The 225,672-nt window shown below is 64.7% G+C and carries 202 protein-coding genes, 8 tRNA genes, 5 pseudogenes and 1 riboswitch (1 of these 216 only partly in view); of the genes and pseudogenes, 122 read left to right on the forward strand and 93 right to left on the reverse strand.

Annotation, left to right across the window (positions count from 1 at the left end):
- Positions 1-238: 238 nt before the first annotated feature.
- The 10 genes from gcvT to arcD (KVG96_RS03695) form a co-directional block, all read right to left on the reverse strand.
- Positions 239-1,363: a glycine cleavage system aminomethyltransferase GcvT gene (gene gcvT, locus KVG96_RS03650; protein ID WP_217890850.1), complete on the reverse strand. Its 1,125-nt coding sequence runs from the start codon at positions 1,361-1,363 to the stop codon at positions 239-241.
- Between the two features lie 42 nt (positions 1,364-1,405).
- Positions 1,406-2,782 (reverse strand): L-serine ammonia-lyase, encoded by a 1,377-nt coding sequence (locus tag KVG96_RS03655; protein WP_217890851.1) that lies wholly within the window; start codon positions 2,780-2,782, stop codon positions 1,406-1,408.
- 169 nt (positions 2,783-2,951) lie between these two features.
- Positions 2,952-5,804, reverse strand: coding sequence for an aminomethyl-transferring glycine dehydrogenase (gene gcvP / locus KVG96_RS03660; RefSeq protein ID WP_217890852.1), 2,853 nt, complete (start codon positions 5,802-5,804; stop codon positions 2,952-2,954).
- A gap of 11 nt (positions 5,805-5,815) precedes the next feature.
- Entirely contained in the window at positions 5,816-6,199 is a 384-nt protein-coding gene (gene gcvH, locus KVG96_RS03665; RefSeq protein WP_217890853.1) for a glycine cleavage system protein GcvH, read from the reverse strand.
- Between the two features lie 421 nt (positions 6,200-6,620).
- On the reverse strand, positions 6,621-8,129 hold the full coding sequence (gene gcsR, locus KVG96_RS03670) for a transcriptional regulator GcsR (protein WP_217890854.1): 1,509 nt from the start codon (positions 8,127-8,129) through the stop codon (positions 6,621-6,623).
- A 144-nt stretch (positions 8,130-8,273) separates the two neighbouring features.
- Positions 8,274-8,636 (reverse strand): DUF5064 family protein, encoded by a 363-nt coding sequence (locus KVG96_RS03675; protein WP_217890855.1) that lies wholly within the window; start codon positions 8,634-8,636, stop codon positions 8,274-8,276.
- A 61-nt stretch (positions 8,637-8,697) separates the two neighbouring features.
- Positions 8,698-9,627 (reverse strand): carbamate kinase, encoded by a 930-nt coding sequence (gene arcC / locus KVG96_RS03680; RefSeq protein ID WP_217890856.1) that lies wholly within the window; start codon positions 9,625-9,627, stop codon positions 8,698-8,700.
- Between the two features lie 153 nt (positions 9,628-9,780).
- Entirely contained in the window at positions 9,781-10,791 is a 1,011-nt protein-coding gene (locus KVG96_RS03685; protein ID WP_217890857.1) for an ornithine carbamoyltransferase, read from the reverse strand.
- A gap of 68 nt (positions 10,792-10,859) precedes the next feature.
- Complete coding sequence (gene arcA, locus KVG96_RS03690; protein ID WP_217890858.1) at positions 10,860-12,116, reverse strand: arginine deiminase; 1,257 nt, start codon at positions 12,114-12,116, stop codon at positions 10,860-10,862.
- A 33-nt stretch (positions 12,117-12,149) separates the two neighbouring features.
- Positions 12,150-13,577, reverse strand: coding sequence for an arginine-ornithine antiporter (arcD, locus tag KVG96_RS03695; protein ID WP_217890859.1), 1,428 nt, complete (start codon positions 13,575-13,577; stop codon positions 12,150-12,152).
- A 451-nt stretch (positions 13,578-14,028) separates the two neighbouring features.
- On the opposite strand from arcD (KVG96_RS03695), the gene arcD (KVG96_RS03700) reads away from it, so the two are divergent.
- Together arcD (KVG96_RS03700) and KVG96_RS03705 are read left to right on the forward strand one after the other, a co-directional pair.
- Positions 14,029-15,456, forward strand: a complete 1,428-nt coding sequence (gene arcD / locus KVG96_RS03700; RefSeq protein ID WP_217890860.1) for an arginine-ornithine antiporter — start codon at positions 14,029-14,031, stop codon at positions 15,454-15,456.
- On the forward strand, positions 15,453-16,304 hold the full coding sequence (locus tag KVG96_RS03705; RefSeq protein ID WP_217890861.1) for a DNA-3-methyladenine glycosylase family protein: 852 nt from the start codon (positions 15,453-15,455) through the stop codon (positions 16,302-16,304). Before arcD (KVG96_RS03700) ends, KVG96_RS03705 begins: the two co-directional genes overlap by 4 nt.
- 27 nt (positions 16,305-16,331) lie before the next feature.
- On the opposite strand, the gene KVG96_RS03710 is transcribed toward KVG96_RS03705, so the two are convergent.
- The 9 genes and pseudogenes from KVG96_RS03710 to gap form a co-directional block, all read right to left on the reverse strand.
- Positions 16,332-17,681, reverse strand: coding sequence for a CoA transferase (locus KVG96_RS03710; protein ID WP_217890862.1), 1,350 nt, complete (start codon positions 17,679-17,681; stop codon positions 16,332-16,334).
- A gap of 112 nt (positions 17,682-17,793) precedes the next feature.
- On the reverse strand, positions 17,794-18,549 hold the full coding sequence (locus tag KVG96_RS27755; RefSeq protein WP_371856096.1) for a methyl-accepting chemotaxis protein: 756 nt from the start codon (positions 18,547-18,549) through the stop codon (positions 17,794-17,796).
- A gap of 102 nt (positions 18,550-18,651) precedes the next feature.
- A pseudogene (locus KVG96_RS27760) lies at positions 18,652-19,998 on the reverse strand (methyl-accepting chemotaxis protein); the annotation flags it as partial.
- A gap of 112 nt (positions 19,999-20,110) precedes the next feature.
- Complete coding sequence (locus tag KVG96_RS03720) at positions 20,111-20,506, reverse strand: YbaN family protein (RefSeq protein WP_217890864.1); 396 nt, start codon at positions 20,504-20,506, stop codon at positions 20,111-20,113.
- A gap of 224 nt (positions 20,507-20,730) precedes the next feature.
- Positions 20,731-21,327 (reverse strand): biliverdin-producing heme oxygenase, encoded by a 597-nt coding sequence (locus KVG96_RS03725; protein WP_217890865.1) that lies wholly within the window; start codon positions 21,325-21,327, stop codon positions 20,731-20,733.
- 111 nt (positions 21,328-21,438) lie between these two features.
- Entirely contained in the window at positions 21,439-24,024 is a 2,586-nt protein-coding gene (locus KVG96_RS03730; RefSeq protein WP_217890866.1) for a TonB-dependent receptor, read from the reverse strand.
- 122 nt (positions 24,025-24,146) lie between these two features.
- The gene (locus tag KVG96_RS03735) at positions 24,147-25,112 is read right to left on the reverse strand and encodes a FecR family protein (RefSeq protein WP_217890867.1); all 966 of its coding nucleotides are present in this window, start codon (positions 25,110-25,112) and stop codon (positions 24,147-24,149) included.
- A gap of 101 nt (positions 25,113-25,213) precedes the next feature.
- Entirely contained in the window at positions 25,214-25,741 is a 528-nt protein-coding gene (locus KVG96_RS03740) for an RNA polymerase sigma factor (protein WP_217890868.1), read from the reverse strand.
- Between the two features lie 177 nt (positions 25,742-25,918).
- The gene (gene gap, locus KVG96_RS03745) at positions 25,919-26,920 is read right to left on the reverse strand and encodes a type I glyceraldehyde-3-phosphate dehydrogenase (protein WP_217890869.1); all 1,002 of its coding nucleotides are present in this window, start codon (positions 26,918-26,920) and stop codon (positions 25,919-25,921) included.
- 220 nt (positions 26,921-27,140) lie between these two features.
- On the opposite strand from gap, the gene edd reads away from it, so the two are divergent.
- From edd to KVG96_RS03800, 11 genes are all read left to right on the forward strand, one after another.
- The gene (edd, locus tag KVG96_RS03750) at positions 27,141-28,967 is read left to right on the forward strand and encodes a phosphogluconate dehydratase (RefSeq protein ID WP_085629553.1); all 1,827 of its coding nucleotides are present in this window, start codon (positions 27,141-27,143) and stop codon (positions 28,965-28,967) included.
- Positions 28,964-29,914 (forward strand): glucokinase, encoded by a 951-nt coding sequence (locus tag KVG96_RS03755; RefSeq protein ID WP_217890870.1) that lies wholly within the window; start codon positions 28,964-28,966, stop codon positions 29,912-29,914. The genes edd and KVG96_RS03755 overlap by 4 nt, the downstream gene beginning before the upstream one ends.
- A gap of 166 nt (positions 29,915-30,080) precedes the next feature.
- On the forward strand, positions 30,081-30,812 hold the full coding sequence (locus KVG96_RS03760) for a response regulator (protein ID WP_217890871.1): 732 nt from the start codon (positions 30,081-30,083) through the stop codon (positions 30,810-30,812).
- Positions 30,802-32,271, forward strand: a complete 1,470-nt coding sequence (locus KVG96_RS03765) for an ATP-binding protein (protein ID WP_302471293.1) — start codon at positions 30,802-30,804, stop codon at positions 32,269-32,271. Before KVG96_RS03760 ends, KVG96_RS03765 begins: the two co-directional genes overlap by 11 nt.
- 220 nt (positions 32,272-32,491) lie before the next feature.
- Positions 32,492-33,751 (forward strand): D-mannose isomerase, encoded by a 1,260-nt coding sequence (locus KVG96_RS03770; RefSeq protein WP_217890872.1) that lies wholly within the window; start codon positions 32,492-32,494, stop codon positions 33,749-33,751.
- Between the two features lie 118 nt (positions 33,752-33,869).
- Complete coding sequence (locus KVG96_RS03775; RefSeq protein WP_085580540.1) at positions 33,870-35,171, forward strand: ABC transporter substrate-binding protein; 1,302 nt, start codon at positions 33,870-33,872, stop codon at positions 35,169-35,171.
- 109 nt (positions 35,172-35,280) lie between these two features.
- The gene (locus KVG96_RS03780) at positions 35,281-36,189 is read left to right on the forward strand and encodes a carbohydrate ABC transporter permease (protein WP_085580542.1); all 909 of its coding nucleotides are present in this window, start codon (positions 35,281-35,283) and stop codon (positions 36,187-36,189) included.
- Positions 36,182-37,027, forward strand: a complete 846-nt coding sequence (locus KVG96_RS03785) for a carbohydrate ABC transporter permease (protein ID WP_085580544.1) — start codon at positions 36,182-36,184, stop codon at positions 37,025-37,027. The genes KVG96_RS03780 and KVG96_RS03785 overlap by 8 nt, the downstream gene beginning before the upstream one ends.
- 2 nt (positions 37,028-37,029) lie before the next feature.
- Positions 37,030-38,190, forward strand: coding sequence for an ABC transporter ATP-binding protein (locus KVG96_RS03790; protein ID WP_217890873.1), 1,161 nt, complete (start codon positions 37,030-37,032; stop codon positions 38,188-38,190).
- A gap of 94 nt (positions 38,191-38,284) precedes the next feature.
- Positions 38,285-39,634 carry a carbohydrate porin gene (locus KVG96_RS03795; RefSeq protein ID WP_217890874.1) on the forward strand — a complete coding sequence of 450 codons (1,350 nt, stop codon included), beginning with the start codon at positions 38,285-38,287 and terminating at the stop codon, positions 39,632-39,634.
- A 114-nt stretch (positions 39,635-39,748) separates the two neighbouring features.
- The gene (locus tag KVG96_RS03800; RefSeq protein WP_217890875.1) at positions 39,749-40,603 is read left to right on the forward strand and encodes a D-hexose-6-phosphate mutarotase; all 855 of its coding nucleotides are present in this window, start codon (positions 39,749-39,751) and stop codon (positions 40,601-40,603) included.
- 207 nt (positions 40,604-40,810) lie between these two features.
- Here the strand turns inward: KVG96_RS03800 and KVG96_RS03805 are convergent, their stop codons facing one another.
- A complete protein-coding gene (locus KVG96_RS03805; protein WP_170929938.1) occupies positions 40,811-41,671 on the reverse strand; it encodes a MurR/RpiR family transcriptional regulator in 861 nt (286 codons plus the stop codon).
- 226 nt (positions 41,672-41,897) lie between these two features.
- On the opposite strand from KVG96_RS03805, the gene zwf reads away from it, so the two are divergent.
- The 4 genes from zwf (at position 41,898) to KVG96_RS03825 (ending at position 45,706) form a co-directional block, all read left to right on the forward strand.
- A complete protein-coding gene (zwf, locus tag KVG96_RS03810) occupies positions 41,898-43,364 on the forward strand; it encodes a glucose-6-phosphate dehydrogenase (protein WP_085629565.1) in 1,467 nt (488 codons plus the stop codon).
- Entirely contained in the window at positions 43,351-44,064 is a 714-nt protein-coding gene (gene pgl / locus KVG96_RS03815; RefSeq protein ID WP_217890876.1) for a 6-phosphogluconolactonase, read from the forward strand. The genes zwf and pgl overlap by 14 nt, the downstream gene beginning before the upstream one ends.
- Positions 44,065-44,081: 17 nt before the next feature.
- Positions 44,082-44,747, forward strand: a complete 666-nt coding sequence (locus KVG96_RS03820) for a bifunctional 4-hydroxy-2-oxoglutarate aldolase/2-dehydro-3-deoxy-phosphogluconate aldolase (protein ID WP_085580559.1) — start codon at positions 44,082-44,084, stop codon at positions 44,745-44,747.
- 215 nt (positions 44,748-44,962) lie between these two features.
- Positions 44,963-45,706, forward strand: a complete 744-nt coding sequence (locus tag KVG96_RS03825) for an intradiol ring-cleavage dioxygenase (protein WP_217890877.1) — start codon at positions 44,963-44,965, stop codon at positions 45,704-45,706.
- On the opposite strand, the gene KVG96_RS03830 is transcribed toward KVG96_RS03825, so the two are convergent.
- Complete coding sequence (locus KVG96_RS03830; RefSeq protein ID WP_217890878.1) at positions 45,690-46,871, reverse strand: aminotransferase class V-fold PLP-dependent enzyme; 1,182 nt, start codon at positions 46,869-46,871, stop codon at positions 45,690-45,692. The genes KVG96_RS03825 and KVG96_RS03830 overlap by 17 nt on opposite strands.
- Before the next feature lie 26 nt (positions 46,872-46,897).
- A complete protein-coding gene (locus KVG96_RS03835; protein ID WP_085580565.1) occupies positions 46,898-47,134 on the reverse strand; it encodes a DUF3820 family protein in 237 nt (78 codons plus the stop codon).
- Between the two features lie 205 nt (positions 47,135-47,339).
- Here KVG96_RS03835 and KVG96_RS03840 point away from each other — a divergent pair, with 205 nt between their 5' ends.
- Positions 47,340-47,807, forward strand: a complete 468-nt coding sequence (locus tag KVG96_RS03840) for a ferritin-like domain-containing protein (protein ID WP_217890879.1) — start codon at positions 47,340-47,342, stop codon at positions 47,805-47,807.
- 133 nt (positions 47,808-47,940) lie between these two features.
- On the opposite strand, the gene KVG96_RS03845 is transcribed toward KVG96_RS03840, so the two are convergent.
- Both KVG96_RS03845 and KVG96_RS03850 read right to left on the reverse strand, forming a co-directional pair.
- Positions 47,941-48,411 (reverse strand): MaoC family dehydratase, encoded by a 471-nt coding sequence (locus KVG96_RS03845; protein WP_003227420.1) that lies wholly within the window; start codon positions 48,409-48,411, stop codon positions 47,941-47,943.
- 41 nt (positions 48,412-48,452) lie between these two features.
- Positions 48,453-49,397 carry an alpha/beta hydrolase gene (locus KVG96_RS03850; protein ID WP_217890880.1) on the reverse strand — a complete coding sequence of 315 codons (945 nt, stop codon included), beginning with the start codon at positions 49,395-49,397 and terminating at the stop codon, positions 48,453-48,455.
- Positions 49,398-49,623: 226 nt separating this feature from the next.
- Between KVG96_RS03850 and fadD2 the strand changes: the two genes are divergently transcribed.
- Together fadD2 and fadD1 are read left to right on the forward strand one after the other, a co-directional pair.
- Positions 49,624-51,312: a long-chain-fatty-acid--CoA ligase FadD2 gene (gene fadD2 / locus KVG96_RS03855; protein ID WP_217890881.1), complete on the forward strand. Its 1,689-nt coding sequence runs from the start codon at positions 49,624-49,626 to the stop codon at positions 51,310-51,312.
- Positions 51,313-51,659: 347 nt separating this feature from the next.
- Positions 51,660-53,363: a long-chain-fatty-acid--CoA ligase FadD1 gene (gene fadD1, locus KVG96_RS03860; protein WP_217890882.1), complete on the forward strand. Its 1,704-nt coding sequence runs from the start codon at positions 51,660-51,662 to the stop codon at positions 53,361-53,363.
- A 67-nt stretch (positions 53,364-53,430) separates the two neighbouring features.
- Here the strand turns inward: fadD1 and KVG96_RS03865 are convergent, their stop codons facing one another.
- Entirely contained in the window at positions 53,431-53,808 is a 378-nt protein-coding gene (locus tag KVG96_RS03865) for a hypothetical protein (protein WP_217890883.1), read from the reverse strand.
- A 196-nt stretch (positions 53,809-54,004) separates the two neighbouring features.
- Here KVG96_RS03865 and KVG96_RS03870 point away from each other — a divergent pair, with 196 nt between their 5' ends.
- From KVG96_RS03870 to def, 3 genes are all read left to right on the forward strand, one after another.
- Positions 54,005-54,196 carry a CsbD family protein gene (locus tag KVG96_RS03870; RefSeq protein ID WP_217890884.1) on the forward strand — a complete coding sequence of 64 codons (192 nt, stop codon included), beginning with the start codon at positions 54,005-54,007 and terminating at the stop codon, positions 54,194-54,196.
- A 174-nt stretch (positions 54,197-54,370) separates the two neighbouring features.
- Entirely contained in the window at positions 54,371-55,321 is a 951-nt protein-coding gene (locus KVG96_RS03875) for a YihY/virulence factor BrkB family protein (RefSeq protein ID WP_217890885.1), read from the forward strand.
- A gap of 2 nt (positions 55,322-55,323) precedes the next feature.
- Positions 55,324-55,863 (forward strand): peptide deformylase, encoded by a 540-nt coding sequence (gene def, locus KVG96_RS03880; RefSeq protein ID WP_217890886.1) that lies wholly within the window; start codon positions 55,324-55,326, stop codon positions 55,861-55,863.
- 53 nt (positions 55,864-55,916) lie between these two features.
- On the opposite strand, the gene KVG96_RS03885 is transcribed toward def, so the two are convergent.
- Positions 55,917-56,336, reverse strand: coding sequence for a GNAT family N-acetyltransferase (locus KVG96_RS03885; RefSeq protein ID WP_217890887.1), 420 nt, complete (start codon positions 56,334-56,336; stop codon positions 55,917-55,919).
- A gap of 120 nt (positions 56,337-56,456) precedes the next feature.
- Here KVG96_RS03885 and KVG96_RS03890 point away from each other — a divergent pair, with 120 nt between their 5' ends.
- The 6 genes and pseudogenes from KVG96_RS03890 to KVG96_RS27770 all read left to right on the forward strand — a co-directional run.
- The gene (locus KVG96_RS03890) at positions 56,457-57,398 is read left to right on the forward strand and encodes a fatty acid desaturase (RefSeq protein WP_217890888.1); all 942 of its coding nucleotides are present in this window, start codon (positions 56,457-56,459) and stop codon (positions 57,396-57,398) included.
- 193 nt (positions 57,399-57,591) lie between these two features.
- Positions 57,592-58,383: a phosphate/phosphite/phosphonate ABC transporter substrate-binding protein gene (locus KVG96_RS03895; protein ID WP_217890889.1), complete on the forward strand. Its 792-nt coding sequence runs from the start codon at positions 57,592-57,594 to the stop codon at positions 58,381-58,383.
- A 126-nt stretch (positions 58,384-58,509) separates the two neighbouring features.
- Entirely contained in the window at positions 58,510-59,058 is a 549-nt protein-coding gene (locus tag KVG96_RS03900) for a sigma-70 family RNA polymerase sigma factor (protein WP_217890890.1), read from the forward strand.
- Positions 59,055-60,068, forward strand: coding sequence for an ABC transporter substrate-binding protein (locus tag KVG96_RS03905; RefSeq protein WP_217890891.1), 1,014 nt, complete (start codon positions 59,055-59,057; stop codon positions 60,066-60,068). Before KVG96_RS03900 ends, KVG96_RS03905 begins: the two co-directional genes overlap by 4 nt.
- Before the next feature lie 649 nt (positions 60,069-60,717).
- A pseudogene (locus KVG96_RS27765) lies at positions 60,718-61,383 on the forward strand (PAS domain-containing protein); the annotation flags it as partial.
- Between the two features lie 117 nt (positions 61,384-61,500).
- A pseudogene (locus KVG96_RS27770) lies at positions 61,501-61,932 on the forward strand (methyl-accepting chemotaxis protein); the annotation flags it as partial.
- Between the two features lie 115 nt (positions 61,933-62,047).
- Here KVG96_RS27770 and KVG96_RS03915 read toward each other — a convergent pair.
- Positions 62,048-62,605, reverse strand: a complete 558-nt coding sequence (locus tag KVG96_RS03915; RefSeq protein WP_217890893.1) for a hypothetical protein — start codon at positions 62,603-62,605, stop codon at positions 62,048-62,050.
- Between the two features lie 147 nt (positions 62,606-62,752).
- Positions 62,753-63,184, reverse strand: a complete 432-nt coding sequence (locus KVG96_RS03920) for a PACE efflux transporter (protein ID WP_217890894.1) — start codon at positions 63,182-63,184, stop codon at positions 62,753-62,755.
- Positions 63,185-63,304: 120 nt separating this feature from the next.
- Between KVG96_RS03920 and KVG96_RS03925 the strand changes: the two genes are divergently transcribed.
- Positions 63,305-64,177 (forward strand): LysR family transcriptional regulator, encoded by an 873-nt coding sequence (locus KVG96_RS03925; RefSeq protein WP_217890895.1) that lies wholly within the window; start codon positions 63,305-63,307, stop codon positions 64,175-64,177.
- Between the two features lie 57 nt (positions 64,178-64,234).
- On the opposite strand, the gene gntR is transcribed toward KVG96_RS03925, so the two are convergent.
- Positions 64,235-65,266 (reverse strand): HTH-type transcriptional regulator GntR, encoded by a 1,032-nt coding sequence (gntR, locus tag KVG96_RS03930; protein WP_217890896.1) that lies wholly within the window; start codon positions 65,264-65,266, stop codon positions 64,235-64,237.
- A 215-nt stretch (positions 65,267-65,481) separates the two neighbouring features.
- Here gntR and KVG96_RS03935 point away from each other — a divergent pair, with 215 nt between their 5' ends.
- Positions 65,482-66,015 carry a gluconokinase gene (locus tag KVG96_RS03935; protein ID WP_217890897.1) on the forward strand — a complete coding sequence of 178 codons (534 nt, stop codon included), beginning with the start codon at positions 65,482-65,484 and terminating at the stop codon, positions 66,013-66,015.
- Between the two features lie 82 nt (positions 66,016-66,097).
- Positions 66,098-67,450, forward strand: a complete 1,353-nt coding sequence (locus KVG96_RS03940) for a GntP family permease (protein ID WP_217890898.1) — start codon at positions 66,098-66,100, stop codon at positions 67,448-67,450.
- 55 nt (positions 67,451-67,505) lie between these two features.
- Here KVG96_RS03940 and alaC read toward each other — a convergent pair whose 3' ends face one another.
- Positions 67,506-68,723, reverse strand: coding sequence for an alanine transaminase (gene alaC, locus KVG96_RS03945; protein WP_217890899.1), 1,218 nt, complete (start codon positions 68,721-68,723; stop codon positions 67,506-67,508).
- A gap of 139 nt (positions 68,724-68,862) precedes the next feature.
- Between alaC and KVG96_RS03950 the strand changes: the two genes are divergently transcribed.
- From KVG96_RS03950 to KVG96_RS03960, 3 genes are all read left to right on the forward strand, one after another.
- Positions 68,863-69,525: a LysE family translocator gene (locus tag KVG96_RS03950; protein ID WP_217890900.1), complete on the forward strand. Its 663-nt coding sequence runs from the start codon at positions 68,863-68,865 to the stop codon at positions 69,523-69,525.
- 68 nt (positions 69,526-69,593) lie between these two features.
- Complete coding sequence (locus KVG96_RS03955) at positions 69,594-70,088, forward strand: GyrI-like domain-containing protein (protein ID WP_217890901.1); 495 nt, start codon at positions 69,594-69,596, stop codon at positions 70,086-70,088.
- A 317-nt stretch (positions 70,089-70,405) separates the two neighbouring features.
- The gene (locus KVG96_RS03960; protein ID WP_217890902.1) at positions 70,406-70,894 is read left to right on the forward strand and encodes a GNAT family N-acetyltransferase; all 489 of its coding nucleotides are present in this window, start codon (positions 70,406-70,408) and stop codon (positions 70,892-70,894) included.
- A 205-nt stretch (positions 70,895-71,099) separates the two neighbouring features.
- Here the strand turns inward: KVG96_RS03960 and KVG96_RS03965 are convergent, their stop codons facing one another.
- Together KVG96_RS03965 and KVG96_RS03970 are read right to left on the reverse strand one after the other, a co-directional pair.
- The gene (locus KVG96_RS03965; RefSeq protein WP_217890903.1) at positions 71,100-71,705 is read right to left on the reverse strand and encodes a pyridoxamine 5'-phosphate oxidase family protein; all 606 of its coding nucleotides are present in this window, start codon (positions 71,703-71,705) and stop codon (positions 71,100-71,102) included.
- An 18-nt stretch (positions 71,706-71,723) separates the two neighbouring features.
- A complete protein-coding gene (locus KVG96_RS03970; protein WP_217890904.1) occupies positions 71,724-72,203 on the reverse strand; it encodes a GNAT family N-acetyltransferase in 480 nt (159 codons plus the stop codon).
- 144 nt (positions 72,204-72,347) lie between these two features.
- Between KVG96_RS03970 and KVG96_RS03975 the strand changes: the two genes are divergently transcribed.
- The 3 genes from KVG96_RS03975 (at position 72,348) to KVG96_RS03985 (ending at position 74,424) form a co-directional block, all read left to right on the forward strand.
- Positions 72,348-72,773, forward strand: a complete 426-nt coding sequence (locus KVG96_RS03975) for a YybH family protein (protein ID WP_217890905.1) — start codon at positions 72,348-72,350, stop codon at positions 72,771-72,773.
- A 67-nt stretch (positions 72,774-72,840) separates the two neighbouring features.
- The gene (locus tag KVG96_RS03980) at positions 72,841-73,185 is read left to right on the forward strand and encodes a YciI family protein (RefSeq protein ID WP_085580618.1); all 345 of its coding nucleotides are present in this window, start codon (positions 72,841-72,843) and stop codon (positions 73,183-73,185) included.
- 3 nt (positions 73,186-73,188) lie between these two features.
- A complete protein-coding gene (locus KVG96_RS03985) occupies positions 73,189-74,424 on the forward strand; it encodes an RNA polymerase sigma factor (RefSeq protein WP_217890906.1) in 1,236 nt (411 codons plus the stop codon).
- 59 nt (positions 74,425-74,483) lie between these two features.
- Here KVG96_RS03985 and KVG96_RS03990 read toward each other — a convergent pair whose 3' ends face one another.
- Complete coding sequence (locus KVG96_RS03990) at positions 74,484-75,209, reverse strand: SDR family oxidoreductase (RefSeq protein ID WP_217890907.1); 726 nt, start codon at positions 75,207-75,209, stop codon at positions 74,484-74,486.
- A gap of 110 nt (positions 75,210-75,319) precedes the next feature.
- Between KVG96_RS03990 and KVG96_RS03995 the strand changes: the two genes are divergently transcribed.
- A complete protein-coding gene (locus KVG96_RS03995) occupies positions 75,320-76,156 on the forward strand; it encodes a LysR family transcriptional regulator (protein ID WP_217890908.1) in 837 nt (278 codons plus the stop codon).
- Positions 76,157-76,252: 96 nt separating this feature from the next.
- On the opposite strand, the gene KVG96_RS04000 is transcribed toward KVG96_RS03995, so the two are convergent.
- A complete protein-coding gene (locus KVG96_RS04000; RefSeq protein ID WP_217890909.1) occupies positions 76,253-77,107 on the reverse strand; it encodes a LysR family transcriptional regulator in 855 nt (284 codons plus the stop codon).
- Between the two features lie 89 nt (positions 77,108-77,196).
- Between KVG96_RS04000 and KVG96_RS04005 the strand changes: the two genes are divergently transcribed.
- Entirely contained in the window at positions 77,197-77,634 is a 438-nt protein-coding gene (locus KVG96_RS04005) for a multidrug/biocide efflux PACE transporter (RefSeq protein ID WP_217890910.1), read from the forward strand.
- A 163-nt stretch (positions 77,635-77,797) separates the two neighbouring features.
- On the opposite strand, the gene KVG96_RS04010 is transcribed toward KVG96_RS04005, so the two are convergent.
- The 4 genes from KVG96_RS04010 to KVG96_RS04025 form a co-directional block, all read right to left on the reverse strand.
- Positions 77,798-78,520 carry a TylF/MycF/NovP-related O-methyltransferase gene (locus tag KVG96_RS04010; RefSeq protein ID WP_065259304.1) on the reverse strand — a complete coding sequence of 241 codons (723 nt, stop codon included), beginning with the start codon at positions 78,518-78,520 and terminating at the stop codon, positions 77,798-77,800.
- Complete coding sequence (locus KVG96_RS04015) at positions 78,517-79,383, reverse strand: 2OG-Fe(II) oxygenase family protein (protein WP_217890911.1); 867 nt, start codon at positions 79,381-79,383, stop codon at positions 78,517-78,519. Before KVG96_RS04015 ends, KVG96_RS04010 begins: the two co-directional genes overlap by 4 nt.
- 172 nt (positions 79,384-79,555) lie before the next feature.
- The gene (locus tag KVG96_RS04020) at positions 79,556-81,169 is read right to left on the reverse strand and encodes an inorganic phosphate transporter (RefSeq protein WP_217890912.1); all 1,614 of its coding nucleotides are present in this window, start codon (positions 81,167-81,169) and stop codon (positions 79,556-79,558) included.
- Between the two features lie 159 nt (positions 81,170-81,328).
- On the reverse strand, positions 81,329-82,351 hold the full coding sequence (locus KVG96_RS04025) for a transporter (protein ID WP_085629593.1): 1,023 nt from the start codon (positions 82,349-82,351) through the stop codon (positions 81,329-81,331).
- Between the two features lie 273 nt (positions 82,352-82,624).
- Here KVG96_RS04025 and KVG96_RS04030 point away from each other — a divergent pair, with 273 nt between their 5' ends.
- Positions 82,625-84,247, forward strand: a complete 1,623-nt coding sequence (locus tag KVG96_RS04030) for a methyl-accepting chemotaxis protein (protein ID WP_217890913.1) — start codon at positions 82,625-82,627, stop codon at positions 84,245-84,247.
- Between the two features lie 731 nt (positions 84,248-84,978).
- Here KVG96_RS04030 and KVG96_RS04035 read toward each other — a convergent pair.
- Positions 84,979-85,284 carry a PepSY domain-containing protein gene (locus KVG96_RS04035; protein WP_217890914.1) on the reverse strand — a complete coding sequence of 102 codons (306 nt, stop codon included), beginning with the start codon at positions 85,282-85,284 and terminating at the stop codon, positions 84,979-84,981.
- Positions 85,285-85,437: 153 nt separating this feature from the next.
- Here KVG96_RS04035 and KVG96_RS04040 point away from each other — a divergent pair, with 153 nt between their 5' ends.
- A complete protein-coding gene (locus tag KVG96_RS04040) occupies positions 85,438-86,316 on the forward strand; it encodes a sterol desaturase family protein (protein WP_217890915.1) in 879 nt (292 codons plus the stop codon).
- Position 86,317: 1 nt separating this feature from the next.
- On the opposite strand, the gene KVG96_RS04045 is transcribed toward KVG96_RS04040, so the two are convergent.
- A complete protein-coding gene (locus tag KVG96_RS04045; RefSeq protein ID WP_217892433.1) occupies positions 86,318-86,935 on the reverse strand; it encodes a helix-turn-helix transcriptional regulator in 618 nt (205 codons plus the stop codon).
- Positions 86,936-87,001: 66 nt separating this feature from the next.
- Complete coding sequence (locus KVG96_RS04050; RefSeq protein WP_217890916.1) at positions 87,002-88,126, reverse strand: glycerophosphodiester phosphodiesterase; 1,125 nt, start codon at positions 88,124-88,126, stop codon at positions 87,002-87,004.
- A gap of 215 nt (positions 88,127-88,341) precedes the next feature.
- On the opposite strand from KVG96_RS04050, the gene KVG96_RS04055 reads away from it, so the two are divergent.
- Entirely contained in the window at positions 88,342-88,668 is a 327-nt protein-coding gene (locus tag KVG96_RS04055; protein ID WP_217890917.1) for a DUF2025 family protein, read from the forward strand.
- Between the two features lie 109 nt (positions 88,669-88,777).
- Here KVG96_RS04055 and KVG96_RS04060 read toward each other — a convergent pair whose 3' ends face one another.
- On the reverse strand, positions 88,778-89,098 hold the full coding sequence (locus KVG96_RS04060) for an antibiotic biosynthesis monooxygenase family protein (RefSeq protein ID WP_217890918.1): 321 nt from the start codon (positions 89,096-89,098) through the stop codon (positions 88,778-88,780).
- The gene (locus KVG96_RS04065; protein WP_217890919.1) at positions 89,095-89,802 is read right to left on the reverse strand and encodes a CTP synthase C-terminal region-related (seleno)protein; all 708 of its coding nucleotides are present in this window, start codon (positions 89,800-89,802) and stop codon (positions 89,095-89,097) included. Before KVG96_RS04065 ends, KVG96_RS04060 begins: the two co-directional genes overlap by 4 nt.
- 78 nt (positions 89,803-89,880) lie before the next feature.
- On the opposite strand from KVG96_RS04065, the gene KVG96_RS04070 reads away from it, so the two are divergent.
- Positions 89,881-90,759 (forward strand): LysR family transcriptional regulator, encoded by an 879-nt coding sequence (locus KVG96_RS04070; protein ID WP_367617474.1) that lies wholly within the window; start codon positions 89,881-89,883, stop codon positions 90,757-90,759.
- Between the two features lie 6 nt (positions 90,760-90,765).
- Here the strand turns inward: KVG96_RS04070 and KVG96_RS04075 are convergent, their stop codons facing one another.
- From KVG96_RS04075 to KVG96_RS04085, 3 genes are all read right to left on the reverse strand, one after another.
- Positions 90,766-91,290: a DUF1003 domain-containing protein gene (locus KVG96_RS04075; protein ID WP_217890921.1), complete on the reverse strand. Its 525-nt coding sequence runs from the start codon at positions 91,288-91,290 to the stop codon at positions 90,766-90,768.
- A gap of 127 nt (positions 91,291-91,417) precedes the next feature.
- Positions 91,418-92,491, reverse strand: a complete 1,074-nt coding sequence (locus KVG96_RS04080) for a diguanylate cyclase (RefSeq protein WP_225927208.1) — start codon at positions 92,489-92,491, stop codon at positions 91,418-91,420.
- A gap of 136 nt (positions 92,492-92,627) precedes the next feature.
- Positions 92,628-93,236 carry a TetR/AcrR family transcriptional regulator gene (locus KVG96_RS04085; RefSeq protein WP_217890922.1) on the reverse strand — a complete coding sequence of 203 codons (609 nt, stop codon included), beginning with the start codon at positions 93,234-93,236 and terminating at the stop codon, positions 92,628-92,630.
- A 214-nt stretch (positions 93,237-93,450) separates the two neighbouring features.
- Here KVG96_RS04085 and KVG96_RS04090 point away from each other — a divergent pair, with 214 nt between their 5' ends.
- Positions 93,451-94,512: an MBL fold metallo-hydrolase gene (locus KVG96_RS04090; protein ID WP_217890923.1), complete on the forward strand. Its 1,062-nt coding sequence runs from the start codon at positions 93,451-93,453 to the stop codon at positions 94,510-94,512.
- A 39-nt stretch (positions 94,513-94,551) separates the two neighbouring features.
- Here KVG96_RS04090 and KVG96_RS04095 read toward each other — a convergent pair whose 3' ends face one another.
- Positions 94,552-94,869, reverse strand: a complete 318-nt coding sequence (locus tag KVG96_RS04095; RefSeq protein ID WP_217890924.1) for a helix-turn-helix domain-containing protein — start codon at positions 94,867-94,869, stop codon at positions 94,552-94,554.
- Between the two features lie 245 nt (positions 94,870-95,114).
- On the opposite strand from KVG96_RS04095, the pseudogene KVG96_RS04100 reads away from it, so the two are divergent.
- Positions 95,115-96,251, forward strand: a pseudogene (locus tag KVG96_RS04100) (hypothetical protein).
- A 3-nt stretch (positions 96,252-96,254) separates the two neighbouring features.
- Here KVG96_RS04100 and KVG96_RS04105 read toward each other — a convergent pair.
- The 5 genes from KVG96_RS04105 to KVG96_RS04125 form a co-directional block, all read right to left on the reverse strand.
- Positions 96,255-97,232: a hypothetical protein gene (locus KVG96_RS04105; protein WP_217890925.1), complete on the reverse strand. Its 978-nt coding sequence runs from the start codon at positions 97,230-97,232 to the stop codon at positions 96,255-96,257.
- Between the two features lie 17 nt (positions 97,233-97,249).
- Entirely contained in the window at positions 97,250-97,666 is a 417-nt protein-coding gene (locus KVG96_RS04110; RefSeq protein WP_217890926.1) for a very short patch repair endonuclease, read from the reverse strand.
- Between the two features lie 178 nt (positions 97,667-97,844).
- Positions 97,845-98,558, reverse strand: coding sequence for an HNH endonuclease (locus KVG96_RS04115; RefSeq protein WP_217890927.1), 714 nt, complete (start codon positions 98,556-98,558; stop codon positions 97,845-97,847).
- A gap of 251 nt (positions 98,559-98,809) precedes the next feature.
- Complete coding sequence (locus KVG96_RS04120) at positions 98,810-100,057, reverse strand: ribonucleotide-diphosphate reductase subunit beta (protein ID WP_085578244.1); 1,248 nt, start codon at positions 100,055-100,057, stop codon at positions 98,810-98,812.
- Between the two features lie 546 nt (positions 100,058-100,603).
- On the reverse strand, positions 100,604-100,867 hold the full coding sequence (locus KVG96_RS04125) for a DUF2790 domain-containing protein (protein WP_085578243.1): 264 nt from the start codon (positions 100,865-100,867) through the stop codon (positions 100,604-100,606).
- A gap of 474 nt (positions 100,868-101,341) precedes the next feature.
- On the opposite strand from KVG96_RS04125, the gene acs reads away from it, so the two are divergent.
- The 7 genes from acs (at position 101,342) to argR (ending at position 109,327) form a co-directional block, all read left to right on the forward strand.
- Positions 101,342-103,297 (forward strand): acetate--CoA ligase, encoded by a 1,956-nt coding sequence (gene acs, locus KVG96_RS04130; RefSeq protein WP_217890928.1) that lies wholly within the window; start codon positions 101,342-101,344, stop codon positions 103,295-103,297.
- Between the two features lie 723 nt (positions 103,298-104,020).
- Positions 104,021-104,794 (forward strand): ABC transporter substrate-binding protein, encoded by a 774-nt coding sequence (locus KVG96_RS04135; protein ID WP_085578241.1) that lies wholly within the window; start codon positions 104,021-104,023, stop codon positions 104,792-104,794.
- 91 nt (positions 104,795-104,885) lie between these two features.
- The gene (locus KVG96_RS04140; protein ID WP_085636661.1) at positions 104,886-105,575 is read left to right on the forward strand and encodes an ABC transporter permease; all 690 of its coding nucleotides are present in this window, start codon (positions 104,886-104,888) and stop codon (positions 105,573-105,575) included.
- Positions 105,572-106,270, forward strand: coding sequence for an ABC transporter permease (locus KVG96_RS04145; protein ID WP_217890929.1), 699 nt, complete (start codon positions 105,572-105,574; stop codon positions 106,268-106,270). The genes KVG96_RS04140 and KVG96_RS04145 overlap by 4 nt, the downstream gene beginning before the upstream one ends.
- A gap of 1 nt (position 106,271) precedes the next feature.
- Positions 106,272-107,384 carry a M14 family metallopeptidase gene (locus KVG96_RS04150; RefSeq protein ID WP_217890930.1) on the forward strand — a complete coding sequence of 371 codons (1,113 nt, stop codon included), beginning with the start codon at positions 106,272-106,274 and terminating at the stop codon, positions 107,382-107,384.
- Positions 107,385-107,411: 27 nt separating this feature from the next.
- Entirely contained in the window at positions 107,412-108,176 is a 765-nt protein-coding gene (locus KVG96_RS04155) for an ABC transporter ATP-binding protein (protein ID WP_085578237.1), read from the forward strand.
- Between the two features lie 170 nt (positions 108,177-108,346).
- Entirely contained in the window at positions 108,347-109,327 is a 981-nt protein-coding gene (argR, locus tag KVG96_RS04160) for a transcriptional regulator ArgR (protein ID WP_217890931.1), read from the forward strand.
- Between the two features lie 17 nt (positions 109,328-109,344).
- On the opposite strand, the gene KVG96_RS04165 is transcribed toward argR, so the two are convergent.
- Positions 109,345-114,237, reverse strand: coding sequence for a dermonecrotic toxin domain-containing protein (locus tag KVG96_RS04165; protein WP_225927209.1), 4,893 nt, complete (start codon positions 114,235-114,237; stop codon positions 109,345-109,347).
- Positions 114,238-114,476: 239 nt separating this feature from the next.
- On the opposite strand from KVG96_RS04165, the gene KVG96_RS04170 reads away from it, so the two are divergent.
- The 7 genes from KVG96_RS04170 to astE all read left to right on the forward strand — a co-directional run bounded on the left by KVG96_RS04170 (position 114,477) and on the right by astE (position 122,365).
- A complete protein-coding gene (locus KVG96_RS04170) occupies positions 114,477-115,697 on the forward strand; it encodes an aspartate aminotransferase family protein (RefSeq protein WP_217890932.1) in 1,221 nt (406 codons plus the stop codon).
- Positions 115,698-115,925: 228 nt separating this feature from the next.
- The gene (aruF, locus tag KVG96_RS04175; protein ID WP_217890933.1) at positions 115,926-116,945 is read left to right on the forward strand and encodes an arginine/ornithine succinyltransferase subunit alpha; all 1,020 of its coding nucleotides are present in this window, start codon (positions 115,926-115,928) and stop codon (positions 116,943-116,945) included.
- A gap of 51 nt (positions 116,946-116,996) precedes the next feature.
- On the forward strand, positions 116,997-118,025 hold the full coding sequence (gene astA / locus KVG96_RS04180; protein WP_085578233.1) for an arginine N-succinyltransferase: 1,029 nt from the start codon (positions 116,997-116,999) through the stop codon (positions 118,023-118,025).
- On the forward strand, positions 118,022-119,488 hold the full coding sequence (gene astD / locus KVG96_RS04185) for a succinylglutamate-semialdehyde dehydrogenase (protein ID WP_217890934.1): 1,467 nt from the start codon (positions 118,022-118,024) through the stop codon (positions 119,486-119,488). The genes astA and astD overlap by 4 nt, the downstream gene beginning before the upstream one ends.
- 162 nt (positions 119,489-119,650) lie before the next feature.
- On the forward strand, positions 119,651-120,997 hold the full coding sequence (gene astB / locus KVG96_RS04190) for an N-succinylarginine dihydrolase (protein WP_217890935.1): 1,347 nt from the start codon (positions 119,651-119,653) through the stop codon (positions 120,995-120,997).
- A 57-nt stretch (positions 120,998-121,054) separates the two neighbouring features.
- Positions 121,055-121,342 carry a topoisomerase II gene (locus KVG96_RS04195; RefSeq protein WP_085578230.1) on the forward strand — a complete coding sequence of 96 codons (288 nt, stop codon included), beginning with the start codon at positions 121,055-121,057 and terminating at the stop codon, positions 121,340-121,342.
- A gap of 12 nt (positions 121,343-121,354) precedes the next feature.
- Entirely contained in the window at positions 121,355-122,365 is a 1,011-nt protein-coding gene (gene astE / locus KVG96_RS04200; protein ID WP_217890936.1) for a succinylglutamate desuccinylase, read from the forward strand.
- A 158-nt stretch (positions 122,366-122,523) separates the two neighbouring features.
- Here the strand turns inward: astE and KVG96_RS04205 are convergent, their stop codons facing one another.
- On the reverse strand, positions 122,524-123,033 hold the full coding sequence (locus KVG96_RS04205) for a 6,7-dimethyl-8-ribityllumazine synthase (RefSeq protein WP_217890937.1): 510 nt from the start codon (positions 123,031-123,033) through the stop codon (positions 122,524-122,526).
- A 96-nt stretch (positions 123,034-123,129) separates the two neighbouring features.
- A riboswitch (FMN riboswitch) is annotated at positions 123,130-123,301 on the reverse strand.
- A gap of 196 nt (positions 123,302-123,497) precedes the next feature.
- Here KVG96_RS04205 and ltaE point away from each other — a divergent pair.
- The 7 genes from ltaE to KVG96_RS04240 all read left to right on the forward strand — a co-directional run bounded on the left by ltaE (position 123,498) and on the right by KVG96_RS04240 (position 129,466).
- On the forward strand, positions 123,498-124,502 hold the full coding sequence (ltaE, locus tag KVG96_RS04210) for a low-specificity L-threonine aldolase (RefSeq protein ID WP_217890938.1): 1,005 nt from the start codon (positions 123,498-123,500) through the stop codon (positions 124,500-124,502).
- Positions 124,503-124,648: 146 nt separating this feature from the next.
- The gene (gene alaS / locus KVG96_RS04215; RefSeq protein WP_217890939.1) at positions 124,649-127,273 is read left to right on the forward strand and encodes an alanine--tRNA ligase; all 2,625 of its coding nucleotides are present in this window, start codon (positions 124,649-124,651) and stop codon (positions 127,271-127,273) included.
- Between the two features lie 90 nt (positions 127,274-127,363).
- Entirely contained in the window at positions 127,364-128,605 is a 1,242-nt protein-coding gene (locus KVG96_RS04220; protein WP_085578225.1) for an aspartate kinase, read from the forward strand.
- A 186-nt stretch (positions 128,606-128,791) separates the two neighbouring features.
- Positions 128,792-128,980 carry a carbon storage regulator CsrA gene (gene csrA / locus KVG96_RS04225; protein WP_010226667.1) on the forward strand — a complete coding sequence of 63 codons (189 nt, stop codon included), beginning with the start codon at positions 128,792-128,794 and terminating at the stop codon, positions 128,978-128,980.
- Between the two features lie 62 nt (positions 128,981-129,042).
- Positions 129,043-129,133, forward strand: a tRNA-Ser gene (locus tag KVG96_RS04230).
- Positions 129,134-129,240: 107 nt separating this feature from the next.
- Positions 129,241-129,317, forward strand: a tRNA-Arg gene (locus KVG96_RS04235).
- A gap of 72 nt (positions 129,318-129,389) precedes the next feature.
- Positions 129,390-129,466 (forward strand) — tRNA-Arg (locus tag KVG96_RS04240).
- Positions 129,467-129,485: 19 nt separating this feature from the next.
- Here the strand turns inward: KVG96_RS04240 and KVG96_RS04245 are convergent.
- The gene (locus KVG96_RS04245; protein ID WP_217890940.1) at positions 129,486-130,004 is read right to left on the reverse strand and encodes a DUF4124 domain-containing protein; all 519 of its coding nucleotides are present in this window, start codon (positions 130,002-130,004) and stop codon (positions 129,486-129,488) included.
- 322 nt (positions 130,005-130,326) lie between these two features.
- Between KVG96_RS04245 and mgtE the strand changes: the two genes are divergently transcribed.
- Positions 130,327-131,769, forward strand: a complete 1,443-nt coding sequence (mgtE, locus tag KVG96_RS04250; RefSeq protein WP_085578223.1) for a magnesium transporter — start codon at positions 130,327-130,329, stop codon at positions 131,767-131,769.
- A 117-nt stretch (positions 131,770-131,886) separates the two neighbouring features.
- Here mgtE and KVG96_RS04255 read toward each other — a convergent pair whose 3' ends face one another.
- Positions 131,887-132,213, reverse strand: coding sequence for an Arc family DNA-binding protein (locus KVG96_RS04255; protein WP_003178899.1), 327 nt, complete (start codon positions 132,211-132,213; stop codon positions 131,887-131,889).
- A 388-nt stretch (positions 132,214-132,601) separates the two neighbouring features.
- Between KVG96_RS04255 and phnN the strand changes: the two genes are divergently transcribed.
- Complete coding sequence (phnN, locus tag KVG96_RS04260) at positions 132,602-133,174, forward strand: phosphonate metabolism protein/1,5-bisphosphokinase (PRPP-forming) PhnN (RefSeq protein WP_217890941.1); 573 nt, start codon at positions 132,602-132,604, stop codon at positions 133,172-133,174.
- Here phnN and KVG96_RS04265 read toward each other — a convergent pair.
- Together KVG96_RS04265 and KVG96_RS04270 are read right to left on the reverse strand one after the other, a co-directional pair.
- Positions 133,149-133,328 carry a PA3371 family protein gene (locus KVG96_RS04265; RefSeq protein WP_217890942.1) on the reverse strand — a complete coding sequence of 60 codons (180 nt, stop codon included), beginning with the start codon at positions 133,326-133,328 and terminating at the stop codon, positions 133,149-133,151. The two genes, phnN and KVG96_RS04265, sit on opposite strands and share 26 nt — an antisense overlap.
- Before the next feature lie 19 nt (positions 133,329-133,347).
- Positions 133,348-133,578, reverse strand: coding sequence for a hypothetical protein (locus tag KVG96_RS04270; protein WP_217890943.1), 231 nt, complete (start codon positions 133,576-133,578; stop codon positions 133,348-133,350).
- A 280-nt stretch (positions 133,579-133,858) separates the two neighbouring features.
- On the opposite strand from KVG96_RS04270, the gene KVG96_RS04275 reads away from it, so the two are divergent.
- Positions 133,859-133,935 (forward strand) — tRNA-Arg (locus KVG96_RS04275).
- A 62-nt stretch (positions 133,936-133,997) separates the two neighbouring features.
- On the opposite strand, the gene KVG96_RS04280 is transcribed toward KVG96_RS04275, so the two are convergent.
- Positions 133,998-135,386 carry a lysozyme inhibitor LprI family protein gene (locus tag KVG96_RS04280; RefSeq protein WP_217890944.1) on the reverse strand — a complete coding sequence of 463 codons (1,389 nt, stop codon included), beginning with the start codon at positions 135,384-135,386 and terminating at the stop codon, positions 133,998-134,000.
- 221 nt (positions 135,387-135,607) lie between these two features.
- On the opposite strand from KVG96_RS04280, the gene KVG96_RS04285 reads away from it, so the two are divergent.
- From KVG96_RS04285 to KVG96_RS04300, 4 genes are all read left to right on the forward strand, one after another.
- Positions 135,608-137,212: a tetratricopeptide repeat-containing response regulator gene (locus tag KVG96_RS04285; RefSeq protein WP_217890945.1), complete on the forward strand. Its 1,605-nt coding sequence runs from the start codon at positions 135,608-135,610 to the stop codon at positions 137,210-137,212.
- Positions 137,209-137,901 (forward strand): sensor histidine kinase, encoded by a 693-nt coding sequence (locus KVG96_RS04290; protein ID WP_217890946.1) that lies wholly within the window; start codon positions 137,209-137,211, stop codon positions 137,899-137,901. Before KVG96_RS04285 ends, KVG96_RS04290 begins: the two co-directional genes overlap by 4 nt.
- A 231-nt stretch (positions 137,902-138,132) precedes the next feature.
- Positions 138,133-139,374 carry a glutamine synthetase family protein gene (locus KVG96_RS04295; protein WP_170930267.1) on the forward strand — a complete coding sequence of 414 codons (1,242 nt, stop codon included), beginning with the start codon at positions 138,133-138,135 and terminating at the stop codon, positions 139,372-139,374.
- A gap of 69 nt (positions 139,375-139,443) precedes the next feature.
- On the forward strand, positions 139,444-140,793 hold the full coding sequence (locus KVG96_RS04300) for an MFS transporter (RefSeq protein ID WP_217890947.1): 1,350 nt from the start codon (positions 139,444-139,446) through the stop codon (positions 140,791-140,793).
- 81 nt (positions 140,794-140,874) lie between these two features.
- On the opposite strand, the gene KVG96_RS04305 is transcribed toward KVG96_RS04300, so the two are convergent.
- The 4 genes from KVG96_RS04305 to flgA all read right to left on the reverse strand — a co-directional run bounded on the left by KVG96_RS04305 (position 140,875) and on the right by flgA (position 143,466).
- Positions 140,875-141,621 carry a flagellar brake protein gene (locus KVG96_RS04305; protein WP_217890948.1) on the reverse strand — a complete coding sequence of 249 codons (747 nt, stop codon included), beginning with the start codon at positions 141,619-141,621 and terminating at the stop codon, positions 140,875-140,877.
- 92 nt (positions 141,622-141,713) lie between these two features.
- The gene (locus KVG96_RS04310; protein WP_085578213.1) at positions 141,714-142,181 is read right to left on the reverse strand and encodes a flagella synthesis protein FlgN; all 468 of its coding nucleotides are present in this window, start codon (positions 142,179-142,181) and stop codon (positions 141,714-141,716) included.
- 48 nt (positions 142,182-142,229) lie between these two features.
- Entirely contained in the window at positions 142,230-142,556 is a 327-nt protein-coding gene (gene flgM, locus KVG96_RS04315) for a flagellar biosynthesis anti-sigma factor FlgM (RefSeq protein WP_085578212.1), read from the reverse strand.
- Between the two features lie 148 nt (positions 142,557-142,704).
- Positions 142,705-143,466 carry a flagellar basal body P-ring formation chaperone FlgA gene (flgA, locus tag KVG96_RS04320; RefSeq protein ID WP_085578211.1) on the reverse strand — a complete coding sequence of 254 codons (762 nt, stop codon included), beginning with the start codon at positions 143,464-143,466 and terminating at the stop codon, positions 142,705-142,707.
- Positions 143,467-143,548: 82 nt separating this feature from the next.
- On the opposite strand from flgA, the gene KVG96_RS04325 reads away from it, so the two are divergent.
- The 7 genes from KVG96_RS04325 to KVG96_RS04365 all read left to right on the forward strand — a co-directional run bounded on the left by KVG96_RS04325 (position 143,549) and on the right by KVG96_RS04365 (position 153,310).
- Positions 143,549-144,481: a chemotaxis protein CheV gene (locus KVG96_RS04325; protein ID WP_085578210.1), complete on the forward strand. Its 933-nt coding sequence runs from the start codon at positions 143,549-143,551 to the stop codon at positions 144,479-144,481.
- 47 nt (positions 144,482-144,528) lie between these two features.
- A complete protein-coding gene (gene cheR, locus KVG96_RS04330) occupies positions 144,529-145,356 on the forward strand; it encodes a protein-glutamate O-methyltransferase CheR (protein ID WP_217890949.1) in 828 nt (275 codons plus the stop codon).
- 223 nt (positions 145,357-145,579) lie between these two features.
- A complete protein-coding gene (flgB, locus tag KVG96_RS04335; protein WP_217890950.1) occupies positions 145,580-145,987 on the forward strand; it encodes a flagellar basal body rod protein FlgB in 408 nt (135 codons plus the stop codon).
- A gap of 3 nt (positions 145,988-145,990) precedes the next feature.
- Positions 145,991-146,434 (forward strand): flagellar basal body rod protein FlgC, encoded by a 444-nt coding sequence (flgC, locus tag KVG96_RS04340; protein WP_217890951.1) that lies wholly within the window; start codon positions 145,991-145,993, stop codon positions 146,432-146,434.
- Positions 146,435-146,449: 15 nt separating this feature from the next.
- Complete coding sequence (flgD, locus tag KVG96_RS04345) at positions 146,450-147,175, forward strand: flagellar hook assembly protein FlgD (protein WP_217890952.1); 726 nt, start codon at positions 146,450-146,452, stop codon at positions 147,173-147,175.
- Between the two features lie 30 nt (positions 147,176-147,205).
- Entirely contained in the window at positions 147,206-148,534 is a 1,329-nt protein-coding gene (flgE, locus tag KVG96_RS04350) for a flagellar hook protein FlgE (protein WP_217890953.1), read from the forward strand.
- Positions 148,535-148,792: 258 nt separating this feature from the next.
- The gene (locus KVG96_RS04365) at positions 148,793-153,310 is read left to right on the forward strand and encodes a beta strand repeat-containing protein (RefSeq protein ID WP_225927210.1); all 4,518 of its coding nucleotides are present in this window, start codon (positions 148,793-148,795) and stop codon (positions 153,308-153,310) included.
- Positions 153,311-153,465: 155 nt separating this feature from the next.
- Here the strand turns inward: KVG96_RS04365 and KVG96_RS04370 are convergent, their stop codons facing one another.
- Positions 153,466-156,369, reverse strand: a complete 2,904-nt coding sequence (locus KVG96_RS04370; RefSeq protein WP_217890954.1) for a ribonucleoside-diphosphate reductase subunit alpha — start codon at positions 156,367-156,369, stop codon at positions 153,466-153,468.
- A gap of 763 nt (positions 156,370-157,132) precedes the next feature.
- Here KVG96_RS04370 and KVG96_RS04375 point away from each other — a divergent pair.
- Positions 157,133-157,855 carry a response regulator gene (locus tag KVG96_RS04375; RefSeq protein ID WP_217890955.1) on the forward strand — a complete coding sequence of 241 codons (723 nt, stop codon included), beginning with the start codon at positions 157,133-157,135 and terminating at the stop codon, positions 157,853-157,855.
- Positions 157,852-159,462 (forward strand): ATP-binding protein, encoded by a 1,611-nt coding sequence (locus KVG96_RS04380; protein WP_217890956.1) that lies wholly within the window; start codon positions 157,852-157,854, stop codon positions 159,460-159,462. The genes KVG96_RS04375 and KVG96_RS04380 overlap by 4 nt, the downstream gene beginning before the upstream one ends.
- 114 nt (positions 159,463-159,576) lie before the next feature.
- Here KVG96_RS04380 and KVG96_RS04385 read toward each other — a convergent pair whose 3' ends face one another.
- Both KVG96_RS04385 and KVG96_RS04390 read right to left on the reverse strand, forming a co-directional pair.
- Positions 159,577-160,302 carry a 4'-phosphopantetheinyl transferase family protein gene (locus KVG96_RS04385; protein ID WP_217890957.1) on the reverse strand — a complete coding sequence of 242 codons (726 nt, stop codon included), beginning with the start codon at positions 160,300-160,302 and terminating at the stop codon, positions 159,577-159,579.
- 156 nt (positions 160,303-160,458) lie between these two features.
- Positions 160,459-161,250, reverse strand: coding sequence for a dienelactone hydrolase family protein (locus tag KVG96_RS04390; protein WP_217890958.1), 792 nt, complete (start codon positions 161,248-161,250; stop codon positions 160,459-160,461).
- Positions 161,251-161,391: 141 nt separating this feature from the next.
- Between KVG96_RS04390 and KVG96_RS04395 the strand changes: the two genes are divergently transcribed.
- The 3 genes from KVG96_RS04395 to KVG96_RS04405 all read left to right on the forward strand — a co-directional run bounded on the left by KVG96_RS04395 (position 161,392) and on the right by KVG96_RS04405 (position 164,175).
- Positions 161,392-161,997: a hypothetical protein gene (locus KVG96_RS04395; RefSeq protein ID WP_085578199.1), complete on the forward strand. Its 606-nt coding sequence runs from the start codon at positions 161,392-161,394 to the stop codon at positions 161,995-161,997.
- Positions 161,998-162,154: 157 nt separating this feature from the next.
- Positions 162,155-162,832, forward strand: a complete 678-nt coding sequence (locus tag KVG96_RS04400; protein WP_085578198.1) for a response regulator transcription factor — start codon at positions 162,155-162,157, stop codon at positions 162,830-162,832.
- On the forward strand, positions 162,829-164,175 hold the full coding sequence (locus KVG96_RS04405; RefSeq protein ID WP_217890959.1) for an ATP-binding protein: 1,347 nt from the start codon (positions 162,829-162,831) through the stop codon (positions 164,173-164,175). The genes KVG96_RS04400 and KVG96_RS04405 overlap by 4 nt, the downstream gene beginning before the upstream one ends.
- A 144-nt stretch (positions 164,176-164,319) precedes the next feature.
- On the opposite strand, the gene KVG96_RS04410 is transcribed toward KVG96_RS04405, so the two are convergent.
- Positions 164,320-165,318 (reverse strand): AraC family transcriptional regulator, encoded by a 999-nt coding sequence (locus KVG96_RS04410; RefSeq protein WP_217890960.1) that lies wholly within the window; start codon positions 165,316-165,318, stop codon positions 164,320-164,322.
- A gap of 351 nt (positions 165,319-165,669) precedes the next feature.
- Here KVG96_RS04410 and KVG96_RS04415 point away from each other — a divergent pair, with 351 nt between their 5' ends.
- Together KVG96_RS04415 and KVG96_RS04420 are read left to right on the forward strand one after the other, a co-directional pair.
- The gene (locus tag KVG96_RS04415; protein ID WP_217890961.1) at positions 165,670-167,004 is read left to right on the forward strand and encodes a dicarboxylate/amino acid:cation symporter; all 1,335 of its coding nucleotides are present in this window, start codon (positions 165,670-165,672) and stop codon (positions 167,002-167,004) included.
- Positions 167,005-167,148: 144 nt separating this feature from the next.
- Entirely contained in the window at positions 167,149-168,330 is a 1,182-nt protein-coding gene (locus KVG96_RS04420; protein ID WP_217890962.1) for a CaiB/BaiF CoA transferase family protein, read from the forward strand.
- Between the two features lie 6 nt (positions 168,331-168,336).
- Here KVG96_RS04420 and KVG96_RS04425 read toward each other — a convergent pair whose 3' ends face one another.
- Together KVG96_RS04425 and KVG96_RS04430 are read right to left on the reverse strand one after the other, a co-directional pair.
- Positions 168,337-168,831, reverse strand: a complete 495-nt coding sequence (locus tag KVG96_RS04425) for a SprT family zinc-dependent metalloprotease (protein ID WP_217890963.1) — start codon at positions 168,829-168,831, stop codon at positions 168,337-168,339.
- Between the two features lie 150 nt (positions 168,832-168,981).
- Positions 168,982-169,584 carry a Yip1 family protein gene (locus KVG96_RS04430; protein WP_085578192.1) on the reverse strand — a complete coding sequence of 201 codons (603 nt, stop codon included), beginning with the start codon at positions 169,582-169,584 and terminating at the stop codon, positions 168,982-168,984.
- A gap of 288 nt (positions 169,585-169,872) precedes the next feature.
- Here KVG96_RS04430 and ttcA point away from each other — a divergent pair, with 288 nt between their 5' ends.
- Positions 169,873-170,697 carry a tRNA 2-thiocytidine(32) synthetase TtcA gene (gene ttcA, locus KVG96_RS04435; RefSeq protein WP_217890964.1) on the forward strand — a complete coding sequence of 275 codons (825 nt, stop codon included), beginning with the start codon at positions 169,873-169,875 and terminating at the stop codon, positions 170,695-170,697.
- A gap of 133 nt (positions 170,698-170,830) precedes the next feature.
- A complete protein-coding gene (locus KVG96_RS04440; RefSeq protein WP_217890965.1) occupies positions 170,831-171,505 on the forward strand; it encodes a DNA-3-methyladenine glycosylase I in 675 nt (224 codons plus the stop codon).
- A gap of 55 nt (positions 171,506-171,560) precedes the next feature.
- Here KVG96_RS04440 and KVG96_RS04445 read toward each other — a convergent pair whose 3' ends face one another.
- The 3 genes from KVG96_RS04445 to arsC are packed head-to-tail and all read right to left on the reverse strand — an operon-like array spanning position 171,561 to position 172,935.
- Positions 171,561-171,986, reverse strand: coding sequence for a DUF2069 domain-containing protein (locus KVG96_RS04445; RefSeq protein ID WP_217890966.1), 426 nt, complete (start codon positions 171,984-171,986; stop codon positions 171,561-171,563).
- A 2-nt stretch (positions 171,987-171,988) separates the two neighbouring features.
- On the reverse strand, positions 171,989-172,585 hold the full coding sequence (wrbA, locus tag KVG96_RS04450) for an NAD(P)H:quinone oxidoreductase (RefSeq protein ID WP_217890967.1): 597 nt from the start codon (positions 172,583-172,585) through the stop codon (positions 171,989-171,991).
- Positions 172,582-172,935, reverse strand: coding sequence for an arsenate reductase (glutaredoxin) (gene arsC / locus KVG96_RS04455; RefSeq protein WP_217890968.1), 354 nt, complete (start codon positions 172,933-172,935; stop codon positions 172,582-172,584). The genes wrbA and arsC overlap by 4 nt, the downstream gene beginning before the upstream one ends.
- Before the next feature lie 113 nt (positions 172,936-173,048).
- Between arsC and KVG96_RS04460 the strand changes: the two genes are divergently transcribed.
- Positions 173,049-173,516, forward strand: a complete 468-nt coding sequence (locus tag KVG96_RS04460) for a TlpA disulfide reductase family protein (RefSeq protein ID WP_217890969.1) — start codon at positions 173,049-173,051, stop codon at positions 173,514-173,516.
- A gap of 85 nt (positions 173,517-173,601) precedes the next feature.
- Here the strand turns inward: KVG96_RS04460 and KVG96_RS04465 are convergent, their stop codons facing one another.
- Positions 173,602-174,006, reverse strand: coding sequence for an META domain-containing protein (locus KVG96_RS04465; RefSeq protein WP_217890970.1), 405 nt, complete (start codon positions 174,004-174,006; stop codon positions 173,602-173,604).
- Positions 174,006-174,440, reverse strand: a complete 435-nt coding sequence (locus tag KVG96_RS04470) for a hypothetical protein (protein ID WP_217890971.1) — start codon at positions 174,438-174,440, stop codon at positions 174,006-174,008. Before KVG96_RS04470 ends, KVG96_RS04465 begins: the two co-directional genes overlap by 1 nt.
- 134 nt (positions 174,441-174,574) lie before the next feature.
- On the opposite strand from KVG96_RS04470, the gene KVG96_RS04475 reads away from it, so the two are divergent.
- Positions 174,575-175,012 carry a hypothetical protein gene (locus KVG96_RS04475; RefSeq protein WP_217890973.1) on the forward strand — a complete coding sequence of 146 codons (438 nt, stop codon included), beginning with the start codon at positions 174,575-174,577 and terminating at the stop codon, positions 175,010-175,012.
- Positions 175,013-175,018: 6 nt separating this feature from the next.
- On the opposite strand, the gene KVG96_RS04480 is transcribed toward KVG96_RS04475, so the two are convergent.
- Positions 175,019-176,008 carry a 2-hydroxyacid dehydrogenase gene (locus tag KVG96_RS04480; protein ID WP_217890974.1) on the reverse strand — a complete coding sequence of 330 codons (990 nt, stop codon included), beginning with the start codon at positions 176,006-176,008 and terminating at the stop codon, positions 175,019-175,021.
- An 83-nt stretch (positions 176,009-176,091) separates the two neighbouring features.
- Positions 176,092-178,845: a response regulator gene (locus KVG96_RS04485; RefSeq protein WP_217890975.1), complete on the reverse strand. Its 2,754-nt coding sequence runs from the start codon at positions 178,843-178,845 to the stop codon at positions 176,092-176,094.
- A gap of 217 nt (positions 178,846-179,062) precedes the next feature.
- Here KVG96_RS04485 and KVG96_RS04490 point away from each other — a divergent pair, with 217 nt between their 5' ends.
- The 7 genes from KVG96_RS04490 (at position 179,063) to KVG96_RS04520 (ending at position 187,396) form a co-directional block, all read left to right on the forward strand.
- Positions 179,063-179,785: a response regulator transcription factor gene (locus tag KVG96_RS04490; protein ID WP_217890976.1), complete on the forward strand. Its 723-nt coding sequence runs from the start codon at positions 179,063-179,065 to the stop codon at positions 179,783-179,785.
- A complete protein-coding gene (locus KVG96_RS04495) occupies positions 179,772-181,190 on the forward strand; it encodes a sensor histidine kinase (protein WP_217890977.1) in 1,419 nt (472 codons plus the stop codon). Before KVG96_RS04490 ends, KVG96_RS04495 begins: the two co-directional genes overlap by 14 nt.
- A 120-nt stretch (positions 181,191-181,310) precedes the next feature.
- The gene (gene cysM, locus KVG96_RS04500) at positions 181,311-182,213 is read left to right on the forward strand and encodes a cysteine synthase CysM (RefSeq protein ID WP_217890978.1); all 903 of its coding nucleotides are present in this window, start codon (positions 181,311-181,313) and stop codon (positions 182,211-182,213) included.
- On the forward strand, positions 182,213-183,565 hold the full coding sequence (rlmD, locus tag KVG96_RS04505) for a 23S rRNA (uracil(1939)-C(5))-methyltransferase RlmD (RefSeq protein ID WP_217890979.1): 1,353 nt from the start codon (positions 182,213-182,215) through the stop codon (positions 183,563-183,565). Before cysM ends, rlmD begins: the two co-directional genes overlap by 1 nt.
- 124 nt (positions 183,566-183,689) lie before the next feature.
- Positions 183,690-185,933 carry a GTP diphosphokinase gene (relA, locus tag KVG96_RS04510; RefSeq protein ID WP_085578177.1) on the forward strand — a complete coding sequence of 748 codons (2,244 nt, stop codon included), beginning with the start codon at positions 183,690-183,692 and terminating at the stop codon, positions 185,931-185,933.
- A 57-nt stretch (positions 185,934-185,990) separates the two neighbouring features.
- Positions 185,991-186,827, forward strand: a complete 837-nt coding sequence (gene mazG, locus KVG96_RS04515; protein ID WP_217890980.1) for a nucleoside triphosphate pyrophosphohydrolase — start codon at positions 185,991-185,993, stop codon at positions 186,825-186,827.
- A 26-nt stretch (positions 186,828-186,853) separates the two neighbouring features.
- Positions 186,854-187,396: a DUF2058 domain-containing protein gene (locus KVG96_RS04520; RefSeq protein ID WP_085578175.1), complete on the forward strand. Its 543-nt coding sequence runs from the start codon at positions 186,854-186,856 to the stop codon at positions 187,394-187,396.
- Between the two features lie 73 nt (positions 187,397-187,469).
- On the opposite strand, the gene KVG96_RS04525 is transcribed toward KVG96_RS04520, so the two are convergent.
- The 6 genes from KVG96_RS04525 to KVG96_RS04550 form a co-directional block, all read right to left on the reverse strand.
- Complete coding sequence (locus tag KVG96_RS04525; RefSeq protein WP_217890981.1) at positions 187,470-187,652, reverse strand: hypothetical protein; 183 nt, start codon at positions 187,650-187,652, stop codon at positions 187,470-187,472.
- A 322-nt stretch (positions 187,653-187,974) separates the two neighbouring features.
- A complete protein-coding gene (fabB, locus tag KVG96_RS04530; protein WP_085578173.1) occupies positions 187,975-189,195 on the reverse strand; it encodes a beta-ketoacyl-ACP synthase I in 1,221 nt (406 codons plus the stop codon).
- A gap of 11 nt (positions 189,196-189,206) precedes the next feature.
- Positions 189,207-189,722, reverse strand: coding sequence for a 3-hydroxyacyl-[acyl-carrier-protein] dehydratase FabA (gene fabA, locus KVG96_RS04535; protein ID WP_085578172.1), 516 nt, complete (start codon positions 189,720-189,722; stop codon positions 189,207-189,209).
- 247 nt (positions 189,723-189,969) lie between these two features.
- On the reverse strand, positions 189,970-191,874 hold the full coding sequence (locus tag KVG96_RS04540; protein ID WP_217890982.1) for an ATP-binding protein: 1,905 nt from the start codon (positions 191,872-191,874) through the stop codon (positions 189,970-189,972).
- Entirely contained in the window at positions 191,871-192,806 is a 936-nt protein-coding gene (locus tag KVG96_RS04545) for an ABC transporter substrate-binding protein (protein WP_217890983.1), read from the reverse strand. Before KVG96_RS04545 ends, KVG96_RS04540 begins: the two co-directional genes overlap by 4 nt.
- A gap of 1 nt (position 192,807) precedes the next feature.
- Positions 192,808-194,931: a TonB-dependent receptor plug domain-containing protein gene (locus tag KVG96_RS04550; protein WP_217890984.1), complete on the reverse strand. Its 2,124-nt coding sequence runs from the start codon at positions 194,929-194,931 to the stop codon at positions 192,808-192,810.
- Positions 194,932-195,127: 196 nt separating this feature from the next.
- Between KVG96_RS04550 and KVG96_RS04555 the strand changes: the two genes are divergently transcribed.
- The 9 genes from KVG96_RS04555 to KVG96_RS04595 all read left to right on the forward strand — a co-directional run bounded on the left by KVG96_RS04555 (position 195,128) and on the right by KVG96_RS04595 (position 203,137).
- On the forward strand, positions 195,128-196,153 hold the full coding sequence (locus KVG96_RS04555; RefSeq protein WP_217890985.1) for an NAD(P)H-dependent glycerol-3-phosphate dehydrogenase: 1,026 nt from the start codon (positions 195,128-195,130) through the stop codon (positions 196,151-196,153).
- 18 nt (positions 196,154-196,171) lie between these two features.
- Positions 196,172-196,519 (forward strand): DUF4389 domain-containing protein, encoded by a 348-nt coding sequence (locus KVG96_RS04560; RefSeq protein WP_217890986.1) that lies wholly within the window; start codon positions 196,172-196,174, stop codon positions 196,517-196,519.
- Complete coding sequence (sixA, locus tag KVG96_RS04565; protein WP_217890987.1) at positions 196,516-196,968, forward strand: phosphohistidine phosphatase SixA; 453 nt, start codon at positions 196,516-196,518, stop codon at positions 196,966-196,968. Before KVG96_RS04560 ends, sixA begins: the two co-directional genes overlap by 4 nt.
- A 208-nt stretch (positions 196,969-197,176) precedes the next feature.
- A complete protein-coding gene (locus KVG96_RS04570) occupies positions 197,177-198,832 on the forward strand; it encodes an AMP-binding protein (RefSeq protein ID WP_217890988.1) in 1,656 nt (551 codons plus the stop codon).
- Positions 198,833-198,864: 32 nt separating this feature from the next.
- Positions 198,865-199,308, forward strand: coding sequence for a hotdog fold thioesterase (locus KVG96_RS04575; RefSeq protein ID WP_085629657.1), 444 nt, complete (start codon positions 198,865-198,867; stop codon positions 199,306-199,308).
- Positions 199,309-199,427: 119 nt separating this feature from the next.
- Positions 199,428-200,234, forward strand: coding sequence for an alpha/beta fold hydrolase (locus tag KVG96_RS04580; protein WP_217890989.1), 807 nt, complete (start codon positions 199,428-199,430; stop codon positions 200,232-200,234).
- A complete protein-coding gene (locus KVG96_RS04585) occupies positions 200,231-201,085 on the forward strand; it encodes an alpha/beta hydrolase (protein WP_217890991.1) in 855 nt (284 codons plus the stop codon). Before KVG96_RS04580 ends, KVG96_RS04585 begins: the two co-directional genes overlap by 4 nt.
- A gap of 124 nt (positions 201,086-201,209) precedes the next feature.
- Entirely contained in the window at positions 201,210-202,016 is an 807-nt protein-coding gene (locus tag KVG96_RS04590; protein ID WP_217892437.1) for a DUF4892 domain-containing protein, read from the forward strand.
- A gap of 68 nt (positions 202,017-202,084) precedes the next feature.
- The gene (locus KVG96_RS04595) at positions 202,085-203,137 is read left to right on the forward strand and encodes an AI-2E family transporter (protein ID WP_217890992.1); all 1,053 of its coding nucleotides are present in this window, start codon (positions 202,085-202,087) and stop codon (positions 203,135-203,137) included.
- A gap of 161 nt (positions 203,138-203,298) precedes the next feature.
- On the opposite strand, the gene xopAW is transcribed toward KVG96_RS04595, so the two are convergent.
- From xopAW to KVG96_RS04610, 3 genes are all read right to left on the reverse strand, one after another.
- Complete coding sequence (gene xopAW, locus KVG96_RS04600; RefSeq protein ID WP_217890993.1) at positions 203,299-204,156, reverse strand: XopAW family type III secretion system calcium-binding effector; 858 nt, start codon at positions 204,154-204,156, stop codon at positions 203,299-203,301.
- A 137-nt stretch (positions 204,157-204,293) separates the two neighbouring features.
- Positions 204,294-205,343, reverse strand: a complete 1,050-nt coding sequence (locus KVG96_RS04605; RefSeq protein ID WP_217890994.1) for a sensor histidine kinase — start codon at positions 205,341-205,343, stop codon at positions 204,294-204,296.
- Positions 205,343-206,092, reverse strand: a complete 750-nt coding sequence (locus KVG96_RS04610; RefSeq protein WP_085578158.1) for a response regulator — start codon at positions 206,090-206,092, stop codon at positions 205,343-205,345. The genes KVG96_RS04605 and KVG96_RS04610 overlap by 1 nt, the downstream gene beginning before the upstream one ends.
- Positions 206,093-206,387: 295 nt before the next feature.
- On the opposite strand from KVG96_RS04610, the gene pyrF reads away from it, so the two are divergent.
- The gene (pyrF, locus tag KVG96_RS04615; protein ID WP_170929932.1) at positions 206,388-207,086 is read left to right on the forward strand and encodes an orotidine-5'-phosphate decarboxylase; all 699 of its coding nucleotides are present in this window, start codon (positions 206,388-206,390) and stop codon (positions 207,084-207,086) included.
- A gap of 75 nt (positions 207,087-207,161) precedes the next feature.
- Here the strand turns inward: pyrF and KVG96_RS04620 are convergent, their stop codons facing one another.
- Positions 207,162-208,166, reverse strand: a complete 1,005-nt coding sequence (locus KVG96_RS04620) for an NADP-dependent oxidoreductase (RefSeq protein ID WP_217890995.1) — start codon at positions 208,164-208,166, stop codon at positions 207,162-207,164.
- 238 nt (positions 208,167-208,404) lie between these two features.
- Between KVG96_RS04620 and KVG96_RS04625 the strand changes: the two genes are divergently transcribed.
- From KVG96_RS04625 to KVG96_RS27780, 4 genes and pseudogenes are all read left to right on the forward strand, one after another.
- Positions 208,405-209,166, forward strand: a complete 762-nt coding sequence (locus KVG96_RS04625; RefSeq protein ID WP_217890996.1) for an SDR family oxidoreductase — start codon at positions 208,405-208,407, stop codon at positions 209,164-209,166.
- 191 nt (positions 209,167-209,357) lie between these two features.
- On the forward strand, positions 209,358-210,731 hold the full coding sequence (locus KVG96_RS04630; protein ID WP_217890997.1) for an aminotransferase-like domain-containing protein: 1,374 nt from the start codon (positions 209,358-209,360) through the stop codon (positions 210,729-210,731).
- Between the two features lie 990 nt (positions 210,732-211,721).
- Positions 211,722-211,901 (forward strand): annotated as a pseudogene (locus tag KVG96_RS27775) (HAMP domain-containing protein); the annotation flags it as partial.
- Between the two features lie 201 nt (positions 211,902-212,102).
- On the forward strand, positions 212,103-212,807 hold the full coding sequence (locus KVG96_RS27780) for a methyl-accepting chemotaxis protein (RefSeq protein WP_437180498.1): 705 nt from the start codon (positions 212,103-212,105) through the stop codon (positions 212,805-212,807).
- A 93-nt stretch (positions 212,808-212,900) separates the two neighbouring features.
- Here KVG96_RS27780 and KVG96_RS04640 read toward each other — a convergent pair whose 3' ends face one another.
- A complete protein-coding gene (locus tag KVG96_RS04640) occupies positions 212,901-213,659 on the reverse strand; it encodes a hypothetical protein (RefSeq protein ID WP_225927212.1) in 759 nt (252 codons plus the stop codon).
- Positions 213,660-214,046: 387 nt separating this feature from the next.
- Here KVG96_RS04640 and KVG96_RS04645 point away from each other — a divergent pair.
- The 4 genes from KVG96_RS04645 to KVG96_RS04660 all read left to right on the forward strand — a co-directional run bounded on the left by KVG96_RS04645 (position 214,047) and on the right by KVG96_RS04660 (position 214,459).
- Positions 214,047-214,122 (forward strand) — tRNA-Glu (locus KVG96_RS04645).
- Positions 214,123-214,124: 2 nt separating this feature from the next.
- A tRNA-Gly gene (locus KVG96_RS04650) sits at positions 214,125-214,200 on the forward strand.
- A 104-nt stretch (positions 214,201-214,304) separates the two neighbouring features.
- Positions 214,305-214,380: transfer RNA gene (locus KVG96_RS04655), tRNA-Glu, on the forward strand.
- Between the two features lie 3 nt (positions 214,381-214,383).
- Positions 214,384-214,459: transfer RNA gene (locus KVG96_RS04660), tRNA-Gly, on the forward strand.
- Positions 214,460-214,612: 153 nt separating this feature from the next.
- On the opposite strand, the gene KVG96_RS04665 is transcribed toward KVG96_RS04660, so the two are convergent.
- The 4 genes from KVG96_RS04665 to KVG96_RS04680 all read right to left on the reverse strand — a co-directional run bounded on the left by KVG96_RS04665 (position 214,613) and on the right by KVG96_RS04680 (position 218,678).
- Positions 214,613-216,352, reverse strand: a complete 1,740-nt coding sequence (locus tag KVG96_RS04665) for a dipeptidase (RefSeq protein ID WP_217891000.1) — start codon at positions 216,350-216,352, stop codon at positions 214,613-214,615.
- A 199-nt stretch (positions 216,353-216,551) separates the two neighbouring features.
- Positions 216,552-217,190 carry a LysE family translocator gene (locus KVG96_RS04670; protein ID WP_217891001.1) on the reverse strand — a complete coding sequence of 213 codons (639 nt, stop codon included), beginning with the start codon at positions 217,188-217,190 and terminating at the stop codon, positions 216,552-216,554.
- 1 nt (position 217,191) lies between these two features.
- Positions 217,192-217,962 carry a 2OG-Fe(II) oxygenase gene (locus KVG96_RS04675; RefSeq protein WP_217891002.1) on the reverse strand — a complete coding sequence of 257 codons (771 nt, stop codon included), beginning with the start codon at positions 217,960-217,962 and terminating at the stop codon, positions 217,192-217,194.
- A gap of 89 nt (positions 217,963-218,051) precedes the next feature.
- The gene (locus KVG96_RS04680; RefSeq protein WP_217891003.1) at positions 218,052-218,678 is read right to left on the reverse strand and encodes an alanyl-tRNA editing protein; all 627 of its coding nucleotides are present in this window, start codon (positions 218,676-218,678) and stop codon (positions 218,052-218,054) included.
- Positions 218,679-218,768: 90 nt separating this feature from the next.
- Here KVG96_RS04680 and KVG96_RS04685 point away from each other — a divergent pair, with 90 nt between their 5' ends.
- Positions 218,769-219,767, forward strand: a complete 999-nt coding sequence (locus KVG96_RS04685; RefSeq protein WP_217891004.1) for a LysR family transcriptional regulator — start codon at positions 218,769-218,771, stop codon at positions 219,765-219,767.
- A 63-nt stretch (positions 219,768-219,830) separates the two neighbouring features.
- Here KVG96_RS04685 and KVG96_RS04690 read toward each other — a convergent pair whose 3' ends face one another.
- On the reverse strand, positions 219,831-220,238 hold the full coding sequence (locus KVG96_RS04690) for a PA2817 family protein (protein WP_085578146.1): 408 nt from the start codon (positions 220,236-220,238) through the stop codon (positions 219,831-219,833).
- 88 nt (positions 220,239-220,326) lie between these two features.
- On the reverse strand, positions 220,327-222,774 hold the full coding sequence (locus KVG96_RS04695) for an acyl-CoA dehydrogenase (RefSeq protein ID WP_217891005.1): 2,448 nt from the start codon (positions 222,772-222,774) through the stop codon (positions 220,327-220,329).
- A 248-nt stretch (positions 222,775-223,022) separates the two neighbouring features.
- On the opposite strand from KVG96_RS04695, the gene KVG96_RS04700 reads away from it, so the two are divergent.
- The 4 genes from KVG96_RS04700 to KVG96_RS04715 all read left to right on the forward strand — a co-directional run.
- A complete protein-coding gene (locus KVG96_RS04700) occupies positions 223,023-223,694 on the forward strand; it encodes a transglutaminase-like domain-containing protein (protein ID WP_217891006.1) in 672 nt (223 codons plus the stop codon).
- 43 nt (positions 223,695-223,737) lie between these two features.
- Entirely contained in the window at positions 223,738-224,361 is a 624-nt protein-coding gene (locus KVG96_RS04705; protein WP_217891007.1) for a glutathione S-transferase family protein, read from the forward strand.
- Positions 224,362-224,493: 132 nt separating this feature from the next.
- Entirely contained in the window at positions 224,494-225,426 is a 933-nt protein-coding gene (locus KVG96_RS04710) for an ABC transporter ATP-binding protein (RefSeq protein ID WP_217891008.1), read from the forward strand.
- On the forward strand, positions 225,423-225,672 hold the 5' portion of the coding sequence (locus KVG96_RS04715) for an ABC transporter permease (RefSeq protein WP_217891009.1). The gene runs 530 nt beyond the window's last position; 250 of the gene's 780 nt are visible here — the first part of the coding sequence; its start codon is at positions 225,423-225,425; the stop codon falls past the right edge of the window. The genes KVG96_RS04710 and KVG96_RS04715 overlap by 4 nt, the downstream gene beginning before the upstream one ends.

Genomic DNA, 225,672 nt, shown 5'->3' on the forward strand with positions numbered 1-225,672 from the left:
TCTACGCCAACTACGGGAGGAAAAACAAGCCCTGTGAAGCCCCCGGTTTTCCTGAGCTTGCCGCCACTTACCGGTTCGCGGGCGCAGGCTTAGACGATTGCGTTGTTCAATTGTTTTCGATCGTTATAAGCCAAGTTCATATTCGAATCGAACGTTAAAACAATGCACTGTTTTATGGCGATTGCGTTACACATTAGTGCACGCATAACGCAATCGCGTTACTTATAGAAACAGTCAATCAGCCGCGATAGTAGCGTTGTGGAACAAATGGCATTTTGCTTACAAGCATTGGCACCTTTTTCCCACGCACGATGGCCCAGACCGGCGTGTCGAGGGTGACATAGGCGCTGTCGAGGTAACCCATCGCCACCGGCCCGCCCAAGGTCGGGCCGAAGCCGCCGCTGCACACGCTGCCGATGATCTCGCCGGCTTCATTGACGATTTCCGCGCCTTCGCGCACCGGCGTGCGCTCCTGGGGCAGCAGGCCGACGCGTTTGCGCGCCACGCCGCTCTGCTGCTGGGCGAACACGTTGTCCGCGCCGGGGAAGCCGCCGGCCCTTGCGCCGTCGGCGCGGCGGGGCTTGGAGATGGCCCACAGCAGGCTCGCTTCGATCGGGGTGGTGTCGGTGTTCATGTCGTGGCCGTACAGGCACAGGCCGGCTTCCAGGCGCAGCGAGTCGCGGGCGCCGAGGCCGATGGCCTGGACTTCCGGTTCGGCCAGCAGGGCGCGGGCGAGCTTTTCCGCGTCGGCGGCCGGCACCGAGATTTCGTAGCCGTCCTCACCGGTGTAGCCCGAACGGCTGACGAAGCAGTCCACGCCCAGCAGCTTCACACGGGTGAACTGCATGAAGGTCATTTTCGCCACCTCCGGCGCCAGGCGCGCCAGCACGGTCACCGCCGCCGGGCCTTGCAGGGCGAGGAGCGCACGCTCTTCGAACAGCGCCTCAATGGTGCACTGGCCGCCGATGTGCTTTTGCAGGTGGGCCAGGTCCTGATCCTTGCAGGCGGCGTTGACCACCAGGAACAGTTCGTCGTTGCCCAGGTTGGCCACCATCAGGTCGTCCAGGATGCCGCCGGTTTCGTTGGTGAACATCGCGTAGCGCTGCATGCCCACCGGCAGGTCGATGATGTCCACCGGCACCAGGCTCTCCAGGGCCTTGGCGGCGCCGGCGCCGGTCAGGCGGATCTGGCCCATGTGCGAGACATCGAACAGACCGGCCTGCTCACGGGTGTGCTGGTGCTCCTTCATCACGCCCAGCGGGTACTGCACCGGCATGTCGTAGCCGGCGAACGGCACCATGCGGGCGCCGAGTTCAATGTGCAGGGCGTGGAGCGGGGTTTTCGACAGTGGTTCGGTGGACATCTTCAACTCCTTGGAAGGTGGGCTGCTGCCGATGCGCAGGCATCAGCATTCGATAATGTTGACTGCCAGACCGCCGCGGGCGGTCTCTTTGTATTTGCTTTTCATGTCGGCGCCGGTCTGGCGCATGGTGCGGATGACTTTGTCGAGGGAGACGAAGTGCTGCCCGTCGCCGCGCATGGCCATCCGCACGGCGTTGATCGCTTTCACCGAACCCATGGCGTTGCGTTCGATGCAGGGCACCTGCACCAGTCCGCCGATGGGGTCGCAGGTCAGGCCGAGGTTGTGCTCCATGCCGATCTCCGCGGCGTTCTCCACTTGCTGCACGCTGCCGCCGAGGACTTCGCACAGGGCGCCGGCGGCCATCGAGCAGGCCACGCCGACTTCGCCCTGGCAGCCGACTTCGGCGCCGGAGATCGAGGCGTTCTCCTTGTACAGGATGCCGATGGCCGCCGCCGTCAGGAGGAAACGCACGACGCCGTCGTCATTGGCGCCGGGGATGAAGCGCATGTAGTAATGCAGCACCGCCGGGATGATCCCGGCTGCGCCGTTGGTCGGTGCGGTGACGACCCGCCCGCCGTAGGCGTTTTCCTCGTTGACGGCCAGGGCGTAGAGGTTGACCCAGTCCAGCACCGACAGCGGATCGCGCAGGGACGATTCCGGGTTCTTGCACAGTTGCCGGTGCAGCGCCGCCGCCCGGCGCTTGACCTTCAGGCCGCCCGGCAGGATGCCTTCGTTGCGGCAGCCGGCGGCCACGCAGTCCTGCATCACCTGCCAGATCTTCAGCAGGCCGGCGCGGGTTTCCGCTTCCGGGCGCCAGGCGCTTTCGTTGGTCAGCATCACCTGGCTGATCGACAGGCCGTAGGTGGCGCAGTGGCCGAGCAGTTCCTTGGCGGTCTTGAACGGGAAGGTCAGCGCGGTGGCGTCTTCGACGATGCGGTCGGCCCCGGCGGCGTCCTCGTCGACCACGAAACCGCCGCCCACCGAGTAGTACTCGCGGCTGCGGATCTGCAGGCCGGCGGCGTCGAACGCGCGAAAGATCATGCCGTTGGGGTGGTAGGGCAGAGGCTTGCGGATCATCGCAAGGTGTTCTTTCTCGTTGAACGCGATGTCGTGTTCGCCGAGCAGGTTGAGGCGGCCGCTGGCGCGGATGCCGGCCAGGCGGGCGGTGACGGTGTCGGTGTCGACGGTATCCGGGTGCTCGCCCTCAAGGCCCAGCAGCACGGCCTTGTCGCTGCCGTGCCCCTTGCCGGTGGCGCCGAGGGATCCGTACAGCTCGACCTTCACGCAGACGGTGGCGGCCAGCAGGTTTTCCCGGCGCAGGCCCTCGACGAAGCGCGCGGCGGCGCGCATCGGGCCGACGGTGTGGGAGCTGGAGGGGCCGATGCCGATCTTGAACAGGTCGAACACGCTTAACGACATGGTTGTTCTCCGGTTTCTTGTTATGGGCAGAGCGGGAAAGTTTTGGCTGCAAGCTGCAAGCTGCAAGCTGCAAGCCGCAAGCCGCAAGTTGCAGCCTCTAGCTGCAAGCTGCAAGAAAGAGCCGGTCGGCCTTTGACTTGTAGCTTGCAGCCAGAGGCTTGCGGCTGCTTTAAGCGTAGCTTTCGATCGACGGGCAGGCGCAGACCAGATTGCGGTCGCCGAACACGTTGTCGACGCGGCCGACCGGCGGCCAGTACTTGGCCTCGACCAACGACGCCACCGGGTACACCGCCTGCTCGCGGCTGTAGGGGTGAGTCCACTCGCCGACCAGCTCCGCTGCGGTGTGCGGGGCGTTCTTGAGCGGGTTGTCGTCCTTGTCCAGGGTGCCGTTCTCCACCGCGCGGATCTCTTCGCGGATGCGGATCATGGCGTCGCAGAAGCGGTCCAGCTCTTCCTTGGATTCGCTTTCGGTCGGCTCGATCATCAGCGTGCCGGCCACCGGGAACGACATGGTCGGGGCGTGGAAGCCGAAGTCGATCAGGCGCTTGGCGACGTCATCGACGCTGATGCCGCTGCTGTCCTTGAGCGGACGCAGGTCCAGGATGCATTCGTGGGCCACCAGGCCGTTGCTGCCGGTGTAGAGCACCGGGTAGTGCTCTTCGAGGCGGCGCGAGATGTAGTTGGCGTTGAGGATCGCCAACTGCGAGGCGCGCTTGAGGCCGGCGCCGCCCATCATGCGGATGTACATCCAGGTGATCGGCAGGATGCTCGCGCTGCCGAACGGCGCCGCGCAGACCGCGCCTTCCTTGCGCGCCATCTCGGCGTGGCCCGGCAGGAACGGGGCCAGGTGCGACTTGACGCCGATCGGGCCGACGCCCGGGCCGCCGCCGCCGTGGGGGATGCAGAAGGTCTTGTGCAGGTTCAGGTGCGACACGTCGCCGCCGAACTTGCCCGGGGCGCAGAGGCCGACCATCGCGTTCATGTTGGCGCCGTCGATGTACACCTGGCCGCCGTTGTCGTGAATGATCGCGCAGATTTCGCGGATGCCTTCCTCGAACACGCCGTGGGTCGACGGGTAGGTGATCATCAGCGCGGCGAGGTGCTCGCGGTGCTCGATGGCCTTGGCGCGCAGGTCTTCGATATCGACGTTGCCACGGGCATCGCACGCGGTCACCACCACGCGCATGCCGGCCATGTGGGCGGTGGCCGGGTTGGTGCCGTGGGCGGATGACGGGATCAGGCAGATGTCACGGCGGTCGTCGCCGCGGCTCTGGTGGTAGGCGCGGATCGCCAGCAGGCCGGCGTACTCGCCCTGGGAGCCGGCGTTGGGCTGCAGCGACACCGCGTCGTAGCCGGTGGCGGCGCAGAGCATCGCTTCCAGCTCAGAGGTCAGCTGCTGGTAGCCGGCGCTCTGCTCGGCCGGGGCGAACGGGTGCAGGGCGCCGAATTCGGCCCAGGTCACCGGGATCATTTCGCTGGCGGCGTTGAGCTTCATGGTGCACGAGCCCAGCGGGATCATGGTGCGGTCGAGCGCCAGGTCCTTGTCCGCCAGCTTGCGCAGGTAGCGCATCAGCTCGGTTTCGGAGTGGTAGCGGTTGAACACCGGGTGGCTGAGGATCGGCGACTGGCGCACCAGCGCCGCCGGCAGGGTGTCTTGCGCCGAGGCGGCGAGGGCGGCGAAGTCCGGCAGGGCCTTGCCGTCGGCGAACAGCGCCCACAGGGTCTCGATGTCGGCCCGGGTGGTGGTTTCGTCCACCGACAGGCCCAGGCGCCGGGCATCGACCACGCGCAGGTTGATCCGCTGGGCACGGGCCTTGTCGTGCAATGCGGCGGTCTGCGCGCCGGTGGCCAGGGTCAGGGTGTCGAAGAAGTGCGTCTGCTCGACGTTCAGGCCCAGGGCGCTCAAGCCTTGGGCGAGGATCGCGGTCAGGCGGTGCACGCGGTTGGCGATCTGGGTCAGGCCTTTGGGGCCGTGGTACACGGCGTACATGCTGGCGATGTTGGCCAGCAGCACTTGGGCGGTGCAGATGTTTGAGGTGGCCTTCTCGCGGCGGATGTGCTGCTCGCGGGTCTGCATGGCCAGGCGCAGGGCCGGCTTGCCGAAACGGTCGACCGACACGCCGACCAGGCGGCCCGGCATGTCGCGCTTGAACGCGTCTTTGGTGGAGAAGTACGCCGCATGCGGGCCGCCGAAGCCCAGCGGCACGCCGAAGCGCTGGGCGCTGCCGATGGCCACGTCGGCGCCGAACTCGCCCGGCGGGGTCAGCAGGGTCAGGGCCAGCAGGTCGGCGGCCACGGCCACCAGAGCGTTGGCGGCATGGAAGCGTTCGGTCAGCTCACGGTAGTCGAACACGTCGCCGTTGCTCGCCGGGTATTGCAGCAGGGCGCCGAAGAACGGGGTCACGTCGGTCAGTTCGCGCTCGTCGCCCACGACCACGTCGATGCCCAGCGGCTCGGCACGGGTGCGCAGCACGTCGAGGGTCTGCGGATGGCTGTGGATCGAGGCGAAGAACTGGTGGCTGCCCTTGTTCTTGCTCAGGCGCTTGCAGAAGGTCATGGCTTCGGCGGCGGCGGTGGCTTCGTCGAGCAGGGAGGCGTTGGCGATCGGCAGGCCGGTGAGGTCGCTGATCAGGGTCTGGAAGTTCAGCAGCGCTTCGAGGCGGCCCTGGGAGATCTCAGGCTGGTAGGGGGTGTAGGCGGTATACCAGGCCGGGTTCTCCAGCAGGTTGCGCAGGATCGGCGACGGCGTGTGGCAGTTGTAGTAGCCCTGGCCGATGTAGGTCTTGAACAGTTGGTTCTGGCCGGCGATGGCCTTGATCGCGGCCAGGGCCTGGGCTTCGCTCAGGCCGTCGTCCAGGCCCAGCACGCTGGTGCCCTTGATGCTTTCCGGGATGACGCTGGCGCTCAGGGCCTCGAGGGAGTCGAAGCCGAGGCTGTTGAGCATGGCCTGCTCGTCGCCGGCGCGGGGGCCGATGTGACGGGCGATGAATTCGTTGGCGGTGCCGAGGTTTACTTGGGTCATGTCGCTACTCCTCAGGCTTCGGCTTGGGCTTTGATCAGACGGTCGTAGGCGTCCTGGTCCAGCAGTTTGCCGACGGCGCTGGCGTCGCTCGGCTTGAAGCGGAAGAACCAGCCGTCGCCCAGCGGGTCTTCGTTGACCAGTTCCGGGCTGTCTTCCAGCGCCGGGTTGGTTTCCAGCACTTCGCCGTCGAGGGGCATGTACACGCCGCTGGCGGCTTTGACCGACTCTACGGTGGCGGCTTCGGCGCCTTTGTCGTAGGCCTGCAATTCAGGCAGTTGCACGAACACCACGTCGCCCAGGGCGTTCTGCGCGAAAGCGGTGATGCCGACCGTGACGCTGCCGTCGGCTTCGGCGCGCAGCCATTCGTGATCTTCAGTGAAACGCAACTCGCTCATGGAAACTCCTAGGGGCCGGACTCGTCCGGTGGACGCGGTGGAAGGCTGGGGCGGTAAAGCCCTTGTTTATGGATGGGTACTTAGCAAGAACGCGGCCAATGTTGATTTGTCGTTGTAAATCAATGACTTAGTTAGACTTTGGAGAGCCTGGAACCGACTGTCTGTAGCGAAATCGCTACAGCTGGGGGCGGGGAGAAAAGCTGAACCGGATCAAAGCCTTGCGCGGCGGTGGTCGCAGGCGACTGTATCGATATCGTTCCGCTGTAGCGCTTTCAGTACAGTTGGAGGTCGCATTTGGGCGGATTGCGAATTTCCTGTAGGCGTGAGCCTGCTCGCGACAGCGGTGTGCCAGTCAACGTTATTGTCGGCTGACCCGACGCCATCGCGAGCAGGCTCGCTCCCACAGGGAGCTTGCGGTGTATCAGGGCTTGTTGGGAATGCCGTACTTGCGCAGGCGGTGGGCGATGGCCGTGTGGGAGGTCTGCAGGCGGCTGGCCAGTTGGCGGGTCGAGGGGTAGCTGACGTAGAGGGTCTCGAGCAGGGATTTCTCGAAGGCTTCGACGGCTTGTTCGAGGCTGTCGACGTCGGTGTCGGCCTGGCGCGCCACCGAGGTGCCGGCGATGTCGAGGTCGCCGATGTCCACCAGGCTGCTTTCGCAGATCGCGGCGGCGCGGAAGATCACGTTCTGCAGCTGCCGCACGTTGCCCGGCCAGCGGTTGCCGAGCAGCGCCGGGTAGGTGCCGGGCGCCAGGCGGCAGACCGGGCGCTGGATCTGCGCGCAGGCCTGCTGCATGAAGTGGCGGGCCAGCAGCAGGATGTCCTGGCCGCGTTCGCGCAGCGGCGGCACTTCGACGTTGAGCACGTTGAGGCGGTAGAACAGGTCTTCGCGGAACAGGCCTTCGCTGACCATTTTCTCCAGGTCGCGGTGGGTGGCGCTGAGGATCCGCACATCGACCTTCACCTCGCGGTCGCCGCCGACCCGGCGGAAGCTGCCGTCATTGAGGAAGCGCAGCAGCTTGGCTTGCAGGTACGGCGACATCTCGCCGATCTCGTCGAGGAACACCGTGCCCTGGTTGGCCAGTTCCATCAGCCCCGGCTTGCCGCCGCGCTGGGCACCGGTGAAGGCGCCGGGGGCGTAGCCGAACAGTTCGCTCTCGGCGAGGTTCTCCGGCAGCGCCGCGCAGTTGAGCGCCAGGAACGGCGCGCTGTGCCGTGCGCTGATGGCGTGGCAGGCCCGGGCCACCAGTTCCTTGCCGGTGCCGGTCTCGCCCTGGATCAGCAGCGGCGCATCGAGTGCCGCCACCCGCTGCGCCCGGGTCTTGAGGGTGCGGATGGCCGGGGAGTCGCCCAGCAGCGCATCGAAGCCTTCGGCGTGGTCGTGGTGCAGCGCCGAGAGCTGTTCGCCGATGCGGTTGGGTTGGTACAGGGTCAGCAGGGCGCCGGCGTCGGTGATCGGCGTGGCGTCCAGCAGCAGGGTCTGGCCATTGACGGTGATTTCCCGCAGCGGCAGGCGGAAACCCTGTTCGAGCAAGGTTTCGAGCAGGCCCGGATCGTTGAACAGCTCCGAGACGCTTTCGCCTGCCGGCTCGCGACCGTACAAAGCGATCAGCGCCGGGTTGGCCAGCAGCACCTTGCCGGCGCTGTCCAGCGCCAGCACCGGGTCGGTCATCGCCGCGAGCAACGCATCGAGCTGCAAATGCCGACGCTGGCCGGGGAGGATGTCGACGACGACCACGGCTTCCACGCCGCGCACCCGGAACAGCGCGTCTTTCAACTCTTCGAGCACTTGCGGGCTGAGGGTCGGGGCGTCGATGTAGACGTTGGGCGGCACCATCTCCACCGCATCCAGGTTGAGATTGCGCCCGCCGAGCAGGGCCAGGACTTCCTGGGTGATGCCGACGCGGTCGATGAAGCTGACGTGGATACGCATGGGGCGGTTCAGTGTTCTGCGGTGCGGAGGGTGGCAAGTATGCCTTGGGGCGGGGGGATGGTGAAACCTGTCGCAGCGGTCGGGACGACGCCGGTCCCTGTAGGAGCGAGCAGGCTCGCTCCTACAGGGATTGGGGGATCGGGGTTATTCGAAATGCTCGGGGTTCACCGCGTCGCCGGACTTCATGTTCAGTTGCTGGCGCACGTCCTCGAACATCAGGTCGTAGTGCTTGTGGATCGAGCCGATGCTGCTGAGCGCCTTGGGGATGCCGTACTTCTCGGCGATCTGCGTCACGTTGCGGGCGAAGTTGTAGGCTTCTTCCTTGGGCAGGAAGAATGGCTCGTCCACTGTCTTGCCCTGGATCGTCCCGTGCATCCTGAACTGCATTCCCTTGCCTTTGTGCGGATCCTGGAAGACCTCGTAGGTCAGGCTGATGTCGTAGCTGACGTCGTTCTTGTCCAGCGCATGGCGCTCGATGTGCAGACGGCCGGGTTCGAATTGGGCCATGGTTCTCTCCTTTCAAGGCATGGGAGAAGGGCAGACCCTCGATCTGCCCCGCCGTTTTTTCTTATCGGTAGGTGATGCCGGGTTTCGCGGTGCTGACCCGCGTGCCGGCGGTGCCCTGGACGATGGCTTCGATGTCCGAGAGCGAACCGATCACCGCGACCTTGCCAGTATGGCGTGCGAATTCGCAGGCTGCCTGCACCTTCGGCCCCATGGAGCCGGCGGCGAAGCCCAGGCGCTCCAGTTCGTCCGGGTGGGCCTGGGCGATGGCCTTCTGGGTCGGCTTGTTGAAGTCGATGTAGGCGGCGTTGACGTCGGTGGCGATCACCAGCAGGTCGGCGTCCAGCTGTTCGGCCAGCAGCGACGAGCACAGGTCCTTGTCGATCACCGCTTCGATGCCCTTGAGGTTGCGGTTTTCGTCGTACAGGGTCGGGATGCCGCCGCCGCCGGCGCAGATCACGATGCTGCCCTTGTCCAGCAGCCACTTGATCGGGCGGATCTCGAAGATGCGCTTGGGCCGCGGGCTGGCCACCACGCGGCGGAACTTGTCGCCGTCCGGGGCGATCGCCCAGCCTTTTTCGGCGGCGAGCTTCTCGGCCTCCGCCTTGCCGTAGACCGGGCCGATGGGTTTGGTGGGGTTCTGGAAGGCCGGATCCTTGGCGTCCACCTCGACCTGGGTGAGCAGGGTGGCGAACGGCACTTCGAAGTCCAGCAGGTTGCCCAGTTCCTGTTCGATGATGTAGCCGATCATGCCTTCGGTCTCGGCGCCGAGCACGTCCAGCGGGTAAGGGGTGACCGAGGTGTAGGCCGCCGCCTGCAGCGACAGCAGGCCCACTTGCGGGCCATTGCCGTGGGCGATGACCAGTTGGTTGCCGGGATGGATCTTGGCGATCTGCTCGGTGGCGATCCGGATGTTGGCGCGCTGGTTGTCCGCAGTCATGGGTTCACCCCGGCGGAGCAGGGCGTTACCGCCCAGAGCAACGACGATACGCATGGTGTTGGTCCTTCTGAAAAAGGAAAGTGCAGACGACCCGGTCAACGGTGGGAGCCAGCCTGCTGGCGATGAGGCCCGGTCAGTCGACATCCTTGTCGTCTGACCCGCCGCCATCGCGAGCAGGCTCGCTCCTACAGTGACCGGTGCCGGGCTTTAGAGGTCGGCCAGGGTCGAGACCAGGATCGCCTTGATGGTGTGCATGCGGTTTTCCGCTTGCTCGAAGGCGATGCAGGCCGGCGATTCGAACACGTCGTCGGTCACCTCGATGCCGTTGGCCAGGTGCGGGTATTGCTCGGCGATCTGCTTGCCGACCTTGGTGTCGCTGTTGTGGAACGCCGGCAGGCAGTGCATGAACTTGGTGCGCGGGTTGCCGGAGGCCTTCATCAGTTCGGCGTTGACCTGGTACGGCAGCAGTTGCTGGATGCGTTCGCCCCAGGCTTCCACCGGCTCGCCCATCGACACCCAGACGTCGGTGTGGATGAAGTCCACGCCCTTGACCGCCGCTTTCGGGTCTTCGGTCAGGGTGATGCGCGCACCGCTCTCTTCAGCGTATTTCTTGCAGCGGGCCACGAGGTCGTCATGGGGCCACAGGGCTTTCGGCGCGCTGATGCGCACGTCCATGCCCAGCTTGGCGCCGATCAGCAGCAGCGAGTTGCCCATGTTGTTGCGGGCGTCGCCCAGGTAGGCGTAGCTGATTTCGTGGATCGGCTTGTCGGCGTGCTCACGCATGGTCAGCACGTCGGCGATCATCTGGGTCGGGTGGTATTCGTCGGTCAGGCCGTTGAACACCGGCACTCCGGCGAACTTGGCCAGTTCTTCGACGATCTCCTGCTTGAAGCCGCGGTACTCGATGGCGTCGTACATGCGGCCCAGCACGCGGGCCGTGTCCTTCATGCTTTCCTTGTGGCCGATCTGCGAGGAGTTGGGGTCGATGTAGGTGACGTTGGCGCCCTGGTCGTAGGCGGCGACTTCGAAGGCGCAGCGGGTGCGGGTCGAGGTCTTTTCGAAGATCAGGGCGATGTTGTTGCCCTTGAGGTGCTGCTGTTCGGTGCCGGTGTACTTGGCGCGCTTGAGGTCGCGGGACAGGTCGAGCAGGTAGCGCAGCTCGCGGGACGTGTGGTGTTCCAGGCTGAGCAGGTTACGGTTGTGGATGTTGAACGCCATGATGATTCTCCTTGGATTCGGTGATCGGCCCGGCCGCGCCGGGTGGGGGCGGCCGGGAAAATGGTCGTTTAGTAGTCGATGGGGTCGCGCACGATCGGGCAGGTCATGCAGTGGCCGCCGCCGCGTCCGCGGCCCAGTTCGCCGGCGCTGATGGTGATGACCTCGATGCCGGCCTTGCGCAGCAGGGTGTTGGTGTAGGTGTTGCGGTCGTAGCCGATGACCACGCCCGGTTCAACCGCCACCACGTTGTTGCCGTCGTCCCACTGCTCGCGCTCGGCGGCGAAGCTGTTGCCGCCGGTCTCGACCACGCGCAGCTGCTTGAGGTTGAGGGCGTCGGCCACCACTTCGATGAACGATTTGTTCTCGCGGCGCACGTCCATGCCGTAAGGCTTGCTGCTGTCGGGGCGGATGACGAACGGCACGATTTCCTTGACCACTTCCGGGAAGACCGTCACCAGGTCGCGGTCGCAGAAGCTGAACACGGTGTCCAGGTGCATCGCCGCGCGGGATTTCGGCAGGCCGGCCACCACGACCTTCTCCACCGCGCCCTTGGCGAACAGCGACTGCGCCAGTTGGCCGATGGCCTGGCGCGAGGTGCGCTCGCCCATGCCGATCAGCACCACGCCGTTGCCGATCGGCATGACGTCGCCGCCCTCCAGGGTGGCCTGGCCGTGGTCCTTGTCCGGGTCGCCGTACCAGACCTCGAAGTCGGCGTTGGCGAACTCGGGGTGGAACTTGTAGATGGCGGTGGCCAGCAGGGTTTCCTGGCGGCGGGCCGGCCAGTACATCGGGTTGAGGGTCACGCCGCCGTAGATCCAGCAGGTGGTGTCGCGGGTGAACTGGGTGTTGGGCAGCGGCGGCAGCAGGAAGCTGGAGTGGCCCAGGTAGTCGCGGTACATCTTGATCACGCTGGCGCCTTCGCTGTCCGGCAGGTCCTCGCCGGCCACGCCGCCGATCAGGAACTCGGCGAGCTTGCGCGGCTCCAGGCCTTCGAGCCAGCTGCGCACTTCGTTGGTCAGGCCGACGCCGACGGTGTCGGGGGTGATCTTGCGATCCAGGATCCATTTCAGCGCTTCGGGGTTCTGGATGGTCTCGGTCAGCAGGTTGTGCATTTCCAGGACTTCGATGCCGCGCTCGCGCATCTTGGTGACGAAGTCGAAGTGGTCGCGCTTGGCCTGGTTGACCCAGATCACATCGTCGAACAGCAATTCGTCGCAGTTGTTCGGGGTCAGCCGCTGGTGGGCCAGGCCGGGGGAGCAAACCATGACTTTGCGCAGTTTGCCGGCTTCGGAATGGACGCCGTACTTAACTTTTTCCGTGGTCATTACAGTGATCCTCCAGAGATGGTTATCTCGCGGTTACAGAGTCAGGAAGCCGTCGTAGAGACCGTAGGCAGCCACCAGGGCGCCCGCGACCACTGCGGCGAAAATCAGCTTCTCGACGGGGGTGAAAACCGGTTTCTTGACTTCAAGCTTGGCCTTGGCGAACAGGATCGCGCCGGGGGCGTAGAGCAGGGCCGACAGCAGCAGGTACTTCACGCCGCCGGCGTAGAGCAGCCACACCGCGTAGAGCAGGGCGACGGCGCCGATGATCAGGTCCTTCTGCCGCTCGCCCGCCGCGCCTTCGTAGCTTTCGCCGCGCACCGCCAGCAGCAGGGCGTAGGCCGCCGACCACAGGTACGGCACCAGGATCATCGAGGTGGCGAGGTAGATCAGCGACAGGTAGGTGCTGGCCGAGAACAGGGTGATGACCAGGAACACCTGCACCATGGCGTTGGTCAGCCACAGGGCGTTGACCGGCACGTGGTTGGCGTTCTCGCGGCGCAGGAACTCCGGCATGGTGTGGTCCTTGGCGGCGGCGAACATGATCTCCGCGCACAGCAGCACCCACGACAGCAGCGCCCCCAGCAGCGAGATGATCAGGCCGACGCTGATCAGCACCGCGCCCCAGTGGCCGACCACGTGCTCGAGCACGGCGGCCATCGACGGGTTCTGCAGCTTGGCCAGTTCCGGCTGGGTCATGATCCCCAGCGACAGCACGTTCACCAGCACCAGGAACAGCAGCACGGTGATGAAGCCGATCACGGTGGCCTTGCCGACGTCCGAGCGCTTTTCCGCCCGGGCCGAGAAGATGCTCGCGCCCTCGATGCCGATGAACACCCACACGGTGACCAGCATCATGTTGCGCACCTGGTTCATCACGCTGCCCAGGTCCGGGTTCTTCGCGCCCCAGATGTCGGCGGTGAAGATGTCCAGCTTGAAGGCGAACACCGCGATCAGCACGAACAGCAGCAGCGGCACCACCTTGGCGACGGTGGTCACCAGGTTGATGAACGCCGCTTCCTTGATGCCGCGCAGCACCAGGAAGTGCACCGCCCACAGCAGCACGGAGGCGCCGATGATCGCGGCGGCCGTGTTGCCTTCGCCGAAGATCGGGAAGAAGTAGCCCAAGGTGCTGAACAGCAGGACGAAGTAGCCGACGTTGCCCAGCCATGCGCTGATCCAGTAGCCCCAGGCCGAGGAGAAGCCCATGTAGTCGCCGAAGCCGGCCTTGGCGTAGGCGTACACGCCGCCGTCCAGGTCGGGTTTGCGGTTGGCCAGGGTCTGGAACACGAACGCGAGGGTCAGCATGCCGACGGCGGTGATGGCCCAGCCGATCAGCACGGCGCCGGCATCGGCGCTGGCGGCCATGTTCTGCGGTAATGAAAAGATCCCGCCACCGATCATGGAGCCGACGACCAGCGCAACCAGTGCACCTAGTTTCAGTTTTCCGGGGGACTCAGACATTGCATGACTCCATTGCAGGAGAAGAGAGACAACAGGTTAAGTCTGTTGGTCGATCGATCAGCTGACTTAGATCAGTTCATGGGCACATTCCATTGTTAAATGAATGACTTATGGATTCGTCTCGGGCATAACGTCGCCTGCCTGAAAGGCCCGTTGCAGAAGGCTCGCGAGAGAAAACGGGAATAACTCGTATTCCCTTGGGATGTTGAAGCTAGTTGGTTTTTTCGGTTTCGCAAATTTTCCGCATCTGTTTGCAGTACAGAAATGATTTATTACGAATGGCGCACAAAATTGATTTTCGGCACTCGCCGTTAGAGTGAACGGCTATATATAAGAGGGGTTTATTGGCGATATCCAATAAACGTTATTACGCTTGAATCCGTTTAGTTAACGACGGTTACATGACGCTGTTTACGGCCTTCGCCACCCACGGGAACCTGGAGACGCTGGAATGTCGCAACCGACGCAAAAACTGCACCTTGGCGCATTGATCGCCCTGGTGGTGGGATCGATGATCGGCGGGGGCATCTTCTCCCTGCCGCAGAACATGGCGGCCCGGGCCGACGCCGGGGCCATCCTGATCGGCTGGGCGATCACGGCGGTCGGCATGCTGACCCTGGCGTTCGTGTTCCAGACCCTGGCCAACCGTAAGCCGGAGCTCGATTCCGGGGTGTACGCCTATGCCAAGGCCGGGTTCGGCGACTACATGGGGTTCTCGTCGGCCTGGGGCTACTGGATCAGCGCGTGGCTGGGCAACGTCGGCTACTTCGTGCTGCTGTTCAGCACCCTGGGCTACTTCTTCCCGGTGTTCGGCCAGGGCAACACGCCGGTGGCCATCGGCTGCGCGTCGCTGCTGCTGTGGGCGGTGCACTTTCTGGTGATGCGCGGGATCAAGGAAGCGGCGTTCATCAATCAGCTGACCACCGTGGCCAAGATCGTGCCGCTGGTGATGTTCATCGTCATCGCGGCGGTGGCGTTCAAGGCCGACGTCTTCACCCGCGACATCTGGGGCCGCAGCAATCCGAGCTTCGGCGGGGTAATGGATCAGGTGCGCAACATGATGCTGGTGACGGTGTTTGTGTTCATCGGCATCGAAGGGGCCAGTGTGTACTCGGCGCGGGCGCAGAAGCGCAGCGACGTCGGTCGGGCCACGGTGATCGGCTTCATCGGCGTGCTGGCGCTGCTGGTGCTGGTGAACGTGCTGTCGCTGGGGATCATGAGCCAGCCGGAACTGGCGACCCTGCAGAACCCGTCGCTGGCGGCGGTGCTGGAGCACATCGTCGGGCCGTGGGGCGCGCTGCTGATCAGCATCGGCCTGGCGGTGTCGCTGATCGGCGCCTTGCTCTCGTGGGCGCTGCTGTGCGCCGAAATCCTCTTCGCCACGGCCCGGGACAAAACCATGCCGGCGTTCCTCAAGAAGGAAAACGCCAACCACGTGCCGGTCAACGCGCTGTGGCTGACCAACGTGATGATCCAGATCTTCCTGCTGATCACCCTGTTCTCCGCCGGCACCTACACCAGCCTGATCTACCTCGCCTCGTCGATGATCCTGGTGCCGTACCTGTGGTCGGCGGCCTATGCGGTGCTGCTCAGCGGCCGGGGCGAAACCTACGAGCACGCCTCGGCCGAGCGCACCAAGGATCTGCTCATCGGCGGCATTGCCCTGTGTTACGCGGTGTGGCTGCTGTATGCCGGCGGGGTGAAGTACCTGCTGCTGTCGGCGCTGCTGTATGCGCCGGGCGTCATCCTGTTCGCCAAGGCCAAGCGTGAGCAGGGCGAACCGCTGTTCACCACGCTGGAGAAGGGCATCTTCACCTGTGTGATCGGCGGGGCCGGGCTGGCGGCGTACGGGTTGTACAGCGGCCTGCTGTCGCTTTGAGACTGCGGCTGGATTGCCCGGCGCCCTACGACTGGCCGGCGATGCTCGGGTTCCTTTCGGCACGGGCGGTGGCCGGGATGGAGACGGCCGACGCCGGCGCGTATTCGCGGATCATCGGTTTGAACGGGGTCAGCGGAACCGTGTCGGTGCGGCCCGGTGACGGGGCAGGCCTGGAGGTGGAGCTCGACTTTCCCGAACCGGCGGCGCTGCCCGAGATCGTCGCGCGCTTGCGCCGGCTGTTCGGCCTGGACGCGGGGGGCGCGCCGATGCAGCGGCACCTGGCGGCGGATCCGCTGTTGGCGCGGTTGATCGCCGAGCGGCCGGGGCTGCGGGTGCCGGGGGCGTGGGACGGGCTGGAGCTGGCGTTCCGTGCGGTGCTGGGGCAACAGATCACGGTGACGGCGGCGATCCGGCTGGCGGGGAAACTGGTGGCGCGTTACGGCGAGCCAGTCAGCTCTCCGGTGCCGGGGCTGACCCATGCGTTTCCGCAGGCCGGCGTGTTGGCTGTCGCCGACCTGGCGGCGCTGGGCATGCCCAAGAGCCGGGGGCGGACGCTGTCCGGCGTGGCGCAGGCGCTGCTGGACGATCCGTCGCTGTTCGAGTCCGGGGTGACACGGCTGCTGGCCCTGCACGGCATCGGCGACTGGACGGCGCAGTACATCGCTTTGCGTCAGTTGCGGGACATGGACGGGTTTCCGACCGGGGACGTCGGGTTGCTGCGGGCGCTGGAGGTGCTGGAGGGCCGGCGGCCGACGGCGCGGGAGCTGACCGCCCGGGCCGAGGCCTGGCGGCCGTACCGGGGGTATGCGGCGCAGGTGCTGTGGACGTCGTTGGGGCGGGGGGACTGATCCCGGGTTTTGTGTCGGCTGTAGCGGTCACAGCCAATGCGGGGAATGCGAACCCAATTCGGTGGCCGGCAACGCCCAGCGCAACGGCGTCCCGCTGATGTTCAGCGGCGCCTTCAACCGATGGGCCGGGCCCCATGGCGTCTGCTCCACCGGCAAAGCCTGATCCTGGCCGTCCTCGGCCCGCAGCGGTTCTTCCGTGCCCGGCCCCTGTTCGACCAACAGCTTCGCCGTGCGCGCCAAAGACAACCGCGCCGAACCGGCCTTGCCGCTGTGCAGGCGCTCGCTCAGCAGGCGGATCACGCTGGCCGCCATCAGATACCCGGTGGCGTGATCCAGCGCCTGCACCGGCAGCGGCGTCGGCGTGTCGCTGCGCCGCCAGCGCTGTCCGGCCTCGGCGATGCCGCTGCTCATCTGCACCAGGCTGTCGAAGCCCCGGCGGTTGCGCCACGGGCCGCTCCAGCCGTAGGCGTTGAGGCCGACGTCGATCAGCCCCGGCGACCATTCGCGGCGGCGTTCGGCGCCGAAGCCGAGGTTTTCCAGGGCGTCGGCCCGGTAGCCGTGCACCAGGATGTCGGTGTCCTTGAGCAGCGCCTCAAACACCGCGCGGTCCGCCGCAACATGAAGATCCAGCCGCGCACAGCGTTTGCCGAGGGTGAGATCAGGCACCACGCCGGGCTCGTTCCAGGTCGGCGGATCGATGCGCAGCACCTCGGCGCCCAGGCCGGCGAGAAACCGGGTGGCGGTCGGCCCCGCCAGCACCCGGGTCAGATCCAGCACCTTGAGCCCGGCCAGCGGTTGCGCCGCCGAACCTGTCCAGGCACGGGGGCTTTGCGCCTGGCCGTCAGAAAAATGCACCAGCGGCTCGGTATTCAGCGCCAGGCCCTGCGGGTGCTGTTGCCACTGGGCCCAACTGCGCATCTGCGCCGCGCAGCCGTTGGCCGCGACCACCGCGTGCTCCAGCTGCGCACCGGTCCATTGCGCCACCTTCGCGGCCATGGCGGCGCGGTCGGCGCAGGCTCCGAGCACCCGTTCGGCGGCGGCGCGGTGGTGCGGGGCGTTGGTGTGCAGGCGGATCCAGCCGTCCTGCGTCGCGTAGTCGCCGGCCACCGGATCCCACAACGGCGGCACGCTCCAGCCGACCGGACGCAGGGAGGCGGCGAACCAGAACGAGGCGAGACGCCGGTCGACTTCGACGGCGGGCCGGTGGCCGGTCTGCCGGAGCAACAGTTCGCTGACCGCTTGGCCGGCTGCGGCGATGCTGGCGCAGGCCAGGTCGGTGACAGCGAAGGCCGAGGGCAGGGCGCCGGCGGCGGTGAAGGGGATCGGCGTGCGGGGCAGGCCGAGCGCGGCTTGGATGGATGCGAGCAGATCGGTCATCGAAGGCCCTCCGTGGGAGAGCGCAGCATAGTGCAAAAGGTCGGCAGGCCGGATGAAAACCCGGAGCCGGCCTGCTGGCGATGACGCCAGCAGGGGCACCGCATGGCAGGGGTCAGACGCGGAACTGATCCATCAGCTTCATCTGCTGGCTGGCCAGGGCGTTGAGCTGGCTGCTGATGGCCGCCGATTCGCTGGCCTGTTCGGTCAGGGTTTCGGTGACGGTGCGGATCGCCGAGACGTTGCGGTTGACCTCTTCGGCCACGGCGCTCTGCTGTTCGGCGGCGCTGGCGATCTGCAGGTTCATGTCGCTGATCACGGTGACCGCTTCGCTGATCTTGCCCAGCGCGTCCACGGCCTGACGGATCTGCCCGGCGTTGCTCTGGGCCTGGCTCTGGCTCGAGTGCATGGTCGCGACCACGCCGCGGGTGCCGGACTGGATGCGTTCGATGACCACGCGGATCTCCTCCACCGAGTCCTGGGTGCGCTTGGCCAGGTTGCGCACTTCGTCGGCCACCACCGCGAAGCCGCGGCCGCTCTCGCCGGCGCGGGCGGCTTCGATGGCGGCGTTGAGCGCCAGCAGGTTAGTTTGCTCGGCGATGCTGCGGATCACTTCCAGCACCGAGCCGATCTGTTCGCTGTTGAGCGCCAGTTCCTCGACTTCGGCCACCGCTTTGCTGACTTCATCGGCCAGTTGGCTGATGTCGCGGGTGCTGCGTTCGATGATCGACATGCCGTCCCGGGCCGATTGGTCCGCACCCTTGGCGGCGTTGGCCGCGTTGGAGGCGCTGTTGGCGACGTCGTGGGCGGTGGCGCTCATTTCGTTGGAGGCGGTCGCCACCTGGTCGATCTCGCGGAACTGCACCTGCATGCCTTCGCTGGTCTGGCGGGCGATGGCCGACGACTGGTCGGCGGTGCCGCGGGCATCGGTGATGCTTTGCTTGATCTGGGCGATGGTCGGCTGCAGCTTGTCGAGGAAGCGGTTGAACCAGTTCACCAGTTCGCCCAGCTCGTCCTGCTTCCCGTAGTTCAGGCGCTGGGTCAGGTCGCCTTCGCCGCTGGCGATGTTCTTGAGCATGTCGGCGACGCTGTTGATCGGCCGGGTCACGCCCGAGGCGGTGAGCCAGATCAGCAGCAGCCCGACCAGGCCGGCCGCCACGGCGACCGACAGGGCGGTGATCGTGCCGGCCTCCTGGGCGTCGTCGAGCACCGCCTGCAATTTGACCGAGTCGGCCAGCAGCACTTGCTTGGGCAGGTCGATGACCACGCCCCAGGCGCGGGCGTCGCCGATCGGGTTGACCGGGTACACGGCGCGGATCAGGTCGCCCTGTTCGAGGATCTTCGGGCTGCCGCCGCCGAGCAGTTGCAGGATGTCCTTGCCCTCGGCGCCCAGGGTGTCGCCGATGCCTTTGCCGACTTTGCTGGCGTCGGCGCTGTAGGCGGCCAGCACGCCGCTGCCGGAGACGATCAGCATGTGCCCGGCGCTGTTGAACAGTTCGCGCTGGGAATCCGCCGCCGCCGCTTGCAGGGCGTCCAGGGCGATGTCGACGCCGACCACGCCGATGGCCTTGCCGTCCACCAGCAGCGGCACCGAGATGGTGGTCATGAGCATTTCCTTGCCGCCCACGGTGTCGGCGTACGGGTCGAGCAGGCAGGTGCGCTTGTTGTCGCGGGGGCAGGTGTACCAGCTGTTGTACGGCGTGCCGCTGAGGCTGAGGGTGGTCTTGGTCATGTCCTCCTCGACCATGATCGTGTTCAGCGCGGTGCCGCCGGCGCGGCTCCAGTAGCTGGCGAAGCGACCGGCCTCGTTGGACTGGCGGGCGGCGTCGTTCTTGAACTCGCTGTCCTTGCCGTCCAGGCCGTCGGGCTCGAACGCCAGCCAGATGCCGAGCACCTTGGCGTTGCGCTCGAAGGCGGTCTTCAGGCTCTGGTTCAACTCTTCGCGCAGGGCGCCGGCGTCCATCGAGCGCTTGGCGGCCATCACCCGCATGTCCTTGATCTGGTCGGCCAGGGCGGTGACCGCCAGCAGGCTTTCGCCGAAGGTCTTCTGTACCCGCACCGCCTGTTCGGCGGCCTTGGCCTGCAGCAGGTTCTGCACGCTGGCGATGAGCATCTTGCTGCTGGAGTCGCTGACCAGTTCGTCGTTGCTGTTGGTCTGGCGGATGTTGATCCCGACGATCAGCGCCACCACGCCGAGCAGGCACAGGCCGGACAGCAGGACGATTTTCAGGCGAATGGAAAGAGAGTCGAACATGGGGCGATCTCGCGAATGAATGAAATGTTGGCCACGGGGCGGACTCACCCGTTTCGCCAAATCCATTCAGCGCCATGCCTTGCTCATCGGCTTGGGGCACAGCCGCATGAGGCACCGACCGACGAACGGTCATGGCTAAACGTTTGCGCAGGAAAATGCCCTGAAAAGGGCAGAAAATTCAGGAGATCTTCGGCAACGGTTCCGGCCTCGACCAGATCCACAGGTTGCCCAGGGCCATGCCCGCGATCGCGAGGTAGACCGGCCAGCCGTGATCGAGCATCACCAGCATCAGCGTGGCGCACAGCAGCATGCTGGCCGTGGCGCTGAGCTTGGCCCGGCGGGCGATGAGCTTGCCGTTGCGCCAGTTGTGCAGGATCGGCCCGAACAGCCGGTGGTTCTCCAGCCAGGCGCTCAGGCGCGGGGAGCTGCGGGTGGCGGCCCAGGCCGCGAGCAGGATGAACTCGGTGGTCGGCAGGCCAGGCACCACGATGGCGATGAGGCCGATGCCCAGGCTGACGTAGGCCAGCAGGCCGAACAGCAGGCGGGCGAGTTTCGAGGAGGCGGGTCGGGGCATGGGATCGGATCGGTGGGGCGTGTGAGGCGGAAGGGAATCTTACAGGCTTGTGCTGTCTCGGGGTGGGTGCGACGGACTTGCGGCGCCCTCACAGACGCCATCGCCAGCAAGCTGGCTCCTACAGATGATGTGCAGCACACAAACCTGTGGAAGCCAGCCTGCCGGCGATGGCGCCCTTAAAGGCAGATCAAGACAGTTGCCGTTCACAGGGAGACGGCGGCAGGTCAGGCCGGTTCGGCTTCGGTCGAGTAGGCCTGTTCCAGCAGCACGGTGAAGCGGTTGAAGGCGTCGAGGGCGCCTTGTTCGGCCTCGGCTTCTTCTTCGGCAGTGAACTGCAGCGAGTCGAGGGTTTTGACGAAGCGTTTCCAGCCTTCGGCGCGGCCGCCTTCCGGTTCGCCCAAGTGGCGGGCGCCGAAGGTTTCGCTCAGGTCCAGCGCGACGGCGCGCTTGATCAGGAAAGCCGCGCCGAGCTTCGAACCTTCGGAGACGAAGATCCAGCCCAGGGCACGGGCCTTGCTCGGGTTGCTCACCGCACCGGCCACCGGGGCCGGGACGTCGGTGCCGAGGTCGGCCAGGTCGGCCTTGGCCGCTTCGGCGCGGCAACGGGCCGGCAGGTCAGGGACGATGGCGGTCAGTTCGGCATCGTTGTACAGCGCCACCAGTTCCGACTGGAACAGGTATTGCGCGACCACGAAGCGGGCGAAGCTTTCGCGGGTCTCGAAGGGGGCGTGAGCCTTGACCAGCGCATCGAGCTTGCTGTGCGGCTCGTGGGTGATCTGGTTCAGGCGTTGCGAACGCAGGGATTTTTCCGGGGCGGTCATGGGATGTCCTTGAAAAGCAGTGGCACTTGATAACGAGACGTACAAGAAGACGCATGAGCGTAAAAAAACCTCACTGCGCGGCGATGCTCGCGCGCAGTGAGGCGGACCGGGTCAGATGTCCCAGACCAGGTTGACCGCGAAGTTGCGGCCCGGCTGGGTCAGGCGGTCGAGGTTGGCCGGGCTCAGCACGGCGGCTTCGCCGACGCTGTCGTAGCCGCGCACGTCATCCCACAGCCAGTATTTCTTGTCGGTCAGGTTGTAGATGCCGCCGCTGACGGTGACGTCGTCGGTGACCTTGTAGAACCCGGTCAGGTCGAGGATGCCGAAGCCCGGTGACTTGAACTGGCTGCTCACGCCGTCCGGCGACTTGAACTGGCTGTCGTCGACGCGGTCCTTTTTCTTCACCACGGTCCAGCTCAGCAGGCCGCCGTAGTTGTCCTGGTCGTAGCCCAGGCCGAACACGCCGGTCAGCGGGTTGACGCTGTTGAGCGGCTCGCCGGTGTCGTTGTTGCGACCGTAGGCGTAGGCGACCGAACCTTGTGTGTACAGGCCCTGCGGCGCACCGAAGGCGTCCAGGTTCAGGCGGCCCTTGACCTCGGCGCCCTTGATGGTGGCGTGCTTGATGTTGTTGGTCTGGAAGGTCAGCTCGCTGTAGCCGGGCGTGACCGCGTCTTCGTTGATGAAGTCGCGGTATTTGTTGTAGAACACCGCCACATCGAACGAACCGGACTCGAAATTGCCGCGCAGGCCGGTCTCGTAGCTTTTGCTCTTCTCCGGTTCCAGGTCTGGGTTCGGCGCCACGTTGTAGCCGGTGGTGCTGTTCTCGAAGCGGCCGTACAGTGCCTTGGCGGTCGGGGTGCGGAAGCCTTCGGCGTACTGGCCGTACCAGGTGTAGTTTTCGCTCAGGGCGTAGGTCAGGCCGAACTTGGGCGAGACTTTGTGCCAGGTCTTGTTCGAATCGCTGACCGTGCCTTTGCCGTCGGCGGCCACGGTGTTGAGGAATTCCTGGGTGATGTGCGGCTTGAGCCGGGTGTAGTCGTAGCGCAGGCCCGGCAGGAAGGTCCAGTCGTTCCAGCTGATCTGGTCCTGGGCGAACAGGCTGTAGGTGTTGATGGTCGGGTCGGGGAAGTCGCTGGACTTCTTCAGCACGTCGGCCGCGCTGGTGGCGCCGATGGCGGTGCAGCCGCGGCCGATCGCCAGGCACTTGCCGTCGCCGCTGCGCGAGCCGGTGACTTCCTGCTGCTTGATCGTGGTGCCGTAGGTCAGGACGTGGTCGGTGGCGCCGAGGCTGAAAGCCTTGTCCAGCTGCGCGTCGAACACCCACTGCTTTTCTTCGTAGACCGTGTCGCGGGTGCGCAGCACCTTGCGGCTGATCGGGTAATAGAACTCCTCGGTGCTCTGGTCGGTCTTGGCGGTCTGGTGGTTGAGGCTCCACTTCACGTTGTCCGCCAGCAGGCTGTCGAGCCCGAAGCTGTGCTCCAGGCCGAAGCGCTCGCGGGTGATGGTGTCGTTGCCGGTGCGCCACTGGTACATGCCGCCGGGCAGCACGCTGTTGGGGACGGTCGGCGCGCCGTTGAAGTAGGGGCCGCCGTAGGCGCTTTTCTGGTCGGTGTCGCGGTCGTCCTTGTACTTCTCGTAGGTCAGGCCCAGGCGCGAGCCTTCGGCGTAGTTCCAGCCGAGCTTGGCCAGCACGTTGCTCGCCTTGACGTCTTCCGGGTTGGCGGCGGTGCGGTCGAGGCCGGTGCCGTTGTTGCTGCCGTAGGAGTCGGTTTCGTGGCCGTCGCGCTGGCTGTAGTGCAGCAGGCCGTCGAACCGGTCGGCGCGGCCGGCGACGGTGGCGGACTTCAGCCAGCTTTCGTCGGCGGAGCTGTAGCCGGTCTTGAGGCGGGCGCCGACGTCTTTGCCGGGCTTGATGATGTCGTCCGCGTCGAGGGTGTAGTAGCTCACGGCGCCGCCGATGGCGTTGCTGCCGTACAGCACCGAGGCCGGGCCGCGGAGGATCTCCACGCGCTTGATGATTTCCGGGTCGACGTAGTTGCGCTGGGTCTTGGCGTACGGGCCGTTGAAGAAGCCGTCCGGCACTTCGACGCCGTCGACCTGGGTCAGGATGCGGTCACCGTCGATGCCGCGGATGTTGTAGCCGCTGATCCCGCCGCGCTGGCCGGCGCCGCCCACCGAGACGCCGGGCTCGTAACGCACCAGGTCCTTGATGGTGTTGACGTTGCTGCGGTCGAGTTCTTCACGGGTATGCACGGTGACGGTGGCGGGCACGCTGTTCACCGACTGTTCCTGGCGGGTGGCGCTGATGGTCACCTGGTCCAGGTTGAGCGCGCCGGCGGTGCTGCGCTTCTCCAGCACGACGTTGTTGTTGCCGATCTTGCGAAAGCTCAGGTTGGTCCCCGCCAACAGGCGCTCCAGGGCCTTTTCCGGCGGCAGCGAGCCGCGCACGCCCGGCGACGACACGCCTTCCCCCAGTTGCGCCGGCAGACCCACCTGCCAACCGGTGACGGCGGTGAACGCGTTGAGCGCCGACACCAGCGGCTGCTGGGCGATGGCGAACGAGTAGTCGCCCATGCTGCGCGCAGGCTGTTCGGTGGCCGCCATCAGCGGTGCGGTGCCGGCCATCAGAATGGCGGCCGTCAGCAGCGACAGTACGCGGGAAGGGGAAGCGGTCTGGCGGGTAAGGCGTGATGACATCGATAGCGCTCCGTGTCGCACGAATCTTTATAGGTGCTGATCCGCGTCCGGAGGTGCGAATCAATTGCATTGGCTATAACGAGACGAACGAGCTTCGGCTATCGAGTAAAAATAATTCTCATTTAGTTCAGGATCACCAGCGCCGGAAATTCCTGCAGGCGCGCTGAGGTGATATGGGCCAGGGAGCGCACCACGTCCAGCGGCTGGTCGAGGCGGTAGTTGCCGGTGACGGCGACGTCGGCCAACTGCTCGTTGGTGTTGATGATCCAGCCCGGATAGTAGCGGCGCAGCTCCGCCAGGACCTGGCTGAGCGGGCAGTTCTCGAAGATCAGCCGGCCCTGCACCCAGGCCAGGTCGGTGGCGGCGTCCTGCCTGGCCGGGCGGTCGAAGCCGTTGGGGCCGATGCGGATGCTTTCCCCGGCGGACAGGCGCACCCGGGCGTCGTCGCCGGTGGCGCGCAGATCGACGTCGCCGCGCTGCACGCGCACCTGGGCCACGCCGTCCAGGTAGCGTACGGCGAACGCGGTGTCGTGCACGCTGGCCTTCACGGGGCCGGCGTCGATCTCCAGCGGCTGGCTGCGGTTGGCGGCGATCTCGAAGAACGCTTCGCCCTGGTACAGCCGCGCCACCCGCTGGCGGTCGTTGATGGTGCTGGAGAATGCCGAGTTGGTGTTGAGCAGGACTTTGGAGCCGTCCTCCAGTTGCAGGCGCTGGCGCTCGCCGACCACGGTCAGGTGATCGGCCTGCAGGCGCATCGGCAGGTTGCTGAAGCTGAACAGGCCGAGCACCAGCACGGCGGCGGTGGCCAGCGGTTTCCAGTGCGGGCGCAGGCGCGTGAGGAGGGTGACTTTCTGCGGCTTGGCGGCCAGGCGCTGGGCGCACTGCGCCACTTGCGGGCCGTCCCAGATCGCCTGGGCCTTGGCGAAGGCTTCGGCGTTGCGCGGATCGGCCGCCAGCCAGGCGTGGAACTGCCGGGTCTGCTCTTCGTCCGGACTGCCGAGCGCGATGAGCCAGTCCAGGGCCTGGTCCATTGCGTTGGCGGCGTCCTGCGCCGTATCGGGCGAAGGCGGGCGGTGGGTGTCCGTCACGGTGTTTCCTCGGGCTTCTGGCGAAGCAGTTTCAAGCTTAAGGCCGCAAGCTTCAAGCTAAAACTAAGTCTTCAGGGGGCGCTTTGCTGACAGCTTGCCGCTTACGGCTTGAGGCTGCCGTCATGCTTTTCGGCGACGCCGATGCAGATCGTCATGATCAGCTTGAGTTCTTTCTGCACGGTGCTGAGGGACACGTCCAGCTCGTCGGCGATCTGCTGGTAGCTGTGGCCGTGCAGGCGGCTGAGGATGAAAATCTGCTGCTGGCGGGGGCTGAGTTCACTGAGGCTCACGTTCAGGCGCTCCAGCAGTTGTTCGGCATGGGCGGCGTCTTCGGCGCTGCTGGCGGGGGCGGCGACGCTGTGCACCACTTCCTGCGGGACGTCGTCGACCATGGTGCGCGCGTGGATCTTGCGGGCGCGCAGATGATCCAGCGCCAGGTTGCGGGCGGTCTGGAAGACGAAGGGTTCGAGGTGATCGATGGCCCGCTCGCCCAGCGCCCGGGTCACGCGCAGGTAGGTCTCCTGCAGCAGGTCTTCGGCGGTGCTGGGGTTGTTGACCATCCGTTGCAGCGTGCGCAGCAGCGAACTGCGCTGGGCAAGGAAGACGTGGTTGAACTGTGCCTGACTCACGGGAGAACCTGATCCGTTTCGATCAAATAATAATGATTATCATCCAGTCGAATGGTCAAGCCCTGATTTCAAATTGAAATCAGGCACTTCATGCGGGAGCGGTGTCGTGCCCCTGTCCCTGCGGCAACCAGCGTGCCGGCGATGGCGGTTCCCGCAGGGACAAGGAGCGATCCGGGGTCACTCGGCGTTGCATAGCGCCAGGCAGTTGTCCAGCATGCGGTTGGAGAAGCCCCATTCGTTGTCGTACCAGGCCAGCACCTTGAGCAGCTTGCCGCTGACCTTGGTGTGGTTGGCGTCGAAGACCGACGACAGCGGGTTGTGGTTGAAGTCGCTGGAGACCAGCGGCAGGGCGTTGTAGCCGAGGATCTTCGAATGCTGGCTGGCGGCCTTGAGCAGGGCGTTGACTTCGTCGGCGGACGCTTCGCGCTTGAGCTGCACCGTCAGGTCCACCAGCGACACGTTGATCACCGGCACGCGCACGGCCATGCCGGTCAGCTTGCCGGCCAGTTCCGGCAGCACCAGGCCTACCGCTTCGGCGGCGCCGGTCTTGCTCGGGATCATGTTCTGGGTGGCCGAACGGGCGCGGTACGGGTCGCTGTGATAGACGTCGGTCAGGTTCTGGTCGTTGGTGTAGGCGTGGATGGTGGTCATCAGGCCGCTTTCGATCCCCAGTTCGCGGTGCAGCACCTGGGCCACCGGGGCCAGGCAGTTGGTGGTGCACGAGGCGTTGGAGATGATCTGGTGCGAGGCGCGCAGGATGTCGTGGTTCACGCCGTAGACGACAGTGGCGTCGGCGCCTTTGGCCGGCGCCGAGATGATCACCTTGCGGGCGCCGGCGCTGATGTGCGCGGCGGCCTTGGCGCGGTCGGTGAACAGGCCGGTGCATTCGAACACCACGTCGATCTTTTCCGCGGCCCAGGGCAGGTCGGCCGGATTGCGGATGGCGCTGACGGAAATGCGGTCGCCGTTGACGGTCAGGCTCTCGTTGTCATGGGCGACTTCGGCATCGAACGTGCCGTGAACGGTGTCGTATTTGAGCAGATGGGCGTTGATCGCGCTGTCGCCCAGATCATTGATGGCGACGATCTGCAAATCCTGCCGATAGCCTTGGGTATACAGTGCGCGCAGGACGTTACGGCCGATGCGGCCAAAACCATTGATTGCGATTCGAAGAGTCATTGAACAGCGCCGCCGTCGTTTTGTTGTTGGAATTACAAGATTATTCGCAAAAAAATAGAAAACAAGCCTTTTTGGTGGCAGTATTTTGTTTTATCTACAACGAGTGACCTGAATCAACTGGTCCGAATGATCAAGAAAACCGTCCGTCATCCCGAGCGCGCGGGCCTTTGATCAGCATAGACAATCAGGTCGCCACATCCGTTAGCCTGGAGTTCTACACATGCATCCCCGCGTTCTTGAGGTCACCGAACGGCTTATCGCCCGCAGCCGCGCCACGCGCCAGGCTTACCTTGCATTGATTCGCGGCGCAGCCTCCGACGGGCCGATGCGCGGCAAGCTGCAGTGCGCCAACTTCGCCCACGGCGTGGCCGGCTGCGGCAGCCAGGACAAGCACAGCCTGCGGATGATGAACTCGGCGAACATCGCCATCGTCTCCTCGTACAACGACATGCTCTCGGCGCACCAGCCGTATGAGGTCTACCCGGAACTGATCAAGAACGCCCTGCGCGAGATCGGCTCGGTGGGTCAGTTCGCCGGCGGCACTCCGGCCATGTGCGACGGCGTCACCCAGGGCGAACCGGGCATGGAGCTGAGCCTGCCCAGCCGCGAGGTGATCGCGATGTCCACGGCGGTGGCGCTGTCGCACAACATGTTCGACGGCGCGCTGATGCTCGGCATCTGCGACAAGATCGTGCCGGGCCTGATGATGGGCTCCCTGCGCTTCGGCCACCTGCCGACGATCTTCGTGCCGGGCGGGCCGATGGTCTCGGGCATCTCCAACAAGGAAAAGGCCGACGTGCGGCAGAAGTACGCCGAAGGCAAGGCCACCCGCGAAGAGTTGCTGGAATCGGAGATGAAGTCGTACCACAGCCCCGGCACCTGCACCTTCTACGGCACCGCCAACACCAACCAGTTGCTGATGGAAGTCATGGGCCTGCACCTGCCGGGCGCGTCGTTCGTCAACCCGAACACGCCGCTGCGCGATGCGCTGACCCGCGAGGCCGCGCACCAGGTCACCCGCCTCACCAAGCAGAACGGCCACTTCCTGCCGATCGGCGAGATCGTCGACGAGAAGGCGCTGGTCAACTCCATCGTCGCGCTGCACGCCACAGGCGGCTCCACCAACCACACCCTGCACATGCCGGCCATCGCCATGGCGGCGGGCATCCAGCTGACCTGGCAGGACATGGCCGACCTCTCCGAAGTCGTGCCGACCCTGAGCCACGTCTATCCGAACGGCAAGGCCGACATCAACCACTTCCAGGCCGCCGGCGGCATGGCGTTCCTGATCCGCGAACTGCTCGACGCCGGCCTGCTGCACGAGGACGTCAACACCGTGCTCGGCCACGGCCTGCGCCGCTACACCCAGGAGCCGTTCCTCGACAACGGCGAGCTGGTGTGGCGCGACGGTCCGACCGAGAGCCTCGACGAAAACATCCTGCGCCCGGTGGCCCGTGCGTTCTCGCCGGAGGGCGGCCTGCGGGTGATGGAAGGCAACCTCGGCCGCGGCGTGATGAAGGTCTCCGCCGTGGCGCTGGAGAATCAGATCGTCGAAGCGCCCGCCATGGTGTTCCAGGACCAGCAGGACCTGGCCGACGCGTTCAAGGCCGGTTTGCTGGAGAAGGATTTCGTCGCGGTGATGCGCTTCCAGGGCCCGCGCTCCAACGGCATGCCGGAGCTGCACAAGATGACGCCGTTCCTCGGCGTGCTGCAGGACCGCGGCTTCAAGGTGGCGCTGGTGACCGACGGGCGCATGTCCGGCGCCTCGGGGAAAATCCCGGCGGCGATCCACGTCAGCCCCGAAGCTTATGTGGGCGGCGCTTTGGCGCGGGTGCAAGAGGGCGATATCATCCGTGTCGACGGCGTCAAAGGCACCCTGGAACTCAAGGTGGACGCCGCCGAATTCGCAGCGCGCGAACCCGCCAAAGGCCTGTTGGGCAACAACATCGGCAGCGGCCGCGAGCTGTTCGGCTTCATGCGCATGGCCTTCAGCTCGGCGGAGCAGGGCGCCAGCGCCTTCACTTCTGCCCTGGAGACGCTTAATTGAAACTGGCTTTGGTCGGTGACATCGGAGGCACCAACGCACGGTTCGCGTTGTGGAAAGATCAGCAGCTCGAATCGGTGCAGGTGCTGGCCACGGCCGACCACGCCAGCCCGGAGGAGGCCATCGGCCTCTACCTGAGCCGGCTGGGCCTGGCGCCGGGCGCCATCGGATCGGTGTGCCTGTCGGTGGCCGGTCCCGTCAGCGGCGACGAATTCAAGTTCACCAACAATCACTGGCGACTGAGCCGCAAAGCGTTTTGCGAGAGCCTGCAGGTCGAGCGGCTGTTGCTGGTCAACGACTTCTCGGCCATGGCCCTGGGCATGACCCGCCTGCAGCCCGGCGAATTCCGCGTGGTCTGCGAAGGCACGCCGGAGCCGCTGCGCCCGGCGGTGGTGATCGGCCCGGGCACGGGGCTCGGCGTCGGCACATTGCTGGACCTGGGCGAGGGCCGGTTCGCCGCGTTGCCGGGGGAGGGCGGCCACGTCGACCTGCCGCTGAGCAGCCCGCGCGAGACCCAGCTGTGGCAGCACATTTACAGCGAGATCGGCCATGTCAGCGCCGAGACCGCCCTGAGCGGCGGCGGCCTGCCACGGGTCTACCGGGCGATCTGCGCGGTGGACGGGCATGCGCCCACGCTCGACACGCCGGAGGCGATCACCGCCGCCGGCCTGGCGGGAGATCCGGTGGCGCTGGAAGTGCTGGAGCAGTTCTGCCGCTGGCTCGGCCGCGTGGCCGGCAACAACGTGCTCACCACCGGTGCCCGTGGCGGGGTCTTCATCGTCGGCGGCGTGGTGCCGCGCTTCGCCGATTTCTTCCTGGCCAGCGGTTTCGCCAAGAGCTTCGCCGACAAGGGCTGCATGAGCGATTACTTCAAGGGCATCCCGGTGTGGCTGGTGACGGCGCCGTATTCGGGCCTGACCGGCGCCGGTGTGGCGCTCGAACAGGCGTGAGACCGAGTTGACCTCATCGCCGGCAAGCCAGCTCCCACAGGTTTTGTGATCGACTCAGACCCTTGTGGGAGCTGGCTTGTCAGCGATGGGGTCAGAGCAGGTGACAAATTTTCAAGGTTCATCAGGCATAATCCGCCCCAATTCCAATAATCAGGATGCCTTCGAAGTGAGCTCAGTCAACAAGTCGATTTTGTTGGTCGATGACGACCAGGAGATACGCGAGTTGCTGCAGACCTACCTGACCCGCGCAGGGTTTCAGGTACGGGCCACGGCTGACGGCGCCGGTTTCCGCCAGGCGCTCAACGAGGCGCCGAGCGATCTGGTGATCCTGGATGTGATGCTGCCCGACGAGGACGGCTTCAGCCTGTGCCGCTGGGTGCGCCAGCATCCGCGTCAGGCCCAGGTGCCGATCATCATGCTCACCGCCAGTTCCGACGAGGCCGACCGGGTGATCGGCCTGGAGCTGGGCGCCGACGACTACCTGGGCAAACCGTTCAGCCCCCGTGAACTGCAGGCGCGGATCAAGGCGTTGCTGCGCCGGGCGCAGTTCGCCCAGGAGCGCAGCGGCAGCGAGGTGCTGAGCTTCGACGAGTGGCGGCTGGACATGGTCAGCCACCGGCTGTTCCACACCGACGGCGAAGAAGTGATCCTGTCCGGCGCCGACTTCGCGCTGCTCAAGCTGTTCCTCGACCACCCCCAGGAAATCCTCGACCGCGACACCATCGGCAACGCCACCCGCGGCCGCGAGCTGATGCCCCTCGACCGCATCGTCGACATGGCCGTCAGCCGACTGCGCCAGCGCCTGCGCGACACGGAAAAGCCGCCGAGGCTGATCCGCACCGTGCGCGGCAGCGGTTATCAACTGGCGGCCAATGTGGTTGCCGGCAATGGCCACTGAGCTTTTGCGCAACCTGGCCGGCAAGGTGCCGATGCCGCGCTCGCTGCTCGGGCGGATGCTGCTGCTGACCCTGCTGGCGGTGCTGTTCGCCCAGACCCTGTCCAGCGTGATCTGGGTCTCGCAGTTGCGCGCGACCCAGCTCGAAGGCCTGGTCACCAGCGCCCGCAGCCTCGCCCATTCGATGACCGCCAGCGTCAGTTACTTCCGCTCGTTGCCGGTGGCGTACCGGCCGCTGGTGCTCGACCAGTTGCGCAGCATGGGCGGCACCCGCTTCGTGGTGACGCTCAACGACAAGCCGCTGGACATGGACGTGCTGCCGGTCACGCCGCGCAAGGCCGCCGTGATCACCGCGGTGGATGAAGTGCTGCACCAGTCGCTGGGGCACGACACCGACATCCTGGTGACCTTCGTCAGCCCCGAAGACCTGCGGATCTTCAACGCCGGGCTCAAGCTCGACGAGCTGCCGCGGTCCTGGGCCCACTACGCGCTGACCCTGGAACCGGTGAACCCGCCGGTGCTGGTCACTCAGATCCAATTGGCGCCGGGCGAATGGCTGTACATCGCCTCGCTGTTGCCCGAGCCGTACACCAGCCTCGAAGAGCAGGGCCTGCCGACGCAGCAGGTGTGGTTCATCGTCTTCACCAGCGGCTTCCTGCTGCTGTTCATCGGCCTGCTGGTGCATTGGCAGAGCCGGCCGCTCAAGCGCCTGGCGCGGGCGGCGCGGGAATTGTCGCTGGGGGCCGACGTGGAACCGGTGGCCGAGGGCGGCGGCAGCGAAGTGGTGGAGGTGGGCCGTGCGTTCAACACCATGCGCGAGCGTATCAGCCGTTACCTGACCGAGCGCAGCCAGTTGTTCAGCGCGATTTCCCACGACTTGAGAACACCGATCACCCGCCTGCGCCTGCGGGTCGAACTGCTGGAGGACGAAGCGCTGCAGGCCAAGTTCGGCCGCGACCTGGATGAGCTGGAGATGCTGGTCAAGGGCGCGCTGCAATGCGTGAAGGACACCGACATCCACGAAAACATCGAGCCGGTGGACCTCAACCATGTGCTGGAATGCCTGGTGGAGCCGTACCTGGCGCCCAACGGCAACGGCCGCGTGACCCAGCACGGGCGGGCGCTGGCGACCTACCCGGGCAAGCCGCTGGCGCTCAAGCGCTGCATCGGCAACCTGATCGACAACGCCCTCAAGTACGGGCAGAACGCGCACCTGCACATCGACGACGATGAAAGCGCCTTCGTGCTGCACGTCGACGACGAAGGGCCGGGGGTGCCGCAGCAGCGGCTGGAGCAGGTGTTCGAGCCGCATTTCCGCCTGGCCGGGCAGCAGCAGGGTTATGGGCTCGGGCTGGGCATCGCGCGCAACATCGCCCACAGTCACGGCGGCGAGGTCACGCTGCAGAACCTGCGCGAAGGTGGGTTGCGGGTGACGTTGCAGCTGCCGCGCAGCGCCGACTGACACTGCCCTGTGGTGAGGGCGCTTGCTCCCGCTGGACTGCGCAGCAGGCCCGTCTTTTCAGTGCCGCTTCGCACCACGGCGCAAGCGAGCTCTCTCGCCGCAGGGCATCAATTTGCTGTGAATGTCACCGGTCGGTGACAATCCCTGTCCCCTTCGTTACAAGCCCGCCCCGGCCCGTTGTTTAGACTCCCCGCAGTCATAACAACAAAAAAGGCCACCCATGGATCACTTCAATCCAGGCTTCAGCAGTTGGCTGAACGCCCCTGCCCACCAGCGCTGGCTCGCCGACGAAGGCCTGCGCCTGCTGGACTTCGCCAAGGCCTCGTGGCTGCCGGAAGGCTTCGGCAACCTCGACGGGCGCGGTCGCCTGCCGACCGGCGCGCAAGCCGAAACCATGAACACCGCCCGCATGACCCACAGCTTCGCCATGGCTCACATCCAGGGGCTGCCGGGCTTCGCCGAGCTCGTGGATCACGGTGTCCGCTCGTTGCGCGGCCCGCTGCGCGACGCCGTGCACGGCGGCTGGTTCGCCACCGCCGAGCACCGCGACGGCAACACCGGCAAGAACGCCTACCTGCACGCGTTCGTCGCCCTGGCCGCCAGTTCGGCGGTGGTCGCCCGGCGCCCCGGTGCCGAAGCGTTGCTCGACGACGCCATCGACATCATCGACACCTGCTTCTGGAGCGACGAAGAGGGCGCGATGCGCGAATCCTTCAGCCGCGACTGGCGCGAAGAGGAAGCCTACCGCGGCGCCAACAGCAACATGCACGCCACCGAGGCCTTCCTCGCCCTGGCCGACGTCACCGAAGACCCGCGCTGGCTGGTGCGCGCCCAGCGCATCGTCGAACGGGTGATCCACGGCCACGCCGCCGCCAACGGCTACCTGGTGATCGAGCACTTCGACCGCGACTGGCAGCCGCTGCGCGACTACAACCGCGACAATCCCGCCGACGGCTTCCGCCCCTACGGCACCACGCCGGGGCACGGTTTTGAATGGGCGCGGCTGATGCTGCACCTCGAGGCGGCGCGGGTGCGGGCCGGCATGCTCACCCCCGGCTGGCTGGCCACCGACGCGCAGAAACTGTTCGAGGAAAACTGCCGCCACGGTTGGGAGGCGGACGGCGCGCCGGGCATCGTCTACACCCTCGATTGGGCCAACAAGGCCGTCGTGCGCCATCGCCTGCACTGGACGCACGCCGAGGCCAGCGCCGCCGCCAGCGCCCTGCTCAAGCGCACCGGTGAAGAGCGCTACGAAGCCTGGTACCGGCTGTTCTGGGAATTCTGCGCAGTGAACTTCATCGACCGCTGCGACGGCAGCTGGCACCACGAACTCGATCCGCTGAACCGCCCCAGCGCCGATATCTGGCCGGGCAAGCCGGACCTCTACCACGCCTGGCAGGCCGTGCTGATTCCCCGCCTGCCCTTGGCGCCGAGCATGGCCACGGCCCTGGCGCAGTGGTCCCAGAGCGTTCCTGTGTAACCATGTCGTGACATTCGCACGTCCCTTCGTTACCTGCGCAGGGATGCGCGCTGTTTAAACTCGTGTGCAGCGCAAGCTCCAGACTTGCATGCATAACAACAAGAAAGGTACCTCTCAGATGAATGCGATTTCTCGCCTCGCCACTGTCATTTCTGTTGCCTCCCTGTTCCCGCTCGCTGCGCTCCCTCTGAGTGTTTCCGCCGCCGAATCCAAAGGTTCGGTGGAAGTCGTGCATTGGTGGACGTCCGGCGGCGAGAAGGCAGCGGTCGATGTGCTCAAGGCCCAGGTCGAAAAAGACGGCTTTACCTGGAAGGACGGCGCCGTGGCCGGCGGTGGCGGCGCGACCGCCATGACCGTCCTGAAAAGCCGCGCAGTGGCCGGCAACCCGCCGGGCGTGGCCCAGATCAAAGGCCCGGACATCCAGGACTGGGCCTCCACCGGCCTGCTCGACACCGACGTGCTCAAGGACGTCGCCAAGGCCGAGAAGTGGGACAGCCTGCTCGACAAGAAAGTCTCCGACACCGTGAAGTTCGAAGGCGACTACGTGGCCGTGCCGGTGAACATCCACCGCGTCAACTGGCTGTGGATCAACCCGGAAGTCTTCAAGAAAGCGGGTATCGAAAAGGCCCCGACCACCCTCGAAGAGTTCTACGCCGCCGGCGACAAGCTCAAGGCCGCCGGCTTCATTCCGCTGGCCCACGGCGGTCAGCCATGGCAGGACAGCACCGTGTTCGAAGCGGTGGTGCTCTCGGTCATGGGCGTGGACGGCTACAAGAAGGCCCTGGTGGACCTCGACGACGCGGCCCTGACCGGCCCGCAGATGGTCAAGGCCCTGACCGAGCTGAAGAAGGTCGCGACCTACATGGACGCCGACGGCAAAGGCCAGGACTGGAACCTGGAAGCCGCCAAGGTCATCAACGGCAAGGCCGGCATGCAGATCATGGGTGACTGGGCCAAGTCCGAATGGACCGCGGCCAAGAAAGTCGCCGGCAAGGACTACGAGTGCGTGGCCTTCCCGGGCACCGACAAGGCCTTCACCTACAACATCGACTCCCTGGCCGTGTTCAAGCAGAAGGACGCGGGCACCGCGGCCGGCCAGCAGGACATCGCCAAGGTGGTGCTGGGCGAGAACTTCCAGAAGGTCTTCAGCATCAACAAGGGTTCGATCCCGGTGCGCAACGACATGCTGGCCGACATGGGCAAGTTCGGTTTCGACTCCTGCGCCCAGACCGCCGCCAAGGACTTCCTGGCGGACGCCAAGACCGGCGGCCTGCAGCCGAGCATGGCGCACAACATGGCGACCACGCTGGCGGTGCAGGGCGCGTTCTTCGATGTGGTGACCAACTACATCAACGACCCGAAAGCCGACCCGGCCGACGCGGCCAAGAAGCTGGGCACCGCCGTCAAGTCGGCCAAGTAGGTCGTAGCTGCAAGCTGCAAGCTGCAAGCCTCAAGCTTCAAGCCTTGTGCCACTTGCCGCTTGTAGCTTGCAGCTTGCAGCTGTCCTCCTCCCCTAACTGGATCTTCCCATGAGTTCTGTTGCTGTGTTCAGCAAGGCCTCGCCGTTCGATGCGTTGCAGCGCTGGCTCCCCAAGCTGGTGCTGGCGCCGAGCATGTTCATCGTGCTGGTGGGCTTCTACGGTTACATCCTGTGGACGTTCGTCCTGTCGTTCACCACCTCGACGTTCCTGCCGACCTACAAATGGGCGGGGCTGGCGCAGTACGCGCGCCTGTTCGACAACGACCGCTGGTGGGTGGCGAGCAAGAACCTTGCGGTGTTCGGCGGCCTGTTCATCGGCATCACACTGGTGATCGGCGTGCTGCTGGCGGTGTTCCTGGATCAGCGCATCCGCCGCGAAGGGTTCATCCGCACCATTTACCTGTACCCGATGGCGCTCTCGATGATCGTCACCGGCACGGCGTGGAAATGGCTGCTCAACCCCGGCATGGGCCTGGACAAGCTGCTGCGCGACTGGGGCTGGGAAGGCTTTCGCCTGGACTGGCTGATCGACCCTGACCGCGTGGTGTATTGCCTGGTGATCGCGGCGGTGTGGCAAGCCTCGGGCTTCATCATGGCGATGTTCCTGGCGGGCCTGCGCGGCGTCGACCAGTCGATCATCCGCGCCGCCCAGATCGACGGCGCGAGCATGCCGACCATCTATTGGAAAGTCGTGCTGCCGAGCCTGCGTCCGGTGTTCTTCAGCGCCGTGATGATCCTGGCCCACATCGCGATCAAGAGCTTCGACCTGGTGGCGGCGATGACCGCCGGCGGCCCGGGCTACTCCTCGGACCTTCCGGCGATGTTCATGTACTCGTTCACCTTCAGCCGCGGCCAGATGGGCATGGGCTCGGCCAGCGCCATCCTGATGCTCGGCGCGATCCTCGCGATCATCGTGCCGTACCTGTATTCCGAGCTGAGGACCAAGCGCCATGACTAACCTCGCCGACAAACCTTCCGTCAGCCTGAGCCGCATCGCCATCCACGCGGTGCTTCTGCTGGCCGTGGTGCTGTACCTGGTGCCGCTGGTGGTCATGCTGCTGACCAGCTTCAAGACGCCGGAAGACATCAGCACCGGCAACCTCCTGAGCTGGCCGGCCGTGGTCAGCGGCATCGGCTGGGTGAAGGCCTGGGGCACGGTGGACGGCTATTTCTGGAACTCGATCAAGATCACCGTTCCGGCGGTGCTGATCTCCACCGCCATCGGCGCGCTCAACGGCTATGTGCTGTCGATGTGGCGCTTTCGCGGCTCGCAACTGTTCTTCGGCCTGCTGCTGTTCGGCTGCTTCCTGCCGTTCCAGACCGTCCTGCTGCCGGCCTCGTTCACCCTCGGCAAGATGGGCCTGGCCAGCACCACCACGGGCCTGGTGTTCATCCATGTGGTCTACGGCCTGGCGTTCACTACGCTGTTCTTCCGCAACTACTACGTGACCATCCCCGATGCGCTGGTGAAGGCGGCGCGGCTGGACGGCGCCGGGTTCTTCACGATCTTCCGGCGGATCATCCTGCCGATGTCCACCCCGATCATCATGGTCTGCCTGATCTGGCAGTTCACCCAGATCTGGAACGACTTCCTGTTCGGCGTGGTGTTCTCCAGCGGCGATTCGCAGCCCATCACGGTGGCGCTGAACAACCTGGTCAACACCAGCACCGGGGTCAAGGAATACAACGTTGACATGGCAGCGGCGATGATCGCCGGGCTGCCGACCCTGCTGGTCTATGTGGTCGCAGGCAAGTATTTCGTGCGCGGGCTGACGGCCGGCGCGGTCAAGGGGTAATCATGGCTACGCTCGAACTTCGCAATGTAAACAAGACCTATGGCGCCGGCCTGCCGGACACCCTGAAGAACATCGAACTGTCGATCAAGGACGGTGAGTTCCTGATCCTCGTCGGGCCTTCGGGCTGCGGCAAGTCGACGTTGATGAACTGCATCGCCGGCCTTGAGACCATCACCGGCGGCGCGATCATGATCGGCGACCAGGACGTCAGCGGCATGAGCCCCAAGGACCGCGACATCGCCATGGTGTTCCAGTCCTACGCGCTGTACCCGACCATGAACGTGCGCGAGAACATCGAGTTCGGCCTGAAGATCCGCAAGATGAGCCAGCCGGCCATCGACGAGGAAGTGGCCCGGGTCGCCAAGCTGCTGCAGATCGAGCACCTGCTCAACCGCAAGCCGGGCCAGCTCTCCGGCGGCCAGCAGCAGCGCGTGGCGATGGGCCGGGCGCTGGCGCGGCGGCCGAAGATCTACCTGTTCGACGAGCCGCTGTCCAACCTCGACGCCAAGCTGCGGGTCGAGATGCGCACCGAAATGAAACTGATGCACCAGCGCCTCAAGACCACCACGGTCTACGTGACCCACGACCAGATCGAGGCCATGACCCTGGGCGACAAGGTGGCGGTGATGAAGGACGGGATCATCCAGCAGTTCGGCACGCCGAAGGAGATCTACAACGACCCGGCCAACCAGTTCGTGGCCAGCTTCATCGGTTCGCCGCCGATGAACTTCATCCCGCTGCGCCTGCAACGCAAGGACGGCCGGCTGGTGGCGCTGCTCGACAGCGGCCAGGCCCGCTGCGAACTGCCGCTGGGCGTGCAGGACGCCGGGCTTGAGGACCGCGAAGTGATCCTCGGCCTGCGTCCGGAGCAGATCGCCCTGGCCAACGGCGACGCCAGCGGCGCGCCGAGCATCCGGGCGCAAGTGCAGGTCACCGAGCCCACCGGTCCGGACACCCTGGTGTTCGTCAACCTCAACGACACCAAGGTCTGCTGCCGCCTGGCGCCGGACGTGGCGCCGCAGGTGGGCGAGACCCTGACCCTGCAGTTCGATCCGGCCAAGGTACTGCTGTTCGATGCCCGGACCGGGGAGCGCCTGGGGTCGGCGGGCGTTGCGAAGGCCGAAGCGCATTCGGCGAACGTCGCCCGGTTCAAGGGGCGCTGAAGAACAAATGCGGGCGCGGGCAAGCCCGTTCCCGCAGGGGTGTAAACCGCGTTGGAAAAAAACAGTTAATAACAATAAAGACGAGGATGTAGGGATGAAAATGAAACACGTCAATGCCCGTTTGATCTGCCGGATGTCGGCCGCCGCCGCACTGGTGCTGGCCGGCAACGCGATGGCCGCCGATGCGTTCAGCTCCGATTCCAAGTGGATGACCGGCGACTGGGGCGGCGAGCGCACCAAGCTGATCGAGCAAGGCATCGACATCAAGATGGACTACGTCGGTGAAATGGGCGCCAACCTGCACGGCGGCTACAACGACGACAAGACCGGCCGCTACAGCGACCAGTTCGGTCTGGGCGTGGCCCTGGACCTGCAGAAGCTGTGGGGCTGGGACAACACCCAGGCCAAGATCCAGCTGACCAACCGCAACGGCGAAAACATCTCCAACGACCGCATCGGCGACCCGCGCGCCGGCACCCTGAGCTCCTCGCAGGAAGTCTACGGCCGCGGCCACATGGTGCGTCTGACCCAGCTGTGGATCCAGCACCAGTTCTTCGACAACAAGCTCGACATCAAGGCCGGTTACTTCGGCGAAGGCGAAGACTTCAACACCTTCCCGTGCGAATTCCAGAACCTGGCGTTCTGCGGCTCTCAGGTGGGCAACTGGGCGACCAACATCTGGTACAACTGGCCGGTCAGCCAGGCGGCGATCCGCGTGAAGTACAACATCAACGACGAGCTGTATGCGCAGATCGGCGCCTACAACCAGAACCCGTCGCAGCTGGAGCACGGCAACGGCTTCAAGCTCAGCGGCAGCGGCACCGCCGGCACCGTGCTGCCGGTCGAGCTGGTCTGGTCGCCGAAGGTCAACGGCCTGCCGGGCGAATACCGCGTGGGTTACTACAAGTCCACCGCCGACGCCAACGACGTGCGTGAGGACGACAACGGCCTGGACGCCGCGACCACCGGCGACGCCTACCGCGTGCACAGCAGCAAGCACGGCTACTGGTTCGTGGCCCAGCAGCAGCTCACCAGCCACAACGGCGACGCGTCCCGTGGCCTGAACATCGCGGCCAACGCCACCTTCCACGACAAGGACACCAACTTCATCGACAACTACCAGTCGCTGATGTTTGTCTACAAGGGGCCGTTCGACGCGCGTCCCAAGGATGACGTGGGCATCGGCTTCGCGCGCATCCACGTCAACGACGACGTGAAGAAGAACGCCGAGCTGCTCAACGTCGCCAACGGCGTCTCGGACTACGACAACCCGGTGTTCTCGCCGCTGCGCGAAACCGAATACAACTACGAGATCAACTACGGCTTCCACGTCACCAACTGGCTGACCGTGCGTCCCAACCTGCAGTACATCACCCATCCGGGCGGTGTGGATGAAGTCGACAACGCTTTGGTCGCCGGCCTGAAAATTCAGTCGGTGTTCTGACGCGTCTGCGATAAGCTCCTCTCCATGTGCGCATATTTGCGGACGGCCCAGGCTGTCCGCTTTTTTTTGGGGCCGGCGCCGCCCTGTGAGACGTGATTTTCAGGACCGTGGCCCATGCATGAGCATCCGCTGCAACGCTTCTTCAGATCCCTGCGCGAACGGCCGGTGTTCGCCTGGGAGCGCTATCAGATGCGCGACGTGCTGGTGATCGACCATCCGCTGTGCCAGGCGGTGTTCAGTCGTCAGGGCGCGCAGCTGCTGCACTTTCAGCCGCGCGGACAGAAACCGTGGCTGTGGTGCGCGGCGAAGTGGCCGCACGTCGGTGCGATCCGCGGCGGGGTGCCGGTGTGCTGGCCGTGGTACGGCCGTCATCCGAGCGAGAACGCCTGGCCGTCCCATGGCTGGGCGCGGTTGCTGGACTGGAAGCTGCTCGACAGCGCCAGCGCCGAAGACGGCGTGCGCCTGCACTGGCGACTGCAGTTGTGCGACTGGCAGGTGGACCTGCATGCGCACCTGGGCGAGCGCATGGACTTGCGCCTGAGCACCGAGCACCAGGACGACATGCCGTGCCAGTTGAGCCAGGCGTTGCACGCTTACTGGCGCATTGGCGACGTGAGTGAGATAGCGCTGTCTGGGTTGGAGGGGGCGCAGGGCTACGACCAGCTGAGCCGCGAGGCTTGCCAGCAGGAAGGCGAACTGCGGGTCGATGGCGGCTGCCAGCGGGTGTTCCAGCACGACGGCGAACTGCAGCTCAAGGATCACGCCTGGCAGCGCGAGCTGCGCATCGACACCGGCGAGAGCGCCGACACCGTGGTGTGGCATCCGGGCTCGCGGCCGCTCTTGGGGGTGAGCTGGGATGAGGTGGCGGAGTTCGTCTGCGTGGAAGCGGCGGCGGGAGGCACCGACAGCCTGCATCTGGCGCCGGGGGAGAAGGCGCACTTGAGTCTGCAGGCCTGGGCGGCGGCCTAGTTCGGGTTTGCGGCGCTGTCTCTGGCCTCATCGCGGGCAAGCCCGCTCCCACAGGGAATGTATTCCAAATGTGGGAGCAACTGACCTGCGGTGCCGTCGCTGACGCCATCGCGAGAAAGCTGTGTCCCACCGTTTGCTTGGCGCCACTGCTCCCCGTGGGAGCGGGCTTGCCCGCGATGGGGGCGGGACAGCCACTGAAGATCCGGATCAGTCGAACTCGTCGCCCACCGGATAGCGGCTCGCGTTCAGGCTTTCCTTGATCTTGCGCAGGTGCGGCTGGAAATCCACCCCGCGGCGCAGCGTCATGCCGGTCGCCAGCACGTCCAGCACGGTCAGCTGAATGATCCGCGAGGTCATCGGCATGTAGATGTCGGTGTCTTCCGGCAGCGGAATGTTCAGGCTCAGGGTGCTGGCCTTGGCCAGCGGCGAGTTCTCGGCGGTCAGGCCGAGCACCGAGGCGCCGTTCTCCCGGGCGATGCGCGCCACTTCCACCAGTTCGCGGGTGCGTCCGGTGTAGGAAATGATCACGAACAGCTCGCCGGTGTGCGCCACCGACGCGATCATGCGCTGCATCAGCACGTCGGCGTGGGCGGAGACCGCCAGGTTGAAGCGGAAGAACTTGTGCTGCGCATCCAGCGCCACGGGGGCCGAGGCGCCGAGGCCGAAGAAGTGGATCTGCCGGGCCTGGATCAGCATGTCGACGGCGCGGCTGATGAGGTTCGGGTCCAGGGCCTGGCAGGCGCTGTCCAGCGAGGCGATGGCGCTGCCGAAGATCTTTTGCGTGTAGGCCTCGGGGTTGTCGTCGGCCTCCACGGCACGGCTGACGTAAGCGGCGCCGCTGGCCAGGCTCTGGGCCAGTTGCAGCTTGAGTTCGGGGTAGCCGCTGACGCCGAACGAGCGGCAGAAGCGGTTGACGGTCGGTTCACTGACCGAGGCCGCCTGGGCGAGGGCGGCGATGCTGAAGCGGGTAGCCTGCTGTGGGTTGAGCAGGATCACTTCGGCGACTTTGCGTTCGGCCTTGTTCAGCTCTTCAAGGCGACTCTGGATCTGTTCCAGTAAATTTCGCACGCGGTCCATATGGGGTTCCTAATTCACCGGCACCGGTAGGCGCGCGGCTATGCAAATTGGGCCTTTGATGCGGCCCGTGACGGTGGCCTATCCTACTGTCGGCTCCGATCGACCACCACTCGGAATCTGCATTTTGCGAAAATGTTGTGGTTATTACTACATTTTCCCTTGAGTGATGCCTTGAAAAAAGGTATTTGTAGCTTAACTTGATAAAAGAACAAACATCATGCCTTCGATTACGGTAGAACCGTGCACCTTTGCCTTGTTCGGCGCCCTCGGCGACCTGGCCCTGCGCAAGCTGTTTCCTGCCCTTTACCACCTGGACGGCGCCGGCCTGCTGCACGAGGACACGCGCATCATTGCGCTGGCCCGTGAAGCCGGCACCGTGGAGCAGCACCTGGCGTTCATCGCCGCCGAGCTGCGCCGCTACGTGGGCAAGGAGCTGGACGAGGCGGTGGCCGAGCGCTTCCTGGCGCGCCTGAGCTACCTGCACGTCGACTTCCTCAAGGCCGAAGACTACGAGGCGCTGGCCGAGGCGGCCGGCACCGCGCAACGCATGATCGCCTACTTCGCCACCCCGGCGGCGGTGTACGGCGCGATCTGCGAGAACCTGGCCAAGGTCGGCCTGGCCCAGAACACCCGCGTGGTGCTGGAGAAGCCGATCGGCTCGGACCTTGAGTCCTCGCGCAAGGTCAACGACGCCGTGGCCCAGTTCTTCCCGGAGAACCGCACCTACCGAATCGACCACTACCTGGGCAAAGAGACCGTCCAGAACCTGATCGCCCTGCGTTTCGCCAACAGCCTGTTCGAGACCCAGTGGAACCAGAACTACATCTCCCACGTGGAAATCACCGTGGCCGAGAAGGTCGGCATCGAGGGCCGCTGGGGCTACTTCGACAAGGCCGGCCAGCTGCGGGACATGATCCAGAACCACCTGCTGCAATTGCTCTGCCTGATCGCCATGGACCCGCCGGCCGACCTGTCCGCCGACAGCATCCGCGACGAGAAGGTCAAGGTGCTCAAGGCCCTGGCGCCGATCAGCCCGGAAGGCCTGACCACCCAGGTGGTGCGCGGCCAGTACATCGCCGGCCACAGCGAAGGCAAGTCCGTGCCGGGCTACCTCGAAGAACCCAATTCCAACACCCAGAGCGACACCGAGACCTTCGTCGCCCTGCGTGCCGACATCCGCAACTGGCGCTGGGCCGGCGTGCCGTTCTACCTGCGCACCGGCAAGCGCATGCCGCAGAAGCTGTCGCAGATCGTCATCCACTTCAAGGAACCGTCGCACTACATCTTCGCGCCGGAGCAGCGCCTGCAGATCAGCAACAAACTGATCATCCGCCTGCAGCCGGACGAAGGCATTTCCCTGCGTGTGATGACCAAGGACCAAGGCCTGGACAAGGGCATGCAACTGCGCAGCGGGCCGCTGCAGCTGAATTTCTCCGACACCTGGCGCAGCGCGCGGATCCCCGACGCCTACGAGCGGTTGTTGCTGGAAGTGATGAACGGCAACCAAAACCTGTTTGTCCGTAAAGATGAAATCGAAGCCGCGTGGAAGTGGTGCGACCAGCTGATCGCCGGGTGGAAGAAGTCCGGCGATGCGCCCAAGCCGTATGCGGCCGGGTCGTGGGGGCCGATGAGCTCCATCGCACTGATCACGCGGGACGGGAGGTCGTGGTATGGCGATATCTGATGTGAAACTGCCGGCGGGCGTCAGCGCCCATGCCTTCAAGAGCCCGGTGCTGCTGGCCGAAGGCCTGGCGCTGAGCGTGGCCAGGCAACTGAGCGATGCCGTCGCCGCCCGTGGCCACGCGGTGCTGGTGGTGTCCGGCGGGCGCAGCCCGGTGGCGTTCTTCCAGCACCTGGCCAAGCAGGAACTGGACTGGGCGAACGTGACCGTGACCCTGGCCGACGAGCGCTGGGTGCCGGTGGAACACGCCGACAGCAACGCCGGCCTGCTCAAGCAGTACCTGCTCAAGGGGCCGGCGGCCAAGGCGCAGTTCCTGAGCCTCTACAGCGCTGCCGCCAGCGTCGAGCAGGCGGCCGAACAGGCCGACCGCCTGCTCGGCGAGCTGCCGGCCATCGATGTGCTGGTGCTGGGCATGGGCGACGACGGGCACACCGCCTCGCTGTTCCCCGACAGCCCGAACCTTGCCCAAGCCTTGCAGGCCGACGGCACCCGCCGTTGCTGGCCGATGCTGGCGCCGAGCGTGCCGCGTCAGCGCCTGACCATGAGCCGTGCGCTGCTGGCTTCGGCCAGGCACAAGATTCTGTCGATTTCCGGCCAGTCGAAACTGGCCACCCTGAACGCCGCAGTGGCCGGCGACGATGTCGCCGCCATGCCGGTCCGCGCGTTTCTGCAACCCACGTTAGAGATCTACTGGTGCCCATGAGCCAAGGAACAGCCGCTATGACAAACCCATCCCCGACCGTTTCCATGGCGGACAAAGTTGCCCTGATCGACAGCCTCTGCGCCAAGGCGCGGATCCTGCCGGTGATCACCATCGCCCGCGAACAGGACGTGCTGCCGCTGGCCGACGCCCTGGCCGCCGGCGGCCTGACGGCGCTGGAAGTGACCCTGCGTTCGCAGTTCGGCCTCAAGGCGATCCAGATCCTGCGCGAACAGCGCCCTGAGCTGGTGACCGGTGCCGGCACCGTGCTCGACCGGCACATGCTGGCCGCCGCCGAAGCCGCCGGTTCGCAGTTCATCGTCACGCCGGGCATCACCCGCGACCTGCTCGAAGCCAGCGTCGCCAGCCCGGTGCCGCTGCTGCCGGGCATCAGCAACGCCTCCGGCATCATGGAAGGCTATGGCCTGGGCTACCGCCGCTTCAAGCTGTTCCCGGCCGAAGTCAGCGGTGGCGTGGCGGCGATCAAGGCCCTTGGCGGCCCGTTCGGCGAAGTGAAATTCTGCCCGACCGGCGGCGTGGGGCCGGCCAACATCAAGAGCTACATGGCGCTGAAGAACGTCATGTGCGTGGGCGGCAGCTGGATGCTTGATCCGGAGTGGGTCAAGAACGGCGACTGGGCCCGCATTCAGGAATGCACCGCCGAGGCCCTGGCGCTGCTGGACTGATTTCGCTTCACCCGACACTTCGTTGTGTGTTCTACGGCTTTACGGTGCACTTGGTCGGTGCACCGTTTTTTTTTGCCCGGCGAAAAGCGGCGGGGCACATCCCGCGAACACATGCCGCGATACATGCCGCGATACATGCCGCGATACATAGTTACCGCACGACCGATCACCAGCGGCGCTAACCTGCGTGCTTCTTACGCAAAGGAGAACGCGTCATGGATGATCAGTCTTCAGCGCCGTCGTCTTGCACGGTCTACCAGTTGGCCCCCGAGCAAGTCGCCGGGCCGTACCTCCGCAATCCGAAGCTGTTGCGGCGCAACATCAGCGAAGGCGCCGAAGGCCTGCCGTTGCTGCTGCGCCTGACCATCGTCGACGCCATGACCGGCGAGCCGGTCAACGGTGCGCTGGTGGACATCTGGCACTGCAACGCCCGGGGCGCCTATTCCGGCTGGAGCCGGGTCGGCCCGGACGTGGAGGTCGATGCGCAGGCCGTCGGTTCGGTCCCGCGCACCGACGACACCTACCTGCGCGGCAGCCAGTTCAGCGACCCCAGGGGGCAGGTGCGCTTCACCACCCTCTACCCCGACCTCTACGCCGGGCGCACGTTGCACATTCATGTGGCGGTGCGCATCGTCAGCGGCCACGCGTATTTGGACGAACGCCACGTCGCCTGGGTCGGCCAACTGTGCTTTCCCGAGGTCGTTTCCCGGGCGGTGCTCAACGCCAAGGCCTGTCGCGGGCGTGCCTCGTCGCCCCTGGGCAACGACCAGGATGCCTGCTACAGCGGCAGGGGCGACGAGGCCTCGACGCTGACCGTCTGGCCGGTGGGGCGCGACGGTCACGAAGACGGGTTCTTCGGCCATTTGACGATCGGCATCGACACCTTTGCGGCGTCGACGCAGATCAAGCCCGAAGACTTCGACAAGTACACCGTGCAGGAGGTCAGCGCAGCTCGTTGAGGGCGACGATCAAGCGCTGCATGTCGGCTGCGGTGGTGGTCAGCCCCGGCGTGATGCGGATGCACGGGCCGCACGCCGAGCCGTTGCGCGCCACGGTGAACAGGTTGAACTCGTTGAGCAGGCGCTCCACCAGCACCTGCTGGTCGGGGTGACGGGTGAAGCGCATCGAGGTGATGCCGCAGTACAGGCGCGGATCGTCCGGGGTCATCACTTCGATGCCCGGCAGGTTGCGCACGGCCTTGACCCACAGGTCGCGCAGGTGGTTGAGCCGTGCGCCCTTGGCGGGCGCGCCGCCCAGTGCCCGGTGTTCCTCGAACACCAGGGGCAGGGTCATCAGCGCCGGGAAGTTCGGGGTGCTGTAGGGGGTGCGCGAGCGGATGTCGGTGACCGGGAAGTGCGCTTCAGCCATGTCCGGGTCGATGTCGGCCAGGCGTTGCGGGGCGACGTAGAGGAAACCGAGGGTCAGCGGCGAGCCGATCCACTTGTGCAGGTTGTAGCCGGCAAAGGCGATGCCCAGCGCCTCGAGGTCGAAATCGATCTGGCCGAGGGCATGGGCGCCGTCGAGGATGATGTCCACCCCATGCTCCTTCGCCAGCGCGGCGATGGCCTGTACCGGCATCACCAGGCCGGTGCGGTGGGTGACGTGGGTCAGCGCCATCAGCTTGAGGTTAGGGTGGCGGATGAACGCTTCGCGGTACGTCGCCAGCAGTCCGTCGAAGCTGGCCGGGTGCGCATGCCCGATCTCGACCACCTCGACCCCGCGGCTGCCGGCGAGCCAGCGCATGGCGCTCTTGACCGTGTCGTACTCCAGGTCGCTGATCAGCACCTGATCGCCCGGCCGCAACAGGTTGTAGTTGCGGATCAGCGACTGCAGGGCGGCGGTGGCGTTGCAGGTGAAGGCGACGCTCTGTGCCCGCACGCCGATCAGCTCGGCCAGTTGCGCGCGGATCTCGAGGCTGTCGTGCTGCTCGAATCGCTGGCGCACGTAGACCGAGTTGCTGTTGTTGATCAGCTCGATGTTGCGCTGGTATTCCTCGACCACGGTGCGCGACATGCGTCCGAAGTAGCCGTTCTCCAGGTTGATGGGGCCGGGCTGGACGTCGTAGCGGTCGGCGAAGGTTTGCCAGAAGGCTTCGTCTCGGGCGCGGCGGGTGTTATCGGGCATGGTCGGCTCGCATCAGGGAGGGCGCCTCAATGGCGCGGGGCGGGTTTGCCGTGTTTGGCGCGCAGCGGTTCAAGCAGGTCCGACAGTCCGTTGTGATCGATTTCGTGCATCAACGCCAGCAGGCCGCCGAGCTCGCCGTTCGGGAAGCCCTCGCGGGCGAACCAGTTCAGGTACGGGCCGGGCAGGTCGGCGATGATGCGTCCCTTGTACTTGCCGAAAGGCATTTCGCGGGTGATCAGCAGTTCGAGTTTCTCAGGGTTCATCGGGGGTAGATCCGGATTCGGTTCGGTTTGGAAAATACAGGCATTCTGCATGCAGGCCAAATGACAGATCATGCAAATAAAGGGGATACAGATTTGGCCGCTATTCGTAACTAGTTGATTTTAACTAGGTTAGTTCGGGGTTTGGCGCTGGCACGGCCGCTGCAACACCTCCTTGCATCTTCCATCGAACGCGAGGAACTGAAAAATGACCGACATGAACAAAGAGGCCATCTCCGTACTCAACGATCTGATCGAAACCAGCAAGGACGGTCAGGAAGGATTCAAGACCTGTGCCGAAGACATCAAGCATCCTGAACTCAAGGCGCTGTTCGTCAAACGCTCCGGCGACTGCGCCACGGCCGCCGCCGAACTGCAGGCGACCGTGCGTTCGATGGGCGGCGACCCGGAAACCTCCACCAGCGTCAGCGGCGATCTGCACCGCCGCTGGGTAGACGTCAAGGCGATGTTCACCGGCAAGGATGAAGAGGCGGTGCTCAATGAAGCCGAACGCGGCGAGGATCACGCCCTGAAGGCGTACCGGGACGCCATCGACAAGATCAACAAGCACAATCTGGTGGGCATCCGCGACCTGGTCGAACGCCAGTACCATGGCGTGCAGCGCAATCACGATCAGGTGAAGGCCCTGCGCAACCAGGCCCGTGCGCGCTCTTGAGCCTGCGCGGCTGAAGCCAAAACAGTGGGAGCGAGCCTGCTCGCGATGGCGTCGGAACAGTCAGCATCGATATCGACTGTCAGACCTCATTCGCGAGCAGGCTCGCTCCCGCATTGTTTTGGGTCGTGCCGTTTCAGCCGATGCTGATCGCCGGCAAGGTCGGCAGCGTCACGGTCTGCTGCTTGCGCGGCGCCAGGATCTCGGCTTCGCCGTCCACCACCAGTTCGTCGCGCTGGTTGAAGACGCGGGTGGCGATGCGCACGCGGAATTTCGGCAGCTTCTCGAGGATCTCCAGGCGCACGGTCAGGGTGTCGCCGATCTTCACCGGCTTCTGGAAGCTCATCTGCTGGCCGATGTAGATGGTGCCGGGCCCAGGCAGTTCGCAGGCGACGGCGGCGCTGATCAGCGCGCCGCTGAACATGCCGTGGGCGATGCGCTCCTTGAACATGCTGGCGGCGGCGAACTCGGCGTCCAGGTGCACCGGGTTGTGGTCGCCGGACATCGCGGCGAACAGCTGGATGTCGCGCTCTTCGACGGTCTTGCTGTAGCTGGCGGTCTGGCCGACTTCAAGGGCTTCGTAAGGGATGTTGGTAACCTGGGTCATCGGTTTCGGTTCCTGTGACGGATGGGGTGAATCCAGAAAGATTACTCGGACCGGTGCGGCCGGCGATGGCTCAGGGCCTGGTCGATCCAGGCCAGCACATCGGCGGTCACTTCGTCGCGGTTGGTCTCGTTGAACAATTCGTGCCGCGCCTGCGGATAGATCTTCAGTTGCAGGTTCTGGCTGCCGGCCGCGCGCAAGGCGTCGGCCAGATCAGTCAGACGCTTGCCTTCGCTCACCGGATCACATTCGCCGCCGATCACCAGCAGCGGCAGGCCCGGATCGATCTGGGCGAGATTGGACGCTTTGCTGATCTGCTGCAACCCGCCGAGCAGGTCGATCCACAGCTGGTTGGTGCAGCGGAACCCGCACAGCGGATCGGCGGCATATTTGTCGACTTCGGCCGGATCGCGGCTCAACCAGTCGAAGGCGGTGCGCGCGGGCTTGAAGCGCTTGTTGAACGAGCCGAACGACAGCCATTCGATCAGCGCGCTGCGGCCCTTGGCGCCCTGGCGCAGCTTCTCCAGGCGAGCGATCTGCCGCGCCGCGCGGTACAGCGCCACGGGCTGGAAATTCGAGCCGCTGAGGATCGCCCCGTGCAGGCTGGCGCTGTGGTGCAGCAGGTAGGCCTGGGCCAGGTAGCTGCCCATGCTGTGGCCGAGCAGCACGATCGGCACGTCGGGGTGGGCCTGGCCGATGTGCTGGTTGAGGCTGGCCAGGTCGCCGACCACCTTGCACCAGCCGTCGTCGTCGGCGAAATGCCCGAGGGTGCCGGAATCGGCGGTTTTGCCATGTCCGCGCAGGTCCGGCGCGTACACGCCGTAGCCTTCGGCGCACAACCGATCCGCCAGCCGGGCGTAGCGGGCGCTGTGTTCGGCCATGCCGTGGGCCAGCAGGATCACCGCCTTCAGCGGCGCGGCGGGCAGCCAATGGTTGACGAAGAGGCGGGTGCGGTCATTCGCGTCCAGCCAGAAGGTGTCGTGGATCATGGCGATTCCTTTGCAGAGCTGCCCGGTTCGAGGTCGTTGCATTGTATAGCGCGTCCGATCCGCCCGCGCCACGGCCGCAAGATTCACGGGATCAATGAGGACGCTGCCCGTATTTGCCTGATTGACCATAGCTGCTAGTGTCCGGGGAGCCCCGCTTTTCGCGCTGCGCATTCAAAAGTGACAGAGAGGCGGCCCCGGAACGGCTCAGGTAAAGAGGACAAGAACAATGCAACCTGATTTCTGGAATGACAAACGCCCGGCGGGCGTGCCCCTGGACATCGACGCGGGTGAGTTCAAGTCGGTGATCGAGGTGTTCGAGCGTTCCTGCAAGAAATTCGCGGACCGCCCGGCGTTCAGCAACATGGGCGTGACCCTGACCTACGCCGAGCTCGAACGTCACAGCGCGGCGTTCGCCGGCTACCTGCAGGCGCACACCGATCTGGTGCCGGGGGACCGCATCGCGGTGCAGATGCCCAACGTCCTGCATTATCCGATCGCCGTGTTCGGCGCCTTGCGGGCGGGGCTGATCGTGGTCAACACCAACCCGCTGTACACCGCTCGGGAGATGCGTCACCAGTTTAAGGACTCCGGCGCCCGGGCGCTGGTGTACCTGAACATGTTCGGCCAGAAGGTGCAGGAAGTGCTGGCGGACACCGACATCCAGTACCTGATCGAAGCGAAGATGGGCGACCTGATGCCCACCGCCAAGGGCTGGCTGGTCAATACAGTGGTCAGCAAGGTGAAGAAGATGGTGCCGGCCTATTCGCTGCCCCAGGCGCTGTCGTTCAAGAGCGCGCTGCGCCTGGGCCGGGGCCTGGGCATCAAGCCGCTGAAGGTCGGCCTGGACGACATCGCCGTGCTGCAGTACACCGGCGGCACCACCGGTTTGGCCAAGGGCGCGATGCTTACCCACGGCAACCTGGTGGCCAACATGCAGCAGGTGCGTGCGTGCCTGGCCCAGCTCGGCGGCGACGGCCAGCCGCTGCTGCGCGAAGGCCAGGAAGTGATGATCGCGCCGCTGCCGCTGTACCACATCTATGCCTTCACGGCGAACTGCATGTGCATGATGGTCTCCGGCAACCACAACGTGCTGATCACCAATCCGCGGGACATCGGCGGCTTCATCAAGGAACTGAAGAACTGGCGCTTCTCGGCGCTGCTGGGGCTCAACACCCTGTTCGTCGCGCTGATGGACCATTCGGACTTCAAGACCCTGGATTTCTCCAGCCTCAAGCTCACCAACTCCGGCGGCACCGCGCTGGTCAAGGCCACCGCCGAGCGCTGGGAACAGCTCACCGGTTGCCGCATCACCGAGGGCTACGGCCTGACCGAAACCTCGCCGGTGGCCTGCACCAACCCTTATGGTGACCAGTCGCGGCTGGGCACGGTGGGGCTGCCGGTGCCGGGCACCACCTTGAAGGTCATCGACGACGCAGGCGTCGAGCAGGCGACAGGGGAGCGCGGCGAGCTGTGCATCAAGGGGCCGCAGATCATGAAAGGCTACTGGCGCAAGCCCGAGGCCACCGCCGAGGTGCTGGACGCCGACGGCTGGTTCAAGTCCGGCGACATCGCGGTGATCGATCCCGACGGCTTCGTGCGCATCGTCGACCGCAAGAAGGACATGATCATCGTCTCGGGCTTCAACGTGTACCCCAACGAAATCGAAGACGTGGTGATGGCGCACCCGAAGGTGGCCAACTGCGCGGTGATCGGCGTGCCGGACGAGCGTTCCGGCGAGGCGGTGAAGCTGTTTGTGGTGGCTCGGGAAACCGGCGTGAGCCTGGAGGAGCTCAAGGCGTACTGCAAAGAGAATTTCACCGCCTACAAGGTGCCCAAGCACATCGTGCTGCGCGAGTCGCTGCCGATGACCCCGGTCGGCAAGATCCTGCGGCGGGAACTGCGGGACATCGCCTGACGGGCTGCGTCTGGCGCCATCGCGAGCAGGCTCGCTCCTACAGAGGCATGGACGCTTCTGCAGGAGCGATCCTGCTCGCGGTTTTTCAAGAGATGTCCCCGAAAACCGGGGCTTTCAAGGGTGTATAGGTTTTTTGCTCTAAAATGACTTTTAGCAGGTCTTGAGTCATTTAAATGACTGTGGCGACCACTTTTGGCTCTAGTCGCCCCTTGGCAAAGCTGCTACTCTCGGCGCGCTTTGTGACTTCTCGGCCTTGAAGAAAAGCCAGACTCACCACAATAAACACACACCAATAACAATCGCATCGAATGCGGTGTTGAATTCGCGTTGCTGAGGAGTGGGCTTCCATGATCGAAGACTTTTGGAAGGATAAGTACCCCGCTGGAATTGCTGCCGACATCAATCCAGACGAGTACCCGAATATTCAGGCAGTGCTGAAGCAGTCCTGCCAGCGCTTCGCCGACAAACCGGCTTTCAGCAACCTGGGCAAGACGATCACCTACGGTGAACTGTACGAATTGTCCGGTGCCTTTGCCGCGTACCTGCAACAGCATACCGATTTGCAGCCCGGTGATCGAATCGCCGTGCAGTTGCCCAACGTCCTGCAGTACCCGGTGGCCGTCTTCGGTGCCATCCGCGCCGGGCTGATCGTGGTCAACACCAACCCGCTGTACACCGCGCGGGAGATGGAACACCAGTTCAACGACTCCGGCGCCAAGGCCCTGGTGTGCCTGGCGAACATGGCCCACCTGGCCGAGGCCGTGGTGCCCAAGACCGGCGTCAAGCACGTCATCGTCACCGAGGTCGCCGACCTGCTGTCGCCGTTCAAGCGCCTGCTGATCAACAGCGTCATCAAGTACGTGAAGAAGATGGTGCCGGCCTATCACCTGCCCAAGGCCGTCAAGTTCAACGACGTGCTGAGCAAGGGCCTGGGCCAGCCGGTGGCCGAAGCCAGCCCGGCCAGCGGCGACGTGGCCGTGCTGCAGTACACCGGCGGCACCACCGGCGTAGCCAAGGGCGCAATGCTGACCCACCGCAACCTGGTGGCGAACATGCTGCAGTGCAAGGCGCTGATGGGCTCCAACCTCAACGAGGGCTGCGAGATCCTGATCACGCCACTGCCGCTGTACCACATCTACGCGTTCACCTTCCATTGCATGGCGATGATGCTGATCGGCAACCACAACATCCTGATCAGCAACCCGCGCGACCTGCCGGCGATGGTCAAGGAACTGTCGAAGTGGAAGTTCAGCGGTTTCGTCGGCCTCAACACCCTGTTCGTGGCGCTGTGCAACAACGAAGGCTTCCGCAAGCTGGACTTCTCGGCGCTGAAGGTCACCCTGTCCGGCGGCATGGCCCTGCAGCTGGCGGCGGCCGAGCGCTGGAAAGCGGTCACCGGCTGTCCGATCTGCGAAGGCTACGGCATGACCGAAACCAGCCCGGTGGCCACGGTCAACCCGATCCAGAACATCCAGATCGGCACCATCGGCATTCCGGTGCCGTCGACCCTGTGCAAGGTCGTCGACGATGCTGGCGTCGAGCAGCCGATGGGCGAGATCGGCGAGCTGTGCGTCAAGGGCCCGCAAGTGATGAAGGGCTACTGGCAGCGCCAGGAGGCCACCGACGAGATCCTCGACAGCGAAGGCTGGCTCAAGACCGGCGACATCGCGCTGATCCAGCCGGACGGCTACATGCGCATCGTCGACCGCAAGAAGGACATGATCCTGGTCTCGGGCTTCAACGTGTACCCGAACGAGCTGGAAGACGTGCTGGCGACCCTGCCGGGCGTGCTGCAGTGCGCGGCCATCGGCATCCCTGACGAGAAGTCGGGCGAGGCGATCAAGATTTTCATCGTCGCGCGTCCGGGCGTCACCCTGACCAAGGAACAGGTGATGGAGCACATGCGCGCCAACGTCACCGGCTACAAGGTGCCGCGTTCGGTGGAGTTTCGCGATTCGCTGCCGACCACCAACGTCGGCAAGATCCTGCGCCGCGAACTGCGCGACGAAGAGCTCAAGAAGATCAAGGCCAAGAACGCCAGCGCCGCGTAAACAAGAAGCCCCGCAGATGCGGGGCTTTTTTTCGCCGGTCGCCGGCTGCTGCGGCGAGGGAGCTGCCTTACTGACGGAACCTGGCGAAGTTCACGTTCGTGCCCGCCGGGCGCATGTCCTGCAGGAACGAATCCTTGTCGGCGCTCAGTTCCAGGCTCAGGGCGGCCTTGCGCTTGCCCTGGTTGCGCACCACCAGGCCGTCGAGCTGTTCGCGCAGGAACGCGGTCGGCACCTTCACGTGCAGCAGTTCGTCGGTGGCCGGGTTGTGCATCAGCAGATGGATCCACGGGTATTGGCCGATCGCCAGGCGCGACATCGGGATGTCGAACCACCAGATGTTGCGGTTGCGGTTCAGTTCGGTGAAGTGGCAGTTGTTGACGCCGAGCACGGCACCGCCCAGTTGCTGGTTGATTCGGGCGATGGCCTGCGGTTTGTCGAGTTTCATGGGAATCCTGCGGGTCGGTCTTGGGCGCGTGGCGCCCGTCAGGTGGGCATTCTCGGGGCAAACCCGGCAAACATAAAGCCCGGCATGCCCGGCGCGACGAATGAATGCCGCCGAAAATAAATGAAACCTTGGGCGAACCCGGTCAGTCCACCATTGCGTAATGACTTTCCCCGTCAATGTTCCAAGGAGAATCACCATGGGCAGCACGAGCGATAAAGTGAAAGGCATGGCCAACGAAGCGGTCGGCAACGTCAAGCAAGGCGTCGGCAAGGCCACCGACAACCAGCGTCTGCAGGCCGAAGGCAAGCTTCAGGAAAAGAAAGGCGAAGCCCAGCAAGCGATAGGCAAGGCCAAGGACGCGATCAAGAAAGGTGTCGACAAGGCGTGACCCGGCCTTGAACGATTCACCCCGGCGGCCATCCAAGGATGGCCGTTTTTTGTGCCGTTCACATGCGGTCACGGAACACGGTGTTTCAACGGCGCCAAGTAAGCTACCTTGATGAAAGAGCACGGCCCCTGAGTCGCCACGACTTGAACCTGTTTGCGGCGAAAGGAGACGCGAATGATTTTTCCGGACATGAAAGGTCTGCCCCTGCACCGGGTGATGGTGCGCACGGTCACTGAATTCATCGCCGACGAGATGTCGACCTATGCCTCGGCGCTGGCCTACCAGATGCTGTTCTCGCTGTTCCCGTTCATCCTGTTCCTGATCGCCCTGATCGGTTTCCTGCACCTGCCGGACTTCTTTTCCTGGCTGCGCCTGCAATCGGAACTGGTGCTGCCGCCCCAGGCGCTGGAGCAGGTCAATCCGGTGATCGACCAACTGCAGCAGTCCAAGGGCGGCTTGCTCTCGGTGGGTATCGTGATCGCCCTGTACACCGCGTCCGCCGGTGTGCGGCTGATGATGAGCGCGATGAACGCCGCCTACGACGTCGTCGAGGGCCGGCCGATCTGGAAGCGCTTTCCGCTCTCGGTCATCTACACCGTCGGCATCGCCGGGATGCTGCTGGTGGCCGCCGCGCTGATGGTGCTCGGGCCCCAGGTGATGGGCTGGATCGCGTCGCAGGTGGGGCTGGAGGAAGAGGTCGTCACGGTGTGGACGATCGCCCGCTGGCCGGTGATCGTGATCCTGATGATGGTCGCCGTGGCGGTCATCTACTACGTGATGCCCGACGTCAAGCAGGAGTTCCGCTTCATCACCCCAGGCTCGGTGCTGGCGGTGGTGGTCTGGATCGTCGCCTCCCTGGGCTTCGCGTTCTACGTCAAGACGTTCGCCAACTACAACGCGATGTATGGCAGCATCGGTGCGATCATCGTGCTGTTGCTGTACTTCTACATTTCCTCGGCGGTGCTGCTGCTCGGCGCGGAGATGAACGCGGTGATCGAACACATGTCCAGCGAGGGCAAGGATCCGGGCGAGCGAGTCCCCGGCGAACTCGCCGAACATCCCAAACAACACGTTTCCGGCCTGGGGCGCGACCATTCGCTCAAGCCGAACGCAGACGAAGCCTGACCATGATCCGTGAAATCCTGAAGATGGGCGACGAGCGCCTGCTGCGCATCGCGCCGCCGGTGCCGGCCGAGATGTTCGACACCCCTGAACTGTGGCAATTGATCGACGACATGTTCCAGACCATGGAAAGCGTCGGCGGCGTCGGGCTGGCGGCGCCGCAGATCGGCGTCGACCTGCAGCTGGTGATCTTCGGCTTCGAGCGCAGCGAGCGTTACCCGGACGCCGAAGCGGTGCCGCAGACGATCCTGATCAACCCGCTGATCACGCCGTTGAGTCCGCTGACGGAAGAGGGCTTCGAGGGCTGCCTGTCGGTGCCCGGCCTGCGTGGCGCGGTGGACCGCTATCAGCGGATCCGCTATGAAGGCGTCGACCCCAAGGGCCAGCCGATCGTGCGCACGGCGTCGGGTTTCCATGCGCGGGTGGTGCAGCATGAGTGCGACCACCTGATCGGCCGGCTGTACCCGTCGCGCATCACCGATTTCAGCAAGTTCGGTTTCACCGAGGTGATGTTCCCGGACCTCGATCCCAGCGCCGACGACTGATTCCGGATCTGCAGGAGCCAGCAGGCTGGCGCCTGCATGAGAATCCCGACCGGTCAGCTTCGGCGCGGCTCAAGCCCCATCGCAATCATCGGCTTGCTGCGCGCATAGCGGCTCAGGCGTTCGGCCAGGGCGTAGGGCAGGGCGGTGTCGACGCTGAACCCCTGCCGCTCGTAGAAACCCCGCAAATCCGGATGGCAGAACAGCCACACCGGTTCATCCAGACCGTTCACCGCCTCGCCCGTCAGCCTGGCCGCGAGGCCCTGTGCGCGGCAGTCGGGCGCAACGAACAAGCCGGTCAGCCAGTGCCCGCCGGCCACCGGCCGCAGGCACAGCGCAGCGACGATCTCTTCACGCCGGGCCACCCACAGCTGCGCTTCGCGCACCGCTTTCATCGACGAGCCGTGGGCGCGGTAGAACTTGTTCATCAGCGGCCAGGACAGGGCGTCGAGCCGGGCGTACAGGGTGTCGGGCATGGTGGGGCACCGGGCTGGCGAAAGGGGCGGATTATACGGCGCGCATCCTCGGAAAAATAATCTGCAAGATTGGCGGGGCCCGTTGCACAGAAGAAGGTGAATCCTGTGCCGAGCCCTGCCATGCCCCACTATTTCGACGATGACCATCGCCAGCAGATCGAAGCCCTGCGCCGACGCTTCACCGCCCGCACCGAATGGCCGACCTGGCTGTTGCTGATCGGCGTTTACGGTGCCTGGTTCGCCGTGATGCTGGGCAGCGGCTGGCTCGGCCTCGGCTGGAGCACCGCGCTGCTGATCCCGTTGCTGGTGCTGTGGCTGTCGGTGCAGCACGAACTGCTCCACGGCCACCCGACCCGCTCGGTGGCGCTGAACAAGCTGCTGGGCTATGCGCCGTTCGCGGTCTGGTATCCGTACACCCTCTACCGCGACAGCCACCTGCTGCACCATCGCGACGAAGACCTGACCGTGCCCGGCATCGATCCCGAAAGCCGCTACCTGAGTGCCGAACGCTGGCGCGGCAGTTCGCTGCTCGGGCGCAGCCTGCACTGGCTGAACAAGACCGTGCTCGGCCGCTTCATCCTCGGCGCGCCGCTGGCGTTGCTGGCGCTGGCCGGCGAAGAGCTGGACCGCCTCAGGCGCGGCGATCTCCAGGCCTGGCGCATGTGGCTGACCCATGGCGCCCTGACCGTGCTGATGCTGGTGTTCATCGCCCGTTGCAGCGTGTTGCCGGTGTGGCATTACCTGTTGCTGATCAGCGTGCCGGCGCTGTCGGTGGCCATGATCCGCTCCTACTACGAACACCGCCCGCACGAGCGTCCGGAGCAGCGCACGGTGCTCAACGAAGCGGGATGGCCATGGCGCTGGCTGTTCCTGAACCTCAACTTTCACCTGGTGCACCATGACCTGCCGAAGCTGGCGTGGTACGACCTGCCCGAGGCCTACCGGATGCGCCGGGCGCAGTGGGTGGCGCGCAGCGGCGGGTTCGTGGTGCAAGGGTACGGGCAGTTGTGGCGCAGGCATGGGCTCAAGCCGATCGACAGCCCTGAGCATCCCTTTCACTGAACTGACTTGCGGCGGCCATGCTGACGCCTTCGCGGGCAAGCCCGCTCCCACATTGACCGCGTCGCGCACAAGACCTGCGGGAGCGGGCTTGCCCGCGAAGGCGATGTCAACGCCAGGCAAATGTTCGATGATCCACCGCCATCGCGAGCCGGCTCGCGCCTACACTGGAAATTCGCTGAATGGATGACCGTTCATGACCCGACGCCACGCCGAACTCTTGATGTACACGGCCCCGGAACCGATCCGCGCCGCCAACGAACGCTGGCTGGCGCACATCCTCGAGCACCTGGGGCACAGCCGCCTGAGCGCCGAAGGCCTGTCGCTGCCGGAACTCTGGCTGTCCCCGGACCTGCTGCTGACCCAGACCTGCGGCTATCCGCTGATGACGGCGTTGAGCGGCCGGGTGCGCCTCGTCGGACGGCCCCGCTACGAGCTGCCCGACAGCAGCGCCGGCCTCCATTGCAGTCTGATCCTCGCCCGGGCCGCCGATCCGCGCAGCACCCTGGCGGACTTTCGCGGCAGTCGCGGGGTGATCAACAGCGACGATTCCAACAGCGGCATGAACCTGCTGCGCCAGCGCCTGGCGCCGCTGCAGCGTGAGGGGAGGTTCTTCGGATCGGTCGGGCACAGCGGCGGCCACCGCGAGAGCCTGCGTTGGCTGCGGGAGGACCGTGCGGATCTGGCGGCCATCGACAGCGTGACCTACGCCTGCCTGGCGCGATATGCCGCCGACGAGGTCGAGGGGCTGCGGGTGGTGGAGCGCAGCGCAGCGAGCCCGACCTTGCCCTTCATCACCCGGCTCGGCACCACGGACGAGCAGGCCGAAAGCCTGCGCCAGGCGATGAACCGGGCGCTGAGAGAACTGCCGGACGTGGCGCAGACCCTCGGTCTGCCGGAGGTGCTGCAGGCCAGCGAAAGCGATTACCGGATCCTGCTCGGCTATCGGGACGAGGCTCAGGCGTTGGGTTATGGCCGTGTGCAGTAGCGGCTTCATCAATTCAAATTTGGAATATAAAAATTCTTTTTAAGTATTTTTAACGCATAAGGCGCCTTGCTAGGATCGCGCCACCGGACAACCGGACATACCGCGACCCTAACCCAAGGAGCCCACATGTCCGGCGCCGTCCTGTCCCGTCGTCACCCCGTCGAAGGCCTGTTCCGGGCCCATTACCGCTGGCTGTGCGCACGCCTGCGGCAGCACCTGAACGATGCCGCCGGCGTCGAGGACATCGCCGCCGAAACCTTTGCCCAATTGCTCGAGTCCTCCGGCCCCGACGCGATCCGCGAACCCCGCGCCTTGCTCATCACCATCGCCCGGCGCCTGTTGTACCGGCGCTGGCGGCGGGCCGACCTTGAGCGGCGTCACCTCGATGCCCTGCATCCGTGCGAGCCGCAGGCCAGCGCGTCTCCCGAAGAGCTGGCGCAGCTGTCGCAGACCCTCGGCCGCCTGGACCGCAGCCTCAAACGCCTGCCGGGCAAGGTGCGCTCGGCCTTCCTGCTGGCCCGGGTCGATGGCCTCACCTATCCGCAGATCGCCGCTGAACTGGGCATTTCCCAGCGCTCGGTGAGCGACTACATGACCCGTTCCCAGGCCCTGTGCGACCGCCACAGCGCCAACCAACCCCTGATCCGCCCCCTACAGAACAAGAGGTCCGCATGAGATCGATCAAAACACTGCTCGGTGGTTCGCTGCTCGCCCTGAGCCTGACCGCCGGCCACGCCGTGGCCACCGAGAAAAACGCGCCGATCCATTTCGGCGACATCACCTGGGAGAGCGGCAGCTTCATCACCGAAGTGCTGCGCCTGATCGTCGAGAAGGGTTACGGCTACCCCACCGACACGTTGCCGGGCAGCACCGTCAGCCTGGAAGCGGCGCTGGCGAAGAACGATATCCAGGTGATCGGCGAAGAGTGGGCCGGGCGCAGTCCGGCGTGGGTGAAGGCGGCCGCCGAGGGCAAGGTGTTCGGCCTGGGCGACACGGTCAAGGGCGCCACCGAAGGCTGGTGGGTGCCGGAATACGTGATCAAGGGCGACCCGGAGCGCGGCATCAAGCCGTTGGCGCCGGAGCTGAAGTCGGTGGAGGACCTGCCGCGCTACAAGGATGTGTTCCGCGATCCGGAAGACCCGAGCCGCGGGCGATTCCTCAACAGCCCGACCGGCTGGACGTCGGAGATCGTCAACAGCCAGAAGCTCAAGGCATACGCGCTGACCGACAGTTTCGTCAACTTCCGCACCGGTTCCGGCGCGGCGCTGGATGCCGAAGTGGCATCGTCGATCAAGCGCGGCAAACCGGTGCTGTTCTACTACTGGTCGCCGACGCCTTTGCTGGGCCGCTACAAACTGGTCAAGCTCGACGAGCCGCCGTTCGACGCCGAAGCCTGGAAGACCCTGGCCGACGCCAGCAACCCGAACCCCAAGGGCACCCGTTCGATGCCGGCCAGCCTGGCCATCGGCGTGTCGGCGCCGTTCAAGGCGCAGTACCCGGACCTGGTGGCGTTTTTCGAGAAGGTCGATTTTCCGATCGACCAGCTGAACCGCACCCTGGCGGGCATGAGCGAGAAACGCCAGCCGCCGCGCCAGGTCGCCGAAGCGTTCCTGCGCGATCAGCCGCAGGTGTGGACGCCATGGGTGCCGGCGCAGGTGGCCAGCAACGTGACGGCGGGCCTCTGAAGTTCACTGACGGCAAATAGGGCAGGCGCGCGGCCCAATGATCGGGGCACTTCCCATCCACCGATGCGTCCTGCGCGGACGTATCGGCCACCTTCTTCCTGACAACATTCCGCTGAACCGTTTCTTGTTCATTTAGCCCTCGGTACTGGCCGACTAATGGCCTTGCGTCGGGTATTGCCCTGTCTATGCTCACGTGTAACTAACTATGTCGATCGCAATTAAATGCGATTCGACCGCAAACAGTTAGTGGCTGAACAATAGCTGCCAGAGTGCGCAATTAAAGGCACCGACACTGAACCGACAAGGAGCATCTGTTAAATGGAAGTTCTCGTGCATGTTAGGGTTGGCCCGCGTGCGGGCTATCAAGAGAAGGATGTCTTGATAAGAACGTCGCCACATGGACGCTCGGATTAAACATCATTTATCACCTGACAACTTCCTCCTGTGGAGGAAGGCGTGTGCCTGTTCTGTGGAACGTAGTGGTGGATCTTGAAAGACCTGAACTTTCATCAAATCAAAAGACCGCGCGGAAGGTGACAGAAACATGTTCAACCTACATCACAAGGCTGACCTGCAGGAAATCGAACGTTTCAGTTGTGCCCTGACCGAAGCCAACGCCAAGTTGGCGGCCATCAGCGGGTCGATGGCCATGATCGAATTCACCCCCGAGGGCATCGTGCTGGATGCCAACGAAAACTTCTGCCGGACCATGGGCTACGGCGCCGACGAGGTGCGCGGCAAGCATCACCGGATTTTTTGCGAGGAAGCGTTCTACCGCAGCGAAGAGTACGCGAAGCTGTGGCGCGACCTGGCCCGTGGGGAGCCGATCAGCGGCACGTTCCTGCGCTTGCACAAGAGCGGCCGGGAAATCTGGCTGGAAGCCAGTTACATGCCCGTGTTCGGCCCGGACAAACAAGTGCGCAGCGTGATCAAAGTGGCGTCGGACATCACCGACCGCGTCAACAAGGAGCACGAAGAGGAAAACATGCTCGCGGCGATCAGCCGTTCCATGGCGGTGATCGAGTTCACGCCCGAAGGCAATGTCATCACCGCCAACGAAAACTTCCTCAAGACCATGCAGTATTCGCTCAATGAGATCATCGGCCACCACCACAGCCTGTTCTGTCACCGGGCCGAGGCCGAGTCGGCGCAGTACAAGGCGTTCTGGGCGTCGCTCAACCGCGGCGAATACCACTCGCACCGCTTCGAGCGCAAGAACAAGTCCGGGCAGACGGTGTACCTCGAAGCTTCCTACAACCCGCTGTTCGACGCCAAGGGGCGCTTGTACAAAGTGGTGAAGTTCGCCAGCGACATCACCCACCAGATGAACACGTTGCAGACCGCTGCGGAGTCGGCCCACAGCACTTCGGTGCAAAACGACGCCTGCGCGCAAAAGGGCTCGCAGGTCGTGCAGCAGACCGTGCAGATCATCCAGGACATCTCCCGCGACCTCAACGAAGCGGCGCTGAGCATCGATGCGGTGAGCAAGCAGTCGGACATCATCGGCACCATCGTCCAGACCATTCGTGGCATCGCCGACCAGACCAACCTGTTGGCGCTCAACGCGGCCATCGAGGCGGCGCGGGCGGGGGAGCACGGGCGCGGGTTCGCGGTGGTGGCGGACGAGGTGCGCAGCCTGGCGGCGCGGACCAGTCAGGCGACCCTGGAAATCGTCGAAGTGGTGCGCAAGAACCACGACCTGTCGTTGAGCGCGGTGTCGAGCATGCAGTCGAGCCTGAGCCGCACGGGGCTCGGGGTGGAATTGGCGAACGAGGCGGGGGATGCGATCCGCGAGATCCAGCAGGGGTCACGGCATGTGGTGGATGCGATCAGTCAGTTCAACGAGACGTTGCAGTTGAACTGACGACTCGACTTGCCAGCGATGGCGTGGTGTCAGTTGACCTGATTGCCGAATGACACACCGCCATCGCCAGCAGGCTGGCTCCTACAGTTTTACCTTTGCGACTGATTCAAGGTGCTCAGAGCGAGGCGAGGAACTTGTCCGCCATCTTGTCGCTGTCCTTGATGTCGTTGACGTTCTCTTTGTCCGATTGCGCCAGTTTCATCTTGTCCTGCAGGCGCTGGGCGATTTCCTTGCCGATGGCCAGTTGCTTCTCCGGCGGCATGGCTTTGATGTCGTCCTCGGTCAGGCCCATTTCCTTCAGGATGCTGTCGCGCAGGCGCTGCTCCGGCGACTTGCTCATGTAGTCCTTGAACTCTTCGGTGGCGCTCTTGGCGGTGGTCTTGGCGCCGGACGCGTCGCTGGTCTGCAGGCCGACGCGGGTCTTGGCGAAGGCTTCGTCGACGTTGTCGCTGATGCGGTTGGCTTCGCTGACCTGCTGGGTGGCGACCTGGGTGGCCGAAGCCTGCACCTTGCTGGCGGTTTCGGTGGACTGCACCGGGGCCTGATTCTGCAGGGTCTGCAGCATGGCGCCGTGAAGGCCGCTCTGCAGGCCGGCGGCTGCGGTGGCCGTGGCGTCCTCGGAAAGGCGCTTGGGCAGGTGGATGATTGCCTGTTGTTTAGCACTGACCAACATGATGGATGGGCCTGTAGGTAATGACTGACCCGGGTGAAGCAGCAATTACCATGCCCATCTGCAAATACTAATAAAATCAAAGGCTTGAGTGTTTTAACTGTCGGGTTAACGGTCAGCCCTTGCCGCTGGCGGCAGGGGTCTTCCGCCTCAGGCCGGATCCGGCAGCGCCGAGGCCGGCAGGCCGAATACCCGGTCGAACAGCCAGTTGAAGGCAAACGTGTAGCAGGGGATGAACACGATCAGCGCCAGGTCCAGCAGGAAGGCCTGCACCAGGCTGATGTCCATCCACCAGGCGATCAGCGGAATCAGGAACACGATCAGCGTCAGTTGGAAACCCACGGCATGGGCGATGCGCCGTTTGACCGTGCGCGTGCGGGACTTCTGCAGGCTTTCCCAACGCTCGAACAGCGAGGTGTAGATGAAGTTCCAGGTCACGGCGATGGTGGTGATGATCACCGCCAGGGGGCCGGTGCTGCCGGGGGAGGTGCCGGACAGCAGCGCCAGGCCGAGGGCGGAGAAGGTCATGCCGATCACTTCGTAGAGCGACACGTAGACCAGTTTGCGTTTGACGCCTTGCATGGGGATTGCCTCTTTCTTGCGACTGACGGCCAGCGGGGCTGGCCAAGTCGGCGAAAGATAGCTTCAATGTTCGTGACAGAAAAAGTCAGAAGCTTTCAGGTTTATTGATAGGTGACAAGTTTGAATTTCAGCAGCGACAGCATCGAACTGTTCCTGGCGGTGATCGAGCGCGGCTCGTTTTCCGCCGCCGCCCGGGCCTTGGGCAAGGTGCCGTCGGCGGTGAGCATGGGCATCGGCAACCTGGAGGCCGAGCTTGGGTATCCGTTGTTCGACCGCCGTCACCGTGAGCCGCAGCCCACGGCGATGGCCCTGTCGCTGGTGCCTCACGCGCGGCTGATCGCCGAGCAGCTCAAGCAGTTGCAGGTGCACGCGGTGCAGTTGTCGCTGGGGCTGGAGAGCAGGCTGTCGATCGGCGTGGCGGCGGACATCGACCGGCGCCGGCTGATGGCGGCGATCAAGGTGCTCGCCGGGCGTCATCCGCTGCTGGACGTCGAAGTGCTGACCGCCCCGCAGGATGACGTGCTGGCGATGCTGCACAGTGGGCGGGTCAGCGTGTGCCTGGCGTTCGCCGGGCTGAGCATGAACGTGCTGGAGCGGTTTCAGTTCGTCGGCAGCGAACGAATGATCGCCACTTTGGCGGCGGACAGTCCGCTGTGGCAGGGGCAGGATCTGTTTCTGGAGGATCTGGTGCACGTGCGGCAGATCGTCGTCGCCAGCCGCGACCTGCCGGTCAGCGACACGCGCCCGCGGGTGGCCGAGTCCCATTGGCGCACCGACAGCCTGGCTACGGCCCTGGAGATGGTCGAGGCGGGATTGGGCTGGGGCAACTTTCCCTTGTCGGTGATGCAGCCGTGGCTCGATGCGGGGCGGCTCAAGCGGCTGAATTTCCGCAATATCGAAAACGGCCTGGTGCTGCCGGTGCATGCGGTGTGGCTGCGGCGTCAGCCGTTGCAGAAGGGGGCGTTGGCGCTGGTCGAGTTGCTCGGCCAGTGAGAATCCTGTGGCGAGGGAACTTGCTCCCTCGCCACGGGTAATCTTTCAGCCTTGGGGTCAGGTGCTTTCGCGGATTTTCAGCTCAAAGCCCATGTCTTCCACCGGCCGCAGCACGTTGTTGCCGGCCATCAGGGTCAGCATCTGTTCCGCCGCGCGACGGCCAATGGCTTCGCGCGGGGTGCTGATGCTGCTCAGGCGCGGCACCATGTGTTCCGAGGCGGGCAGGTCGTTGAAACCGAGGATCGCCACCTGCTCGGGGACCTTGATCCCGTGGCGCAGGGCTTCGAGCAACGCGCCCTGGGCCAGGTCGTCGTTGCCGAAGAAGATCGCGTCGACGTCCGGATGCGCCGCCAAGAGTTGCAGGAACAGCTCGCCCCCCAGGCCCACGGACGAGGCGCGCGGGGTCAGCACTTCCAGGTCCGGGTCGTACAGACCGGCCTTCTGCACGGCGCGGCGGAAACCTTCGCCGCGCAGCAGGGTGCGCTGGTCGAGCTGCGCGCCGATGTAGGCCAGGCGCTTGCGCCCGCGGGACAACAGGTGTCCGGCGGCGGTCTCGCCGGCGCTGAGCTGGGAGAAACCGACGCAGTTCACCCCGGCGGCGCTGTCCAGTTCCATCATGTAGACGCAGGGGATGTTGCTGGCCTCGATCATCCGCCGCGAGCTTTCGGTGCGGTCGAAGCCGGTCAGCAGCAGACCGCGCGGCTGGTACGCCATGTAGTTGCGCAGCAGTTTCTCTTCTTCGTCGCGGGAGTAGTGGAAGTTGCCGATCAGCACTTCGAAGCCCTTGGGCGTCAGCACCCGATGAATGGCTTCCAGGGTGTCGATGAACAGCAGGTTGGACAACGAGGGCACCAGGACCACCACCGAATGGCTCTGGGCCGAGGCCAGGGCGCGGGCGGCGGGGTTGACCACGTAGTTGAGGTCGAGGGCGGCTTTCTGCACCTTTTCCACCAGTTCCGTGGCGACGGTGCTGACCCCGCGCAGCGCGCGCGACGCGGTGATCGGGCTGACCCCGGCCAGGCGGGCGACTTCATTGAGGGTGGGACGGCCGGTGGTGCGGGTGTTTTTATCGTTCTTGGGGGTGGTCATCGGGCGGCTTGCCAAACAAAAATCAAGGCACTAAGGTAGCGCTGTCCTTTTGCAGCTGCAAATGCGTGAGCGAGGCTTGCCTGATCCTCGCTCTTTGGCGTGGGGCATCAACCTGCTGCAACCCAAAAAAACGACAAGAAGGCGTCGGCAATGTCTGCCTGTGCACTAGAGTCATAGCTAGCAAAGGTAGCGCTGTCTGCGCGCTGAGGTGTTACATGAATCATCCCATCACCGCCCTGGTCATCATGGGCGTTGCCGGTTGCGGCAAGACGTGCGTCAGCCAGGCCCTGTGCCAGTTGAGCGGCGCCACTGCCATTGAAGGCGATACTTTCCATCCGGCCGCGAACATCGACAAGATGAGCGCGGGGATCCCCCTGAACGATGAAGACCGCGCCGGCTGGCTCGACAGCCTGTGCGATGAGCTGCGCCGCGTCGACGCATTGGGCGAGCGCCCGGTGCTGACCTGCTCGGCGCTCAAGCACGCCTACCGCGAACGCCTGCGCAGCGCCTTGCCGGGCCTGGGCTTCGTGTTCCTCGAACTGACCCCCGAAGTGGCCGCCGACCGCGTGTCCCACCGGCCGGGCCACTTCATGCCGGCCACGCTGATCGAAAGCCAGTTCGCCACGCTCGAATCGCCCAAGGGCGAACCGCTGACCCTGGCGCTTGACGCCTCGGTGCACAGCGTCGACGAGCTGGCCGCCCAGGCCCATCAATGGTGGCTGGTCAACGGTCTGAAACAGGCGGTATGACTGTGTTCGAAGAGATAGCGCTGTCCTCCCGACTTCTGATCAACCCGCTTTAATAACAACAACAAACCAGGAGACACCCCCTATGTTTGGCATGTCCCACGACGCCTACCTGCTGCTCGATGCAGTGGTCACGGTGATCGGGCTTATCGTCCTGATCACCAAGTTCAAGATCCACCCCTTCATCGCCCTGACCATCGCCGCCGCGTTCCTCGGCCTGACCTCCGGCATGCCCATCGGCACCATCATCAAGGCGTTCCAGGACGGCTTCGGCGGCGTGCTCGGTTTCGTCGGCATCATCCTGGCGCTGGGCACCATGCTCGGCAAGATGATGGCCGAGTCCGGCGGCGCGGACCAGATCGCCCAGACCCTGATCCGCGCCTTCGGCAAGGACAAGGTGCAGTGGGCGATGATGTTCGCCGCGTTCCTGGTGGGCATTCCGCTGTTCTTCGAGATCGGCTTCGTGCTGCTGATCCCGCTGGTGTTCATCGTCGCCCGGCGCACCGGCGTGTCGATCATCAAGATCGGCATCCCGCTGCTGGCCGGCCTGTCCGCCGTGCACGGCCTGGTGCCGCCGCACCCGGGCCCGCTGCTGGCCATCGGCGTGTTCGGCGCCGACATCGGCAAGACCATCCTGTACGGCCTGATCGTCGCGCTGCCGACCGCCATCATCGCCGGGCCGATCTTCGGTACGTTCATCGCCAAGCACATTCCGGGTCACCCGAACCAGGAACTGGTGGACCAACTGGCCCGCGAGACCGACTCGACCGACCTGCCGAGCTTCGGCATCACCTTGCTCACCGTGCTGCTGCCGGTGTTCCTGATGCTGCTCAAGACCTTCGCCGACGTGGCGCTGCCGGACGGCCATTTCTTCCGCACCTGGATGGACATGATCGGCCACCCGATCTCGGCGCTGCTGCTGGCGTTGCTGCTGTCGCTGTACACCTTCGGCTACAAGCAGGGCATCGGCTCGAACCAGATGCTCAAGTGGCTCGACGCGAGCCTGGCGCCGACCGCCGCGATCATCCTGATCATCGGCGCCGGCGGCGGCTTCAAGCAGATGCTGGTGACCAGCGGCGTGGGTGATGTGATCGGCCACATGGCGGTCAGCGCGCAGATCTCGCCGATCCTGCTGGCCTGGCTTGTGGCGGCGGTGATCCGCATCGCCACCGGTTCGGCCACCGTGGCGACCATCACCGGCGCCGGCATCGTGGTGCCGGTGGTGGGGATGATCCCGGGCGTCAACCGTGAGCTGCTGGTGCTGGCCACCGGCGCCGGTTCCCTGATCCTGTCCCATGTCAACGACGCCGGCTTCTGGCTGGTCAAGCAGTACTTCAACATGACCGTGGCGGAAACCTTCAAGACCTGGACGGCGATGGAAACCATCCTGTCGGTGGTCGGCCTGGGCTTCATCCTGCTGCTGTCGCTGTTCGTTTAAGCGATCCGGCAGGCACAAAAAAACCGCAGCGATGCGGTTTTTTTGTGGGGGGCGTTCAGCCAGCGGTCTTCGGGGCCAACCCGTCCGCCCGGAACATCCCGCGGATCCCGCGCACGGCCTGGCGGATCCGGTCCTGGTTCTCGATCAGCGCGAAGCGCACGTGATCGTCGCCGTACTCACCGAAGCCGACGCCTGGCGACACGCAGACCTTGGCCTCGGCCAGCAGCTTCTTGGCGAACTCCAGCGAGCCCAGGTGCGCGTAGGCCTCGGGGATCTTCGCCCAGACGTACATCGAAGCCTTCGGGTTCTCGACCATCCAGCCCAGTTCGTGCAGGCCCTTGACCAGCACGTTGCGCCGCTGGCGGTACTGCTCGGCGATGTCGCGCACGCATTGCCGGTCGCCTTCCAGCGCCGCGATGGCCGCCACCTGCAGCGGGGTGAAGGTGCCGTAGTCGTGGTAGCTCTTGATCCGCGCCAGGGCGCTGACCAGTTCCGGGTTGCCGACCATGAAGCCGATGCGCCAGCCGGCCATGTTGTAGCTCTTGGACAGGGTGAAGAACTCCACCGCGATGTCCTTGGCGCCGGGCACCTGCATGATCGACGGGGCCTTCCAGCCGTCGTAGACGATGTCGGCGTAGGCCAGGTCGTGCACCACCAGTACGTCGTACTGCTTGGCGAGGGCGATCACCCGTTCGAAGAAGTCCAGCTCCACGCACTGGGCGGTGGGGTTGGACGGAAAGCCGAGGATCATCATCTTCGGTTTCGGGATCGAGCCGCGGATGGCCCGCTCAAGCTCGGCGAAGAAGTCCACGCCGGGCACCAGCGGCACCGAACGCACCTGGGCGCCGGCGATCACGGCGCCGTAGATGTGGATCGGGTAGCTCGGGTTGGGCACCAGCACCGTGTCGCCCTGGTCCAGGGTCGCCAGCATCAGGTGCGCCAGGCCTTCCTTGGAGCCGATGGTGACGATGGCTTCGCTTTCCGGGTCGATCTCGACCTCGTAGCGTTCCTTGTACCAGTTGGAGATCGCCCGGCGCAGGCGCGGAATGCCCTTGGACGTGGAATAGCCGTGGGTGTCTTCGCGCTGGGCGACGGTGACGAGTTTCTCGACGATGTGCGGCGGCGTGGCGCCGTCGGGGTTGCCCATGCTCAGGTCGATGATGTCTTCGCCACGGCGGCGGGCGGCCATCTTCAGCTCGGCGGTGATGTTGAAGACGTAAGGGGGGAGTCGATCGATGCGCGCAAAGCGGCGCGGCGAACCTTGTTCAGCCATTGTTGCCTCGGATAACGTAAGCGCCCGGAACCGTCCGAGCGACGCTGGTCACTGCGGTGACCTGTGGCGGAAGATAAGTGCAGTGATGGCAGGCTGTCCAGCGTGCACGACAACAATTTTTTCCCAAGGAAAACGGTCAATGGAATTCACCAGCGGCTTCTTGCTGAGCCTTTCGCTGTGCCTGGATATCGGCGTGGCCAACATCGCGATGATCACCCTGGCGATGCAGCGCGGCTATTTTCAAGGCTTCGCGCTGGGCCTCGGCACCTGCGTCGGCGACCTGGTCTACGCGGTGCTGGCGCTGGCCGGAATGACGGTCCTGCTGCAGTACGAAACCGTGCGCTGGACGCTGTGGATCGGCGGCTCCGCGCTGTTGGTCTACTTCGCGGCGAAGATGATCTATTCGGCGATTCACCACGAAGCGCTGCTGGCTGAGACGGCTGAGGTGAGCCAGAACTCCCACCGCAAGGAATTCTTGCGCGGGATCTTTCTCGCCATGTCGTCGCCCAGCGCCATCCTCTGGTTCGCGGCGGTGGGTGGCACGCTGATCGCCCGCTCCGGTGGCGGCGGTCCTTTGAGCTCGGCGCTGTTCCTCGGCGGCTTCCTCTGCGCCGGGCTGCTGTGGTCGGCGGGGCTGTGCTTCGCCGCGAGCCATGGCGGCAAGCTGCTGGGTGACAAGCTGTTGCGCTATTCCTACCTGGCATCTGCAGCGATCTTCTGCTATTTCGCGGTCTACGTGATCGTATCCGGTTATAACGAATTCGTCGGTTCCGGCGCCGCCGAGGCCCTGCATTCGCTGTGAATGTGCGAATCGGGTTTGGCTTCTATACTCCCAGCCGAACCCACTTTTTTCGTTCAAGGAGTCGAGTCATGGATGAGCAGAAACGCGTCGAAGTGGCTGAACCTCGCTTCGAACATGGACACTTCCTGCTGATTGCAGGCTTTCGCGATCGCTTCACCAAAGAGACTGTTCAAGACATCCCCGCGCTATGGGAAAAACTGATCCCGCACATCGGAAACATTCCGGGGCAGAAGGGCGAAGTGACCTACGGCGTTTGCAGCAATTTCGACGGCAACGGCGGTTTCGATTACATGGCCGGGGTCGAAATCCGCAAGCTGGACGACTTCCCACAGGAAAAGTATCCGTGGATCGAAATCCTCCCGCGCCAGTACGCGGTGTTCGAACACAAGGGTTCGCTGGATCTGTTGCCGCAGACCATAGACTACATCTACAACACCTGGCTGCCGGCGTCCGGGTACAAAGGGCTCAACGCCCCGGAGCTGGAACGCTACAGCGCCGATTTCAATCCGAAGCTCAAGACCGGCAAGCTGGAAATCTGCGTCCCGGTCGAAAAGAAAACCTGATCGGCAACCGGCAGCGCGAATCCGTTTCGCGCTGCCGGTCGAGCCTTACTTGCCCTTGATCCGTCGCGCCCGCCACAGGTCGATGCCCAGGGTGACGAAGCCGAAGAAGCTGATGCCCAACACCATCAACAAACCGATTTCCACGCTGCTCATAAACGGTTCCCCCCTCGGGTGATCAGAGTCAGGCGTCAGAAATAGACCGTCCCGAATCCGAAGAAAAGCGCTTATACGCAGGCTTTACGCCGCCCTTGCGGATCGATATGAACACCTTATTCCTTTATCCTTGGCGGCCCTGTCTTCACTGATTCCGAGCCGCCATGAACCCCGTCATCCGCCACGTCACCGCCGCCGACCTGGATCGCTGCTACGCCATCGAAACCCTCGCCTACGAAGGCGACGAGGCCGCCACCCGCGAGAAGATCGCCACCCGCATCGCCACCTGGCCGGACGGTTTCATCGTCGCCGAGGTGGACGGTGCCGTGGCCGGGTTCGTCAACTCCGGTGCGGCGTTCGAGGTGCAGATGTCGGACGAGGCCTTCAAGGAATTGATCGGCCACGACCCGGCCGGCCCCAACGTGGTGATCATGTCGGTGGTGGTGCACCCGGACTATCAGGGGCAAGGCCTGGCCAAGCGGCTGATGACCGCGTTCATCGAACGCATGCGCGGTTTGGGCAAGGTGACGATCCATCTGATGTGCAAGGAACGGCACATTCCGCTGTACGCCGGATTCGGTTTTGCCTACATCAAACCGTCCGAGTCCGACCATGGCGGGATGGCGTGGCACGAGATGATCCTGACGCTCTGAGAGCGCTGTCGGCTGACGGACCGCTATCGCGGGCAGGCCCGCTCCCGCAGGGTTCCTTTGTGGGAGTGACTGTGCGTTGATGCCATCGCCAGCGGAAAGGCTCCCACATTGGATCGGGGCGGTCGCAGACTCTGCATCCAACCGAGCCCCCTGTGGGAGCGGGCTTGCCCGCGATGGCGTCAGCGAGGACGCTGCATAACCTGGCTCAGTACAGCGAGCTCTGCACCCGCGCCGGCGCTTCGCGGTCATAGGCTTCGGCGTCGAACTGGCCATCGTTGAGCCGCTTGTGGAAAGCCCCCGCGCTGGGCAGCGCCGAGCGCGGCAGGTGGGTGTCGGGGTTCCACGCATCCGAGCGCACGAACGCTTTGGCGCAATGGAAAAACGCCGCCTCCACCGTCACCAGCAGCACCGTGCGCGCCGGCTTGCCGTTGACGGCGAAGCTGGCCAGCAGCTCGGGCTCGGCGCTGATGGCGGCCGTGCCGTTGACCCGCAAGGTCTCGCCGATGCCGGGAATGATGAACAGCAGCGACACCCGCGGATCGTGCAACACGTTGCGCAGCGTATCGATGCGGTTGTTGCCCGGCCGGTCCGGCAGGGCCAGGGTGCGCTCGTCGAGGATCCGCACGAAGCCTGCCGTATCGCCGCGCGGTGAGCTGTCGAGGCCGTCGGCGCCCGCGGAGCTGACGATCACCAGCGGCGAGAGCCGCACCATCGCCTGGTAGTCCTCGTTGAGAAAGCCGATCTGCTTGCGCACCGCACGCTCGTGGGGCAGGCCGTAGAGGGCTTCCAGGGCTTCAATCGAATCGATCATCGTGCGTTCCTCCAGGGTTCAGAACACCAGGCCCATGCGCCGTTCGTAGCCGACCCGGCCCAGGACCGCCTGGCCGCTGTCGACGAAACCGTGCCGGGCATACAGCGCGATGGCCGCGTCGTTGTCGGCGTCCACCGCCAGTTGCAGGCCCTTGATCTGCGGCCAGGCCTGGCGCGCGGCCTCGGGCAGCGCTTGCAGGCAGGCCTTGCCGTAACCCCGGCCCTGGGCGCGGCGGTCGACTTGAAGCGCATGCAAGGTGGCGCTGTGTTCGTCGGCCCAGTCCGGCAGCGCCGGCGGACGTTTGAGCAGCAGGAAGGCGACGGGCACGTCTTCGTCCAGCAGGGCAAAGCCCTTCACGCCTGCATGGGTGTGCAGGGTCTGCAGGGCGGTGTGGATGTCGCCGGAATACTTGATCTGCCCGGGATGGATTTCGATCGTCTCGAGCTGCTGGCGCTGGGCGGCATTCAGGCTGTCGTACGGCACGAGTCTGGCTGACACGGGAATTTCCTTTTTCCTACGAAGTTGAGCAACGGATTCTACCGAGCAGAGTGAGGGCGAAACATTTAATTTTCGAGTCCTGTCGATCCGGCGGATCACCGAACGACTAAGGGTGTCTTCCAACAACAATCACGGAGAACACCCATGAACGCACAAGCGCAGATCCAGACCCTGATCGACACCTACCGCCAGGCCGTCATGTCCAAGGACGTGGACAAGGTCATGGCCCTCTACGCCGACGACATCGTCTCCTTCGACGCGATCAAGGCCCTGCAATTCAAGGGCAAGGCCGCCTACCGCGCCCATTGGGTCGCCTGCATGGAAATGTGCCCCGGCCCGCACATCTTCGAGTTCCACGAAGTCGCCATCGAGACCTCGGACAGCATCGCTTTCGCCCATTGGGTGGCCAACTGCGGCGGCACCAACGACAAGGGCGAAACCCAGAGCTGCTGGATGCGGGTCACCGCGTGCTACCGGCTGGCGGGCGGCGCATGGCGGATCGTCCACGAGCACTGGTCGGCCCCGTTCGACCCGATGAGCGGCGCGACCCTGTTCGACGTGCAGCCGTAAGCGGCGCGCGGTTCGCCAAAGCGCCGATCTGCGGCCATAGTTGATCCGTCCGGTTCAGGAGTGAGCGATGAAATACCTATGCCTGGTGTACAGCGACGAGCGCCTGCTGCACTCGTCGCCCGACAGCCCCGAAGACGCCGAATGCTGGGCGTATGCCGAGTCGATCCAGGGCAGCGGCCGGATGGTCGCCGCCGAGGCGCTGGAGTCGGTGCAGACCGCCACCACGGTGCGCATGCGCAACGGCAAGGTGTCGGTCACCGACGGCCCGTTCGCCGAAACCAAGGAGCAGTTGGCCGGCTTCTACCTGATCGACGCCCGGGATCTCAACGAAGCCATTCAGGTCGCCGGGCACATTCCGGCGGCCCGGGTCGGTTGCGTCGAGGTGCGCCCCGTCCGTCAGCTGAACGTCTGACCCATGGCGGACGCAGCGGTCCGGGCGCGGGTCGAGCAGGTCTACCGCGAAGATTCGCGGCGGATCCTGGCGACGCTGATCCGCCTGCTGGGGGATTTTGACCTCGCCGAAGAGGCCTTGCACGAGGCGTTCTTCGTCGCGGTCGAGCGCTGGCAGCGCGACGGCGTGCCCGACAATCCGCGCACCTGGCTGGTGTCCACCGGGCGCTTCAAGGCCATCGACGTGCTGCGCCGCCGCGCGCGGTTCAGGGCGTCGCGGCCCTTGCTGCTGGCCCAGGTGGAAGAACTGGAGCAGGCCCAGTGGAGCGACGAAGACGTGGAAGACGACCGCCTGCGGCTGATGTTCACCTGTTGCCACCCGGCCCTGGCGGCGGATGCGCAGGTGCCGCTGACCCTGCGGGAAGTCTGTGACCTCACCACCGAGGAAATCGCCCGGGCGTTCCTGTCGGCGCCGGCGACGATCGCCCAGCGCATCGTGCGGGCCAAGGCCAAGATCCGTGACGCGAAGATCCCCTATCAGGTGCCGAGCCTGAGTGAACTGCCTGAGCGGCTGGACAGCGTGCTGCGGGTGATCTACCTGGTGTTCAACGAAGGCTATTCGGCTTCCGACGGCGCGCAGGTCGTGCGCGAAGACCTGACGCGCGAAGCGATCCGCCTCGGCCGGTTGCTGATGGAGCTGTTGCCGGAGCCGGAGGTCATGGGCCTGTTGGCGCTGATGCTGCTGCATGAGTCGCGGCGGGCGGCGCGGACGTCGCCCGAGGGCGAGCTGATTCTGCTGGAGAACCAGGACCGCGCGCGCTGGGATGCGCAATTGATCGCCGAGGGCGGCGCGCTGGTCGAGCGGGCGTTGACCACCCGGCGGTTCGGGCCGTACTGCCTGCAAGCGGCGATAGCGGCGGTGCATGCCGAGGCGCCGACGGCGGCCGAGACCGACTGGGCGCAGATCGTCGGCCTGTACGACGTGCTGCTGCGGGCGACGCCGTCGCCGGTGATCGAGCTGAACCGGGCGGTGGCGGTGGCCAAGCGCGACGGGGCGCTGGCCGGGCTGACGCTGATCGAAGGGATCCTGGAGCGCGGCGAATTGCAGGATTACCACCTGGCGCATTCGGCGCGGGCGGAGTTCTGCCGGCAACTGGGGCGAACCGACGAGGCGCGGACGGCGTATGCGCGGGCACTGGAACTGACCCGGCAGGCACCGGAGCGGCGGTTCATCGAGGGGCGCTTGCGCGAGTTGGGCTGAGCCTTGAGGACCATCGCCAGGCCGCTGACGATGGGGTCCTCAAGAGCGGCAGCGATGCATCAGGCCTGCTGCCGGGTCGCCGCCATGACGATTTCGCGGATGCACACGCCTTGCGGCTGCTCATACGCATAGGCAATCGCGGTGGCCACGTCCTCGGCGCTGAGCACGGTGCCGCCCATGTCCTGTTTCCAGGCCTGGTAGCCGGTCTTGATCGCTTCGTCCGTGGTGTGGCTCAGCAGTTCGGTCTCCACCGCCCCCGGCGCAATGGTGGTGACGCGCACGTTGTGCGGCGCCAGTTCCTCGCGCAGGTTCTCCGACAGCCCGTGCACGGCGAACTTGGTGCCGACGTACGCCACGTGGTTGGGGAACGTCTTGCGCCCGGCCACGGAACTGACGTTGATGATCGTGCCGCGCTTGCGTTCGATCATGCCGGCCACCACGGCGTGGATGCCGTTGAGCAGGCCCTTCACGTTCACATCGAGCATGCGCTCCCACTGGGCCGGATCCTGCTGGCTGATCTCACCCAGCAGCATCACCCCGGCGTTGTTGATCAGCGCATCGGCCGGGCCGAACTGCGCCTGGGCTTCGGCGACGGCGGCCAGCACCGCGGTGCGGTCGGTGATGTCGACGCGGCGGCTGAGGGTGTTCGGCAGCGCCAGGGCCTCCAGGCGTTCGATGCGCCGGGCCAGCAGCAGCAGCGGGTGGCCGGCGGCGCTCAGGCGGCGGGCGGCGGCTTCGCCGATGCCGGAACTGGCTCCGGTGACGATGATCAACGGTTTGCTCATGACTGCACTCCTGAAGCAAAAAAACGAATGGCTGGATGTGCGGCGAAGTATATTTAGCCCGTTTCAGGCTGAAAAATGCCTTATTTCTCTGTCTGGTATCGGAACGGTCTATGGATATCCGCCATCTCAAAGCCTTCCTCGCCGTGTTCGAGGAACGCAACATCACCGCAGCGGCGCAGCGCCTGTTCATCAGCCAGCCGACGCTGTCGGTGACGGTCAAACAGCTTGAGGAGGAGCTCGGCGCCACTTTGTTCGTGCGCCAGCCGCGCGGGGTGGAGGTCAGCGACGAGGCGCGCCTTTTGTACCCGCAGGCCCGGCGCATGGTGGCCGAGGCCCAGGCCCTGAGCCGGATGTTCCGCAGCGGCGAACACCGCGTGCCGCTGACCCTGGGCATCGAAGGCGACATCGCCGCCAGCCATATCGAAGCCTTCGTGCGCATGGCCCGCCAGGCCTTGCCTCATCTGCTGCTGACGCTGGAGGAGGGCTGCCTGGGCGACGGTCGGCTGGCGGTCGAAGAGATGTGCTGCGAGGACGAACTGTTCCTGCCGTTGTGGGAGGAGCCCTACGTGCTGGCGCTGCCGGCCGATCACCCGATGGCCGCTGCCGAGGCGGCGTGGGCCCCCATCGAAGACTGGATCACCTGCCCGCAGCATCCGTCCCATCAGCGCCTGATGGCGCTGTACGGCCGTTCGCCTCAGGCCGTGGCCGGGCATGCCGGATCGTTGCGCCAGGCGCTGCACATGGTGGTGGCGGGCATTGGCGCAGCGATGCTGCCGCGCTCGTTGGCGGCCGGGCACGGGCGGGTGGCGGTGCGGGCGCTGCACCTGCCGGCGCCGACCCGGCGGGTGGGCCTGTGCTATGCGGCGCAGGCACTGGAGCTGCCGGCGATGCGCGGGTTGCATGAGTTCTTTCAGGTGAACCGGCCTGCGGTGATCGACGCGGCTTGAGCGGTTGTGTGCGGGGACGCCATCGCGAGCAGGCTTGCTCCCACAAGGGAACGCATTCTTCTGTAGGAGCGAGCCCGCTCGCGATCGGCCGCGCCGCTATTCCAGCATCTGGCTGAGCATCCAGCTTCCCGCCGGCCCCGGCGGAAACTGCCGCGACCACAGCGCATCGACGAACACCGGTTTTGGCCAGCCGCGCACGTTCAGCTCCGTCAACGTACCGTTGCCGAAGCGCCCCACCAGCCAGCGCGGCAGCGGCGCCCAGCCGAACCCGCGCTGGGCCATTTCCAACAGCATCAGGTAGCTGGGCGCCGACCAGACGCGGCCCTTGGCCCGGGAGCCGTAGGGATTGACGATGGTCGCCAGGCGCAGTTCGCGGTGCTGCTCCAGCACCTGCGGATCGATGGACTCCAGCGCCGCCAGCGGGTGTCCGCGTCCGACGAATAGCGCGATCTCAGTGCGCTCGTCCACCGTGGCGGTCTCCAGGTCCGGCGGGTAATGGTCGCGCATCTCGACGAACGCCAGATGGGCCCGGCCCCGTTGCACCAGGGCGATCAGGTCGTCGCATTCGGCGATCAGGCATTCGAGCTCCAGGTCCGGGTAACGCTGTTCGAAGGCGCTGAGCGTCGCTTCGAAGCGGTCGGACTGATAGGTGTCGGAAATCGCCACCGTCAGCTTCGGCTCGACCCCTTGTGCCAGTTGCCGCGCGGTCATTTCCAGGCGGCTGCCGGCCGCCAGGATCGCCTCGGCCCGTTGCAGCATCACATGGCCCGCCGGGGTCAGGGTCGGCTTGCGGCTGCTGCGGTCGAACAGGACCAGGTCCAGGTCGATCTCAAGGCTCGCCACCGCTGCGCTGATGGTCGACTGACTGCGCCCCAGCTTGCGCGCCGCCGCCGAAAACGAGCCCTGGGTCGCGGCCTGGACAAACGCCTGCAGCACTTCTTGAGAGGCCATGAACTATCGCCTTGATCGATGGTTATTGATTAGGAAGTATCGGTGCGGGGTTGGATGATGGCAACCATCATCACTCAAGGAGTCAGGTCATGACGGCCCCTAAATCCATCACTGAACGCATTTGCCAGGCCATCGGTTTCGAGGTGTTGGCGATTCTTGTCTGCACGCCGCTGCTGGCCTGGATCATGGGCAAGCCGCTGCTGGACATGGGCGTGGTCACCGTGCTCGTCGCCGTGTTGGCGCTGTTGTGGAACGTGGTGTTCAACGGCGCGTTCGACCGCGTGCTCAAGCGTTTGCGCATTCGCCACAACGCCTGGGTGCGGGTGGTGCATGCGCTGCTGTTCGAGGGGGGACTGGTGGTGATGGGCGTGCCGCTGATCGCCTGGTGGCTGTCGGTGAGCCTGTGGCAGGCGTTCCTGCTCGACATCGGCGTGCTGCTGTTCTTCCTGCCCTACACCTATGTGTACCACTGGGCGTATGACGTGGTGCGCGAGCGGCTGGTGCTGCGCACTGCCTGCGAGGGCTGAAGGGAACGGCGCCGGCCGGGCCGGCGCCATCGCCAGCAGGCTGGCTCCCACAAGGTTCTGCGGTGAGCACAAAGGTTGCGTTCACCCGGATCCCCTGTGGGAGCCAGCCTGCTGGCGATGACGTCAGTGGGGGCAGGGCAAGGCAACTGCCCCCACTGCGCGATCAAACGTGGAAGTAACCCACGCACGAATCGAACGGCAGGCGCTTGAGCTCGATCTTGTTCAGGTCCAGCACTTCGCGCAGGGCCTTGGTTTCGCCCGGGAAGTTGCGGTAGGCCACTTCGTCCAGCACCACGATGGCGCCTTTTGGCATGTACGGCAGGAAAGTCTCCAGCGCGACCTTGGTCGACTCGTACAGGTCGGTGTCCAGGATCAGCATGGCCACGACCAGGTCAGGACGGGTCTTGACCCACTCCGGCACGGTCTTGACGATGTCGCCCTTGACCAGTTCGCAGCGCGGAATGCGGTTGACCGGACGCAGCAAGTCGTTGGCGTCGATCATGTCCTGGATCAGCGACTGGTCGGTGTCGGAGAACATGGTTTCGTTGACGTCGGCCGGATCGTCGGTCTTGCTGATGCTCTGGAAGCCTTCGAAGGTGTCGAAACCGACGATGGAGCGGTTGATCGCGTACGGCTCCAGGATCATCGACAGGTGCATGTAGAGCATCAGCGAGTTGCCCTTGTACACGCCGCACTCGATGATCGCGCCCGGGATCTCGGCGACTTTCTTGAACAGTTCCATGCGCGACAGCGCGGCGGTGACGCCGATGCGGTTGGCGAACACGAACGGGGCATCGGCCACGTATTCGGCGTCCACGCGCTTGAGGACGCCGGCGCGGGTTTCGTTGTATTGGGCTTCGGCAGGCGTGATGCGACGCTTGGTCATTGCTGGATTCCTTGGAAATTCGAGAAGTCGTGGGCGTGGAAGTAGTCTTTGAAGCCGGCGCCGACGTCCGGGCACGCGCTGTCGACGTTGATCGCGCCGCGGTTGTGCTTGAGGTCATCGAGGTGCATCAGGCGGAAGTCGACGCTGAAACGGGTGTGTTGCGTGTGGTTGGCGACCGTGCCGTGCAGGTGCGAGCCGGAGAATATCAGCATGTCGCCGGTGTTGCCGGCCACGCGCAGTTCGGCCGCGGTGTCGATCTCTTCCAGCGGCACCGGGTGCACGCGGACTTCTTCCTTGAGGTTGTCCTTGGCCTTGTGGCGCTGGTTGTTGATCCAGTCGTTGAGGCTCCACTGGGCGGACGAGTTCTTCACCGGCACATCGAAGTAGCTGGTGTTGATCATCATGGTCTGGTCCGGGGAAATGGTGTGCACCGGCATCCAGGTGTTGATCTGGCAATCGACGCTGCCGTACCAGGTGTCGCGGTGCGGCTTGTAGGCGTAGCTGACGCCGGCGTGCAGGTAGTCGTAGTTCGGCACCACGCGGATGCGCGGCACGTCGAAGATGTATTCGCGCGGGTCGACGCCGATCTCGTCGATGAAGCTCAGGATCAGTTCCTTGGCGCGCAGGCTGTTGGTGAACTGGCCCTTGAGGCGGGTCACCAGCACCACGAACTCTTCCACCGGCATCAGCGTGTGCAGCGCCTGGTGGCGGGTTTCGCCGTCGAACGCGGCGGTGATGCTTTCCTGGGCGAATTCGCACAGTTGGCGGGCGGCGCGCAATTGGGTGTTCAGGAAGATGTCGCCGGCGTAGATGGCTTCTTTGAAGTCAGCCTTTTGCTGCAGCTGATTGATATACAGGTTCACGGTTCTTTTCCCTGAATGCATCGAGTGACTTAAGAGTCGGCATCATGCCGGCAAACTGAAGTGCAATCTGAACGGCCGGTGCCCGATGGCGTGGTTATCGGACGGCCGGCGGGCATGCACGAAAAAATCCCGGCCCTGAAACGGGCCGGGATTTTTTCGTGCGGCGGGCGGTTCAGAAAATCAGGGTGAACAGCCAGTACAGGCTCCCCGACAGCACGATCGCCGCCGGCAGCGTCAGCACCCAGGCCATCAGCAGGTTGCGGATGGTCTTCATCTGCAGGCCGCCGCCGTTGGCGACCATGGTGCCGGCCACGCCGGAGGACAGCACGTGGGTGGTCGACACCGGCAGACCGAACATGTCGGCGGCGCCGATGGTCAGCATCGCCACGGATTCGGCCGACGCGCCCTGGGCGTAGGTCAGGTGGGTCTTGCCGATCTTCTCGCCGACCGTCACCACGATGCGCTTCCAGCCCACCATGGTGCCCAGGCCCAGGGCGATGGCCACGGCGATCTTCACCCACAACGGAATGAAGCGGGTGGCGTTGTCGATCTGCTGCTTGAACAGTTGCAGCTTGCCGGTGGCGTCGGCGTCGAAGCCGCCGACCTTGTTCTTGTCCATCAGGCGGATGGTTTCGCTGGCCAGGTACATGTCGTTGCGCACGTTGCCCATGGCCTCGGCGGGCACCCTGGACAGCGAGCCATAGCCTTTCACTTCCTCACCGATGTGCCCGGTCAGTGCGGCGAGGGCGGGGATCAGTTGCGGCGTCGCCTCTTTGCTGCGCACGTAGTCCGACAGCACCGGGCGCGGGTCGGCCGGGGCCGGCAGCGGCGCGTGCTTGACCAAAGCCTGTTGGGTGACCTCGGCCACCGCCGCGAACTGCAGGGTCTGGTCGGCGGGCATGGTGCGGTTCAGCGCGTAGGCCATCGGCAGGGTGCCGACCAGGATCAGCATGATCAGGCCCATGCCTTTCTGGCCGTCGTTGGAGCCGTGGGCGAACGACACGCCGGTGCAGGTCAGGATCAGCAGGCCGCGGATCCACCACGGCGGCGGGGTGTCGCCCTCGGGGGCCTTGTACAGCGAACGGTTCTTGACGAACGCGCGCAAGGCCAGCAGCAACAGCGCCGCGCAACCGAAGCCCACCAGCGGCGACAGCAGCAGGGCGTAGCCGACCTTGGTCGCCTGGGCCCAATCCACGCCGCTGGTGCCGTCGCGCCCGTGCATCAGGGCGTTGGCCACGCCGACGCCGATGATCGAACCGATCAGGGTGTGCGACGACGAGGCCGGCAGCCCCAGCCACCAAGTGCCGAGGTTCCACAGGATCGCGGCGATCAGCAGGGCGAAGATCATCGCGAAGCCGGCGGACGAGCCGACCTGCAGGATCAGTTCCACCGGCAGCAGGGCGATGATGCCGAACGCCACCGCGCCGCTGGACAGCAGCACCCCGAGGAAGTTGAAGAAGCCGGACCACACCACCGCGAAATGCGGCGGCAGCGAATGGGTGTAGATCACCGTGGCCACGGCGTTGGCGGTGTCGTGGAAGCCGTTGACGAACTCGAAGCCCAGCGCGATCAGCAGCGCCACGCCCAGCAGCAGGAACGGTGTCCAGGTGGTGACCACGGTGCCCAGCTCGTGCATGTCGTGCATCAGGCTGTAGGCGGTGAACAGCAGACCCAGGGCCAGCACCGCGAAAAACACCACATAGGTGAAGGGACCGGTTTTCTTGTCGAGGGCTGGCCTGCCGCTGGAAGCGGACGGTTGGCCGGCGGTCAGGGAGGGCGTCGCCATGGGAGGACATTCCTGAGCGGGGGAAGGAGTGTCGCCCATGATCGTTGCTGAATATTACAGAGAGACTGCGGCAGATCAGTGTTTGGTGGATTGACTGCGCCGTCGGTCCGGATCCGGACGGGCCGGCGCCACCGCAAGCAGGCTTGCGATGGCGGCAACTCAGTAATCGCGCCGTTTGCGAAACGCCCAGCGTCCGGCGATCAGGGTGAACGTCGCCACCAGCGCCACCAGGATCCAGAACCCCTCAGGATCCTGCGCCAGCGGCACGCCGCCGACGTTCATGCCGAAGAAACCGGCGATGATGTTGATCGGCAGCGCCAGCACCGTGACCACGGTCAGGGTGAACAGCGTGCGGTTGCTCTGTTCGTTGACGTTGGCGGCGATCTCTTCCTGCAGCAGTTTGATCCGCTCGCCCAGGGCCGTGAGGTCGTTGATGATCAAGGCGAACTCTTCGGTGGACTTGCGCAGTTCCTTGACGTCTTCCTTCTGCAGCCACGCCGGCGGGCGGTTGAGCAGGCGCAGCAGCGAGCCCGGCTCCAGCGCCAGCAGCCGTTGCAGGCGCACCAGCACCCGGCGGTTGGCGCCCAGCTCGGCGCGGTTGGTCGACAGCCGCGAGGACAGCAGTTCGTCCTCGACCTGATCGACGCTCAGGCTGGTCTTGCGCACGATCTGGGTCAGCACTTCGCCCTGGTCGCGCAGCAGGTGCACCAGCAGCTCCAGCGGCGAGCGGAAGCATTCGCCGGCCTTCACCGAGGAACGCAGCTTGTCCACCGAGTGCAGCGGTTGCAGGCGTGCGCTGACGATCAGCTTGCCGCGCACGCAGACCCACAGGGTCGAGACGTCCGAGGACACCATGCTGCTGAGGTTGAACACCACGTCGTTGACCACCGCCAGCAGGGCCGAGTCGACGTGCTCGATGCGGGTCGAGCGCGAGCCTTCGTGCAGCGCCTCGAAGAACTCCTCGGGCAATTGCAGGTGGCTCTTCATCCAGCGTTCGCACGCGGCATGGGCCAGGTTCAGGTGCAGCCAGAGGAACTCGTCGCCTTCGCCGTCGTTCTGCAGGCAGCGCAGGGCCGTGGCCGAATCGACTTCGCGGCCGCGTTCGCCGGGGCGGAAGCGAAAACCGTAGAGCAAACCGAACAGGTCGGGATCGCGATGACCGAGGTCGAGGCTGTGGTTCATGGAGACTCGCAGGGGAGGGCGTCTGTCGCGGGAGAGACAGGCTCACGTGTGCCCCATCATGGCGACGCTTTGTGACGGTTGCGTGACGGCAAAGTGACTGCCGTTCAAGGGTTTACCGGCGGTCGGATTTTTCTCAAGAAGCGCGCTGGTGCGCCGATCACGCATAGGTTAGGTTGCGCGCCTTCGGCCAAGAGCCAAGGCCCGCCGACACGGATGTCCGGCACCATTCACGTCTTACCGGGCGTGCCTCATCCCTGTCATGAGTACCTTGCGATGCTGCAAAAATCCCTGAGAGCGCAAATTCTCGCCCTGCTGAGCGGCAGCCTGCTGGCGATGCTGTTGATCGCGCTGTCCTGCTTCCATTTCCTGTCCAACGGCGTGCAGAGCTACAGCCAGCTGATCGCCGGCCCGCTGCACACCTCGCAACTGATCGACGAAGCCAACCTGCAGTTCAAGGTGCAGGTGCAGGAGTGGAAGAACGTCTTGCTGCGCGGCAAGCAGCCGGCGGACCTGGCCAAGTACTGGGGCCAGTTCGAGGAGCGTCAGCGTGACGTCCAGACCATACTGGGCGAGCTGGCGGGCCAGCCCGGCATCGAGCCTTCGCTCAAGAGCCGCATCGAGCGCCTGCGCGAAGAGCACCGTCTGCTGGGCGCCGCCTACCAGAAGGGCCGCGACGCCTACGTGGCCGCCGGGGCCGATCCGGCGGCCGGCGATGCCGCCGTCAAGGGCGTGGATCGCGCCGCCAGCGACCAGATGAGCGAACTGGTGGCCGAACTGCGCAAGCAAGGCACCGAGCAATCGGCGCTGATCAGCGCCAGCGCCGACCGTACCGTGTGGCTGGGCCTGTTGGTGATGCTCGCCTCCGGTCTGCTGATCGGCCTGCTGAGCCTGTGGCTGGTCAACCGCAACCTGGTCGAGCCGATCCGCAAACTGATCGGTTACGTCAGCCTGTTGAGCCAGGGCAAGTTTGCCGAGCGCGTGGCCAGCAACCGTCAGGACGAGCTGGGCAACCTGGCCGCAGCGGCCAACACCCTGCGCGATTTCCTCGCCGAGACCTTCAGCCACCTGCAACGCAGCGCCAAGGACCTGGACAGCGCCAGCGGCGAGCTGAACGCCATCGCCACCCTGATGGCCGGCGGCACCAACGAGCAGTTCAGCCGCACCGATCAGGTGGCCACGGCGATGAACGAAATGTCTGCCACCGCCCAGGAAGTCGCTCGTCACGCGGCGGACGCGGCGCGGGCCGCCGACGATGCCGACCAGTCCGCCCAGCAGGGCGAGAAGGTCATGCAGAACACCATTCACGCCATCACCCAGATGCGCGGCGAGATCGCCAACACCGCCACGGTGATCCGTCGCCTGGAGGCCGACAGCGGCCGCATCGGCAAGGTGCTGGAAGTGATCCGCGGCATCGCCGAGCAGACCAACCTGCTGGCGCTCAACGCCGCCATCGAAGCGGCCCGTGCCGGCGAGGCCGGACGCGGTTTCGCGGTGGTGGCCGACGAGGTGCGCAACCTGGCGCAGCGCACGGCGGAGTCGATCATCGAGATCAACCAGATCATCCACAGCGTGCAGACGGGCGCAGTGGACGCCGCCCACGCCATCGACAGCGGCCAGACCCGCAGCGACGAAAGCGTCGAGCAGGTGACTCAGGCCGGCGCCATGCTCGAGCGCATCACCCACGCGGTGGAAGCGATCCGCGACATGAACCGCCAGATCGCCACGGCGGCCGAAGAACAGACCTCGGTGGCCGAGGACATCTCGCGCAACCTGACCGAAATCACCTCGATCGCCAGCACCAACCTCGACAACGTCCAGCGCACCGAAAGCGCCAGCCAGAACCTGCACGGGCTGTCGGGGCAACTGAACGAAGTCACCGCCCGCCTGAGCGCCTGACGCCTGCGAACCTGTGGGGGCCAGACTGTTGGCGGTGGGGCCGGCACTGGAGATGCCAACAGTGCCGGCCCTATCGCTGGCAAGCCAGCTCCCACAGGTTCCGGGTCGTTCACAGATACAGGGCTGAACCCAGACACTGTGGGAGCCGGTTTGCCAGCGATGGCGGTGGGTCAGGCAACAGGGATGTCGGCAGTGCCGGCCTCATCGCTTGCAGGCAAGCTCCTACAGGTTCCGGGTCGTTCACAGATACAGGGCTGAACCCAGACACTGTGGGAGCTGGCTTGCCAGCGATGGCGGTGGGTCAGGCAACAGGGATGTCGGCAGTGCCGGCCTCATCGCTTGCAGGCAAGCTCCTACAGGTTCCGAGTCGTTCTCAGATGCAGGGTTGAACCCAGACACTGTGGGAGCTGGCTTGCCAGCGATGGCGGTGGGTCAGGCGGTAGAGATGTCGGCTGAGCCGGCCTCATCGCTTGCAGGCAAGCTCCTACAGGTTCCGAGTCGTTCTCAGATGCAGGGTTGAACCCAGACACTGTGGGAGCCGGCTTGCCAGCGATGGCGGTGGGGCAGGCAACAGGGATGTCGGCAGTGCCGGCCTCATCGCTTGCAGGCAAGCTCCCGCAGGGGGTGCGGTGTGCAGGGATCCATTGCGGGAGCCCGCCTGGGCGATGGCGTCCGTTCAGCCAGCGCCGGCCAGGATCAAGTCAATTGCCCTGCAAAGGGGCATCTGCCGTTCAGGTGTCCTGCTTGTTGCTCAGCACCTTACCGGTGGTGGCGTCGAAGTCCACGTCGAATTCCTTGCCGTCGGCGGTGCGCAGTTCGACTTCGTACTCGTAGCCGTTGAAGTGGTTATCCAGGTCGGTGTCGGTGATGGTGGCGCCCGGATGCAGTTTCAGCGCGGCCTGGTTCATTTCTTCCAGCGGCTTGATCTTGCCGTCCTTGACCAGTTGCGGGATCTGGTCGACGCGCACGTCGGCCTGGGCCAGGCCAGCGGTGAGGGTCAGGGCGGCGGCGGTGAACAGGGCAGTCAAAGTCTTCATGGTCTATTCCTTTGGGTGATTCATTCAAGTGGCTTCAGGTTAGCCGCCGCAACTTAACTCACCCTTAAAAAGCGCCGCGGCGGTTTGCGTCGTTTGTTCAATTGCCTGGCGCCCATCCCTTTCATGCTCGGCCTTCATTCAATGGAGGTGGACATGAGACTCATCCTTGCGTGGTGTTACGCGCCGCTGTTCTTCGCAGGATTCATCGGCGCCGCCGTGTGGCTGGCGGCCGCATCGGCCTGGTGGCTGCTGCTGTTGTTTTTGCTGGCGCTGGCGGTGTCGTTCGCGGCGGAGCGGGCCTTGCCCTACGAACCCGACTGGAACCGGCCCGCCGGCGACCGCCGCCGGGATCTGCTGCACGCGTCGGTCAACGAGGCGTTGAACGCCCTCGGCCTGCTGGCGCTGCCGGGGCTGGCGGCGCTGCTGTCGGTCGACGGGCTGTGGCCGCGGACGTGGCCGTTGTGGCAGCAGCTGGGCCTGGCGGTGCTGGTGGCCGACGCCGGCATGAGCCTGATGCATTACGCCAGCCACCGGGTGCGCTGGCTGTGGCGGCTGCACGCGGTGCACCACAGCGTCGAGCGCCTGTATGGCTTCAACGGCTTGATGAAGCATCCGCTGCACCAGGCGCTGGAGGCCACGGCGGGCCTGTTGCCGCTGCTGGTGCTGGGGATTCCCGCCGAGGTCGCGGTGCTGCTGGCGTTCGCCATCGCGATCCAGCTGTTGCTGCAGCATTCCAACGTCGACATGCGCCTGGGGCCGTTGCGTCATGTCTTTGCCTGGGCGCCGCTGCACCGCTTCCACCACATGAAGTACGGGCGGGCGGGGGACGTCAATTTCGGGTTGTTCTTCACCGTGTGGGACTGGCTGCTGGGCACCGCTTTCCACACGCAGGATTACCGGATCGGTGCGGGCGATCTGGGCATCGGCAGCCGGCCGGATTTCCCCCGGGACTACGTGGCGCAGTTGCTTGACCCGTTTGCGAACGCGCACCTGGCCAAGGAGCCGGCGGTGCCCGAAGCGCTGCGCCGCTGAGTCAATCCAGCAGCCGCAGTTCCATGTGCTGCAAGGCCTGGCGGGCGGTAACGCCGAAGAGCTTTTTCAGGCTGCGGGAAAAGTGCGCCGAATCGGCGAACCCGGCGGCATGGGCGGCCTCCGTCACCGGGCGCCCGGCCAGCACCTGCGCCATCGCCAGCCGCAGGCGCCGCCACAGCACCAGGCGCCGTACCGGCAAGCCGACCTGGCTGACGAACAGCCGCTGCAACTGGCTCAGGGACACATGGGCACTGTCGGCCACGGTGCGGGCGGCGATCTTGTCCGTCAGCGAGGCGTCGATGGCCACGAGTGCGCGTTCGATCCGGGGATCGGCGAGCCGCCGGCGGGGGCATTCGCGCAGGGCCCGGCCGAGCGCCGGCAGCGAAAGGGCCGCATCGGACAGCGCATCGCGCAGCACTTGCGCCTCCAGCATCAAGGGCTCGGCGTACACCGTGAACAGCGGATCCGGCGCCTCGACGATGGCGTGGCGAACCTGTGAAGGGATCAGCAGGCGAGAGGCAGTGACGGGGGCATCATCCAGCAGCACCGTCACCGGGCGGCCGGGGGCCAGAATCAGTTGATGGGCGTAGTGGGAGTGGGGCGCGGTGCGCCCCGACATCCCGTGGATCAGGCCATGGTCGCGCCCGAGCCACAGGCGGCCTGTCCACGGGGTGTCCGGCTTCACTCAGAAACCGTTGTTCTTGAGCACCTGATCCACACTGGCGGCGGCCGGGCGCTTGTAGAACTTGAGCAGTTCGCTGGCGCGGTTGGTGAAGATGCCGTCCACGCCGGCGGCCATGACCTTCTCGAAGTCCACCGGCTCGTCGACGGTGTAGACGTGCACCAGCAGGCCCTGGTCGTGGGTGTACTGGTTCATCCACGGCTGCACCAGGTCCGAGTAGCTCTGGTCGCCGCCGTGGGTCAGCTTCGCCGACGGACCGGTGCCGATGGCGCCCTGGGCCTTGGCGTAGTCGATCCACTGCTTGAACTCGGCCTCGGATTTCGGCTCCTGCTTGCCGTAGTAGGTGTTCTTGTCCTTCTCGCCGGAATCGGCGAAGGCCACCTTGGATTTCGGCTCGATGCTGCCTTCACCGACCCACAGCAGCAGGATCTTCGGCACCTGCGGCATTTCCTTCTCCAGCAGCTCCAGGCTGTTCTTCTCGAAGGTCTGCAGGATCACCTTGCCTTTGCCCTGGCCGACGCCCAGTTCGCTCTTGGCCGGTTTCGAACCGGCCGGGCTGAGCCAGCCGCGGTCCTGCAGCTTTTCCTTCAGGTCATGTTCGATGCCGGGGAACAGCTGCGGCTCCTTGGTTTCGATGTACAGGCCCGGCTTGTGCTTGGGGTTGGCCTGGGCGATGTCGATGATTTCGTCGAGGGTCAGGATCTTCAGGCTCGCATAGGAGGCGCGCGCGCGGTCCGGGTAGGCCTTGTTGTACCAGCTGCCGGCGTCCAGGGTTTTCAGCTCGGCCATGGTGAAGGCGTTGGCCGGGCTGTCCTTGCGCTCCGGGAACTTGGCGGCGACGTCGGTGGTGCGCTGCAGGTTGTTGTCGTGCAGGGCGAACAGCACGCCGTCCTTGCTGCGCTGAAGGTCCATCTCCAGGTAATCGGCGCCCAGGTCGCGGGCCAGTTTGTAGGACGCGGCGGTGGATTCCGGCGCGTCGAAGGAAGCGCCGCGGTGGGCGATCACCGCCGGGCGCGGAATCCCCAGGGAGGCGGCCAGTTCGGCAGGGGCCGGCTGGGCGGCTTGGGCCTGGCCGAGACCGAGCATCAGGCTCAGCATCAGGGCGCTTTTGGTGAAAGTGGCGGGCATGTCGAGGTCCTTTCGCAGGTATTTTCGAAGATGTCCCTTTTAGCAACTCAAACGAAAACGTGCTATCGCAAGACCGACATAAACGTACTGAAAGCGAAAATTTCCGCACTTTTGTGCGTTTGTTTGCAGTACGCTTGGCCACGGCAACCGCCCCGGCAGAGGGTGTGCCTCAATGCCCTGCGTGTAAACCTTCGATCACTCTTGTGAGGTTTACCATGCGCATCACATCCCAACTCATCTGCCAGGCCGCCGACCAGCTCAAAGGCTTCGTCGGCCTCAACCGCAAGACCGGCCGCTACATCGTGCGCTTCAGCGAAGACTCCTTCGGCATGGACGTGGCCGACGACGGCATCGTGCCGGCCAGCGAATTCGTCTGGGCCCAGGCCCCGGACCAGGCCATGACCCTCAAGCGTGAGCTGATCCAGCTGCTGCTCGACCAACACATCGATGACCGGATCAACATCACCGAACCGCTGCGGGTGTACATGCGCAAGCGGGAGGTACCGGAGATCGTGGCGGTGCGCAGTCTGGTCAAGGGCTGAGTCCGGGATGACCCGTCTGCAGGCCGGCTATCACAGCGGATCGTGTGATCGCCACGGATCCTGTGTGGCTAGCCTGCTGGCGATGGGGCCCTCAATGACACTGCAGCTTTCAGCCGAACCGGTAATCCCGCTCCACCTTGCACACCCGCGTATGAAACGCCGAATACCAGGTCGAACGCCCGCGCTCGCGGATGGCCTGGTGTTCCGGATGGTTCTTCCATGCCAGGATCGCCGCTTCGCTCGTCCAGTACGACACCGTGATCCCCACGCCGTCGTCGCCCCGGACCGACTCGGCCCCCAGGAAACCCGGCTGGCGTTGCGCAAGTTCCACCATGCGGGCGGCCGCCTCGGCATACCCCTGGTCGCCCTCGGTGCGGGACGAGGTGAAAATCACTGCGTAGTAAGGCGCCTGTGGGGTCTGGGCGATCATGGCCGTCCCTGCGCGCAGGCCTGGACAAACGCACGCACCAACGGCGGCAGCCGGCCCTTGAGCGCTGCCCGTTCGGGCTGGAACAGCGTGGCGACGAAAAACGGGTGATCCGTCAGTTCAATGGCCCGCAGATCGCCGGCCGAGTCGTGGCCCACTGCGTGCAGTCGTTGAGTCAACAGTTCCCTTTCGAACTGCGGATTCACACCGTAGCGGCAGCGATAGCCTTCGTTGATCTGCGACGTTTCATACGCCTTGGCGATCAGCGAACCGGCCGCCAGATGAATGCTGTCCACCGTCTCCACCAACGCGCAGGCCAGCGGCGCAAGCACTGCGCGGTTCGAATCCGGGGACGTTTCGCCGTGTTCGGCATCGGTCCAGCCCAGTACATGGCGGGAAAACTCCAGCACCGCATGCTGAAAGCCGCCGCAGGTGCCGAGGAAAGGGCGCTGGTGCTCGCGGGCAAAACGGATCGCCCGCAACGCGCCGTCTTCGCTTCTGTAAGGGCTGGCCGGGACGCACCAGACACCGTCGAAGGCCTCCAGGGGCGTATCGGCGTCGATCCGGTCGGTGGCCAGCCAGTCGAACTGCACAGTCAGGCCGGTGTGTTCGGCAGCCATGCCGAGGGCGACGGGGATCGCCTGGTGGGCGGTGACGTTCGGGTCGCGGTCGCCGATCAGGGCGATGCGCAGGGCTCTGGATTCCATGAGAGTTCACCGTGCTTGTTGTAGGTCCGGGTCCACTATAGATTGGCGTCCACGCACTCAATATTGGCGTTTGCCCAAGTGATCAATGCAGCCGCGCACTATCGTCTCGACTACCCGGATCTGTCGCTGATCCTCGCCTTGGTGCGTGGCGGCTCCCTGGCCCGGGCTTCGCAGTTGCTGAAAGTGGACGTGTCGACCGTGTTCCGTGCGGTGCGTCGCCTTGAATCCGCGCTCGGCCAGCAATTGTTCGAAAAGAGCCGCGCCGGTTACTTGCCCACCACACTGGCGCGGACGCTGGCTGAACAGGCCGAGCGCGCCGAACAGGCGCTGGAGGCGGCGCGAATCGGCGTGGAGCAGGGCGGGGACGTGGTCAGCGGCACCGTGCGCCTGACCTGCACCGACTCGGTCTTGCAGGGCCTGTTGCTGCCGGCGCTGGTGCAGTTCATGCCGAATTACCCGGCGCTGACCCTGGAGCTTTGCACCTCCAACGATTTCGCCAACCTCAGCCGCCGCGACGCCGACATCGCCCTGCGCCTGACCCGCACGCCGCCGGAGCATCTGGTCGGACGGCAACTGGCGAAGATTTCCTACCGGGTGTGCGCCAGCGAGCGCTACTTGCGCAACGTCGACGCCACGGACCTTGGCGCATTGGCCTGGATCGCACCGGACGATTTCCTGCCCGATCACCCGACGGTCGTCTGGCGCCGTCAGCACTGGCCCGGCGTGACGCCTGCCTATCGGTGCAACAGCATGCTGTCCGTGACTGAACTGGTGCGGGGCGGATTGGGGGTGGCGGCGTTGCCGGACTTCCTCATCGGCGACGGCCTGCAAGCCTTGAGCGAACCGCTGCACGGTCACGACACGGCCCTGTGGCTGCTGACCCGGCCGGACTGCCGGGCGCTGCGTGCGGTGGTCACGCTGTTCGACGAGCTGGGGCGGGCGTTGCGTTTGCCTTGACGCGGCTCAGCGCTGCGGATTGTCGCGCATGTGCTGGTGCAGCTCGCTGGTCAGGCTTTCGATGCGCTCGGTCAGGTTCTTGGTCATTTCCGTGAGCCGGGTGTTCTGCTCCAGCAGTTCGAGCAACTGTGCGGTGTTCTTCGCGGCCTGGGCCTGGCGTTCGCTGTTGGCCACGGCCAGCGCTTCGCGGTGCTGCGCATCGGCCTCCGACTGGGCCTTGTCCCGTGCGGCCTGGCGGGTCTGGGCCAGCAGGATCAGCGGCGCGGCGTAAGCCGATTGCAGGCTGAACGCGAGGTTGAGGAGGATGAAAGGGTACACGTCGAAATGGGTGACGCCGGACATGTTGAGCACGACCCACAGCACCACGACCAGCGTCTGCGCCCCCAGGAACATGGGCGTGCCGAAGAACCGCGCAAAGGCCTCGGCGCGCAGGGCGAAGGCGTCGGTGCCGAAGGTGGGGGCGAGGTGGGCGTGGGGGCGATGGAAGCGCAGGTGGTCGACTGGGGATGAATCGGGTTTGGACGGGGTCATGGTCGGCTCGGTGGGGCTTTGGGGATTGGGGTCACTATAGCGTTGCGCGGGGGCGGGTGGCCGGGTTGACGGCCACTGCAGAACATTGTGGGCGCCAGCCAAGGCGCTGCAGGACGCGGGGGCGTCCTCAGACGCTGGATCGGCTCAAGGCCACGCAGACGGTGTTCCGTCCGGTGTGCTTGGCGGTGTAGAGCGCCTTGTCGGCGTCATCCAGCCAGTCCAGCGCATCGGGGTAAAGACCTTGATAACGGGCCAGGCCGATGCTCAGGCTGACCCGCAAGGCGGGCACGTCAGGGTGGCGGTAGCGATCCAGGGCCTGGCGCAGTTGCTCCATCAAGGCCTCGACCTTGTTCAGCGGCAGGTTGGGCAGGATCGCGCAGAACTCGTCGCCGCCGTAGCGGCCCGCCAGTTCGCTTTCCGGCAGCAGGCGTTTGACTTCATGGCTCAGTTGACGCAGCACGGTATCGCCGACGATGTGGCCGTAACTGTCGTTGATCGCCTTGAAGTGGTCGATGTCGATCAGGGCCAGAATGGCTTGGCTGCCGTGTTCCCGGCATTGGTCGAACTTCAGGTGCAGCAGGTCTTTCCAGGCGCCGTGGTTGAGCAGGCCGGTCAGGCTGTCGGTGCGGCTCAGGGCGCTGAGGGTGCGCTTGTGTTCGGCCAGCTTGATCGCCAACCGGTAGCAGACCATGCCCAACGCCAGCGGATAAAGGGTGAGCATCGGCAGGCAGGCCCAGACCTGGACCGGCGTGGCCGTGAACGTGAACCGCACGCCGAACAGCGCCCAGCCCAGCAGCACGCCGGCCAGCTGGGCGAGGGCGCCGGGCACGAACAGGCGCAGGCCGCCGGCGGCGACGTTGTTCATGGTCATCATCGAGAGGATGGTCACGGTGGTCAGCGGGTTGAACTGGAAGCACGCGGTCCAGAAACCGCCGCACACCGAGTCATACAGCAGGTTGCGGCGTTCGGCGCGGTAGGGGAAGGCCGAGCGGCTTGAGCATTGGTAGGCGAGGTGGGGCCAGATAAAACCGTTGAACACCAGCAAGGCCCAGAGCCAGGCCGGCATCTCCAGCGGATAGAGGGCGGCGCCGACGCTGAAGAAGCCGACACCCAGGCCGATGGTCCGCGGCAGGTAAATGCGTCTGGCGAATGACAAGCCTTTGCCGCGATGGTTTTCCATGATGTTCTGCGCCAGATTCATTCTGAAACACTTTGATGTGTTTTTCTCGGACTTACCGTTCATCGGCAAATTGTCGGACATTGTCATTTATTCCAGCGGGAATAATCAGTGTCCTTCCGAGCCATTTCACCGTGGGCAGAAGCAGGGCAAGCCCGGTCTAGAGCTGATAGCAGGCCAGGAACATGTCCAGGGCGGACTCCACCACGGTGTGTTGCATGTCGGGGTTCAGCGCGGCCCGGCCCATGGACATCTGTGGCCAGAAACCGAACGCCTTGATCAGCCCCTGTATCTGCTGGGACGCGAACTCAGGATCCACCGGCTTCAGCCGGCCGTCGGCCTGGGCGGCCCGTATCCATGAGGTCAGGCCTTCTTCCCGTTCGCCCAGACGTGCCACCATGTTCTGCGCCCGTTCCGGGGAGTGAATGGTGGTGGCGATCACCACCCGCGCCAGGGTCAGGAAATTCTCGTCGGCCATCAGTTGCACTTTGGCCATCACCCGCTCGCGCAACTGTTCGCGCAGGGGCAGGTCGGCGCTGTAGGGCGTGGTCTGCTCGGCGGAAATCCGCGCCCACAGTTGGTTGAGAATTTCGGCGAACAGCTCCTCCTTGCTGGGGAAGTGGTTGTACACCGTGCGCTTCGACACCCCGGCGGTGGCCGCAATCTTGTCCATGCTGGTGACGTCGAAACCGTTGGCGCGGAATTCGGCGATCGCCGCCTGGATGATGGCTTCGCGTTTGCGGTCGGTGAGGCGTTGGGGGGCTGTCATAAGTTCGATTCGGCAGGCAGAGGGTGAAATTACACTCGGCAGTTTACTTGTCGTCCGGTTTGATGCAACCTAGAAAGTACACCGGTCAGTGTAATGTTGCGTTAATCGGTGCACCCTAAAACCAGATGTCCGGCTGATGCGTGCGTGCCTTGGCCATTTACTGTCCTACCCTTGGAAACCGTGCAATTGCACGGTGCTCTGGAGTCATTCCGTCATGGCCGAATCCGTTTCTTCGATGAGCAACGCCACCGCGCCCGAAGCCTCCCGCCAGGCCCAGGGGCTGTTTCGCAACCATGCGCCGGTGCAGCGTGAAGGTGTTGGCAAGATGATGCGCATCATGTGGAACATGATCTTCCACAAGCCGCGCAATACCCGCCCGGCCGCCGCCATCCCGGTGCAGGCCCTGACCCGCGCCGACTTGCTGGCTGCACCGGACCGCAGCGTCTACCGCCTCGGCCATTCGACCCTGTTGCTCAAGTTGCAAGGCAAGTTCTGGATCACCGACCCGGTGTTCGCCGAGCGCGCCTCGCCGGTGCAATGGGCCGGCCCCAAGCGCTTTCACCAGCCGCCGATCAGCATCGACGAACTGCCGCCGATCGAAGCGGTGATCCTGTCCCACAACCACTATGACCACCTCGACCACCAGGCCGTGCTCAGGCTGGCGGACAAGGTCAAGGTGTTCCTGACCCCGCTGGGCGTGGGCGACACCCTGATCAAATGGGGCATCGATGCCGACAAGGTTCGCCAGTTCGATTGGTGGCAAGGCACCGACGTCGCCGGCATCCGCTTCGTCGCCACGCCGTCGCAGCACTTTTCCGGTCGCGGCCTGTTCGACGGCAACAGCACCCTTTGGGCTTCATGGGTGATCATCGACGGCGACACGCGGATTTTCTTCAGCGGCGACAGCGGCTACTTCGACGGCTTCAAGCGCATCGGCGAGCAGTTCGGCCCGTTCGACCTGACCCTGATGGAAACCGGTGCCTACAACGTCGAATGGCCCCACGTGCACATGCAACCGGAAGAAACCCTGCAAGCCCACCTCGACCTCAAGGGCCGCTGGCTGTTCCCGATCCACAACGGCACGTTCGACCTGGCGATGCACGCTTGGCACGAACCCTTCGACCGCATCCTGGCCTTGGCCTGGGAGCGCAGCGTCGCCATCACTACCCCGCAGATGGGTGAGGCCTTCAACCTGACGCAACCGCAGCGCGGGAGCGCTTGGTGGCTGGCGGTGGCAGGAGAAGGCGACACCGAGGTGGCGGTGCAGGGGGCCTGATCCCGTCCCGGCCGGTTCGCCTCCCTGGGGTGAACCGGATCATTCCGCCATCGCGAAGTCGCTGCGACCGCCAAGATCCTGCGTCACACCCTTCACATTCCCGCCCCGCGCCGGCGCGAAGCCGGGAAAAAACACCAATCCCTGCGCCTCGAACCGGTAGGTCAGCGCCAGCCGCGAGGCCTCCGCCACGTCCTGCTGCGCTTCGAAGCGCTGGATGTCATCCGTGGAGACGCCGGCCTCCCGTGCCAGCGCCTCCACGCTCCAGCCCAGCATCGCCCGGGCCTGGGCACAATGGGTCGGGGTGAACTGGAACAGGGCAATGCGTTCGAGAATGAGGTTCATCGCGGAAGTGGCCATGGTGAGCTCCGGGCGCAAGAATGCTGGCTGAAAATATACTGTGTTTTTGTACAGTTGTTTTCGGGCCTGATCAAACGCAATTTCGCGTTTTTGCGGGCCAACGCTGGCTGACCGGACGAACGGTTCAGGCCCCGACCCGCGGCGGTGCCTCGATTCCCGCACGCAACCTCGCCATAATGCGCCCCGCGCTTGACTGCGCCGGTTCCAAACCCGGCGCGACCTCCTACTCATTCAAGGATCGATTCATGTTCAAGGGATTGTTGCGTCCGGCCGTGTCGGCCGCTGCGCTGTTCACACTGATGACGGCCGCTCACGCCGACGATACCCGTCAGGTCTTCACCGGCACGCTGGGCAAGATGCCGATCGTTCTGGAAGTGAACACCGCCGATGCCGAACAAGTGAGCGGTCGCTACTTCTACGAGAAATTCCACCGCGACCTGGAGCTCGGCGGCGCGTTGCAGGACGGTGTGCTTACGCTCAACGAAGGCAACACCCGTTACAGTGGCGACAACCCCCTGGCCACCCTCACGCTGAAACGGATCGGCAGCGGCTGGCAGGGCGAGTGGCAGAGCCCGCAGGGCAAAAAGCTGCCGGTGCAACTCACCAAAGCCGCATTGCCCGTCCCGGCGCCAGGCGCATTGCCCTATGTCGCCGCGCTGCCGGACAGCGACCCCTACGAGTACCTGCGGTTGCGCGGGCTCAAGCTCAAACCGGTGAAAAAAGAGACGTTCATGGGGTACGACCTGCAATGATGGGCAGAGCCTGAGTCGAAGATTTCACTGTTCACCGTCGAGTCCGGCTACACGAAAGAAGAACGGCAACGCATCAATGAACACCTGCTCGGTCGGCTCTGGGGTGAGGTCAGCGACTATCACCGCTGCATGATGGATGGCGGCGAATATGCCGAGTTCGATCAGGGGGCTGCCCCCACGTTCCTGTCGCCGGAGGTGGTCAGCCTGGAGATTTCCACCGGCTACAACTGCGGCGGCGCCCATCCGGACTTCGGCAGTTCGCCGATCAACCTCGATGTGCGCACCGGCGAGCTGTTGAAGCTCAAGGATGTGCTGTGGATCGGCGAGCCCGACAGTCAAGCGACCGAATACGATCAGGGCAAGGTCATGGCGCCATGGCTGGTCAAACAGTTCGCCACGCTTTATCCCGAAGAAATGAAGAAGCCTGCCGAAGACGACGGCGAGTGCGACTACACCGACGAAAGTGTCTGGGGATACTCCGACTGGCACTTCACGGCGAAGGGCATTTATCTGGGCGCTTACTTCGCGCGCATCCAACGCAATTGCGACAACCCCGAGTGGTCGGTGTTGCCGTACTCGGTGGTCAAGCAACACCCCGGCGCCGTCAGACTGCAACTGCCCCAGGGCTGACCGTCACGCCAATCCCGGCGCTTCCCGCACAATGAAGTGATCCAGGTTTTCAATGTTTGCACTGAACACCCCGAACGTCTGTTCGGGGCTCTTTTTGCTCGGCACCTGCTTCAACTCCGGCGTCACGCCATAGAAGAAACAGAACAGTTCCTTGTCGCTGTCGATGGCGTGCTTGATCTCTTCCAGGAACGCCTTGCGCTTGCGGTAGTTGTCGATGAGTTTCTTGCTCAGGTACACGTTCACCGAATACGGCTTCTTCTTGGCCTCGCCTGCTTGCTTGAACCAGACCTTCTGCTCGAAGTCGATGCGCAGACTTTGGGTGTAGTCCTTGATTTCCTTGATCTTGCCCCAGTAAATCAGCCCTTTGTTGTCCAGCAGGTATTCGACTTTCTTGAAAAACGACCCATAGGGCGCGGTGTGCTCGCCGATCTTGAGCGGCATGCGCTTGAGCAGATCCTTGTCGGCGAAGTTCGAGACGAAGCACTCCACCGGGTGGGCGAAGACCGAGGTTTTGTCCGGCGCCGTATTGCGACCTGCGGACGGCTTGGCGCCCGTCGGTTCTGCACGGACCGGATCGTCCCGCCGCACATCCGCCGCCGTCTCCGCCGCCGCCGGCTTGCGCACGTACTCACGCCGGGTCAGCAGCAACTCAGACGGGAAATGCTCTTCCCGTCCGTCGTCTCCGTCCTCCGTCTCGCTTCCGGAAGCCGGCGCCTTCGAACTCGCATACGGACACCCCGTCACATGCCGGGTGGTCGTCAGGTTCTTGAAGTGCGGCGTGCGCACGTAGTTCACGTTCTTGGCATTGAACGTCACCAGGCCGTTCGACACCTCGAACGCCATGCGGCAGGCATCGTTGGGGCACTGGAACTGTTCCTTGGCCGAATCGAAGTCCACCGTCTCATCGAAGTTGAGGTCGCGCACGTCATAGATCGAAAGTTTGTCGTCGAGGCTGACGCAATAGGCGAGGTCGAACTTCATGGCGGGTACAGGTTCCTTCAGTGGAGCGGAGCGGTGAGCGACTGAATGCGTTGCTTGACGCGATCAAGATCCTTGAGTTCGCACTCCCAGATCACATCGACACGCCAGTCCAACAGCTTCAGCTTGTTAATGCAACGCTCGTCCCGACGGCTATTGGCCTCGAACTTCTGCGACCAATACTCCGGGCGCGTTTTGGGAATGGACGCGAACTTGCAGCCATGCCGGTGCCAAAAGCAACCGTGCACGAACAGGCACAGGCGATGTTTGGGAAAGACCAGGTCAGGCGTCCCCGGCAGGTCTCGCCGATGCAAACGAAACCGCAGCCCCATCGCATGGCATAAAGAGCGCACGACCCGTTCAGGCTTGGTGTCCTTGCCCTTTATCTGCGCCATGAGCCTGGAGCGCTGCTCTGCCGTGATCCGGTCTGCGCACATACCGATCCGCCTCTTGGGGCTTGCGTCTGCGGACAAGCATGGGAGCGTTGCGGCGACGAGGTCAAGGCGCTGTGGCGAGGGAGCTTGCTCCGCTGTGGTGCGAAGCAGCCCTCGCCCTCAAGCAAGCGCGACTGCTGCGTAGCCGAGCGGGAGCAAGCGCCCTCGCCACAGAGTACGGTTATTCGGCCACCAGCCGCTTAACCCGCTGGTAGAGCTTCTCAGTGAATGCCTCACGGTCATTGGAGTGATGGCAACGGCGATGACAGTTCGGGCACAACGCCACAGCGTTGGTGATTTGATCGGAGCCCTTATCGGCAAGCGGTTTGACGTGGTGGACTTCCAGAAACGGCAAATCGAATTTGTGGAAGGGGGCGGGTTCTCCGCAGCCTTCGCAATGACCGTTGGCTTCATTGCGAACCCAAGCCCTGACGCCGGGATCGCGAACAAAGACGGTGCGGGAGTTTTCAGCTTTCTTCGGCTTTTTGATGCCCTTCGGCGGTTCCTTGAACTCAAGCTTTTGAAGTGCAGCGGCACGGCGCTCCAGCGTTTCTTCATCCGCCGTCGGAACAGTCGGGTTGCCCGGTTGAACACCCCGATCAGCAAGCGCGTCCCGAATCCAATGCTCAACTTTCGGCCCCACATTCTTGGCTGGCGGGTAGCCCTTGATGGGTTGCCGATCCATTGTCGCGAGAACGCTGGAGATGTTCTGCATTCGGAATTCGACGGAGCTTTTGGTGCGAGTGGGCAAGGCCGAGGCACGCAGAACGCGATTCTCATGGGCCTTGTTGAAGGGGTGGCCGGCCAATTCCAGCTCAAGCATCTTCAGGTAGGTATCAACAGCTGCCTGAATTTCAGACACGCTCCAGTCGCTGTCTTTCTTTTTTTCGCTCATACAATCGCCGAGAGTTGAAATCCCTCGGACGATACTGAGTGGCCATCACGAATGTCTACGAAAATTCCTACAGAAAGTCGCGATAAATCTCACGAACACTCCTACAAAGGCACAACGCTGAAGATGTTCTGAAATGATGGGAAGGAGCAGAACTATTCCTCACCCAACAAAAAGCCCCGATCAGATCGGGGCTTTTGCTTTTCCGGCTTGTCGATTCAGAACGCAACCGTCAAACCGTGGCGAACCTGGAATCAATCCCAGCTCAACGCCCCACCAGTCTGGTACTCGATCACACGAGTCTCGAAGAAGTTCTTCTCCTTCTTCAAGTCCATGATCTCGCTCATCCACGGGAACGGGTTAGTGGTGCCTGGGTATTCTTCCTTCAAGCCGATCTGCGACAGGCGACGGTTGGCGATGAACTTCAGGTAGTCCTCCATCATCGCCGCGTTCATGCCCAGTACGCCGCGAGGCATGGTGTCGCGGGCGTATTCGATTTCCAGCTGGGTGCCTTGCAGGATCATCTGCGAAGCTTCTTCCTTCATTTCGGCGTCCCACAGGTGCGGGTTTTCGATCTTGATCTGGTTGATCACGTCGATGCCGAAGTTCAGGTGCATGGATTCGTCGCGCAGGATGTACTGGAACTGCTCGGCGACGCCGGTCATCTTGTTGCGGCGGCCCATGGAGAGGATCTGGGTGAAGCCGCAGTAGAAGAAGATGCCTTCGAGGACGCAGTAGTAGGCGATCAGGTTGCGCAGCAGTTCCTTGTCGGTTTCGACGGTGCCGGTGTTGAATTCCGGGTCGGAGATGGCGCGGGTGTATTTCAGGCCCCAGGCGGCTTTCTTCGCGACCGACGGGATCTCGTGGTACATGTTGAAGATCTCGCCTTCATCCATGCCCAGGGATTCGATGCAGTACTGGTAGGCGTGGGTGTGGATCGCCTCTTCGAAGGCCTGGCGCAGGATGTACTGGCGGCATTCCGGGTTGGTGATCAGGCGGTATACGGCCAGGGCCAGGTTGTTGGCGACCAGGGAGTCGGCGGTGGAGAAGAAGCCCAGGTTGCGCATGACGATGCGGCGCTCGTCTTCGGTCAGGCCTTCCGGGTTTTTCCAGAGGGCGATGTCGGCGGTCATGTTGACTTCTTGCGGCATCCAGTGGTTCGCGCAGCCGTCCAGGTACTTCTGCCAGGCCCAGTCGTACTTGAACGGTACGAGTTGGTTGAGGTCGGCGCGGCAGTTGATCATGCGCTTTTCGTCGACGGCGACACGGGCGGCGGAGCCTTCGAGTTCGGCGAGGCCTTCGGCGACGTCGAGCGAATCCAGTGCGGCCTTGGCGCGGGCGACGGCGGCCGAGTCGTTGGCGGTCACGGCGCGGGCCTCGAGGGCGGCGGCGCCGCCGGCGCTGTCGAGGCGGTCCAGGGTGGCTTCGGCGTTGTTGCCGGCGGCGGCTGGTTTGGCCGCTGCTTCACTGTCTTCTTTGTCGAAATCGTCCCAGCTCAGCATGACGTGTCGTCTCCTGCGTGAGGGCCGGATGCCCGTGTGAACACCGGTTGTGGGTTGTTCACACGGCCGTACCGGCCGCGTTGGATCTAAAGGAATCGTTTTTTGCAGCAGCTAAGGCAGGCAATAAAACTTGAATTTGTACGGGTGCCGGGAGCCTCTGATGGGCGCAGGCGTCGTCGGACGCTGCTGCGAGGCTCCGGACTGGCTGCGCATCCCTGTAAGGGAATATTGCAGGCCCGTTTAGGGCGGCATTATAGGGAAATTTTTCCCGCCGTGGTGGGGCGAATCCGCGCATGGGGCGGTCAGGAGGGCGGCTTTTTCGGTCGGAGCGAGAGTTTATGGGGCTTTGGCGGCCGAAGATTTTTTTTCGCAAAAATCTCGCGTTTGCGGGTTTGTTCAAAAAACGAACAAAAAAACTGTGATTTCACTACATGTTGTGTTTTGCAAGCGCTTTCGGCATTCGAAAACACAACTGAGCCCGGCCGAAGCCGGGCTGGAATCGACGCTCAGCGCATCGCTGAACGGGCCGGTTCGGTGCGATCCCGGTCAGCCGTTGGAGCAGCCGTTGCCCATGACGCTGTAACGCAGGATATGACGCTGGCCCTTGGAGTCGTCGTATTCCATTTTCATCGGCACCACTTCACACACATTCGGCACTTCGCTCATGGACACCACTTTGGCGATGTCCAGGTGGGTGGAGTAAGTGTATTCCTCGATCACCGGTTGTTGCTGCGCGACATCAGTCGGGACCTCGTCTGCCATGGCGGTTGCGCACAGACTGCTGAGGGCCAGAACCAATAAAGCTTTCATTTCAAAGTCACCTTCTTGAGGTCGAGTGGGGGCACGCAACCTTTTTGGGGTTGCGTGTGGAACTTCATTGCTTGGGTTACTTGAAGCGGAGCGTGATTAACGGCCTTCGTGGGGGCTGTAACGTTGTTAATCGCTTTGCCTTGTCGGCGAGGCAGATTCTAGGGAGGCGGGGTGGGGGTAAACAGAGCGGGTTTTGATAAACACCTTTGGCAGATTTCGTAACAATCGCCCGATATCGTGTAAGCGGTGGCTTACCGCAGAGGCGCTCCGCCTGGAAAACCGAGTCACCGCAATCCCCGGCAGGCCAAGGCCCACAAGGGCTGCGGTTAACCGGACGGGCTCGGCCATGGCGTGCTTCGGGATTGTCTGGATGTTTTGTAGGGGCTTGTTACTACCATCGTCGAATGGTTCTATACGGGCGCCCCGGCTACAACAGGGTCATACAAAAACAACTATTACACCGAGGTAGGAAAGATGAGTGCGGCTTCCCTGTATCCCGTTCGCCCTGAAGTTGCGGCCAATACGCTGACCGACGAGGCGACCTACAAAGCCATGTATCAGCAGTCGGTCGTCAACCCGGACGGCTTCTGGCGCGAACAGGCCAAGCGCCTCGACTGGATCAAGCCTTTCACCGCGGTGAAGCAGACGTCGTTCGACGACCATCACGTCGACATCAAGTGGTTCGCCGATGGCACCCTGAACGTTTCCTACAACTGCCTCGACCGCCATCTTGCCGAGCGCGGCGATCAGATCGCGATCATCTGGGAAGGCGACGACCCTTCCGAGAGCCGCAACATCACCTACCGCGAACTGCACGAACAAGTCTGCAAGTTCGCCAATGCCCTGCGCGGCCAGGATGTGCACCGCGGTGACGTGGTCACCATCTACATGCCGATGATTCCCGAAGCCGTGGTCGCCATGCTGGCCTGCACCCGGATCGGCGCGATCCACTCGGTGGTGTTCGGCGGCTTCTCGCCGGAGGCCCTGGCCGGGCGCATCATCGACTGCCGTTCCAAGGTGGTGATCACCGCCGACGAAGGCATCCGCGCCGGCAAGAAGATCCCGCTCAAGGCCAACGTCGACGACGCGCTGACCAACCCGGAAACCGGCAGCATCCAGAAAGTCATCGTGTGCAAGCGCACCGCCGGCGACATCAAGTGGAACCAGCACCGCGACATCTGGTACGAAGACCTGATGAAAGTGGCCGGCACCGTGTGCGCGCCGAAAGAGATGGGCGCCGAAGAAGCGCTGTTCATCCTTTACACCTCCGGCTCCACCGGCAAGCCGAAGGGCGTGCAGCACACCACCGGCGGCTACCTGCTGTATGCGGCCATGACCCACGAGCGCGTGTTCGACTACCGTCCGGGGGAAATCTACTGGTGCACCGCCGACGTGGGCTGGGTCACCGGGCACTCCTACATCGTCTACGGCCCGCTGGCCAACGGCGCGACCACGCTGCTGTTCGAAGGCGTGCCGAACTATCCGGACATCACCCGGGTGGCCAAGATCGTCGACAAGCACAAGGTCAACATCCTCTACACCGCACCGACCGCGATCCGCGCCATGATGGCGTCCGGCACGGCGGCCGTCGAAGGGGCGGACGGCAGCAGCCTGCGCCTGCTCGGTTCGGTGGGCGAGCCGATCAACCCGGAAGCCTGGGACTGGTACTACAAGAACGTCGGCCAGTCCCGCTGCCCGATCGTCGACACCTGGTGGCAGACCGAGACCGGCGGCAACATGATGAGCCCGCTGCCGGGCGCCCACGGCCTCAAGCCGGGTTCGGCGGCACGTCCTTTCTTCGGTGTGGTGCCGGCGCTGGTGGACAACCTGGGCAACATCATCGAGGGCGAGGCCGAGGGCAACCTGGTGATCCTCGATTCGTGGCCGGGCCAGGCGCGCACCCTGTACGGCGATCACGACCGTTTCGTCGACACCTACTTCAAGACCTTCCGCGGCATGTATTTCACCGGTGACGGCGCCCGTCGCGACGCCGACGGCTACTACTGGATCACCGGCCGGGTGGACGATGTGCTCAACGTGTCCGGCCACCGCATGGGCACCGCCGAGATCGAAAGCGCGATGGTCGCCCACCCGAAAGTCGCCGAAGCGGCGGTGGTCGGCGTGCCGCACGACATCAAGGGGCAGGGCATCTATGTCTACGTCACCCTGAAGAACGGCGAGGAGCCGAGCGAGCAACTGCGCCTGGAACTGAAGAACTGGGTGCGCAAGGAAATCGGCCCGATCGCTTCGCCGGACGTGATCCAGTGGGCGCCGGGGCTGCCGAAGACCCGTTCGGGCAAGATCATGCGCCGGATCCTGCGCAAGATCGCCACCGCGGAGTACGAAGGGCTGGGCGACATCTCGACCTTGGCGGACCCAAGCGTGGTGCAGCACCTGATCGATACCCACAAGACCATGAATGTCGCGTAAGCGGTGGGTCTGACGTGCTGAAAAGCCCCGTCCGGCGCATGCCGGGCGGGGCTTTTTTCTGCCTGCGAATTCTGGGCGGGAGGGCTGGCGTCATCGCCGGCAAGCCAGCTCCCACAAGGTTTTGTGGTGGTTTTGGGATATCGGTTTCAACACAAATCCCTGTGGGAGCTGGCTTGCCAGCGATAGCAATCTGTCAGGCAATGAAGAATCTGCTGATATTCCCCAACCAATAATTATCGGTTTCCCCCGTCAGACGCTTCCCGCTGTTACCGGCCCGACTTCAAGTAACTGAATGTGTAACCGCCGGCTCCGCAACGGGGCGATGGGAAACGTCGTGCCCGGTTTCAGGGCTTCAAAATGCCCTGCGCAAAATAAGACGGAACGCTGCGCTTGCCGGATTAGAAGGGTTTGCGAATAATAGGCCCGCAATTTGCAACATAGATCGGTTCACTGTCTTTTGCTCTTGCATGAAATTGCGGAGCTGTCAATCTGCTCAAGCGGGTTTCTCGGTGCATCTGTAATTAGTTGTCGCATTGAAGAAATATCGGCTTCGGGCCTGTCGCTAGAATGCCGATCACTCGCTCGTCGTGGCTCGTGTTTAAACCCCAGGCGGTTTCGCCGGGAAACGTCCGACCGATGCAGCGCCGCTTTCCGATCCACCCATTCGCATATTGGGCTGTCGCTCACTCTGCCGTTTTTGCCCTTTACCGATGGAGTCCCAAGATGAAGAAACTTGTGCTGCTTGGCGCCCTGGCACTGTCCGTGCTGTCCCTGCCATCGTTCGCTGACGAAAAGCCTCTGAAGATCGGTATCGAAGCGGCTTACCCTCCATTCGCCTCCAAGGCCCCGGACGGCAGCATCGTCGGTTTCGACTACGACATCGGCAACGCCCTGTGCGAAGAGATGAAGGTCAAGTGCCAGTGGGTCGAGCAAGAGTTCGACGGTCTGATCCCGGCCCTGAAGGTGCGCAAGATCGACGCGATCCTGTCGTCCATGTCGATCACCGAAGACCGCAAGAAGTCCGTGGACTTCACCAACAAGTACTACAACACCCCGGCCCGCCTGGTCATGAAGGAAGGCACCGCTGTCAGCGACGGCCTGACCGAGCTCAAGGGCAAGAACATCGGCGTGCAGCGCGGCTCGATCCACGAGCGCTTCGCCCGTGAGGTCCTGGCCCCGCTGGGTGCCGAGATCAAGCCGTACGGCTCGCAGAACGAAATCTACCTCGATGTGGCCGCCGGCCGCCTCGACGGCACCGTGGCGGACGCTACCCTGTTGAATGACGGCTTCCTGAAGACCGACGCCGGCAAGGGCTTCGCGTTCGTCGGTCCGCAGTTCACCGACGAGAAGTACTTCGGCGACGGCGTCGGCATCGCCGTGCGCAAGGGCGATGCACTCAAGGACAAGATCAACACTGCCATCGCGGCCATCCGCGAGAACGGCAAGTACAAGCAGATCCAGGACAAGTACTTCGACTTCGACATTTACGGCAAGTAAGTCCGTCGTCCGACCCGTCCGAAATGGCGCAAGCAACAGAATCTCTGCGGTTTGCGCCATTTTTTCATCCCAACTTTCGAGGACCTGAATCATGTTGAAAGGCTACGGGGCTGTCATCCTCGACGGCGCATGGCTGACGCTTCAGCTCGCCTTGTCGTCCATGGCCCTGGCGATCGTTCTCGGTCTGATCGGTGTCGCGCTGCGGCTGTCGCCGGTGCGCTGGCTGGCGTGGCTGGGCGACCTGTACGCCACGGTGATCCGCGGGGTGCCTGACCTGGTGCTGATCCTGCTGATCTTCTACGGCGGCCAGGACATGCTCAACCGCGTGGCGCCGATGCTCGGCTACGACGAGTACATCGACCTGAACCCGCTGGCCGCCGGTATCGGCACCCTGGGCTTCATCTTCGGTGCGTACCTGTCCGAGACCTTCCGCGGTGCGTTCATGGCTATTCCCAAAGGGCAGGCCGAAGCGGGCATGGCCTACGGCATGAGCGGTGTGCAGGTGTTCTTCCGGGTGATGGTGCCGCAGATGATCCGCCTGGCGATCCCGGGGTTCACCAACAACTGGCTGGTGCTGACCAAGGCCACCGCGCTGATTTCCGTGGTCGGCCTGCAAGACATGATGTTCAAGGCCAAGCAGGCGGCCGACGCCACCCGCGAGCCTTTCACCTTCTTCCTGGCAGTGGCGGCGATGTACCTGGTGATCACCAGCGTCTCGTTGCTGGCGCTGCGTCACCTCGAGAAGCGCTACTCGGTAGGCGTAAGGGCGGCTGAGCTATGATCTTCGACTACAACGTCATCTGGGAGGCGCTGCCGCTGTACCTCGGCGGGCTGGTGACCACCCTCAAACTGCTCGCGCTGTCGCTGCTGTTCGGCCTGCTCGCGGCGCTACCGCTGGGCCTGATGCGCGTCTCGAAGAACCCGGTGGTCAACATGACGGCCTGGCTCTACACCTACGTGATCCGCGGCACGCCGATGCTGGTGCAGCTGTTCCTGATCTACTACGGCCTGGCCCAGTTCGAGACCGTGCGCGAAAGCTTCCTGTGGCCGTGGCTGTCCAGCGCAACGTTCTGCGCCTGCCTGGCCTTCGCGATCAACACCAGCGCCTACACCGCCGAAATCATCGCCGGCAGCCTCAAGGCCACGCCGAACGGCGAGATCGAAGCGGCCAAGGCCGTGGGCATGTCGCGCTTCAAGATGTACAAGCGCATCCTGCTGCCGTCGGCCCTGCGCCGGGCGCTGCCGCAGTACAGCAACGAAGTGATCATGATGCTGCAGACCACCAGCCTTGCGTCCATCGTGACCCTGATCGATATCACCGGCGCGGCCCGCACCGTCAACGCGCAGTTCTACCTGCCGTTCGAGGCGTACATCACCGCCGGCGTGTTCTACCTGTGCCTGACCTTCATCCTGGTGCGCCTGTTCAAGCTGGCCGAGCGCCGCTGGCTGAGCTACCTGGCCCCGCGGAAGCACTGACATGGAACGCATCGACCACGTATTGCCGTGGAGCCACCTGGGCAGCGAACGCCGGATCTCGGTGTTCCGCTTCGGAAGCGGCGAGCGCAAGGCCTACATCCAGGCCAGCCTGCACGCCGACGAGCTGCCGGGCATGCGCACCGCCTGGGAGCTGAAGAAGCGCCTCGGCGAGCTCGAAGCCCAAGGCTTGCTCAACGGCGTCATCGAACTGGTGCCGGTGGCCAACCCGCTGGGTCTTGGCCAGTTGCTGCAAGGCAATCACCAGGGCCGGTTCGAGGCGGGCAGCGGCAAGAACTTCAACCGCGACTTCGTCGAGCTGAGCGCGCCGGTGGCCGCCGGGCTGGAAGGGCGGTTGGGCGATGATCCGCACGCCAACGTCCGGCTGATCCGTCAGGCGATGACCGATCACCTGGCGGCGTTGCCCGAGGCCGGCAGCCAGCTGCAAGGCATGCAGCGCGTGCTGCTGAGCCACGCCTGCACCGCCGACGTGGTGCTGGACCTGCACTGCGACGCCGAAGCCGCGCTGCACCTTTACGCGTTGCCGCAGCACTGGCCGCAGTGGCGTTCGCTGGCGGCGCACCTGAACGTTAAAGTGGGGCTGCTGGCAGAAGACTCCGGCGGCAGTTCCTTCGACGAAGCCTGCTCGCTGCCGTGGCTGCGCCTGTCGCGCCTGTTCCCGGATGCGTCGATTCCCTTGGCGTGCCTGGCGACTACCATCGAGCTGGGCGGCCAGGCCGACACCGGCCGGGCGCAGGCCGAGGACTGGGCCGAAGGCATCCTGGCGTTCCTCGCCGAACAGGGCCTGATCGGCGGCGAGTGGCCGCAGCCGGCGCACGAACCTTGCGAAGGCTTGCCGTTCGAAGGCACCGAGCTGCTGCTGGCGCCGCACCCCGGTGTGGTGAGTTTCCTGCGCAGGCCCGGTGAGTGGGTCGAGGCCGGCGACGAGATTTTTGAAGTGATCGACCCTGTGTCCGATCGGGTCAGCACGGTGTGTGCTGGTACGTCCGGGGTGCTGTTTGCCATTGAACGGCTGCGATATGCCCAACCCGGTTTCTGGCTGGCCAAGGTGGCGGGGCGCGAAGCGCTGCGTCACGGGCGCTTGCTCAACGACTGACTGACTGTTTTTGTGAGAACCGACCGCATGTACAAACTTGAAGTCCAAGACCTGCATAAACGCTACGGCAGTCACGAAGTGCTCAAGGGCGTGTCCCTGAAGGCGGCAGCCGGCGATGTGATCAGCATCATCGGCTCCAGTGGCTCCGGCAAAAGCACTTTCCTGCGTTGCATCAACCTGCTTGAGCAGCCGCACGCGGGCAAGATCCTGCTCAACAACGAAGAACTCAAGCTGGTGGCGAACAAGGACGGCGCGCTGAAGGCGGCCGACCCGAAACAGCTGCAGCGCATGCGCTCGCGCCTGTCGATGGTGTTCCAGCACTTCAATCTGTGGTCGCACATGACCGCGCTGGAAAACATCATGGAAGCGCCGGTCCACGTGCTGGGCGTGTCCAAGGCCGAGGCCCGCGAGAAGGCCGAGCACTACCTGAACAAGGTGGGCGTGGCCCATCGCAAGGACGCCTTCCCGGGGCACATGTCCGGCGGCGAGCAGCAGCGCGTGGCGATCGCCCGTGCGCTGGCGATGGAGCCGGAAGTGATGCTGTTCGACGAACCGACCTCGGCCCTCGACCCGGAACTGGTGGGCGACGTGCTCAAGGTCATGCAGTCCCTGGCCCAGGAAGGCCGCACCATGGTGGTGGTGACCCACGAGATGGGCTTCGCCCGTGAAGTGTCGAACCAGCTGGTGTTCCTGCACAAAGGCCTGGTGGAAGAGAGCGGCAACCCGCGCGAAGTGCTGGTCAACCCGCAGTCGGAACGCTTGCAGCAGTTCCTTTCCGGCAGCCTCAAGTAATCGCTGCCGTTTTGCACCAAATCAGGTCATGCTGCGCAACCTGAAGCCTGACCTCAATCCTGTGGGAGCTGGCAAGCCAGCTCCCACAATGGATCTATGTCGGGTTCAAGATTACGGGCTAGCATTGGCCCATGCCTTCTTCACCGCTCTTCGTTTCGGATTGCCCGCCCATGACTGCCCATCGAATTGGTTTCCTGATTTGGCCCAGCACTAAAGCCTTGACGCTGGCGCTGGCGGAGGAGGCCTTGCGGGTCGCCCAGCGTGTGCATCCGGAAGTGGTCTATGAGCTGTCCTTCCTGCAGGCCGAACCGCCGAGCGAAGGCGATTGGCAACTGCCCGGCGAACCCTGGTCCGGCAAGCTGGAGAACTTCCAGAAACTGTTCCTGCTCGCCGACGAGCCGCCGGCCGCCCTGGCGCCGAACCTCACCAGCGCGCTCAAGCAACTGGTGCGTGCCGGTTGCGTGATCGGCGGGCTGTCCGCCGGCGTGTACCCGTTGGCGCAACTGGGGTTGCTCGACGGCTACCGTGCCGCCGTGCACTGGCGCTGGCAGGACGACTTCGCCGAGCGCTTCCCCAAGGTCATCGCCACCAGCCATCTGTTCGACTGGGACCGCGACCGTCTGACGGCCTGCGGCGGCATGTCGGTGCTCGATCTGTTGCTGGCGGTGCTGGCTCGTGACCACGGCGCTGAACTGGCCGGCGCGGTCTCCGAGGAACTGGTGGTCGAGCGCATCCGCGAGGGCGGCGAGCGCCAGCGCATTCCGCTGCAGAACCGCCTGGGCTCCAGCCATCCGAAGCTCACCCAGGCGGTGCTACTGATGGAGGCCAACATCGAAGAGCCGCTGACCACCGACGAAATCGCCCAGCACGTGTGCGTGTCCCGCCGGCAACTGGAGCGGATCTTCAAGCAGTACCTCAACCGTGTGCCGAGCCAGTACTACCTGGAGCTGCGTTTGAACAAGGCTCGGCAGATGCTGATGCAGACCAGCAAGTCGATCATCCAGATCGGCCTGTCCTGCGGTTTCTCCTCGGGGCCGCATTTCTCCAGCGCCTACCGCAACTTCTTCGGCGCCACGCCGCGCGAAGACCGCAACCAGCGCCGCAGCAGTAGCCCGTTCGAACTGTCTTCGGTGCCGCCGGAGCGCGGTTGATCCCCTGTGGGGGGGCGTCACTCTTCGGTCGCGGAGTCGTCGGAATCCGAAATTTCCATTTCCGCCTGGTCGATGACCGCCTCCACACCGAAATCGATCGATGTCTTTTGGAAGTAGACGGTCAGCAGCCGCAGGGCCCTTTGGGAGAATGGGTTGCCGCGCAAGTCGATGCTTTCGGCGATCTCCGGCGGCAGTTCCAGGAGGTCTTCGGGGAGCTCGGTGATGGCGTTGTCGGTCAGGCCCACGGCTTCAGGATCCTTGAGTTGAAGCAGGCCGGCAGGCAGTTCGGTGAGGCCGCAGTTGTCCAGTTGCACGCTGAGCAGGTGGGGCATCTGGTGGATGTCGGGTGTCAGTGCCAACGGGTTGTCGCTCAGCTCCAGGTGCTGCAGGCGATCCATCTGCGCCAGGGCCAGGGCCGTTTGCGGGCTCAGGGTGATGAGGCAGTCGGGGAGGTTCAGGGAGACAAGCTTGCCCATCCGGAAAACGGGGTCAGGAATGTTCTCCAGGCGAAATCCCCGAACGCTCAGGATGCTCAGGTCAGGAAAGCTTTCCAGAAATCGTGAAATGCCGCCGGCAAGGCCTGTCTGGCTGGTCAGGTGGATCATCGATACATGGCGAAGATCCGTGCGCAGAGCGGGCAATTCACCGGTGATCTGGGTTTCCAGACGCAGGGTGTGACCGGGCTGTTCCGATTCGTCGAAATCGTTCAGTTCCGTTTCCCGGCGCCAGCAACGCAATACGAATTGCTTGAACTCATCCCGCGCCGAGTGCTCGATCAGCAGTTGCCGGGCGCTGAAGGGCTGGTTGGTCAGAGGGTGGAGGGCGGGCACGTCGGCGGTCCACGCGGACAAATCGATCTCGAGCAGGCTCAGTTCGAACTCCAGTTGCCCCAGCCGCACGCGTGCATCGCTCGTCTTGCCCGGCAGCTGGTAGAAAAAGTGACCGGCCTGGTTCCGGTCCATGCCCGGATAAAGGGACTGCACGCGATGGAGGTCGGGCTCCTCAGGCAGGATGCTGAAGTTTTGTCCGGTGCGTTGGATGTAGGGCCTGAGACGTTCTCGGGCAGCGGCTGTGAAGGGGTTGCCGGTCAGGTCGAAGCCGTTCTGGAGCGCGGGCGGCAGGCTGAAGAGGGCGTCGGGCAGCTCCTGGATCCGGTTGTTGTTGAGCAGGGCGGTATGCAGGTGCGGGCGGGTCAGCAGCCCGTTCGGCAATTGGGAGATGCCGGTCCGGGACAGGTCGATGAAGCCCAGGTCGGGCAGGTTGCTCACATCGGGCGTCAGTCCCAGGGGATTCCTGTACAGGTCCAGCGTGGTCAGTCGGTGCATTTCGGACAGCATGGCGTGTGCCCTGGCGTCGAGGCTGATGGCGCAGTCGCTGAGGATCAGTTCAACCAGATCCGGCGATCGCGCGACGACCGCCGGGAGATCGCCCAGGGGAATGTTGCGCACGGTCAGGTGACTCAAGCCGGAAAAGCTGCGCAGAAACTCATGGGCGCCCCGGGTGGTGCCATTGCTGATGAGTGTCAGCGTGCTCACGGCGCTGAATTCGGTGTTGAGCCTTGGCAAATCACCGAAGATCGGCTGAAGAGAACTGAATGCCAGGGTACTGATCCCGGTTTCCGCCAGCGTCCATTGCTGCTGCCAGCAGTCCATCAGGTCTTCGGCGAATCGCTGGCGGACCTGCTGCTGGAAGAGACGTTGGTCGCGGCTGATGCTGATGCGCGTATCCGGGAGGTGGTGCGCAATGGCGTTGATCCAGGTGGACAAGGCTGTGTGCAGCTCTTCCTGTTGAGTGATGAGTCGATGGAGCACCTCCCGCGGGCCGGTCGGGTGCCGCTGCATCCGTTGGACAAAGGCGTTGAGCTCATCGGCTGAGAGATGGGGAAACAAGGCCTGTGCATGCTCTTGCAGGGGCGGGGCTCCGAAAGGCTTGAGGCGATAGCCGTCGCCGCCGCCCAGCAGGCGCATCACGGTCGGATCGTAGGTCGGTTTGAGGATGGGATGGCGTGCCAGGAGCGTGCGCACCGTTTGGCGGTCAGGAGCATGACGGCGCACCCATTGCCTGAGTGTGTCGTTGTGACCGGTGGCGGTGCCCAATGCCTGGCGCTCGTGCTCCGGCAGTTTTTCCAGGGCTTGCCGGATCAGGCGGCCGGTATCGGGGTTGTCTGCGGTGGACGGCAGCTCAAGCCCTTCGTAGGCCCGTGCGATGCGTACCTGCAAGCCTGCCTCCCGGCAGATGTCGGCCAGGCGCGGGGAAATCCTGCCGATGGTCAGTTGCTGCCGTTCGTGTTCGTCCGCCCGGTGTTCGATCACCTGTGCAAGGCCTTTCGGCAAGCCGTGCTCGCTGTCCATCAGCACTTGAACGGGACCGGGCGCGCCGCGCTCCAGCACGTTGTATCGCTGTCCGAACAGGGCCGGGCGGTGGTCGATGGCGAGTTGTCTGAGAGTCTGTCGCAGTTTGCGCGTGCGCGCCTCGAGGGTGGCGGAGGCGCGTTCTTCGTCGAGCAGCACCGTGGCTTCGCTGTCCGGAAGCTTGAGCAGCAAGGTTTTCAGCAGGTCGCCGTCGTGCAGCCTTGCGATGTCGAGCTCTATGGGCGGCATGTCGGTGGCGGGGCTTTGCCACAGGGTTTTGCGCGCGCCGTCGATCAGGCGAACGCGCAGGTTCGCCGACTGAGGGCCGTAATCGTGGAGCAGTTTGAGCTGCATCAGCGGATCGGCGTTCAGATAGTCTTCTGGCCGTTCACTGCCGATGGCGTCAATGAAGGCCTGTATCTCCCGGTCGATCTCGAAGCGTTTGAGGGTGTCGTACAGCAGCGCCGGCATCGCGTCGTTGTTCACATGCAGCTTGCGCAATGCGTTGTCGTTGCCACCGCTGATGCGCAGCATGGTCTCGCGTTCGTCTGCCGTAAAGCGTTGCATGTGTGGCCCGAAGCGTCGCAGGAGGGTATCCCTGTCCCAGCCCAGCGGTTGATCTAGCACCGTTTGCCACGCGCCGGCATGGTTGTGCCGCAGTGCAGGCTTGTAGGCTTGCGGGCGGGACGGATGTTCGATGCGATGCAGACCGGTGACCGGGTCTTTGCTCACCGCGTAACGTTTGTTCTCCAGCGGCAGGATGAGTTTGCCTTGGTGTCGATGCAGGCCGAGGGCGTCTGGCGTCGAATCGCTCGGCAGGCCGGTGGCCTGTTCGTAAGGTTTAAGGTCGGGTTGCCAGTAGCGCATCTGGCCGTTGGGGCGCTTGATCCTGTCGAATCGATCCAGGAACTGAACGGTGTCGCGGGGCAGCAGTGCCGGCCATTCGTAGGCCAACAGTTGGGCGCCGGCCGCGAAGGCGCCGAGCTGGACCGCCGACTCGACGACGCCCATGAAATGCCCGAAGGCTTCCCGCGTTTGCCCTTCGGCCCATTCCACCAGGCTTTCAAAGGTCTGGTCGAGCATCTGGTAGGCCATGTACGCCAGCATGGCCTCGCCCAGCAAGGGCACGAACGGCGCGGCAATGAACGCGGCGACATCCAGCAGCGCCGTGGCGATGCTCGCCAGGGCGTCCCAGAGCGCCCAGCGCTGTTTGCGGTCGGCCTCGGCGGTGGGGACGGCGATTGTCCGGGCGTCGTTGAGGATCTTGTCGAGCTTGCTCTGATAGAGATGTGTCAGCAGCCCGGTTCTGATGGGGTCGGTGGTCAATTGCAGGTTGGGGTGTGCGATGGGGCGTTCCCGCCATGTCGGACGCGGGTCTTGAGGCGGGACGGGTTGCCGGGCGATGGTGGTGAGCCGGTCGTTCAGTGCGGCGAAGAAGCCTCCGCGCGCCGCGTGGTCGATGAAGCGGCTGAAGAACTGCTGGTAGTCGGGCGCCCGCAGGCGTCGGCTCAGTTCCTCGGCAAACGATGCGCTGGACGGGTATTGCTTGATCGGGTGCAGCGGGTCATCGGGAATGTAGGCAACCACACCGAGCGTTTGCCGGCTGCGGTCAAGATCGCGGGAGAACAGGATGACGCCGGTCAGGCGGCAATCCAGCACCGTCAAGGCGTGGCCGCGCCAGGGTTGGTCGCGCGACGGCGGGGCCTGCGGTGTGTCGAGCAGGCCCAGAATCATCTGGTGAGTCTCGCTGTCCAGCAGTGTCTGCATCCGGGCCATGCGCAGCGCGGCGATAAGCGCCGCTTTCTGGTTGTCCTGGACGGCGGACTTCAGGAACGCTCCGACGACCGGGTTGCTGATGCCCAGGTTGTCCTCCAGGTACGCCTTGTAGCGCTTGCCGATGTCCAGTTCCCTGCACGTTCGGGCGAATGCGGCGATGGGCATTTTCTCTAGCGTCTTGGGCATGGTCCGGAAGTGCCCGTCGGCGGAGGGTGGAGTGATGTAGGTCGACTCGGGTTCGAAGGCATCGGTGCGGGTTTCGTCGCTTTCGAAGTTGTGCAGCGCCGCCTCCAGCAACGACACCGTCCAGGTGCGGGCCGCCCCCGTTTTGATCGCCGGCCAGGGAAGGTGTGCGGGCACGTAGAGGCGCAGCCAGGTGTTGCGGACATCCAGATCGAGCCCGAAACGGGTCTTCAGTTCTGCCTTGAGCAAGGGCTCGGCGAAGGCGTCCGGACTTTTCAGGCGGCCCAGCGCGTCATCGACGCGGTTCTGGGTCTCCATGTGTCTGGCCAGCAGCGCGCTCAGTCCGGAGTGCTGGTGCGGCGTAGCCGATGCCAGGTTCGGCGGCATGCCGGGCTTGATGCGGCTCAGCGCTGTGCGCCGGTGGGGTGTTGCCCGTTGCAGCCAGGAAGGGATCGCGTCGATCAGGTGGCGATAGTGGAGGTTCGGGCGCAGCGCTTCGGAAGGGGCGGTGACAACGGGGTGGGTGTTCATCGGAGAGCGAGCCGTGCTGTTTGATGGACGGACAGCAGACTCCATAGGCGTGCGCCGTGTGCGGTACATATGTACCGCACACGGAAAAACGGCATGGGATACAAAGTGACAAGTCTGCCGCAAACCCCGGCCGCCAGTTAAACTGCGCCTTTGCGACCCTATTTGTCGCATTGCCGTAAACCCGGGAAAAACCGGGGTTTGCGCTATAAGAAGTTGTCGCTTGGCGACAAGGCCGGGCTGAAAACTGTCCTTACAATCCCCCCATCTCCCGCCAGTTTCAGGCGGGTGTTCCTCATCAGGAGACTCCGATGTCCGTTGAGCACGCTGCGGTACAACGCGCCGATTTCGACCAGGTAATGGTTCCCAACTACGCGCCTGCCGCGTTCATTCCGGTGCGTGGCGAAGGCTCTCGCGTCTGGGACCAGACCGGCCGCGAGCTGATCGACTTCGCCGGCGGGATTGCCGTCAACGTGCTGGGCCACGCGCATCCGGCGCTGGTCGGCGCCCTGACCGAGCAGGCGAACAAGCTGTGGCACGTGTCCAACGTGTTCACCAACGAGCCGGCCTTGCGCCTGGCCCACAAGCTGATCGACGCCACCTTCGCCGAGCGCGTGTTCTTCTGCAACTCCGGCGCCGAAGCCAACGAGGCCGCGTTCAAGCTGGCCCGTCGCGTGGCGTTCGACCGTTTCGGCAGCGAGAAGTACGAAATCATCGCCGCGCTGAACAGCTTCCACGGTCGTACCCTGTTCACCGTGAACGTCGGTGGCCAGTCGAAGTACTCCGACGGTTTCGGACCGAAGATCACCGGCATCACCCACGTGCCGTACAACGATCTGGCGGCCCTGAAGGCTGCCGTTTCCGACAAGACCTGCGCGGTCGTGCTGGAGCCGATCCAGGGCGAAGGCGGTGTGCTGCCGGCCGAGCTGGCCTACCTCAAAGGCGCCCGCGAACTGTGCGACGCGCACAACGCGCTGCTGGTGTTCGACGAAGTGCAGACCGGCATGGGCCGCACCGGCAAGCTGTTCGCCTACCAGCATTTCGGCGTGACCCCGGACATCCTGACCAGCGCCAAGAGCCTGGGCGGCGGTTTCCCGATCGCGGCGATGCTCACCACCGAAGCGCTGGCCAAGCACCTGGTCGTCGGCACCCACGGCACCACCTACGGCGGCAACCCGCTGGCGTGCTCGGTGGCCGAGGCGGTGGTCGACGTGATCAACACCCCTGAGGTGCTCAACGGCGTCAACGCCAAGCACGACAAGTTCAAGACCCGCCTGGAGCAGATCGGCCAGAAGTACGGCCTGTTCACCCAGGTGCGCGGTCTGGGCCTGCTGATCGGCTGCGTGTTGAGCGATGCCTGGAAAGGCAAGGCCAAGGACGTGTTCAACGCCGCCGAGCGTGAAGGCCTGATGATCCTGCAGGCCGGTCCGGACGTGATCCGTTTCGCGCCGAGCCTGGTGATCGACGATGCCGACATCGACCAGGGCCTGGAGCGCTTCGAGCGCGCCGTGGCCAAGCTGACGCAAGCCTGATTGACCCTCCGGCGCCTGACCGCTCAGGCGCCGGATCCGATTTTCGTTTCGCACCGACACACACTGTGGGAGCCAGCCCGCTGGCGATGAGGGCCTGACAGCCAACATCACTGTTGCCTGAAAGGACGCGATCGCCGGCAGTCTGGCTCCCACAATCGACTCTGGGTCGACCCGGGGACGGTGCGGAATTTTTCACCTGTGATTTTCATGAGAGAAAGGAGTGACACCATGCTGGTGATGCGCCCTGCGCAAATGGCTGACCTGGGCGAGGTACAGCGTCTGGCTGCGGACAGCCCGATCGGTGTCACTTCGTTGCCGGACGACGTGGAGCGCCTGAGCGACAAGATCGCCGCCAGCGAGGCGTCGTTCGCCGCCGAGGTCAGCTTCAACGGCGAGGAAAGCTACTTCTTCGTCCTCGAAGACACCGTCGCCGGCAAACTGGTCGGCTGCTCGGCCATCGTCGCCTCGGCCGGCTACTCCGAACCGTTCTACAGCTTTCGCAACGAGACCTTCGTGCACGCTTCCCGCGAGCTGAAGATCCACAACAAGATCCACGTGCTTTCGCAGTGCCACGACCTGACCGGCAACAGTCTGCTGACCAGTTTCTACGTGCAGCGCGACCTGGTGGGTTCGCCGTGGGCCGAGCTCAATTCCCGTGGCCGCCTGCTGTTCGTCGCCAGTCACCCTGAGCGCTTCGCCGACTCGGTGGTGACCGAGATCGTCGGCTACAGCGACGAGAACGGCGACTCGCCGTTCTGGGACGCCATCGGCCGCAACTTCTTCGACCTCAACTACGCCGAGGCCGAGCGCCTGTGCGGCCTCAAGAGCCGCACGTTCCTGGCCGAGCTGATGCCGCACTACCCGATCTACGTGCCGCTGCTGCCGGACTCCGCCCAGGAGGCGATGGGCCAGGTGCACCCGCGTGCGCAGATCACCTTCGACATCCTGATGCGCGAAGGCTTCGAGACCGACCATTACATCGACATTTTCGACGGCGGCCCGACCCTTCACGCCCGCGTCTCGGGGATCCGTTCGATCGCCCAGAGCCGCGTGGTGCCGGTGAAGATCGGCGAGCCGGTCAAGGGCGCAGGGCGCCAGTACCTGGTGGCCAACGCGCAGTTGCAGGATTACCGCGCTGTCCTGCTGGAGCTGGACTACGCGCCCGGCAAACCGGTGACCCTGGACCTGGAAGCGGCCGAAGCCCTGGGCGTCGGCGAGGGCGCCAGCGTGCGCCTGGTGGCGGTTTAACGCCTTAGCGAGTTTCACGGGTGGCGTTGGCGGCCCGTTTGAGGAGATAGCATGATCGTTCGTCCCGTACGCAGCAGCGATTTACCCGCTCTGATCGACCTGGCCCGCAGCACCGGCACCGGCCTGACCACCTTGCCGGCCAACGAAGAGCGCCTGACCCATCGGGTCGGCTGGGCCGAGAAGACCTTTCGCGGCGAAGCCGGCCGCGGCGATGCGGACTACCTGTTCGTGCTCGAAGACGACAACGGCCGCGTGGTGGGGATCTCCGCCATCGCCGGCGCCGTCGGCCTGCGTGAGCCGTGGTACAACTTCCGGGTCGGCTTGACCGTCAGCGCCTCCCAGGAGCTGAACATCTACCGCGAGATCCCGACCCTGTTCCTGGCCAACGACCTGACCGGCAACTCCGAGCTGTGCTCGCTGTTCCTGCACGCCGACTACCGCACCGGCCTCAACGGCCGCATGCTGTCCAAGGCGCGGATGCTGTTCATCGCCGAGTTCCCGCAGCTGTTCGGCAACAAGATCATCGCCGAGATGCGCGGCGTGTCCGACGAGGCGGGCCGTTCACCGTTCTGGGAAAGCCTGGGCCGGCATTTCTTCAAGATGGAATTCAGCCAGGCCGATTACCTGACCGGCGTCGGCAACAAGGCATTCATCGCCGAACTGATGCCGAAATTCCCGCTGTACACCTGTTTCCTGTCCGAAGACGCCCGCGCCGTGATCGGCCAGGTGCACCCGGACACCGAGCCTGCGCTGGCGATGCTCAAGGGCGAAGGCTTCAGCTATCAGGGCTACGTCGACATCTTCGACGCCGGCCCCGCCATCGAATGCGAAACCGGCAAGATCCGCGCGGTGCGCGACAGCCAGGCGCTGGTGCTGGCGGTGGGCACGCCGGGCGACGACGCCACGCCGTTCATCATCCATAACCGCAAGCGCGAAGACTGCCGGATCACGGCAGCTCCGGCGCGTCTGGCCGCCGGCACCCTGGTGGTCGATCCGCTGACCGCCAAGCGCCTTCAACTCAATGCCGGCGACCAGGTGCGCGCCGTTCCGCTGTCCGCAGCCCGGGAGTCGAAACAATGAATTCGCTATACATCGCAGGTCAGTGGCTGGCCGGTCAGGGGGACGCGTTCGAGTCGCTGAACCCGGTGACCCAGCAAGTGCTGTGGTCGGGCCAGGGCGCGACCGCCGCCCAGGTCGATTCGGCGGTGCAGGCTGCGCGCCAGGCGTTTCCGGCCTGGGCCAAGCGTTCCCTGGAGGAGCGCATCGGCGTGCTCGAAGCGTTCGCCGCCACCCTGAAGAGCCACAGCGACGAACTGGCCCGTGCCATCGGCGAGGAAACCGGCAAGCCATTGTGGGAAGCCGCGACCGAAGTCACCAGCATGGTCAACAAGATCGCGATCTCGGTGCAGAGCTACCGCGAACGCACCGGCGAGAAGAGCGGCCCGCTGGGCGACGCCACCGCCGTGCTGCGCCACAAGCCCCACGGCGTGGTGGCGGTGTTCGGCCCGTACAATTTCCCTGGCCACTTGCCGAACGGGCACATCGTGCCGGCGCTGCTGGCCGGCAACAGCGTGCTGTTCAAGCCGAGCGAGCTGACGCCGAAGGTCGCCGAGCTCACGGTCAAGTGCTGGATCGAAGCCGGTCTGCCGGCCGGTGTCCTGAACCTGCTGCAAGGCGCCCGTGAAACCGGCATCGCCCTGGCGGCCAACCCTGGCATCGACGGCCTGTTCTTCACCGGCTCCAGCCGCACCGGCAATCACCTGCACCAGCAGTTCGCCGGACGCCCGGACAAGATCCTCGCCCTGGAAATGGGCGGCAACAACCCGCTGGTGGTGGATCAGGTCGCCGATCTCGACGCGGCGGTCTACACGATCATTCAGTCGGCGTTCATCTCCGCCGGCCAGCGCTGCACCTGCGCCCGCCGTCTGCTGGTGCCGCAAGGCGCCTGGGGCGACAGCCTGCTGGCGCGCCTGGTGGCGGTGACGTCGACCATCGAGGTCGGCGCGTTCGACCGCCAGCCGGCGCCGTTCATGGGCTCGGTGATTTCCCTGGGCGCGGCCAAGGCCCTGATGGACGCCCAGGCGCATCTGCTGGCCAACGGCGCGGTGCCGCTGTTGGAAATGACCCAGCCGCAGGCGCAGTCGGCCTTGCTGACGCCGGGCATCCTCGACGTGACCGCGGTGGCGGGTCGTCCGGACGAAGAACTGTTCGGCCCGCTGCTGCAGGTGATCCGCTATGCCGATTTCGACGCGGCCATCGCCGAAGCCAACGACACCGCCTACGGTCTGGCCGCCGGCCTGCTGTCGGATTCCGAGGCGCGTTACCAGCAGTTCTGGCTGGAAAGCCGTGCGGGCATCGTCAACTGGAACAAGCAACTGACCGGCGCCGCGAGCAGCGCGCCGTTCGGCGGCGTTGGCGCGTCGGGCAACCACCGCGCCAGCGCCTACTACGCGGCGGACTACTGCGCCTACCCGGTGGCTTCGCTCGAAACACCGGACCTGGCGCTGCCGGCGGCCCTGACGCCAGGCGTGAAGATGGCGTGATGCCCATCGCCAGCAGGCTGGCTCCCGCAGGAGCGATGCAGGGCACATCAGGTGCCGGCACCGATCAACCTGTGGGAGCGGGCTTGCCCGCGAAGGCTGCGCCGCAGTCTCAAAGAACCGTTACGCAAGCCTATAACAACAGATTCTCGTGGAGCCTCGCTGATGAAATCCTGTGAAGTCAATTTTGACGGTCTAGTGGGGCCGACCCACAACTACGGCGGCCTGTCCTACGGCAACGTCGCCTCCCAGAGCAACAGCCAGCAGTCTTCCAACCCCAAGGAAGCCGCGCTGCAAGGCCTGGCGAAAATGAAAGCGCTGATGGACATGGGCTTTGTCCAGGGCGTGCTGGCGCCGCAGGAGCGTCCGGACGTGGCCGCCTTGCGCCGTCTGGGTTTTGGTGGCACCGATGCCCAGGTGATCGAGCGCGCCGCCAAGGAAGCGATGCCGCTGCTGGTCGCCAGTTGCTCGGCGTCGAGCATGTGGGTGGCCAACGCCGCCACGGTCAGCCCGAGCGCCGACACCGCCGACGGCCGCGTGCATTTCACCGCCGCCAACCTCAACTGCAAGTACCACCGCAGCATCGAACACCCGACCACCAGCCGCGTGCTGGGGGCGATGTTCGCCGATCAGCAGCACTTCGCCCATCACGCCGCGTTGCCGGCGGTGGCGCAGTTCGGCGACGAAGGCGCGGCCAACCACACCCGTTTCTGCCGTGAGTACGGCGAGGCCGGCGTCGAGTTCTTCGTGTTCGGCCGCAGCGCGTTCGACACCCGCTATCCGGCGCCGCAGAAGTACCCGGCGCGCCAGACCCTCGAAGCGTCCCAGGCAGTCGCCCGCCTGCACGGCCTGCGCGACGACGGCGTGGTCTACGCCCAGCAGAACCCGGCGGTGATCGATCAGGGCGTGTTCCACAACGACGTGATCGCGGTGGGCAACGGCGAGGTGCTGTTCTATCACGAGGACGCGTTCCTGGAGACCGAGCAGATGCTGGCCGAGCTGCAGGCCAAGCTCGCCAAGGTCGGCGGCAAGTTCCAGTCGATCTGTGTGCCGCGTTCGGCGGTCACCGTGGACGACGCGGTGCGCTCCTACCTGTTCAACAGTCAGTTGCTGTCGCGCCCTGATGGTTCGATGCTGCTGATCGTGCCGGAAGAGTGCCGCGGCAACGAGCGCGTCTGGAACTACCTGCAAAGCCTGACCGGCTCCGGCGGCCCGGTTCGCGAGGTCAAGGTCTTCGATCTGAAGCAAAGCATGCAGAACGGCGGCGGCCCCGCTTGCCTGAGGCTGCGTGTCGCACTCAACGAAACCGAACTGGCGGCGGTCAATCCAGGGGTTATCATGACGGCACCGTTGTACGGTTCGTTGACCGCATGGGTTGAAAAGCACTACCGCGACCGCCTGACCGAAAACGATCTGGCGGATCCGCAATTGCTGCTTGAATGCCGGACGGCACTGGATGAACTGACGCAAATCCTTAAACTGGGCGCGGTTTATCCATTCCAGATCAATTGATGGCCGGTGCGCCGCCTTCGCGCGGCGCACGGCTTCATCTTCCAAGAGAGCGTAAACATGAGTGATTCCCTGCAGCTGATCCTTGAAGACACCGACGGCACGCAACTGCAAACCTCCTGCACCCGCGTCGCGGTCATGTGGCAAGGCAAGGAGCTGTGGATCCAGCAGGACGGCCGCGGCCAGCTGCTGATCGGCGTCGACGTCGAAGAAGACGACGAAGAGTACGCCAACCTGTTGCTGCGCCCGTTGGCGACTAATCTGGTAAGTCTGCAACTGGAAATGGAACCGGCCGACCTCGGTGGCGAGGAACATGTGCACGGCCCGGATTGCAACCACGACCACTAAGGAAACCGCTCTATGCTCGCCCTCGGCAAACTGCTTGAACTGACCCTCGCCGGCCGCGAACCGGCGGAGAAGACTCAACTGACTGTCGAAGGCGTGCGCATGCGCTGGTTGAGCGAGGGCGCGCTGGAAGTGCGGCCGCCCGAAGCGCGCGACAACGGCCTGGATCTGCTGCTGTCGGCAGGGATCCACGGCAACGAGACCGCGCCGATCGAATTGCTCGACCGCCTGTTGCATGACATCGCCCGCGGCGACCTGAAGCCGCGCGCACGCATTCTGTTCCTGTTCGGCAACCCGGAAGCGATCCGCAAGGGCGAGCGCTTCATCGAGCAGGACGTCAACCGGCTGTTCAACGGCCGTCACGAACAAAGCAGCGGCTGCGAAGCCTTGCGCGCCTGTGAGCTGGAGCGCCTGGCGGCGAGTTTCTTCAGCCTGCCGGGCCGTCAGCGCCTGCACTATGACCTGCACACCGCGATCCGCGGCTCGAAGATCGAGCAGTTCGCCCTGTACCCGTGGAAAGAAGGGCGCCAGCACTCCCGGCGCGAACTGGCCCGGCTGCGGGCGGCGGGCATGGAAGCGGTGCTGCTGCAGAACAAGCCGTCGATCGTGTTCAGCTCGTACACCTACGACAAGCTCGGCGCCGAGTCCTTCACCCTTGAGCTGGGCAAGGCCCGGCCGTTCGGGCAGAACGCCGGGGTCAACGTGTCGTTGCTGGAAAACCGCCTGAAGCAGATCATCGAGGGCAACGAGCCCGAACAGGCGCACGAGGGCCTGGACGGCCTGCAACTGTTCAGCGTGGCCCGGGAAATCATCAAGCACAGCGATGCCTTCCGCCTGAACCTGCCGGCGGACATCGAGAACTTTTCGGAACTGGACATGGGTTATGTGCTGGCCGAAGACCTGGCCAATACCCGCTGGATCATCGAAGAGCAGGGCGCCCGGATCATCTTCCCCAACCCCAAGGTCAAGAACGGCCTGCGCGCCGGCATCCTGATCGTGCCGACCACGGACGATCAACTGGCCTGAGCACGCCGCACGAACCCTGCGGGCTTCGTTCACTGAATCCGGGAGCACCGCAGACCCTGTGGGAGCTGGCTTGCCAGCGAATTGGCCAGCCCATCCGACATCGATGGTGACTGACCCGTCGCCCTCGCGAGCAGTCGGGCTCCCACGGGTTTCGGCGCTTAGACCGCTACGGCGCGCGGCTCACTGCGGCGCAGCGCACGGATCTTCAGCAGCGTGTCGGCGCAGGTTCTCGCCGCTTCCTGACCCTTGTGCACGAAATGCTCGAAGAAGAACTTCTGGTGCTCTTCGCCGGCATGGAAGTGGTGCGGGGTCAAGGACACCGAGAACACCGGCACTTCGGTTTCCAGCTGAACCTGCATCAGGCCGCTGACGACCGACTGGGCGACGAATTCGTGACGGTAGATCCCGCCGTCCACCACCAGGGCGGCCGCGACGATGCCGGCATAACGACCGGTCTTGGCCAGCAGCTTGGCGTGCAGAGGCATTTCAAACGCGCCGCCGACCTCGAAGAAATCGATGTCCGCTTCCTGGTAGCCCTGGGCGATCATTTCGGCGACGAAGCCTTTACGGCTCTGGTCGACGATTTCCTTGTGCCAGCAGGCCTGGATGAACGCGACGCGCTCGCCCTGCGTGTGTTTGGTTTTGCTGTCGATAGCGGTGGGTTGCATGTTCTGACTCCTGTTTGTGTGAAAAACAGGGCGATATGAATCGAAAGGGATCAAGGGTACGCGCGCGCAAGCACGCAGACGGCCCTTTGGCGTCAATCCCGTTCTCTCTTCATCCGGACTGTGACCGTCGGCCCCGGAATCACACCGGGTCTGCTGACCTTGCCGTCGGGCACAACCTGAGCCGTGCCTGCCGTCAAGCGCTCGCGGGCTATGCGCGTTGCGCGCAATTACCGCCGGTGGGGAATTGCACCCCGCCCTGAGAACGTTGTGCCGCCCTTCGTCGGGCGGCGCAGCGTTTGTAACACAGTTCCCCTGGCGATGCATTGCGCCTTTGTGATGATTGCCATCGAATTTTTCGCTTCAAGCGGTGACTTTTCCTTGCCCAAGGGTTGATTAATCCGCGCCATGCCCGCAGTAATTCCGATACGAATAGGGATTTCCCCTGCTGACTTGAGGCCAGGTTCATGAGCGTTATCGATCTTCGCAGCGACACCGTCACCCAACCGTCTCCCGCAATGCTTGAAGCGATGGCCCGCGCGGCCACCGGTGACGATGTGTATGGCGAGGATCCGACGGTCAACCGTCTGGAAGCCGAACTGGCAGAACGGCTGGGGTTTGCCGCGGCGCTGTTCGTGCCGACCGGCACCATGAGCAACCTGCTGGGCTTGATGGCCCATTGCGGACGCGGCGACGAATACATCGTCGGCCAGCAGGCGCATACCTACAAATACGAAGGCGGCGGCGCAGCGGTGCTGGGCTCGATCCAGCCGCAGCCGCTGGAGGTGCAGGCCGACGGCTCGCTGGATCTGGAGCAGGTGGCCGCCGCGATCAAGCCCGATGACTTCCACTTCGCCCGCACACGCCTGCTGGCGCTGGAAAACACCATGCAAGGCAAGGTGTTGCCGCTGGAATACCTGGCCCGGGCCCGGCGTTTCACCCAGGAGCACGGCCTGGCCCTGCACCTGGACGGCGCGCGCCTGTACAACGCGGCGGTCAAGCTGGGCGTCGATGCCCGGGAGATCACCCGGCATTTCGATTCGGTCTCGGTGTGCCTGTCCAAGGGCCTCGGCGCCCCGGTGGGCTCGGTGCTGTGCGGCTCGGCCGAGCTGATCGGCAAGGCCCGCCGGTTGCGCAAGATGGTCGGCGGCGGCATGCGCCAGGCCGGTCTGCTGGCGGCGGCGGGGCTGTACGCGCTGGAGCACAACGTCGAGCGCCTGGCGCAGGACCACGCCAACGCCGAGCTGCTGGCCGAAGGGCTGCGCGACGCCGGGTTCTGCGTCGAGCCGGTGCAGACCAACATGGTCTATGTGCAGATGGGCGACCGGGCCCATGCCCTCAAGGCGTTTGCGGCGGAGCGCGGGATCCGGCTGAGCGCCGCCGCCCGTCTGCGGATGGTCACGCACATGGACGTCAATCGCTCGCAAATCGGGCAGGTGGTCGAGGCATTCGTCGCGTTTTCGCGCAAGTGACAGCGTTGGCGGCCCAATTGACTGCTTCTATCGTATAAACACGCTGTACCCCGCGCGCAGGGCCGATATAATGCGGCCCTTTGCCGTTGCTTCGTCTGTCGACGTATTGCACAGGCCTTTGGCCGCAGCCTCCGTGGAAGAACCTAATGAAAAGCGCAGAAATCCGTGAAGCCTTCCTTCGCTTCTTCGAAGAGCAAGGCCACACCCGTGTAGCCTCCAGCTCTTTGATTCCGGGCAATGACCCAACCCTGCTGTTCACCAACGCAGGCATGAACCAGTTCAAGGACTGCTTCCTGGGCCAGGAAAAGCGCGCGTACACCCGCGCCGTCAGCAGCCAGAAATGCGTGCGCGCCGGCGGCAAGCACAACGACCTGGAAAACGTCGGTTACACCGCCCGTCACCACACCTTCTTCGAAATGCTGGGCAACTTCAGCTTCGGCGACTACTTCAAGCGTGACGCCATCACCTTCGCCTGGACGTTCCTGACGTCGGACAAGTGGCTGAACCTGCCGAAGGAAAAGCTGTGGGTGACCGTCTACGCCACCGACGACGAAGCCTACGACATCTGGACCAAGGAAGTCGGTGTGCCGGCCGAGCGCATGGTGCGCATCGGCGACAACAAGGGCGCGCCGTACGCCTCCGACAACTTCTGGACCATGGGCGACACCGGCCCGTGCGGTCCGTGCACCGAGATCTTCTACGACCACGGCGCCGACATCTGGGGCGGCCCGCCGGGCTCGCCGGAAGAGGACGGTGACCGCTACATCGAGATCTGGAACAACGTGTTCATGCAGTTCAACCGCACCGCCGACGGCGTGCTGCATCCGCTGCCGGCACCGTCGGTGGACACCGGCATGGGCCTTGAGCGGATCAGCGCCGTGCTGCAGCACGTGCACTCGAACTACGAGATCGACCTGTTCCAGAGCCTGCTGAGCGCTTCGGCCAAGGCCATCGGCTGCACCAACGACGGCCAGGCTTCGCTGAAAGTGGTGGCCGACCACATCCGTTCCTGCGGCTTCCTGGTCGCCGACGGCGTGCTGCCTTCCAACGAGGGCCGCGGCTACGTGCTGCGCCGGATCATCCGTCGCGCCTGCCGCCACGGCAACAAGCTGGGCGCCAAGGGCAGCTTCTTCTACCAGATCGTCGCCGCGCTGGTGGCCGAGATGGGCGAAGCCTTCCCTGAGCTCAAGGCCCAGCAGGCGCACATCGAGCGCGTGCTCAAGGCCGAGGAAGAGCAGTTCGCCAAGACCCTGGAGCAGGGCCTGAAGATCCTCGAGCAGGATCTCTCCGAGCTCAAGGGCGAAGTCGTGCCGGGCGACGTGGTGTTCAAGCTCTACGACACCTACGGGTTCCCGATGGACCTGACCGCGGACATCGCCCGCGAGCGCAGCCTGACCATCGACGAAGCCGGCTTCGAGCGCGAAATGGAAGCCCAGCGCGAGCGAGCGCGCTCCGCCAGCTCGTTCGGCCTGGACTACAACAGCCTGGTCAAGGTCGACGTCGACACCGAATTCACCGGCTACCACGCCACCAGCGGTTCGGCGAAAGTCGTCGCGCTCTATAAAGACGGCCAGTCCGTGGACGTCTTGAGTGAAGGGCAGGAAGGCGTGATCGTGCTGAACCAGACCCCGTTCTATGCGGAGTCCGGCGGCCAGGTCGGCGACTGCGGCTACATTCAGGCCGGCAACAGCCGCTTCGACGTGCGCGACACCACCAAGACCGGCGGCGCGTTCCTGCACCACGGCGTGCTGGCCTCGGGCAGCCTGATCGTCGGCGCGCCGGTGGAGACCCACGTCGAAGCCGACGTACGTCACGCCACCTCGCTGAACCACTCGGCCACCCACCTGCTGCACGCGGCATTGCGCAAGGTGCTGGGCGACCACGTCCAGCAGAAGGGCTCGCTGGTGGACAGTCAGCGCCTGCGTTTCGACTTCAGCCACTTCGAGGCGATCAAGCCTGAACAGCTGAAGGCACTGGAAGACATCGTCAACGCCGAGATCCGCAAGAATTCGGCGGTGGAGACCGAAGAGACCGACATCGACACCGCCAAGAAGAAAGGCGCAATGGCGCTGTTCGGCGAGAAGTACGGCGACAGCGTGCGCGTGCTGAGCATGGGCGGCGACTTCTCGGTCGAGCTGTGCGGCGGCATCCACGCCAACCGCACCGGCGACATCGGCCTGCTGAAGATCATCAGCGAAGGCGGCGTGGCCTCCGGCGTGCGTCGCATCGAGGCAGTGACCGGCGCAGCGGCGCTGGCTTACCTCAACGCGGCCGAAGAGCAACTCAAGGAAGCGGCCAGCCTGGTCAAGGGCAGCCGCGACAACCTGATCGACAAGCTGTCGGCGGTGCTGGAACGCAACCGCCTGCTGGAAAAGCAGCTCGAGCAGCTGCAGGCCAAGGCCGCCAGCGCCGCCGGCGACGATCTGTCGGCCCAGGCCGCGGACGTCAAGGGCGTGAAGGTGCTGGCCGCCCGTCTGGACGGTCAGGACGGCAAGGCGCTGCTGGCGCTGGTCGATCAGCTGAAGAACAAACTCGGTCGCGCAGTGATCCTGCTCGGCAGTGTCCATGAGGAAAAGGTCGTACTGGTCGCTGGCGTGACCAAGGACCTGACTGGCCAACTCAAAGCCGGTGATTTGATGAAACAGGCTGCTGCGGCAGTGGGCGGGAAGGGCGGCGGTCGCCCGGACATGGCGCAGGGCGGCGGCACAGACGCCGGCGCACTGGACAGCGCACTGGCGCTGACCGTTCCGTTCGTCGAGCAGGGTTTATAAGACGCGCCGCCGGCCCCGCAGTCTAGTGGCGGGCCCGGCGGCCGTTCGAGTGATTATTGGGCGCCCTTCATGGGCAGAGGCGGCTTTGAAATGGCTTTGATCGTACAGAAATTTGGAGGCACCTCGGTCGGCAGCGTCGAGAGAATCGAGCAGGTCGCCGACAAGGTTAAGAAATTCCGCGATGCCGGCGATGACCTGGTGGTTGTGCTGTCTGCAATGAGCGGCGAAACCAACCGTCTGATCGATCTGGCCAAGCAAATCAGTGGCGACGATCAGCCGGTTCCCCGTGAACTGGACGTGATCGTCTCCACCGGTGAGCAGGTCACGATCGCCCTGTTGGCCATGGCGCTGATCAAGCGCGGTGTGCCGGCGGTGTCGTACACCGGCAACCAGGTGCGGATCCTGACGGACAGCGCACACAACAAGGCGCGCATCCTGCAGATCGACGACCAGAAGATCCGCGGCGACCTGAAGGCCGGCCGCGTCGTCGTCGTCGCCGGTTTCCAGGGCGTCGACGAGCACGGCAACATCACCACCCTGGGCCGTGGCGGTTCTGACACCACCGGCGTGGCGCTGGCCGCCGCGCTCAAGGCTGACGAATGCCAGATCTACACCGACGTCGACGGTGTCTACACCACCGACCCGCGTGTGGTGTCCGTGGCTCAGCGCCTGGACAAGATCACCTTCGAGGAGATGCTGGAAATGGCCAGCCTCGGCTCCAAGGTGCTGCAGATCCGTGCGGTGGAGTTCGCCGGCAAGTACAACGTCCCGCTGCGCGTACTGCACAGCTTCAAGGAGGGTCCGGGCACCCTCATTACCATTGATGAAGAGGAAACCATGGAACAGCCGATCATTTCCGGCATCGCCTTCAACCGCGATGAAGCCAAGCTGACCATCCGTGGCGTGCCAGACACCCCGGGCGTGGCGTTCAAGATTCTCGGCCCGATCAGTGCCGCGAACATCGAAGTCGACATGATCGTGCAGAACGTCGCGCACGATAACACCACCGACTTCACCTTCACCGTGCACCGCAACGACTACCAGTCGGCGCAGACGGTGCTGGAAAACACCGCCCGCGAGATCGGTGCCCGTGAGGTCGTCGGCGACACCAAGATCGCCAAGGTCTCGATCGTCGGCGTCGGCATGCGTTCCCACGCCGGCGTGGCCAGCCGCATGTTCGAATCCCTGGCCAAGGAAAGCATCAACATCCAGATGATCTCGACCTCGGAAATCAAGGTGTCCGTGGTGATCGAAGAGAAGTACCTGGAACTGGCCGTGCGCGCCCTGCACACGGCTTTCGAACTGGACGCTCCAGCCCGCCAGGGCGAGTGACGCGTCATCCGAAGGGCGCGGTCTGACCGCGCCCTTTATTTTTTGAATGGCGCAGACGGGAAACTGTTCTTTTGCTTGCGCTGGTCAATACTCAGGCATGTAGGGCTACGATCGCTCCGGTTGTAGGTCGGGTGCCTTTTTTTTGCAGACTGTTGTCCCTGAACTGAAATGCGTGAGGAGAAAGGTATGCTGATTCTGACTCGTCGGTGCGCAGAAAGCCTGATTATCGGTGATGGCGAAATCACCGTGACCGTGCTCGGCGTCAAAGGAAATCAAGTGCGCATCGGCGTCAACGCCCCCAAAGAGGTGGCCGTGCACCGTGAGGAAATTTACCTGCGTATCAAGAAAGAGAAGGACGAAGAACCAACCCATTAATTTTTATCGATTTTTATGTTTGCAAACGGGGAAGAAGGTGGTTAATATACGCCCCGTGTTGCGGAGAGCTGGCCGAGTGGCCGAAGGCGCTCCCCTGCTAAGGGAGTACACCTCACAAGGGTGTCGGGGGTTCGAATCCCCCGTTCTCCGCCATTATTTTCGTAGTTCGTTGTAATCTGGCTTTTTCGGTAAGTTGTTGAAATTACTAGAAAAAGTACTTTACAAAAGGATTCAACGGTCTATAATGCGCGGCAACAAATGCACTCGTAGCTCAGCTGGATAGAGTACCCGGCTACGAACCGGGCGGTCACAGGTTCGAATCCTGTCGAGTGCACCATTTAAGAGTTGTTTATAGCGATATAGATAACTCGGCTTCAACCAGTTGTGGTCTGGTCTAAAAACACAAAATGCACTCGTAGCTCAGCTGGATAGAGTACTCGGCTACGAACCGAGCGGTCACAGGTTCGAATCCTGTCGAGTGCACCATACACCAAAAAGCCCGCGTTTAACGCGGGCTTTTTGCTATCCGGGATTTGGCTTTTCCCGTCACGCATCCTTTCTCGTCGAAATCCACTTGCGCACTGCGGCCCCGTTTGAGGTCGTAGCGATAGGTCGTGGATGAGTTGCGCTGGGTGATTTTGTCCGGTTTGCCCAAGGCGCTTTCGACATCCTGCTGGCTCATGCCGGTGACGACTCGACGATTGATGATCGCTTCACGCCTCTGCCTTGCGTCGATCAGGTTGCCGCATTTGTCTTGTGCGCGGCCGATGATGGCCGGTTCGCGCCTTTTGCCTCGGTTGCCGTCGGTTTCTTCGTGGCGGGCTTCCGGCAGCAGGGGCGCGACCGAACCGGGTGCGTAGGGGCTCAGTTCTTGTCGCGAAAGGCGTTCGCCGTTCGTGCAGCTCAAGGTGGTGAAGGTGATGCGCCCGTCTTCGGCCTCGCAGCGATGGACGGTGGTCGCCCCGGCGGCGGGCGGCAGGCAGAGCAGGGTGGTCAGAACGATCGGGGTGGGTTTCAAGGGCATCGGGGCGTCCTCCGTGACGGGCCATGTCCAAGGGTAGCCGCTGCTTTTTCCGTTGCCGGTGTGTTTTCTTTTCAGGATGAGTCGTCGCAGTTCCATGGATCAGGGCGGCGCTGAGCTTTGTCTCGCAAGCGCTTGTTTCAGCCATGATTTTTTAACGTTTTAAACCGTCAGGCGGTGTATCATTGCGCCCGTCAGCCCCGCCGGGGCTTATGGAAAACCTCCATGGACTTACCCAGTAGTTGTTCAGTAGCCCGTTTCACCAATCAAGAATTGACTGATTGATCCTTCCGGCGTGCCCCGCTGCTGGGAGTGGAGTTCGCCTATGTCTGAAGTTGAAGTAAAGAAAACACAGGAAAGCCTGCAGGATCGCCTGGCTCAGGTCGTTGAGCTGCTGCAGCGCCAGAAGGTCGTCGAAGACCTGACCCACCGCCAGGAAGGCGCTCATCACGACCGGGTCGAGAACCTGGTTCACCGGCAAAACCTGGTCGAGCTGCAGCGCAAGCTCGATGACCTGCACTCCGCCGACGTCGCCTACATCCTTGAAGCCTTGCCGCTGGACGACCGTCTGACGCTCTGGCAACTGGTCAAGGCTGACCGCGACGGCGACATCCTCCTTGAAGTGTCCGATTCGGTCCGTGAGTCGCTGATCGCCGACATGGACGATCACGAGCTCCTGGCCGCCGCCAAGGAGCTGGACGCCGACGAACTCGCTGACCTGGCCTCCGAGCTGCCGCGGGACGTCGTCCACGAGCTGATGGAGTCCCTGGACAACCAGCAGCGCGAGCGTGTGCGTTCGGCCCTGTCCTATGACGAGGAGCAGGTCGGTGCGCTGATGGACTTCGAGATGGTGACCATCCGGGAAGACGTCAGCCTGGAAGTGGTGCTGCGTTACCTGCGCCGCCTCAAGGAGCTGCCGGGCCATACCGACAAGCTGTTCGTGGTCGATTACGACGGCGTGCTCAAGGGCGTGCTGCCGATCAAGCGCCTGCTGGTCAATGATCCGGAGAAGCAGGTGGCCGAAGTCATGGCCAGCGATCCGGTGAGTTTCCACCCGGACGAGGACGCCTACGACGCGGCGCAGGCGTTCGAGCGTTACGACCTGGTCTCCGCCCCGGTGGTGGACAAGAACGACAAGCTGATCGGCCGTCTGACCATCGACGAAATGGTGGACCTGATCCGTGAGGAAAGCGAAAGCGAAGTCCTCAACATGGCGGGTCTGCGCGAAGAGGAAGACATCTTCGCTTCGGTCTGGAAATCCTTGCGCAACCGTTGGGCCTGGCTGGCGATCAATCTGATCACGGCATTCGTCGCCTCCCGGGTGATCGGCCTGTTCGAAGGCTCGATCGAGAAACTGGTGGCGCTCGCGGCGCTGATGCCGATCGTGGCGGGCATCGGCGGCAACTCCGGCAACCAGACCATCACCATGATCGTCCGTGCCATGGCGCTCGATCAGGTCAGCACCGGCAACACCTCGCGCCTGATGCGCAAAGAGCTGGCGGTCGCCCTGATCAACGGTTTGATCTGGGGCGGGGTGATCGGTGTGGTCGCTTATTTGCTGTACCACAGCTGGTCGCTCGGGGTGGTGATGACGGCGGCCATGACCCTGAACCTGCTGCTGGCGGCGTTGATGGGGGTGCTGATCCCGATGACGCTGGCGAAGATGGGGCGCGACCCGGCGATGGGTTCCAGCGTGATGATCACCGCGATGACCGACAGCGGCGGTTTCTTCATCTTCCTGGGGCTGGCGACGATCTTCCTGCTCTGACCTCGCTCGAAACAGCCCGCCCATCGGCGGGCTTTTTGTTGCCTGCAAAAGGCGTTTGGCCAAATGCCGGGCAAAAAAAAGCCAGCATGCAGGCTGGCTTGAGATGTTCTGTGCGGCTCAGGACGCGTCGGCGGCCATTTCGGCGTCGTGGGCGATCAGCGACACCAGGGCGTTCTGCTGGCGGTGGGAGAGTTGACGGAAGCGTTGCAGCAGTTCGCGTTCGTGCAGCGACAGCTCGGGGCTGTCCAGACGCATGCTCAGCTCTTCGCCCAATGCGCCTTCCTGAATGAGGCTCTGCTCAAGACGGGCAATGATCTCTGAGTTCATGCTGCGGTGATGATTGCGAGCCACCTCGGCGATGCGTTCACGCATTCCGTCTGGCAGGCGTACGACGAACTTGTCAGCCGTGCGGCTGGAATAAATTGCCTGTTTCAATGGGCGCATATAGTTAACCGGTTAGTTCAGGGGAGCGGTTCTCGGAATTGGCCGCAGGATGAGTGGTAGGACAAGCACCCTCGCCAAATGGTTCAACCTGAATTGTTAAGAGGCCCGCATCATGCCTCAAAATTGCCAGATCCTTGGCGTCAATTCTGTGACAAATATTGATCTGGGTAAAGGCGTAATGCCAGCACCAATTATCAGAAATGCGGACTGGTTTGAAAAGATTGCCCGGTGCGCATCGCCGACCGCATCCCGATGCACGAGATCGGGTGCCCGACGGCGCCAGAACGTGCATGCTATGTGGCTTCGATCCTTCAGCCCTACCTTTTAAAGGATAGTGGCAAATGGCCGATTTTCTAGTTCGCAACCCTTGCCGGAGGGCACTTTCAGGATGGACGGCAGGCTGATTTACCTGATGGGGCCGTCCGGTTCGGGCAAGGACAGCCTGATTGACGCTGCGCGTGAGCCGCTCAGGGCGCTCGGCTGCGACGTGGTGCGGCGGGTGATCACCCGGTCGGCGGAGTCGGTGGGCGAAGAGGCGGTCGGCGTGACGCCGCAGGAGTTCGAGCAACGCCGCAGTGCCGGCGATTTTGCGCTGTCATGGCAGGCCAACGGCCTCAGCTACGGCATTCCGGTGCAGATCGATCAATGGCTGCAGTCCGGGCGGCATGTGTTGGTCAACGGATCGCGCGGACACCTGGCCGAAGCGTTACAGCGTTATCCGACGCTGTTGCCGGTGCTGTTGACGGTTCGGGATGACGTGCTGCGCGAGCGCTTGTTCAGGCGAGGGCGGGAAACCCTGGCGCAGATCGATGCGCGGCTGGCGCGCAATGCCTTGTTCGTGGCGGGCGACGCGGTCGGTGATGCGCCGGTCCATCGGCTCGACAATTCGGGGGCGTTGGCGGACACCGTCGCCCGCTTGCTGGCGTGGGTGAGGCTCAGCGCAGCACCGGATCGAACTTGATCTTGCGGCCGGCCACCAGCGCCAGCACGAACAGCACGGCGAATACGCCGCAGCCGATCAACGGCAGGGAAAGCTCCGCCTCTTCGAAGAGCGAAAGATGAGCGATGCCGCTGAGCAGGGCGAGGATCAACAATCCCAAGGCCGATCTGGACATGCAGTCCTCCTGAAAAAAATTAGAACGCCAGGCGCTCGGTCGATTGCACCGGCAATGCGTGCCCAGGCCCGTTGACCTCCTGCGGCGCGAAGCCCTGACGGTCGCTCAGCACAGCCCATTGCGGCGCTTTCTGCACCATCAGGTAGTGCGGCAGGCGTTGGGCCACCGAGGCGTCTTCCCGAGGCGCAAAATGAACCCCCACCAGAACCGCGAGGGCGATCGCATTGGCGAGCAAGAGGGCGCTGTTCATGGGCTGATCTCCGTTTGTTCTTTGGGAACAGGCGAAGCAGCCGGCGTGCCAATAGTCTAACCGCTGTTAAGTCCTTTAAAAACAAGCATTTGAAAGGGTCTTTCGGAGCGTTTGACGTGCATTTCGCAAGGGTGGCCGTTTAATGGGATGCAAAATGCACGACGAAAGCTCCCGCGATATTGCAGGGTGCCTGCCTACGCTCAAAAAGCCCTACGGATGACATGACAAACAGGGGCATGGCCGTTAACATGCTCGCCGTCCGTCACTACGGCAACCTTGTGTCCCAGTAGCTCAATTGGATAGAGCATCCCCCTCCTAAGGGGAAGGTTGGCAGTTCGAACCTGCCCTGGGACACCATCCTTTCGAAAGCCCCGCGCAGAGCGATCTGGCGGGGCTTTTTCATGATGTTTCGCCGCCCCTCAAAAAAGCCCGATCCCTTCTTCGGCCTTGCCGATCGTGGCATCGACCTGGGTGGCTCGGCGCCGGCCATTGACCGAGTAACTGCGCTCCTGACCTTCAACCCCGGGTTTGCGCAGTGTGAGCAGTGCGGGCAATCCATCCTTTTCGCTGTAGCTGCCGAACCAGTTGTTCAGCCTGGCGATGAAGCACTCGTTGCCGATGGTCACCGGCATGTCCGTGACCGATTCGATGGCGTAGTAGCCCGCGCCGTAGCTGTAGTAGTCATCGTCGCCTTGCCCGGATGCAGGAATGGGGCAGAGGGGATCCGTGCCCTGCTTGAGCTGTTGGGGGTTGCCGGCGTTCGATTGGGTCAGGGCTTCGGTGAGCGCCGCTTGCAGGCCCGGCTCCAGCGTGTAGCTGGAGTTGTTGTTGTCTTCGGCGTACTGGGTGGCGGGTACGGTCAGTCGGTATTCGTAACGGACCGTCACGGTGGGGATCTGGCTGTTGATTTTCAGCGGGTTGAGCAGATAGAGCCGGTCGGTGCCGTAGGAGCCGTTGAAGTAGGTGACGTACATTCTTCCGTGAGATTCGATCCAGCCAACCGATTGGTTTGCACCGCGATCACTGGTCGATAACGAGTAGCGGCCATTGATCGCCTCAGGATCGTAAGGGGCCTTTCGTCGTGTGAACCGTGCTCCGTTGCGATGGAGCGTTTCATAGCTGTTGACCAGGCCGGTGCCGCCGGAATAGGTGGAGACGAACAGATCCCTCTGACCATCGCCGTCCAGATCGATCAAGGTGTAAGTGGCTTGACCTTGCTCCGCATCCGAATCAAGGCCGGAGGCGTTCAGGGCTTTCCATTCATCCGGCGAGACCCCCTCGGGCCGGGTCTTGGGGAAGGTCGTTTGATCGTAGGCGTTGTCTTTGCTCGGATCGCCGGAGAACGAGCTTTCGTTTCTTTTGCTCGTGAGCGTGCCCAGTGCCCGTTCCAGCGCAAACTCCGGGTTGTCGTCGATCATCTTGAGAATGCGTTGGCGCAGGTCTTCCATGACCTCCCGGTCGATGTCGTCGGGCTTGTAGGCGACGGCCTCGATCCACTGCGCGTGCAAGGTCTGCAAGCGATCCTGGTACTGTTGGTGCAGGCAAGCGATGTCGTCGGCGCAGCCGTCACGGGTCTTCAGCCATTGGCGCTGGCCCGACTTCAGTTCGGCCTGCGCCTGCGGAGCGGCCTTCATCAGTTTGCGGTAGGTCGAGCCCATCTCCGCATCCAGCCCATACAGCGGCTTGTCCGCGCAAACGGCGTGTTCCACGACACTTTGCGCCTTCTCGCAATCCATGCCGTTCGCCCAAGCGGTCTGGGCGAACAGCAACGCACACGCCGGCACAACACAGCTTCCTTTGATGAACACGATCAATCCCTTGCGGTTGGATGAAAAGAACAGCCGCGAAGGGTAATCCCGCCGCAAGGAATCTTGAAGCCCGGCTTCAAGAGAACCGCTGATCCGGCCGATAACCCTTGGGGTGACTGCGGGGTCGCGCGAAATCGCTTGATAGCATTTGGCCTGCCGCTATCATCTGCGCGCCCGCGCAAAGTCTCGGTCCGTCCTCTTCAATTGCCTGGAAATCCTCGATGTCGTCGTATCACCAAAAGAGTTTTCTGATCGTCGATGATTTTTCGGATTACCGCAGTTCTGTGCGTTCGATGCTGCGCGAGCTCGGGGTCAAGGACGTGGACACCGCCGACAGCGGCGAGCAGGCGCTGAAGATGTGTTCGCAGAAGTCCTACGATTTCATCCTTCAGGACTTCCACCTGGGGGACGGCAAGAAGAACGGTCAGCAGGTGCTGGAAGACCTGATGATGGAAAAGCTGATCAGCCACGAGGCGGTGTTCGTGATGGTCACCGCCGAGACCAGCCAGGCGATGGTGCTCAGTGCCCTGGAGCACGAGCCCGATGCCTACCTGACCAAGCCGTTCAACCGCATCGGCCTGGCCCAGCGCCTGGAGCGCCTGGAGCAGCGCAAGACCCTGCTCAAACCGATTCTGCAGGCCCTGGACCGCGGCAAGCCGGTCGAGGTGCTCAACGCCTGCATCGCCCTGTGCAAGCAGGACATCCGCTATTCGCCGCTGTGCCTGCGCTACCGCGCCGATGCGTTGCGCGACATGAACCAGAACGAAGCGCTGGAGCGCCTGTACGACAGCATCCTGGCCGACCGGCCGTTGCCGTGGGCGTTCGCCGGGCTGGGCCAGTTGCTGTTCAAGCGCGGCCAGATCGCCCAGGCCAAGGGCGTCTACGAAAAGGCCCTGAAGGTGTTCCCGATGATGCCGGCGCTGTACGACGGCATGGCCGAGGTGCTGGTGGCCGAGGGCGACAGCAAGGGCGCGCAGAAGGTGCTCGAAGAGGCGATTCGCCTGTCGCCGCTGGCGGTGCGCCGGCAGGCGCTGCTGGGCAAGCTGGCGATGGCCAACGAAGATTTCGACACCGCCTCCCGCGCCTACCGCCAAGCGGTGCACCAGGGCGCTCAGTCGCGCTTCAAGGATCCGGAAAGCAACCTCGGTCTGGCCCATGCGCTGATCAGCAAGGGCAGCGAGAAGGGGCTGGACACCCGCACCCGGCTGGAGATCAATACCACCCTCAGTGCCGTGGCCAAGGAAAATCCGTCCGACCCGGGCCTGCAGATCCGTGCGCGGCTGATGAAGGCCACCAGCCTGTTGCTCAACGATGCCGAAACCGCCGAGAAGCTCACCGAGCAGGCGTTGCTGCGCCTGGACGGCATGGAGCAGTTCATGAGCCCGGAAGCGGCGCTGCTGGTGGCCAAGCAGTTGCAGATGCTGGGCCAGACCGAGGCGGGCACCTCGATGCTCAAGAGCTGCGCGGAAATCTACGGCGACGATCCGACGGTGATGAAAGACATCGCCAAACTGACCGACGACCCCGCTATCCTCAGTTCCAGCAACGCCGCCGCCGAGCTCAACCGTCAGGGCGTGCGGGTATACAAGACCGGCAACCTGGCCGAAGCCCGCGAGGTGTTCCGCCGGGCGCTGAAGATGCAACCGAAGAACATCAGCATCGCGCTGAACATGGCGCAGTCGCTGCTGCACGGCACCGACACCAAAGTGCCGTCGGCGGAGCTGGAAGAATGTCGGGCCTGCCTGAAAACGGTCGGCCTGATGCCCGACACCGATGCGCGTTACCCGCGCTACCAGAAGCTGAAAAGCAAGGCGTTTGGCGAATGAACCGAGACGAGCAGGCACTGGATTTCTCCACGGTGATCGCATCCACCGTGCACGACATGAAGAACTCACTGGCGATGCTGACCCAGGCCCACAGCCAATGGCTGGCGCGGCTGCCCGAGGCGCAGCGCCAGGGGCCGGAGCAGGGGGTGATCGACTTCGAGTTCGCGCACCTCAACGGCATGCTGGTGCAGCTGCTGGCGCTGTACAAGCTGGGCGTCAACCAGATGCCGCTGCAGCCGGCCTACCACGAGCTGGACGACTTCATCGAAGCGCAACTGGCCGCGCACCAGGAGGTGTTCGCCAGTCGCGGGATCGTGGTCACGTACGAGGTCGATCCCCTGAGCCCGCTGGGCTTCTTCGACCGTGAGCTGGTCGCCTCGGTGCTGGGCAACATCATCAACAACGCGATCCGTTACGCCCGCGAGTCGCTGCTGATCACCGTCAGCGACGAAGCCGGGCAACTGGTGCTGAGCGTCAACGACGACGGCGCCGGCTACCCGGCCGAGATGCTCGAGCGCCAGGCCGACTATGTGCAGGGCATCAACCACAGCAGCGGCAGCACCGGCCTGGGCCTGTACTTCGCCGGGCGCATCGCCGCGCTGCATCAGCGCAACGGTGTCGAGGGGCGTACCGAGATCCGCAACGGCGGTCCGTTGGGCGGTGGGGTGTTCAGTCTCTATTTGCCGTGAAGCCCCGGCTTTTCAGGTGTTCTGCGGGTTGTTCGGCTTTTTGTTGGCGACTGCTTGATATTCCGAACAGCCGAAGCCTATTTTGTACGGGTCGCCGTTCGCGGCTCGCACAATAACAAGGATTGCGTCATGACAACCGATGGCCAGCGTTCACTCGCGCAGCGATTGACGGGCATTGATGAGATTGAATGTGTCACGCCGGATTTGAACGGCGTGCCACGGGGCAAGGTGATGACCGCCGAGGGCTTCCTCGAAGGGCGGCGTCTGCAGTTGGCCCGGGGGGTGCTGCTGCAGTGCATCATGGGCGGCTATCCGCCGGCGCGGTTCTACGGCAGCGACGACGGCGACCTGGCGCTGGTGGCCGACCCTGCGCAGATCCATCGCCTGCCGTGGAGCGAGCAGCCCCGGGCGCTGGCGATCTGCGACGCGGACGAGCTGACCGGCGAAAGCTCCAGCCTCTCCACCCGCGGCCAGCTCAAGGCGGTCATCGCCCGTTACGCGGCCCGCGGCCTGGCGCCGGTGGTGGCGACCGAGCTTGAGTTCTTTGTCTTTGCGCCGAACACCGATCCGACCCAGCCGTTCCAGCCGCCGCTGGGCCTGGACGGGCGCCGCGAGGACGGCCATTCGGCGTTCAGCGTCAGTTCCAACAACGGCCTGCGGCCGTTCTTCAGCGACGTCTATAAATGCATGGCGGCCCTGGGCCTGCCGCGTGACACCTTCATGCATGAAATGGGCGTCAGCCAGTTCGAGATCAACCTGCTGCACGGCGATCCGCTGCTGCTGGCCGACCAGACGTTCCTGTTCAAGCACCTGCTCAAGGAAGTCGCGCTCAAGCACGGCCTGACCGTGGTGTGCATGGCCAAGCCGCTGGCGCACACGCCGGGCAGTTCGATGCACATTCACCAGAGCATCGTCGAAACCGGCAGCGGCAAGAACGTGTTCAGCGACGAGGCCGGGCAGCCGACCGCGATGTTCCGCCATTTCATCGGCGGGCAGCAGGCGGGCCTGGCCGACTTCACCGCGCTGTTCGCGCCGAACGTCAATTCGTACCAGCGCCTGTGCCATCCCTATGCTTCGCCGAACAACGCCTGCTGGTCCCACGACAACCGTGCGGCGGGCCTGCGCATTCCGGCCAGTTCGCCGGTCGCCCGCCGGGTCGAGAACCGCTTGCCCGGCGCCGACGCCAACCCGTACCTGGCGATCGCCGCCAGCCTGGCCGCCGGTCTGCACGGCATCGAGCATGAGCTTGAGCCGACCGCGCCGATCCAGGGTGAGTTCGAGGTGCCGGACAATCTTTCGCTGCCGTGTACCTTGCACGCGGCGCTGGAGCGTCTGAAGCGTAGCCAGTTGGCCCGGGAACTGTTCGGCAAGGAGTTCATCGAAGGCTACATCGCTTCGAAGAGCATGGAGTTGACCAGTTTCCTCGATGAAATCACTCCCTGGGAACGGCGCGTTCTAGCTGCCCAGGCCTGACGAACCGCCGCCGTCGGGCTATCGTTCGGATAGCCCGACACTTACCGCAAGGAGCCGCTCGGAACGCCGATGCGCCAAATCTGGAAATCCTTTCGAGCGCTGTATTTCGCCTCGCTGATGATGCTGATCGGTTCGGGCCTCCTTTCCACTTATCTGGCTCTGCGCCTGGCGGCCGATCACGTCGACGGACTGTGGGTCGGTGCGTTGATGGCGGCCAACTATTTCGGCCTGGTGCTGGGCGGCAAGATCGGCCACCGGCTGATCGCCCGGGTCGGGCATATCCGCGCCTATTCCGCGTGCGCCGGGATCGTCGGCGCGGCGGTGCTGGGCCACGGCCTGGTGGACTGGCTGCCGGCGTGGCTGGTGCTGCGGACCATCGTCGGCCTCGGCATGATGTGCCAGTACATGGTCATCGAGAGCTGGCTCAACGAGCAGGCCGACGCCAACCAGCGTGGCCTGGTGTTCAGCGGCTACATGATCGCCTCGTACCTGGGGCTGGTGCTGGGCCAACTGATCCTGGTGATGCACCCCGGCCTGGGGCCGGAGCTGCTGATGCTGGTGGCGCTGTGCTTTGCCCTGTGCCTGGTGCCGGTGGCCCTGACCCGGCGGATTCACCCGGCCCCGCTGCACCCGGCGCCGATGGAGCCGCGCTTCTTCATCAAGCGCGTGCCGCAGTCGCTGAGCACGGTGCTGGGGGCGGGGCTGATCATCGGTTCGTTCTACGGCCTGGCGCCGCTGTATGCCTCGCAGCAGGGGCTGTCCACCGAGCAGGTCGGTCTGTTCATGGGTAGCTGCATCTTCGCCGGGCTGCTGGTGCAGTGGCCGTTGGGCTGGCTGTCGGACCGTTACGACCGGGCGCTGCTGATCCGCAGTTTTGCTTTGGTGCTGGCGGTGGCCGCGTTGCCGTTGGCGATCCTGCCGCAGGTGCCTTTGGAGGTGCTGTTCGCCGTCGGGTTCCTGTGTTCGCTGGTGCAGTTCTGCCTGTACCCGCTGGCGGTGGCGTTTTCCAACGACCATGTCGAGAGCGAGCGGCGGGTGTCGCTGACGGCGATGCTGCTGGTGACCTACGGCGTGGGCGCTAGCATCGGTCCGCTGGTGGCCGGCGTGCTGATGAAGCTGTTCGGCAGCCAGAGCCTGTATGCGTTCTTCACGTTCTTTGCGCTGGTGCTGGTGTGGCGGATCCGGCCGAAGGCCGTGACCAACCTGCATCAGGTCGACGACGCGCCGCTGCATCACGTGGCGATGCCCGACAGCATGTCCAGCTCGCCGCTGGTGGCGGCCCTTGACCCGCGCGTGGACGAGCAGGTGGTGCAGGAACAGATGCACAGTTCGGTCAACCCGGAGCCTGCGGCGGATGCCGATCCGGCAGCGGCGGGGGATGTGTCTGCCGAAGCGGACGCCGAGCCTGCCAAGCCCTGACCGGCCTTGCCGGTTGCCGTAACGAAAAACGGGCAGTCACCGCAAAGTGACTGCCCGTTTTTCATGGCGCTGGCCTGACGGTCAGAAGTCGTCCTTGTCGAAGCGACGGGCCTCGCGCTGCAGTTGGTAGACGAAGCGCTCGACGTTGCGTGCCACCGGGCCGCTGATGTTGTGAAAGCGCAGGCCGGCGAAGGTCATGTTGAGCTTTTCTTCGAAATGCAGGTAGCGCAGTTCGACCGAGGTCGACTGGTTGCCGAACAGCGGGGTGGCGATCAGGCGGTCGTAGACCTGGCCCAGTTGCAGGCGCCCGGTGATGTCGCCTTCGAAACGCAGCTTGCAGCCGGTGGCGGAAATGTCGAGCAGTTTGCCGGCGATCGGCGACTTGAGCTTTTCGCCGCCCAGTTCGACATTGACCAGGTCGGTCAGCTTCAGGGCTGCGCGAAAAGCGTTGCGGCGCTGGTGGTAGACCACTTCGGTCGGCATGGCGCCGCTGTAGAAACGGTCGCCTGCGGATTCTTCGATGGTCAGCGGGGTGCTGCATTCCCAGGCGATGCGCACGCCCTCGTGGAAGCCTTCGACCTTGAACGGCTCGCCGGCCTGGAGGAAGCGCTCGCCGTCGCGCGGGATCATTTCGTCCAGGGCGATGGTGCCGCTGTCACGGTCGACCTTGATCAGGTAGCTCTGAAAGCGCTGGCTGCGCTCGTGGAACGTAATGATCAAAGGGTCGTGGCTTTCTTGCAGCTGGCGCAGGTTGCTGGAGATCTCCAAGGGCGTGGTGAGCACCTTGGGTGGCTGCGGAGCATCATCCGCGCTGAGGGCATTGGACACGTTGAATCAATCTCCAGACAAAATTTGACTACGGCTAGCCAGCATTTTGCCAGCATGTTTCACGTGTTGATAGGGCGCCGGCACGGAAGGGCTCACGCCTGGCTGAGCGCGCGTGGTTTCTGCAGGTTCGCGAAGGCGCCGCTGGCATCGTAGAGCGCGGGAGGCTCACCGCCGGTGAGGATCTTCAGTTGGTTGGCCGTGGCGGCCTGCTGGATCCGGATCGACTGGCCGTTCTTGAGGTTGGCGGCATGGCACTGGGCGATCAGGTCGGTCAGCACGTCGCTCTGGGACAGCAGCCGGTCGCCGACGCTCGATTGGCTGGCCAGTTGCTCAAGGCCTTGGCGGTCAGCGGGCAGGTTGAGGCTGGCGAGGATCTCGCTGCGCTTGCGGCCATGCTGCTCGAGCAGAATGATCAACGCCTGCTTGCTCGCCAGAATCTCTTCCAGCAGCGGCATGTCGCGACCGTGCAGGGCGAGGTACTCGCTTTGCAGCAACTCCAGCAATTGTTGAGCTGGAGCAAAGTCGTCGATGATCAGTTGCAATAAAGTTGTGTCGTGCATGGCTGGCCTTGGGTTTTAAGCGTCCAAAAGCCTGGCGCAGACCGGGGCCTAGCGCTGGGCTTCGAAGTTGAGCAGTTTGCTGGCTACACGGTTGCTGTCGACCTTGTAGCTGCCATCGGCGATCGCTGCCTTCAACTCGGCCACACGGCCTTTGTCGACGACAGGCTGGTCGCGCAGCTTGTCAGTGATCTTCTGCAACTGTTGAGCCTCATTGCTGAGGTGTACCGATTCCCCGCTTTTTGCGGCAGTGGCCTGTTCGGCCGGGGCGTTCAGCGGTGCGGAAGCGCCGGTTTCGGCGGTTTCCTTGGGTGCGCTGGTACGTGTGCCGCCCGTAAGTGACGAGGAGCTGTTCAAACGGCTGAAATCGATGACCATGTTAAAAACCTCTGGGAATTTGGACGCTTGCCATGTTCTCGGCCATCCCCTGGAAAACTTTAGGCCCTTTTGTCAATGAGCCTGCAAGCGCCGGCGCGTCTGTCGCTGCGGCACAGTTTAGGGAAGGGCTGCGGTCTGCGCCAGTTTTCTACATCGCCACTTCCACTTGGCCGGGCGCGATGACCTGCGCCTTGATGACCCGCTGGGAATTGAGGTTTTTCACCCGGATCTGTTCCTTGAGCCCGCCGTTGGACAGGGCTTCGCCCGGCATGCGCACGGCCAGCGTGCCGCTGCGGGCGGTGATGACCACCTGATCGCCTTTGCGCACGACTTCCGCCTGCTCCAGGTGCACCAGGGTGATCACCTGATCGGCGACCGTTGGTCGGGTCAATTTCTGTCCGATCGCCTGATCCACCGACGTCAGGAAACCCTGGTTGATCTGACTCACGTCGCGCTCGCGCAAGGTCACGTCCTGGGGTTCGATGATCCCGGCGCGCTTGAGGGGGCGGGTGGTGGTCACGATCTCGCGAAACAGGCGGACTTGAGCGGGCACGAACACCGTCCAGGGGGATGCGCCTTCGCAGCGCACCTTGACCGTCACCCGTCCCAGCGGACGTGCCGGGCTCTCCAGGGAGGCTGTCAATTCCTTGTCGCACATAGGCATGCGCATGCGCGGGTCGAGCTGGTTGACTTCGATTTCGTAGCGGCCTTCCGTTTGACTGGTGGCCAGATAGTCTTCTACGGTGAATTCAAGAAAGCCTTGAGTGACGCCGATAAGCATGTCAGGCAAGGTAACCGCATCAGCAACGGCAGGGCTGCCAGCGAAAAAGAAGCAAACGGCCGACGCCGCGCAAAGCCATCTGCGGATCGGGGATGCCGGGCGTCGAAAAAATGTCGTTTGAGTGTTCATACGGGTTAAAAAGCAAGCGCCGTGCCGTTTGGCAACGAATGTGCGTCGCAACAACACTTGGCGTTGGCGTAGGAGTCTGTGCATGGCTGGTGTAATGGATTCGGTGAACCAGCGCACGCAACTGGTGGGGCAGAATCGCCTGGAGCTGCTGTTGTTCCGTCTCGACGGTCAGCAGCTCTACGGGATCAACGTGTTCAAGGTTCGGGAAGTGCTGCAATGTCCCCAACTGACGCTGATGCCCAAGTCCAGTCCTGTCGTGTGCGGGGTGGCGAATATCCGGGGGGCGACCATCCCGATCCTTGATCTGGCGATGGCGACCGGTTCCGGTGCTTTGAAAGACAAGAACAGTCCGTTCGTGATCATCACGGAGTACAACACCAAGACCCAGGGTTTCCTGGTGCGCTCGGTGGAGCGCATCGTCAACATGAACTGGGAAGAGATCCATCCGCCGCCCAAGGGCACCGGGCGCGATCATTACCTGACCGCTGTGACTCGGGTGGACAATCAGTTAGTCGAAATCATCGACGTCGAGAAGGTGCTGGCGGAAGTCGCGCCGACGCCGGAGGCGATTTCGCACGGCGTGGTGGACGTCGAGACCCAGAGCAAGGCGTTGTCGCTGCGGGTGCTGACGGTCGACGACTCGTCGGTGGCGCGCAAGCAGGTCACGCGTTGCCTGCAGACGGTGGGCGTCGAGGTGGTGGCGCTGAACGATGGCCGGCAGGCGCTGGATTACCTGCGCAAGCTGGTCGACGAAGGGAAGAAGCCGGAAGAAGAGTTCCTGATGATGATCTCCGACATCGAGATGCCGGAGATGGACGGGTACACCCTCACGGCCGAGATCCGCAGCGATCCGCGCATGCAAAAGCTTCACATCATCCTGCATACTTCGTTGTCGGGTGTGTTCAATCAGGCGATGGTCAAGAAGGTCGGTGCCGATGACTTCCTGGCCAAGTTCCGTCCTGATGACCTGGCATCCCGGGTAGTCGACCGGATCAAAGCAGCAGATATCAGCTAGGGGCGTTCGCCCCTGGCGGTCAACACGATTTAAGAGGCGGCATCAATTTGTCTACGGGTAATTTGGATTTCGAACAGTTCCGGGTGTTCCTGGAGAAAGCCTGTGGCATCTTGCTCGGTGAAAACAAACAGTATCTGGTGTCGAGCCGTCTCAACAAACTGATGGAGCAGCAAGGCATCAAGTCCCTGGGTGAGCTGGTGCAGCGCATCCAGACCCAGCCGCGCAGCGGTTTGCGCGAGCAGGTGGTCGATGCCATGACGACCAACGAGACCTTGTGGTTTCGCGACACCTATCCGTTTGAGGTCCTCAAGAGCAAGGTGCTGCCCGAGGCGATCAAGGCCAGCCCCAACCAGCGTCTGCGGATCTGGTCGGCGGCCTGCTCGTCGGGTCAGGAGCCGTATTCGCTGTCGATGTCGATCGACGAGTTCGAGCGGACCAACATCGGCCAGCTGAAGATGGGCGTGCAGATCGTCGCCACCGATCTGTCCGGCAGCATGCTGACCAACTGCAAGACCGGCGAGTACGACAGCCTGGCCATCGGCCGCGGCCTGTCCGCCGACCGCCTGCAGCGTTACTTCGATCCGAAGGGACCGGGCCGCTGGGCGGTCAAGGCGCCGATCAGGAGCCGGGTGGAGTTCCGCTCGTTCAACCTGCTCGACAGCTACGCCAGCCTCGGCAAGTTCGACATCGTGTTCTGCCGCAACGTGCTGATCTACTTCTCCGCCGAGGTGAAGAAGGACATCCTGATGCGCATCCACAGCACGCTGAAGCCGGGCGGTTACCTGTTCCTCGGCGCTTCCGAAGCACTGAACGGGCTGCCGGACCATTACCAGATGGTGCAGTGCAGCCCGGGGATCATCTACCAGGCGAAGTGACCGGCACACGGCGACACAAGAAACGGGAGCCCGCGAGGGCTCCCGTTTTTTTGTGCCTGAAGCGGCAGAAAAGCGGCAGGCGGCGGAAACCCGTTGCCGCTTTTCTGGCATTGCCGCTTTGCCATTGGCCGGCAAAGCCCCGTAATCCGGGGCTTTCTTGACTTGGCATGCCGCTTGCTATGACCCAGTTACGAAAAACTCCGGTCACCTGAAGGTTCCCGACATGAGCATCAGCTTCGACAAAGCGCTCGGCATTCACGAAAAGGCCCTTGGCTTCCGCGCCCAGCGCGCCGAGGTGCTGGCCAACAACATCGCCAACGCCGACACCCCGAACTACAAGGCCCGGGACCTGGACTTCTCCAAGGTGCTGGAGGCCCAGAGCCAGAAGAACGCCAACGGCACCATCGCCCTGAACATGACCAACAGCCGTCACATCGAGGCCCAAGGCCTGGGCAACGGCGACGAGTCGCTGATGTACCGCACGCCGATGCAGCCTTCGATCGACCAGAACACCGTGGACGCTCAACTGGAACAGTCCAACTACGCGGAAAACGCGGTGGGCTTCCAGGCCAGCTTCACCCTGCTCAACAGCAAATTCAAAGGGCTGGTATCGGCCCTGCGCGGAGAGTAATCCATGTCCCTGTCCAGCGTTTTCAACATTGCCGGCAGCGGCATGAGCGCACAGAACACCCGTCTGAACACCGTGGCGTCGAACATCGCCAACGCCGAGACCGTCTCGTCGAGCATCGACCAGACCTACCGCGCCCGTCACCCGGTGTTCGCCACCATGTTCCAGGGCGGCCAGAGCACCGGCGGCAACTCCCTGTTCCAGAACCAGGACGCCGCAGGCCAGGGCGTGCAGGTGCTGGGCGTGGTCGAAGACCAGAGCAACCTTGAGGCGCGCTACGAGCCTAACCACCCGGCGGCCGACGCCAAGGGCTACGTCTACTACCCGAACGTCAACGTGGTGGAAGAGATGGCCGACATGATTTCCGCGAGCCGTTCGTTCCAGACCAACGCCGAAATGATGAACACCGCCAAGACCATGATGCAGAAGGTTCTGACCCTCGGTCAGTGATAAGGGGCGACTGCCATGAGCGTTACCGACACCACCAGCAGCCTGAGCATGAACGACATCCTGGCGAACTCGTCGAAGAAGACCAGTTCGACCGCCGATGGCATCGCTTCGGCCACCAACAGTTCGACCGGCGGCAAAGCGCTGGGCAAGGACGCGTTCCTGCAACTGCTGGTGACCCAGCTGAAGAACCAGAACCCGCTGGATCCGCAAGACAACAGCGCGTTCGTGGCCCAGCTGGCGCAATTCAGCAGCCTTGAAGGCATCACCACCCTCAACAGCACCGTCAGTTCGCTGGCCGGCAACTACAACTCGTCGCAGGCGCTGCAGGCCTCGTCGCTGGTGGGGCGCAACGTGATCGTGCAGACCAACACGGTCCAGCTCGACGATCCGAGCAAGGGCATGACCGGTTCGGTCAACGTCCCGTCGTCCATCGCCGGCGGCACCGTCACCATCACCGACAGCACCGGCAAGACCGTGCGCACCATCGATCTGGGCAGCCGCGCCGCAGGCAATGCGAGCTTCACCTGGGACGGCAAGGACAAGGACGGCAACCTGGTCACCGCCGGCACCTACACCGTCAAGGCGAACGCCCCGATCAACGGCACGGCGACGGATCTGGCGACCTACCTGCCGGCCACCGTCAACAGCGTGACGATCAGCCAGACCGGCGGCGAGCTGATGCTCAACCTGTCCGGCAAGGGCACCGTCGCCCTGTCCAAAGTACAAACCATTGGTATATAGAGCCGACCCACCGGCACAAAGGAGTGAAACATGTCTTTTAACATCGGCCTCAGCGGTCTCTATGCAGCCAACAAGCAACTGGACGTGACCGGCAACAACATCGCCAACGTCGCGACCGCCGGTTTCAAGTCGTCCCGCGCCGAATTCGCCGACGTCTACTCGTCGACCCGCCTGGGCAGCGGCAGCAAGGTCATCGGCAACGGCGTGCGCCTGGCCAACGTGTCCCAGCAGTTCACTCAAGGTGACATCAACAACACCGGCAACGTGCTGGACATGGGCATCAACGGCTCCGGTTTCTTCACCCTGAGCAACAACGGCTCGATCTCCTACACCCGTGCCGGTACGTTCAAGGTCGACAAGGACGGCTACATCACCAACACCGACTACACCTCGCGCCTGCAAGGCTACGGCGTGGACGCCAACGGCAAGATCATCAACGGCGTGCTGACCGACCTGAAGATCGACACCTCGAACCTGGCGCCGAAGTCCACCTCGCTGGTGACCTCGACCATCAACCTGAACTCCACCGCACCGGTGATCGACGATACCGTGGCGGCAGGCAAATTCGACCCGACCAACACCGCGACCTACACCAAGTCGTTCAGCACGCCGGTCTATGACAGCCAGGGCAACTCCCACGTCATGGACCAGTATATGGTCAAGACCGGCGCCAACACCTGGAAGGTCTACACCCTGGTGGACGGCCGCAACCCGGACGCCACCGGCAGCGATCCGAAGGCCACCGCACCGGTGGCTTCGACCATGACCTTCGACACCGCCGGCAAACTGACCCAGGTCAGCACCCCGGATCCAGCGGGCGGCCCTGCCATCATCAGCAGCGACCTGAAACTCACTGGCTGGGTGCCGGGCACCGTGACCAACGGCGTCTGGAAAGCCAACGGCGCGTCGGCCAACCCGGCCGGCATCACCATCTCGATGGCCAAGACCACCCAGTTCAACGCCGACACCGCCCGTTCGATCCCGACCCAGGACGGCTACGCCACCGGCCAGATCACTAACCTGACCATCGACGGCACCGGCACCCTGTTCGCCAACTTCAGCAACAACCAGAGCAAGGCCATCGGCCAGGTCGCGCTGGCCAGCTTCACCAACGAACAGGGCCTGCAGCCTATCGGCGGCACCGCCTGGAAAGAGACCTACGCTTCGGGCATCCCGGGCTACGACGCACCGAAGACCGGTACCCTGGGCGAAGTGGTGTCCAACTCGCTGGAAGAGTCGAACGTCAACCTGACCAACGAGCTGGTGGACCTGATCAAGGGCCAGAGCAACTATCAGGCGAACGCCAAGACCATCTCGACCCAAAGCACCATCATGCAGACCATCATTCAGATGACCTGATCCGGGTTGATCGCAACAAGAGAACCGGCGCCAGTGGCGCCGGTTTTTTTATGCCCCGCTGAAACGTCTAGAGAGAAAGCACATACCGTTCGTCGGTTTTTTGGTTTGAATTTTGCACTGCCGGTGCATCCGGCACGTACGTGTCAAAACTTTTTCGGCCTGCTTCATTGAGCCAGGACACGGCCTGGCGACATGGAAATCAGGAAGCTCCATTCACTGGTTCACCGTAGTTTCCACAACACACACAAGGAAGATGCAATGGCGGCAATTAATGGCACCAACGGCCCGGACAATCTGGTGGGCACCGCAGGTGACGACCAGATCCGCGCAATGGCGGGCGACGACATCCTCGATGGCGGCGCCGGCAACGACGTGCTGATGGGTGGGGCGGGGGCGGACCGTTTGATCGGCGGCGCCGGCATCGACACGGCCAGCTACGACGATGACGTGTCCGGTGCGGGCGTGACCGTCAACCTCAAGACCGGCGTGCACACCGGGCTGGCCCAGGGCGACACCTTCGAAGGCATCGAAGTGTTCCGCGGCACCGCCTACAACGACAAGTTCGTCGCCGACGGCAACGCCTACGTGTTCGACGGCGGCAACGGTTTTGACTCCCTGAGTTACGCCCTGTCCGAGCAGGCCGTGAATATCACCATGGCGGGCGGTGTCGGCAGCGGAACCGGCGGCGACGCCCAGGGCGATACGTTCAGCAACATCGAAGTGGTCATCGGCTCGGACTACGACGATGTCTTCACCGTGACGTCCGGCAGCGGAGGCTTCAGCGGCGGCGCCGGCAACGATGTCTACATCATCAACAGCGCCACCTTCTCCGGCGTCAGCGAGTTGGCGGGCGGCGGCGACGACGAGATCCGCACAAGCCTGTCCAGCATGGGCATGAGCGCTGAAGTCGAGCGCCTGACCTACACCGGCAGCGGCAACTTCACCGGCCGCGGCAACGCCGGCGACAACATCATCACCGGCGGCGCCGGCAACGACGTGCTGATCGGCGGCGCCGGCGCGGACCGTCTGATCGGCGGCGCGGGCATCGACACCGCCAGCTACGAAGACGACAACTCCGGCCTCGGCGTGACGGTCAACCTCAAGACCGGCGAGCACACCGGGCTGGCCAAGGGCGACACGTACGAGAGCATCGAGGTCATCCGCGGCACGACCTACCACGACAAATTCTTCGCCGATGCGTCGGCCAACACCTTCGACGGTGCCGTCGGTTACGACAGCGTAAGCTACGCCCTGTCCGACCAGGCGGTGAACCTGACCGTGACGGGCACCACCGGCACCGGCTCCGGCGGCGATGCCCAAGGCGACATGTTCAGCAACATCGAGTCGTACATCGGCACGGCCTACGATGACGTCTTCACCATCACGTCCGGCAACGCGTCGTTCACTGGCGGCGCCGGCAACGATGTCTACATCATCAACAGCGCCGGCGGTGCGGGGGCCGTCGAACTGGCTGGCGGGGGCGACGACGAGATCCGCACCAACCTTTCCAGCATGGGCATGGGCGCTGAAGTGGAGCGCCTGACCTACACCGGCAGCGGCAACTTCACCGGGCGCGGCAACGCCGGCGACAACATCATCACCGGCGGCGCGGGCAACGACGTGCTGATCGGCGGTGCGGGTGCCGACCGGTTGATCGGCGGCGCGGGCATCGACACCGTCAGCTACGAAGACATCGTTTCGGGCGTCGGTGTGACGGTCAACCTCAAGACCGGCGTCCACACGGGCATCGCCACGGGCGATACGTTCAGCGGCATCGAAGCCTTCCGCGGCTCCAGCTTCGCCGACAACTTTGTCGCCGACGAGAGCGCCACCACTTTCGACGGCGGCACCGGCGTCGATACCCTGAGCTTCGCCGGTTCCGCACAGGGCGTCAGCCTGACCGTGGCGAACAACGCCGGCAGCGGTTTGGGCGGCGACGCCCAGGGCGACCTGTTCAGCAACATCGAAGGCTTCTACGGTTCGGCCTTCGACGACGTGTTCACCGTGACGGCCGGCACCACGACGTTCAGCGGCGGCGCCGGCAACGACGTCTACGTCATCAACGGCAACGGTACGTCGGCGGTGATCGAATCGGCGGGCGGCGGCGATGACGAGGTGCGCACCAATCTGGCCAGCCTGACGCTGTCGGCCGAAGTCGAGCGCCTGACCTACACCGGCACCGGCAATTTCACTGGCCGCGGCAACGCCTCGGACAACATCATCACCGGCGGCGCGGGCAACGATCTGCTCATGGGCGGCGCGGGCGGCGACCGCTTCATCGGCGGCGCCGGCACCGATGTCGTCAGCTACGAAGACAGCACCGCAGCAGGCGTGACGGTCAACCTCAAGACCGGCGTGCACGGGGGCATCGCGGCCGGCGACACCTTCACCGACATCGAGATCATCCGCGGCAGCAAGTTCGGCGACACCTTCGTCAGCGGGCTGGAGGCGCACATCTTCGACGGCGGCGTCGTCGGCGGTGTGGACACCGTTGACTACTCGGCCTCCGAACAGGCCGTCAACATCACCCTCACCACGGGCGGTGCGGGCAGCGGGCAGGGCGGCGACGCCCAGGGCGACACGTTCACCAACATCGAGCGCATCGTCGGTTCGGCCCAGAACGATGTCTTCACCACCGGCGTCGGATCCTTCACCCTGGAGGGCGGTGCGGGCGACGACCTGTACATCATCAACGGCCCGGCCTCCCAGACGATCGTCGAGACCGCCGGCGGCGGCAACGACGAAGTGCGCACGACGCTGGCGAACATGACGTTGAGCGCCGAGGTCGAGCGCCTGACCTACACCGGCACCGGCAACTTCACCGGTCGCGGCAACGCCTCCGACAACATCATCACCGGCGGCGCCGGCAATGACACCTTGATGGGCGGCGCGGGCGCCGACCGCTTCATCGGCGGCGCCGGCACCGACACCGTCAGCTACGAAGACAGCGGCGCGGCCGTCACCCTCAACTTCAAGACCGGCGTGCACAGCGGCATCGCCGCGGGCGACACCTATGCCGACATCGAGCTGATCCGCGGCTCGCAGTACGGCGACACGTTCATGTCCGGCAGCGGCGCGGACCGCTTCGACGGCGGCGCCGGCACGGCCGTCGACGTGGCGGACTACTCGCAGTCGGCACAGGGCGTGACCCTGACCCTCGGCGCCACCGGTGCCGGATCGGGCACCGGCGCCGGCGGAGACGCCGAAGGCGACAGCTTCACCGGGATCGAGAAGGTCATCGGTTCGGCCAACAACGACGTGTTTGTCAGCAACACCAACTCGGCCTCCTTCACCGTGCAGGGCGGCGCCGGCGACGACGTCTACATCCTCAACAACGCCTTGTTCGGCTCGATCATCGAACTGGCCGGTGGCGGCAGCGATGAAGTGCGCACCAATCAGTCGGGCTACGTCCTCAATGCCGGCATCGAGCGTTTGACCTACACGGGTACGGGCAACTTCAACGCGTGGGGCAACGCGCTGGACAACGTCATCACCGGTGGCGCCGGCAACGATGTGTTGATGGGCGGCGACGGCGGCGACACCTTCATCGGCGGCGACGGCTTCGACACCGTCAGCTACAACGACATCGGGCCGGTGGGGGTGGTCATCAACCTCAAGACCGGCGAGCACACGGCGATCGCCAAGGGCGACACCTTCCAGAGCATCGAGAAAATTGTCGGTTCGGGTCGCGATGACACCTTCATCGGCGACGACCAGGCCAACATCTTCGATGGCTCCTACGGGCGTGACACCGTCAGCTTCGCGTTCGAGACCTCGGCCATCACGCTGGATCTCAGCCAGCCGCTGACCGGGCCTGCGGCCGGCGACACTTACCTGAACATCGAGAACTGGGAAGGCACCGCGTTCAACGACACGCTGATCGGCACGGCCGGCGTCGAGACGTTCATCGGCGGCAAGGGCGCCGACTACATCGATGGCGGCGCGGGCAATGACGCGGCCTGGTACCTGGGCAGCTCGGCAGCGGTGCAGATCGACCTGCTGGCCAACACCGTGACCGGCGGCGACGCCACCGGCGACGTGCTGGTCAACATCGAAGGCCTGCACGGTTCGGCCTTCAACGATACCCTGACCGGCAATGCCCTGAACAACGACCTCTACGGCGGTGCGGGCAATGACGTGATCCGCGGCGGAGACGGCCACGACTCGATCCATGGCGGCCAGTACGAGCCGTATGCGTTCAACGGACCTGACCGCAACGGTCCGGCGGAAGCGGACATGCTGTTCGGCGGCAACGGCGATGACAACATGTGGAGCGCCAACAACGACGTCGGCAGCATCCTGCACGGCGACGCCGGCAACGACGCCATCAATGTCTATGCCGGCATCGCCTACGGTGATGAAGGCAACGATTCGCTGGTCGGCGAGGGGCCGGGCTACCAGCTGTTCGGCGGTGCGGGCGTGGACACCTTGATCATGCTCGGCAACGGTTTTGCCTTCGGCGGAGAAGGCGCCGACACCTACAAGGTGAACGGGACGACGGGCCGTTTCGTGATCAAGGATGAGGGCAACTCCAGCGGCGACTGGGTGGTGTTGTCGAACATCCAGTCCAAAGCGGATGTCTTCATCGCAAGCGACGGCGTCAATGCCTACATCTACAAGGCGTCCGACTGGAACGCCGGCTACAAGGGCAACGCCGTGGTGCTGGCCGACTGGTACGCCGGTTCCGCCACCATCGAGAACTTCACGACCGCCAACGGTGACAGCTTCACCATTCCGGTCGTAGGGCAGGCGATGACCGAGTCGTTCATGGTCTGATTCTCTGATGCAACAATGAAAACGGCGAAGCCTGAAGGGGCTTCGCCGTTTTTTTGTGGCCCGCTTTTCCTGCGCCCAAAGAAAACCCCCGGCAAACCGAAGGTCTGTCGGGGGCTGTTCAGTCAGGCGTCTCGCGACGCCTGAAGGCGCTCAGCTTATTGGCAAGCTTCGCAATCCGGCTCGTCGATGGCGCAGGCCTTCGGCACAGGAGCAGGGCCTGCCGGTGCGGTCGGTGCCGCCAGGACGGCGTCGTCGCCGTGGTTGCCGCCCGCAGACACCGCGTTCAGCTTGCCGGTGTTGATGGTCGACTTCTCGGTGCTGGTCGCGGCCAGGGCACGGAGGTAGTAGGTGGTCTTCAGGCCACGGTACCAGGCCATGCGGTAGGTCACGTCCAGCTTCTTGCCCGATGCGCCGGCGATGTACAGGTTCAGCGACTGAGCCTGGTCGATCCACTTCTGGCGGCGGCTGGCGGCGTCGACGATCCACTTGGTGTCCACTTCGAACGCGGTGGCGTAGAGCGCCTTGAGCTCCGGCGGAATGCGCTCGATCTGCTGCACCGAACCGTCGTAGTACTTCAGGTCGTTGATCATGACCGAGTCCCACAGGCCGCGGGCCTTGAGGTCGCGCACCAGGTACGGGTTGATCACGGTGAATTCGCCCGACAGGTTCGATTTCACGTACAGGTTCTGGTAGGTCGGTTCGATCGACTGCGACACGCCGGTGATGTTGGCGATGGTGGCGGTCGGTGCGATGGCCATGATGTTGGAGTTACGGATGCCTTTCTGCACACGGGCGCGAACCGGTGCCCAGTCCAGGGATTCGTTCAGGTCCACATCGATGTACTTCTCGCCGCGGGCCTTGATCAGGATCTGCTGGGAGTCCAGCGGCAGGATGCCCTGGAACCACAGCGAGCCTTCGAAGGTCTCGTAGGCGCCGCGCTCGTCGGCCAGGTCGCAGGACGCCTGGATCGCGTAGAAGCTGACGGCTTCCATCGACTTGTCGGCGAACTCGACCGCTTCCTGCGAACCGTAGGCGATGTGCTGCAGGTACAGCGCGTCCTGGAAGCCCATGATGCCCAGGCCCACCGGACGGTGCTTGAAGTTGGAGTTCTTCGCCTGCGGCACCGAGTAGTAGTTGATGTCGATCACGTTGTCGAGCATGCGCACGGCGGTGTTCACGGTGCGTTGCAGCTTGGCGGTGTCCAGCTTGCCGTCGACGATGTGGTTCGGCAGGTTGATCGAGCCCAGGTTGCAGACCGCGATCTCGTCCTTGTTGGTGTTCAGGGTGATCTCGGTGCACAGGTTCGAGCTGTGCACCACGCCCACGTGCTGCTGCGGGCTGCGCAGGTTGCACGGATCCTTGAAGGTCAGCCACGGGTGGCCGGTCTCGAACAGCATCGAGAGCATCTTGCGCCACAGGTCCTTGGCCTGGATGGTCTTGAACAGCTTGATCTTGCCCGGGTATTCGGTCAGGGCTTCGTAGTACTCGTAGCGCTCTTCGAAGGCGGTGCCGGTCAGGTCGTGCAGGTCCGGCACTTCGGACGGCGAGAACAGGGTCCACTTGCCGTCGTCGAAGACGCGCTTCATGAACAGGTCCGGGATCCAGTTGGCGGTGTTCATGTCGTGGGTGCGGCGACGGTCGTCACCGGTGTTCTTGCGCAGCTCGATGAACTCTTCGATGTCCATGTGCCAGGTTTCCAGGTAGGCACAGACAGCGCCCTTGCGCTTGCCGCCCTGGTTCACGGCCACGGCGGTGTCGTTCACCACCTTGAGGAACGGCACGACGCCCTGCGACTTGCCGTTGGTGCCCTTGATGTACGAGCCCAGCGCACGCACCGGGGTCCAGTCGTTGCCCAGGCCGCCGGCGAATTTGGACAGCATGGCGTTGTCGTGGATCGCGCCGTAGATGCCCGACAGGTCGTCCGGAACGGTGGTCAGGTAGCAGCTGGACAGCTGCGGACGCAGGGTGCCGGCGTTGAACAGGGTCGGGGTCGACGCCATGTAGTCGAAGGACGACAGCAGGTTGTAGAACTCGATCGCGCGGTCTTCTTTCTGCTTCTCTTCGATGGCCAGGCCCATGGCCACGCGCATGAAGAAGATCTGCGGCAGTTCGAAGCGCACGCCGTCCTTGTGGATGAAGTAACGGTCGTAGAGGGTCTGCAGGCCCAGGTAGGTGAACTGCTGGTCGCGCTCGTGGTTGATCGCCTTGCCCAGTTTCTCCAGGTCGAAGTCGGCCAGCACAGGGTTCAGCAGTTCGAACTCGATGCCCTTGGCGACGTAGGCCGGCAGGGCCTTGGCGTACAGGTCGGCCATCTCGTGGTGGGTCGCGCTCTCGGCGACGCCCAGGAAGCCCAGGCCTTCGGCGCGCAGGGTGTCCATCAGCAGGCGGGCGGTGACGAACGAGTAGTTCGGCTCGCGCTCGACCAGGGTACGGGCGGTCATCACCAGGGCGGTGTTGACGTCGTTCAGGGCCACGCCGTCGTACAGGTTCTTCAGGGTCTCGCGCTGGATCAGTTCGCCGTCGACTTCTTCCAGGCCTTCGCAGGCTTCGCTGACGATGGTGCTCAGGCGGCCCATGTCCAGCGGCGCCAGGCTGCCGTCGGCGCGGGTGATGCGGATCGACGGGTGAGCCTGCACCGGGGCTTCGGCGGTGGTGCGGGTGGCGCGCTCCTTGGAGCGGGCGTCGCGGTAGATCACGTAGTCGCGGGCGACCTTTTGCTCGCCGGCGCGCATCAGGGCCAGTTCGACCTGGTCCTGGATCTCTTCGATGTGGATGGTGCCGCCGGACGGCATGCGGCGCTTGAAGGTCGCGGTGACCTGTTCGGTCAGGCGGGCGACGGTGTCGTGGATTCGCGACGAGGCGGCAGCGGTGCCGCCCTCAACTGCGAGGAACGCTTTGGTGATAGCGACGGTGATCTTGTCATCGGTGTAAGGAACGACAGTGCCATTACGCTTGATCACGCGCAGTTGGCCAGGCGCGGTGGCGGCCAGATCCGAAGTCGAATCGGCGGCCTGCGGCAAGGTGCCCTGCGGGTTCTCGCGAGTTGTGTCGGTTTGCATGGGTGTCTCCACGTTCTCTATGTTTGTTTGGGCACCGTCTCGGTGCCCACCGTTCCGTCCTGAAGCACTACAGCCGGCAAGCGCCGGGCATGACGACTTCGGGACAGTTCAGGAAGGGGGCCTTGTGGGCGCCGCTTCCATGCCGAAGTCTTCGGTCACGCGCGGTGCGCGTGAAACCGCATTCCGTTCCGGGGGCAGTTCCGGACTGCAACTCCCGTACCGTCATCGCCGTGAACGGCTGAAAAACGGTTGCCATCCGCAGGCGCGGTTTGGGCTTCTGAAACTGCGTTTGGTTCAACCCGACAATGGCAATAAAAAGCCTTGAATTCACTGCCGGGTTTGTGTTTGGGTTTTGGGCGCCAACCCCAACATCTAGGGTTTTTTTGCGCGCGGGCTACAAGATAATGCGTTTGGGGGAGGGATTGCAACGTACTACCTGTGGATAACCCTGTGCGTAAATTGTGTGGGAAAACGAGAAATCGCGTGTAGGCCGCGAACCTGCCGGGCCAGACCGTTTGTCACTGTTTTCCGCCGCAAAAAATGACGCCGGCAAATTTTTGAGGGCGCGAACCCTATCACAAAAAACCAGCCTGTCCAGACGCATTTGCCGACTTGTGTTCTCGTCAGTCGGCGTTTATACAATCGGCCCGTGCGCTAGCATTCTTATCCTCCCGAAACATGACAAAAAGACGGGAGGATCCTGAGGTTTTCCCGCAGGGAAGCCCCTTCCTTTATCGGCAGCATCGGCAAGCAGAGGTCACCCGTGGAGCAAGAAGCCTGGCAGGTATTGATAGTCGAGGACGACCAGCGTCTGGCCGAACTGACCCGCGAATACCTGCAGGCCAACGGTTTGCGGGTGGAGATCGAAGGCAACGGCGCCCTGGCGGCGGCGCGGATCGTCAAGGAGCAGCCGGACCTGGTGATCCTCGACCTGATGCTCCCCGGCGAGGACGGCCTGAGCATCTGCCGCAAGGTGCGCGACCGCTACGACGGGCCGATCCTGATGCTCACCGCCCGCACCGATGACGCCGACCAGATCCTGGGCCTGGACCTGGGCGCCGACGACTATGTCTGCAAACCGGTGCGCCCGCGCCTGCTGCTGGCCCGCATCCAGGCGCTGCTGCGGCGCAGCGAAACACCGGAGCCGGCGGCGGAGAAGGCGCGCCGCCTGCAGTTCGGCCCCCTGGTGGTGGACAGCGCGCTGCGCGAGGCCTGGCTGGGCGACAGCGGCATCGAACTGACCAGCGCCGAGTTCGACCTGCTCTGGCTGCTGGTGTCCAACGCCGGGCGGATCCTGTCCCGGGAGGAAATCTTCACCGCGCTGCGCGGCATCGGCTACGACGGCCAGGACCGATCGATCGATGTGCGCATCTCGCGGATCCGCCCCAAGATCGGCGATGACCCGGACCATCCGCGGCTGATCAAGACCGTGCGCAGCAAAGGCTACCTGTTCGTGCCGGAAGCCTGCGCAGAACTGCCGCTGTGAATTCGATCTTCCTGCGCATCTACGGCGGCATGTGCGCCGCGCTGATCCTGGTGGCGGTGCTCGGCGTGCTGGCCCTGCACCTGCTCAACCAGGTGCGCAGCGAGCAGTACCGCGAACGCCTGGCCCACGGCACCTTTTCGCTGATGGCCGACAACCTGCAACCGATGAACGAAACCGAGCGCCACCGCGCCTTGCTGGTGTGGGAGCGGCTGTTGGGCATTCCCCTGGCGCTGAAGACCTTCGCCCAGACCGACCTTGACCTGACCCAGCGCACCCGCGTGCTGCGCGGCCAGGCGCTGGTGGAGCAGACCGGGCCGCATGCGGCGCGGGTCTACCGGCTGGTCAGCGACAAGGAGCAACTGGTGCTCACCGGCGACGTGCAGCAGATCAGCGAGCAACTGGCGCGGGCGACCATCTATCTGCTGGCCGACGAGCTGGTGCGGGTGCCGGTGGGCGAGCAGCCCAAGCGCCTGGCGCAACTGAAGGACGACAAGGGCTTCGGCTTCGACCTGCGGCTGGTCACGGTGCAGGACGCCGACATGGACGAAGACCAGAGCCGCCGCGTGGCCGAGGGCGACACGGTGATGGCGCTGGGCAAGGGCGGCGACTCGATCCGGGTGTTCGCCGGCATGGTCGGCACGCCGTGGGTGCTGGAGATCGGGCCGCTGTATCAGATGAACCCCTATCCGCCGGAATGGCTGGTGCTGATCGCCGCCCTCGGGCTGAGCCTGATCGGCCTGATCGTCTATCTGCTGGTGCGCCAACTCGAACGGCGCCTGCGTGGCCTGGAGGCGGCGGCCACGCGCATCGCCAAGGGCAGCCTGGAAACCCGCGTGCCGGCGCGGGGCGCGGACTCGGTGGGCAAGTTGGCGGCGGCGTTCAACGGCATGGCCGAGCACCTGCAGCAACTGTTGGCCATCCAGCGCGAGCTGGTGCGGGCGGTGTCCCATGAACTGCGTACGCCGGTGGCGCGCCTGCGCTTCGGGCTGGAGATGATCGGTTCGGCCACCACCCCGCAGGCGCTGGAGAAGTACCGCGAAGGCATGGATCACGACATCGAGGACCTCGACAAACTGGTGGACGAGATGCTGACCTACGCGCGGCTGGAGCAGGGCTCGCCGGCGCTGACCTTTCAGCGCATCGACCTCGACGCGTTGGTCAATCAGGTGATCGCCGAGCTGGCGCCGTTGCGCGCCGAGGTCACGGTGCAGCGCGGCCTGTGCCTGTCGGCGGCCGACTGCGACGACGCCTGGGTCGAGGCCGAGCCGCGCTACCTGCACCGGGCGCTGCAGAACCTGGTGCGCAACGCGATGCGGCATGCGCGCTCGAAGGTCACGGTGAGCTATCAGGTGGGGCAGCTGCGTTGCCGGGTGGATGTCGAGGACGACGGCCCCGGGGTGCCGGAGGCCGCGTGGGAGAAGATCTTCACCCCGTTCCTGCGTCTGGACGACAGCCGCACGCGGGCGTCCGGGGGGCATGGGCTGGGCCTGTCGATCGTGCGGCGGATCATCCACTGGCACGATGGCCGGGCGCTGATCGGCAAGAGCAAGAGCCTGGGCGGGGCGTGCTTCAGCCTGAGCTGGCCGCGCAATCAGGAACGGCGCTGAGTCCTGGGGGGAGGACGGCGTCATCGTCATCGCGGGCAAGCCCGCTCCCACAATGTTCGGCAGTGTCCGCAGGCATTGCATTCCACCGATTGCCCTCACCGGCAGCGCAAGCCTTCAGGCGGGAATGCTGACCAGGCTCAGCAACTGTCCGTCCTGCATCCCGAACTGTGCATCCAGTTCCGTGCCGCTGCGCCATTCGCTGGAAAGGTCCGTCAACAGGCGCAGCCGCACGGCACCTTCCGGCGTCCACTCCAGCACTTCGGCATGCTCGAAATAGAAGCGCTGCCGCACAATCGGATACAGCGCCTTGAACAGGCTTTCCTTCACCGAGAACGTCATCGTCACCCACAACGCCACCTGATCACGAGGCCCGGCGGCCATGCGCTGCAGTTCCGGCGGGGTGAGGATTTCCCCGGCCAGGCGCTCGGCCCGTTCGGTGTCGAGCAGGTTTTCCAGGTCCATGCCCAGCCCGCGCCAGTGCCGCTTGCGGGCGACGATCGCCGCCGCGCGGCCGGTGCCGTGGGTGATCGAGCCGGTGATGTGTGCCGGCCACACCGGGGCGCGGTCCTCGCCGATGGCCGGCACCGTGCTTATGCCTTCCAACTGCTGGAGCGCGGCGCGGGCGCAGAGGCGGCCGGCCAAAAACTCCGCCTGACGCTTGGCCACCGAGCGCTGGATGCTCGGCGGGGGCTCGATGGCGGCGCGGGCAAAGTCATCGCCGAGCAGGCGTGACGGGTCGAAACGGGTGCTCAGCAGCACGGTGTCGGGCAGCGTCGCGGGCAACGGCCAATGGGCGTCGAGCGCGGAGCAGCAGGCGGGGAGCAGGGGTTCGGCATTCATGGGGGGCATTTTGCCGGGTGGCGCCGACGCTGGAAAGCGGCACGTGTCCTGTGTCGAGGGCGCTGGTCGCGCCGTCCCGCCAGGACGCGCAGCGGCCCGAAAGCCAGGGGCCGCTTCGCAGCCCGACGGGAGCGAGCGCCCTCGCCACAGGAGGGATCAGCCGAAGATGTGCTTGAAGAAGGCTTGCATGTCCGCCCAGGATTTTGCATCGGCGGCCTTGTTGTAGCCGATGTCCGGGCCGCCGTGGTCGCCGTGGCTCAGGCGGTCGGCGTCGGGGTTGCTGAAGCCGTGCTTGGCGCCGTCGAGGCTGACGAAGCGGTAGTCGGCGCCGGCCTTGTCCATTTCCGCCTTGAAGGCCGCGACGTTGTCTTGGGTGACCATGCTGTCCAGCGCGCCGTGTTCGACGAGTATCTTCGCCTTGACGCTGCCGGGCGCGGCCGGGGTGTTGGTGGCGAGGGAGCCGTGGAAACTCACCACGCCGGCCAGCGGCACGCCTTGGCGCGCGGCGTTCAGCACCACGCCGCCGCCGAAGCAGTAGCCGATGGCCGCCAGTTTTTGCGGATCGGTCTGCGGCTGTTTCTTCAACAGGTCCAGGCCGGCCTGGAACCGCGCGCCCGCCGCCGCGCTGTCCTTGAGCGCCGCCTGCATGAAGGCCATGGCGTCCTTGGGGTGCTCGGTGTTCTTGCCGTCGCCGTACATGTCGATGGCCAGGGCGCTGTAGCCCAGCCCGGCGAGGTCGCGGGCGCGGCGCTTGGCGTAGTCGTTCAGCCCCCACCATTCATGCACCACCACCACGCCCGGGCGCGGGCCCTTGAGGGCGTCGTCGTAGGCGTAGTAGCCGATCAGCCGCGTGCCGTCGGCGCTCTGGTAAGGGATCTCCTGGGTCTTGATCGCCGCCTGGCTGAAACCGCTGGCGAGGAGCAGGGCGAGGGCGAGGAACAGGCGCATGGTCGGGTCTCCTGACATAAAAGTGATCAAGACAGCCTAGTCCATTTGGTTCAGCGCAGGTTCAGAGAGCGTTCAGGGGCGGTACAGGGGAGGGCCGTTAACCTTGCGCCATACCTGAAGAGCACTCAAGAGGAACACCCGATGACTCGTTTGAACAAACTGCTGCTGGCCTTCACCGTCATGAGCGCAAGCATCGCCGCCCATGCCGACACCACCTCCAACTTCGCCGGCCTGACGTTCGGCCAGACCAGCGACAAAGTGAAGAAGTCCAACGCCCTGAACGAGAACCTGGGCCACCCGGACGCCGACGGCGTGATCGGCAAGGACAACACCTGGGGCGTGCGCCTCGGTCAGCAAAACAGCCAGGGCCGCTACTACGCCACCTACGACACCGTGTCCGGTTCGCACAATGGCATTAAACTGCGCCAGGAAAACCTGCTCGGCAGCTACGATCTGTTCTATCCGGTGGGCGACAGCACCAAACTGTTCGGCGGCGCCACCGCCGGCCTGACCAAGCTGAGCCAGAATTCCCCGGGCTTCAGCCACGACAGCGACATCGGTTACGCGGTCGGCGGCCAGTTCGGTGTGCTGCAGCAAGTGTCGCAGAACACTTCGGTGGAACTCGGTTACCGTTACCTGCGCAGCAACGCCAGCACCGAGATGAGCGAGCGCGGCGGCAGCAAGCAGGGTTCGCTGGACTTGACCAGCAGCGCCCAGACGTACCTGTCGGCCAACTACGCTTTCTGAGGCGCGGTTGACGCAGACCGAAACCAGGGTGGGAGCGGGCTTGCCCGCGAAGGCGATGTCTCAGGCGACCTGTATGTCGACTGAACCACCGCTTTCGCGGGCAAGCCCGCTCCCGCAGGTATGCTGTTGGAGAATGTGATTTATCCGGGAGACATTCATGAAGCTGTTGGTCGTCGAAGATGAAGCGCTGCTGCGCCATCACCTGCAAACCCGCCTCACGGAAAGCGGCCATGTGGTCGAGTCCGTGGCCAACGCCGAGGAGGCGCTGTACCAGACCGGCCAGTTCAACTTCGATCTGGCGGTGATCGACCTCGGCCTGCCGGGCATGGGCGGGCTGGACCTGATCCGCCAGTTGCGCTCGGGCGGCAAGGCGTTCCCGATCCTGATCCTCACCGCCCGCGGCAACTGGCAGGACAAGGTCGAAGGCCTGGCCGCCGGCGCCGACGACTACGTGGTCAAGCCGTTCCAGTTCGAGGAGCTCGAAGCGCGCCTCAATGCGCTGCTGCGCCGCTCCAGCGGGTTCACCCAGTCGACCATCGTCGCCGGCCCGCTGCTGCTGGACCTGAACCGCAAGCAGGCGACCCTCGACGAACAGCCGCTGGCGCTGACCGCCTACGAGTACCGGATCCTCGAATACCTGATGCGCCACCATCAGCAAGTGGTGCCCAAGGACCGCCTCATGGAGCAGCTGTACCCGGATGACGACGAGCGCGATCCGAACGTGATCGAAGTGCTGGTCGGCCGCCTGCGCCGCAAACTGGAAGGCCCCGCCGGGTTCAAGCCGATCGACACCGTGCGCGGCCTGGGCTACCTGTTCAACGAGCGCTGCACTTGATCCGCTCCCTTCGCGTTCGCTTGATGCTCGCCGCCACGACGTTGGCGGTGCTGTTCATGCTCGCCCTGTTGCCGGCCATGCAGGGCGCGTTCAGCCTGGCGCTGCAGGATTCCATCGAGCAGCGCCTGGCGTCGGACGTCACCACGCTGATCTCCGCCGCCCGGGTCGAGAACGGCCGCCTGGTGATGCCGACGCAGTTGCCGGACGAGCGCTTCAACCTCGCCGACTTCCGCCTGCTGGGCTACATCTACGACCGCGAAGGGCATCTGGTCTGGCGCTCGAAGGCGACCCAGGAAGAGCAGATCAACTACAAGCCGCGCTACGACGGGCTAGGCAACGAGTTCGCGCGGATTCGCGAGAGCAACGGCCAGGAGTTCTTCGTCTACGACGTCGAAGTCAAGCTGCTGGGCGGCAAGAGCGCGGCGTTCAGCATCGTCGCCCTGCAACCGGTGCGCGAGTACGAAACCACCCTGGAAGGCCTGCGCGAAAATCTCTATCTGGGCTTCGGCGCCGCGCTGCTGGTGCTGCTGGCGCTGCTGTGGATCGGCCTGACCTGGGGCCTCAAGGCCCTGCGCCGGCTCAGCCAGGAACTGGACGAAATCGAAAGCGGCACCCGCGAGAGCCTCAGCGAGCAGCACCCGCGCGAACTGCTGCGCCTGACCGGCTCGCTCAACCGCCTGCTGCACAGCGAACGCCAGCAGCGCAGCCGTTACCGCGACTCTCTCGACGACCTGGCCCACAGCCTTAAGACCCCGCTGGCGGTGCTGCAAGGCGTCAGCGAAGACATGGCCCTGCGTCCGCAGGACCGGGATCAGGCCTGGGTGCTGCAGAACCAGATCGAGCGCATGAGCCAGCAGATCAGCTACCAGCTGCAACGGGCCAGCCTGCGCAAGAGCGGGCTGGTGCGCCATCAGGTGCGCCTGCGCCCGGTGCTGCAAAGCCTGTGCGACACCCTGGACAAGGTCTACCGCGACAAGCGCGTACGGGTCGCCTTCGACCTGCCGGAGCAGTGCTACGTGCCGATCGAGCAAGGCGCCTTGCTGGAAATGATGGGCAACCTGCTGGAGAACGCCTATCGCCTGTGCCTGGGCGAAGTGCGCATCAGCGTGCGCGAGAGCCTGGCCGGGGTCGAGCTGTGCGTGGAGGACGACGGCCCCGGCGTACCCCAGGACCAGCGCGCGCGGATCCTGGAACGGGGCGAGCGGCTGGACCGCCAGCATCCGGGGCAGGGCATCGGCCTGGCGGTGGTCAAGGACATCATCGAAAGCTACAGCGCCAAGCTGACCTTGGGGGATTCACCGATGGGCGGGGCGGCGTTCAGGATTCATTTCCCGGCGGTTTGACCGTTGGGCGTTCGCCTTGCGGGCCTCATCGCGGGCAAGCCCGCTCCCACAGGTTCCGCGGTCTGCACGGCAATGGTGAACACCCACGATCACTGCGGGAGCGGGCCTGGCCGCGAAGGGGCCATTCGATCCGGTCGAAGATCCTTAATGCTCCTGCGCCCGGTAAGCCCCCGGCGTCAGCCCGGTCCACTTCTTGAACGCCCGGTGAAACGCCGACGGTTCGGAGAACCCGAGCTGTTCGGCGATCTGTTGCAACGACAGATCCGCCCGGCCCAGGTGGTAGATGGCGATATCCCGCCGCAGTTGATCCTTGAGCTCCTGAAAACTGGTGCCTTCCTCGCGCAGGTGCCGGCGCAGGGTCTGCGGGCTGATGTGCAGGTGCGCCGCCACCGCTTCCAGATCCGGCCAGCGTGCGCTGTCCTGGCTGAGCAGGCGGCGCAGGCGGCTGCTGAGGCTGTTGCCGTCGTCAGGGCGCGACAGCAGGTCGGCGGGGGAGCGTTCGAGGAAATGCTTGAGGGTGCGCTCGTCCTGCAGCAGCGGCATGTTCAGGTAACGGCTGTGGAAACGCAGGCTGCTTTGTCCGGCCGAGAACGACAGGGGGCAGGAGAACAGCAGATCGTACTCGGCGCCGTGGGCAGGCTTGGGGTAACTGAACGTCGCCTGCTCCAGGCGGATCCGCTGGCCGATCATCCAACTGCCCAGGCGATGCCAGATCACCAGCAGGCTTTCGCTCAGGAAGTGATCCGGATCCCACAGCCGCGAGTCGTCCAGGCTCAGGCGCACCCACTCGTCCTCGCGGTGCAGGGTCAGGCGCGGGGCCTCGGGGAATAGGCTATAAAACAGTAAGCCACGGTTGAGCGCCTTCTCCAGCGTGCGGCAATGGATCACGGCATGGCACATCATGGCGAAGCTGCCGGGCTTGCTCGGCGCCCGGCCGAAGCCCAGGTACTCGTCGTCCAGCGCCAGCCACAGGCCCTGGATCAGCCGGGTGAACTGCTCCGGGGCGATCCGCGCGCGCGGCTCATCCAGCAGCTCCGGGCTGATGCCCAGTTGCTGCAGCAACGGCGAGCAGTCGTGGCCCGCACGCTGTGCGCCGACCAGGGCGGCGCGGGCGAAATGGCTGGCAATGGTGCGTTCGCGCATAAGCGGCAAGTCCTCCCTCGGGCGACGGATGGTAGCCGGCGGCCCGAACGTGCAACAAGGCGGATTTCCGCCAAATTGTAGGACGAGAGCGGGCGTGTTGGCGGAAATCCGCCACACACGGCCCGCGCAACGGCGACCGTGATCGGGCCGCAATCCCTGATATCAAAAGGCTTTCAGCGAAATGCGCCAAAGTGGCACGCGGTTTGCGATACAAGCGCCAGAAGCGTGCGCCGAGCCGGTCCGGACAGCGTCGCTCGACACAACAAATCCCTCCAGTGCAGGAGGGTTCGCAATTCAAGTGTCGTGTTCAACAGATGGATGTTGCCCACGGGACTCTTGAGGAAACTTGCAATGACGACTCGTCAGCCACTGTACAAATCCCTGTATTTCCAGGTGATCGTCGCAATCTGCATCGGTATCGCGCTCGGCCACTACTATCCGCAGCTCGGTGTGGCCGTAAAGCCGCTGGGTGACGGGTTCATCAAACTGATCAAAATGATCATCGCCCCGATCATCTTCTGCACCGTCGTCAGCGGCATCGCCGGCATGCAGAACATGAAATCGGTCGGCAAGACCGGCGGTTACGCGCTCCTGTACTTCGAAATCGTTTCGACCATCGCCCTGCTGGTGGGCCTGGTCGTGGTCAACATCGTGCAGCCGGGCAACGGCATGCACGTCGATGTGAGCACCCTGGACGCCTCGAAAGTCGCCACCTACGTGCAGCAAGGCGCCGAGCAGAGCGTTGTGGGCTTCCTGCTCAACGTGATCCCGAGCACCATCGTCGGCGCCTTCGCCACCGGCGACATCCTGCAAGTGCTGATGTTCTCGGTGATCTTCGGTTTCGCCCTGCACCGTCTGGGCGCCTACGGCAAGCCGATCCTCGACTTCATTGATCGCTTCGCCCACGTGATGTTCAACATCATCAACATGATCATGAAGCTTGCGCCGATCGGTGCCTTCGGTGCGATGGCGTTCACCATCGGCGCCTACGGCGTCGGCTCGCTGGTGCAGCTGGGCCAACTGATGGCCTGCTTCTACATCACGTGCCTGGCGTTCATCCTGATCGTGCTCGGCGCCATCGCCCGCATGCACGGCTTCAGCGTGCTGAAGATGATCCGCTACATCCGTGAAGAGCTGCTGATCGTGCTCGGCACCTCGTCGTCGGAATCGGTGCTGCCGCGCATGCTGATCAAGATGGAGCGTCTGGGCGCGAAGAAATCCGTCGTGGGTCTGGTGATCCCGACCGGCTACTCGTTCAACCTCGACGGCACCGCGATCTACCTGACCATGGCCGCCGTGTTCATCGCCCAGGCGACCGACACGCACATGGACATCACCCATCAGATCACGCTGCTGGTGGTGTTGCTGCTGTCGTCCAAAGGCGCGGCCGGCGTGACCGGTTCGGGCTTCATCGTGCTGGCGGCCACGCTGTCGGCCGTAGGTCACCTGCCGGTGGCGGGCCTTGCGCTGATCCTGGGCATCGACCGCTTCATGTCCGAGGCCCGCGCGTTGACCAACCTGGTCGGCAACGCTGTCGCCACCATCGTGGTCGCCAAGTGGGTCAAGGAACTGGACACCGACGTGCTGGCCTCCGAGCTGGCCTCGGGCGGCCGCGGCATCGCCGATACCCGTCCGGAAGACGACCTGGGCGTGGCCGAAGGCTCGACCCCGAGCAGCGTCAAGTAACGCCGCTGCCATGAAGAAACCCGCTGCGGCGGGTTTTTTCTTGCCTGCGGTTTGAGCGCAACGGTCACTGCCGCTGACGCATCCGGTGATTGCCGCCCCGGCCGGGGCTGCCTAGGCTGCAGGCATCGTTCACGGAGATCGCCCATGTCCGCACCGCTGGCTTCACTCAAAGTCCTGGATTTCTCGACCCTGCTGCCGGGGCCGTTCGCATCGCTGCTGCTGGCGGACATGGGCGCCGAGGTGCTGCGCATCGAGTCGCCGACCCGCCTGGACCTGGTGCGGGTGCTGCCGCCCCACGACGGGGGGCTGTCCGCCAGCCACGCCTACCTCAACCGCAACAAGCGCAGCCTGGCCCTGGACCTGAAGCAGCCCGAAGCGCTGGAGGTGATCAAGCGCTTGCTGGCCGATCACGACATCCTCCTGGAGCAGTTCCGCCCCGGCGTGATGGAGCGCCTGGGGCTGGGCTATGAGGCGCTGAAGGCGATCAACCCCCGGCTGATCTACGTGTCGATCACCGGCTACGGCCAGACCGGTCCCTACAAGGACCGCGCCGGGCACGACATCAATTACCTGGCCCTGGCCGGGCTCGCCAGCCACACCGGCCGCGCCGACAGCGGGCCGCTGCCGCTGGGCGTGCAGGTGGCGGACATCGCCGGCGGTTCGCTGCATGGCGTGATCGGCCTGCTGGCGGCGGTGATCGCCCGGCAGCAGACCGGGCAGGGCACGCACGTGGACGTGAGCATGACCGACTGCGCGTTCAGCCTGAACGCCATGGCCGGCGCCGGCTACCTGGCCTGCGGCGTGGAGCCGGGGCGCGAGGATCAGATCCTCAACGGCGGCAGTTTCTACGACTACTACCGCACCCGGGACGGGCGCTGGATGTCGGTGGGCAGCCTGGAACCGGGGTTCATGCAGCAACTGTGCAGCGCCTTCGGCTGGCCGGAGCTGGCGGCCCACGGCCTGTCGCCCCGGCCCGAACGCCAGCGGGCGCTGAAGGAGGCGCTGCAGGTCGAGTTCGAGAAATACGACTTCGCCGAGCTGTGCGAGCTGTTCGCCGGGATCGATGCCTGCGTCGAACCGGTGCTGAGCCTGGGCGAGGCGGTCAGGCATCCGCAGTTGCAGGCGCGTGAGCTGGTGACGCAAGTGCCGCGGGGGGACGGCACGGCCCAGGCGCAGATGGCGTGCCCGCTGAAGTTTTCCCAAGGGCTGCCGGCGCCGCGGCATGTCGGGACGGCGCCAGGGGCGCACACGGATCAGGTGCTGGAGGGGTTGGGCTTCGCCGCGGCGCAGATCGAGGCGCTGCGACAGGCCAAGGTGGTGCTTTAGCGGCCGCTATTCGACCCGCATCTCCCCGCTGAACACCAACGTGTGGCGACACCGCCGGCACAGGTAGCGCCGCCCCTGCCGCACCAGGCTGTGGCGCTGGGCCGTGAACGGGAAGTCGCTGTCGGCGCACGGGCACTTGTAGATGTAGCGGGTCACGCGGCGGCGTTTGACCTCATAGGTGTGGCAGCGGTCGGGCGGCAGTTCGTAGACGCCGCGCATGATCAGTTGCCATTCCTCGCCATGGGGCTGGATGCGGTCGCCGAACAGTTGGTGGGCGATCAGGTGCGCGACCTCATGGGCCACGGTCTGCTTGAGGAAATGCTCGGTGTTTTCCCGGTACAGCTGCGGGTTGAAGCGCAGCAGGTTCTCGTGCAGGTGCGCGACCCCGGCTTTCTGTCCGCGCAGCTTGAGGCTCACCACGGGACGCTTGAAGGGACGTTTGAAAAAGGATTCGGCGAGTTGGAAACAGTCTTCGACGCGGGTGTTGAGTTGCTCGGGCATGCTTGATGGATCTCCAGAGGCTTGGAGTATGCCGCAACCTTCCGGCCTTGCGCATCGCCGGACCGCCGAATGGTCTGCCTGCCCGGGCATGAGAAGGCCGCCTTGCGGCGGCCTGGTGTTGGCGGATCTTGTTCTTTTCGGGGCGGATCGCTAGTTGGTGTAGACCGGGCCCACGCCCAGCCCCCAGACAATCACGGTGAACGCCATGATGGCCACCAGCACCACCAGGCCCACCGCCAGCACCGAGCTGGAAAACAGGAACCCTTCGTCGGTCGGTATGTTCATGAAGGTGGGCAGGCCCACGTAGAGCAGGTACACCGTGTAGCAGATGGCCGCCGTGCCGACGATCATTCCCAGCCACATGTGCGGGTACAGTGCCGCCAGCCCGCCGACGAACAGCGGCGTCGCGGTGTAGGTGGCGAAGGCCACGCAACGGGCCAGGCTCGGGTTGGCGTCGTAGGTGCGGGCCATCCAGTGGATGAACGCGCCCATGACCGCCACGCCGCCGAGCATCGCCAGGTACGACATGATCGTCATCCACAGCGCGCTCTCGAGGGTCAGCATCACCGGCGCGCGGCTGCCGATCACCCAGCCGACCTGGGTCGTGCCGATGAACGCCGAGACCGCCGGGATCGCCGCCAGGATCAACGTGTGCGTCAGGTACATGTGGCTGATGCTTTCTTCCTGGTCGCCACGGATTTCCTTCCATTCCTGATCAGGGTGGGTAAAGAGCCCCACTACGTGATGGATCATGCCAGTCACTCCTCTTTATATTGCCATCGCCCCCCAACGGAGCGCCTTCGGGCCAAGGTGGCCGAGCAAGTTCAGGTCTTCAGACATCTGTGCGACCTTATGTCGCAGTATAGGAAGCTCTTGACCGCACAGGGTGTAGGGGCTTAGAGCAAATCGCGCTGTAAACCCGGGGCTTAATCGCCGCAGGGACTTGCATCGCCGGCGCAGCGACAGACCCGCGGCCCTTCGCCCGGGCGGCGTTTTTGCGTAAAATGCCCGCCCTTCGTCACACCTCACGGATTTCGCGTCATGGGCACTCTCACCGTCAACCAGAACAAACTGCAAAAGCGCCTGCGCCGCCTGGCCGGCGAAGCGGTCGCCGACTTCAACATGATCGAGGACGGCGACAAGGTGATGGTCTGCCTGTCCGGGGGCAAAGACAGCTACACCATGCTCGATGTGCTGATGCACCTGCAGAAGGTCGCGCCGATCAAGTTCGAGATCGTCGCGGTGAACATGGACCAGAAGCAGCCGGGCTTCCCCGAGCACGTCCTGCCGGCCTACCTCAAAGAGCTGGGCATCGAGTACCACATCGTCGAGAAGGACACCTACTCGGTGGTCAAGGAACTGGTGCCGGAAGGCAAGACCACCTGCTCGCTGTGCTCGCGCCTGCGCCGCGGCACGCTGTACACCTTCGCCGACGAGATCGGCGCGACCAAGATGGCCTTGGGTCACCACCGCGACGACATCGTCGAGACGTTCTTCCTCAACATGTTCTTCAACGGCACCCTCAAGGCCATGCCGCCCAAGCTGCGCGCCGACGACGGCCGCAACGTGGTGATCCGCCCGCTGGCCTACTGCAACGAGAAGGACATCCAGGCCTACTCGGACTTCAAGCAGTTCCCGATCATCCCGTGCAACCTGTGCGGTTCCCAGGAGAACCTGCAGCGCCAGGTGGTCAAGGAAATGCTCCAGGACTGGGAGCGCAAGACCCCGGGCCGCACCGAAAGCATCTTCCGCAGCCTGCAGAACGTGGTGCCGTCGCAACTGGCCGACCGCAACCTGTTCGACTTCACCAGCCTGAAGATCGACGAGACGGCGGCTTCGCGCTTCGTCAACGTCGTCAACCTCTAGGCCTCGATACGGTGGGAGTCAGCCCGCTGGCGATCCGGTGCGTCACGACTGATGCACCGTCATCGCCGGCAGGCGGGCTCCCTCTGTGTTTTTTGTTCTCGGGCGACATCCATTTCAGACCTCAGGAGAGGGCATGCGCGACTACAAGTGGCTGCACGAATACTGTCTGAACCGTTTCGGTTCGGCGGCCGGACTGGAAGCCCACCTGCCGGTCCCCAAGACCGCGGCGCAACTGCGCGCGGTCGGCGACGACCGCTACCTGTCGACCATGGCCCTGCGGGTGTTCCGCGCCGGGCTCAAGCACAGCCTGGTGGACGCCAAGTGGCCGGCCTTCGAAGAGGTGTTCTTCGGCTTCGACCCGGAAAAGGTCGTGCTGATGAGCGCCGAGCACCTTGAGCGCCTGATGCAGGACGCGCGGATCATCCGCCACCTGGGCAAGCTCAAGAGCGTGCCGCGCAATGCGCAGTTCATCCTGGACGTGGAGAAAGAGAAGGGCAGCTTCGGCGCCTTGCTCGCCGACTGGCCGGTGACCGACATCACCGGCCTGTGGACGTACCTGAAAAAGCGCGGCCACCAACTGGGCGGGCTGTCGGCGCCGCGGTTCCTGCGGATGGCCGGCAAGGACACCTTCGTGCCGAGCTACGACGTGGTCGCGGCGCTGAACGCCCAAGGCATCATCGACAAGGTGCCGAGCAGCCTGCGCGACCTGGCCACGGTGCAGGACGCGTTCAACCGCTGGCACGATGAAAGCGGCGGGCGGCCGATGAGCCAGATCTCGATGATGCTGGCCTATACCGTCAACCATTGAGGCCGTGTAGGCCCGAATCGCCAGCAGGCTGGCTCCTGCAGGCGATGGCGACCGGTCAGGCGACGCTGATTCCGCCTTCGCCCGCCAGCTTGCGGTCCAACTGATACCGCCACCGCACATACAGCAGCGCCGAGCAGAACACCGCCAGGCTGGCGGCCATCTCCAGCACGCCGAACAGCTGACGGCCCGGGTCATACGCGGCCAGCGCGCCCTTGATGAAATACAGGTTCACCGCAAAGCACATCCACGAATGCCCCCGCGGGCTGCCCGTGATCATGCCCGGCGCGAGCACGATCCACGGGATCAGCTCGATCAGCAGGATCACCCAGGGTCGGGCGCCGTGCAGGTCGGCGAACATCAGGTAATAGGCGGCGAGCAGCCCGGCCAGGGCGAAGAAGCACAGCAGGCTGACGATCCGCATCACCCGCACCCGCGGCGCGAGCCATTCGACGGCGGGCAGGACTTTGGGCTTTTTCGCCATCCTCAGTTCCCCAGCTTCTGCGCGGTTTTCGCCAGGCGTGCGCCCAAGGCGCGGCACAGGGCGATTTCGTGGCTGTCCAGGCCGCTCTTGCCGTCGGCCCCGGCATGGTGGCTGGCGCCGTACGGCGTGCCGCCGCCCTGGGTCTCCAGCAGCGCCGATTCGCTGTAGGGCAGGCCGGTGATCAGCATGCCGTGGTGCAGCAGCGGCAGCATCATCGACAGCAGCGTGGTCTCCTGGCCGCCGTGCAGGCTGGCGGTGGAGGTGAACACGCCGGCGGGCTTGCCCACCAGGGCGCCGGTCAGCCACAGGTTGCTGGTGCCGTCGAGGAAGTACTTGAGCGGCGCGGCCATGTTGCCGAAGCGGGTCGGGCTGCCCAGGGCCAGGCCGGCGCAGTTCTTCAGATCGTCCAGCGTTGCGTACAGCGCGCCTTCGTCGGGGATGTCCGGCGCCACGGCTTCGCACTCGGCGGAGATCGCCGGCACGGTGCGCAGGCGCGCTTCGAGCCCGGCCTGCTCGACGCCACGGGCGATCTGCCGGGCCATTTCGTTGGTCGAGCCGCTGCGGCTGTAGTACAGGACCAGAATGTACGGATCGCTCACGGCAGCAGCTCCAGGATCCGCTCCGGCGGACGGCCGATGACGGCCTTGTCGCCGGCTTCGAGGATCGGGCGTTCCATCAGTTTCGGATGGGCCGCGATGGCGGCGATCAGCTGTTCTTCGCTGAGGCCTGCGTCGGCCAGCTGAAGCATTTTGTATTCATCTTCGCCGGTGCGCAGCAGTTGCCGGGCGCCGATCCCCAGCTTGCCGAGCAGGGCCTTGATCTGCGCGGCGTCCAGCGGGGTTTCGAGGTAGCGCACCACGTTCGGGGTCAGGCCACGGGCCTCGAGCAGTTCGAGTGCGCCACGGGATTTCGAGCAGCGCGGGTTGTGATAGAGCGTCAGATCGGTCATGGCGGGTCGCTTATGGCGTAAAGTGGCGGCTATTCTAACTGTGCAGCGCGCAATCCAGAACCTCGGGAGGCGACGGGTCGCAGGCGCATTCAATTTTTCACAAGGAACATGACATGACACGGCGACTGGCAGCGGCATTGACGATCATCGGAGCGTTGATGCTGGGGGGCTGCGGTAACGACTATGGCATCGATCAGAACGGGCAGAAGGTGGCTTCCGAGCGCCTCGACAAGCAGTGGGTGGTGCTCAACTACTGGGCCGAATGGTGCGGCCCGTGCCGCACCGAGATCCCGGAGCTCAACCATTTGGCCGAACAGCTCAAGGACAAGAGGATCGGCGTGTTCGGGGTCAACTTCGACAACGTGCAGGGCGAGGAACTGAAGGGCGCCAGCGAGAAGCTGGGCATCCGCTTCACGGTACTGGCGCAGGATCCGGCGGACCTGTTCGAACTGCCGCGCAGCGAGGCCTTGCCGGTGACCTACATCATCGACAACAAGGGCAAGGTGCGTGAGCAGTTGCTGGGCGAGCAGACGGCGGCGGGGGTGATGGCGAAGCTGGAGGCGCTGAAGGCGGCCAACTGAGGGTGGTGCCAGATTCAGGGCCGCTTCGCGGCCCGGCGGGAGCGAGCTCCCTCGCCACAGGAGCCCCTCCGGCCAGGCATGAGGCTCAGCCTTCTTCCAGCCACCAGCGCAACGGCTTGCCTTCGGCGGGCCAGAAGCGCATTTGTTCGATCGGCGAGATGTCCCAGCGCTCGACCTTCTCCAGCGCCTGCAAGAAGCGCTGTTCCTGCTCCATCAGCGCCGGCGCGCATTGCTTGCGGGTCTTGCCGATCTTGCCGAAGCTCAGCTTGTCGCCGTCCAGGGTGTACGGCGCGAACCAGTGGTTGCAGCCGCCGTTGCCGTAGGCCCGGCCATCATCGCCCAGGGTGACGGTCAGGTGGCTGTAGTCCATCAGCGGGCGTTCGCCGATCCATTCCAGGATGTAGCTGCGGTTCTGCTCCAGTTGCACCGGCTCGGCGGCGCATCCCGCGAGGCCGGCACCGACGGCGGCGGTCAGGGCCAGGTGTTTCATCACGCGGACTCCCGGCAGCTCGGGCACACATGCTTGTCGCCGACGGCCTGCCAGCCGAGTTCGGCGATGCGTGCGGTGGCGGCGGCTTTCTCGGCCGGCTTGCCGAGCTTGGCGTCCACCGCGAACTCGAAGCTCAAGGCTTTGGCGCACGCGTCGCAGTTGACCTGCCAGGTGTGGATCGCCAGTTCGCCGAACACCGGCCCCTGGGTCATCGCGGTCCATTGGCCCGGCGGGTTGATCAGGTGGCGGACGGTTTCGACGGTCAGGCGCATGGACAGGTCCTTGCTGCCCTTGAGGGTGACCACCAGGACGTCGCCGACGCGGATCGAGCCGCCGTTGCCGGTGACCTGATAGCGGCCCGGCACGATGGCGCGGCATTCGGTGAGGGTGTGTTGCGGGTTCATCAGGGTGTAGCGGAAATCGTGTTCGACCATGGAGCCTCCAAATATGCGCGACATGCTAGCACGGGCCGGATTGCAGAATGACGCGCGCGTGCGACCTTCGATCCGGTTCAAACCGGCACCGCAGTCATGGCAAACTGCCGCTTCTTTTTTCTAAGGAACGGAACATGGCGCTGATCGAATGTTATGAATGCAAGCGCAGCATCAGCTCGCAGACGTCGGCGTGCATCCATTGTGGAGCCCCGCAGGAGCAGGGCGCGGGCGGCGCTGAAGCGACGAAGTCGCCGATTTCCTTTGGCCGCCTGCCGCGCAACGAATCCGTTCCCGAAGCGTCAACCGCGGCCGCAGCGCCTGCGCCGCAACCACGGGCCACACCGGTGGCGGCCGGCCGCCGGCGTCGTGCGCAGGCGGCGCAACCGGCCGAGCCTCAGTTGAACGCCGACGGTTCGCGGCCGGTGGAAGGCTGGCTGAAGATCATGGTGTTCCTGCTGCCGGGTTTTTTTGTCTGGTTCCTGCTGCGCAGCGGCCATTCGGCCAAACAGCGGCTGTTGGGCTTCGGTTGGCTGGCGCTGCTGATCCTGGCGTCGTCGCTCAAACCGTCCTGACCCGGCTCAGGCCTCGACCAGGTTCTGCGGCGCGCCCTGCGCCCAGGCGGCGATGTTGCGCAGGGTCGTGTCGGCGATCGCCCCCAGGGCCTCGTGGGTCAGAAAGGCCTGATGGGCGGTGACGATCACGTTGGGGAAGGTCAGCAGCCGGGCGAGGACGTCGTCCTGCAGCGGCAGGTCGGAGCGGTCTTCGAAGAACAGTTGCGCCTCCTCCTCGTAGACGTCCAGCCCCAAGTAGCCCAACTGGCCGTCCTTCAGGGCGTCGATCAGCGCCGGGGTATCGACCAGCCCGCCGCGTCCGGTGTTGATGAGCATCGTCCCCGGTTGCAGGCAGGCCAGCGATTGGCGGTTGATCAGGTGCTTGCTCTGCGCGTTCAGCGGGCAGTGCAGGCTGATGATCCGCGACCGGGCCAGCAGCTCGGGCAGGCTCAGGTAGCGGGCGCCCAGCGCTTCGACGGCGGGGTTGGGGTACGGGTCGTAGGCCAGCAGCTCGCAGCCGAAGCCGTGCATGATCTTGGCGAACGTGGCGCCGATCTGCCCGGTGCCGACGATGCCGACGGTCTTGCCCACCAGATCGAAACCGGTCAGGCCGTGCAGGCTGAAATCGCCTTCGCGGGTGCGGTTGTAGGCGCGGTGCAGGCGCCGGTTGAGCGCCAGGATCAACGCCACCGCGTGCTCGGCCACGGCATGGGGCGAGTAGGCGGGCACCCGTACGACCGCCAGCCCCAGACGCCGGGCGGCGGCCAGGTCGACGTGGTTGTAGCCGGCCGAACGCAAGGCGATCAGCCGCGTGCCGCCGGCGGCCAGGCGTTCCAGCACCGGTGCGCCGAGGTCGTCGTTGATGAAGGCGCAGACCGCCTCGTGATGCTCGGCCAGCGCAGCGGTGTCCAGGCACAGCCGCGCCGGCTGGAAGTGCAGCTCGATGCCGTCCGGGCAGGGGGCGGCGAGGAAACTGTCGCGGTCATACGTCTGGCTGCTGAAAACGATCGTGCGCATGCTGGCCTCCTGGAACCGGGTCGCGGGGCCTGATGGCCCACGCTCACTGTAGCCGTCTGCGGCGTCGCTGGCGTTGTCCTGGATCAGGCACTGATCCTGGCTTGCGCGGCCAGGCGGTTGATCGCCCGGTCCAACTCGTCCAGCGCCTGGGCGGCGTTGGGATCCTGCTGCTTGAGCAGGGTTTCGCTGCGCTGGCAGGCGGCGCGCAGTTGCGGCACGCCGCAGTATCGGGTGGCGCCGTGCAGGCGGTGCACCCGTTCGAGCAAGGCGTTCTGGTCGTTGCCGTCGCGGGCCGTGCGAATCGCTTCCCGGTCGGCTTCAAGCGACGCCAGCAGCATCGCCAGCATGTCCGCCGCCAGATCCGCCTTGCCGGCGGCCAGGCGCAGGCCTTCCTCGTGATCGAGCACCGGCAGTTCCTGAGGGCCGGCCACGCCGTCGGCGGCGCGCTCCTGCACCGGGTTGCGCAGCGCCAGCCCGGTCCACTTCAGCACCACCTGGGCCAGTTGCCGTTCGCTGATCGGTTTGGTCAGGTAGTCGTCCATGCCGCTTTGCAGCAGGGCGCGCTTTTCGTTGGCCATGGCGTGGGCGGTGAGGGCCACGATCGGCAGCGGCGTGCAGTGCCGTTCGCTTTCCCACTGGCGGATGGTTTCGGTGGTCTGACGGCCGTCCATGCCCGGCATCTGCACGTCCATCAGCACCAGATCGAAGGCTTCGCTCTGCACGGCGTTGACCGCCGCGTAGCCGCTTTCCACGGCCAGCACCTTGGCGCCCATGTCTTCGAGCAGCGTCTGCACCAGCAGCAGGTTGGCCGGGTTGTCGTCGACGCACAGCACTTTCGGCGCACGGCTGGACAGCGGCTCGCCCGGCTCGCTGCGGGTCTGGCGCGGCAGCACCAGGTCCGACAGCGCCCGGCGCAGTTTGCGGGTGCAGGCCGGTTTGGCCTGAAGCTGACTGTGGGGGTTGGGCACCGAAAGATGGAACAGGGTCTGTTCGGTGGTCGGGCACAGCACCAGCACTTTGCAGCCCAGGTGTTCGAGATCCCAGATGTGCTGGTTCAGCCGTTCCGGAAGCATGTCGTTGCTGGTGATGCCGAGCACCGCCAGATCGATGGCCTGTTCGGTCTGGTGGGCGCCGGTGACGCCGTTGGTCAGGCTCTCCAGGGTGTTGAACGGGGTGACGTCCAGGCCGCAGTCCTCCAGTTGGTGCTGCAGCGCCTGGCGGGCCAGTTCGTGGTTCTCCAGCACCGCCACCCGGCGCCCGAGCAGCGGCGCGGCCGGCAGGTCTTCGGTGTCGTCGCGGGTCTTGGGCAGGCTCAGGCTGATCCAGAACTCCGAGCCTTCGCCCGGTGTGCTGTCCACACCGATCTCGCCGCCCATCTGCTCGATCAGGCGCTTGGAGATCACCAGACCCAGACCGGTGCCGCCCGGCTGGCGCGACAGCGAGTTGTCCGCCTGGCTGAAGGCCTGGAACAGGGCGCGCACGTCCTGGGCCGAGAGGCCGATGCCGGTGTCCTGGATGCTGATGCGCAGCTGCACGCTGTCCTCGTGCTCTTCTTCGAGCATCGCCCGGGCGACGATGGTGCCTTCGCGGGTGAACTTGATCGCGTTGCTGACAAGGTTGGTGAGGATCTGCTTGAGCCGCAGCGGATCGCCGACCAGCGACAGCGGCGTGTCGCGGTAGACCAGGCTGACCAGCTCCAGCTGTTTGGCGTGGGCGGCCGGGGCCAGTATGGTCAGGGTGTCCTGCAGCAGGTCGCGCAGGTTGAACGGAATGTGGTCGAGCACCAGCTTGCCGGCCTCGATCTTGGAGAAGTCGAGGATCTCGTTGATGATCCCCAGCAGGCTGTCGGCGGACTTCTCGATGGTGCCCAGGTAGTCGAGCTGGCGCGGGGTGAGCTCGCTTTTCTGCAGCAGGTGGGTGAAGCCGAGGATGCCGTTGAGCGGCGTGCGGATCTCGTGGCTCATGTTGGCCAGGAACTCGGACTTGATCCGGCTCGCCTCCAGGGCTTCCTTGCGGGCCAGGTCCAGTTCGATGTTCTGGATCTCGATGGTTTCGAGGTTCTGGCGCACGTCTTCGGTGGCCTGGTCGACGCTGTGCTGCAGTTCTTCCCGGGCGTTCTGCAGGGTGCCGGCCATGCGGTTGATGCCGGAGGCCAGTTCGTCGAGCTCCTGGCTGCCGAGGGGCGGCAGGCGGGTTTCCAGGTGGCCGTCCTTGAGCTGCGCGACGGCCTGCTTGATCTGGCTCAGCGGCCGGTTGATGGTGCGCCCCATGCGCACGGCCAACAGCGCCGCACCGGCCAGGCCCGCGCCGATCAGCAGCAGGCTGGCGAACAGGCTGCGGTAGCCGCGCAGCAGCATGCCGTTGTGCGACAGCTCCAGTTCGACCCAGCCGAGTAGGCGGTCGGACTCTTCGGGGATCAGTTCGCCGGCCAGGTTGCGGTGCTTGCCGAACACCGGCAGCAGGTAGCGGGTCGCATCGTTGCCGCTGCGCCGCAGCAGTTGCAGGCTGTCGCCGCTGGGGGCCTGGTTGAGCATGGTCGGGCCGGCGTGGGCCAGGGGCGAGCGGTCCGGCGCCAGGAAGGTCACGGCGCGCACGTCGGGCTGTTCCAGGGACTGGGTGGCGATGCGCTCGAGCAGTTCGCTGTCGCCGTGGCCCATGGCCGGCGCCACCAGCGGCGCCAGTTGCTCGGCGATCATTTCGCCGCGCTGCATCAGTTGGGCCTGCAGGTCGACTTGCTGCGTCCAGGTGAAGTAGCCGCCCAGCACCAAAGCCATCAGGCTGGTGGGCAACAGGGTCAGCAACAGCACGCGACCTTTGATTCCCAGTTTCTTGAGCACGCCCATCTCCCGCATCCCGCTGATCCGTTGACTCTCGCGTGCGTCCGGCACGCGGCTTTGGCGCAGTGTAGCGATTTGCTCGCGGGCAATCTTGGGAAAAATGCCGCCGTCGTACATCGGCCGGAGCCGGGACGTCCGTCTGCCGGATCAGGCTCGGGTTGCCCGGCGCCCGGCAATCTTGAATAATCCGTCAACTGAGAATTGTTTGCAGATAGTCATGACTCCTGTCTCTGTTGACCCGCCCCGCATCCTGTCCATCGAAGACGATCCCGTGCTCGGTGCCTATGTCCACGAGCACCTGGGCCGCAGCGGCTTTCAGGTGACCTGGTGCCGCAACGGCCAGGAGGGCCTCGATGTCGCCCGGCACCAGCCGTTCGACGTGGTGCTGATGGACATCCTGCTGCCGGGGCTGGACGGGCTCAATGTGCTCACGCAACTGCGCCAGAGCCATTCCACGCCGGTGCTGCTGATGTCCGCCCTGGGCGCCGAAGCCGACCGCATCAGCGGCTTTCGCCTCGGCGCCGACGACTACCTGCCCAAGCCGTTCAGCATGGCCGAGCTGCATGTGCGCATCGAGGCGATCCTGCGGCGCGTCGCGCTCGACCGGCGTCCGGCGCCGCTGGCCGAACCCGTGGCGGCGGGCGCGCTGCGTTTCGACGACGAACAGTGCGATGTGTCCTACCAAGGCCGACCCGCCGGCCTGACCCGCAGCGAGTACCGCCTGCTGGAGACCCTCGACCGCAACCCCGAAGAGGTGCTGAGCAAGGCCTTCCTATATCAGCACGTGCTGCAGCGCGGCTACGCGCCCCACGACCGCAGCCTCGACATGCACATCAGCCAGATCCGCCGCAAACTCAAGGCCGTCGGCTACAGCGAGCGCGAAGTGCGCACGGTGTGGGGCAAGGGCTACGTATTGAGCGCACCCGATGAAACCGTCTGAGCTGCCGGGGCGGCACTCGCTGTTCTGGAAACTGGCCTGTCTGCTGGTGGCGTTCTGTCTGCTGATGATCTGGCTGAGCTGGTCCTGGGGCCGGTACATGGAGCAGCGCAACCAGTTCCTCTCGGACGAGGCCCGGGGCACGCTGGCGCGTTACGCGGCCGAGGCCGAGCGGGCCTGGCGGGACGGGCGGCAGGAGGGCGTCGACGCCTGGCTGCGCACCATGCACTGGCGCGAGGCGGGGTGGGTCGGGGTGATCGGCGGCCACCTGCAATCGTTGGGCAGCCAGCCGCTGAGCGAAGCCGAGACCCTGCGCCTGACCTTCCTGCGCGGGCCTGACTGGCCGATCCACAAGAAGGGCCTGCCGTGGCTGCGGGTGCCGTTCCCCGAGAATCCGTCCGCCGGCAGCCTGGTGATCGAGCTGCCCGAGCGCTTCCTGCCGGGGCGCTACAAGACGTTCTGGCGGGTCATCACCAACGGGGTGATCCCCGGCCTGTTCACGCTGCTGCTGTGCGTCGGCCTGTACCGTCTGCTGGTGGCGCCGCTGAACAACCTGCGCGAACAGGCCAACGCCTGGCGCGCCGATCAATTGAACGTGCGCCTGTCCAGCGGCATCACCCAGCGCCCCGACGAACTCGGCGAACTGGCCCGGGCCTTCGACTCGATGGCCGAGCGCCTGCAATCGACCGTCGCGCTGCAGCAGCAACTGTTGCGCGACCTGTCCCACGAACTGCGCACGCCATTGAGCCGCCTGCGGGTGGCCAGCGAAGGCGAGCAGGCGCTGTTGCCGTTGCGCGAACGGATCGGGCGCGAGGTCGACATCATGCAGCGGCTGGTGGAAGACACCCTTCAGCTGGCCTGGCTCGACACCGAACGCACGCCGCTGCCTGACGAGGCGATCCAGATCCAGGCCCTGTGGGAAATGCTGACCGACAACGCCTGCTACGAAAGCGGCTGGCCGAGCCTGCAATTGCAGTGCGCGGTGGAGGCTTCCTGCTGGGTGCGCGGCCACCTCAACACCCTGGCCCAGGCGCTGGAGAACATTCTGCGCAACGCCATCCGCCATTCGCCGCCGGGCGGCGTGGTGGGGCTCGGCGGGCGGCGCGACGGCGACTGCTGGCACCTGTGGCTGGAGGATCAGGGCGGCGGCGTGGCCGAGGCGGACCTGGAGCGGATCTTCTCGCCGTTCATCCGGCTCGACGGCTCGCGGCCCGGCGACGGCGGGTTCGGCCTGGGCCTGAGCATCGCGCGCAATGCGGTGCAGCGTCAGGGCGGCAGGCTGTGGGCCGAGAACAGCGCAGACGGCCTGCGGCTGAACCTGCGGTTGAAGGCGCACGACGGATCCTGCGAGGCGATGCAGGGCCGCTCCGCGCCGGCGGTGGACGGGCTGCAACCGCAGATCGCCTGACGGCCCCGCGGTTTCTTCACTTATTCCCATAAGCCATAAGCACCATACTTTGCGTGATATGGCCGGCGCGGGTTTGCCGGTATGATAGGCGCCCCCGCTGTCCGGATTGCGAAAAACGCCATGACCTTGCAGTACCCAACCATCGCCGATTGCGTCGGCAACACGCCGCTGGTGCGTTTGCAGCGCCTGCCCGGCGCCACCAGCAACACCCTCTTGCTCAAGCTGGAAGGCAACAACCCGGCGGGTTCGGTCAAGGATCGTCCGGCGTTGTCGATGATCACCCGCGCCGAGCTGCGCGGGCAGATCCGCCCCGGCGACACGCTCATCGAGGCGACCTCGGGCAACACCGGGATAGCCCTGGCGATGGCCGCTGCGATCAAGGGCTACAAGATGATCCTGATCATGCCGGACAACTCCACCGCCGAGCGCAAGGCGGCGATGACCGCCTACGGCGCCGAGCTGATCCTGGTCACCCAGGAAGAGGGCATGGAAGGCGCCCGCGACCTGGCCCAGCGGATGGAGGCCGAAGGCCGCGGCAAGGTGCTCGACCAGTTCGCCAACGGCGACAACCCCGAAGCCCACTACGCCGCCACCGGCCCGGAGATCTGGCGCCAGACCCAGGGCTCCATCACCCATTTCGTCAGTTCCATGGGCACCACCGGCACCATCATGGGCGTGTCGCGCTACCTCAAGGAGCAGAACGACAACGTGCAGATCATCGGCCTGCAACCGATGGAAGGCTCGGCCATTCCCGGCATCCGCCGCTGGCCGCAGGAATACCTGCCGAAGATCTACCAGGCCGACCGCGTCGACCGCATCGTCGACATGGCGCAAAGCGAAGCCGAGGACGTCACCCGTCGCCTGGCCCGCGAAGAAGGCATCTTCTGCGGCGTGTCCTCGGGCGGTGCGGTGGCGGCGATGCTGCGCCTGTCCAGGGAAGTCGAGAACGCGGTGATCGTCGCGATCATCTGCGACCGCGGCGACCGCTACCTGTCGACCGGCCTGTTCGACGCGCCCAACTGATGGCCAAGCAAGCAAGAGGCCTGCGCTTCCAGCCCGCCGGCGGCAGCAAGGCCCCGCAACTCCCGACCGGCAAGAAGCAGCGCCTGAGCATCGAGCGCCTGGCCAATGACGGTCGCGGCATCGCGTTCTTCGAAGGCCGCACCTGGTTCGTCCTCGGCGCCCTGGCGGGCGAAGAGGTCGAGGCGCGGGTGCTCGGCGCCCACGGCAAAGTGGTCGAGGCCCGCGCCGAGCGCGTGATCAAGGCCAGCGAACTGCGCCGTCCGGCCCTTTGCCCGCATGCGGGCCGCTGCGGCGGCTGCAGCGTGCAGCACCTGCCCCACGCTGAACAGCTTGCCCTGAAACAGCGCATGCTGGCCGAGCAACTGTCGCGGGTCGCCGGCGTCGAACCGCAAGAGTGGGCCGCGCCGTTGACCGGCCCCGAATTCGGCTACCGGCGCCGTGCCCGTGTGGCGGTGCGCTGGGACGCCAAGGCGAAGCGGCTGGACGTCGGCTTTCGCGCCGCCGGCAGCCAGGACATCGTCGCGATCGATGAGTGCCCGGTGCTGGTACAGCCCTTGCAGCCGATCATGAGCCGGCTGCCGGACATGCTTCGCCGCTTGGGCAAGCCTCAGGCGCTGGGGCATGTGGAACTGTTCAGCGGCTCGTCGCTGGCGGTGCTGCTGCGGCACACGGCGCCGCTGTCGGACGCGGACCTGACGGTCCTCAAGGACTTCTGCGCGTTCCATGAGGCGCAGCTGTGGCTGCACGGCGAAGGCGAACCGCAGCCGGCGGACCCTGCGCAGTCCCTGGGCTACCGCCTGGAGACGTGGGGGCTGGAACTGGCCTGGCGGCCGGGCGACTTCATCCAGGTCAACGCCGGCGTCAACGAGGCGATGGTCGCCCAGGCGCTGGCGTGGCTCAAGCCCATGGGCGATGAACGTGTGCTCGACCTGTTCTGCGGCCTGGGCAACTTCGCCTTGCCGCTGGCCAAGGCCGTGCGCGAGGTGGTGGCGGTCGAAGGCGTGCAGACGATGGTCGACCGGGCGGCGGAGAACGCCGCCAGCAACAATTTGCATAACACAAAGTTTTTTCAGGCCGATTTATCCCAGCCTTTGACCGATGCCGAATGGATCGGAAACGGCTTTTCTGCGGTACTCTTGGACCCACCCCGTGACGGTGCTTTCGAGGTGGTGCGCAAGCTGGCGACCCTGGGTGCCCAACGGCTGGTGTACGTGTCGTGCAACCCTGCAACTCTGGCGCGCGACACGGTCGAATTGATCAAGCAGGGCTACCGGTTAAAACGTGCCGGGATTCTCGATATGTTTCCTCAGACGGCGCATGTCGAGGCCATGGCGTTATTTGAAGCGGGCTAGGATGGCCCGTCTGATCCGTCTGGTCCGCCCGGACAGCGCTCGTCCCAGCCCCGCGAGCGCGAACGGGCAATGAAGGTCAGCGATTTGACGCATTGAATCTGCGTCGTAGGGAAGGTAAAGCAAGATGGTACAGGTGAGAGCACACCAGCCGATCAACACCGACGGCAGTATCAATCTCGAGGCTTGGCTCGATCATGCGGTCAGCGTCGATCTGGCGCTGGATCGCGAAGCCTTGAAGGAGGCCTGCGAATACGCCCGCCAGGCCGAGCAGCAATCCAAAGCGGCGAACAATCTGTGGACCGAGGGCAGCGGCAGCTTCAGCACGGGCCTTGAGATCGCCGAGATCCTGGCCGACCTCAAGCTGGACCAGGACTCGCTGGTGGCCGCCGTGCTGTACCGCGGCGTGCGCGAAGGCCAGATCGAGCTCGCGGCGGTCAGCCAGCGGTTCGGCCCGGTGGTCGCCAAGCTGATCGACGGCGTGCAGCGCATGGCGGCGATCAGCGCCAGCCTCAGCCCCCGTCAGTCCATGGTGCTCGGCACCCAGGGCCAGGTCGAGAACCTGCGCAAGATGCTGGTGGCCATGGTCGACGACGTGCGCGTCGCGCTGATCAAGCTGGCCGAGCGCACCTGCGCGATCCGGGCGGTCAAGACCGCCGACGACGAGAAGCGCAACCGGGTCGCCCGGGAGGTGTTCGACATCTACGCGCCGCTGGCGCACCGGCTCGGCATCGGCCACATCAAGTGGGAGCTGGAGGACCTGTCCTTCCGCTACCTGGAGCCTGACCAGTACAAGCAGATCGCCAAGCTGCTGCACGAGCGGCGGCTCGACCGCGAGCGCTTCATCAGCGACGTGATGACCCAGCTCAAGAACGAACTGCAGGCCACCGGCGTCGAAGCCGACATCAGCGGCCGGGCCAAGCACATCTATTCGATCTGGCGGAAGATGCAGCGCAAGGGCCTGGAGTTCAGCCAGATCTACGACGTGCGCGCCGTGCGCGTGCTGGTGCCGGAGATGCGCGATTGCTACACCGCGCTCGGCATCGTCCACACCCTGTGGCGGCACATCCCCAAAGAGTTCGACGACTACATCGCCAACCCGAAAGAGAACGGCTACCGCTCGCTGCACACCGCCGTGATCGGCCCGGAAGGCAAGGTGCTGGAGGTGCAGATCCGCACCCACGCCATGCACGAGGAAGCCGAACTCGGCGTCTGCGCGCACTGGCGCTACAAGGGCACCGACGTCAAGTCCGGCTCCAACCACTACGAAGAGAAGATCTCCTGGCTGCGTCAGGTGCTCGAGTGGCACGAAGAGCTGGGCGACATCGGCGGCCTGGCCGAACAGCTGCGGGTCGACATCGAGCCGGACCGGGTCTACATCTTCACCCCGGACGGCCACGCCATCGACCTGCCCAAGGGCGCGACGCCGCTGGACTTCGCCTACCGCGTGCACACCGAGATCGGCCACAACTGCCGCGGCGCCAAGATCAACGGGCGGATCGTGCCGCTCAACTACAGCCTGCAGACCGGCGAGCAGGTCGAGATCATCACCAGCAAGCACGGCACCCCGAGCCGCGACTGGCTGAACCCGAACCTGGGGTACGTCACCACGTCCCGGGCGCGGGCCAAGATCGTCCACTGGTTCAAGCTGCAGGCCCGGGACCAGAACGTCGCGGCGGGCAAGACCCTGCTCGAGCGCGAGCTCAACCGCCTCGGCCTGCCGGCGGTGGACTTCGACAAGCTGGCCGACAAGGCCAACATGAAGACCGCCGAAGACCTGTTCGCCGCCCTCGGTGCCGGCGACCTGCGCCTGGCGCAGCTGGTCAACCTGGCGCAGCAGCTGGTCGAGCCGGAGCGCGGCAACGAGCAGTTGGAACTGATCCCGCGCAAGGCCGCCGGCTACAAGCCGGGCAAGCGCGGCGACATCCAGATCCAGGGCGTCGGCAACCTGATGACGCAGATGGCCGGCTGCTGCCAGCCGTTGCCGGGCGACGCGATCGTCGGCTACATCACCCAGGGCCGCGGCGTGAGCATTCACCGCCAGGACTGCGCCTCGGTGCTGCAACTGGCCGGCCGCGAGCCGGAGCGCATCATCCAGGTCAGCTGGGGCCCGGTGCCGGTGCTCACCTACCCGGTGGACATCGTCATCCGCGCCTACGACCGTTCCGGGCTGCTGCGCGACGTTTCCCAGGTGCTGCTCAACGAGCGCATCAACGTGCTGGCGGTCAACACCCGCTCGAACAAGGAGGACAACACCGCACTGATGTCCCTGACCATCGAGATCCCGGGGCTGGACGCGCTGGGGCGGTTGCTGGGGCGGATTTCCCAGTTGCCGAACATCATCGAGACGCGACGCAACCGTACGCCTTGACGATCAACGGCGGGGGCGGGCCAGTCCGCTCCCGCACGGTTTTGTGGTGAGACATAGATGACGTACAGCCTGGAAGACCTGCTGCACCTGATGAACCGTCTGCGGGATCCGCAGTACGGCTGCCCGTGGGACATCAAGCAGACCTACGCGACCATCGTCCCGCACACCCTGGAAGAGGCCTACGAGGTCGCCGACGCCATCGAGCGCGGCGATTTCGATCATTTGCAGGGCGAGTTGGGCGATCTGCTGTTCCAGGTGGTGTATTACAGCCAACTGGCCCGGGAGGAGGGGCGGTTCGAGTTCGCCGGCGTGGTCGACAGCATCACCCGCAAGCTGGTGCGCCGCCATCCGCACGTGTTTCCCACCGGCGACCTGTATGCGCCGCTGGATGTGCCGCGGCTGAACGAGGAGCAGGTCAAGGAGCGCTGGGAGCAGATCAAGGCCGAAGAGCGTGCCGAGAAATCCGCCGAGCCGCAGCAACTGTCGTTGCTCGACGATGTGCCCGCCGCGCTGCCGGCCCTGTCGCGCTCGGCCAAGCTGCAGAAGCGCGCCGGGCAGGTCGGCTTCGACTGGCCCGACGCCTTGCCGGTGCTGGACAAGGTGCGCGAAGAGCTCGATGAAGTGCTCGAGGCCATGTCGGAAAACGACCCGGCGGCGGTGGCCGACGAGATCGGCGATCTGCTGTTTTCGGTGGTCAACCTGGCCCGGCACCTGAAGGTCGATCCGGAAACCGCGCTGCGCGGCGCCAACGGCAAGTTCGAGCGGCGTTTCCGTTTTATCGAACAGGCATTGCGCGACACCCGTCGTCCCATGGAAGATTGCACCCTCGAAGAGTTGGACGCCTTGTGGGGCGAAGCCAAACGACAGGAAAAGAATGCGCCCGGCTGCGGCTGAGCAATTTGCCCAAGTGAGTAAGCACCATGAGTATTTCCCTTCGCGACCAGTTGCTCAAGGCAGGGCTGGTCAACCAAAAGCAGGTCAAGCAAGTCAGCAAGGACAAGCAAAAGCAGCAACGCCTGGCCCACAAGGGGCAAATCGAGCTGGACGACTCGCAGCAGCGCGCGGCCCAGGAGGCCCAGGCCGAGAAGGTCAAGCGCGACCAGGAGCTGAACCGCCAGCAGCAGGAAAAGGCCGAGGCCAAGGCCCGCGCCGCGCAGATCAAGCAATTGATCGAGGTGTCGCGCCTGCCGAAGCTGAACACCGAGGACTACTACAACTTCGTCGACGACAAGAAGGTCAAGCGCCTTTCGGTCAACACGCTGATGCGCAACAAGCTCAGCAGCGGCTCGCTGGCGATCGTGCACCATGCCGGCGGCTACGAGGTGATCCCGCGTGAGGCGGCCCTGAAGATCCAGGAGCGCGATCCGCAGCGCATCGTGCAGATGAACGAGAAGACCGAAGAGGTCACGGACGAGGACGATCCGTACGCGGCCTACCAGATCCCTGACGATCTGATGTGGTAAGCGCCTGAAGCGCAAAACGACGAACCCCGCTCATGGCGGGGTTCGTCGTTATGGATGCTGTGTCGCTTGCCGCTCAGCCCTGTTCGCGCTGGCGCTCCAGCAGTTCCAGCTCGGCCTTGTAGTTGTGGGCGTCGGCCTCGTTGTGGAACATCCCCACCAGCAAGTCCTGTTGATGCACGTCCCAGATCCGTACGCCGGCGGCCACGCCTTCATGGGACATGTGTGAATCGTCGCGTTCAGTCACTTTTACAGTCATCTGCTAGCTCCAATCTCTGTTATCTGCAGCAAGGCATGTGCAGGACTCTTTTATAAAGTTTGTTAGCTTGCTAAGTAAACGTTCGATTTCTGCAATGTATCCTTGCGGATTTCGCAACAGTGCTGGAGCCCGCGAGATACGCGACATTCAGTCGCAGGGCGGGAAGTTGCATGACAGATGTTTCATGTTGGCGGGGCGATTCGCCTGCCTTTACGGGGGGGCGTTGTGCCTTGGCGGGCGCCCGGCGGCGACGTTTACCCAGGCGAAAAAAAACGCCCCGAACCGGTCGGGGCGTTTTCATGTACGGCTCAGCAGCGTGAAATCACTTGCCGGTCCAGCGCTTGAGCACCAGGGTGGCGTTGGTGCCGCCGAAGCCGAAGCTGTTGCTCATCACGGTGTCGATCTTGGCGTTCTCGCGGGTCTGGGTCAGCACCGGCAGGTCGGCCACTTCCGGATCCAGCTCGTCGATGTTGGCGGAGCCGGCGATGAAGTTGCCTTCCATCATCAGCATGCAGTAGATCGCTTCGTGAACGCCGGCGGCGCCCAGGGAGTGACCCGACAGGCTCTTGGTGGAGCTGATGGCCGGCGCCTTGTCACCGAAGACTTCACGCACGCCTTTCATTTCCGCCACGTCGCCGACCGGAGTCGAGGTGCCGTGGGTGTTCAGGTAGTCGATCGGGGTGTCGACGGTGGACAGCGCCTGCTGCATGCAGCGGATCGCGCCTTCGCCGCTCGGGGCCACCATGTCGTAGCCGTCGGAGGTCGCGCCGTAGCCGACGATTTCCGCGTAGATCTTCGCGCCGCGGGCCAGGGCGTGCTCCAGCTCCTCGACCACCACCATGCCGCCGCCGCCGGCGATGACGAAGCCGTCACGGTCGGCGTCGTAGGCGCGGGAGGCCTTTTCCGGGGTGTCGTTGCGCTTGCTGGACAGGGCGCCCATGGCGTCGAACAGGAACGACTGGCTCCAGTGCTCTTCTTCGCCGCCGCCGGCGAAGACGATGTCCTGCTTGCCCATCTGGATCTGTTCCATCGCGGTGCCGATGCAGTGGGCGCTGGTGGCGCAGGCGGAGGCGATGGAGTAGTTCAGGCCCTTGATCTTGAACGGGGTGGCCAGGCAGGCCGACACGGTGCTGCTCATGGTGCGGGTCACGCGGTACGGGCCGACGCGCTTGACGCCTTTCTCGCGCAGGATGTCCAGCGCTTCCATCTGGTTCAGGGTGGAGGCGCCGCCGGAGCCGGCGATCAGGCCGGTGCGCGGGTTGGACACCTGCTCTTCGGTCAGGCCGGAGTCCTTGATCGCGTCAGCCATCGCCAGGTAGGCGTAGGCGGCTGCATGGCCGACGAAACGGTAGACCTTGCGGTCGATCAGTTCTTCGAGGTTGAGGTCGATGGAGCCGGAAACCTGGCTACGCAGACCCATTTCGGCGTATTCCGGGTTGAACCGGATGCCAGGGCGGCTTGCACGCAGGTTGGCGGAGACGGTCTCTTTGTCATTGCCCAGGCAAGAAACGATGCCCAGACCAGTGATAACGACGCGGCGCATGCGGATAACCCTTAGAAGTTGTCAGTGGAGGTGAATACGCCGACCCGTAGGCCTTCGGCGGTGTAGATTTCGCGACCGTCGACGCTGACCGAACCATCGGCGATGGCCATGTTCAGCTTGCCCTTGAGGACGCGCTTGATATGAATGTTGTAGGTGACTTTGCTGGCGGTCGGCAGCACCTGGCCGAAGAACTTCACTTCGCCCGAACCCAGCGCACGGCCGCGGCCCGGCAGGCCTTGCCAGCCCAGGAAGAAACCGACCAGTTGCCACATGGCGTCGAGGCCCAGGCAGCCCGGCATCACCGGATCGCCTTCGAAATGGCAGGCGAAGAACCACAGGTCCGGGGTGATGTCCAGCTCGGCGACCAATTCACCTTTGCCGTACTTGCCGCCTTCTTCGCAGATGTGGGTGATGCGATCCACCATCAGCATGTTCGGGGCGGGCAGTTGCGCGTTACCTGGGCCGAACAGCTCACCGCGACTGCAGCGCAGCAGGTCTTCCCGGGTAAAGGCGTTTTGTTTGGTCATGCGAGCTCCTCAATAGTCCCATGCGGCAGGTGGGGCGTTCTTCCCGGCCGACCGAAGCGTTCATGCCTCGATCCGGCAGCCTACTCATAGACTATTGCGTTGTGGTGAAAGTCACAGCACCAAGGACATGAATGTACACTTGTGCACTGAAATATTTATTCAAGCCCCTTTTGAGGCCCGTTCGGGAGCCTAAGACTGCCGCACTTTCGCTTTTCACGCCAGTCGCAGATGGTTGAAAGGCTGTCCCTTACTGCACCCAGCGCTGCATGATCTGCTGCAAATCGTTGCGTTTGAACGGCTTGGCCAGATAGTCGTTCATCCCCGCCGACAGGCAGTTTTCCCGGTCGCCCTGCAACGCGTTGGCGGTCAGCGCGATGATCGGCACGTCGTTGCAGGCGGGCAGGCGGCGGATCTGGCGCGTCGCCTCGTAGCCGTCGATCACCGGCAGCCGGCAATCCATCAGGATAGCCTCGAATCGCTGCCCGTCGGCGCACCGCACCGCTTGCGCACCGTCGGTGGCGATGCTGACGGCAAAGCCCAGGCTGCGCAGCATCGCTTCGATCACGGTCTGGTTGACCGGGTTGTCCTCCACCAGCAGCACCTTGCGCCCCTCGCCGTGGCCGTCGCCGGCGGGCAGGCGCGGCGCCGCCAGCGTCGGCAACGCCTGCTTATATATGGCCAAGGGGATTTCCAGGGTAAACACCGAACCGCGGCCTTCCTCGCTCTGCGCCCGCAGGGTGCCGCCCATCCGTTCGGCGAGGGTGCGGGCGATCGGCAGCCCCAGCCCCGTCCCGCCGTAACGCCGGGAGATCGAACTGTCGGCCTGCTGGAATGCGTTGAACATCAGCTCCAGGCTTTGCGGGGAAATGCCGATGCCGCTGTCGCGCACCGAGCAGGTGAACCAGAGCAGTTCGTGGTCCAGCGATTGCCACTGCGCTTCGATGCCGACCTGGCCCTGTTCGGTGAACTTCAGCGCGTTGCCCACCAGGTTGACCAGAATCTGCCGGATCCGCGTCGGATCGCCTTGCACCTGCAGGTCGCGCATGTCGTCCGGGATCCGCAACTGCAGGCTCAAGCCACGTTGCAGGGCGCTGTGCTGGAACGACTGGGCGCAGGCGGCGATCAGGTCGGCCAGGTTGAACGGGATGTGCTCCAGCTCCAGCTCCGAACGCTCGATGCGCGAGAAGTCCAGGATGTCGTTGATGACCTTGAGCAGGTGTTCGGTGGACTCCGACGCCAGGGCGGCGTACTCGATCTGCTCCTCGGTCATCTCGGTGGTCTCCAGCAACTGCAGCATGCCCAGGACGCCGTTCATGGGCGTGCGCAGTTCATGGCTCATCATCGCCAGGAAGTCGGATTTGGCGTTGTTGGCCTTTTCCGCCTCTTCGCGGGTCTGGATCAGTTGCGCCATGGCCTGGTGCTGTTCGCGGCTGGCCTGTTCCAGGGCCTGGGCCAGGTTGTTGATGTGCTGCGACAGCGCGCCCAGCTCGGTGTCGTCGACGATCGGCAGCGGGGTCTTGAAGTCGCCGTCCTGGATGGCCCGCACCGCGTGGCCGATGTCGCGGATCGGCTGGGACAGGCTGCCGGCCAGCCGCCGCGCCAGGACAAAGGTGAAGAGCAAGGCGAACAGCGCAAGGATGCCGGCCTTGAGCAGGATTTCCTGCTGGCGCTGGCTGAAGGCGTCGCTGGACAGGCCGACGATCACCCGGCCCAGGTAATCCTCGCCGGTGCCGTTCCTGGCCGGGCGGCTGTCCTGGAAAAAGTCGTTGTGCAGGGCGATCCGCTGCAGCCTGACCGGCGCCTGGAACACCTCGACCTGATGCGGGCGGCTGTGGGCGTTCGCCGCTTGCTCGACGTAAGCCAGTACCCGGTTGCCGCTGTCCTGAACCTCCAGAAAGCGTACGTTGGGCGTGGCCAGGGTGGCTTTGAGCAGGCTTTCCAGCACTTCGTTGTTGCCGGAGATCACCCCGTATTCGGTGGCCGGCGCCAGTTGGTTGGCGATCAGTTGGCCGGTGCGGGTGAGCTCCTGGCGCAGATCCTGGATGCGCACGAAGGTGAAGAAGGTGATCAGGAGCAAGGTCAGCAACAGCGCAGGGCCCAGGCTGATCAGTTGGGTGCGGGTGTTGATGTCCCAGCGGCGGCGGAAAATCATGGGCGGCGCTCTCCTTCGGCCAAGTCCTTGGCCACAGACACTTCATCGGGCAGTTCGATACCTAAGGAACGAGCCACCTGGGCATTGCTTGAGACCTTGAAACGATCGGGGTAGAGCGTGCGCGGCCAACTGGCCGGCGGACGGTCGAGCAAGGCGTCGAGAATGGCCAGCCAGTCGCTCTGGTCGCTGTAGCTGCTGGCCAGGCTGCCGGCGCGCACGAACGCGACGTTGGGGCCGATCAGCGCCAGTTGCCGGGAGTAACTGCTGAGCAGCAGGTTTTTCGCGGTCTTGGGGTTGTACAGATCCGGGTCGTCGAGCCCCAGCAGCACGTCGCTGTTCTTCAGCAGCGCCTGCAGCGGGCGGCTGTCGCGGGTGTTGTCCCAGCGCTCGCCGACGATCTCAAGGTCCAGCGAGCGGGCCGCCAGGTGCAGCTCCTGCAAGAGAAATTCGCTGTGCCGGTCGAACAGCACGCCGACCCGGCGGGCCTGGGGCAGGAGCCGGCGGATCAGCTGGAGTTGGCGGCCGGGCATCGGATCGCTCCAAAGCAGGCTCAGGTGCGACGGCGGCTGGGCGTTGCCGAAGCGTTGCTGCGCTTGCAGGCGGCTGATGCGCAGCACCAGGGTGGCCGGTCCCGGGGGCTCTTGCAGGCGCCAGTCCAGGCTCGGCAGATCCAGCAGGATCAGGCGCAGGCTGGCCGGCAGCTTGCCCGGCGCCGGCAGGCTGGCCAACGGCTGGAAGCGCACGCGGTCGGTGGGGCGCAGCTCGCTCAGGGCCTGGACGAAGGACTGCACCCCCGGGCTTTCCTCGGCGCCGGTCAACAGGATGTCCGCCGCCTGCACGGCCACGCCGTGCAGCCAGGCTGTCAGGAACAGGCAGAGCCCGGCCAGCCAGTGGCCGACGCCCGGCATCTTCCGTGACAGGGGCAGACGCATCTTAGAACTCCAGCTCCGCGCTGAGGTACATCACGCGGCGGTCGTCGTAATTGTTGTCGACGAACGTGGTCGGCTCATGGTCCAGGCGCTGCTGCACCACGCCGGCCAATTGCAGTTGGGCCTTGCCCAGGGGAATGCGTTTGGCGATGCGCGTGTCCACCCGCTCGAAGCGGTAACCGTTGAGCGCATTGTCGCCGTAATAGAAGAGGGCGCTGCTCCAGCCCCGACCCCAGTCGCGCAGCCAGCCGGCGGAACCGCTGTTGCGTGCGGTGAACTGTTGGTCCTGGGGGTTGCTGGCCTGCGCGTCGACGAAGGCATAGGTCAGGCGCAACCGGTCGGCGGCGCTCAGGCGCCAGTCCGCCTGGGTTTCGGTGCCGCGGAAGCGGGCGCTGTTGGCGTTGCTGGCGATGAACTGATTGTTGCGCAGCGGTTCGCTGATCATGCCGGTGATTTCGTCGTAGAACAGCTTCACGTCCAGGGCCAGGCCCAGGTCGGCGAAATAGCCGTTGTAGCCCAGCTCCCGCGAACGCATGCGTTCCTGGTCGAGGTCGCCGGGGCCGCGGGTCTTGACGAAGTAGCGGGCCGAGGACTGACCGTAGGCATAGGGCCGCAGGCCCGAGACCTGATAGCTCCAGTTGACGTTGTTTTCGAACATGCCCGGCGAACGGATCGCCTCCGAATACACCGCGCGCAGGCCGTGGCGCGGGTTGATCAGGTAATTGACCGCGAACCTGGGCGTCAGCGAACTGCCCACCAGCCGGGTGTCTTCGAACATCGCACCGCCCTGCAGCAGCCAGTGTTCGCTGGCGCGCCATTCCAGCTGGCCGAACGTGCGCCAGGTGGTGTCGTCCAGCGTGCCGTTGAAGTAGGTTTCGGACTCGGCCCGGTCGTAACGGTAGTTCATGCCGCTGACCAGGCGCAGGCTGTCGGACAGGCTGAGGGTGTCCTGCAGTTCGAGGTCGTAGCGCGACTCGCGGATGCTCTGGTCGATATCGCCGCACACGGTGCGGCTGGCGCCGTTGCGCCACTGGTCCAGCACCTGATTGGCCAGCGCCATCTCGGCCGGCGTGCCGGGCGGTGCGCCGGGGCCGGTGAAACGGTTCATGTTGCGCGCCAGCAGCTCGGTGTAGTTGGGGTTGAGCTTCCACAGCTCGGTCAGTTGCGGGCTGAACGACACTTCGGCGTCGCAGGCGCGCCAGGTCTGCTGCCGGTCCCAGTGCTGCGCCGAACCCTGCACATACAGGCTGTGGTCGGGATTGACGTCGAGGTTCCAGCGCACCGAGCCGGCGTAATCCTTGGCGACCACATCGGAATTGTTGCCGGCGGCGGTGATGCCGTAGAACACCGGCCGGTAGGTGTAGGGACGCTGGTTGGTGCCGTCCTTCGCGTTGATCTGCCAATCCAGGCTCTGATCCTCGCTGAGCGTGTGGCTGACCGACAGGCTGACGCGGTCCAGGCGCCGGCTGTCGCGGTAGTCGGCGCCGGTGCGGTCTTCATCGAAGCCGTCGTCCTGCTGGCCGGACAGCGACAGGCGCAGGTTGCCGCCGTTCCAGCCGGAGCCTTGGCTGGCGTAGTAGTCGTTGATGCCGCGCTGGCCGCGGCTGATCTTGACGCGCGTGCCGTGGCTGTCCGCCGGGTTGCGCGTGATGATGTTGACCACCGCCATCAGCGCATTGGCGCCGTAGCTGACGGTGTTGGGGCCGCGGAACACCTCGATGCGCTCCACGTCTTCCATGGCCACCGGGATGTCGCTCCAGTCCACCGTGGCCAGGCCGGCGCGGTACACCGAGCGGCCGTCGATCAGCACCTGCATGCGCCGCGCCTGGGTGGCGTTGGTGCCGTGGTAGTTGACGGCGGCCTGGTTGCCGCTGATGGCGCCGACCATCATGCCCGGCACCAGGCGCAGCAGTTCGCTGATGTCCCGGGCGCCGCTGGCGTTGATCAGTTCGCTGTCGAGCACGGTCATGCTGCCGGGCACTTCGGCCGGCGACTGCTTCAGGCGGGTGGCGGTCAGGATCTGCGGCAGGGCCTCGCTGTCCAGAAACAGGTCGTCCGCCAGCACTGCCGGGCTGAACAGCAGCGCCAGCAGCAGGGAGGAACGTGTGGAAGATGGGCCAAAAGACACGAGACAGCCTTGATAGCGAATAAGTGGCGCGCATGTTAACCGAGCCCGGTGACTTTTCCATTCACGATGCAGGCATTTTCCTCGGTTTTATTGGTCTTCTTCCTACATGCAGCGGTAATTGTTGCCGGGGCTGTCCCGGCGGGGGGCGCCCCGTATAATGCCGCCATCGCCACTGGTATGGATTGACGGATTACATATGACTGAACAGCGCCCGATCGCGGTCCTGGGAGGCGGAAGTTTCGGTACCGCCGTGGCCAATCTGTTGGCCGGGAACGGCCATCAAGTCCGGCAGTGGATGCGTGACCCCGAACAGGCCGAGGCCATCCGGGTCAACCGCGAGAACCCGCGTTACCTCAAAGGCATCAAGATCCTGCCGCAGGTGACCCCGGTCACCGACCTGCAGGAGGCCCTCGACGCCTGCGAGCTGTGCTTTGTCGCGCTGCCCTCCAGCGCGCTGCGCACCGTGCTGGCCAGCCATGCCGAGCGCCTGCGGGGCAAGATGCTGGTCAGCCTGACCAAGGGCATCGAAGCCCACACCTTCAAGCTGATGAGCCAGATCCTCGAAGAGATCGCCCCACAGGCGCGCATCGGCGTGCTGTCCGGGCCGAACCTGGCGCGGGAGATCGCCGAGCATGCGTTGACCGCCACGGTGGTCGCCAGCGAGGACGAAGACCTGTGCCGCCAGGTGCAGGCCGCGCTGCACGGGCGCACCTTCCGCGTCTACGCCAGCGCCGACCGTTTCGGCGTGGAGCTGGGCGGGGCCCTGAAGAACGTCTACGCGATCATCGCCGGCATGGCGGTGGCGATGGACATGGGCGAGAACACCAAGAGCATGCTGATCACCCGCGCCCTGGCCGAGATGACCCGGTTCGCGGTGAACCAGGGCGCCAACCCGATGACCTTCCTCGGGCTGGCCGGGGTGGGGGACCTGATCGTCACGTGCTCGTCGCCCAAGAGCCGCAACTACCAGGTCGGTTTCGCCCTGGGCCAGGGCCTGAGCCTGGACGAGGCGGTGTCGCGCCTGGGCGAGGTGGCCGAAGGGGTCAACACGCTCAAGGTGCTCAAGGCCAAGGCGCAGGAGGTCGGCGTGTACATGCCGCTGGTCGCCGGGCTGCATGCGATTCTGTTCGAAGGGCGCACGCTGGAGCAGGTCATCGGCCTGTTGATGCGCGGCGAGCCGAAGACCGATGTCGATTTCATTTCCACCAGTGGTTTCAACTGAGTCAGCAGGGGACGAGACATGAGCGATCCGAAAAACGAAGCGGGCTACGAATCCATTCTCCTGCGGGTGCTGTGGATGGTCGTGTACGCGCTGGTCTGGCAGGTGGCGCAGTTCATCCTCGGGGCCGTGGTGCTGGTGCAGTTGATCTATCGTTTGATCTACGGCGCCCCGAACGCCGGCCTGATGAACTTCGGCGACAGCCTGAGCCAGTTCCTGGCCCAGATCGGCCGCTTCGGCAGTTTCCACAGCGACCAGAAACCCTGGCCGTTCGCCGACTGGCCGACGCCGCGCACCCCGGAAGGCGAAGCGCCGCACACCGTTGCGCCGGCTGCGCATCCGGTTCGAGATGAGGAACCCAAGCTATGAAACTCTGGGTATTGCGTCACGGCGAGGCCGAGCCCTACGGCTCGCGCGCCGACTCCGAGCGGGAACTGACCGCCCATGGCCGCAAGGAAGTGCTGAGCAGCGCGGCCAGGCTGATGGGCCAGCCGCTGACGGCGATCTACGCCAGCCCTTATCTGCGGGCGCAGCAGACGGCGCAGCTGGTGCGCGAGGCGCTCGGCTTCGAGCCGGAAATCCGTACGGTGGAGTGGCTCACGCCGGAAACCGACCCGGACAAGGTCGCCGAGCAACTGGTGTCGGTCAGCAACGTGTTGCTGGTCAGCCACAATCCGCTGGTGGGGCACTTGCTGAGCTACCTGCAGCACGGCGCCGGCCACCCGCCGGAGAAGGTCAGCACCGCGGGGCTGGCCGAGCTTGAGCACAGCGAACTGCTGATCGGCTCGATGACGCTCAACAGCCTCAAGCATCCCTGAGGCGCGGGCGCCCGCTTCAACATTGTTTTCCGACGGCCGCAGATTCTGCGTTCACCCCGGTACCTTGTGGGAGCGGGCTTGCCCGCGATAGCGTCAGACGGCGCACCGCAGCGCGGGATTGTCTTGAAATGATTTGTGTGAAAAATCCAACCAAGCACTTGCTTGGTTGACTACGCTTGCTCCTGACCCAAAACCAGGAGCGAGTCCCATGCCTGCCCCTTTCCGTTTGCCGCTGGACGTTTTCTACGAGCGCGAGGCCCGTCACCCCCGCCAACGCTTCCTGGTGCAGCCCCTCGGCGGCGGGCAGGTCGAGACCCTGACCTGGGCCGACGTCGGCCACCAGGCCCGTTGCGCGGCGCACTGGCTGCGCGCCCGCGAGTTGCCCCAAGGCAGCCACATCGCCCTGATCTCGAAGAACTGCGCGCACTGGATCATCGCCGACCTGGCGATCTGGATGGCCGGGCACGTGTCGGTGCCGCTCTATCCGAACCTCACCGCCGAGTCGGCCGGCCAGGTGCTGCGCCATTCGGACAGCGTGCTGGCGTTCATCGGCAAGCTGGACGACTGGCCGGCGATGTCGGCCGGCGTGCCCGAAGGCCTGCCGACCGTCAGCCTGCCGCTGCATCCTGCGGGCAGCTTCGACTTCAGCTGGGACGACCTGCAGCGCAGCTCGCCGATCCAGGACGATCCGCGTCCCGACGCCGGTCAACTGGCGACCATCATCTACACCTCCGGCACCACCGGCCTGCCCAAGGGCGTGATGCACAGCTTCGGCAACCTCGGTTTCGCCACCACCCGCGGCACGCAGCTGTTCGGCCTGGGCGAGCACGACCGGTTGCTGTCCTACCTGCCGCTGTGCCATGTCGCCGAGCGCATGTTCGTCGAACTGGCGGCGGTCTACACCGGCCAGACGGTGTTCTTCGCCGAAAGCCTCGACACCTTCCTCGCTGACCTGCGGCGGGCGCGACCCACGGCGATGTTCGGCGTGCCGCGGATCTGGACCAGGTTCCAGATGGGCGTATACGGCAAGATCCCGGCCAGGCGCCTCGATTTTCTGCTGGGGCTGCCCTTCATCGGCAAGCGGGTCGGCCACAAGGTGCTGGCCGGGCTGGGGCTGGACGCCCTGCGCGTGGCGCTGTCCGGCGCGGCGCCGGTGCCGCAGGCCTTGCTCGACTGGTATCAGAAGCTCGGCCTGGACGTGCTGGAGGTCTACGGCATGACCGAAAGCTGCGGCTATTCGCACATCTGCCTGCCCGGCGAGTACCGGCAGGGCTGGATCGGCAAGCCGTGTCCGGACGTCGAGGTGCGCATCGACGCGTCCGGCGAAGTGCTGGTGCGAAGCCGGGCGAACATGCTCGGCTACTACAAGGATCCGCAGAAGACCGCCGAGACCCTGACCGACGACGGCTTCCTGCGCACCGGCGACAAGGGCGAGCAGGATGCCGAGGGGCGCCTGCGCCTGACCGGGCGGCTGAAGGAAATCTTCAAGACGAGCAAGGGCAAGTACGTGGCGCCGGCGCCCATCGAAAACCGCCTGGCGGTGCATTCGCGGATCGAGCAGGTGTGCGTGGTGGGAGACGGTCTGATCGCGCCGCTGGGGCTGTGCGTGCTGTCGCTCGCCGGCCGGGACGAGGGCCGCGCCGGGCTGCGTTCGAGCCTGGAAAGGCTGCTGGAGGACGTCAACGCCGCCCTCGACAAGCACGAGCGTCTGCATCGGCTGGTGGTGGTCAAGGACACGTGGGCGGTGGAGAACGGCTTCCTGACGCCGACCCTGAAGATCAAGCGCAACGTCATCGAGGACGCCTACGGGGCGAGCTTTGCGCAATGGAGCGAGCGCGGCGAGGCGGTGCTGTGGCAGGATTGAGCGACGAACAAAACAATAAAGGGAACCCTGCGATGAGCCTGTGGCGCACCACCCCGAACATCGAGCAGTTGAACGCGATCCAGAAAAACACCATCGGCGAAGTGCTCGACATCCGTTTCGAAGCCTTCGACGACGAATCCCTGACCGCCAGCATGGTGATCGACCACCGCACGCACCAGCCTTATGGCCTGCTGCACGGCGGCGCCTCGGTGGTGCTGGCCGAGACCGTCGGCTCGATGGCCAGTTACCTGTGCATCGACGCCAGCAAATTCTACTGCGTGGGCCTGGAGATCAACGCCAACCACTTGCGCGGCTTGCGCAGCGGGCGGGTGACGGCGGTGGCCAAGGCCATTCACCTGGGGCGCACCACCCATGTCTGGGACATCCGCCTGACCAGCGACGAAGGCAAGGCCAGTTGCGTGTCGCGGCTGACCATGGCCGTGGTGCCGCTGGGCGAGCGACCGCCGGCGCGCTGAGTGGCGATTGCGCCATAGCCATGACCGGACTGTCATCATTCCTGGCAGTTACGGTCATTGCTGCGCGGCGCGCTCTTGCGGACAATCGCCGCATGTTTCCCGCTCATGGATCTGCCGGTATGCCGCAACCGATTTTCTTCGCCCACGCCAACGGGTTCCCTTCGGGTACCTACGGCAAACTGTTCGCGGCGCTGGCGCCGGAATACCGGGTCGCGCATCTGGAACAGCACGCCCATGACCCGCGTTTCCCGGCGGACGACAACTGGTACAACCTCGTCGATGAACTGATTCACCACTTGCGCCGGCAGGACGAACCGGTGTGGGGCGTCGGCCATTCCTTCGGCGGCATGCTGCACCTGCATGCGGCCCTGCGCTGCCCGGAACTGTACCGCGGGGTGGTGATGCTCGATTCGCCGGTGCTGACCCGCACCGATCAGTGGGTGATCCGCGCCGCCAAGCGTTTCGGCTTCATCGACCGGCTGACCCCGGCGGGGCGCACCCTGGGCCGGCGGGAAGAGTTCGCCGACCTCGCCAGCGCCCGCAGCTACTTTGCCGGCAAGACCCTGTTCCGGGGCTTCGATCCGGAATGCTTCGATGCCTACCTGCAACATGGCCTGCACAAGGTCGGCGACAAACTGCGCCTGCGCTTCGACCCGGCCACCGAAATCAGCATCTACCGCAGCGTGCCGCACACCAGCCCCGGCCGCACCCGCCAGTTGAAAGTGCCGCTGGCGGTGGTGCGCGGGCACAAGAGCCGGGTGGTGATGAACCATCACACCCGTCACGTCGGGCGCCTGCCGCAGGGCGAATCGCTGAGCATGCCCGGCGGCCACATGTTCCCCCTCGAACGCCCGCAGGACACGGCGCGGCTGCTCAAGGGGCTGTTCGAGCGTTGGGACAGCCGCCAAAGCAGGGAGTGCGCATGAGCCCGGCCGTCGAAGAGGTGCGCCTGAGCCTGCCGCACATCGAACTGGCGGCGCACCTGTTCGGCCCTGAAGACGGCGTGCCGGTGATCGCCCTGCATGGCTGGCTGGACAACGCCAACAGCTTCGCCCGCCTGGCGCCGATGCTCAAAGGCCTGCGCATCGTCGCTCTGGACATGGCCGGCCACGGGCATTCCGGGCACCGCCCGAACGGCGCCGGCTATGCGCTGTGGGACTACGCCCATGATGTGCTGCAAGTCGCCGAACAACTGGGCTGGAAACGTTTCGGCCTGCTCGGGCATTCGCTGGGGGCCATCGTTTCGCTGGTGCTGGCCGGCTCGATGCCGGAGCGGATCAGCCACCTGGCGCTGATCGACGGGGTGATTCCGCCCACCGACAAGGGCGAAAACGCTGCCGAACGCATGGGCATGGCCCTACAGGCGCAACTGGATCTGCGGGACAAGCGCAAACCGGTCTACACCACCCTCGACCGCGCCATCGAAGCGCGCATGAAGGGCTTGGTGGCGGTCAGCCGCGAAGCCGCCGAACTGCTGGCGCAACGCGGGCTGATGCCGGTGCCGGGCGGCTACACCTGGCGCACCGACAATCGCCTGACCCTGCCGTCGCCGCTGCGCCTGACCCAGGAACAGGCGATGGCGTTCGTCCAGCGCATCGACTGCCCCGCGCAATTGGTGGTGGCGGCCGACGGCATGCTGGCCAAGCATCCGGAGCTGCTGGAGCGTCTGCCTTTCAGCCGGGAACAGCTGCCCGGCGGGCACCACCTGCACCTGAACGACGCGTCCGGGGCGCAGCTTGTCGCAGACTGTTTCAATCGGTTCTTCGCCATTCCTTGACTTGCGCCGGGCAACTGTCGAGGCTGGGCGGGTTGAAATGGGAGACGATCAAGATGGATTTCTGCACCGCAACCCCGCACCGCCTCCAGGGCGCCCAGGCCATGCCGATCCGATGAGCCTGCGCATTCGGTTCATCAGCCTGCTGGCGCTGGGCTGCGTCAGCGCCGCGACGTCGGCCGCCGACCTGCCCGGCAGCCAGGACCTGCCGATCGTGCCGCGCCTGGCCGACGCGCAGATCGTCGATTACCGCGCACCGGTGGAGATGGAACGCATCTACCCGTTGGGCTCGATCCGCAAGATCAGCGGCCAGTTGCGCTTCGACGGCCAAGTCGGCGCCCGCGGCCAGACCACTTCGGTCACCTATGAGCTGCCGCCGGAGCATTCCTCCACCGAAGCCTTCACCGTCGCCCGCGAGGCCCTGCAGAAGCAGGACGCCGAGCTGCTGTTCTGGTGCCAGGCCCGGGATTGCGGCGAAAGCAGCCTGTGGGCCAACGAAGTGTTCGGCAACGCCAAGCTGTACGGCGCCGACGAACAACAGGCCTATCTGCTGCTGAGGCTGGCGGCGCCCCGGGACAACACGCTGGTGGCGCTCTACGGCATCACGCGGGGCAACCGCAAAGCCTACCTGCACGTCGAACAGTTCGAGTCCGCCGCACCGCTGGGCGACCTGCTGCCGACCTCCGCGACCCTGCTGCGCCAGCTCAAGGGCACCGGCGAGCTGGATTTCCCGAAACTTACCGGCGAGCCGGACGACACCTGGCTGCGTCTGCTGTCCCGCGGGCTGAACCTCGACACCACGCTGCGGGTGACGGTCTCCGGGCCGAAGGCCGAGGCCTGGCGCCAGGCGCTGATCGGCTCAGGCGTGCGCGCGGCCCGGATGGAAACCGGCAGCGGGGACGGTCCCGGCCTGCGCATCGATCTGCTGCGCTAGGCACATCGGGCGGACACGGGCGGCGTGTTCGCCTACTCTTTGGCTGAATCATTGTTTCGGGACCTCACATGCTCAATAACGATCGGCTGTTGGTGCAGATCCTCCTGCTGGTGCTGTTCGGCGCAAGCCTGTGGGTGATGGCGCCGTTCTGGTCGGCGCTGTTCTGGGGCGCGGTGCTGGCGTTCGCCAGCTGGCCGCTGATGCGCCTGCTGACCCGTTGGCTCAACGGCCGCGAGTCCCTGGCGGCGCTGGTGCTGACCCTGGGCTGGATGCTGTTGGTGGCGGCGCCGCTGGTGTGGCTGGGGCTCAACCTGGCCGACCATGTGCGCGACGCCACGTCGTTCATCAAGGACGTGCAGGTCGACGGCCTGCCGGAAGCGCCGGCCTGGCTGGGCGCCGTGCCGCTGGTGGGCGAACGGCTGGTGCGGGTCTGGAACAGCATCGATCAGCAGGGCGCCGCGGTGATCGTGGCGGTCAAGCCCTACCTCGGCCAGGTCGGCAACTGGTTGCTGGCGCGCAGCGCGCAGATCGGCAGCGGCATGCTCGAGCTGACCCTGAGCATTGTCTTCGTGTTCTTTTTCTACCGTGACGGCCCGCGGCTGGCGGCGTTCGTCCATAGCCTCCTCGAACGGCTGATCGGCGACCGCGCCGGTTACTACATCGAACTGGTGGCGGGGACGGTGCAACGGGTGGTCAACGGGGTGATCGGCACGGCGGCCGCACAGGCGATCCTGGCGCTGATCGGCTTCCTGATCGCCGGGGTGCCGGGGGCGCTGGTGCTGGGGATCGTCACCTTCCTGCTCAGCCTGATCCCGATGGGGCCGCCTCTGGTGTGGATTCCGGCCACGGCGTGGCTGGCCTGGAAGGGCGAGTACGGGATGGCGGTGTTTCTCGGGATCTGGGGCACGTTCATCATCAGCGGCGTGGACAACGTGCTCAAGCCGTACCTGATCAGCCGCGGCGGCAACCTGCCGCTGGTGATCGTGCTGCTCGGGGTGTTCGGCGGCTTGATCGCGTTTGGCTTCATCGGCCTGTTCATCGGGCCGACGCTGCTGGCGGTGGCCTACAGCCTGCTGACCGACTGGAGCAAGAGCCAGGGGCGGGTCGAAGACCGGCGCTGAGGCGTTGCCCGGCCATCGGCGGCGCCCCCATCGCCAGCTTGCTGGCGATGACGTCAGTCGAGGCGCCGCAAGGCCGGCCCAAGGCAAGGGTTCCCACCGGGATCCCGGTCGCTCCACGCCGGGCCGCCTGCGGGAGCGGGCTTACCCGTCACGTCTTCGATTCAAGTCGACACATTCAGGTATTTGCCCACCGGCGCCACGTTGTCGAGCGAGTACTGCTTGCTCAGGTTGGCGATCATGCGGTTCAGCGCTTCGGTCGTGGTCTGTTGCGTGTTGGCCGTCGCTTCATCGTCCGGGCGTTCGCGGCCGGCCTGCAGCGCAGCCTTCAACTCGTCGCTGCCGACACCGCCGCTGCTGTCGCTGTCCAGCACCTTGAGCAGTGCGGCGGCATTGTCGGAATCGGACGACGAGGTGCCGGCACCGGCCTGCAGGGCGCTGCTCAGTTCGGTGGCGGTGACGCTGCCGTCGCTGTCGGCATCGAGTTGGCTGAACAGTTCATCGCCGGACATCTGCTGCGGCGGCGGGGGCGGTGGAGCGAGGCTGGCGGCGAGCTCGTCCTGGCTGACGACGCCATCCTTGTTCTTGTCCAGGGCCGAGAAGATTTCGCTGCTGTCGGCAGTGCTGCCGGCGCTGGTCAGGCCGGTGCTCAGCTCGTCGCCGCTGATGGCGCCGTCGCCGTCGGTGTCCAGGGCGCTGATCAGGGCATCGGCCAGTTCGGTGTTCGGCGCCTGGTCGTGGGGCGGGGGCGGCGGAGGCGTCATGGCGGTCATTTCTTCGGCGCTGAGGCTGCCGCTGGCGTCGCTGTCCAGATCGCCGAACTGCTGGCTCAGGCTGACCAGCAAGCCATCGTCGGACTTCTGCGACAGGGCGCTGCCCAGCTCGTCCTGATCCACCGTACCGTCGCCGTTGCTGTCGAGCTTGGCGAACAGTTCCTTCTGCAATTGCTGGCTGCGGGCATTTTGCGTGGCGGTGCTGCGGGTGCTTGTGTAGCTCGTGTAGTTGCTGACGCTGCCGATCATCGGGCTCACTCCTTGGACTGGAAACCGGTGGGCGCACCGGTCTGTGCAGCCTCGGGGGGCGAGTTGTCGTGGGTATGTGGGTTTTGTACCGGGCAGTACACAAGCGTGAGGACGAGCCTGCTCGCGAAAGCGGCCTGTCAGGCGCGGGGCAGGAGGATGACGGCGGTGAGGCCGCCGCCCGGGGTCTCTTCCAGGGTCAGTTGCCCGCCGAGGCGCTGCGCCGCTTCCCGGGCGATGGTCATGCCCAGGCCGACGCCGCCGGAGTTGCGGTTGCGCGAGCCTTCCAGCCGGTAGAACGGCTCGAACACCGCTTCGCGTTTGTCCGCCGCGATGCCGGGGCCGTGATCGACCACCCGGATCAGCAGGTGCCCGCGTTGGTCGTGCAGTTCGATGTGCGCCTGGCCGGCGTAGCGCAGGGCGTTGTCCATCAGATTGTTGATGCACGAGCGCAGCGCCATCGGCTGCACCTGCAACGGCGCGCAGTGGCCGCTGACCTGGACGTCGGCGCCCTGGTCCTGGGCGTTCTCGCACAACGACTCGACCAGCGCCTGCACGTCCATCCACTGCAACGCTTCGCTGGTGCGCTGTTCGTGCAGGTAGGTCAGGGTGGCGTCGAGCATGCCGATCATGTCGTCCAGGTCCTGGCGCATCTGGCCTTGCAGGCGGTCGTCGCTGATGTTCTCCAGGCGCAGCTTCAGGCGCGACAGCGGCGTGCGCAGGTCGTGGGACACCGCGCCGAGCATCCGGGCGCGCTGCTGCACCTGCTCGCGGATGCGTCGCTGCATCAGGTTGAAGGTATGCGCCGCCTGCCGCGCCTCCCGTGGGCCGGACTCGTCCAGCGGCGGGCTGTCGAGGTCCTCGCTCAGGCGTTCGGCGGCGTCGCTCAGGCGCTGGATCGGCCGGCTCAGCAGCTTGGCGCCGTACCAGGCGGCGATGATCAGCGAGACGAACTGGAAGGTCAGCGGCACCAGCGGGCCGCCGAACCAGGGCCGGGGAGGGCGTGGGGCGAAGCGCGGATCCGGCGGTCGCTTGGGGTCGAACTGCCCGGAGAACTCCGCAGGCATCGGGGGCGGCGGCGGAGGGCCGTACAGCCTGAACCAGGCGAAGGCCAACAGGTGCGCCAGGACGATCGCCAGAAAGAGCACGCCGAACAGGCGGCCGAACAGCGTGTCGAAGCGCGCCCGCATCAGCCGATGTCCCGCGCGTCGAACAGGTAGCCCTCGCCGCGCACGGTCTTGATCAGTTGCGGCGCTTTCGGGTCGTCACCCAATTTTTGCCGCAGGCGCGACACCAGCAGGTCGATGCTGCGGTCGAACGCCTCGATCGAGCGGCCCCGGGCGGCGTCGAGCAACTGTTCGCGGCTGAGCACCCGGCGCGGGCGTTCGATGAAGACCCACAGCAGGCGGAACTCGGCGTTGGACAGCGGCACGACCAGGCCGTCGTCGGCGATCAGCTGGCGCAGGACGCTGTTCAGGCGCCAGTTGTCGAAGCGGATGTTGGCGCGCTGCTCGGTGCGGTCGTCGCGCACCCGGCGCAGGATCGTCTGGATCCGCGCCACCAGCTCCCGGGGTTCGAACGGCTTGGCCATGTAGTCGTCGGCGCCCAGTTCCAGGCCGATGATGCGGTCGGTGGGCTCGCAGCGGGCGGTGAGCATCAGGATCGGGATGTCCGACTCGGCGCGCAGCCAGCGGCACAGCGACAGGCCGTCCTCGCCGGGCAGCATCAGGTCGAGCACCACCACGTCGAAGTGTTCGGCCAACAGGGCCTGGCGCATGGCGGCGCCGTCGCTGACGCCGCTGGCGTGGATGTTGAAGCGGGCCAGGTAGTCGATCATCAGCTCGCGGATCGGCACGTCGTCGTCGACGATCAGCGCGCGGATGCTCCAGCGCTTGTCGTCTTTGTGCTCTTCGTTCACGGGTGCTTGGGTGTTGTGCATGGGGCTGTTCATCTGCCAGTGGGCCGCCAACCACAAAGATAGGCTGCGAGGTTGTGGTTTCAGCATAGGCGTCCGGCCGTGGGGCGGGAAGGGCTGCTGTAGGGACGTGTTGCGGCGGGCGAGGCTAGCGCGCACGCATGTTGCCGGCGTGTCGGTTGTGTATCGGGATCGACACAATAGCGCCGAACGCCGCCCCGGACACGGCCTTCGCCACGATTTGCCGATCATCGGGTGCCGCGCGGGCGCCGGTTCCGCTACAATGCGCGCCGATTTCGACTTGCCTGAGAGCCCGCCCATGTCCGCCTGCCAGACGCCCATCATCGTCGCCCTGGATTTCCCCACCCGTGACGCCGCCCTGAAGCTGGCCGACCAGTTGGACCCGAAGCTGTGCCGGGTCAAGGTGGGCAAGGAACTGTTCACCAGCTGCGCCTCGGAAATCGTCGGCACCCTGCGCGACAAGGGGTTCGAGGTGTTCCTGGACCTGAAATTCCATGACATCCCCAACACCACCGCGATGGCGGTCAAGGCCGCTGCCGAGATGGGGGTATGGATGGTCAACGTGCACTGCTCCGGCGGCCTGCGCATGATGGCGGCCTGCCGCGAAGAGCTGGCCAAGCGCAGCGGCCCGCAGCCGCTGCTGATCGGCGTGACCGTGCTGACCAGCATGGAGCGCGAGGATCTGGCCGGCATCGGCCTGGACATCGAACCTCAGGAGCAGGTGCTGCGCCTGGCCGCCTTGGCCGAAAAGGCCGGGATGGACGGCCTGGTGTGCTCGGCCCAGGAAGCCCAGGCCTTGAAGGCGGCGCATCCGGCGCTGCAACTGGTGACCCCGGGGATCCGTCCGGCGGGCAGCGCCCAGGACGACCAGCGCCGCATCCTGACCCCGCGCCAGGCGCTGGACGCAGGCTCCGACTACCTGGTGATCGGTCGTCCGATCAGCCAGGCGGCGGATCCGGCCAAGGCCCTGGCGGCGGTCGTGGCCGAGCTGGCCTGAGCCGAGCAGCGCCGAAACCTGCGGGAGCGGCGGTGCAGCCTCGCACCGTCGCTTGCTCAGTGGTTTCCGGGGGCTTCAGACCTTCAGCACCAACTTGCCGAAGTTCTCGCCGCTGAACAGCTTCGCCAGCGTCTCGGGGAAGGTCTCCAGCCCTTCGGCGACGTCTTCCCGGCTCTTGAGCTGCCCCTTGGCCAGCCAGCCGGCCATTTCCTTGGCGGCGTCGGCGTACTGCGCGGCGTAGTCCAGTACCACGAACCCTTCCATCCGCGCGCGGTTGACCAGCAATGACAGGTAGTTGGCCGGGCCTTTGACCGCCTCCTTGTTGTTGTACTGGCTGATGGCGCCGCAGATCACCACTCGCGCCTTGAAATTCAGCTGGCTGAGCACCGCGTCGAGGATGTCGCCGCCGACGTTGTCGAAATACACGTCCACGCCTTTCGGGCATTCGCGCTTGAGGCCGGCCAGCACGTTTTCGCTCTTGTAGTCGATGACCCCGTCGAAGCCCAGTTCATCGATCAGGTACTTGCACTTGTCGGCGCCGCCGGCGATGCCGACCACCCGGCAGCCTTTGATTTTCGCGATCTGCCCGGCGATGCTGCCCACGGCCCCGGCCGCGCCGGACAGCACCACCGTGTCGCCGGCCTTCGGTGCGCCGACGTCCAGCAGCGCGAAGTAGGCGGTCATGCCGGTCATGCCCAGCGCCGACAGGTAGACCGGCAGCGGCGCCAGTTTCGGATCGACCTTGTAGAAGCCCTTCGGCTCGCCGAGGAAGTAGTCCTGCACGCCCAGGGCGCCGTTGACGTAGTCGCCGACCGCGAAACCGGGGTGGTTCGAGGCGCTGACCCGGCCCACGCCCAAGGCGCGCATGACCTCGCCGATGTTCACGGGCGCAATGTAGGACTTGCCTTCGTTCATCCAGCCGCGCATGGCCGGATCCAGGGACAGGTATTCGTTCTTGACCAGGATCTGCCCGGCCGCCGGTTCGCCGACCGGTACGGTCTGATAGGTGAAGGTTTCGCGGGTCGCGGCGCCCACGGGGCGGTGGGCGAGCAGGAACTGGCGGTTGTTCTGGGTAGTCATGGCAGGCACTCGGACGGTGTGAAGCCTTGTTGATAGATCGTCATCGCCGATGCCGCAAGGTCGGCTGACGGGGCGAATGCAGGTTTATCCGGTTCGGTGATAGTGCTGCACGGGTATCCATCACTGGGATCCATGGATCGCCAACGGGGCTCTTGATAGTGCTGACGCGCCGCCGGCCGTTGTGGCTATCCTCAACGCCGATGTTTCCCTGCGCTGACAACCCTTCGAGGACACAACAATGAGCATGACGTTTTCCGGCCAGGTTGCCGTAGTGACGGGCGCGGCCAACGGCATCGGCCGCGCCACCGCCCAGGCGTTCGCCGCCGAGGGCCTGAAAGTGGTGGTGGCGGACCTGGATGCGGCCGGAGGGGAAGGCACGGTGGCGCTGATCCGTGCCGCCGGCGGCGAGGCGACGTTCGTGCGCTGCGACGTGACCGCCGAAAGCGAAGTGAAGAATCTGATGGACGAAGTGATCAACGCCTACGGCCGCCTCGACTATGCCTTCAACAACGCCGGCATCGAGATCGAGAAGGGCAAGCTGGCCGAAGGCTCGATGGACGAGTTCGACGCGATCATGGGCGTCAACGTCAAGGGCGTCTGGCTGTGCATGAAGTACCAGTTGCCGTTGCTGCTGGCCCAGGGCGGCGGGGCGATCGTCAACACCGCGTCGGTGGCCGGGCTCGGCGCCGCGCCGAAGATGAGCATCTATGCCGCCTCCAAGCATGCGGTGATCGGCCTGACCAAATCGGCGGCCATCGAGTACGCGAAGAAAAAGATCCGGGTCAACGCTGTGTGTCCGGCGGTGATCGACACCGACATGTTCCGCCGGGCGTACGAGGCCGATCCCAAGAAAGGCGAGTTCGCCAACGCGATGCATCCGGTCGGCCGCATCGGCAAGGTCGAGGAGATCGCCAGCGCGGTGCTGTACCTGTGCAGCGACGGCGCGGCGTTCACCACCGGTCATTCCCTGGCGGTGGACGGCGGCGTCACGGCGTTCTGAATGCAGGCGGGACAACGCCTCGGGAAACCCGCCGTCGTGCGGGTTTTTTGTTTTCAACTGGAGCGTTCGACCGATTAAACATTCTATTTCAAATAGTTAGAGGAGCCCCTTTTGGCGGCGTTGTCGCACAACGCCTCCGGCACCGCTGTGCTTTACTGCCGCCAGCGAAACGGACAGGAGTTGGCTTGCTCATGGAATTGAGAATTGATCGGCAGGCACTGGTGCCCGTCGTCCAGCAGATCGTTGACGGACTGACCGAATGGATCCGGCAGGGCGACGTGGCCCCGGCCACGCGATTGCCGTCCGTACGGCAGATCGCGCGCTGCAACCTGCTCAGCCAGTCGTGCGTGGCCGAGGCTTGCGAGCGCCTGGTGGCCCAAGGCCTTCTGGCGGCGCGGCCGGGTTCGGGCTTCATGGTGGCCCCGGGGGTGTCGGTGCGGTGCGCCGGCGCCGCCTATGCCGTGGGTGCGCCAGGCCAGGCCGAGGGGTTGATGCTGGGCTGCGGTGTGCTGCCCGAGAGCTGGCGCGAGCCCGATGACCTCAGCTACGCGATCCGTCAGGTGGCCCGCACGGACATGGCCGGCCTGTTCAACTACGGTACGCCGCTGGGCCTGCCGGCCTTGCGCGAGCAGATCGTCAAACGCCTCAAGGGCCTGGACATCCAGGTCGGCGACGGGCAGGTGCTGACCACGGCCGGGGCCAGCCAGGGCCTCGACCTGATCGTGCGGACGCTGTTCAAGGCGGGCGATTGCGTGCTGGTCGAGTCCCCCGGCTACGCACCGCTGTTCGACCTCCTGCGGTTGCAGGGCGTGCGCATGCTTGAGGTGCGGCGGCTGCCGGACGGTCCGGACACCGAGGCGCTCGAAACGCTGATCCGAAGCCTGCGGCCCAAGGCGCTGTTCATCAACAGCCATCACCAGAACCCCACGGGCAGCAGCCTGGCGCCGGCGGTGGCCCGACGGGTGCTGCAGCTGTGCACGACCCACGGCGTGCGCCTGATCGAGGACGACGTCTACGCGGATCTGCATCATGGCCGAGGCGTACGGCTGGCGGCTCAGGGCGAAGGGCAGGGCGTGATCTACGTCGGCAGTTTCTCCAAGACGCTCAGCAGTTCGCTGCGGGTCGGCTTCGTGGCCGCCGATGCCGACACCATCGCGCAGCTGGCCCGCGTCAAGACGGTCAGCAGCCTGGGCGGGTCGGGCTTCTGCGAAGCGGTGCTGGCGAGCCTGCTGGCCAGCGGCGCCTACCGCAAACTGGTGCAGCGTCAGCGGCAGCGTTTGAGCACCGACCGCACGACCGCGCTGGAGATGCTGGAGGAGGCCGATTGGGAGGTGTTCGGCAAGCCGGCGGGAGGGCTGTTCATCTGGGCCCGCCCGACCCGGGACGACCAGGCGCGGGTGCGCGAGCGGGCGCGCGGTTGCGGCGTGACGCTGGCAGCGGCCGATGCGTTCAGTCCCAGCGGCGAATGCAGCGACTGGCAGCGCATCAACGTGGCCTACGCCTGCGATCCCCGGGCCCGGCGGTTTTTCCAGGGAGTGGCGGCAGATCGACCTCGAGTGTTCTGAAAACGACGGGTGTCTAGCTTTTTGCCATTATTCCGACGCCAGAGACTTGTGCTGTTTCATGGCCGTTGCGAATCTTCGGCAACAGACAATGGCAGGGGACTACGCGCAATGATTTCGGCCGTGCAAGGACGTTTTGCCAACCTCGGTATGGCGAAAAAACTGGGTGTCGGGTTTGTTCTGGTGCTGCTGTTGACCGCCCTGGTGGCAGCCATCGGCGTCTGGTCCCTGCAAACGATCAGTCAGCGCTTCGACGGCCTCAAGCAGATGTCATCGCTCAACAGCGGCCTGCTCAAGGTGCGCCTGCTGGAGCAGGACTACGCGCTGCACTCCAATCCGAAAACCGTCGATGCCTTGCACGAGGGGGTCGACGGCCTGCTGGCCCTGGCCGCACAGCTCAAGGCGCAATCGGCGGCCAACGCCACGGTGATGGGCGATGTCGAGCAGTCGCTGGGCGCCTACCGCAAGGCCTTCGACGAGTTCGTGTCCCTGACCCAGGCCAAGGACCTGGCGCTGGAAATGGCCAGTTGGTCGGTGTCCAGCGTGGCCAACAACCTGGACGTGCTGCAGGCCGGGCTGGCCGATGACGGCGCCTACACCCTGAAGGACTCCGAGGGCAAGGACGGTGCGCAGTTCATCGAGCAGGCCAGCCAGGTCAGCCAGGTGTCGCGGCTGATGCTGCAGGCGATGAACGAGGCGCGGGTGCGCCTGGACCAGAGCCGCAAGGGCGATGCCGACAGCGCCGGCAAGGGCAACATCGAGCAGGCGGCCCAGGCCTTGTCCCAGGCCGAACAATTGAAGACGACGGTCAAGGACGAGGGCTACCTGACGGTGCTCAACGAGGTGTCCGGGCACATCGCCGGTTTCAACGACAAGCTGGCCGAGTACACCGGCCTGCTGGCCCAGGAAAAGACCGTGTATGAGCAACTGCATCAGCGCGCCGCCGAGGTGGTGGCCCGGGTCGACCAGGCCTATGCCGCCGAAGACGGCGCAATGCAGGCGGAACTGAAGAAGAACTCGGTGCTGATCATCGGGTCTTCGGCGCTGGCGTTGCTGGTGGGGCTGATCGCGGCCTGGGTGATCACCCGCCTGATCGTCGCGCCGCTGCGCAGCGTGATCCGTGTCGCGCAGCAGATTGCCGCCGGCGACCTGAGTTCGAAGGTGGAAGTGACCCGCCGCGATGAGATCGGCCAGCTGATGGCCGCCATGCAGCAAATGGGCGACGGGCTCAGTGCCATCGTCAGCGGATTGCAGGCGGGCATCGAGCAATTGGCCGGTTCGGCGCAATCGCTGTCGGCGGTCACCGAACAGACCAACCTTGAGGTCAGCAGCCAGAAGGAAGAGACCGAACAGGTCGCCACGGCCATGAACCAGATGACCGCCACCGTCCACGACGTGGCGCGCAACGCCGAAGAGGCGGCGCTGGCGGCGCAGACGGCCGACGGCAAGGTCGAGAGCGGCCAGCAGGTGGTGCGCCAGAGCATGGCGCGCATCGAACAGTTGGCGGAGTCGGCGACGACCGCCAGTTCCAGCATCGAAAGCCTCAGCGCGGAAATCCAGAACATCGGCACGGTGCTCGGTGTGATCAAGAGCGTCGCCGAGCAGACCAACCTGCTGGCGCTCAACGCGGCCATCGAGGCGGCCCGGGCCGGCGAGCAGGGCAGGGGCTTCGCGGTGGTGGCCGACGAGGTGCGCGCGCTGGCGCGGCGCACCCAGCAATCGACGGAAGAGATCGAGCGGCTGGTGAGCGCGCTCCGGGCGGCGGCGCATGCGTCGGTGCAGCAGATCCAGAGCAGCGGCGAACTGGTGAAACTGGCGGTCAGCGATGCCCTGCAGACGGAAAGCGCGTTGGGCAGCATCGCGGCGGCGGTGTCGTTGATCCAGCAGATGAACCAGCAGATCGCGGCGGCGGCCGAGCAACAGAGTTCCGTGGCCGAGGAGATCAACCGCAGCGTGACCAGCATCCGGGCGAGCGCAGACCAGTCTTCGATCGCGATGCAGGGCAACGCGGCGTCCAGCGTGGAGCTGGCGCAGCTGGGGCATGAGCTGAAGGGGATGGTGGGGCACTTCAGGCTCTGAGCCCCGAGAACCTGTCGGCGCGGATCGGCGCCCCCGGTTTCTGCCAGCCACAAAAAAGCCACCTTGCGGTGGCTTTTCCCGTTCCGGATCCGATCAGTCGTAGATCACGCGTTTCTTCCAGTCCGCGTCGGCTTCGACTTCCTTCAGACCGGCGGTCAACTGGTTCTCTTCGCCTTCCACCGGCGCGATCTTGTCCATGACCTGGGCGTTGGCCCGGGCCAGGAGCTTTTCCAGGTACTCCAGCTGTTCGGCGTAGATCCGCGGATCCTGCTGCTTGCGCAGGTACTGGACGCCGCGCTCGAAGGCCAGGCGGGCCTGGCCCGGCTGGTTCTGCTGCAGGAAGTGCTGGCCGAGGTTGTTGAAGAACTCGATGTGCAGCAGCACCAGGATATGGCGCACCTCGCGAACCCAGTGCTTGGCTTCGTTCGGCGGCAGGAAGCCGTCCTGGGCGGCGCGGGTGATCTGACCGTGCAGGGCTTCGAGCAGGAAGCGCACATCCTTGGCCTTGGCTTCGGTCTGGATCGGCGACGGCGGGTTGTTGACCGGGATCGATTCGCCCTGGGCCACCAGCGCGCTCAGTTCGGTGATGCGTGCCTTGGTGGTGGCGCTGGTCTTTTCGAGGTTCAGCAGGCGCTGGCAGACGTTCAGCTCCAGACGGGTCAGCAGCAGCTTGAGCGCCGGGGTCATGAACTGGCCGGGGAAGGTTTCGGTCAGTTCGCCGCAGCGGCGCAGGCGGTCGTTGAGCTCGACCTTGGTGCGGGCCTTCTCCAGTTTGTTGTTTTCCACCACATGGTTCATGTAGCCAATGGCGATCAATAGGGCGATCCCGGCTACGACTAGCAGGGTGATCATGAGTGGTGTCACCGGTAAGACCTCTTTATAGGGTTCACGATCGAGTTTAGTGGCTTGGCATTTGGGCGCCTAGGGCCGCTCGACGAGTTGGATCGGCGTGGCTGAACCTGTATCGGCCAGGCGCCTGCTTATATGAATGCTGGCGCTTGGGGTTCAGATTGCCATCACCTATGCCGTGGACTATAGCGCCTTGGCGGGTGTCGGAATATAGGCGTCAAACGCCGGACGGCAGAAAAGCCCGGACCGCCTCTGAAAGCAGGTCGAAGTCATTGATTTAAATAAATTTATATCAGGGGGTTGACGACCTCTCAAACCATCCATAGAATGCGCGCCACTTGCAGCGTAAAGCACACAGCGAAACGAAGCAGGGAGTGAATGTTGTAGCGTGTCCCCTTCGTCTAGTGGCCTAGGACACCGCCCTTTCACGGCGGTAACAGGGGTTCGAGTCCCCTAGGGGACGCCAATGCGGGAATAGCTCAGTTGGTAGAGCACGACCTTGCCAAGGTCGGGGTCGCGAGTTCGAGTCTCGTTTCCCGCTCCAATTTTAAACGGCACTGCTCTCGGGCAGGGTCGAGTGAAACCAGAACCAAGTCTTCGGATGCGGATCTGGACACCGAAACACACACCATGTGTTCCGGGTAGCGTGTCCCCTTCGTCTAGTGGCCTAGGACACCGCCCTTTCACGGCGGTAACAGGGGTTCGAGTCCCCTAGGGGACGCCATTTGCGGGAATAGCTCAGTTGGTAGAGCACGACCTTGCCAAGGTCGGGGTCGCGAGTTCGAGTCTCGTTTCCCGCTCCAATTTCACAAAAACGCCGCTCAGAGATGAGCGGCGTTTTTGTTTGTCCGGAATTTGTCTGGCCTGTGGGCGCGAGCCTGTCCACGATAGTGGTGCGTCAGCCAATGCAGTGCTGAAGGAGTGGGCCCGCCGCTCGGGCAGGCCCTGGCCTTTGCTCAAAGCGTCGGCAATTGCCCGATGCGCCCCATCATTTCCGTCACGATCTGCAGATCCAGCAAAAACTGCTCGTTGGTCTTGAACTCGCCGTCGGTGTGGCCGGTGTACTTCTCTTCAGGCCGGGCCAGGCCGAACTGCACGCCGTTGGGCAATTCGTGCACCGACGTGGCGCCGGCCGACGTACCGAACTCATGCTTCATGCCCAGGTTTTCGCTGGCCACGGCCAGCAAGGCCTTGACCCACTCGCCTTCGGGATTGCGGTACATCGGTTCGGCGACCGAGTAGTCGAAGTTGACCGCGACCTTGTTCTTCTTGCTCCAGGCCGCCAGCTTGTCGGCGATTTGCGTCTTGAGCACCTCCGGCGTCTTGCCCTTCGGCACGCGCAGGTTCACCGCCAGCTTGAAGTCTTTCTCGTCTTTCCCGACATAGGTCAGGGACGTGGTCAGCGGCCCCATGAACGTATCCGAGAAGCCCACCCCCAGCTTGTTGCCCTTGTAGTCCAGGCCCCAGTTGTCGGCGGCGTAACGGGCCGCATCGGTGTAGGCGTTGTGCTTGAGCGCGACCTTGCCGTCGAGGCCGTGGATGAAATCGAACATCCGCGCCACCGGGTTCACCCCGGATTCGGGCTCGGAGGAGTGGGCGGAAACACCGGTGACCGCAAGTTTGACGTCCTTGCCGTCGACCTTGGCGCTGACCTGGAAGTCCCCGCCGTTGCGCTTGGCATATTCAGCGCCGGCCTTCTGCAGGCTGGCCGCCAGTTCGGCGGGTTTGTCGGTCACCAGGGTGACGACCGAGACCGACGGAATCTGGTTGGTCGCCAGGCCGCCGGTCATCGAAACGATTTCAGCGCCTTTGCCCTCGGCCTTGCGCAGGGGGAAATGGGCCATCACGGTGCCGTAGCCCTTTTCGGCGATCACCACCGGGTAGCCGCCGTCCAGTGCGAGGTTGTAATCCGGCGTCGGGTTGCGTTCGAAGTAATAAGGGATCGCATCGCCGGTGGTCTCTTCGGTGGTGTCCACCAGCAGCTTGAAGTTGCGCGCCAGCGGCAGCTTCTCTTCCTTGATGACCTTCATCGCATACAGCGTCACCACGATGCCGTTCTTGTCGTCTTCGGTGCCGCGCCCGTACATGCGGTCGCCGATCACGGTGACCTTGAACGGGTCGAGGCGGGTGCCGTCCTGCAGGACCCAGTTCTCCGGCGTCACCGGCACCACGTCGGCGTGGGCGTGGATGCCCACGACTTCCTTGCCGCTGCCTTCCAGGGAGATTTCGTAGACGCGGTTGTCGATGTTGCGAAAGTTCAGGTTGAACGCCTGGGCGAGGCTTTTGATCTTGTCGGCGATCTTGATGAATTCAGGGTTCTCGTGCTGGGCGACGCCGTCCTTGCGAAAGGTCGGGATTTCCACCAGCTCGCGCAGGGTCTCCTTGGCCGCATTGCCGTACTTGACCCGGGTATAGAGGCCGAGCAGGCGATGGATCTCGTTCCGTTGTTCGGCGGTCAGATCCTTGTTGTCGAGGAACGCCTTGATGGCCGGGCCGATGTCTGCGGTGTTGCGCAGGTTACTCTTGGCCAGGCTGCCCAGGAACTGCCGGAAATCGGTGGCCGGCGTTTCGCTGAAGGTTTTGATGATGGCCGCGCTTTGCTGCGGCGTGACGTTGGCGGCGGCAGGCAGGGCGAGCGCCGACAGGCCGGCCAGGATCAGGGTCGAAGCGGCCAGGCGCTTGAAGGGGATGTTCATTGCTGTGGGCATTCCTTTGCAGGCGGTGAGTGGGAAATGTCTGATCGATCAGACAGATACTTTTCCAAACTAACACCGCCATCCCGCGATAGGGGAGCCCCGAAAACGGGATCTGTCGCACAGAACCGCAAATTCGGCGCAGAAACGAAAAAGGCCCGACCCTGACTGACGGGTCGAGCCTTTCACTGATCCGGCTGTGCTACATCGACAACACCAGCCGCCCGGCAAACAGAATCAGGATCACCCCCATGCTGCGCTCGAACCAGTGCCCCAGGCGCATGAACAGCAGGCGCACCCGGCTGCTGGAGAAGAACAGGGCGACGATCACGAACCACAAGGCGTTCACGCTGCACATCCACACGCCGTAAAGCGCCTGGATTTCCAGTGGCGTGGTGGCGCTGATGACGGTGGTGAAGATCGCCAGGAAAAACAGCGTGGCCTTGGGGTTGGTGGCGTTGGTCAGGAACCCGGTGGTGAAGGCCTTGAGCAACGACTGTCCGGCAGGCGCTTCATCCGCCGCCTTGTCTCCCTCCAGGGCCGATTTCGGCTGGCTGCGGATCAGGCAGAAGCCGAGGTAAAAGATGTAGGCGCCGCCCACCACCTTGGCCACCGTCAGCAGCCAGGGCGTGGCGTGCATCAACGCGCCGACGCCCAGCAGGGTGTACAGCACGTGCACGGAAATGCCCGCGCCGATGCCCAGCGCCGTGCAGATGCCGACCAGCCGGCCGAACCGTACGCTCTGGCGGATGGTGACGGCGAAGTCCGGCCCGGGAGCGACCACGGCCAGGAAGTGGATAGTGGCCAGCGCGAGAAACTCGCCCAGATAGTTCGATTGCATTTCAGCTCCAGAAAGTCAGGGGTGAAGCGTTGCCGCGATAGCCGACGAAGAAGGACAGGCTCAGGCGCGGATCCGATACGCCGGGCGTCACCGAATGCATGCGTCGTGAGTTGAACATGATGAAATCCCCGGGCTGCGGCCGCACTTCCAGCGCCGGCGGGCCGAGCAGTTGCGGGTCGATGCCGTAGCTGTCGCCGCGCATTTCGTCGAAGCGGTCGGGGGAAATGTCGTCGTTCCACATCTGCAGCGCGCCGCCTTCGGTCGGCATGTTCAGGTACACGTTGCAGGCGAACTGCGCCGCCAGGCTCTTGGCCTGGAAACTGTCCGGCGCGTCCTTGGCGAAAATGTCGTGGTGGGCCAGGAAGCACACGCCCGGCTTCACCACCCGGGAGAGGCCGACGTACATCTTGCGGCCGTACAGGTTTTCCAGATGGGCCCCGGCAGGCCACGATTCGTCGAGCATGCAGCGCAAGGTGTCGATCGGCGAAGAGTAGGGTGCGCAGCGGTTACGCAATTCGGCGATGTTGCGGGTGGCGCGCTCGAAGTAGTCCTCGATCAGCAGCGGCTGGTTTTCCGCTTCATAGAACGCCATGCCGATGCGGCCGATGCTGGGGGCGTTGATGTAGCCCTCGAAGCCGGGGGCCAGGATCTTGTCGCCAATCTGGATCGCCAGCGACTGGGGCAAGAAGCCTTTGACGCGAATGGCGAGGACTTCTTCGTTGGCCAGTTTTTTTATGCACGTCTCATCGAGACGCTCGACGTCAAGCATCATGTTGTCAGGTCCATCTATCGAATAGTCAACGGAACCGGCGAAGGCGGTTCCCCGGCGTCGGACGCTGCGCAAGTCAACGTCCGAAATGCTCAATCCACGCTGTAGTGGACGGATAACGTGCCCTTTTTCTGCGAAAGGGACGCGATCGTGACTGTGCCCAAATCCTTCAGGCTACGTACATGGGTGCCGCCGCAGCCGTAGGCCGGCAGCGCACCGAAACCGATTTCCCGCGCGCCTTCGCGCAGGGAGGTCAAGCGGGGCAGGTCGTGTTCGATCCATTGCCCGATGCCGTACTGGACGGTCTGCGCGTCGACTTCCTGCGCCGCGTCCCCCGGCTTGAACTGCACCCGGCCCTCGTCCGGCCAGTGATGGGCCTTGACCGGCGTCCAGCCCAGGGCCTGCACGAAGTGGCCGATCAGGTGGCCGGCCGAATGCATGCGGGTGTTGAAACGGCGGCGTTGTTCGTCGACGCGGATCTGCACCATGCCCGGCGCAACCGGCCGGTCGACGTAATGGACGATTCGCTCCGGTTCCTGCACCACGCGCAGCACCTCGCTTTCGCCGATCCATCCGGTGTCGCAGGGCTGGCCGCCGCCTTGCGGGTGGAACAGGGTCGCGCGCAGCACCACGGCGAATTCGTTCTCGTGGGGCGTGCAGTCGAGGACTTCCACATTGGCCTTGAGGTCATCACTATGGAAAAAGAGGCGGAGCGTCATATTCCATGCCCTTATTAAAGTTTCTTTTTTAATTATATGAATCGTGCAATAACGTGATAATCCGTTCAAAGATCAAAGGACTGTTGCGCTGTGAGCATAAATCTACCGCTGCCGCTGCTGGGTGAGATGGCGATCTTCGTCAAGGTCGTGGAGACCGGCAGCTTCTCCGAGGCCGCCCGCCAACTGGGCTCTTCGCCATCGGCGGTCAGCCGCAGCATTTCGCGCCTGGAGAAGGCGTTGGCTACGCGCCTGCTGCAGCGCACCACGCGCAAGCTGCGCCTGAGCGACGGCGGGGAAGAGGTGTTCAAGCGTTGCCGGGAAATGGTCAGCGCCGCCAGGTCGGTGATGGAGATCAGCGGTCAGTACACCCATGAGGCCGAAGGCCTGGTGCGGGTCAGCGTGCCGAAAGCGGTGGGGCGGTTCGTGATCCATCCGCACATGCCGGAGTTCTTGCGTCGCTATCCGAAGGTCGATGTGGAACTGCTGCTGGAGGACCGTCAGGTAGACCTGATCGACGACCATGTCGACCTGGCGATCCGCATCACCGACCGCCCTCCGGCCGGGCTGGTCGGACGTCAGTTGCTGACCATCGACCATCTGCTGTGCGCCACGCCGCAGTATCTGGCCGAACACGGCACGCCGACCCACCCTCACGATTTGCTCAACCACAGTTGCATCTACCTGGGCGAAACCCCGAGCGATGCGCGCTGGAAATTCAAGAAAGGCAGCAAGTCAGTGACCGTCGGCGTACGCGGCCGGTATGCCGCCAACCACACCGGCGTGCGGTTGGGGGCGGTGCTGCAGCACATCGGTATCGGCAGCCTGCCGTACTTTACCGCCCGTTATGCCCTGGAGCAGGGCCTGGTCGTGCAGGTGCTGCCGGACTGGACGTTCCTGGCGTCCTACCACGGCGGCCTGTGGCTGCTGCATTCGCCGACGCGGTATCTGCCGCCCAAGCTGCGGGTGTTCATCGACTATCTGGTGGCGTGCCTGGAAAAGGAACCGACCCTGAGCAAGCCCGGAAAGCCGGGCAGCGCGAACAAGGTGATGGCCGCGTACGAACTCCCGGAAAGCGACGGCCTGCTGTAGGCGAGGCGCAATGAAAAGGCCCGCATGGACAACCATGCGGGCCTTTTCGTTTCACCGGGAGACTCAGTGCTTGATGTCTTGGTCCGGCATCGCCAGCAACTGCTTTTCCTGGTTCCAGTCGAACGGTTCGTCGTTCTGTTCGGCTTCGTAGCGACGCTCTTCCAGCGCCTGGTAAAGGTCGATCTCTTCGTCGGCCAGGTAGTGCAGGCAGTCGCCGCCGAAGTACCACAGCAGATCCCGCGGGATCAGGTGGGCGATCTGCGGGTAGCGGCTGATGATCTGGCACAGGATGTCCTGGCCCAGGTACTGGCTCTCGATCGGATCGACCGGCAGTTGTGCGCGGAGCTCGTCGAAGCGCTCCAGGAACAGGGCATGGCTCTCTTCAGGCACTTGATCGGCCTCGCCCACGGCGACCAGGATGGTGCGCAGATGGTCGAGCAAAACCAGATGATCGGCAACGATGTTGGACACGGGATAAGTCCTCAAGAGCAAAACGGGCGCGGAGTATAAAGCCACCGCGCCCCTTTTTCACGGCCAAAGCGCCGCATGGCCCGAAGGCTCAGCGCACCTTGCCTTCGGTCGGCGCCAGTTGCGCCTTGTCGAAGTCATCGACGTCGATCACCTTGCGCCGCGCCGCCTCGGCGTTGCGCAGGGTCTGGGCCTCCATCGGCTGCAGCACGCCGGCCTCCAGCGCCGCCTCGATGGCATGTTCCCCTGCGGCCGGTTTGACCTGCCCGCTCTTGAGCGCCGTGTGCAGCTTTTTGTTCAGCGGCTGCGCAGCCGACAGCAGGTCGCTGGCGTGCTGCAGGGCGCCCACCGGATCCTCGGCCGACTGCGGGCGATAGCAGCCGCCCAGCAGTTCCTCCAATGTCGGATCCCCCTTGGCGCGGCCGATGACGGCCGCCACTTCGGCGCCGAGCCTGTCCGACGGGCCCTTGTGGCGTCGGCCGAACGGAAACACGACAAGCCGCAGCAGGCAGCCGAACACCCGGTTCGGAAAGTTGGTCAGCAACTCATCCAGCGCCTTCTCCGATTGGCCGAGGCTTTCCTCCATCGCCCAGGTGAACAGCGGCTCCATGTGCTCCGGCGAGTCCAGGTCGTGGTAGCGCTTGAGCGCCGCCGAAGCCAGGTACAGGTTGCTCAGCACATCGCCCAGCCGCGCCGACAGCCGTTCGCGGCGCTTCAGTTCGCCGCCCAGCAGCATCATGCTCAGGTCGGCCAGCAGGGCGAACGCCGCCGCCTGGCGGTTGAGCGCGCGGAAGTAACCTTGGCTGAGCCGGTTTCCCGGCGCCTTTTCGAAGTGGTCCAACCCGAGGTTCAGCACCAGGGTGCTGGCGGCGTTGCCCACGGCGAAGCCGATGTGCCTGAGCAACAAACCATCGAATTCCTTCAGCGCCTGTTCCTTGTCTTCGCGGCCGGCCAAGGCCATTTCCTTGAGCACGAACGGATGGCAGCGGATCGCGCCCTGGCCGAAGATCATCAGGTTGCGCGACAGGATGTTCGCGCCTTCGACGGTGATGAAGATCGGCGCGCCGTTCCAGCTGCGCCCCAGGTAGTTGTTCGGGCCCATGATGATCGCCTTGCCGCCGTGCACGTCCATGGCGTGGCTGATGCATTCGCGGCCGCGTTCGGTGAGGTGGTACTTGAGGATCGCCGACAGCACCGAAGGCTTCTCGCCCAGGTCCACCGCGTTGGCGGTCAGCATCCGCGCGGCGTCCATCATCCAGGCGTTGCCGCCGATGCGCGCCATGGCTTCCTGGATGCCTTCGAACGCCGACAGCGGCACGTTGAACTGTTCGCGGATCTGCGCGTACTGCCCGGTCACCAGGCTGGTGAACTTGGCCGCGCCGGTGCCGACCGCCGGCAACGAGATCGAACGCCCCACCGACAGGCAGTTCATCAGCATCATCCAGCCCTTGCCGAGCATGTCCCGGCCGCCGATGAGGAAGTCCAGGGGGATGAACACGTCCGTGCCCGAGTTCGGGCCGTTCATGAACGCCGCGCCCAGCGGCAGATGGCGACGGCCGATGTTCACGCCGGGGGTGTCGGTGGGGATCAGCGCCAGGCTGATGCCCAGGTCCTCCTGGTCGCCCAGCAGATGGTCGGGGTCGTAGGCCTTGAAGGCGAGGCCGAGCAGGGTGGCCACCGGGCCGAGGGTGATGTAGCGCTTTTCCCAGTTCAGGCGCAGGCCGAGGGTTTCCTCGCCTTCCCACTGGCCTTTGCAAATGATGCCGGTGTCGGGCATGGCGCCGGCGTCCGAGCCGGCGAGCGGCCCGGTGAGGGCGAAGCACGGAATGTCGTCGCCACGGGCCAGGCGCGGCAGGTAGTGGTTGCGCTGCTCGTCGGTGCCGTAGTGCAGCAGCAGTTCGGCCGGCCCCAGGGAGTTGGGTACCATCACCGTGGAGGCGAGGTCGCCGCTGCGGGTGGCCAGCTTCATCGCCACCTGGGAGTGGGCATAGGCCGAGAAGCCCTTGCCGCCGAACTCCTTCGGAATGATCAGGGCAAAGAAGCCGTGTTCCTTGATGTGCGCCCAGGCCTCGGGCGGCAGATCCATCGCCTGGCCGATCTGCCAGTCGCTGACCATGGCGCAGAGGGCTTCGGTGGGGCCGTCGATGAACGCCTGTTCCTCTTCGCTCAGCTCGGCCTTGGGATAGGACAGCAGCTTGTCCCAGTCGGGGCGGCCGCTGAACAGTTCGCCGTCCCACCAGACCGTGCCGGCGTCGATGGCGTCGCGTTCGGTCTGCGACATCGGCGGCAGGGTCTTCTGGAACCAGTCGAACAGCGGTGCGCTGAAGTGCCGGCGGCGCAGGTCCGGCAGCAGCAGCGGGGCGGCGACCAGCGCCAGCAGGATCCACAGCGCCAGCAGGAGCCCGCCGGGAGCGCGCCCGAAAATGCCCATGGCCAGCAGGTAGGCGGCGACGATGCCCAGCGCCGGCAGCGGTGCGGTCCGGCGATGGGCGAGATACGCCACGCCGACGATCAGAACCAGTATCCACAACAACAGCATATTGAGTCCTCCGTGAACCAGGGCAAAACGACCTCCCAGAGCTTAGACGGCATCCGCGAAAACGGACGGTCGGATCGGTCTGACTGAACGCGTGGGAAACCCCGGATGGCTTTCGTAAGTTCGGTGGGCAACAGCTGTGGGAAATCGTTCGTCAATCCCGCAGCTTTGCGTGCATGTTTGGCCGAAACGTCGTTATCTCTGCGCCCGGGCGCTCGCTAGACTCGGGATTCACCCAGGAGATGACCGTCATGCGCGAGTATTTGAGCCCCGGCCGCTTCATTGATAGCGACCACCCCGCGGTGGTGGAGTTCGCAGAACTGCACCGCGGCCCGGACCGCGATCCGCGCGCGCAGGCGGTCAGTCTTTATTACGCCGTGCGCGAGGCGGTGCGCTACAACCCCTATACCTTCAGCCGCGATCCGGACACCCTGCGCGGCAGTTATGCCCTGGCCGCCGGCGAGAGCTACTGCGTGCCCAAGGCCACGCTGCTGGCCGGTTGCGCACGGCATTGCGGGATCGCCGCGCGCATCGGCCTGGCGGACGTGCGCAATCATCTGTCGACCCCGCGCCTGCTGGAGCTGCTCAAAAGCGATGTGTTCGCCATGCACGGCTACACCGAGCTGTTCCTGGACGGCCGCTGGGTCAAGGCCACGCCGGCGTTCAACCAAGGGCTCTGCGAGCTGTTCAACGTCGCGCCGCTGGAATTCGACGGGATCCATGACAGCGTGTTCCACCCCTACAACCGCGACGGCGAGCTACTGATGGAGTACCTGGTGGATCACGGCCAGTTCGCCGATGTGCCGGACGATTTGTTTTTCGGGCACATCCGACAGTGCTACCCGCACCTGTTCGGTGAGGGCCAACCGCCGTTGCTGGGGGACATGCAGGGCGACCTGACGTGTGATGCCAAGGGCGGCTGATCCGGCGTATGCTGCCCGCCCGTTCAATGGAAAGGAGGCGGTCATGCTGAAGATCTGGGGTCGCAAGAATTCGTCGAATGTCAGGAAACCGCTGTGGGCCGCCGAAGAGCTGGGGCTGGCCTACGAGGCGATCGATGCCGGCGGCGCGTTCGGCGTGGTCGATACGCCGCAGTACCGGGCCATGAACCCGAACGGCCGGGTGCCGGTGATCGAGGACGACGGCCTGGTGCTGTGGGAGTCCAACGCCATCGTCCGTTACCTGCTGGCCACGCATGCGGCCGGCACCGCCTGGTATCCGGCCGATCCGCGTGCCCGCGCCGTCGCCGACAAGTGGATGGACTGGACGACCTCCAGTTTCGCCGGGCCGTTTCGCACCGTGTTCTGGGGTGTGCTGCGCACGCCGGCGGAGCGGCAGGACTGGCCGGCGATCCACGCCGCCGTCAAGGAATGCGAAGGGTTGCTGGCGATGGCCGATGAAGCCCTGAAGCAGCAGCCGTACTTATCCGGAAACGAAATCGGCATGGGCGACATTCCGCTGGGCAGTTTCATCTATGCCTGGTTCGAAATGCCCATCGAACGGGCGCCGCTGCCGCACCTGCAGGCCTGGTACGAGCGACTGAAGCAGCGTGCGGCGTACCGCAAGGCGGTCATGACCGCGTTGACTTAATACCTACTATCGACACACTTGACTGTACTTGTGCGGCGACGGCAAGCACCATGGCGCCCATGCGTCGCGGTTGTTTCCCTCGCCGCCGGCTTTTCCCCATTCCATATTTCCTTCTTGGTGCGTAAATCCGATATGAGTTCCGCTCTGTCCATCCGGCAGCTAACCAAAACCTACGGCAACGGGTTCCAGGCCTTGAACGGTATCGATCTGGACGTCGCCGAGGGTGACTTCTTCGCCTTGCTCGGCCCCAACGGCGCCGGCAAGTCCACGACCATCGGCATCCTGTCGACCCTGGTGAACAAGACCAGCGGCACGGTCAACATTTTCGGCAACGACCTGGACAAGAACCCCGCCGCGCTCAAGCGCTCGATCGGCGTGGTGCCCCAGGAGTTCAACTTCAACCAGTTCGAGAAGACCTTCGACATCGTCGTGACCCAGGCCGGCTACTACGGCATCCCGGCGCGGGTCGCCAAGGAGCGCGCCGAGCAGTACCTGACCCAGCTCGGCCTGTGGGACAAGCGCGATGTGCCGTCGCGTTCGCTGTCCGGCGGCATGAAGCGCCGCCTGATGATCGCCCGCGCGCTGATCCACGAGCCGCGCCTGTTGATCCTCGACGAGCCGACCGCAGGCGTCGACATCGAACTGCGCCGCTCGATGTGGAGCTTCCTCACGGAGCTCAACCAGAAGGGCATCACGATCATCCTCACCACGCATTACCTGGAGGAGGCCGAGCAGTTGTGCCGCAACATCGGGATCATCGACCACGGCACCATCGTCGAGAACACCAGCATGCGCCAGCTGCTCGGCCAGCTGCATGTGGAGACCTTCCTGCTCGACCTCAAGAACGGCCTGCAGGCCGCGCCGCAACTGGCCGGTTATCCGTGCCGGCTGGTGGACGGCCACACCCTGGAGGTCCAGGTCGACAAGACCATGGGCATCACCGCGCTGTTCGGCCAACTGGCCCTGCAGAACATCGAAGTGCTGAGCCTGCGCAACAAAACCAATCGCCTCGAGGAGCTGTTCGTGTCTTTGGTCGAGAAGAACCTGTCGAAGGTGGCGGTATGAGTTCCGAACTGCGCCCCAACCTCGTCGCCCTGAACACCATCGTCTACCGCGAAGTCAAACGCTTCACCCGGATCTGGCCGCAGACCCTGCTGCCGCCGGCGATCACCATGGTCCTGTACTTCGTGATCTTCGGCAACCTGATCGGCCGGCAGATCGGCGACATGGGCGGCTTCACCTATATGGAGTACATCGTGCCGGGGCTGATCATGATGTCGGTGATCACCAACTCCTACGGCAACGTGGTGT

Origin of the sequence: Pseudomonas ekonensis (assembly GCF_019145435.1) — a bacterium.
GTDB lineage: Bacteria > Pseudomonadota > Gammaproteobacteria > Pseudomonadales > Pseudomonadaceae > Aquipseudomonas > Aquipseudomonas ekonensis.

Bases quoted from the DNA above. Each gene is read 5' to 3' on its own strand.
- gcvT (WP_217890850.1), bottom strand. From the start codon at position 1,363: ATGTCCACCGAACCACTGTCGAAAACCCCGCTCCACGCCCTGCACATT.
- KVG96_RS03655 (WP_217890851.1), bottom strand. From the start codon at position 2,782: ATGTCGTTAAGCGTGTTCGACCTGTTCAAGATCGGCATCGGCCCCTCC.
- gcvP (WP_217890852.1), bottom strand. From the start codon at position 5,804: ATGACCCAAGTAAACCTCGGCACCGCCAACGAATTCATCGCCCGTCAC.
- gcvH (WP_217890853.1), bottom strand. From the start codon at position 6,199: ATGAGCGAGTTGCGTTTCACTGAAGATCACGAATGGCTGCGCGCCGAA.
- gcsR (WP_217890854.1), bottom strand. From the start codon at position 8,129: ATGCGTATCCACGTCAGCTTCATCGACCGCGTCGGCATCACCCAGGAA.
- KVG96_RS03675 (WP_217890855.1), bottom strand. From the start codon at position 8,636: ATGGCCCAATTCGAACCCGGCCGTCTGCACATCGAGCGCCATGCGCTG.
- arcC (WP_217890856.1), bottom strand. From the start codon at position 9,627: ATGCGTATCGTCGTTGCTCTGGGCGGTAACGCCCTGCTCCGCCGGGGT.
- KVG96_RS03685 (WP_217890857.1), bottom strand. From the start codon at position 10,791: ATGGCGTTCAACATCCACAACCGTAACCTGCTCAGCCTGGAACACCAC.
- arcA (WP_217890858.1), bottom strand. From the start codon at position 12,116: ATGACCACGGAAAAAGTTAAGTACGGCGTCCATTCCGAAGCCGGCAAA.
- arcD (WP_217890859.1), bottom strand. From the start codon at position 13,577: ATGTCTGAGTCCCCCGGAAAACTGAAACTAGGTGCACTGGTTGCGCTG.
- arcD (WP_217890860.1), top strand. From the start codon at position 14,029: ATGTCGCAACCGACGCAAAAACTGCACCTTGGCGCATTGATCGCCCTG.
- KVG96_RS03710 (WP_217890862.1), bottom strand. From the start codon at position 17,681: ATGACCGATCTGCTCGCATCCATCCAAGCCGCGCTCGGCCTGCCCCGC.
- KVG96_RS27755 (WP_371856096.1), bottom strand. From the start codon at position 18,549: ATGCAGGTGCAGTTCCGCGAGATCGACCAGGTGGCGACCGCCTCCAAC.
- KVG96_RS03720 (WP_217890864.1), bottom strand. From the start codon at position 20,506: ATGCCCCGACCCGCCTCCTCGAAACTCGCCCGCCTGCTGTTCGGCCTG.
- KVG96_RS03725 (WP_217890865.1), bottom strand. From the start codon at position 21,327: ATGACCGCCCCGGAAAAATCCCTGCGTTCGCAACGCCTGAACCAGATC.
- KVG96_RS03730 (WP_217890866.1), bottom strand. From the start codon at position 24,024: ATGTCATCACGCCTTACCCGCCAGACCGCTTCCCCTTCCCGCGTACTG.
- gap (WP_217890869.1), bottom strand. From the start codon at position 26,920: ATGACTCTTCGAATCGCAATCAATGGTTTTGGCCGCATCGGCCGTAAC.
- edd (WP_085629553.1), top strand. From the start codon at position 27,141: ATGCATCCCCGCGTTCTTGAGGTCACCGAACGGCTTATCGCCCGCAGC.
- KVG96_RS03765 (WP_302471293.1), top strand. From the start codon at position 30,802: ATGGCCACTGAGCTTTTGCGCAACCTGGCCGGCAAGGTGCCGATGCCG.
- KVG96_RS03770 (WP_217890872.1), top strand. From the start codon at position 32,492: ATGGATCACTTCAATCCAGGCTTCAGCAGTTGGCTGAACGCCCCTGCC.
- KVG96_RS03775 (WP_085580540.1), top strand. From the start codon at position 33,870: ATGAATGCGATTTCTCGCCTCGCCACTGTCATTTCTGTTGCCTCCCTG.
- KVG96_RS03780 (WP_085580542.1), top strand. From the start codon at position 35,281: ATGAGTTCTGTTGCTGTGTTCAGCAAGGCCTCGCCGTTCGATGCGTTG.
- KVG96_RS03785 (WP_085580544.1), top strand. From the start codon at position 36,182: ATGACTAACCTCGCCGACAAACCTTCCGTCAGCCTGAGCCGCATCGCC.
- KVG96_RS03790 (WP_217890873.1), top strand. From the start codon at position 37,030: ATGGCTACGCTCGAACTTCGCAATGTAAACAAGACCTATGGCGCCGGC.
- KVG96_RS03795 (WP_217890874.1), top strand. From the start codon at position 38,285: ATGAAAATGAAACACGTCAATGCCCGTTTGATCTGCCGGATGTCGGCC.
- KVG96_RS03800 (WP_217890875.1), top strand. From the start codon at position 39,749: ATGCATGAGCATCCGCTGCAACGCTTCTTCAGATCCCTGCGCGAACGG.
- zwf (WP_085629565.1), top strand. From the start codon at position 41,898: ATGCCTTCGATTACGGTAGAACCGTGCACCTTTGCCTTGTTCGGCGCC.
- pgl (WP_217890876.1), top strand. From the start codon at position 43,351: ATGGCGATATCTGATGTGAAACTGCCGGCGGGCGTCAGCGCCCATGCC.
- KVG96_RS03820 (WP_085580559.1), top strand. From the start codon at position 44,082: ATGACAAACCCATCCCCGACCGTTTCCATGGCGGACAAAGTTGCCCTG.
- KVG96_RS03825 (WP_217890877.1), top strand. From the start codon at position 44,963: ATGGATGATCAGTCTTCAGCGCCGTCGTCTTGCACGGTCTACCAGTTG.
- KVG96_RS03830 (WP_217890878.1), bottom strand. From the start codon at position 46,871: ATGCCCGATAACACCCGCCGCGCCCGAGACGAAGCCTTCTGGCAAACC.
- KVG96_RS03835 (WP_085580565.1), bottom strand. From the start codon at position 47,134: ATGAACCCTGAGAAACTCGAACTGCTGATCACCCGCGAAATGCCTTTC.
- KVG96_RS03840 (WP_217890879.1), top strand. From the start codon at position 47,340: ATGACCGACATGAACAAAGAGGCCATCTCCGTACTCAACGATCTGATC.
- KVG96_RS03845 (WP_003227420.1), bottom strand. From the start codon at position 48,411: ATGACCCAGGTTACCAACATCCCTTACGAAGCCCTTGAAGTCGGCCAG.
- KVG96_RS03850 (WP_217890880.1), bottom strand. From the start codon at position 49,397: ATGATCCACGACACCTTCTGGCTGGACGCGAATGACCGCACCCGCCTC.
- fadD2 (WP_217890881.1), top strand. From the start codon at position 49,624: ATGCAACCTGATTTCTGGAATGACAAACGCCCGGCGGGCGTGCCCCTG.
- fadD1 (WP_217890882.1), top strand. From the start codon at position 51,660: ATGATCGAAGACTTTTGGAAGGATAAGTACCCCGCTGGAATTGCTGCC.
- KVG96_RS03865 (WP_217890883.1), bottom strand. From the start codon at position 53,808: ATGAAACTCGACAAACCGCAGGCCATCGCCCGAATCAACCAGCAACTG.
- KVG96_RS03870 (WP_217890884.1), top strand. From the start codon at position 54,005: ATGGGCAGCACGAGCGATAAAGTGAAAGGCATGGCCAACGAAGCGGTC.
- KVG96_RS03875 (WP_217890885.1), top strand. From the start codon at position 54,371: ATGATTTTTCCGGACATGAAAGGTCTGCCCCTGCACCGGGTGATGGTG.
- def (WP_217890886.1), top strand. From the start codon at position 55,324: ATGATCCGTGAAATCCTGAAGATGGGCGACGAGCGCCTGCTGCGCATC.
- KVG96_RS03885 (WP_217890887.1), bottom strand. From the start codon at position 56,336: ATGCCCGACACCCTGTACGCCCGGCTCGACGCCCTGTCCTGGCCGCTG.
- KVG96_RS03890 (WP_217890888.1), top strand. From the start codon at position 56,457: ATGCCCCACTATTTCGACGATGACCATCGCCAGCAGATCGAAGCCCTG.
- KVG96_RS03895 (WP_217890889.1), top strand. From the start codon at position 57,592: ATGACCCGACGCCACGCCGAACTCTTGATGTACACGGCCCCGGAACCG.
- KVG96_RS03900 (WP_217890890.1), top strand. From the start codon at position 58,510: ATGTCCGGCGCCGTCCTGTCCCGTCGTCACCCCGTCGAAGGCCTGTTC.
- KVG96_RS03905 (WP_217890891.1), top strand. From the start codon at position 59,055: ATGAGATCGATCAAAACACTGCTCGGTGGTTCGCTGCTCGCCCTGAGC.
- KVG96_RS03915 (WP_217890893.1), bottom strand. From the start codon at position 62,605: ATGTTGGTCAGTGCTAAACAACAGGCAATCATCCACCTGCCCAAGCGC.
- KVG96_RS03920 (WP_217890894.1), bottom strand. From the start codon at position 63,184: ATGCAAGGCGTCAAACGCAAACTGGTCTACGTGTCGCTCTACGAAGTG.
- gntR (WP_217890896.1), bottom strand. From the start codon at position 65,266: ATGACCACCCCCAAGAACGATAAAAACACCCGCACCACCGGCCGTCCC.
- KVG96_RS03935 (WP_217890897.1), top strand. From the start codon at position 65,482: ATGAATCATCCCATCACCGCCCTGGTCATCATGGGCGTTGCCGGTTGC.
- KVG96_RS03940 (WP_217890898.1), top strand. From the start codon at position 66,098: ATGTTTGGCATGTCCCACGACGCCTACCTGCTGCTCGATGCAGTGGTC.
- alaC (WP_217890899.1), bottom strand. From the start codon at position 68,723: ATGGCTGAACAAGGTTCGCCGCGCCGCTTTGCGCGCATCGATCGACTC.
- KVG96_RS03950 (WP_217890900.1), top strand. From the start codon at position 68,863: ATGGAATTCACCAGCGGCTTCTTGCTGAGCCTTTCGCTGTGCCTGGAT.
- KVG96_RS03955 (WP_217890901.1), top strand. From the start codon at position 69,594: ATGGATGAGCAGAAACGCGTCGAAGTGGCTGAACCTCGCTTCGAACAT.
- KVG96_RS03960 (WP_217890902.1), top strand. From the start codon at position 70,406: ATGAACCCCGTCATCCGCCACGTCACCGCCGCCGACCTGGATCGCTGC.
- KVG96_RS03965 (WP_217890903.1), bottom strand. From the start codon at position 71,705: ATGATCGATTCGATTGAAGCCCTGGAAGCCCTCTACGGCCTGCCCCAC.
- KVG96_RS03975 (WP_217890905.1), top strand. From the start codon at position 72,348: ATGAACGCACAAGCGCAGATCCAGACCCTGATCGACACCTACCGCCAG.
- KVG96_RS03980 (WP_085580618.1), top strand. From the start codon at position 72,841: ATGAAATACCTATGCCTGGTGTACAGCGACGAGCGCCTGCTGCACTCG.
- KVG96_RS03985 (WP_217890906.1), top strand. From the start codon at position 73,189: ATGGCGGACGCAGCGGTCCGGGCGCGGGTCGAGCAGGTCTACCGCGAA.
- KVG96_RS03990 (WP_217890907.1), bottom strand. From the start codon at position 75,209: ATGAGCAAACCGTTGATCATCGTCACCGGAGCCAGTTCCGGCATCGGC.
- KVG96_RS03995 (WP_217890908.1), top strand. From the start codon at position 75,320: ATGGATATCCGCCATCTCAAAGCCTTCCTCGCCGTGTTCGAGGAACGC.
- KVG96_RS04000 (WP_217890909.1), bottom strand. From the start codon at position 77,107: ATGGCCTCTCAAGAAGTGCTGCAGGCGTTTGTCCAGGCCGCGACCCAG.
- KVG96_RS04005 (WP_217890910.1), top strand. From the start codon at position 77,197: ATGACGGCCCCTAAATCCATCACTGAACGCATTTGCCAGGCCATCGGT.
- KVG96_RS04010 (WP_065259304.1), bottom strand. From the start codon at position 78,520: ATGACCAAGCGTCGCATCACGCCTGCCGAAGCCCAATACAACGAAACC.
- KVG96_RS04020 (WP_217890912.1), bottom strand. From the start codon at position 81,169: ATGGCGACGCCCTCCCTGACCGCCGGCCAACCGTCCGCTTCCAGCGGC.
- KVG96_RS04025 (WP_085629593.1), bottom strand. From the start codon at position 82,351: ATGAACCACAGCCTCGACCTCGGTCATCGCGATCCCGACCTGTTCGGT.
- KVG96_RS04030 (WP_217890913.1), top strand. From the start codon at position 82,625: ATGCTGCAAAAATCCCTGAGAGCGCAAATTCTCGCCCTGCTGAGCGGC.
- KVG96_RS04035 (WP_217890914.1), bottom strand. From the start codon at position 85,284: ATGAAGACTTTGACTGCCCTGTTCACCGCCGCCGCCCTGACCCTCACC.
- KVG96_RS04040 (WP_217890915.1), top strand. From the start codon at position 85,438: ATGAGACTCATCCTTGCGTGGTGTTACGCGCCGCTGTTCTTCGCAGGA.
- KVG96_RS04045 (WP_217892433.1), bottom strand. From the start codon at position 86,935: ATGTCGGGGCGCACCGCGCCCCACTCCCACTACGCCCATCAACTGATT.
- KVG96_RS04050 (WP_217890916.1), bottom strand. From the start codon at position 88,126: ATGCCCGCCACTTTCACCAAAAGCGCCCTGATGCTGAGCCTGATGCTC.
- KVG96_RS04055 (WP_217890917.1), top strand. From the start codon at position 88,342: ATGCGCATCACATCCCAACTCATCTGCCAGGCCGCCGACCAGCTCAAA.
- KVG96_RS04060 (WP_217890918.1), bottom strand. From the start codon at position 89,098: ATGATCGCCCAGACCCCACAGGCGCCTTACTACGCAGTGATTTTCACC.
- KVG96_RS04065 (WP_217890919.1), bottom strand. From the start codon at position 89,802: ATGGAATCCAGAGCCCTGCGCATCGCCCTGATCGGCGACCGCGACCCG.
- KVG96_RS04075 (WP_217890921.1), bottom strand. From the start codon at position 91,290: ATGACCCCGTCCAAACCCGATTCATCCCCAGTCGACCACCTGCGCTTC.
- KVG96_RS04080 (WP_225927208.1), bottom strand. From the start codon at position 92,491: ATGAATCTGGCGCAGAACATCATGGAAAACCATCGCGGCAAAGGCTTG.
- KVG96_RS04085 (WP_217890922.1), bottom strand. From the start codon at position 93,236: ATGACAGCCCCCCAACGCCTCACCGACCGCAAACGCGAAGCCATCATC.
- KVG96_RS04090 (WP_217890923.1), top strand. From the start codon at position 93,451: ATGGCCGAATCCGTTTCTTCGATGAGCAACGCCACCGCGCCCGAAGCC.
- KVG96_RS04095 (WP_217890924.1), bottom strand. From the start codon at position 94,869: ATGGCCACTTCCGCGATGAACCTCATTCTCGAACGCATTGCCCTGTTC.
- KVG96_RS04105 (WP_217890925.1), bottom strand. From the start codon at position 97,232: ATGAAGTTCGACCTCGCCTATTGCGTCAGCCTCGACGACAAACTTTCG.
- KVG96_RS04110 (WP_217890926.1), bottom strand. From the start codon at position 97,666: ATGTGCGCAGACCGGATCACGGCAGAGCAGCGCTCCAGGCTCATGGCG.
- KVG96_RS04115 (WP_217890927.1), bottom strand. From the start codon at position 98,558: ATGAGCGAAAAAAAGAAAGACAGCGACTGGAGCGTGTCTGAAATTCAG.
- KVG96_RS04120 (WP_085578244.1), bottom strand. From the start codon at position 100,057: ATGCTGAGCTGGGACGATTTCGACAAAGAAGACAGTGAAGCAGCGGCC.
- KVG96_RS04125 (WP_085578243.1), bottom strand. From the start codon at position 100,867: ATGAAAGCTTTATTGGTTCTGGCCCTCAGCAGTCTGTGCGCAACCGCC.
- acs (WP_217890928.1), top strand. From the start codon at position 101,342: ATGAGTGCGGCTTCCCTGTATCCCGTTCGCCCTGAAGTTGCGGCCAAT.
- KVG96_RS04135 (WP_085578241.1), top strand. From the start codon at position 104,021: ATGAAGAAACTTGTGCTGCTTGGCGCCCTGGCACTGTCCGTGCTGTCC.
- KVG96_RS04140 (WP_085636661.1), top strand. From the start codon at position 104,886: ATGTTGAAAGGCTACGGGGCTGTCATCCTCGACGGCGCATGGCTGACG.
- KVG96_RS04145 (WP_217890929.1), top strand. From the start codon at position 105,572: ATGATCTTCGACTACAACGTCATCTGGGAGGCGCTGCCGCTGTACCTC.
- KVG96_RS04150 (WP_217890930.1), top strand. From the start codon at position 106,272: ATGGAACGCATCGACCACGTATTGCCGTGGAGCCACCTGGGCAGCGAA.
- KVG96_RS04155 (WP_085578237.1), top strand. From the start codon at position 107,412: ATGTACAAACTTGAAGTCCAAGACCTGCATAAACGCTACGGCAGTCAC.
- argR (WP_217890931.1), top strand. From the start codon at position 108,347: ATGACTGCCCATCGAATTGGTTTCCTGATTTGGCCCAGCACTAAAGCC.
- KVG96_RS04165 (WP_225927209.1), bottom strand. From the start codon at position 114,237: ATGTACCGCACACGGCGCACGCCTATGGAGTCTGCTGTCCGTCCATCA.
- KVG96_RS04170 (WP_217890932.1), top strand. From the start codon at position 114,477: ATGTCCGTTGAGCACGCTGCGGTACAACGCGCCGATTTCGACCAGGTA.
- aruF (WP_217890933.1), top strand. From the start codon at position 115,926: ATGCTGGTGATGCGCCCTGCGCAAATGGCTGACCTGGGCGAGGTACAG.
- astA (WP_085578233.1), top strand. From the start codon at position 116,997: ATGATCGTTCGTCCCGTACGCAGCAGCGATTTACCCGCTCTGATCGAC.
- astD (WP_217890934.1), top strand. From the start codon at position 118,022: ATGAATTCGCTATACATCGCAGGTCAGTGGCTGGCCGGTCAGGGGGAC.
- astB (WP_217890935.1), top strand. From the start codon at position 119,651: ATGAAATCCTGTGAAGTCAATTTTGACGGTCTAGTGGGGCCGACCCAC.
- KVG96_RS04195 (WP_085578230.1), top strand. From the start codon at position 121,055: ATGAGTGATTCCCTGCAGCTGATCCTTGAAGACACCGACGGCACGCAA.
- astE (WP_217890936.1), top strand. From the start codon at position 121,355: ATGCTCGCCCTCGGCAAACTGCTTGAACTGACCCTCGCCGGCCGCGAA.
- KVG96_RS04205 (WP_217890937.1), bottom strand. From the start codon at position 123,033: ATGCAACCCACCGCTATCGACAGCAAAACCAAACACACGCAGGGCGAG.
- ltaE (WP_217890938.1), top strand. From the start codon at position 123,498: ATGAGCGTTATCGATCTTCGCAGCGACACCGTCACCCAACCGTCTCCC.
- alaS (WP_217890939.1), top strand. From the start codon at position 124,649: ATGAAAAGCGCAGAAATCCGTGAAGCCTTCCTTCGCTTCTTCGAAGAG.
- KVG96_RS04220 (WP_085578225.1), top strand. From the start codon at position 127,364: ATGGCTTTGATCGTACAGAAATTTGGAGGCACCTCGGTCGGCAGCGTC.
- csrA (WP_010226667.1), top strand. From the start codon at position 128,792: ATGCTGATTCTGACTCGTCGGTGCGCAGAAAGCCTGATTATCGGTGAT.
- KVG96_RS04245 (WP_217890940.1), bottom strand. From the start codon at position 130,004: ATGCCCTTGAAACCCACCCCGATCGTTCTGACCACCCTGCTCTGCCTG.
- mgtE (WP_085578223.1), top strand. From the start codon at position 130,327: ATGTCTGAAGTTGAAGTAAAGAAAACACAGGAAAGCCTGCAGGATCGC.
- KVG96_RS04255 (WP_003178899.1), bottom strand. From the start codon at position 132,213: ATGCGCCCATTGAAACAGGCAATTTATTCCAGCCGCACGGCTGACAAG.
- phnN (WP_217890941.1), top strand. From the start codon at position 132,602: ATGGACGGCAGGCTGATTTACCTGATGGGGCCGTCCGGTTCGGGCAAG.
- KVG96_RS04265 (WP_217890942.1), bottom strand. From the start codon at position 133,328: ATGTCCAGATCGGCCTTGGGATTGTTGATCCTCGCCCTGCTCAGCGGC.
- KVG96_RS04270 (WP_217890943.1), bottom strand. From the start codon at position 133,578: ATGAACAGCGCCCTCTTGCTCGCCAATGCGATCGCCCTCGCGGTTCTG.
- KVG96_RS04285 (WP_217890945.1), top strand. From the start codon at position 135,608: ATGTCGTCGTATCACCAAAAGAGTTTTCTGATCGTCGATGATTTTTCG.
- KVG96_RS04290 (WP_217890946.1), top strand. From the start codon at position 137,209: ATGAACCGAGACGAGCAGGCACTGGATTTCTCCACGGTGATCGCATCC.
- KVG96_RS04295 (WP_170930267.1), top strand. From the start codon at position 138,133: ATGACCGCCGAGGGCTTCCTCGAAGGGCGGCGTCTGCAGTTGGCCCGG.
- KVG96_RS04300 (WP_217890947.1), top strand. From the start codon at position 139,444: ATGCGCCAAATCTGGAAATCCTTTCGAGCGCTGTATTTCGCCTCGCTG.
- KVG96_RS04310 (WP_085578213.1), bottom strand. From the start codon at position 142,181: ATGCACGACACAACTTTATTGCAACTGATCATCGACGACTTTGCTCCA.
- flgM (WP_085578212.1), bottom strand. From the start codon at position 142,556: ATGGTCATCGATTTCAGCCGTTTGAACAGCTCCTCGTCACTTACGGGC.
- flgA (WP_085578211.1), bottom strand. From the start codon at position 143,466: ATGAACACTCAAACGACATTTTTTCGACGCCCGGCATCCCCGATCCGC.
- KVG96_RS04325 (WP_085578210.1), top strand. From the start codon at position 143,549: ATGGCTGGTGTAATGGATTCGGTGAACCAGCGCACGCAACTGGTGGGG.
- flgB (WP_217890950.1), top strand. From the start codon at position 145,580: ATGAGCATCAGCTTCGACAAAGCGCTCGGCATTCACGAAAAGGCCCTT.
- flgC (WP_217890951.1), top strand. From the start codon at position 145,991: ATGTCCCTGTCCAGCGTTTTCAACATTGCCGGCAGCGGCATGAGCGCA.
- flgD (WP_217890952.1), top strand. From the start codon at position 146,450: ATGAGCGTTACCGACACCACCAGCAGCCTGAGCATGAACGACATCCTG.
- flgE (WP_217890953.1), top strand. From the start codon at position 147,206: ATGTCTTTTAACATCGGCCTCAGCGGTCTCTATGCAGCCAACAAGCAA.
- KVG96_RS04365 (WP_225927210.1), top strand. From the start codon at position 148,793: ATGGCGGCAATTAATGGCACCAACGGCCCGGACAATCTGGTGGGCACC.
- KVG96_RS04370 (WP_217890954.1), bottom strand. From the start codon at position 156,369: ATGCAAACCGACACAACTCGCGAGAACCCGCAGGGCACCTTGCCGCAG.
- KVG96_RS04385 (WP_217890957.1), bottom strand. From the start codon at position 160,302: ATGAATGCCGAACCCCTGCTCCCCGCCTGCTGCTCCGCGCTCGACGCC.
- KVG96_RS04390 (WP_217890958.1), bottom strand. From the start codon at position 161,250: ATGCGCCTGTTCCTCGCCCTCGCCCTGCTCCTCGCCAGCGGTTTCAGC.
- KVG96_RS04395 (WP_085578199.1), top strand. From the start codon at position 161,392: ATGACTCGTTTGAACAAACTGCTGCTGGCCTTCACCGTCATGAGCGCA.
- KVG96_RS04400 (WP_085578198.1), top strand. From the start codon at position 162,155: ATGAAGCTGTTGGTCGTCGAAGATGAAGCGCTGCTGCGCCATCACCTG.
- KVG96_RS04410 (WP_217890960.1), bottom strand. From the start codon at position 165,318: ATGCGCGAACGCACCATTGCCAGCCATTTCGCCCGCGCCGCCCTGGTC.
- KVG96_RS04415 (WP_217890961.1), top strand. From the start codon at position 165,670: ATGACGACTCGTCAGCCACTGTACAAATCCCTGTATTTCCAGGTGATC.
- KVG96_RS04420 (WP_217890962.1), top strand. From the start codon at position 167,149: ATGTCCGCACCGCTGGCTTCACTCAAAGTCCTGGATTTCTCGACCCTG.
- KVG96_RS04425 (WP_217890963.1), bottom strand. From the start codon at position 168,831: ATGCCCGAGCAACTCAACACCCGCGTCGAAGACTGTTTCCAACTCGCC.
- KVG96_RS04430 (WP_085578192.1), bottom strand. From the start codon at position 169,584: ATGATCCATCACGTAGTGGGGCTCTTTACCCACCCTGATCAGGAATGG.
- ttcA (WP_217890964.1), top strand. From the start codon at position 169,873: ATGGGCACTCTCACCGTCAACCAGAACAAACTGCAAAAGCGCCTGCGC.
- KVG96_RS04440 (WP_217890965.1), top strand. From the start codon at position 170,831: ATGCGCGACTACAAGTGGCTGCACGAATACTGTCTGAACCGTTTCGGT.
- KVG96_RS04445 (WP_217890966.1), bottom strand. From the start codon at position 171,986: ATGGCGAAAAAGCCCAAAGTCCTGCCCGCCGTCGAATGGCTCGCGCCG.
- arsC (WP_217890968.1), bottom strand. From the start codon at position 172,935: ATGACCGATCTGACGCTCTATCACAACCCGCGCTGCTCGAAATCCCGT.
- KVG96_RS04460 (WP_217890969.1), top strand. From the start codon at position 173,049: ATGACACGGCGACTGGCAGCGGCATTGACGATCATCGGAGCGTTGATG.
- KVG96_RS04465 (WP_217890970.1), bottom strand. From the start codon at position 174,006: ATGAAACACCTGGCCCTGACCGCCGCCGTCGGTGCCGGCCTCGCGGGA.
- KVG96_RS04470 (WP_217890971.1), bottom strand. From the start codon at position 174,440: ATGGTCGAACACGATTTCCGCTACACCCTGATGAACCCGCAACACACC.
- KVG96_RS04475 (WP_217890973.1), top strand. From the start codon at position 174,575: ATGGCGCTGATCGAATGTTATGAATGCAAGCGCAGCATCAGCTCGCAG.
- KVG96_RS04480 (WP_217890974.1), bottom strand. From the start codon at position 176,008: ATGCGCACGATCGTTTTCAGCAGCCAGACGTATGACCGCGACAGTTTC.
- KVG96_RS04490 (WP_217890976.1), top strand. From the start codon at position 179,063: ATGACTCCTGTCTCTGTTGACCCGCCCCGCATCCTGTCCATCGAAGAC.
- KVG96_RS04495 (WP_217890977.1), top strand. From the start codon at position 179,772: ATGAAACCGTCTGAGCTGCCGGGGCGGCACTCGCTGTTCTGGAAACTG.
- cysM (WP_217890978.1), top strand. From the start codon at position 181,311: ATGACCTTGCAGTACCCAACCATCGCCGATTGCGTCGGCAACACGCCG.
- rlmD (WP_217890979.1), top strand. From the start codon at position 182,213: ATGGCCAAGCAAGCAAGAGGCCTGCGCTTCCAGCCCGCCGGCGGCAGC.
- relA (WP_085578177.1), top strand. From the start codon at position 183,690: ATGGTACAGGTGAGAGCACACCAGCCGATCAACACCGACGGCAGTATC.
- mazG (WP_217890980.1), top strand. From the start codon at position 185,991: ATGACGTACAGCCTGGAAGACCTGCTGCACCTGATGAACCGTCTGCGG.
- KVG96_RS04520 (WP_085578175.1), top strand. From the start codon at position 186,854: ATGAGTATTTCCCTTCGCGACCAGTTGCTCAAGGCAGGGCTGGTCAAC.
- KVG96_RS04525 (WP_217890981.1), bottom strand. From the start codon at position 187,652: ATGACTGTAAAAGTGACTGAACGCGACGATTCACACATGTCCCATGAA.
- fabB (WP_085578173.1), bottom strand. From the start codon at position 189,195: ATGCGCCGCGTCGTTATCACTGGTCTGGGCATCGTTTCTTGCCTGGGC.
- fabA (WP_085578172.1), bottom strand. From the start codon at position 189,722: ATGACCAAACAAAACGCCTTTACCCGGGAAGACCTGCTGCGCTGCAGT.
- KVG96_RS04540 (WP_217890982.1), bottom strand. From the start codon at position 191,874: ATGATTTTCCGCCGCCGCTGGGACATCAACACCCGCACCCAACTGATC.
- KVG96_RS04545 (WP_217890983.1), bottom strand. From the start codon at position 192,806: ATGCGTCTGCCCCTGTCACGGAAGATGCCGGGCGTCGGCCACTGGCTG.
- KVG96_RS04555 (WP_217890985.1), top strand. From the start codon at position 195,128: ATGACTGAACAGCGCCCGATCGCGGTCCTGGGAGGCGGAAGTTTCGGT.
- KVG96_RS04560 (WP_217890986.1), top strand. From the start codon at position 196,172: ATGAGCGATCCGAAAAACGAAGCGGGCTACGAATCCATTCTCCTGCGG.
- sixA (WP_217890987.1), top strand. From the start codon at position 196,516: ATGAAACTCTGGGTATTGCGTCACGGCGAGGCCGAGCCCTACGGCTCG.
- KVG96_RS04570 (WP_217890988.1), top strand. From the start codon at position 197,177: ATGCCTGCCCCTTTCCGTTTGCCGCTGGACGTTTTCTACGAGCGCGAG.
- KVG96_RS04575 (WP_085629657.1), top strand. From the start codon at position 198,865: ATGAGCCTGTGGCGCACCACCCCGAACATCGAGCAGTTGAACGCGATC.
- KVG96_RS04580 (WP_217890989.1), top strand. From the start codon at position 199,428: ATGCCGCAACCGATTTTCTTCGCCCACGCCAACGGGTTCCCTTCGGGT.
- KVG96_RS04585 (WP_217890991.1), top strand. From the start codon at position 200,231: ATGAGCCCGGCCGTCGAAGAGGTGCGCCTGAGCCTGCCGCACATCGAA.
- KVG96_RS04595 (WP_217890992.1), top strand. From the start codon at position 202,085: ATGCTCAATAACGATCGGCTGTTGGTGCAGATCCTCCTGCTGGTGCTG.
- xopAW (WP_217890993.1), bottom strand. From the start codon at position 204,156: ATGATCGGCAGCGTCAGCAACTACACGAGCTACACAAGCACCCGCAGC.
- KVG96_RS04605 (WP_217890994.1), bottom strand. From the start codon at position 205,343: ATGCGGGCGCGCTTCGACACGCTGTTCGGCCGCCTGTTCGGCGTGCTC.
- KVG96_RS04610 (WP_085578158.1), bottom strand. From the start codon at position 206,092: ATGCACAACACCCAAGCACCCGTGAACGAAGAGCACAAAGACGACAAG.
- pyrF (WP_170929932.1), top strand. From the start codon at position 206,388: ATGTCCGCCTGCCAGACGCCCATCATCGTCGCCCTGGATTTCCCCACC.
- KVG96_RS04620 (WP_217890995.1), bottom strand. From the start codon at position 208,166: ATGACTACCCAGAACAACCGCCAGTTCCTGCTCGCCCACCGCCCCGTG.
- KVG96_RS04625 (WP_217890996.1), top strand. From the start codon at position 208,405: ATGAGCATGACGTTTTCCGGCCAGGTTGCCGTAGTGACGGGCGCGGCC.
- KVG96_RS04630 (WP_217890997.1), top strand. From the start codon at position 209,358: ATGGAATTGAGAATTGATCGGCAGGCACTGGTGCCCGTCGTCCAGCAG.
- KVG96_RS27780 (WP_437180498.1), top strand. From the start codon at position 212,103: ATGACCGCCACCGTCCACGACGTGGCGCGCAACGCCGAAGAGGCGGCG.
- KVG96_RS04640 (WP_225927212.1), bottom strand. From the start codon at position 213,659: ATGATCACCCTGCTAGTCGTAGCCGGGATCGCCCTATTGATCGCCATT.
- KVG96_RS04665 (WP_217891000.1), bottom strand. From the start codon at position 216,352: ATGAACATCCCCTTCAAGCGCCTGGCCGCTTCGACCCTGATCCTGGCC.
- KVG96_RS04670 (WP_217891001.1), bottom strand. From the start codon at position 217,190: ATGCAATCGAACTATCTGGGCGAGTTTCTCGCGCTGGCCACTATCCAC.
- KVG96_RS04675 (WP_217891002.1), bottom strand. From the start codon at position 217,962: ATGATGCTTGACGTCGAGCGTCTCGATGAGACGTGCATAAAAAAACTG.
- KVG96_RS04680 (WP_217891003.1), bottom strand. From the start codon at position 218,678: ATGACGCTCCGCCTCTTTTTCCATAGTGATGACCTCAAGGCCAATGTG.
- KVG96_RS04695 (WP_217891005.1), bottom strand. From the start codon at position 222,774: ATGCTGTTGTTGTGGATACTGGTTCTGATCGTCGGCGTGGCGTATCTC.
- KVG96_RS04700 (WP_217891006.1), top strand. From the start codon at position 223,023: ATGCGCGAGTATTTGAGCCCCGGCCGCTTCATTGATAGCGACCACCCC.
- KVG96_RS04705 (WP_217891007.1), top strand. From the start codon at position 223,738: ATGCTGAAGATCTGGGGTCGCAAGAATTCGTCGAATGTCAGGAAACCG.
- KVG96_RS04710 (WP_217891008.1), top strand. From the start codon at position 224,494: ATGAGTTCCGCTCTGTCCATCCGGCAGCTAACCAAAACCTACGGCAAC.